The sequence below is a fragment of the Photobacterium obscurum genome, from assembly GCF_026191635.1.
Classification (GTDB): Bacteria; Pseudomonadota; Gammaproteobacteria; order Enterobacterales; family Vibrionaceae; genus Photobacterium; species Photobacterium obscurum.
This window is the reverse complement of record NZ_JAKRRW010000003.1, coordinates 1-230,686: the sequence shown is the minus strand read 5'-3', so window position 1 is coordinate 230,686 and position 230,686 is coordinate 1. Positions and strand designations below refer to the sequence as shown.

The 230,686-nt window shown below is 48.9% G+C and carries 209 protein-coding genes and 2 tRNA genes (1 of these 211 cut by a window edge); 59 read left to right on the top strand and 152 right to left on the bottom strand.

Annotation, left to right across the window (positions count from 1 at the left end; translation table 11 throughout):
- The 48 genes from MD588_RS05240 to MD588_RS05005 form a co-directional block, all read right to left on the bottom strand.
- Nucleotides 1-415, bottom strand: the 5' portion of a protein-coding gene (locus MD588_RS05240) for a chemotaxis protein CheW (protein ID WP_265695884.1). It extends 80 nt beyond the left edge of the window; only the first 415 of its 495 coding nucleotides appear in the window; the start codon lies at nt 413-415; its stop codon lies off the left edge, out of view.
- 23 nt (nt 416-438) lie between these two features.
- Nucleotides 439-1,602 (bottom strand): chemotaxis protein CheW, encoded by a 1,164-nt coding sequence (locus tag MD588_RS05235; protein ID WP_456107231.1) that lies wholly within the window; start codon nt 1,600-1,602, stop codon nt 439-441.
- Between the two features lie 331 nt (nt 1,603-1,933).
- On the bottom strand, nt 1,934-2,713 hold the full coding sequence (locus MD588_RS05230) for a ParA family protein (protein ID WP_265695883.1): 780 nt from the start codon (nt 2,711-2,713) through the stop codon (nt 1,934-1,936).
- Between the two features lie 10 nt (nt 2,714-2,723).
- On the bottom strand, nt 2,724-3,869 hold the full coding sequence (locus MD588_RS05225) for a protein-glutamate methylesterase/protein-glutamine glutaminase (RefSeq protein WP_265695882.1): 1,146 nt from the start codon (nt 3,867-3,869) through the stop codon (nt 2,724-2,726).
- Between the two features lie 236 nt (nt 3,870-4,105).
- Nucleotides 4,106-6,421 carry a chemotaxis protein CheA gene (locus MD588_RS05220; RefSeq protein ID WP_265695881.1) on the bottom strand — a complete coding sequence of 772 codons (2,316 nt, stop codon included), beginning with the start codon at nt 6,419-6,421 and terminating at the stop codon, nt 4,106-4,108.
- A gap of 9 nt (nt 6,422-6,430) precedes the next feature.
- The gene (locus tag MD588_RS05215) at nt 6,431-7,150 is read right to left on the bottom strand and encodes a protein phosphatase CheZ (protein ID WP_265695880.1); all 720 of its coding nucleotides are present in this window, start codon (nt 7,148-7,150) and stop codon (nt 6,431-6,433) included.
- A gap of 37 nt (nt 7,151-7,187) precedes the next feature.
- Nucleotides 7,188-7,559: a chemotaxis response regulator CheY gene (gene cheY, locus MD588_RS05210; RefSeq protein WP_036800231.1), complete on the bottom strand. Its 372-nt coding sequence runs from the start codon at nt 7,557-7,559 to the stop codon at nt 7,188-7,190.
- 55 nt (nt 7,560-7,614) lie between these two features.
- Nucleotides 7,615-8,337 (bottom strand): RNA polymerase sigma factor FliA, encoded by a 723-nt coding sequence (locus MD588_RS05205; protein ID WP_265695878.1) that lies wholly within the window; start codon nt 8,335-8,337, stop codon nt 7,615-7,617.
- A complete protein-coding gene (locus tag MD588_RS05200) occupies nt 8,330-9,217 on the bottom strand; it encodes a MinD/ParA family protein (protein WP_265695877.1) in 888 nt (295 codons plus the stop codon). The genes MD588_RS05205 and MD588_RS05200 overlap by 8 nt, the downstream gene beginning before the upstream one ends.
- Nucleotides 9,210-10,847: a flagellar biosynthesis protein FlhF gene (gene flhF, locus MD588_RS05195; protein WP_265695876.1), complete on the bottom strand. Its 1,638-nt coding sequence runs from the start codon at nt 10,845-10,847 to the stop codon at nt 9,210-9,212. Before flhF ends, MD588_RS05200 begins: the two co-directional genes overlap by 8 nt.
- A gap of 80 nt (nt 10,848-10,927) precedes the next feature.
- Nucleotides 10,928-13,024: a flagellar biosynthesis protein FlhA gene (gene flhA / locus MD588_RS05190; protein WP_265695875.1), complete on the bottom strand. Its 2,097-nt coding sequence runs from the start codon at nt 13,022-13,024 to the stop codon at nt 10,928-10,930.
- Nucleotides 13,025-13,168: 144 nt separating this feature from the next.
- Nucleotides 13,169-14,299 (bottom strand): flagellar biosynthesis protein FlhB, encoded by a 1,131-nt coding sequence (flhB, locus tag MD588_RS05185; protein ID WP_265695874.1) that lies wholly within the window; start codon nt 14,297-14,299, stop codon nt 13,169-13,171.
- Nucleotide 14,300: 1 nt separating this feature from the next.
- Nucleotides 14,301-15,083 carry a flagellar biosynthetic protein FliR gene (gene fliR / locus MD588_RS05180; RefSeq protein WP_265695873.1) on the bottom strand — a complete coding sequence of 261 codons (783 nt, stop codon included), beginning with the start codon at nt 15,081-15,083 and terminating at the stop codon, nt 14,301-14,303.
- 66 nt (nt 15,084-15,149) lie between these two features.
- Nucleotides 15,150-15,419, bottom strand: coding sequence for a flagellar biosynthesis protein FliQ (fliQ, locus tag MD588_RS05175; protein ID WP_265695871.1), 270 nt, complete (start codon nt 15,417-15,419; stop codon nt 15,150-15,152).
- 19 nt (nt 15,420-15,438) lie between these two features.
- Nucleotides 15,439-16,290, bottom strand: a complete 852-nt coding sequence (gene fliP / locus MD588_RS05170; RefSeq protein ID WP_265695870.1) for a flagellar type III secretion system pore protein FliP — start codon at nt 16,288-16,290, stop codon at nt 15,439-15,441.
- On the bottom strand, nt 16,277-16,687 hold the full coding sequence (gene fliO / locus MD588_RS05165; RefSeq protein WP_265695869.1) for a flagellar biosynthetic protein FliO: 411 nt from the start codon (nt 16,685-16,687) through the stop codon (nt 16,277-16,279). The genes fliP and fliO overlap by 14 nt, the downstream gene beginning before the upstream one ends.
- Before the next feature lie 8 nt (nt 16,688-16,695).
- Nucleotides 16,696-17,088 carry a flagellar motor switch protein FliN gene (fliN, locus tag MD588_RS05160; protein ID WP_265695867.1) on the bottom strand — a complete coding sequence of 131 codons (393 nt, stop codon included), beginning with the start codon at nt 17,086-17,088 and terminating at the stop codon, nt 16,696-16,698.
- A gap of 16 nt (nt 17,089-17,104) precedes the next feature.
- Nucleotides 17,105-18,154, bottom strand: coding sequence for a flagellar motor switch protein FliM (fliM, locus tag MD588_RS05155; protein WP_265695866.1), 1,050 nt, complete (start codon nt 18,152-18,154; stop codon nt 17,105-17,107).
- Between the two features lie 7 nt (nt 18,155-18,161).
- Nucleotides 18,162-18,653, bottom strand: coding sequence for a flagellar basal body-associated protein FliL (gene fliL, locus MD588_RS05150; RefSeq protein WP_265695865.1), 492 nt, complete (start codon nt 18,651-18,653; stop codon nt 18,162-18,164).
- 51 nt (nt 18,654-18,704) lie between these two features.
- Nucleotides 18,705-20,717, bottom strand: coding sequence for a flagellar hook-length control protein FliK (locus MD588_RS05145; protein ID WP_265695864.1), 2,013 nt, complete (start codon nt 20,715-20,717; stop codon nt 18,705-18,707).
- 88 nt (nt 20,718-20,805) lie between these two features.
- Nucleotides 20,806-21,249 carry a flagellar export protein FliJ gene (gene fliJ / locus MD588_RS05140; RefSeq protein ID WP_265695862.1) on the bottom strand — a complete coding sequence of 148 codons (444 nt, stop codon included), beginning with the start codon at nt 21,247-21,249 and terminating at the stop codon, nt 20,806-20,808.
- 50 nt (nt 21,250-21,299) lie between these two features.
- On the bottom strand, nt 21,300-22,622 hold the full coding sequence (gene fliI / locus MD588_RS05135) for a flagellar protein export ATPase FliI (RefSeq protein WP_265695861.1): 1,323 nt from the start codon (nt 22,620-22,622) through the stop codon (nt 21,300-21,302).
- Nucleotides 22,622-23,425, bottom strand: coding sequence for a flagellar assembly protein FliH (gene fliH, locus MD588_RS05130; protein ID WP_265695860.1), 804 nt, complete (start codon nt 23,423-23,425; stop codon nt 22,622-22,624). The genes fliI and fliH overlap by 1 nt, the downstream gene beginning before the upstream one ends.
- 44 nt (nt 23,426-23,469) lie before the next feature.
- Entirely contained in the window at nt 23,470-24,513 is a 1,044-nt protein-coding gene (gene fliG, locus MD588_RS05125; RefSeq protein WP_265695859.1) for a flagellar motor switch protein FliG, read from the bottom strand.
- Nucleotides 24,506-26,254: a flagellar basal-body MS-ring/collar protein FliF gene (gene fliF, locus MD588_RS05120; protein ID WP_265695857.1), complete on the bottom strand. Its 1,749-nt coding sequence runs from the start codon at nt 26,252-26,254 to the stop codon at nt 24,506-24,508. Before fliF ends, fliG begins: the two co-directional genes overlap by 8 nt.
- Before the next feature lie 15 nt (nt 26,255-26,269).
- Nucleotides 26,270-26,581 carry a flagellar hook-basal body complex protein FliE gene (fliE, locus tag MD588_RS05115; protein ID WP_265695856.1) on the bottom strand — a complete coding sequence of 104 codons (312 nt, stop codon included), beginning with the start codon at nt 26,579-26,581 and terminating at the stop codon, nt 26,270-26,272.
- Between the two features lie 140 nt (nt 26,582-26,721).
- Nucleotides 26,722-28,104, bottom strand: coding sequence for a sigma-54-dependent transcriptional regulator (locus MD588_RS05110; protein WP_265695855.1), 1,383 nt, complete (start codon nt 28,102-28,104; stop codon nt 26,722-26,724).
- Nucleotides 28,101-29,171: a sensor histidine kinase gene (locus MD588_RS05105; protein ID WP_265695854.1), complete on the bottom strand. Its 1,071-nt coding sequence runs from the start codon at nt 29,169-29,171 to the stop codon at nt 28,101-28,103. Before MD588_RS05105 ends, MD588_RS05110 begins: the two co-directional genes overlap by 4 nt.
- A 152-nt stretch (nt 29,172-29,323) precedes the next feature.
- On the bottom strand, nt 29,324-30,781 hold the full coding sequence (locus MD588_RS05100; RefSeq protein WP_265695853.1) for a sigma-54 dependent transcriptional regulator: 1,458 nt from the start codon (nt 30,779-30,781) through the stop codon (nt 29,324-29,326).
- A gap of 291 nt (nt 30,782-31,072) precedes the next feature.
- The gene (fliS, locus tag MD588_RS05095; protein WP_265695852.1) at nt 31,073-31,477 is read right to left on the bottom strand and encodes a flagellar export chaperone FliS; all 405 of its coding nucleotides are present in this window, start codon (nt 31,475-31,477) and stop codon (nt 31,073-31,075) included.
- A 17-nt stretch (nt 31,478-31,494) separates the two neighbouring features.
- Nucleotides 31,495-31,779: a flagellar rod protein FlaI gene (locus MD588_RS05090; RefSeq protein WP_265695851.1), complete on the bottom strand. Its 285-nt coding sequence runs from the start codon at nt 31,777-31,779 to the stop codon at nt 31,495-31,497.
- Between the two features lie 31 nt (nt 31,780-31,810).
- A complete protein-coding gene (gene fliD, locus MD588_RS05085; protein ID WP_265695850.1) occupies nt 31,811-33,193 on the bottom strand; it encodes a flagellar filament capping protein FliD in 1,383 nt (460 codons plus the stop codon).
- A 20-nt stretch (nt 33,194-33,213) separates the two neighbouring features.
- Complete coding sequence (locus MD588_RS05080; RefSeq protein WP_265695849.1) at nt 33,214-33,672, bottom strand: flagellar protein FlaG; 459 nt, start codon at nt 33,670-33,672, stop codon at nt 33,214-33,216.
- A gap of 64 nt (nt 33,673-33,736) precedes the next feature.
- Nucleotides 33,737-34,885 carry a flagellin gene (locus MD588_RS05075; RefSeq protein WP_265695848.1) on the bottom strand — a complete coding sequence of 383 codons (1,149 nt, stop codon included), beginning with the start codon at nt 34,883-34,885 and terminating at the stop codon, nt 33,737-33,739.
- A 405-nt stretch (nt 34,886-35,290) separates the two neighbouring features.
- On the bottom strand, nt 35,291-36,406 hold the full coding sequence (locus MD588_RS05070) for a flagellin (protein WP_407676547.1): 1,116 nt from the start codon (nt 36,404-36,406) through the stop codon (nt 35,291-35,293).
- Between the two features lie 358 nt (nt 36,407-36,764).
- Entirely contained in the window at nt 36,765-37,955 is a 1,191-nt protein-coding gene (gene flgL, locus MD588_RS05065; RefSeq protein ID WP_265695846.1) for a flagellar hook-associated protein FlgL, read from the bottom strand.
- Between the two features lie 14 nt (nt 37,956-37,969).
- Nucleotides 37,970-39,853 (bottom strand): flagellar hook-associated protein FlgK, encoded by a 1,884-nt coding sequence (flgK, locus tag MD588_RS05060; protein ID WP_265695845.1) that lies wholly within the window; start codon nt 39,851-39,853, stop codon nt 37,970-37,972.
- Nucleotides 39,854-40,244: 391 nt separating this feature from the next.
- The gene (gene flgJ, locus MD588_RS05055) at nt 40,245-41,225 is read right to left on the bottom strand and encodes a flagellar assembly peptidoglycan hydrolase FlgJ (protein WP_265695844.1); all 981 of its coding nucleotides are present in this window, start codon (nt 41,223-41,225) and stop codon (nt 40,245-40,247) included.
- A gap of 11 nt (nt 41,226-41,236) precedes the next feature.
- Nucleotides 41,237-42,298 carry a flagellar basal body P-ring protein FlgI gene (locus tag MD588_RS05050; RefSeq protein WP_265696099.1) on the bottom strand — a complete coding sequence of 354 codons (1,062 nt, stop codon included), beginning with the start codon at nt 42,296-42,298 and terminating at the stop codon, nt 41,237-41,239.
- 42 nt (nt 42,299-42,340) lie between these two features.
- A complete protein-coding gene (gene flgH, locus MD588_RS05045; RefSeq protein ID WP_265695842.1) occupies nt 42,341-43,105 on the bottom strand; it encodes a flagellar basal body L-ring protein FlgH in 765 nt (254 codons plus the stop codon).
- 18 nt (nt 43,106-43,123) lie between these two features.
- Nucleotides 43,124-43,912, bottom strand: a complete 789-nt coding sequence (gene flgG, locus MD588_RS05040; protein ID WP_265695841.1) for a flagellar basal-body rod protein FlgG — start codon at nt 43,910-43,912, stop codon at nt 43,124-43,126.
- A 20-nt stretch (nt 43,913-43,932) separates the two neighbouring features.
- Nucleotides 43,933-44,682 carry a flagellar basal-body rod protein FlgF gene (flgF, locus tag MD588_RS05035; RefSeq protein WP_265695840.1) on the bottom strand — a complete coding sequence of 250 codons (750 nt, stop codon included), beginning with the start codon at nt 44,680-44,682 and terminating at the stop codon, nt 43,933-43,935.
- 320 nt (nt 44,683-45,002) lie between these two features.
- Entirely contained in the window at nt 45,003-46,310 is a 1,308-nt protein-coding gene (flgE, locus tag MD588_RS05030) for a flagellar hook protein FlgE (RefSeq protein WP_265695839.1), read from the bottom strand.
- A 22-nt stretch (nt 46,311-46,332) separates the two neighbouring features.
- On the bottom strand, nt 46,333-47,049 hold the full coding sequence (gene flgD, locus MD588_RS05025) for a flagellar hook assembly protein FlgD (RefSeq protein ID WP_265695838.1): 717 nt from the start codon (nt 47,047-47,049) through the stop codon (nt 46,333-46,335).
- A gap of 18 nt (nt 47,050-47,067) precedes the next feature.
- Nucleotides 47,068-47,484, bottom strand: coding sequence for a flagellar basal body rod protein FlgC (gene flgC, locus MD588_RS05020; protein WP_265695837.1), 417 nt, complete (start codon nt 47,482-47,484; stop codon nt 47,068-47,070).
- 3 nt (nt 47,485-47,487) lie between these two features.
- Complete coding sequence (flgB, locus tag MD588_RS05015) at nt 47,488-47,883, bottom strand: flagellar basal body rod protein FlgB (protein WP_265695836.1); 396 nt, start codon at nt 47,881-47,883, stop codon at nt 47,488-47,490.
- Nucleotides 47,884-48,030: 147 nt separating this feature from the next.
- Nucleotides 48,031-48,861, bottom strand: coding sequence for a protein-glutamate O-methyltransferase (locus MD588_RS05010; RefSeq protein WP_265695835.1), 831 nt, complete (start codon nt 48,859-48,861; stop codon nt 48,031-48,033).
- A gap of 18 nt (nt 48,862-48,879) precedes the next feature.
- A complete protein-coding gene (locus tag MD588_RS05005) occupies nt 48,880-49,797 on the bottom strand; it encodes a chemotaxis protein (protein WP_265695834.1) in 918 nt (305 codons plus the stop codon).
- A 132-nt stretch (nt 49,798-49,929) separates the two neighbouring features.
- Between MD588_RS05005 and flgA the strand changes: the two genes are divergently transcribed.
- From flgA to MD588_RS04990, 3 genes are all read left to right on the top strand, one after another.
- A complete protein-coding gene (gene flgA / locus MD588_RS05000; RefSeq protein WP_265695833.1) occupies nt 49,930-50,637 on the top strand; it encodes a flagellar basal body P-ring formation chaperone FlgA in 708 nt (235 codons plus the stop codon).
- Between the two features lie 73 nt (nt 50,638-50,710).
- Nucleotides 50,711-51,034 carry a flagellar biosynthesis anti-sigma factor FlgM gene (flgM, locus tag MD588_RS04995; RefSeq protein ID WP_265695831.1) on the top strand — a complete coding sequence of 108 codons (324 nt, stop codon included), beginning with the start codon at nt 50,711-50,713 and terminating at the stop codon, nt 51,032-51,034.
- Between the two features lie 40 nt (nt 51,035-51,074).
- On the top strand, nt 51,075-51,503 hold the full coding sequence (locus MD588_RS04990; RefSeq protein WP_265695830.1) for a flagella synthesis protein FlgN: 429 nt from the start codon (nt 51,075-51,077) through the stop codon (nt 51,501-51,503).
- Nucleotides 51,504-51,582: 79 nt separating this feature from the next.
- On the opposite strand, the gene MD588_RS04985 is transcribed toward MD588_RS04990, so the two are convergent.
- Together MD588_RS04985 and MD588_RS04980 are read right to left on the bottom strand one after the other, a co-directional pair.
- The gene (locus MD588_RS04985) at nt 51,583-52,011 is read right to left on the bottom strand and encodes an LPP20 family lipoprotein (protein WP_407676546.1); all 429 of its coding nucleotides are present in this window, start codon (nt 52,009-52,011) and stop codon (nt 51,583-51,585) included.
- Nucleotides 52,012-52,056: 45 nt separating this feature from the next.
- Nucleotides 52,057-52,692, bottom strand: a complete 636-nt coding sequence (locus tag MD588_RS04980) for a FlgO family outer membrane protein (protein ID WP_265695828.1) — start codon at nt 52,690-52,692, stop codon at nt 52,057-52,059.
- 202 nt (nt 52,693-52,894) lie between these two features.
- Between MD588_RS04980 and MD588_RS04975 the strand changes: the two genes are divergently transcribed.
- Together MD588_RS04975 and MD588_RS04970 are read left to right on the top strand one after the other, a co-directional pair.
- Nucleotides 52,895-54,031 carry a flagella assembly protein FlgT gene (locus MD588_RS04975; RefSeq protein ID WP_265695827.1) on the top strand — a complete coding sequence of 379 codons (1,137 nt, stop codon included), beginning with the start codon at nt 52,895-52,897 and terminating at the stop codon, nt 54,029-54,031.
- A 61-nt stretch (nt 54,032-54,092) separates the two neighbouring features.
- Nucleotides 54,093-54,169 (top strand) — tRNA-Arg (locus tag MD588_RS04970).
- A gap of 233 nt (nt 54,170-54,402) precedes the next feature.
- On the opposite strand, the gene MD588_RS04965 is transcribed toward MD588_RS04970, so the two are convergent.
- Nucleotides 54,403-54,478: transfer RNA gene (locus MD588_RS04965), tRNA-Ala, on the bottom strand.
- A gap of 260 nt (nt 54,479-54,738) precedes the next feature.
- On the opposite strand from MD588_RS04965, the gene MD588_RS04960 reads away from it, so the two are divergent.
- Nucleotides 54,739-54,915 carry a hypothetical protein gene (locus MD588_RS04960; protein WP_265695825.1) on the top strand — a complete coding sequence of 59 codons (177 nt, stop codon included), beginning with the start codon at nt 54,739-54,741 and terminating at the stop codon, nt 54,913-54,915.
- Between the two features lie 55 nt (nt 54,916-54,970).
- On the opposite strand, the gene gltX is transcribed toward MD588_RS04960, so the two are convergent.
- From gltX to zipA, 6 genes are all read right to left on the bottom strand, one after another.
- The gene (gltX, locus tag MD588_RS04955; RefSeq protein WP_265695824.1) at nt 54,971-56,395 is read right to left on the bottom strand and encodes a glutamate--tRNA ligase; all 1,425 of its coding nucleotides are present in this window, start codon (nt 56,393-56,395) and stop codon (nt 54,971-54,973) included.
- Nucleotides 56,396-56,600: 205 nt separating this feature from the next.
- Complete coding sequence (locus MD588_RS04950; protein WP_265695823.1) at nt 56,601-56,795, bottom strand: hypothetical protein; 195 nt, start codon at nt 56,793-56,795, stop codon at nt 56,601-56,603.
- Nucleotides 56,796-57,012: 217 nt separating this feature from the next.
- Nucleotides 57,013-58,416 carry an OprD family outer membrane porin gene (locus MD588_RS04945; RefSeq protein ID WP_265695822.1) on the bottom strand — a complete coding sequence of 468 codons (1,404 nt, stop codon included), beginning with the start codon at nt 58,414-58,416 and terminating at the stop codon, nt 57,013-57,015.
- 643 nt (nt 58,417-59,059) lie between these two features.
- On the bottom strand, nt 59,060-60,466 hold the full coding sequence (locus MD588_RS04940; RefSeq protein WP_265695821.1) for an OprD family outer membrane porin: 1,407 nt from the start codon (nt 60,464-60,466) through the stop codon (nt 59,060-59,062).
- Nucleotides 60,467-61,056: 590 nt separating this feature from the next.
- Entirely contained in the window at nt 61,057-63,072 is a 2,016-nt protein-coding gene (gene ligA / locus MD588_RS04935) for an NAD-dependent DNA ligase LigA (RefSeq protein WP_265695819.1), read from the bottom strand.
- A gap of 69 nt (nt 63,073-63,141) precedes the next feature.
- Nucleotides 63,142-64,299: a cell division protein ZipA gene (zipA, locus tag MD588_RS04930; RefSeq protein WP_265695817.1), complete on the bottom strand. Its 1,158-nt coding sequence runs from the start codon at nt 64,297-64,299 to the stop codon at nt 63,142-63,144.
- A gap of 408 nt (nt 64,300-64,707) precedes the next feature.
- Between zipA and cysZ the strand changes: the two genes are divergently transcribed.
- From cysZ to crr, 5 genes are all read left to right on the top strand, one after another.
- Nucleotides 64,708-65,469 (top strand): sulfate transporter CysZ, encoded by a 762-nt coding sequence (gene cysZ, locus MD588_RS04925; RefSeq protein ID WP_265695815.1) that lies wholly within the window; start codon nt 64,708-64,710, stop codon nt 65,467-65,469.
- A gap of 294 nt (nt 65,470-65,763) precedes the next feature.
- Nucleotides 65,764-66,732 carry a cysteine synthase A gene (gene cysK, locus MD588_RS04920; protein ID WP_265695814.1) on the top strand — a complete coding sequence of 323 codons (969 nt, stop codon included), beginning with the start codon at nt 65,764-65,766 and terminating at the stop codon, nt 66,730-66,732.
- 315 nt (nt 66,733-67,047) lie between these two features.
- On the top strand, nt 67,048-67,305 hold the full coding sequence (locus MD588_RS04915) for an HPr family phosphocarrier protein (RefSeq protein ID WP_265695812.1): 258 nt from the start codon (nt 67,048-67,050) through the stop codon (nt 67,303-67,305).
- Between the two features lie 55 nt (nt 67,306-67,360).
- The gene (gene ptsI, locus MD588_RS04910) at nt 67,361-69,088 is read left to right on the top strand and encodes a phosphoenolpyruvate-protein phosphotransferase PtsI (protein ID WP_265695811.1); all 1,728 of its coding nucleotides are present in this window, start codon (nt 67,361-67,363) and stop codon (nt 69,086-69,088) included.
- 40 nt (nt 69,089-69,128) lie between these two features.
- Entirely contained in the window at nt 69,129-69,638 is a 510-nt protein-coding gene (gene crr, locus MD588_RS04905) for a PTS glucose transporter subunit IIA (protein ID WP_265695809.1), read from the top strand.
- Nucleotides 69,639-69,848: 210 nt separating this feature from the next.
- On the opposite strand, the gene MD588_RS04900 is transcribed toward crr, so the two are convergent.
- Nucleotides 69,849-70,766: a Dyp-type peroxidase gene (locus tag MD588_RS04900; RefSeq protein WP_407676541.1), complete on the bottom strand. Its 918-nt coding sequence runs from the start codon at nt 70,764-70,766 to the stop codon at nt 69,849-69,851.
- Nucleotides 70,767-70,921: 155 nt separating this feature from the next.
- On the opposite strand from MD588_RS04900, the gene MD588_RS04895 reads away from it, so the two are divergent.
- The gene (locus MD588_RS04895; RefSeq protein WP_265695806.1) at nt 70,922-72,523 is read left to right on the top strand and encodes a GGDEF domain-containing protein; all 1,602 of its coding nucleotides are present in this window, start codon (nt 70,922-70,924) and stop codon (nt 72,521-72,523) included.
- 3 nt (nt 72,524-72,526) lie between these two features.
- On the opposite strand, the gene MD588_RS04890 is transcribed toward MD588_RS04895, so the two are convergent.
- Together MD588_RS04890 and MD588_RS04885 are read right to left on the bottom strand one after the other, a co-directional pair.
- Nucleotides 72,527-72,931 carry a hypothetical protein gene (locus MD588_RS04890; protein WP_265695805.1) on the bottom strand — a complete coding sequence of 135 codons (405 nt, stop codon included), beginning with the start codon at nt 72,929-72,931 and terminating at the stop codon, nt 72,527-72,529.
- A 5-nt stretch (nt 72,932-72,936) separates the two neighbouring features.
- Nucleotides 72,937-73,461 (bottom strand): DUF2919 domain-containing protein, encoded by a 525-nt coding sequence (locus tag MD588_RS04885; protein WP_265695804.1) that lies wholly within the window; start codon nt 73,459-73,461, stop codon nt 72,937-72,939.
- 407 nt (nt 73,462-73,868) lie between these two features.
- On the opposite strand from MD588_RS04885, the gene MD588_RS04880 reads away from it, so the two are divergent.
- The 3 genes from MD588_RS04880 to MD588_RS04870 all read left to right on the top strand — a co-directional run bounded on the left by MD588_RS04880 (nt 73,869) and on the right by MD588_RS04870 (nt 75,018).
- On the top strand, nt 73,869-74,210 hold the full coding sequence (locus MD588_RS04880; protein ID WP_265695803.1) for a DUF2956 domain-containing protein: 342 nt from the start codon (nt 73,869-73,871) through the stop codon (nt 74,208-74,210).
- A gap of 79 nt (nt 74,211-74,289) precedes the next feature.
- Nucleotides 74,290-74,733: a DUF1499 domain-containing protein gene (locus MD588_RS04875; protein ID WP_265695801.1), complete on the top strand. Its 444-nt coding sequence runs from the start codon at nt 74,290-74,292 to the stop codon at nt 74,731-74,733.
- A gap of 96 nt (nt 74,734-74,829) precedes the next feature.
- Nucleotides 74,830-75,018: a hypothetical protein gene (locus tag MD588_RS04870; protein WP_265695800.1), complete on the top strand. Its 189-nt coding sequence runs from the start codon at nt 74,830-74,832 to the stop codon at nt 75,016-75,018.
- A gap of 90 nt (nt 75,019-75,108) precedes the next feature.
- Here MD588_RS04870 and MD588_RS04865 read toward each other — a convergent pair whose 3' ends face one another.
- The 6 genes from MD588_RS04865 to napF form a co-directional block, all read right to left on the bottom strand.
- A complete protein-coding gene (locus MD588_RS04865; protein WP_265695798.1) occupies nt 75,109-75,243 on the bottom strand; it encodes a TIGR02808 family protein in 135 nt (44 codons plus the stop codon).
- Nucleotides 75,244-75,282: 39 nt separating this feature from the next.
- Nucleotides 75,283-75,858, bottom strand: coding sequence for a NapC/NirT family cytochrome c (locus tag MD588_RS04860; RefSeq protein WP_265695797.1), 576 nt, complete (start codon nt 75,856-75,858; stop codon nt 75,283-75,285).
- Nucleotides 75,859-75,888: 30 nt separating this feature from the next.
- Entirely contained in the window at nt 75,889-76,353 is a 465-nt protein-coding gene (locus MD588_RS04855) for a nitrate reductase cytochrome c-type subunit (protein ID WP_265695796.1), read from the bottom strand.
- Between the two features lie 93 nt (nt 76,354-76,446).
- Nucleotides 76,447-78,933 (bottom strand): periplasmic nitrate reductase subunit alpha, encoded by a 2,487-nt coding sequence (gene napA, locus MD588_RS04850; RefSeq protein WP_265695795.1) that lies wholly within the window; start codon nt 78,931-78,933, stop codon nt 76,447-76,449.
- Complete coding sequence (locus MD588_RS04845) at nt 78,930-79,202, bottom strand: chaperone NapD (protein ID WP_265695794.1); 273 nt, start codon at nt 79,200-79,202, stop codon at nt 78,930-78,932. Before MD588_RS04845 ends, napA begins: the two co-directional genes overlap by 4 nt.
- Before the next feature lie 3 nt (nt 79,203-79,205).
- Nucleotides 79,206-79,697 carry a ferredoxin-type protein NapF gene (gene napF / locus MD588_RS04840; RefSeq protein WP_265695793.1) on the bottom strand — a complete coding sequence of 164 codons (492 nt, stop codon included), beginning with the start codon at nt 79,695-79,697 and terminating at the stop codon, nt 79,206-79,208.
- A gap of 308 nt (nt 79,698-80,005) precedes the next feature.
- Between napF and narQ the strand changes: the two genes are divergently transcribed.
- From narQ to MD588_RS04825, 3 genes are read left to right on the top strand one after another with little or no spacing between them, the layout of a single operon-like run.
- The gene (gene narQ / locus MD588_RS04835; RefSeq protein WP_265695792.1) at nt 80,006-81,697 is read left to right on the top strand and encodes a nitrate/nitrite two-component system sensor histidine kinase NarQ; all 1,692 of its coding nucleotides are present in this window, start codon (nt 80,006-80,008) and stop codon (nt 81,695-81,697) included.
- Between the two features lie 11 nt (nt 81,698-81,708).
- Complete coding sequence (locus MD588_RS04830; RefSeq protein WP_265695791.1) at nt 81,709-82,335, top strand: response regulator; 627 nt, start codon at nt 81,709-81,711, stop codon at nt 82,333-82,335.
- Nucleotides 82,335-82,661, top strand: coding sequence for a DUF4156 domain-containing protein (locus MD588_RS04825; protein ID WP_265695790.1), 327 nt, complete (start codon nt 82,335-82,337; stop codon nt 82,659-82,661). Before MD588_RS04830 ends, MD588_RS04825 begins: the two co-directional genes overlap by 1 nt.
- 67 nt (nt 82,662-82,728) lie before the next feature.
- Here the strand turns inward: MD588_RS04825 and MD588_RS04820 are convergent, their stop codons facing one another.
- Nucleotides 82,729-83,010, bottom strand: coding sequence for a winged helix-turn-helix domain-containing protein (locus tag MD588_RS04820; protein WP_265695788.1), 282 nt, complete (start codon nt 83,008-83,010; stop codon nt 82,729-82,731).
- Between the two features lie 356 nt (nt 83,011-83,366).
- Here MD588_RS04820 and MD588_RS04815 point away from each other — a divergent pair, with 356 nt between their 5' ends.
- From MD588_RS04815 to MD588_RS04795, 5 genes are all read left to right on the top strand, one after another.
- Nucleotides 83,367-83,762 (top strand): MAPEG family protein, encoded by a 396-nt coding sequence (locus MD588_RS04815; protein ID WP_265695786.1) that lies wholly within the window; start codon nt 83,367-83,369, stop codon nt 83,760-83,762.
- Between the two features lie 72 nt (nt 83,763-83,834).
- Nucleotides 83,835-84,197, top strand: coding sequence for an ArsC family reductase (locus MD588_RS04810; protein ID WP_265695783.1), 363 nt, complete (start codon nt 83,835-83,837; stop codon nt 84,195-84,197).
- A 14-nt stretch (nt 84,198-84,211) separates the two neighbouring features.
- A complete protein-coding gene (gene dapE, locus MD588_RS04805; protein WP_265695782.1) occupies nt 84,212-85,342 on the top strand; it encodes a succinyl-diaminopimelate desuccinylase in 1,131 nt (376 codons plus the stop codon).
- Nucleotides 85,342-86,034, top strand: a complete 693-nt coding sequence (locus MD588_RS04800; protein ID WP_265695781.1) for a M15 family metallopeptidase — start codon at nt 85,342-85,344, stop codon at nt 86,032-86,034. Before dapE ends, MD588_RS04800 begins: the two co-directional genes overlap by 1 nt.
- Nucleotides 86,035-86,226 carry a DUF2897 family protein gene (locus MD588_RS04795; protein WP_265695779.1) on the top strand — a complete coding sequence of 64 codons (192 nt, stop codon included), beginning with the start codon at nt 86,035-86,037 and terminating at the stop codon, nt 86,224-86,226.
- Nucleotides 86,227-86,391: 165 nt separating this feature from the next.
- Here the strand turns inward: MD588_RS04795 and MD588_RS04790 are convergent, their stop codons facing one another.
- From MD588_RS04790 to frsA, 4 genes are all read right to left on the bottom strand, one after another.
- On the bottom strand, nt 86,392-87,633 hold the full coding sequence (locus tag MD588_RS04790; protein WP_265696097.1) for a glutamate-5-semialdehyde dehydrogenase: 1,242 nt from the start codon (nt 87,631-87,633) through the stop codon (nt 86,392-86,394).
- A gap of 64 nt (nt 87,634-87,697) precedes the next feature.
- Nucleotides 87,698-88,885 carry a glutamate 5-kinase gene (gene proB, locus MD588_RS04785; protein ID WP_265695778.1) on the bottom strand — a complete coding sequence of 396 codons (1,188 nt, stop codon included), beginning with the start codon at nt 88,883-88,885 and terminating at the stop codon, nt 87,698-87,700.
- 133 nt (nt 88,886-89,018) lie between these two features.
- Nucleotides 89,019-89,423, bottom strand: coding sequence for a sigma factor-binding protein Crl (gene crl, locus MD588_RS04780; protein ID WP_265695776.1), 405 nt, complete (start codon nt 89,421-89,423; stop codon nt 89,019-89,021).
- Nucleotides 89,424-89,584: 161 nt separating this feature from the next.
- Entirely contained in the window at nt 89,585-90,844 is a 1,260-nt protein-coding gene (frsA, locus tag MD588_RS04775) for an esterase FrsA (protein WP_265695774.1), read from the bottom strand.
- A 344-nt stretch (nt 90,845-91,188) separates the two neighbouring features.
- Here frsA and MD588_RS04770 point away from each other — a divergent pair, with 344 nt between their 5' ends.
- Nucleotides 91,189-91,482: a hypothetical protein gene (locus tag MD588_RS04770; RefSeq protein WP_265695772.1), complete on the top strand. Its 294-nt coding sequence runs from the start codon at nt 91,189-91,191 to the stop codon at nt 91,480-91,482.
- A 73-nt stretch (nt 91,483-91,555) separates the two neighbouring features.
- Here MD588_RS04770 and gpt read toward each other — a convergent pair whose 3' ends face one another.
- A complete protein-coding gene (gene gpt, locus MD588_RS04765; protein WP_265695770.1) occupies nt 91,556-92,014 on the bottom strand; it encodes a xanthine phosphoribosyltransferase in 459 nt (152 codons plus the stop codon).
- 53 nt (nt 92,015-92,067) lie between these two features.
- Nucleotides 92,068-93,357, bottom strand: coding sequence for an NCS2 family permease (locus MD588_RS04760; RefSeq protein WP_265695768.1), 1,290 nt, complete (start codon nt 93,355-93,357; stop codon nt 92,068-92,070).
- Nucleotides 93,358-94,658: 1,301 nt separating this feature from the next.
- Between MD588_RS04760 and MD588_RS04755 the strand changes: the two genes are divergently transcribed.
- The gene (locus MD588_RS04755) at nt 94,659-96,119 is read left to right on the top strand and encodes an aminoacyl-histidine dipeptidase (protein WP_265695767.1); all 1,461 of its coding nucleotides are present in this window, start codon (nt 94,659-94,661) and stop codon (nt 96,117-96,119) included.
- Nucleotides 96,120-96,191: 72 nt separating this feature from the next.
- On the opposite strand, the gene dinB is transcribed toward MD588_RS04755, so the two are convergent.
- A complete protein-coding gene (gene dinB, locus MD588_RS04750; protein WP_265695766.1) occupies nt 96,192-97,277 on the bottom strand; it encodes a DNA polymerase IV in 1,086 nt (361 codons plus the stop codon).
- Between the two features lie 252 nt (nt 97,278-97,529).
- Here dinB and MD588_RS04745 point away from each other — a divergent pair, with 252 nt between their 5' ends.
- The gene (locus tag MD588_RS04745) at nt 97,530-98,771 is read left to right on the top strand and encodes a response regulator (RefSeq protein ID WP_265695764.1); all 1,242 of its coding nucleotides are present in this window, start codon (nt 97,530-97,532) and stop codon (nt 98,769-98,771) included.
- A gap of 97 nt (nt 98,772-98,868) precedes the next feature.
- On the opposite strand, the gene nqrM is transcribed toward MD588_RS04745, so the two are convergent.
- From nqrM to bolA, 10 genes are all read right to left on the bottom strand, one after another.
- Nucleotides 98,869-99,090, bottom strand: a complete 222-nt coding sequence (nqrM, locus tag MD588_RS04740; protein ID WP_265695762.1) for a (Na+)-NQR maturation NqrM — start codon at nt 99,088-99,090, stop codon at nt 98,869-98,871.
- Nucleotides 99,091-99,099: 9 nt separating this feature from the next.
- On the bottom strand, nt 99,100-100,122 hold the full coding sequence (locus MD588_RS04735; RefSeq protein WP_407676540.1) for an FAD:protein FMN transferase: 1,023 nt from the start codon (nt 100,120-100,122) through the stop codon (nt 99,100-99,102).
- Between the two features lie 135 nt (nt 100,123-100,257).
- The gene (nqrF, locus tag MD588_RS04730; RefSeq protein ID WP_265695761.1) at nt 100,258-101,481 is read right to left on the bottom strand and encodes an NADH:ubiquinone reductase (Na(+)-transporting) subunit F; all 1,224 of its coding nucleotides are present in this window, start codon (nt 101,479-101,481) and stop codon (nt 100,258-100,260) included.
- 22 nt (nt 101,482-101,503) lie between these two features.
- Entirely contained in the window at nt 101,504-102,100 is a 597-nt protein-coding gene (gene nqrE, locus MD588_RS04725; protein WP_265695759.1) for an NADH:ubiquinone reductase (Na(+)-transporting) subunit E, read from the bottom strand.
- 7 nt (nt 102,101-102,107) lie between these two features.
- A complete protein-coding gene (locus MD588_RS04720) occupies nt 102,108-102,740 on the bottom strand; it encodes an NADH:ubiquinone reductase (Na(+)-transporting) subunit D (RefSeq protein WP_265695756.1) in 633 nt (210 codons plus the stop codon).
- Nucleotides 102,733-103,527 (bottom strand): Na(+)-translocating NADH-quinone reductase subunit C, encoded by a 795-nt coding sequence (locus tag MD588_RS04715; protein ID WP_265695755.1) that lies wholly within the window; start codon nt 103,525-103,527, stop codon nt 102,733-102,735. The genes MD588_RS04720 and MD588_RS04715 overlap by 8 nt, the downstream gene beginning before the upstream one ends.
- Complete coding sequence (locus tag MD588_RS04710; RefSeq protein WP_265695754.1) at nt 103,517-104,761, bottom strand: NADH:ubiquinone reductase (Na(+)-transporting) subunit B; 1,245 nt, start codon at nt 104,759-104,761, stop codon at nt 103,517-103,519. The genes MD588_RS04715 and MD588_RS04710 overlap by 11 nt, the downstream gene beginning before the upstream one ends.
- A gap of 3 nt (nt 104,762-104,764) precedes the next feature.
- Nucleotides 104,765-106,105 carry a Na(+)-translocating NADH-quinone reductase subunit A gene (locus tag MD588_RS04705; protein WP_265695753.1) on the bottom strand — a complete coding sequence of 447 codons (1,341 nt, stop codon included), beginning with the start codon at nt 106,103-106,105 and terminating at the stop codon, nt 104,765-104,767.
- Between the two features lie 412 nt (nt 106,106-106,517).
- Nucleotides 106,518-107,600 (bottom strand): TRAP transporter substrate-binding protein, encoded by a 1,083-nt coding sequence (locus tag MD588_RS04700; protein WP_265695752.1) that lies wholly within the window; start codon nt 107,598-107,600, stop codon nt 106,518-106,520.
- 262 nt (nt 107,601-107,862) lie between these two features.
- Entirely contained in the window at nt 107,863-108,177 is a 315-nt protein-coding gene (bolA, locus tag MD588_RS04695; protein WP_265695751.1) for a transcriptional regulator BolA, read from the bottom strand.
- Between the two features lie 178 nt (nt 108,178-108,355).
- On the opposite strand from bolA, the gene MD588_RS04690 reads away from it, so the two are divergent.
- The 9 genes from MD588_RS04690 to yajL all read left to right on the top strand — a co-directional run bounded on the left by MD588_RS04690 (nt 108,356) and on the right by yajL (nt 116,740).
- Nucleotides 108,356-109,480, top strand: coding sequence for a methyltransferase (locus MD588_RS04690; protein ID WP_265695749.1), 1,125 nt, complete (start codon nt 108,356-108,358; stop codon nt 109,478-109,480).
- 62 nt (nt 109,481-109,542) lie between these two features.
- Nucleotides 109,543-110,112, top strand: a complete 570-nt coding sequence (locus MD588_RS04685) for a YajG family lipoprotein (RefSeq protein WP_265695748.1) — start codon at nt 109,543-109,545, stop codon at nt 110,110-110,112.
- Nucleotides 110,112-110,666, top strand: coding sequence for a peptidylprolyl isomerase (locus tag MD588_RS04680; protein WP_265695747.1), 555 nt, complete (start codon nt 110,112-110,114; stop codon nt 110,664-110,666). The genes MD588_RS04685 and MD588_RS04680 overlap by 1 nt, the downstream gene beginning before the upstream one ends.
- A 42-nt stretch (nt 110,667-110,708) precedes the next feature.
- Nucleotides 110,709-111,071, top strand: a complete 363-nt coding sequence (locus MD588_RS04675) for a hypothetical protein (protein ID WP_265695746.1) — start codon at nt 110,709-110,711, stop codon at nt 111,069-111,071.
- 253 nt (nt 111,072-111,324) lie between these two features.
- On the top strand, nt 111,325-112,707 hold the full coding sequence (locus MD588_RS04670; RefSeq protein ID WP_322784234.1) for an AmpG family muropeptide MFS transporter: 1,383 nt from the start codon (nt 111,325-111,327) through the stop codon (nt 112,705-112,707).
- Nucleotides 112,708-113,067: 360 nt separating this feature from the next.
- Nucleotides 113,068-113,880: a nucleoside-specific channel-forming Tsx family protein gene (locus MD588_RS04665; protein WP_265695743.1), complete on the top strand. Its 813-nt coding sequence runs from the start codon at nt 113,068-113,070 to the stop codon at nt 113,878-113,880.
- A 349-nt stretch (nt 113,881-114,229) separates the two neighbouring features.
- Complete coding sequence (locus MD588_RS04660) at nt 114,230-115,069, top strand: nucleoside-specific channel-forming Tsx family protein (RefSeq protein ID WP_265695742.1); 840 nt, start codon at nt 114,230-114,232, stop codon at nt 115,067-115,069.
- Nucleotides 115,070-115,218: 149 nt separating this feature from the next.
- Nucleotides 115,219-116,127, top strand: a complete 909-nt coding sequence (gene panE, locus MD588_RS04655) for a 2-dehydropantoate 2-reductase (protein WP_265695741.1) — start codon at nt 115,219-115,221, stop codon at nt 116,125-116,127.
- Nucleotides 116,117-116,740 (top strand): protein deglycase YajL, encoded by a 624-nt coding sequence (gene yajL, locus MD588_RS04650; protein ID WP_265695739.1) that lies wholly within the window; start codon nt 116,117-116,119, stop codon nt 116,738-116,740. The genes panE and yajL overlap by 11 nt, the downstream gene beginning before the upstream one ends.
- A 78-nt stretch (nt 116,741-116,818) precedes the next feature.
- Here the strand turns inward: yajL and thiI are convergent, their stop codons facing one another.
- From thiI to pomA, 3 genes are all read right to left on the bottom strand, one after another.
- Nucleotides 116,819-118,267, bottom strand: coding sequence for a tRNA uracil 4-sulfurtransferase ThiI (thiI, locus tag MD588_RS04645; protein ID WP_265695737.1), 1,449 nt, complete (start codon nt 118,265-118,267; stop codon nt 116,819-116,821).
- A gap of 161 nt (nt 118,268-118,428) precedes the next feature.
- Nucleotides 118,429-119,349 (bottom strand): flagellar motor protein MotB, encoded by a 921-nt coding sequence (locus MD588_RS04640; protein WP_265695736.1) that lies wholly within the window; start codon nt 119,347-119,349, stop codon nt 118,429-118,431.
- Between the two features lie 10 nt (nt 119,350-119,359).
- Nucleotides 119,360-120,121 (bottom strand): flagellar motor protein PomA, encoded by a 762-nt coding sequence (gene pomA / locus MD588_RS04635; RefSeq protein ID WP_265695734.1) that lies wholly within the window; start codon nt 120,119-120,121, stop codon nt 119,360-119,362.
- Nucleotides 120,122-120,331: 210 nt separating this feature from the next.
- Between pomA and xseB the strand changes: the two genes are divergently transcribed.
- Genes xseB through dxs form a run of 3 tightly spaced genes read left to right on the top strand, consistent with a single transcriptional unit; the run spans nt 120,332 to nt 123,353 of the window.
- Nucleotides 120,332-120,574, top strand: a complete 243-nt coding sequence (xseB, locus tag MD588_RS04630; protein ID WP_265695733.1) for an exodeoxyribonuclease VII small subunit — start codon at nt 120,332-120,334, stop codon at nt 120,572-120,574.
- Nucleotides 120,567-121,469, top strand: a complete 903-nt coding sequence (gene ispA, locus MD588_RS04625; RefSeq protein WP_265695731.1) for a (2E,6E)-farnesyl diphosphate synthase — start codon at nt 120,567-120,569, stop codon at nt 121,467-121,469. Before xseB ends, ispA begins: the two co-directional genes overlap by 8 nt.
- 24 nt (nt 121,470-121,493) lie before the next feature.
- The gene (dxs, locus tag MD588_RS04620; protein WP_265695730.1) at nt 121,494-123,353 is read left to right on the top strand and encodes a 1-deoxy-D-xylulose-5-phosphate synthase; all 1,860 of its coding nucleotides are present in this window, start codon (nt 121,494-121,496) and stop codon (nt 123,351-123,353) included.
- A gap of 44 nt (nt 123,354-123,397) precedes the next feature.
- On the opposite strand, the gene MD588_RS04615 is transcribed toward dxs, so the two are convergent.
- From MD588_RS04615 to glyA, 10 genes are all read right to left on the bottom strand, one after another.
- Nucleotides 123,398-125,491: a hypothetical protein gene (locus MD588_RS04615; RefSeq protein WP_265695729.1), complete on the bottom strand. Its 2,094-nt coding sequence runs from the start codon at nt 125,489-125,491 to the stop codon at nt 123,398-123,400.
- 448 nt (nt 125,492-125,939) lie between these two features.
- Nucleotides 125,940-126,425 (bottom strand): phosphatidylglycerophosphatase A, encoded by a 486-nt coding sequence (gene pgpA, locus MD588_RS04610; protein ID WP_265695728.1) that lies wholly within the window; start codon nt 126,423-126,425, stop codon nt 125,940-125,942.
- 3 nt (nt 126,426-126,428) lie between these two features.
- Nucleotides 126,429-127,403 carry a thiamine-phosphate kinase gene (thiL, locus tag MD588_RS04605; protein WP_265695727.1) on the bottom strand — a complete coding sequence of 325 codons (975 nt, stop codon included), beginning with the start codon at nt 127,401-127,403 and terminating at the stop codon, nt 126,429-126,431.
- 59 nt (nt 127,404-127,462) lie between these two features.
- Entirely contained in the window at nt 127,463-127,933 is a 471-nt protein-coding gene (gene nusB / locus MD588_RS04600) for a transcription antitermination factor NusB (RefSeq protein WP_265695726.1), read from the bottom strand.
- The gene (gene ribH, locus MD588_RS04595; protein WP_075763709.1) at nt 127,933-128,403 is read right to left on the bottom strand and encodes a 6,7-dimethyl-8-ribityllumazine synthase; all 471 of its coding nucleotides are present in this window, start codon (nt 128,401-128,403) and stop codon (nt 127,933-127,935) included. The genes nusB and ribH overlap by 1 nt, the downstream gene beginning before the upstream one ends.
- A 238-nt stretch (nt 128,404-128,641) precedes the next feature.
- A complete protein-coding gene (gene ribBA, locus MD588_RS04590) occupies nt 128,642-129,745 on the bottom strand; it encodes a bifunctional 3,4-dihydroxy-2-butanone-4-phosphate synthase/GTP cyclohydrolase II (protein ID WP_265695725.1) in 1,104 nt (367 codons plus the stop codon).
- Between the two features lie 23 nt (nt 129,746-129,768).
- Nucleotides 129,769-130,425 (bottom strand): riboflavin synthase, encoded by a 657-nt coding sequence (locus MD588_RS04585; RefSeq protein WP_265695724.1) that lies wholly within the window; start codon nt 130,423-130,425, stop codon nt 129,769-129,771.
- A gap of 21 nt (nt 130,426-130,446) precedes the next feature.
- Entirely contained in the window at nt 130,447-131,577 is a 1,131-nt protein-coding gene (gene ribD / locus MD588_RS04580; RefSeq protein WP_265695723.1) for a bifunctional diaminohydroxyphosphoribosylaminopyrimidine deaminase/5-amino-6-(5-phosphoribosylamino)uracil reductase RibD, read from the bottom strand.
- Nucleotides 131,578-131,629: 52 nt separating this feature from the next.
- Complete coding sequence (gene nrdR, locus MD588_RS04575; protein WP_075763701.1) at nt 131,630-132,079, bottom strand: transcriptional regulator NrdR; 450 nt, start codon at nt 132,077-132,079, stop codon at nt 131,630-131,632.
- 217 nt (nt 132,080-132,296) lie between these two features.
- Complete coding sequence (gene glyA / locus MD588_RS04570) at nt 132,297-133,550, bottom strand: serine hydroxymethyltransferase (RefSeq protein WP_265695722.1); 1,254 nt, start codon at nt 133,548-133,550, stop codon at nt 132,297-132,299.
- Between the two features lie 455 nt (nt 133,551-134,005).
- On the opposite strand from glyA, the gene MD588_RS04565 reads away from it, so the two are divergent.
- On the top strand, nt 134,006-134,617 hold the full coding sequence (locus tag MD588_RS04565) for a YitT family protein (protein WP_265695721.1): 612 nt from the start codon (nt 134,006-134,008) through the stop codon (nt 134,615-134,617).
- 266 nt (nt 134,618-134,883) lie between these two features.
- On the opposite strand, the gene glnB is transcribed toward MD588_RS04565, so the two are convergent.
- The 5 genes from glnB to purL form a co-directional block, all read right to left on the bottom strand.
- Nucleotides 134,884-135,222, bottom strand: coding sequence for a nitrogen regulatory protein P-II (glnB, locus tag MD588_RS04560; protein WP_265695720.1), 339 nt, complete (start codon nt 135,220-135,222; stop codon nt 134,884-134,886).
- 121 nt (nt 135,223-135,343) lie between these two features.
- Nucleotides 135,344-135,751, bottom strand: coding sequence for a hypothetical protein (locus tag MD588_RS04555; RefSeq protein ID WP_265695719.1), 408 nt, complete (start codon nt 135,749-135,751; stop codon nt 135,344-135,346).
- 189 nt (nt 135,752-135,940) lie between these two features.
- Entirely contained in the window at nt 135,941-136,618 is a 678-nt protein-coding gene (locus tag MD588_RS04550) for an HAD family hydrolase (protein ID WP_265695718.1), read from the bottom strand.
- 198 nt (nt 136,619-136,816) lie between these two features.
- A complete protein-coding gene (locus MD588_RS04545) occupies nt 136,817-140,914 on the bottom strand; it encodes a hypothetical protein (protein ID WP_265695717.1) in 4,098 nt (1,365 codons plus the stop codon).
- Between the two features lie 420 nt (nt 140,915-141,334).
- Nucleotides 141,335-145,240: a phosphoribosylformylglycinamidine synthase gene (gene purL / locus MD588_RS04540; RefSeq protein WP_265695716.1), complete on the bottom strand. Its 3,906-nt coding sequence runs from the start codon at nt 145,238-145,240 to the stop codon at nt 141,335-141,337.
- A 410-nt stretch (nt 145,241-145,650) separates the two neighbouring features.
- Here purL and mltF point away from each other — a divergent pair, with 410 nt between their 5' ends.
- Together mltF and MD588_RS04530 are read left to right on the top strand one after the other, a co-directional pair.
- Nucleotides 145,651-147,177, top strand: a complete 1,527-nt coding sequence (gene mltF, locus MD588_RS04535) for a membrane-bound lytic murein transglycosylase MltF (RefSeq protein WP_265695715.1) — start codon at nt 145,651-145,653, stop codon at nt 147,175-147,177.
- Nucleotides 147,178-147,407: 230 nt separating this feature from the next.
- Complete coding sequence (locus tag MD588_RS04530) at nt 147,408-147,560, top strand: hypothetical protein (RefSeq protein ID WP_265696112.1); 153 nt, start codon at nt 147,408-147,410, stop codon at nt 147,558-147,560.
- A gap of 80 nt (nt 147,561-147,640) precedes the next feature.
- Here the strand turns inward: MD588_RS04530 and tadA are convergent, their stop codons facing one another.
- Nucleotides 147,641-148,162, bottom strand: coding sequence for a tRNA adenosine(34) deaminase TadA (gene tadA / locus MD588_RS04525; RefSeq protein WP_265695714.1), 522 nt, complete (start codon nt 148,160-148,162; stop codon nt 147,641-147,643).
- Between the two features lie 353 nt (nt 148,163-148,515).
- Between tadA and MD588_RS04520 the strand changes: the two genes are divergently transcribed.
- Together MD588_RS04520 and fghA are read left to right on the top strand one after the other, a co-directional pair.
- A complete protein-coding gene (locus MD588_RS04520; RefSeq protein ID WP_265695713.1) occupies nt 148,516-149,646 on the top strand; it encodes an S-(hydroxymethyl)glutathione dehydrogenase/class III alcohol dehydrogenase in 1,131 nt (376 codons plus the stop codon).
- Nucleotides 149,647-149,730: 84 nt separating this feature from the next.
- The gene (gene fghA, locus MD588_RS04515; RefSeq protein WP_265695712.1) at nt 149,731-150,576 is read left to right on the top strand and encodes an S-formylglutathione hydrolase; all 846 of its coding nucleotides are present in this window, start codon (nt 149,731-149,733) and stop codon (nt 150,574-150,576) included.
- Nucleotides 150,577-150,657: 81 nt separating this feature from the next.
- Here the strand turns inward: fghA and MD588_RS04510 are convergent, their stop codons facing one another.
- The 4 genes from MD588_RS04510 to guaB all read right to left on the bottom strand — a co-directional run bounded on the left by MD588_RS04510 (nt 150,658) and on the right by guaB (nt 157,773).
- Complete coding sequence (locus MD588_RS04510; RefSeq protein ID WP_265695711.1) at nt 150,658-152,175, bottom strand: AbgT family transporter; 1,518 nt, start codon at nt 152,173-152,175, stop codon at nt 150,658-150,660.
- 456 nt (nt 152,176-152,631) lie between these two features.
- Nucleotides 152,632-154,191: an AbgT family transporter gene (locus MD588_RS04505; protein WP_265695709.1), complete on the bottom strand. Its 1,560-nt coding sequence runs from the start codon at nt 154,189-154,191 to the stop codon at nt 152,632-152,634.
- Nucleotides 154,192-154,612: 421 nt separating this feature from the next.
- On the bottom strand, nt 154,613-156,196 hold the full coding sequence (gene guaA / locus MD588_RS04500; protein WP_265695708.1) for a glutamine-hydrolyzing GMP synthase: 1,584 nt from the start codon (nt 156,194-156,196) through the stop codon (nt 154,613-154,615).
- A gap of 113 nt (nt 156,197-156,309) precedes the next feature.
- Nucleotides 156,310-157,773 carry an IMP dehydrogenase gene (guaB, locus tag MD588_RS04495; protein ID WP_265695707.1) on the bottom strand — a complete coding sequence of 488 codons (1,464 nt, stop codon included), beginning with the start codon at nt 157,771-157,773 and terminating at the stop codon, nt 156,310-156,312.
- A gap of 265 nt (nt 157,774-158,038) precedes the next feature.
- Between guaB and xseA the strand changes: the two genes are divergently transcribed.
- Complete coding sequence (gene xseA / locus MD588_RS04490) at nt 158,039-159,382, top strand: exodeoxyribonuclease VII large subunit (protein ID WP_265696095.1); 1,344 nt, start codon at nt 158,039-158,041, stop codon at nt 159,380-159,382.
- 69 nt (nt 159,383-159,451) lie between these two features.
- Here the strand turns inward: xseA and MD588_RS04485 are convergent, their stop codons facing one another.
- Nucleotides 159,452-161,065, bottom strand: a complete 1,614-nt coding sequence (locus MD588_RS04485) for an ABC transporter ATP-binding protein (protein WP_265695705.1) — start codon at nt 161,063-161,065, stop codon at nt 159,452-159,454.
- 187 nt (nt 161,066-161,252) lie between these two features.
- Nucleotides 161,253-161,477, bottom strand: a complete 225-nt coding sequence (locus MD588_RS04480; protein ID WP_265695704.1) for a zinc ribbon domain-containing protein — start codon at nt 161,475-161,477, stop codon at nt 161,253-161,255.
- A gap of 295 nt (nt 161,478-161,772) precedes the next feature.
- Between MD588_RS04480 and MD588_RS04475 the strand changes: the two genes are divergently transcribed.
- Both MD588_RS04475 and MD588_RS04470 read left to right on the top strand, forming a co-directional pair.
- Entirely contained in the window at nt 161,773-163,209 is a 1,437-nt protein-coding gene (locus MD588_RS04475) for a GH1 family beta-glucosidase (protein WP_265695703.1), read from the top strand.
- A gap of 113 nt (nt 163,210-163,322) precedes the next feature.
- Nucleotides 163,323-164,315 (top strand): LacI family DNA-binding transcriptional regulator, encoded by a 993-nt coding sequence (locus MD588_RS04470; RefSeq protein WP_265695701.1) that lies wholly within the window; start codon nt 163,323-163,325, stop codon nt 164,313-164,315.
- 310 nt (nt 164,316-164,625) lie between these two features.
- Here MD588_RS04470 and MD588_RS04465 read toward each other — a convergent pair whose 3' ends face one another.
- The 21 genes from MD588_RS04465 to trmJ all read right to left on the bottom strand — a co-directional run bounded on the left by MD588_RS04465 (nt 164,626) and on the right by trmJ (nt 185,235).
- Nucleotides 164,626-165,504: an alanyl-tRNA editing protein gene (locus tag MD588_RS04465; RefSeq protein ID WP_265695700.1), complete on the bottom strand. Its 879-nt coding sequence runs from the start codon at nt 165,502-165,504 to the stop codon at nt 164,626-164,628.
- A 202-nt stretch (nt 165,505-165,706) separates the two neighbouring features.
- Nucleotides 165,707-167,194, bottom strand: coding sequence for a ribosome biogenesis GTPase Der (gene der, locus MD588_RS04460; protein ID WP_265695699.1), 1,488 nt, complete (start codon nt 167,192-167,194; stop codon nt 165,707-165,709).
- Nucleotides 167,195-167,375: 181 nt separating this feature from the next.
- The gene (gene bamB / locus MD588_RS04455; protein ID WP_265695698.1) at nt 167,376-168,533 is read right to left on the bottom strand and encodes an outer membrane protein assembly factor BamB; all 1,158 of its coding nucleotides are present in this window, start codon (nt 168,531-168,533) and stop codon (nt 167,376-167,378) included.
- A 12-nt stretch (nt 168,534-168,545) separates the two neighbouring features.
- Nucleotides 168,546-169,157 (bottom strand): YfgM family protein, encoded by a 612-nt coding sequence (locus MD588_RS04450; RefSeq protein WP_265695696.1) that lies wholly within the window; start codon nt 169,155-169,157, stop codon nt 168,546-168,548.
- 13 nt (nt 169,158-169,170) lie between these two features.
- Nucleotides 169,171-170,439 carry a histidine--tRNA ligase gene (gene hisS, locus MD588_RS04445; protein WP_265695694.1) on the bottom strand — a complete coding sequence of 423 codons (1,269 nt, stop codon included), beginning with the start codon at nt 170,437-170,439 and terminating at the stop codon, nt 169,171-169,173.
- A gap of 103 nt (nt 170,440-170,542) precedes the next feature.
- On the bottom strand, nt 170,543-171,658 hold the full coding sequence (gene ispG, locus MD588_RS04440; protein ID WP_265695693.1) for a flavodoxin-dependent (E)-4-hydroxy-3-methylbut-2-enyl-diphosphate synthase: 1,116 nt from the start codon (nt 171,656-171,658) through the stop codon (nt 170,543-170,545).
- A gap of 14 nt (nt 171,659-171,672) precedes the next feature.
- Nucleotides 171,673-172,662 carry a cytoskeleton protein RodZ gene (rodZ, locus tag MD588_RS04435; protein ID WP_265695691.1) on the bottom strand — a complete coding sequence of 330 codons (990 nt, stop codon included), beginning with the start codon at nt 172,660-172,662 and terminating at the stop codon, nt 171,673-171,675.
- A complete protein-coding gene (pilW, locus tag MD588_RS04430; protein ID WP_265695690.1) occupies nt 172,652-173,410 on the bottom strand; it encodes a type IV pilus biogenesis/stability protein PilW in 759 nt (252 codons plus the stop codon). Before pilW ends, rodZ begins: the two co-directional genes overlap by 11 nt.
- A gap of 76 nt (nt 173,411-173,486) precedes the next feature.
- Entirely contained in the window at nt 173,487-174,608 is a 1,122-nt protein-coding gene (locus tag MD588_RS04425; RefSeq protein ID WP_265695689.1) for a bifunctional tRNA (adenosine(37)-C2)-methyltransferase TrmG/ribosomal RNA large subunit methyltransferase RlmN, read from the bottom strand.
- Nucleotides 174,609-174,864: 256 nt separating this feature from the next.
- The gene (gene ndk, locus MD588_RS04420) at nt 174,865-175,293 is read right to left on the bottom strand and encodes a nucleoside-diphosphate kinase (RefSeq protein ID WP_265695688.1); all 429 of its coding nucleotides are present in this window, start codon (nt 175,291-175,293) and stop codon (nt 174,865-174,867) included.
- 81 nt (nt 175,294-175,374) lie between these two features.
- Complete coding sequence (gene pepB / locus MD588_RS04415; RefSeq protein WP_265695687.1) at nt 175,375-176,652, bottom strand: aminopeptidase PepB; 1,278 nt, start codon at nt 176,650-176,652, stop codon at nt 175,375-175,377.
- Nucleotides 176,653-176,745: 93 nt separating this feature from the next.
- Nucleotides 176,746-178,038 carry an aminopeptidase PepB gene (pepB, locus tag MD588_RS04410; RefSeq protein WP_265695686.1) on the bottom strand — a complete coding sequence of 431 codons (1,293 nt, stop codon included), beginning with the start codon at nt 178,036-178,038 and terminating at the stop codon, nt 176,746-176,748.
- Between the two features lie 454 nt (nt 178,039-178,492).
- Nucleotides 178,493-178,693, bottom strand: a complete 201-nt coding sequence (iscX, locus tag MD588_RS04405) for a Fe-S cluster assembly protein IscX (RefSeq protein ID WP_265695685.1) — start codon at nt 178,691-178,693, stop codon at nt 178,493-178,495.
- Nucleotides 178,694-178,785: 92 nt separating this feature from the next.
- Nucleotides 178,786-179,124: an ISC system 2Fe-2S type ferredoxin gene (fdx, locus tag MD588_RS04400; protein ID WP_265695684.1), complete on the bottom strand. Its 339-nt coding sequence runs from the start codon at nt 179,122-179,124 to the stop codon at nt 178,786-178,788.
- A 2-nt stretch (nt 179,125-179,126) separates the two neighbouring features.
- A complete protein-coding gene (gene hscA, locus MD588_RS04395; protein WP_265695683.1) occupies nt 179,127-180,980 on the bottom strand; it encodes a Fe-S protein assembly chaperone HscA in 1,854 nt (617 codons plus the stop codon).
- Nucleotides 180,981-181,018: 38 nt separating this feature from the next.
- On the bottom strand, nt 181,019-181,534 hold the full coding sequence (hscB, locus tag MD588_RS04390; RefSeq protein ID WP_265696094.1) for a co-chaperone HscB: 516 nt from the start codon (nt 181,532-181,534) through the stop codon (nt 181,019-181,021).
- A 342-nt stretch (nt 181,535-181,876) separates the two neighbouring features.
- Nucleotides 181,877-182,200 carry an iron-sulfur cluster assembly protein IscA gene (gene iscA / locus MD588_RS04385; RefSeq protein WP_265695682.1) on the bottom strand — a complete coding sequence of 108 codons (324 nt, stop codon included), beginning with the start codon at nt 182,198-182,200 and terminating at the stop codon, nt 181,877-181,879.
- Nucleotides 182,201-182,218: 18 nt separating this feature from the next.
- The gene (gene iscU, locus MD588_RS04380) at nt 182,219-182,605 is read right to left on the bottom strand and encodes a Fe-S cluster assembly scaffold IscU (RefSeq protein ID WP_265695681.1); all 387 of its coding nucleotides are present in this window, start codon (nt 182,603-182,605) and stop codon (nt 182,219-182,221) included.
- 33 nt (nt 182,606-182,638) lie between these two features.
- A complete protein-coding gene (locus tag MD588_RS04375; protein ID WP_265695679.1) occupies nt 182,639-183,853 on the bottom strand; it encodes an IscS subfamily cysteine desulfurase in 1,215 nt (404 codons plus the stop codon).
- Between the two features lie 31 nt (nt 183,854-183,884).
- Nucleotides 183,885-184,391, bottom strand: a complete 507-nt coding sequence (gene iscR / locus MD588_RS04370; protein ID WP_265695677.1) for a Fe-S cluster assembly transcriptional regulator IscR — start codon at nt 184,389-184,391, stop codon at nt 183,885-183,887.
- Nucleotides 184,392-184,503: 112 nt separating this feature from the next.
- Nucleotides 184,504-185,235: a tRNA (cytosine(32)/uridine(32)-2'-O)-methyltransferase TrmJ gene (gene trmJ, locus MD588_RS04365; protein ID WP_265695674.1), complete on the bottom strand. Its 732-nt coding sequence runs from the start codon at nt 185,233-185,235 to the stop codon at nt 184,504-184,506.
- A gap of 197 nt (nt 185,236-185,432) precedes the next feature.
- Between trmJ and suhB the strand changes: the two genes are divergently transcribed.
- Nucleotides 185,433-186,233, top strand: a complete 801-nt coding sequence (gene suhB, locus MD588_RS04360; protein ID WP_265695673.1) for an inositol-1-monophosphatase — start codon at nt 185,433-185,435, stop codon at nt 186,231-186,233.
- A gap of 129 nt (nt 186,234-186,362) precedes the next feature.
- The gene (locus tag MD588_RS04355; RefSeq protein ID WP_265695672.1) at nt 186,363-187,055 is read left to right on the top strand and encodes a leucine-rich repeat domain-containing protein; all 693 of its coding nucleotides are present in this window, start codon (nt 186,363-186,365) and stop codon (nt 187,053-187,055) included.
- Nucleotides 187,056-187,137: 82 nt separating this feature from the next.
- Here MD588_RS04355 and secF read toward each other — a convergent pair whose 3' ends face one another.
- From secF to MD588_RS04325, 6 genes are all read right to left on the bottom strand, one after another.
- Nucleotides 187,138-188,085, bottom strand: coding sequence for a protein translocase subunit SecF (secF, locus tag MD588_RS04350; protein ID WP_265695671.1), 948 nt, complete (start codon nt 188,083-188,085; stop codon nt 187,138-187,140).
- Nucleotides 188,086-188,097: 12 nt separating this feature from the next.
- Nucleotides 188,098-189,951, bottom strand: a complete 1,854-nt coding sequence (gene secD / locus MD588_RS04345) for a protein translocase subunit SecD (RefSeq protein WP_265695670.1) — start codon at nt 189,949-189,951, stop codon at nt 188,098-188,100.
- Nucleotides 189,952-189,976: 25 nt separating this feature from the next.
- Nucleotides 189,977-190,312, bottom strand: a complete 336-nt coding sequence (yajC, locus tag MD588_RS04340) for a preprotein translocase subunit YajC (protein ID WP_265695669.1) — start codon at nt 190,310-190,312, stop codon at nt 189,977-189,979.
- Between the two features lie 22 nt (nt 190,313-190,334).
- Nucleotides 190,335-191,462 (bottom strand): tRNA guanosine(34) transglycosylase Tgt, encoded by a 1,128-nt coding sequence (gene tgt, locus MD588_RS04335; protein WP_265695668.1) that lies wholly within the window; start codon nt 191,460-191,462, stop codon nt 190,335-190,337.
- Nucleotides 191,463-191,786: 324 nt separating this feature from the next.
- On the bottom strand, nt 191,787-192,839 hold the full coding sequence (gene queA, locus MD588_RS04330; protein ID WP_265695666.1) for a tRNA preQ1(34) S-adenosylmethionine ribosyltransferase-isomerase QueA: 1,053 nt from the start codon (nt 192,837-192,839) through the stop codon (nt 191,787-191,789).
- Between the two features lie 107 nt (nt 192,840-192,946).
- A complete protein-coding gene (locus MD588_RS04325) occupies nt 192,947-194,035 on the bottom strand; it encodes a S1 family peptidase (protein WP_265695665.1) in 1,089 nt (362 codons plus the stop codon).
- A 252-nt stretch (nt 194,036-194,287) separates the two neighbouring features.
- Between MD588_RS04325 and MD588_RS04320 the strand changes: the two genes are divergently transcribed.
- The gene (locus MD588_RS04320; protein WP_265695663.1) at nt 194,288-194,746 is read left to right on the top strand and encodes a CBS domain-containing protein; all 459 of its coding nucleotides are present in this window, start codon (nt 194,288-194,290) and stop codon (nt 194,744-194,746) included.
- Between the two features lie 5 nt (nt 194,747-194,751).
- Nucleotides 194,752-195,336: an acyl carrier protein phosphodiesterase gene (locus tag MD588_RS04315; RefSeq protein ID WP_265695661.1), complete on the top strand. Its 585-nt coding sequence runs from the start codon at nt 194,752-194,754 to the stop codon at nt 195,334-195,336.
- A gap of 139 nt (nt 195,337-195,475) precedes the next feature.
- Here MD588_RS04315 and aceA read toward each other — a convergent pair whose 3' ends face one another.
- From aceA to MD588_RS04300, 3 genes are all read right to left on the bottom strand, one after another.
- Entirely contained in the window at nt 195,476-196,780 is a 1,305-nt protein-coding gene (gene aceA, locus MD588_RS04310) for an isocitrate lyase (RefSeq protein WP_265695660.1), read from the bottom strand.
- 135 nt (nt 196,781-196,915) lie between these two features.
- Nucleotides 196,916-198,529 carry a malate synthase A gene (gene aceB / locus MD588_RS04305; RefSeq protein WP_265695659.1) on the bottom strand — a complete coding sequence of 538 codons (1,614 nt, stop codon included), beginning with the start codon at nt 198,527-198,529 and terminating at the stop codon, nt 196,916-196,918.
- A 602-nt stretch (nt 198,530-199,131) separates the two neighbouring features.
- Nucleotides 199,132-200,028 (bottom strand): hydrogen peroxide-inducible genes activator, encoded by an 897-nt coding sequence (locus MD588_RS04300; protein ID WP_265695658.1) that lies wholly within the window; start codon nt 200,026-200,028, stop codon nt 199,132-199,134.
- A 132-nt stretch (nt 200,029-200,160) separates the two neighbouring features.
- Between MD588_RS04300 and MD588_RS04295 the strand changes: the two genes are divergently transcribed.
- Both MD588_RS04295 and MD588_RS04290 read left to right on the top strand, forming a co-directional pair.
- On the top strand, nt 200,161-200,763 hold the full coding sequence (locus MD588_RS04295) for a peroxiredoxin C (RefSeq protein ID WP_265695657.1): 603 nt from the start codon (nt 200,161-200,163) through the stop codon (nt 200,761-200,763).
- Between the two features lie 295 nt (nt 200,764-201,058).
- Nucleotides 201,059-201,802 (top strand): copper homeostasis protein CutC, encoded by a 744-nt coding sequence (locus tag MD588_RS04290; RefSeq protein WP_265695656.1) that lies wholly within the window; start codon nt 201,059-201,061, stop codon nt 201,800-201,802.
- 53 nt (nt 201,803-201,855) lie between these two features.
- On the opposite strand, the gene MD588_RS04285 is transcribed toward MD588_RS04290, so the two are convergent.
- Entirely contained in the window at nt 201,856-203,349 is a 1,494-nt protein-coding gene (locus MD588_RS04285; protein WP_265695655.1) for an alpha/beta hydrolase, read from the bottom strand.
- Between the two features lie 293 nt (nt 203,350-203,642).
- Here MD588_RS04285 and ppk2 point away from each other — a divergent pair, with 293 nt between their 5' ends.
- The gene (gene ppk2 / locus MD588_RS04280; protein WP_265695654.1) at nt 203,643-204,446 is read left to right on the top strand and encodes a polyphosphate kinase 2; all 804 of its coding nucleotides are present in this window, start codon (nt 203,643-203,645) and stop codon (nt 204,444-204,446) included.
- 1 nt (nt 204,447) lies between these two features.
- On the opposite strand, the gene phoU is transcribed toward ppk2, so the two are convergent.
- From phoU to MD588_RS04260, 4 genes are read right to left on the bottom strand one after another with little or no spacing between them, the layout of a single operon-like run.
- Nucleotides 204,448-205,158 carry a phosphate signaling complex protein PhoU gene (phoU, locus tag MD588_RS04275; protein WP_265695653.1) on the bottom strand — a complete coding sequence of 237 codons (711 nt, stop codon included), beginning with the start codon at nt 205,156-205,158 and terminating at the stop codon, nt 204,448-204,450.
- An 11-nt stretch (nt 205,159-205,169) separates the two neighbouring features.
- Entirely contained in the window at nt 205,170-205,988 is an 819-nt protein-coding gene (gene pstB / locus MD588_RS04270) for a phosphate ABC transporter ATP-binding protein PstB (protein WP_265695652.1), read from the bottom strand.
- 18 nt (nt 205,989-206,006) lie between these two features.
- Nucleotides 206,007-207,620: a phosphate ABC transporter permease PstA gene (gene pstA, locus MD588_RS04265; protein ID WP_265695651.1), complete on the bottom strand. Its 1,614-nt coding sequence runs from the start codon at nt 207,618-207,620 to the stop codon at nt 206,007-206,009.
- A 33-nt stretch (nt 207,621-207,653) separates the two neighbouring features.
- Nucleotides 207,654-209,879 (bottom strand): ABC transporter permease subunit, encoded by a 2,226-nt coding sequence (locus MD588_RS04260; RefSeq protein ID WP_265695650.1) that lies wholly within the window; start codon nt 209,877-209,879, stop codon nt 207,654-207,656.
- Between the two features lie 318 nt (nt 209,880-210,197).
- Between MD588_RS04260 and MD588_RS04255 the strand changes: the two genes are divergently transcribed.
- The 3 genes from MD588_RS04255 to ppx are packed head-to-tail and all read left to right on the top strand — an operon-like array spanning nt 210,198 to nt 214,327.
- A complete protein-coding gene (locus MD588_RS04255; protein WP_265695649.1) occupies nt 210,198-210,710 on the top strand; it encodes a glycine cleavage system protein R in 513 nt (170 codons plus the stop codon).
- A 27-nt stretch (nt 210,711-210,737) separates the two neighbouring features.
- Complete coding sequence (ppk1, locus tag MD588_RS04250; protein ID WP_265695648.1) at nt 210,738-212,828, top strand: polyphosphate kinase 1; 2,091 nt, start codon at nt 210,738-210,740, stop codon at nt 212,826-212,828.
- Nucleotides 212,828-214,327 (top strand): exopolyphosphatase, encoded by a 1,500-nt coding sequence (ppx, locus tag MD588_RS04245; protein WP_265695647.1) that lies wholly within the window; start codon nt 212,828-212,830, stop codon nt 214,325-214,327. The genes ppk1 and ppx overlap by 1 nt, the downstream gene beginning before the upstream one ends.
- Nucleotides 214,328-214,413: 86 nt before the next feature.
- On the opposite strand, the gene MD588_RS04240 is transcribed toward ppx, so the two are convergent.
- The 5 genes from MD588_RS04240 to MD588_RS04220 all read right to left on the bottom strand — a co-directional run bounded on the left by MD588_RS04240 (nt 214,414) and on the right by MD588_RS04220 (nt 222,764).
- The gene (locus MD588_RS04240; protein WP_265695646.1) at nt 214,414-215,379 is read right to left on the bottom strand and encodes a PstS family phosphate ABC transporter substrate-binding protein; all 966 of its coding nucleotides are present in this window, start codon (nt 215,377-215,379) and stop codon (nt 214,414-214,416) included.
- A gap of 69 nt (nt 215,380-215,448) precedes the next feature.
- Nucleotides 215,449-216,753, bottom strand: coding sequence for a phosphate regulon sensor histidine kinase PhoR (gene phoR / locus MD588_RS04235; RefSeq protein WP_265695645.1), 1,305 nt, complete (start codon nt 216,751-216,753; stop codon nt 215,449-215,451).
- 74 nt (nt 216,754-216,827) lie between these two features.
- Nucleotides 216,828-217,517 (bottom strand): phosphate regulon transcriptional regulator PhoB, encoded by a 690-nt coding sequence (gene phoB / locus MD588_RS04230; RefSeq protein ID WP_265695644.1) that lies wholly within the window; start codon nt 217,515-217,517, stop codon nt 216,828-216,830.
- Between the two features lie 175 nt (nt 217,518-217,692).
- Entirely contained in the window at nt 217,693-221,508 is a 3,816-nt protein-coding gene (locus MD588_RS04225) for an AAA family ATPase (RefSeq protein ID WP_265695643.1), read from the bottom strand.
- Entirely contained in the window at nt 221,505-222,764 is a 1,260-nt protein-coding gene (locus MD588_RS04220; protein WP_322784233.1) for an exonuclease SbcCD subunit D, read from the bottom strand. Before MD588_RS04220 ends, MD588_RS04225 begins: the two co-directional genes overlap by 4 nt.
- Before the next feature lie 155 nt (nt 222,765-222,919).
- Here MD588_RS04220 and rdgC point away from each other — a divergent pair, with 155 nt between their 5' ends.
- Nucleotides 222,920-223,831, top strand: coding sequence for a recombination-associated protein RdgC (gene rdgC, locus MD588_RS04215; protein ID WP_265696093.1), 912 nt, complete (start codon nt 222,920-222,922; stop codon nt 223,829-223,831).
- Between the two features lie 146 nt (nt 223,832-223,977).
- Here rdgC and MD588_RS04210 read toward each other — a convergent pair whose 3' ends face one another.
- Nucleotides 223,978-226,152: a methyl-accepting chemotaxis protein gene (locus MD588_RS04210; protein ID WP_265695641.1), complete on the bottom strand. Its 2,175-nt coding sequence runs from the start codon at nt 226,150-226,152 to the stop codon at nt 223,978-223,980.
- Between the two features lie 324 nt (nt 226,153-226,476).
- Between MD588_RS04210 and trhP the strand changes: the two genes are divergently transcribed.
- Together trhP and MD588_RS04200 are read left to right on the top strand one after the other, a co-directional pair.
- A complete protein-coding gene (trhP, locus tag MD588_RS04205; protein ID WP_265695640.1) occupies nt 226,477-227,871 on the top strand; it encodes a prephenate-dependent tRNA uridine(34) hydroxylase TrhP in 1,395 nt (464 codons plus the stop codon).
- Between the two features lie 5 nt (nt 227,872-227,876).
- Nucleotides 227,877-228,131: a YfhL family 4Fe-4S dicluster ferredoxin gene (locus MD588_RS04200; RefSeq protein WP_265695639.1), complete on the top strand. Its 255-nt coding sequence runs from the start codon at nt 227,877-227,879 to the stop codon at nt 228,129-228,131.
- A gap of 56 nt (nt 228,132-228,187) precedes the next feature.
- On the opposite strand, the gene mepA is transcribed toward MD588_RS04200, so the two are convergent.
- A complete protein-coding gene (gene mepA, locus MD588_RS04195; protein ID WP_265695637.1) occupies nt 228,188-229,012 on the bottom strand; it encodes a penicillin-insensitive murein endopeptidase in 825 nt (274 codons plus the stop codon).
- Nucleotides 229,013-229,183: 171 nt separating this feature from the next.
- Nucleotides 229,184-230,164, bottom strand: coding sequence for a sugar-binding transcriptional regulator (locus MD588_RS04190; protein ID WP_265695636.1), 981 nt, complete (start codon nt 230,162-230,164; stop codon nt 229,184-229,186).
- Between the last annotated feature and the right edge of the window lie 522 nt (nt 230,165-230,686).

Sequence of the window (230,686 nt, the reverse complement as noted above, 5' to 3'; positions counted from 1 at the left end):
GGTTGCTTACGCCCTGAATAAACTTGGCACTCTCTTCGGTACCCACGCTTGGTGTGGTATCGATTTCAGAACTGCGCAGATAAACCACTTCCGCAACACTGTCGACCAAAATGCCAATCACTTGCTTTTCTGCTTCGATGATAACAATACGGGTATTATCAGAAATCTCACCAGGCATCAGGCCAAAGCGAGAGCGAGTATCGATAACTGTAACGACATTGCCACGCAGGTTGATGATACCCAGAACGTAATCTGGCGCACCAGGTACTGGGGCAATTTCTGAATAACGCAGCACTTCGCGTACCTGCATCACGTTGATGCCATAGGTCTCGTCTTCCAACTGGAAAGTCACCCACTGCAGTACTTGATCGTTACCGTCTTCTTTTTGTATTTCGGCTACACTAACCTGAGACATGTTGTTTCCTTATTTGGCCCTGCTTACATTACACTCTTAACATCTAATCCTGCATTTAGCATAGATATTAGTTCGCTAACATGAATGAGAGCACACATTTTTTCTTTAACCATTCCGGCAAGCCAAGGACGTTTCCCCGCCTTTTCCCGCCAGCGAACACTTAGCTCTGTCAGGGTTTCGGTACCATGAAGCACATTACACGCCAGGCCCCACTTACTTTCCCCTAACATCACGATATAACGATATTCTTCTTGATGTTCATCAGAACTCAATTTTTCCGGCATCACCCAGCGGGCAGTATCCACCACATCCAGCTGATGCTCTCGGTTGGTCATCAGTCCCAGGTACCATGCTGGTCGCCCAAGGAGGTGGTTTACCTCACCCAACTGATGGATCCCGCCTAACTCAGTCAATGGAACGGCAAAAGTGACACCATTGACTTCGAAGAACAGGGCCTGAAACTCCGCCCCACTTTCCGGCTGTTGCTGCCATACATCCGGCGGCTCATCACCGCCCGTTTGTGTTTCCAGCGCCACCTGCACGTCAGGGTCAGGCAGCTCTGGTTCAAGGTCGACGGGCTCCTTCGCGACCTCTGGCACGGCCTCTTCCTCTGCCTGTACCACTGGTTCTAGTTCGGCAGACTTTGGTTCAGCAACCGTTTCTGCCGCTACCAGCAAACTGTCATGCGGCGCTGGATGGCTTTCTTGCTGACTCTCCTGATAAGAAGCGGCAAGAAAATCAGCTTCTGTCTGTGCAGCAATCAGCGCCTCGCTTTCCTGCTGAATGTCTGATTGCATCTGGCTCATCTGGCTGAGCAGACGCTGTACCCCTTCCAGCTCGGTTTGCGGATGCTCGGCAAATGAAACGGACGGTAGTGATTCATTCTGCACGGTTTCATGCGGCGTGATTTTCACCGGCATGGCATCAAGTGGCACAGGTTCTGCGGACATTGCTTCGAGTGACATGCTTTCCCGAGGCACGTCCTGGGCCTGAGGCAACCAACTAGACAGTTTACTGGTCGGTGGTGACAAATTCAGCTCGACGGAAACCTCTGTTTCACTTGGTTGCTCAGCGGCCGTTGACAGTTGCTCAAAATCAAACGGCGATGCGCCTTCGCCGACTGGTACTTTGGAGCCTATCGCAAATTCATCTTCTGTCGCAGCCTCAACAACATCATTTTCAATCACGCCATCTGTAGCAGCCCCATCCGACATCGATGCCTCTGCATCAGTGTCGTCATTAGGTTTCTGCTCTGCGTCGGCCTTGTCATTAGAAGGCTTATCATCAGAAACAGCTTCACCTGACCCTATATCCAGATCTGGCGCAGAGTCCGTACCTTGTGGCTCTTGTTCCAATGATACGTCATCATCACCGTGCTCGATATCGGCTTCAACAGCCGCATCAACGTCACTCTGCGGCTGTGGTTTTTCAGCAGACTCAAGATCTTCTGTATCTTCTGGCTCGGCCAGCAGATCGAAAAAGTAATCATCCAGCACCTGTTCGCTGGAAAGGCGACGCTTATCGTTCATCTTGGTCCAACCGATTCAGGTAGTTCAATAACGTTTTATAGGCAAAGACACCACGGCAGTTACGTGCAAACAACGATGGCGGCATATGCTTGATACTGGCATCACGGAACTTGGTATCAATCGGTACGGCCGAAGCCCAGACCTGTTCGGGGAACCGGACTTTCAGCTCCTGCAGCGTCTGTAATGATGCCCGCGTCCGCTTATCATACATGGTCGGTACAATCGTAACCCGAAAACCAGACGGACGGGATTTCTGCATGATCTGCAGGGTACGCATCATCCGTTCCAGGCCTTTCATCGCCAGAAACTCGGTTTGCACCGGGATCAGGATCCTGTCGCTGGCAGCAAGCGCATTGACCATCATCACCCCGAGGATAGGCGGGCAGTCGATCAGAACGTAGTCATAATCGTCAGCCAGGCTGTTCAAAGCCTTTTTCAACACCAGCCCCATACCGCCACGGTTGCCCATTACCCTATCAAGGGTGGCCAGTGACATATGAGCCGGAATGATATCAATATTCTTAAACTGAGTCCCCAAAATGAATGGACGCACCGAATCCCGAGTAATTTCGTTAAGCTGAAACAGGTCAAATAAGCTGGCCGGCACTTCATCTGCGTCAAAATTAAGGTAGGTCGTCAACGAAGAATGCGGGTCGGTATCGACCAGCAACACACGCTTGTTGCGCTCACTCAATAAACCGGCAAGCGACACCGTCGTTGTGGTTTTTCCGACGCCACCTTTTTGGTTGGCAATACTCCAGACGATCAAAGCAAACTCCCTACGCCTGCCCGATCTCAACCAAGATGCGTTCGGCAATCCGATCTAACGGTAAATCTTCGCTGGAAATCCCTGCTTTGGCAACAGCCTGCGGCATCCCATAGACAACACAGCTTTCTTCATCCTGAGCCCAAATGGTAGAGCCATTGGTTTTCAGCATACGCGCGCCTTCACGCCCATCGGCGCCCATACCGGTCAGCACCATCGACAACACCTTGTCATGGTAAATTTTTGCCGCCGAACCGAAGGTGACATCCACGCATGGTTTGTAATTCATGCGATCGCCGCCATCAATAATACGTACCCGAGCAGAACCCGGACGTCCTTCCAGCATCATCTGCTTGCCACCAGGGGCCAGGTACGCCATACCCGGCTTGAGGGCATCGCCATCAGCCGCCTCTTTAACACCAATCTTACACAGATTATTCAGGCGAGCGGCAAAAGCAGCGGTAAACGTTGCAGGCATATGCTGGATCAGCACAATCGGATAAGGGAAGTTCGCAGGCAACTTGGTAAGTACTTTCTGCAAGGCAACTGGTCCCCCCGTTGAGGTACCAATTGCCATCAGCTGATACTTCTTACCCGATGCCTTAAAGCGTGCTGCGGGCTTGACCGGAGCAGCAGGGCGAGAAACGGTACGTGCCGGTGCGGCAGTGGTAGCAGCCGTCGTTCGGCCAGCCAGGGGCTTATTGACCTCTCGGGAGGCTGCCGGGGAGACTGCCGGACGTACAGGGCGACGCATAAACACGCGTTTACGGGCCAGCTCCCCCACTCGCTTCTGCAACAGTCCAACCGCTTCATCACGGTTGCGGGCGATATCTTCAAATTTCTTCGGCAAGAAATCCAAGGCACCGGCATCCAAGGCATCCAGTGTCGCCTTCGCACCTTCGTGGGTGAGAGAAGAGAACATCAGGATCGGAGTCGGTGCGCTTTTCATGATTTCACGCACAGCGGTAATACCGTCCATCACCGGCATTTCGATATCCATGGTGATGACATCAGGCTGAAGCTTGTTAGTCAGTTCAACCGCTTCTTTACCATTGACGGCATTGCCAATCACCTCAAGACGAGGATCAGAGTTAATTATTTCACTGACGCGGCGACGAAAAAAGCTTGAATCATCCACCACCAATACTTTTACAGCCATGTCGTCTTTATCCCGTATCTATTAGTTACCCAGCCATAACAAACTGAACAATTACCTGGCCTACCACCACGAAGAATGAATACCGTACGCCAGGTAATGATTTAGTTTGCTATTTAAGGGGCTTGCGCCCCCTAACTTTTTTATTGTCGTTCTGGTAATTAGCGACCAAACCTTCCCGAACCTTAAGGGCTCGTCACAATTTCTACGGCCGCTAAGCCAAATTAACGCCTTAGCTTTTAGCTGCTTGCATAGTGCTTAAGCAAGTTTGGAACATCAAGGATCAGGGCAATATGACCATCACTGGTAATGGTTGCACCCGCCATACCCGGCGTACCCTGAAGCAGTTCATCAAGCGGCTTGATCACCACCTCTTCCTGACCAATCAGGGTATCGACGACAAAGCCAATGCGCTGATGACCAATCTGAACAATAACCACATGCCCATGCTCGCGTTCGCGCTTCGGAATTCCGACACCTGACAGCCAGTCCTGCAAGTAGAACAACGGAATAGCTTTGTCACGGACAATAATGGTCAACTGACCATCGACGTTGTTGGTCTTACGTAGATCAAGGTGGAAGATCTCATTCACGCTCGCCAGTGGCAGAGCAAATGGCTGCTCGGCCACACCGACCATTAATGTCGGCAGGATCGCAAGCGTCAACGGTACCTTGATATCAATACGGGTGCCTTTGCCAAGCGCCGAGTCAATGCTGATTGACCCATTAAGCTGGCTGATCCCGGTTTTCACCACGTCCATACCAACACCACGGCCGGAAATATCGGAAATCTCTTTCTTGGTCGAGAAACCAGGGGCAAAAATCAGGTTGTAGCACTCAGAGTCCGTCAGGCGAGAGGCTGAATCCGCATCCATCACGCCACGGTCAACGGCAATCTTACGCAGTTTATCTGGGTCCATACCGCCACCATCATCTTCGATGGTCAACAGAATATGATCCCCTTCCTGCGATGCCGACAACAGCACAGTACCAACACGCGGCTTACCGGCTTTCTCACGGACATCCGGCATTTCAATGCCGTGGTCAACCGAGTTACGCACCAAGTGAACCAGCGGATCGGCCAGCGCTTCAACCAGGTTCTTATCCAGATCGGTCTCTTCACCACGCATTTCCAAGACGATGTCTTTTTTCAGGCTACGCGCCAAATCGCGGACAACGCGAGGGAAACGGCCAAAAACTTTCTTGATTGGCTGCATGCGGGTTTTCATTACTGCACCCTGCAAGTCAGCTGTCACGACATCTAGGTTGGAAACGGCTTTCGACATTTCTTCATCGTTGGTATTCAGCCCTAGGCTGACCAAGCGATTACGAACCAACACCAGTTCACCGACCATATTCATAATGGTATCCAGCGTCGACGTATCCACTCGGACAGTCGCCTCTGCTGATGGCTTGGCTTTGTCTTTAGCTGCAGGCTTGGCTTTACGCTCGGCAACAGGGGCTGGAGTTGGTGCTGGGGCAGCCGCAACCGGAGCTGAAACTGCGGGTGCAGAAGCCACGACAGGTTCCGGTGTAGCCGGTGCCATTGAATCGACAACGGTATTTGCCAACATCTCGGCAACAGGCTTGGTGGCCATTTCCAGCTCTTCGGCTGTCGGCCCTTTACCTGAACCATGCAATTCATCCAACAGACGCTCAAACTCGTCGTCGGTCATCAGGTCATCGTCGCCAGCACTGGCACCAGTGTCGCTCGGTACGGAGCCCGCAGGAGCAACAGGTTCAGGCGCAGCAGCAGGTGGCTGAGCGGTTACCACGTCATTAGTGCCCGGGCCCTTGCCCGCACCATGCAATTCATCTAGCAAACGCTCGAATTCATCATCGGTGATATCACCGGTTTCAGACTGGATCTGAGAAACGACATCAGGGGTATTGGCTTGCGCAGGCTGTTGTGCAGCAGGCGCTTCGGCAGATCCTGCCGACGGGCCACAGCCTGAGCCATGAAGCTCATCAAGTAGACGATCAAATTCATCCTGAGTCATGTCATCGACAGAACCGCCGGCAATTGCCGAAGAGGTCGTAACAGGAGCAACAGGCTCCGGCGCGACAACTGGCTCAGGAACAGCTATAGGCGCTGGAACAACAGGCTCTGGCGTTATCTCTGGGCTTGGCTGCGGTGCCGCAGCTTGAGCAAGCTCATCGGCTGTCGGCGGCTGACTGAAGCGATGCAGGGCATCAAGTAGGCTCTGCTCAGCAGGTACAATCGGTTCATGCTCCTGAACTTGGCCAAACATCTCGTTGATGGTGTCCAATGCTTCCAGGATCACATCCATTAATTCGGGTGTCACGCTACGCTTGCCGGTTCTCAGCAAGTCAAAGATGTTCTCTGCCCCGTGGCAGGCATCAACTAGCGCGGTCAAAGAAAGAAAACCTGCACCGCCTTTTACGGTATGGAAACCTCGGAATATTGCATTGAGCAACTCTGAATCTTCAGGGCTACGCTCAAGCTCTACTAGCTGCTCAGACAGCAACTCTAGAATTTCTCCTGCTTCAATTAAAAAGTCCTGCAGGATGTCTTCGTCTAAATCAAAGCTCATATATTTCCCCTAAAATCCAAGACTAGACAGCAAGTCGTCAACATCATCTTGTGTCGACATCACATCGACACGTTCTTCACTGTTAACGATCGGTCCTTCCGGAGAAAGTACGCATTCCTCTCTCAGGGCTTCTGTTCTGTCTTCTTGTTCCATGCCAAAGGCTTTAAGGATTTCGACTAATTGATCTTCCACTTCGTGTACCAGTTCAATTACACGACGTATTATCTGTCCGGTCAGATCCTGAAAGTCTTGAGCCATCAATATTTCTGTCAAGTGGCTACGAAATGCACTGCCGTCACTTTCAACTTGTTTCAACAAGCCGTCAATATCATGACATAGTGACTTAAATTCGGTGATTTCGATTTGTCCACTCATCAGGCGACTCCACTGCGGATGAACCTGAAGCAAAGAATTGTTCAGTTTGTCAGCAAGTGGCTCGATGCTATCAATAGCATCCATGGTTTTATTGGCAGCAGACTCCGTTTTATCTATGACATAAGATAAACGGTCACGGGCATCGGGAATTTCGGTTTTCGCGAGATCATTAATACGGGGATCAAGGCGGAAATTTGCCAGCGAATCATGCAGTTGTCGAGTCAACTTGCCTACTTCAGCATAAACAGGGTCACGACTGTCAGAAACTAATGTCTGTACCAGTACATCTGCCTCATCCTGCTTCCCTTCTTCGAGCAGAGTGACAAGCTGCTTAGCCTGTTCAAGTGAAATCATTATTTGTTATTACCCTTTTAGCGTCTGACGGTAGTGATTACTGCATACGCTCGAAGATTTTGTCTAATTTCTCTTTTAGCGTCGCGGCGGTAAACGGCTTAACGATATAACCGTTAACACCTGCCTGTGCAGCTTCAATAATCTGCTCACGCTTTGCTTCCGCGGTGATCATCAGTACCGGTAAGTGCTTCAGTTCATCATCGGCTCGAATGTGCTTAAGCAAATCAATACCTTGCATGCCTGGCATGTTCCAGTCTGTCACGACGAAATCAAACCCACCCTTCTTTAGCATAGGTAGCGCAGTCAATCCATCATCCGCCTCCTGGGTGTTGTTAAAGCCCAGATCACGTAGCAAGTTTTTAACGATACGGCGCATTGTTGAGAAATCATCAACAATGAGGATTTTCATGTTTTTATTCAAAGTTGCCTCCACTGAGGTCACAGTGTTTTTTATCTAAAGTGTATTAAGCAGTCCAAACTTTCAGCTTGGATCGCAAACGTTGCATAGCCTGACTATGAATCTGGCAAACCCGGGATTCACTCACCCCGATTACGGCACCAATCTCTTTAAGATTGAGTTCCTCATCATAATAAAGAGACAAGACCAAGGCCTCTCTTTCAGGCAGGGTTTTAATTGCATCAGCCAAGGAATGACTAAAATTATCATCTACAACACCCTGAAAGGGAAGATTTTCTTCAAGTGATTCCTCACTTGCGACCGCATCTTCCGATACCCCCAAATCATCCATACCAATAAGACGTCCACAATTAACATCATTTAACGCCTGATGGTACTGTTCGAGTGTCATTTCGAGATGTTCAGCGATTTCCTGATCATTCGGGTCCCGCCCCAGCTCACCTTCCAAAATAGTGATGGCCTCGGTTATGCGACGGCTATTCTTATAAACCGAACGCGGTACCCAATCGCCACGTCGTATATCGTCAAGCATCGCCCCCCGAATTCGGATCCCGGCAAAGGTTTCAAAACTGGCCCCTTTACTAGGATCATAATTCTGCTGCGCCTCAAGCAGGCCAATCATACCAGCCTGAATTAAATCTTCTAATAATATATTGGGCGGAAGACGCCCCATCAGGTGATGGGCTATGCGCTTTACTAACGATGAATAACGCTCAATAAAGGCATGCGGACTCTCCTGATAGCGTCCGTATGTCAGTGCTTTATTCACCAATTGGGACCTCGTCAGCTGCTTGCTTAACCAACAGCTTCTCGACAAAGAACTCTAAATGCCCGCCAGCACTGTGAGGTACCGGCCAAGTCATCGCCTTCGATGCCAAAGAAGTAAGCGCTAATGCTGCCGGGCTACGAGGGAAGGCGTCAACCACAATTTTTTGACGCTTCACCGACTGACGAACCCGATCATCAAGAGGAACGCAGGCAACCAATTCGAGGTTAGCCTGTAAAAAACGCTCGGTAACACGTGTCAGTTTTGCATACAATTCCCGACCTTCACGGTAACTACGCACCATGTTGGCAACAATCTTAAACCGCTGTACATCATATTCGCGGCTTAAAATTTTAATCAGCGCATAGGCATCGGTAATTGATGTCGGTTCATCACAGACAACCACCAGCACATCCTGAGCGGCACGAGAAAAACTAAGCACCATATCAGAGATCCCGGCAGCGGTATCAACCAGCAGGACATCAATATCATCTTCCAGGCTGCTAAAGGCGCGGATCAGGCCCATATGCTGAGCTGCGGTCAGTTCAGCCATCGTCTGGGTACCTGACGATGCAGGAATGATCTTCACCCCATACGGACCTTCAATAATAATATCCTGAAGATCACAGACACCAGCCAGCACATGTGACAGGTTACGGCCGGCTCGCAGCCCTAACATGACATCGACATTGGCAAGCCCGAGGTCGGCATCAAGCACCATCACACGCTTCCCCTGCTTGGCCATGGAAATAGCCATATTCAGGGTTACGTTGGTTTTACCCACCCCGCCCTTACCGCCAGTGACAGTAATAACCTTGGTGGATGATAGTTTTGTCATACGGCGTAAACCGCTCGCTTGATCGTACATTGCGTTCTCAATCATAAAAGTCTGCCGCCTGATTCTCTGAACTATCGCTACTCCAGAAATGAGATTGCTGGCTTAATTCTTGTTCTAATAATTCATTAGCACGTGCAACCATATAGTTACCTGTCGCTACTTTAATATCTTCCGGTACTCGCTGCCCGTCAGCCAAATAGGCAATGGGCAAGGCGTTCTGAATCGATACGCAGATGACCTCCCCCAAACTGAGCGATTCATCCAGCTTGGTCAAAACACAGCCCGACAACGGTATGCGGCGGAAATGCTCTATCGTCTCATGGAGAACACGTCGCTGTGCGGTTGCCGGCAGTACCAGAAAACTTCGAATGTGTGAGCCACTATTTTGCATCAGGGTATCCAACTGTTCTGACAGCCGAATATCACGCTGACCCATACCTGCGGTATCTAGCAGTACCAGGCGTCGATGCCGTAACTGATGCAGTATATCGGCAAGTTCCTCAGCATCTTTAGCCACTCTTACCGGACAACCCATAATTCGGCCGTATGTTGCCAGCTGTTCATGGGCACCAATTCGGTAAGTATCTGTTGTTACTAAGGCAATTTCTTCCGGGCCAAAATCCATAGCCGCACGGGCGGCCAGTTTGGCGATAGTGGTGGTTTTGCCCACTCCCGTCGGCCCCAGCAATGCCACAACCCCACCTGTTTCAAGGATGCAGTCTTCAGTGGTAATAATTTGATCTGACAGCAAATCCAGTAAAGCTGGCCAGGCTTCATTGGCTGGTACATCTTCCGGAATATAACTCGCCAGCTGATCAGAGAGTTCGGGGGATAACCCCATCTTTTCCAATCGCTTGATCATCATTGCCCGCATGGGTTCACGGCGTTCCACCTCTTGCCACATCAGGCCGGAAAGCTGATGCTCCAGCAAACGGCGAATCGATGCCATTTCATTGCGCATCGAGTCCATGTCTTCGCTGCCATGGATGGCTTTGGGATCGTAACGACTTGGATCTAACCGATTACCGCCACGAGGTAATTCTTTTTTGGCCTCTTTGCCTTGTATTGATGGTCGGCGGTAGTCACCGATATCAAGGGCATGTTTCGCCTGGCGCTGGCCAAAGCGTGAGGACTCAGGTTGACCACCTTGTTGACGACGACCGGCACCATAAGGCCCTTCTCGCTGCGAATAGCCATCACGCGGTGAACGGCGCTCTGGCTGTGACTGACGCGACGGTTGCGCGGCACGCGTATTCAGCGCCGGACGCTCAGCTTCGCCATAACCTCGCTCAGAACCTGCACCGTTCTGTTTTGACTGGCGCTTAAGCAACGCAGAGAGCGAGTCCACCTCGGTCTCTGCCGGCTCGTCCTGATCATGGTCACCGGTATAATTTTGCAAGACATTGGCAAAACGGCTGGCAGCAGACTGCTTCAGCTGGACTTTGTCGTCCACCAGCTTGCGCTTGGCCTGACCTAACCGAGAAGCTAAGGCATCGCGAGTGGCCTGCGATGCTTTCGGCGGTTCATTGGCAACATCGGTATCCACAGCGGCGACAATCTCGACGCCACCCGTCACTTTTTTATTGGACATGATCACTGCATCCGCGCCGAGCTCTTCTTTAACTTCGCTCAGTGCAGTTCGCATGTCCTTGGCAAAAAATCGCTTTATTTTCAATCTTGTCTTCCCGTTAAATCACGCTATTGCTTACGGCATCTCTCGCCAAGCCAGCCATTTCGAACAATCTCGATTCCGTCTTAGTTACCCACTGCATTGACAATACGTATTTGTTTCTCATCCGGTACTTCCTGATAGGAAAGTACTCGCAGTGATGGAATAGTGTTTTTGACAAACTTAGCAAGCGTTGACCGTAATACACCGGAAGTCAGTAATACGGCAGGCTCCCCTTTCAGCTCTTGTTGCTGAGTGGCCTCGGTCAATGAGCGTTGTAAACGCTCTGCCAACCCTGGCTCTATACCGGAAGATTCTCCTCCGGCAGACTGCATTGTTTTATGCAATATCTGTTCCAACTCTGGAACCAATGTAATCACCGGCAACTCCGGCTCTATTCCATTGATTTCCTGACAAATTAATCGTTTCAGGCCAATTCGTACCGCGGCAGTTAAGATGTCAGGATCTTGACTCTTACTAGAATACTCCGAAAGTGTCTGAACGATAGTGCGGACATCACGAATCGGGATTCCTTCATGTAACAAATTCTGCAGAACTTTCACCACCACACCCAGCGATAGCTGTTCAGGCACAAAGCCTTCCACCAGCTTCGGCGTTGTCTGGCCCAGCATTTCAAGCAAGTTCTGCACTTCTTCATGGCCAAGTAACTGAGAGGCACAATTGGTCAGGATCTGGCTGAGGTGTGTTGCCAGCACCGTTGCCGAGTCCACCACGGTATAGCCCAGGGCCTGCGCATGCTCGCGTTGAGATTCCATGATCCACACCGCTTCAAGGCCGAAAGCCGGATCGGTGGTTGCCTCGCCGTCAATCGAGCCAAATACCTGGCCCGGGTTAATCGCCAACTCCATATTCGGGTGAATATTGGCTTCCCCACAGGCCACGCCCATCAGGCTCAGACGATAGGTATTGGGCGGCAGCTCAAGGTTGTCACGGATATGAACCGGCGGGATCAAGAAGCCAAAGTCCTGCGATAGTTTTTTTCGCACGCCTTTAACACGCTCAAGCAATTCACCACCTTGCTCTTTGTCCACCATCGGGATCAGACGGTAGCCGACCTCAAGGCCGATAATATCGACGGGCTGGACGTCATCCCATGACAGCTCTTTCTGAGTCGGTTTCACCGCCAGCTCAGTCGATGGTGCTGCAGCTTCAGCCTCTGCCGCCGCTTTTTCTTTCTTAATCCGCCAATAGGCAAAACCGCCGATCATTGCGGCCAACAGCAAGAACGGTATATGTGGCATTCCGGGCACAATACCCATCACAAATAAGATCACACCGGTAATGATCAGGGCCTGGGGATTATTGAACATCTGATAAATCAGCTGCTGCCCCATATCTTCGTCAGTATTTTGACGCGTCACCATCATTGCCGCACCGATGGACAGCAAGAGCGATGGAATTTGGGCAACCAGGCCATCACCAATGGTCAGCAGGCTGTAGATTTCAATGGCCTCGCCAAAGCCCAGGCCATGCTGGCCCATGCCAATTACCAGACCACCGATAATGTTGATAAACAGGATCAGGATACCGGCAATGGCATCCCCTTTTACAAATTTGGATGCACCGTCCATCGAACCATAGAAGTCTGCCTCTTTGGTCACTTCGAAACGGCGAGTTCTTGCCTGCTCTTGGTCAATCAGACCAGCATTCAAATCCGCGTCAATCGCCATCTGCTTACCGGGCAAGGCATCTAAGGTAAAGCGGGCACTCACCTCGGAAATACGCCCCGCACCTTTGGTGACGACCATAAAGTTAATAATCATCAGGATCAGGAACACCACCAAGCCCACAGCATAGTTACCACCGATCACCACAGAACCAAAGGCGTCAATAACCTGGCCAGCCGCATCCGACCCTTCGTGCCCGTACAGGAGCACTACTCGGGTAGACGCTACGTTCAAGGCCAGGCGGAGCAAGGTCGCGATCAGCAGCACCGTTGGGAAGGCAGCAAAGTCTAGTGGGCGCCGGGTGTAAACCGTTACCAGCAGCACAACCAGTGCCAGAGCGATATTGAAAGAGAAAGCCATATCCAGCAAAAGCGGAGGCATAGGCAGCACAACCATTGCCAGGGTCGCCAGGACCATGACAGGTGCGCCTATTGCTGGCATAGACTGTAAGCGTGATAAGGGTAATTTATCCGCAAAAGGTATCGAAAGCTTCATTCAATCTTATTGTGGTTGGTATGGTGATAAATAGTGAGAGCTGAGCATTTTATCGCCTTAGCCCCCAAACAGGAACCACATAAGCAATAATCATACCTTCTCTATCGTCATAAAAATGACGATTCATTAGCAGAAGATGCATGATCAATGCTGGAGGTCCGGCGGAATATTCATAGCTTCTTTCGATAATTCAGGTTTCTGGCCCTTACCCTTACGGTATTGCTTCAACTGGAAGATATAAGCCAATACCTGGGCCACAGCGGTAAACAAGCCATCAGGAATTTGCTGCTCCAGTTCTGTGGTATGGTACAGCGCACGTGCCAGTGGGGGAGCCGGCACAATATCAATTTCATGCTTGTTGGCAATTTCCCGAATTTTCAATGCCAGGTGGTCGGTCCCTTTAGCTATCACAACCGGTGCCGAATCAATGTCCGGATCATAGCGCAGTGCTACCGAGAAGTGCTCCGGGTTAGTGATCACTACATCAGCCTGGGGAACATCTGCCATCATTCGGCGCTGTGCCATCTCACGCTGCAACATCCTGATCCGCCCTTTGACCTCCGGCTTACCTTCACTGTCTTTGTATTCGTCTTTGACTTCCTGCTTGGTCATTTTCAGCTGCTCGGCGTGCTGCCAAATCTGATAGGGAATATCGATAGCAACGACAATCAACAGGGAGCAGCAGATCAGCAACACAAATCCCATCAGGATATCGAGCGCATGAAACAAGTTCCGCGGATAAACTTCAATACTTAGCTGGAAGAAGTCGTCCAAGTTCGACTGCATCAGGTAGATGGCAACCCCGGCAACAAGAGCAATTTTCAGGATCGACTTAATCAGCTCGACAATACTCTGCTTGCCCAGCATGCGCTGAAAACCACTGATAGGATTCATTTTTGATAGCTTTGGTCTGGCCGCCTCGGCAGAAAAACTGATGCCACCGAGTCCTGCAGCCCCAACCAGTGCGGCAACAAACAGGAACACCAACACCAAGGTCAGCGGCAGAACCACATGCCACACCGATGAGGTAATAACGGCAAACAGCTTATTAAGATCGAAAACCTCCTCGCGGCTGAGCGAAAACATCTTCGTCATGACTTCAGCCAGGCCCTTACCGAGGGTTTCTCCAAACCACATCAGGCCGACGGCACCTGCCACCAATACGGCAACGGAAGCTAATTCTCTTGAGCGCGGTACTTGCCCCTTTTCCCGCGCCTGCTGAAGCCTTCGGGGCGTGGCGTCTTCGGTACGTTCCTGACCGTCAGCATCTGACATATCAACAATCCACTCTTATAAGACTACAAATCTGGCCAAAGCCCAGCTCCCAGTTGTACTCATACTGCGGCAGCATTCCTGCCACCAAGAACCAGCAGATCAAAAGGCCAAGTAGCAGAGCGAATGAAAAGCCCAACGAGAAAATGTTCAGCTGGGGAGCAGCACGGGTCATGACCCCGAAAGACAGGTTGACAGTAAGCAACGCGATGATCCCGGCCAGCGCCATATTCAGGCCGGCCTTGAACATATGACCGAACCAACCAGCCAGCTGATAAAAATCGACGGGCCTTAAGCCCCCCTCGCCTATCGGCAAGGTTTTAAAGCTCAGTACCACCATGTTCAACATGGTGAGATGGCCGTCGGTGGCCAGAAACAACATTATTGCCAAAAACAAAAACAGCTGGCCGAGTACCGGGGTGTTTTGACCATTGGCCGGATCAACCATCGAGGCAAAACCCAAGCTCGACTGCATACCCAAAATCTGGCCGAGCAATACGAAAGTCTGGGTGACAAACTGTGTCACCAGCCCCATCGAGATACCGATAACCAGTTGCTGCGCCGTGACCAGAAAACCGGAAAGCGACAATAGCTCGATCTCGCTCGGTACCTTGGGCAATACCGGCATCACGGCAAAGGTCATGGTAACGGCCAAATAGAGGCGAATTTTTGCCGAGACAAAGCGGGCACCAAAAAATGTCATCACCATCATCATTGCTGAAATCCGCGTCAGCGGCCAGAAATAGTTGGCGATCCAATCCAATAGCACTGCAGATGGGTAGGACATCGGGTTACTCACTCACCTTTATCGATATAATTGCGCGTCGATACCGGCGCGGCAAAACTGTCACTGCTAATACAGCAGTTGAGGGATCTGCTCGATGATACGGAAGAAATAGTCCATCAGCATTTGGGTCATCATATGGCCGAAGAACATCAGAGCCAATAAGGTAACAATCAAACGCGGCAGGAAGCTCAGGGTCTGCTCGTTAATGGAAGTAGCCGCCTGGAAAACCGCAACCACCAAGCCGATCAGCAAACCCGGTATCACGATGGCACAAACCATCAGCAGGACCATGTACAGCGCTTCCTGGAATATTTCGACAAAAGCTTCAGGTGTCATAGGCTATCCTCTTCGGCACTCAGGTACCGAAACTGCCGGCAAGGGTCGACAGGATTAGGTTCCAGCCGTCCACCAGCACAAACAGCATCAGCTTAAACGGCAGCGACACAATCATCGGTGACAGCATCATCATACCCATCGCCATCAGAACCGAAGCGACCACCAGATCGATGATCAAAAATGGCAGGAACAGCATAAAGCCGATCTGGAAAGCCGTTTTTAGCTCCGAGGTAATAAACGCCGGGATCAGTACGGTGATCGGCACTTCCTGCGGGTCTGTTGCATCCGAGCCCGACATATTGACAAAACTTTCCAGATCCTTGACCCGGGTCTGCTTGAGCATGAACTGGCGTAGCGGGACCTGTGCGGCAGACAAGGCTTCGGGGGCGGTGATCTGCTCGTTGATATACGGCTGCACTGCCGTAGTGTTGATCTTGTCGAGTACCGGCGACATGATGAAGAAAGTCAGGAACATGGCGATACCGATGATCACCTGATTAGACGGTGTCTGCTGCAAACCCATCGCCTGCCTCAGGATCGACATCACCACCACAATACGGGTAAAGGATGTCATCAGGATCACGATCGCCGGCAGGAAGCCCAACGCCGTCATCAAAGCCAGGATCTGCAACGTTACCGAATAATCTTCAGTACCATCCGGGTTGACCGTCACGGAAAAAGCAGGGATCCCGCCACCGCCATTCGTCGTCATCAAACGGGTCGCACCGCCTTCATTTTGCATTTCACTGACCGTTACGCTCCCGCCCGATGCAGCAGACAGTGCAGGATCAGCGGTTTCGGCGAAGGCTGGCAATGCCAGTAAAAAGCTAAAAGCCGCCAGAACGGCGGCAATAAGACTATTTCTTATCATCTTTTTTCAGTAACTTGCTCAGGTGGCTGGCAAATTCACCACCACCCTGCGTCTCGTCCATTGACAACGGCTGCTCCAACTTGCTCAGCAAAGAGATGTTCTGCTGCGTCACTCCGACCAGCATTTGCTCTTCACCAACCTGCAACAGGACTATCCGTTCTTTTTGTCCAAGGGGTAATTGACGGAGGATCTTCATCGACGAGTCGCCGCCCTGTAGACCCGGTAATTTCATCCGCTTTAGCAGCCAGGCCAAAAAGAGGATCAATACGACCACCAGCACCAATGCAGCTAGTGTGGTGGCGATATTCATATCGGCTGCCGGGGCAGCAAATGTCGGCATACTGACTGTTGCCAGTATCAGAGTGCCAATCAAAGTGTTAGCCAGGGAAAACTTCATGCTCAACCTTAGCGCAGCTTCTTGATACGTTCAGTCTGGCTGATCACATCAGTCAGGCGGATACCAAACTTGTCATTGACCACAACCACTTCGCCATGGGCAATCAAGGTACCGTTGACCATCACATCCAGAGATTCACCGGCGACGCGGTCTAGCTCGACCACCGACCCTTGGTTTAGCTGCAAAAGGTTACGGATACTAATTTGCGTGCGCCCGACTTCCATCGAAATGGTAACCGGGATATCCATGATGGTATCCAGTTTGCGGCGCTCATCCTCGCTAATCGGCGCGCTTTCATCGGTCAGCTCTTCCAGCGGCGCTGGCTGAGCACTTTCTTCAATCGCTTGTTCTGCAAGTGCAGCAGCCCAATCATCGGCAATTTGTTGATCATTCTGAGACATAACTTACACCTGTTAATTATTCGTCTGAGTCGTCGTTGATATTGAGTAACGCCGACCCTAATTCATCGCGGTCAAGGAAAGCCAAATCGGTTTTCACCATATCCGGCCGCTTGAGTTTTTCGGTCACCTTAAGGGCAATATTGTCGCCTGATTTACCCATTTTTGCACGATAGGTTGGCAGATCTTCTACAAACACCGTGGCAGCCTCCGGCATATCAATCGGGATCACATCACCGGGGCGCAGTTCCATCAAATCACGCAGCGACAAATCAACATCCATCAGCTTGGCTCTGATATTAACCGGTACGTCCATAATCTCGTCGCGCAGGGCTTTACTCCAGCGTACATCGGTATCCATCTTGTCACTCTGGACACCGGCATCAAGCAGTTCGCGGATTGGCTCTACCATCGAGTACGGCATCACGACATGAAAGTCGCCACCGCCGCCATCAACTTCGATATGGAACGAACTGACAACAATCACTTCCGTCGGGCTGACAATATTGGCCATGGTCGGGTTCACTTCTGAGTCCAAATACTCAAACTCGACGCCCATCACCGGCGACCAGGCTTCACGATAATCTTCAAACACCAGTTTCAGCAGCATCTGGACAATCCGGCGCTCAGTCGGCGTAAACTCCCGCCCTTCAATCTTGGCGTGGAAGCGTCCATCTCCACCAAAGAAGTTTTCAACCAGAATAAAGACCAGGCGGGCTTCCATGGTGATCAGTGCCGTACCTTTTAATGGGCGGAAACGCACCATATTCAGGCTGGTCGGCACATAAAGCGTATTTTGATACTCGCCGAACTTGATCATCTGTACGCCGTTAATCGATACCTCGGCGGTTTTGCGCAGCATGTTAAACAAGCTGATCCGCATATGCCGCGCAAAGCGTTCATTGATCAACTCCAGCGTGGGCATACGCCCACGCACAATCCGGTCTTGCGACGAAAAGTCGAACTGTACGACACCCGTGTCGGACTGTCCGGAATCCTCATCATCTTCTACGTCATCGACACCATGTAACAGGGCATCGATTTCGTCTTGAGTTAATAAGTCACTCACATTAAACCTATTGCATTACAAAACCAGTAAAGAGTACACGCTCGACAACTTGTTTGCCGGACACCTTCATCATTGCAGCTTGAACCGCTGACAGTGCCTGCTGTCGTAAGTCTACACGACCGTTCGAAGTCCGTAACTGTTCTACTGTCGCGGCGCCAAATGTCTGTAGCAGTGTACTCTCGATTAATGGGATATGCTGGTTGGCCGCTGACTCGTTACTGTCGCCACGTACCATCAGTTGCACTTTCACCTGTACCAGGCGATCGCGCTTGTCGCCAGTAACATTAAAAATAAATGGCTGCGGCAGGATCACATAATAAGCCTGCTCAACTTTGACCGGTTTTGATGCCGTTTCAGCCTGAGCAACGTCAGCTTCGGCAGCGTCATCACTCAGCATAAACCATGCGCCAGCACCACCACCGAGCAGTAGCACCAGTACGGCTACAATGATAATAATCAGTTTTTTCTTGCCGCCTGTCTTCTCTGCGCCTTCAGCCATCGTAATTACAATCCTTTCTCTTTATCTGGCAACCATGATTAAATCGTTGCCTTATGCATAATAATCAACGCGGTCAGTTGACTGACTCACATACATATCAACAGGTTCGCCGCCCCCTACACCAACATCCTGGCCTTGGGACGATCCCCTATTTTGCTGGCCGCCGCTATCAGCCTGCTGGCCTTGGTTTTGCTGATTCGATTGTCCGGCAAACTGCTGCCTTGAACTATCTTGTTGAACCGAACTTTGCGCAAGTTGTAGCCCTTGCTGGTTAAGCAACTCGCGCAGTCGCGGCATGGCCTGTTCAACCAAGTCACGCGTCTGCTGGTTACCGACCGTAAACTGAACCGAAGCCTGATCTTGGTTCAGCGATAATTTAATCTGTAACTTACCGAGCTCTGGTGGATCCAATCGAATGTCGACATGTTTAAGGTTCTTCGACATCATCATCTGCATGCGCTCGGCAATTTGCTCTCCGGCCTGCTCCTTACTCAACTGCATTGGACTTTGGGCCAACGCCGCGTCAGCACGGGCTTGAGCCGTAGCTGTCAATCCCTGCTGGGTTGTCAGGCCTGATAGCGAGTGAGTCACCTCTGAGCCCTTCGCTTCGGCTCCATTGTCTGTCGCAGCTCGCTTCAATGCTGTCGTCAAACCGGCAGCACCGGCTGCAACACCTACAGCCCCCGCCATCTGAGCTTCTACTGTTCCGGCATTAGGTGCCACTATGCCCGGAGCTACAGTGGATGCCGCTGAAGACAGGGCCGGATTTCCGCTACCGGCAGCCAAGGCCGGGTTGGCATCGGTAGCCAACGACTGAGGCTGTCCATAACTATTGCTTGCCACACCAGCAGCTGTTGCTGTTGCCAACGCGCTTTGAGCAAACAGGTTGCCGCCCTTTCCTTTGCCATCTGGCAGCTCAGACGAGGACAACTCCGCCGAAACTAATTGTTCTTTACCTAGCAGCTCTTTGCCTAACTGTGCATTTTTAGAACCTGCCGACTGCTGCAAGGCATCAGACGGCAATGGGTCAGACTGAGCGCCTTTAACCTCGGTACTGGTTACTGGCGCTGCCCCCCCAGAAGCTAATGCCATAGCCATGACGGTAGCATCAGTATTACTGGCTTCTTGATCATCAGCCAATTCCGCATCGGAACTCAACTGCTGAGCCTCTGGCACAGCAAATACTTTCGCCAGCTCCTCCTGGCTCAGTCCGGTAGGCTGTGCCGCCACAGCCTCCAAGGTGCTCGCTGGAGCAGAAGCCTGTGCTGCTGGCAGGATACCCGCCTTATGTCCGGCTTGTGTCAGAGTTTCAGCGTTCTGAGCAATGACATCACCAGCCACAAGGTTACCGTTTTTCGTTTTATCTGCACTGACGTTTGTGTCGACCTTGGTACTAACTTCAGTGTTTTCGTTAACGCTTATCTTAACATCAGTAGGCTGCTGTACCTGGGATTGGCCAGATTGATGCGCTGCTTGCTCAGGCGGCAACTTTTTGCCTTCTGGCACACTTTCTCCATCAGTATCGGCCGCCAGTTGCTTATTCGATGCAGAGAGCCGGCTTAGTAATTCTTCACCGTCGCTCATTATCTGCTGCTTTTTCTTCGAATCAAGCTCGGCGTCACCGTCCTCTTCCTGGCTGGCCGAGATTTGTGCACCCTGCTGGTTTATCGCCTGTTTACTGCCAGTTTCTGCATCACCTTTGGCATTTTTAATCAAAGAGTTACTTAACTCTTCTTCCGATACCGCCAGCTTGGACACCTGCTCTTCCGAACGCATATTTTCAGACACAGAGCCTTGTTCTTCCGCCTCTGCATTCCCTTCGGTCGTGCCTTCAGCTAGCTGAGCATCATTATCGGATTTAACTTGAGGCTCCGAAGCCGATAGCTTGCTGTTACCTGTTTGCTCATCGCTTACAACAGCCTGAAACTCCTTCGCAAAAGAACCCGATTCTTCTTTTTCAATAGAGTTGCCTTCAGCAAGCCGATCTGGAGCGGCTTTTGCGTTACCAGCTTTGGTGTGAGCTGGCGGTGGGGTTTCGGCTGTCAGTATGCTGGATGAAAACATAATGGCTCTTGGTACTGGAATAATAATTACCGTTGTTAATGCAAGAAACACACCAACAACACAGCAATGGGCTAAAAGTGCAAAGCCCCTAGCGACTCATCCGACGGGCAAACTGCAAGGTGGCAAATTCATCCATCATTTTTTGTTCTTGTTTATCACGTAGCTGCTGACGTTCAGTCTGCTTCTTCTCCAGTAACCACTCAATCGAGCGGCGTTTCTTCCGGACTTCATTCCAGTAGTCGCTGCACTGTTCTACCTGCTGCTCAAACTGTGTACCGGCTTCTTTTTGCTTCACCAACGTTTCATCCAGTTGGCTTAAAAATTTCTGTAAATGGCCATAGGAGCTGGCGCTAAGACCTTGCTGACCACGAGCAGAAAGCTGCTTACAGTAATCCAACCGGTACTGTTCAATTTGCTTAAGCTGTTCATAATAGTTTTCCCGTTCGATACGAGCATTGTTTAGCGCCAGCGAGGCCTTGTGCTCATCATCTTTGGCTCTTTCTAGGATCAGCTCTAATGCACTGTCTGCCATTGTTGCTCCGGTTTATTCTAATCGTACCAATCGACTTCAGTACTTATTGGCTATCCACCCAACGTAGAACGCAGCATGTTGACGCACATGTCATAGGGCACAGACTCCTTCATGCTCTGCTGCAAATAGGCATCCAGCTTCGGCTTGAACGTGAAAGCCTGGTCAATATTGGGGTCAGTACCCGGCTTATAAGCACCAATCGAAACCAAATCCTGATTTTTACGGCATATCGACAAAATCTGGCGAACCGCCTTCGACATCAGCATATGCTCTTCGCTGACAATCGCAGGCATTACACGGCTGACCGAGCGTTCAACGTCGATTGCCGGATAGTGGCCGGCATCGGCCATCTCACGCGACAGTACGATGTGGCCATCCAAAATCGCTCGGGAGGCATCGGCAATCGGATCCTGTAAGTCATCCCCTTCCGTCAATACAGTAAAGAAGGCCGTAATCGATCCCTGATGCTCGCCGCCGTTGCCTGCCCGTTCTACCAGCGCCGGTAACTTGGCAAACACTGATGGCGGATAACCTTTGGTGGCAGGTGGCTCACCGACGGACAACGCAATCTCACGTTGCGCCTGGGCAAAACGGGTCAGAGAGTCCATTAATAGCAGTACATCCAGCCCCTGATCACGGAAATATTCCGCGATAGTCAGGGCGGTCTGACATCCTTTCAAACGCATCAACGGCGAGGCATCCGCGGGCGCTGCAACCACAACTGAACGCTGGCGTCCCTCAGCCCCGAGGATTTCATCAATAAATTCTTTAACTTCGCGGCCTCGCTCACCAATCAGGCCAACAACGACAACTTGGGCCGTCGTTCCGCGAGTCATCATCCCCAGCGTCACCGACTTACCGACACCGGAGCCGGCAAATAGCCCGATCCGCTGGCCTTTGCCCACACTCAGCAAGCCATTGATTGCCTTCAAGCCGACATCCAGCGGCTCCTTGATCGGTTTACGCGCCAAGGGGTTAATAGGCTCGGCATTGAATGAGGCACGATTGGCGGTATAAATCTCGCCAAGCCCGTCTAACGGGTTACCGACCCCGTCAATGACCCGGCCCAGCAATTCAGGGCCGACGGGAAGTCCGCTATCATGAAGGAGAGGTGTTACCTTGGCACCCGGCATAATACCGGCCAGTTGCTCGCTGGGCATCAGAAACAAGGTATCGCCGGAAAAACCCACCACTTCTGCTTCCATGTCGCCATTAAGGGTTTCGACCCGGCACAAACTGCCGACCGGAGCCCTGCAGCCGACCGCTTCAAGAGTCAGGCCAACCACTCGAACCAGGCGGCCTGATGCGACCGGACGGCAGGCCGTATTCTGGGTTTGATAGCGTGATAGGCGCTCAGCCAACGACGAAGACATTACTGGCCTCCGATATTCTGCTGGCTATTGGCACCGTTGAATTGTTGCAGTAGATTGCGGATACGATCCTCGACAAAGTAGTCAACGCTTGAATCGCCGGACTGCACCTGCAAGTCGCCCCGGTTCAGTGCCGGCTCGGCCTGAAGTGTCCACTGGCGTTCGGCCAGGTTTTCTTCACCATACGCCTCTTTGACCAAAGCCAGATCATCGGGATGCAAACTTAGCTGGGTTTGACGGCCTGCTATCGGTAATGCGCCAACCACTTCTCGGATGGTATTGAGGATAAACTGCGGGTTGGTCTGTACCTCAACCCGGATCAACTCACGCGTTAAGCTGGTCACCAGATTAACCACCTGGCTTTCAACTTCACTGTCGACCTGTTGCAACGGCGTTGCCAGCTTTTCAATCAGTTGGGTCAAATGCCCGACATGCTCGCAGATCTGCGCCTGGCCCTGTTCAAGGCCCTGCTCGAGTCCCTGCTGCAGGCCTTCCTGCTGTCCGGTTTCCAGCCCTTCGGCCTTGCCGGCCTCAAAGCCTTCAGCGTGCCCGGCCGCACGACCTTCAGCCAGCCCCTCTTCATAGGCCGAGTGGCGGATATCTTCCAGATCAGCTGCCGTTAATGGCGGCGGCCCCTGCTCTTCCTCTTCTTCGAGAAGCTCAGGCTGCCATTGCGGATCATAGTTGATGGCATTGTCTACCGGCGCATCATGTTCATTGGCGTACTCCGGGTAGGCCCAACGCTCAAGCTCCTGTGCCTGATGTTCAGCAACCCGTAAAAAGCCTCGACGACGTTCAATGGACATAACGAGCCCTTATCGTGCTAAGAGAGCCACAGGCAAACTGAGGGTTATAGGAATTCATCCGCACCACCTCCCCCCGTTAGCATTAGCTCACCGGCATCTGACAGACGACGGGCAATCGACAGAATTTCTTTCTGTGCCGCTTCCACATCGGCAACCCGAATTGGCCCCATCGCCTCAAGATCATCCTGGAGCATTTCGGCAGCACGTTTCGACATGTTACGCAGGATCTTATCACGCAGCATATCATCAGCACCCTTGAGGGCTTTTTGCAGCTGCTCTTGTGGCACATCACGCAGCAAGGTCTGGATACCGCGATCGTCCACTTCTGCCAAGTTGTCGAACACAAACATCAGATCTTCAATCTGAGTAGCCATGTCTTCATCGTTCTCGCGGATCTGATCCATCAACAGACCTTCAACGTTATTGTCGAGGTAGTTCATGATTTCAGCCGCAGCTTTAGTACCACCAATCTTCGCCGCCTGGGCACCAGCCTGGCCAGCAAACTGTTTCTCCATGATGTCATTAAGCTCATGCAGTGCCGCTGGCTGGACTTCTTCCAGGTTGGCGATACGCATCATCAGATCAAGACGTACTCGCTCCGGGAACTGCGCCAGGATTTCTGCTGACTGCTCGGGCTCAAGATAGGAAAGTACAATCGTTTGGATCTGCGGGTGCTCGTTAAGAATAATACTGGCCACCTGACGGGGATCCATCCATTTCAACGAATCTAGGCCACGGGAGCCACTGCCCATCAGGATCTGATCAACCAGGTTGTTGGCCTTGTCTTCACCCAACGCCGCCACCAGCGTATTACGGACAAAATCTTCGCTGCCCATACCAATGCTGGTGTATTTCTGAATATCTTCCAAGAAATGACGGTGAACAGCAGACACCTTGTCTTGACTTAAGTCCGCCATCGAGGCCATCACGCCACCGACTCGCTGAACCTGCTTCGGCTCAAGGTGACGGATAATGCTCGCGGCATCTTGCTCACTCAGGCTAAGCAACAGGATCGCGGCTTTATCCGCGCCGGTTAAAGTCGTGACATCAAATTTTTTATCTTCTGTGGTTGCGACTTCATTAGCCATCTTCATTCACCCAACTTTTCACAACTTGCGCAGCCAGATCTGGTTCATTAGCTACCAATGCCCTGACGGCTTTCAGCAAGTCTTCATCTTTATGTAGATTTGGCAAATCTAAACTACTGCTGCTCAGCTCAAGGGTATCGACCCCATCCAGCTCAGCACCAATCAAATCAATACCGTCTTCGCCACCAGTAACGACCGGTAGACCATTCTCATCCAATGGCGTGCCGTCGGCAGCTTGGTTCGGGTACAGTAGTTTGCGCATCGCAGGGCGGACGAGTACCACCACCACCACAATAATAACCAGTGCCGCAGCCAGCCAACGTACCCACGTATTGAAGTTCGGGTGTTCCCAAATTGGCAAATCCGCGACCAACTCTTCTTCTGGCAGAGCAAACGGTACAGAAATAACTTCCAGCAGATCGCCACGGCCGGCAGCGAAACCCACCCCACCTTTCAGCAGTCGGCTGATCTTGGCCAGTTCGGCCTCGCTCACCGGAACACGGGTAATTTCACCTGTTTCAGGGTTCACGACCTGCTTGTAATCAATTGCGACCGATACCGTCTGACGGCTAACAATGCCAGTTTGGGCACGCTTATGCCTAATCGTGGTATCCAGCTCAAAGTTGCGGGTTGACTCGCGGTGCACCGAACCGTTACTTGAACCTTTGCCCGACTGCATATCGGCAATGTCTTGTGGTATAGAGGCATCCGCCGGCGGCTGGTTACTTAGCGCTCCCGGGATACCGGCAACCACATTGCCATTGTTGTAATCTTCCAGCGTATATTCACTCCGAGTCGAAGGCGTCGCCGGATCATATTGTTTGTGGGTCTCCTCAACGGCGCTGAAGTCCATTGAGACATCAACCTGTGAAGTATAATTACCCAGGCCCAGTACCGGGATCAGAATGGCATCGATTTTCTCTCGCAGCGCCTGTTCTTGTTTTCGCTCTAGCTCATATTCTTTGCGCTGTGCGGTTGCACTCGGATCTTCCGTACCTGAGCTCAACAGGCGGCCATGCTGATCGGTCACGGTAACTCGGGTCGGGCGAAGCCCCGGCACCGCGGTGGCGACCATATCGACAATCGAATCCACTTCCTGCTGCCCAAGGTTGCCGCTGCTTCCTAAGGTTAAGAATACTGTCGCTGATGCTTCCTGGTTATGACGGACAAAAACGCTCTGCTTAGGCATAGCCAGTAGCACCTGGGCCTTACGAACCTGCCGGATTTGCTCAATAGCCCGGGCAAGCTGACGTTCACGGCTCAACTTCAGACGCTCGCGCTCAAGACGCTGGGAAACACCAAAGCCCATATCCTGCAGCAAAATCTCATCGCCTTCGGCAACGACGTTATTCAATCCTGCGCGGCTCATCTCAAGCTTGATAGACGCGAAATTATCTGCAGCAACGCGGATCGTATTGCCGTCCAGCTGGTACTCAATTTTTTTCTGATCGAAATGATCAAGAATTGGGATCAGTTCTTCGGTCGGATAGGAACCCAGCGGTCGCATCTCTGGCTCTTTGATCCAGGCGACCACAAGGACGATTAATGCCACACAAATAGCAACAGACAGCACCAGAATAACCTGGCGCAGGAGATCGAGGTTACCCAGCATGCTATCGACACGAGAGGCATTCTTCTCTTCTGTATCAGGATTCTGCAGTTCCAGCTCACTGTCAGTGACAACCGGAGTCGGGGCATTACCTGCAACGGCTAATTCGTTGTTTGAAGATTGTTCCGACACTTACTAATTCCTGAATTACACTGGCATGTTCATTAATTCTTTATACGCTTCGACCATTTTGTTGCGTACCTGAACAGTCGCCTCAAAAGCCACACTGGATTTATTTCGGGCAATCATAACATCCGAAAGCGAGACGCTACGGTCTCCTTGGTCAAAACGGGTTGCCAGCTCACTAGATTCTGACTGGAGGTTATTCACCGTTTTAACGGCATCATTCAGCACGGCACCGAAATCAGCACTGACCTGCTGGCCAGTCGCCGGGCGTGTGGCACTCTGGGCTTCCAAACGCATTGCCTGCATTTCAGCCTGTAATCCATTGACTTTCATATTCTTCCCCGCACAGTCAAAAAATTGTCACCAGAGAAATTGAGTGACGATTTTTGTTCATTTTTGATGTTTGTTCTTACTGCAACTTGCAAGCTTAACGTCAGTATGGCTAAAAAGACCAGTAAAATAGATCTTTTACCCTAAACTGGGATCTCAATTCCCGCATCGCGCATTTTCGCGAGCTTATAACGTAGTGTCCGCGGGCTGATCCCCAGCTTCTCTGCTACATCTTTACGACGCCCTTCGCAGGCTCGAATGGTATCGAGAATAATGGAGAATTCCTGTTCCCGAAGTTCACTACCAAGTCCATCTGCTGAAGCCGGAACCTGGACAGGATCAACACTCGGAGCGGAAGCTGTCAATTCTACCGCGCTTTGTAAGCTTTGTGCATCAAGCCAGTCCAAACCTTCTAACAAGATATGGTCATTTTCAATACTGTGACCATCACACAGGATCAGTGCCCGTTGAATAACGTTATCTAGCTCACGTACATTACCCGGCCATGGGTACTGCTGCAACTTTGACAACGCCAACGGACTCAGCTTAGGAACAGGTTGCCCCTGCTTCATGCAGTGGCGCTCAGTCAGGTAGGTCGCAAGCGGAGCAATATCCCCCTTGCGCTCGGCAAGCGCCGGCCATACCAGCGGGAAGACGTTTAAGCGGTAATACAAGTCTTCACGGAAGTGCCCCTCGGCCACATACTGCTTCAGATCACGGTTACTGGTTGCCAGAACCCGAACATCCAACTTGATACTCTTGCGGCTGCCCAGCCGTTCAACTTCGCGTTCCTGCAGCACCCGTAATAGTTTTACCTGGAGGTTCAAATCCATCTCGCTGATTTCATCAAGCAAGATGGTACCGCCCTGCGCTTGCTCGAATTTCCCCGGACAGGCCTGCACGGCACCGGTAAACGCCCCTTTCTCATAGCCAAACAAGGTCGCTTCCAACATGTTATCCGGAATCGCAGCGCAGTTAATGGCGATAAACGGACCATCATGACGATTGGAATGCTCATGAATATAACGCGACATCACTTCTTTACCCGAACCGCTCGGCCCCAGCACCATCACGCTGGCATCTGTTTTCGCCACTTTTTCCGCAAGTGCAAGCAGCTTGAGTGATTTTTCATCCGACGCGATAGCACGGCCTGATTCACTTTTCACCGGTGCATAACGACTTACCATATTAAGCAAAACTTCCGGCGCAAAAGGTTTAGCCATGTAGTCAATGGCTCCCTCTTTCATCGCCGATACTGCGTCTTCAATATTGGCGTAGGCCGTCATCAGCAACACCGGCAACTTTGGCCAGTGCTGTTTTATACTGCGTAGTAGCCCTAATCCATCCATGCCTGCCATCTGAACATCAGAAACAACAATATCCACCGGCTCAGACTTCAACAATAACAAAGCTTGCTCGGCACTTTCCGCTTCTAGCCACTGATAACCCGCCAATGCTAACGTATCAACCAGAGCTTCACGTAGCCCTTCATCATCCTCTACGACTAGTACGCGGCTTTGATTCATTGCTGCTCTCCAATTGTTGTATTGTTATGGGGTTGGGCAGATCCAGACGAAATCGCCTGACGGTCAGCCAAAGGTAAAGCCAAGGTGAAGCAAGCACCTTTTCCTAGCTCAGATTCTAATAGCAAACGCCCTTTATGCGCTGAGGCCACCATTTGGACCACTGCCAGGCCGAGACCGGTTCCCTGCTGTCGGGTCGTAAAAAACGGCTCCAGTATTTTCGCCTGCATGTCCGGCGCAATACCCGGACCGTTATCACGAACGGACAAATGTATCAGGTCATCCTTCAGGACACAGCTCAAGGCAACTTGGCACTGCTTACCCGCCATTTGAATGGCATTGGTGATCAAGTTACTCAACGCACTGGCCAAGGCATTGGCATTACCCAGAATCACCTGACTTTCGTCATCACAGTCGATACTAAAATCCACTTGATTAGCCACAACTTGCGCTTCTACCATGCTATCAAGTTCGTTTAACAAACTTTCCAGAGTAAACGGCTCAACGACCTTATTGTCGCCGCCCTTTGCAAACAACAGCATATCATTAACTTGCTTTTCCAAATCATGTAGGCGATCAACTAATTTGGTCTGAAAACGCTGGCGGGTCTGGGTATTGAGGTTCGGTGCCGACAGGTTGGAAGCATAGAGCATCGCACTCGATAACGGGGTACGAACCTGATGGGCCAGTGAAGCGACCATTTTACCTAGCGAGGAAAGTCGCTGCATTTCACTGATCCGTGACTGAAGCAAGCGCGTTTCCGTCATATCGGTAATGAAAATCAACTGTCCGCTATCCGAAGCTGAAATAGCGAGCTTAACTTTACGGCCATTGCGCAGCGAGACCTCATGGCCATCATCTTCTTGCGGTGCAAATGCCCGCTGAATGACGGAAAACCAGCGTTCTCCTTGAAGCGGTTCACCCAATAAACGGTGGGCTTCGGGATTGGCTTCACAGACGAGTCCCATCGGATCGAGAAAAATCACCCCTGACGGCATGACATCCAGTACCTGCTGATACCGGCTCACCTGCTGTGTTAATGTGCCAAGCGGAGATTCATTGTCACCCATGAGATACCTGTCAAAAATACATAATGGCGTAAAACAAGCACATTTTATGCCAAAAAATAAACAATTATAATCAATGGGTTAACGCAAAGAAAGGGATTTTGACGGCGTCAGGAAAATGACACCGTCGATTTTGAAGGGAGGAGTAAGGCAGCTTAACGTAGGTCTTCCTTGCTCAAACCATACTTACGCATTTTCTCCACCAAAGTGGTGCGTCGCATTCCCAGCATATCAGCAGCACGTGCCACGACACCGGTCTGTGCTTCGAGCGCCTGGCGGATCATCTCCACCTCCAGCTCTGCCAGCATCTCTTTTAGATTTACCCCTTCAGGTGGCAAATCGCTCATGCCCGCCTGATCTTCCGCTTCGACATAAGTGGTAGCAAACATATCAGCCAAGGCCGCACGTTCCTGATCTTCCGTCGAGAGGAAATGCTCCTCGGGCTGGAAGTCAGGCAGTTCACTATAGCGGTACTTCATCGGCAAGTGGTTTACATCCACCATTTCACCTGGGTAAAGAATAATTAGCCGCTCGACCAGATTTGCCAGCTCACGAACATTGCCTGGCCAGTCATGATCCATCAACGATGTAATGGCTCGTGGTGTGAAGTGGATCTGTTTTGCGCCTTCGGCTTCCATTCTTGCCAGCAGCTCTTGCAGCAATAACGGGATATCTTCGATACGCTCGCGCAGTGCCGGCATTTCTATCGGGAAGACATTCAAGCGGTAATACAGATCTTCACGGAAAGAGTTATCTTGGATCATTTCATCGAGATTGCGGTGCGTCGCGGCAATAATGCGGACATTGGCCTTGATAGTGCCATTTCCACCGACCCGCTCGAAGCAACGTTCCTGCAGGACACGCAGTAACTTCACCTGCATCGACATTGGCATGTCGCCGATTTCGTCCAAGAAAAGCGTTCCGCCTTCCGCCAATTCAAAACGACCTTTTCGGGCAGCTATCGCGCCTGTAAATGCCCCTTTTTCATGGCCGAACAATTCACTTTCCAGCAAGTCCGGTGGAATAGCACCGCAGTTAACCGGTACAAACGGACCTTTTCCGCGGGATGAGTGATAGTGAATATTACGGGCTACGACTTCTTTACCCGTGCCTGACTCACCCAAAATTAATACGCTGGCATCAGTTGCGGATACCTGCTCAATCAAATGGCGCACCTGGCTGATCGTTTCACTGCGGCCAACCATGCTACGAAATAAGGTATTTTTTCGTCCGAGCTGAGGGATCTGAAATGCTCGCTTGCCCAGAAATTCCTGGCAATGACGCAAAGCATCCGATAATTGCCCATAGTGCAAAGGCAACTCAAGCTCACCCACGTAATTCGGCAAACCCGCCAATTCACTGGCATGGTTTGACAGTGCAATAACAGGAATATGGTTATGAATACGCAGATAGTCCAGAATCTTGTTCAGTGATTTACCAGTACTGATATTACCCAGTAAACAAGCACCCCAAGCCTTTTCCCAAAGCGAATTTTCTACCTCGTCTGTCGTAACAGCTTCGTGTTGTTCACCAACAAAATTCAGGATGACACTAAGGTCATGACGGTGCTGCGGATCGTCATCAATAACGAGGGTCTTAGCTAAAGCTTGCATAGGAGAGATATTGCCTGCCTTTATAGGATTTTCTATTCTGTGGCTTTTATACCAAATTGAACAACTATCAAATCCGGTCAAAAATTGTTGAATTTAGTATGGCTGATATACAGCAACCAAAAATTATTGCCGCCCATTGTAATAAAAGCACAGGAGAAGGCAACTAGGGACACCCAAAAGCTGTGACCCCAGTACAAAGGAAAGTGCAAATCAAATCATTATGGCTAATTTTTTGACCTCGCGTGCGAGAAAAGTCATTAACCAACGAATTGCATGTGCAATTAGCGGGGATTATACATCCAGTTGCGTCATATTATGATATTCAGCAGGAATTTGATCCCAGGCTGATTTGATCTCACGAAGCATTTCGATAACATCATCGATAGGTTCGGCAAGGTTATCCTGGTTCGCTTTATAAATCTGCTGAATCATGTAGTCATACAGAGCATCTAAATTTGATGCGATATCAGCACCGTCTTCCATCGACAGGCAGCTGCGTAAGCTGATCACGATATCCAGAGCCTTGCCTAAGCGCTCGCCCTTAACGGCAATCGATCCCTGCTCCATAGCCGCTTTGCCCTGGATCAGGCGTTCAATTGCACCGGCCATCAGCATCGAGATCACACGGTGCGGAGATGCTGATGTTAATTGACTATCCACTGAGACTCGTTTGTAAGCCTGTAGAGATCCTCTCATTGCCATTTTCTTAAACCTTACCGAAATTTATTATAAGCCTGCATCGAGCGTTGCCCGTGCTGTAGCCGCTGGAGTTGACCTGCTGACATATCACGATGATGACGGATACGCGCAAGTAAACACGACGTACGTTCTACGGCTGCCTGCCACTCGGTTTTATCCAAGCATTCAGGCTGAGCCATTAACTGTTGTAAAAGCTCATCACGTTGCTGTAATAGCTGCTGCAAACGATCAGAATCAATATCCCCTTCAACGGCTAGCATTGCTTCCAGTTGATCGTCTAATTGATTTAAACGCTGCATTCGCGACTCTCTTACATGAAATTCCAAAAAATTACTGCGGCATCATACTCATCATAGAGTTGAGCTGACTTTTCATCTGCCCCATGGCATTGTCCATCGCCGTAAACTGATCATGGGCACGCTTCTGAACGCTCTCCATTCTTCGATCTAAATTGCTTTGATCGGTATTCAGGCGCATCACCTGTTCGTTTAGGCTATTCTGGCGCCCCTTGATACTGCCGGTAATACCGGTATGAGCATGGATCAAGTCTTCTATCTTGCGGGCAAAACCGTCACGACTGCCAAAGAACTCCCCGACATCAGCAAAGTTCTGCTCAAGCTGCTTATCAAGTATGTCATAGTCAATTTCGAGTCGCCCTGCCATCGTGCTGGTTATCCCAAGCTCACTCAGGGTTTTAACCGTTTCCGGCGCCCCTTCTATCGGAGACGAAAATGCCGCTCGGAGCTGATTATCGACGGTACGAATAATACTGTCGCCCACCAGTGGGCCTTTTTCCTGCGTTTCAGGATCAAACTTGCCGAGTTCGCGAGATACGTCAAAAAACTGATTGTAGGCATTGACGAACTGTTCAACCGCACCGCCAACTGCATTGCGATCATAGGCTACATCAACCAAAACATCTTTTTTACTTTCTTTACCGTCTGCATTGTCACTCAATGCCACGAGATTGAGGTCAACCCCTTTAATTGCATCTTCGATAACATTGGTATCGCTGGTGACCACCGCCAGCCCATCGATAACCACTTTGGCATCCCCGGCGGCCTGCATCTCGCTCATCGAGTTAATCTCGTTGTTGCGGTTAAAGCCAAACTTTTGCAGAGTACTGGCGATAGGCGCATCGACCCGCACTTTTATATTGTTCTGTTCTCCGCTCTTGTCTGCCGAGAGTACCAGGCGCGCACCGACATCATCTTTAATGACCGAGGCCATCACCCCGGAATTTGACGGATGACGGTTAATAAGGCGAACAACATCGATAATTTTACTTTCATCTTCGGGGATCTCGACATTGAACGAGCTCGCTCCCAAAGATATTGCCAGCTTGCCTGCGCCCATTTTGTCATCTTCATCGAAGGTGCCGGACACGATTTTATGCGATTGAGCCAGCTGCTCAACCTTCACGCTGTATTTTCCAGGGATCGCTTCATGGGAAGCTGAAGCCGTCAGCACATCACTATTGTCGCTAGAGACTGTGCGCGAAGACATGGTATGGTTGCGACGAAAATCTGACATCATATATTTCATCTCGTCTAACGAACTCTTCAGCTTGCCGTAAGCACTGATACTGACATCAATGTTATCTCGCTGCTGATTGATCCGCGCTTCTTTCGGTGCCTTTTCAGCTTCGACGATCGTATTAACCATTTTGTTAATATCAAGACCGGAAGCGGTGGCCGCTGCGCCTATGTTCATTGACTACCTCGAATGATGGATTACACTTTCGTCGTTACCAGCCCTCCCGAATTGGCTGCCAACTGCCGGGATAGTGCTAACATATCTTCATCAGGGATCTGACGGACAATATCACCGGTTCGCTTATCGTAAATGGTGACAATATTCTTACCCGAATCTTCATCGATTCGAAATGCCAGCCCTTTGTTCAGGGTACTACCGACAAATTCTTCGATGCGCTCTACCACTTTTTCCAGTTGTTCACGTTGCAGCTGATGCTGTTGTTCAACATTGGCGGATTGCTCAACCCGGCGGACATCGGTATTACCCTTATCGCTGCTCGGAATTGCAGTCTGCTGGCTGGGAGTATTAGCGGCAGATGGTGAAGCCTGAGAATCACTAGTAGATTTATTAGCAATATTTGTGCCAGCAGAAGCATGGTTGCCATTCGTCGAAGAACGGGGGGGAAGTGAAGAAGTAGAAACAGGTTTGACATCCATATTCTTTCACCTTCTGATAGCAGAAAACGGCAAGGAGTTTCCCCCTTGCCGTTATTACGAGGTATTAACCTAGCAGGCTTAGTGCCGCTTGTGGTGCCTGTTTTGCCTGAGCAAGAATTGACGTAGAAGCCTGAGACAGGATCTGGTTCTTCGTCATGTTCGTTGTCTCTTTCGCAAAGTCCGTATCACGGATACGGCTGTTAGATGCAGACACGTTCTCGTTAACGTTATTCAGGTTGTTGATAGTGTGGTTCAGACGGTTCTGAGATGCACCTAGCTGAGCACGCTCTGAGTCAACGTACTTCATCGCGCCATCAAGAACGGCAACCGCTTGTTGTGCACCACCTACAGACGTTACATCAATTTCTGACACTGTGGTGTTCGCAGCCGTACCGGCAATTGATGCATCAACGGCGTTGCCCGCACCATCTGTCATTGCGATACCACCAGTGGTTACACCAACCGCACCTTCAGAAGAGAATAGCTGTAGCTCGCCATCTTCAGACACAGAGGCATTGATCTGGTCGTTCTGACCGTTGATGCGAGTCGCGATTTCTTCGATATCATCGCCCTTAACCAGGTCAACTTTTACTGCAGTTGCCGTACCTGCAGAGTCAGTAACACTTAGCTCAATCGCAGTATCTGCATTCAGAGTTGAGTCTGCAGTCGCCTTGTTGGTTGAAACCAACATGCTGCCACCCATTTTAGTTTCATCAGAACGAACGTTGTTGAAGTTCATCTGAACCGCTTCACCTGAATCAGCACCAACCTGGAAAGAACGTGAGCCGAACTGGCCGTTTAGCAGCTTAGTACCACCGAAAGAGGTCGTTTCAGCGATACGGTTTAGTTCGTCGTTAAGCGCCGTCACTTCTTCCTGGATTGAGTCACGGTCTTCCTGAGAGTTAGAACCGTTAGAAGACTGTAGTGATAGGTCACGCATACGCTGTAGGATGCTGGTTGTTTCTTGCATCGAACCTTCAGCTGTCTGCGCCATTGAGATACCGTCGTTGGCGTTACGTACTGCAACGTCAAGACCGCGGCTCTGTGTCATCAAACGGTTAGAGATCTGTAGACCCGCTGCATCGTCTTTAGCACTGTTGATCTTGCTACCAGTTGCAAGACGCTCCATCGATTTGCCAGAAGCTTCAGTCGCCTGGCCTAAGTAACGCTGAGCGGTCATTGCAGAAACGTTAGTATTTACTGTAACTGCCATAATGTATCTCCTTAAGTATTCAAAATGGCTTGACCAGCCCAGCCGGTAAAACCTTGTTATTCTTCGTACATGAGTTGTAACGGCATGCTTCGAAAAACCTTTAAGATTTTTTTTGGAATTTTTTTAAAACTGATTAAAACGTGATCAAGTTAATAAAAATCAAAATGATAAAGTGAAGCGCAGGAAGGGAAATGGCACGCGTAACAAAGCGTTCAACGGTAATGCTGGGTTCAAAAGCCCCAAGGAAGTATCAATCACTTGCTCCTCCCTTGAACCGGCTCTTCCTAGAGCCTAGGGCCCGCGTTATGCCCGCCCTTACTCCAGCACTAGGTTTTCGTCCCTTAGAAAAAAAAACGGCAAGAGGTTGCCTCTTGCCGTTTATCGATGTTTCCGGGAAACGGAAAATTATTGCAGCAGGCTCATTGCCGCCTGCGGAACCTGTTTGGCCTGGGCAAGAATAGAGGTACTTGCCTGCTGTAGGATCTGGTTCTTCGCCATTTCCGTGGTTTCCTTGGCAAAGTCCGTATCACGGATTCGGCTGTTAGAAGCCGATACGTTTTCAGACACGTTCGCCAAGTTATTGATGGTATGGCCAAGACGGTTCTGCTTCGCACCCAGGTCAGCACGTTGGCTGTCGATATACTTCAGTGCCGCATCAATAATTGGCACGGCCTGTTGAGCACCACCGACAGATTCAACATCGATATCACCAACAGATACCGCTGTTGCTGCACCAGCAATATCACCCGCCACAACTGTGCCATCGGTGTTTTTCATCTGCATCGCGCCAGCAGTTACCGCAACATCACCGTCACCGGCAAAAATCTGCAGCTCGCCCTCTTCGCTTACCGAAGCATTAACCGCAGAGTTCTGGCCGTTGATACGTGTCGCGATTTCTTCAACGTCATCGCCCTTTAGAAGGTCAACGCTGACATCGGTCTTATTACCCAGCTTGTCGGTAACCGAGAAGCTAACTGTGGCATTGGCATTCAGCTCTGCGCCTGGGGCGATTTTGTTGGTAGATACCAGCAGGCTACCGCCCATTTCTTCATAGTCGGCACGGACACTGTCCATTCCCATAATGATCGCTTCACCAGAATCGGCACCTATCTGGAAGGCAGCCTCGCCAAATGTACCGTTCAGTAGTTTACGGCCACCAAATGCCGTTGTTTCGGCGATACGGTTCAATTCGTCCTGCAGTGCAGAGACTTCTTCCTGAATGGCCACACGGTCATCATCCGAGTTCGCGCCATTGGCAGACTGGAGCGACAGATCACGCATTCGTTGCAGAATACTGGTTGATTCCTGCATTGCACCTTCTGCTGTCTGTGCAATTGAAATACCATCATTGGCGTTACGCATCGCCACATTCAGGCCACGCGTCTGCGCCACCAAACGATTCGAGATCTGCAGACCCGCAGCATCGTCTTTAGCACTGTTAATCTTACTACCCGTAGAAAGACGTTCCATCGAGGTACTAAGATCACTTGTTGCTTTGCCCAGGTAACGCTGCGCAGTCATGGCAGACACGTTGGTGTTTACTGTTACACCCATTTTGCTCTCCTTTGACTTTCGCTCTTGGTCAGCGAAACAGCCTACCCGCAACAGTCAAAACTAAAGACAGTGAAGCGGGGCCAGCTATATATAGTATTAATTTGTATTGGCAATCAGTTTGCCACTGATTTGCCACCGATATCTTATTAGCAATCATCATGCCAAAAATAAAACCATTTATTTACAATCACTTACACCTAGCAATTATTATATTCAGCACCAAGCGGCAACTCGATGCCTTCGCGTATTACCGCTATTGCCGTAGCAATAAAAAACCTTTGCCGCAACAAAGGTTTTCTGTCGATGACTACACTATGTGTCATCGCTAGATGTAGTTAAATAAGTTCAGATCCTTGGTCTTGGCAAAAGCCTGCTGAGAGGCCTGCAATGCCATCATATTCTCATTCAGCTCAATAACGGCAGTTGCATAATCCAGGTCTTCCAAGGTTCCGCGCGCTTGGCTCATCACGATCTTAAAGTCCTGGTGCATATCTTCCTGACGGTCTAAAGTCTGAAGCCGGGTACCAATTTCTGAACGCGCCCGGTTGATATGCTTGAACCCTTCTGACAATTCAGCTGCGGCCTGGTGTAGCTCAGCCGTTGCCGAGGCATCAGATACATCACTGTCTGACAGGTCGATACTGCGCTTAAAGGCATCAAACACATTCACCGTATCCTGGCGAGAAAGGTCAATAATATCGCCATCTTTAATTTCCCCTTCCAGATCAACCTGCAAGGTTCCCCACTGAATGCCAACCTTAGGATCAAATGACGCACTGCTAACCTTCGTCCCGTTCTGGAACAACTCATAGGCCGTGCCGGCAGAGGACGTCGAGAACTCAATCCGGTAAGCAGACTGATCGGCATCATTACTATTACGTGCCTGCGACAGCAATAACAAAGAACCGCTTTCCAGATCATAATCAGGTTGGTAGTCACCATACGGGTTAGCAACTTCCATAAATAATTTATCACCGGCATCATTTAACGGAACATCAACTGCCGGGGCTACTTTGGCCATGCGCTGATAGCTGTCGCCCACATAGCTAACATTGCCGTTGTTGTCACGGAAGAACGGCTGCTTGCTATATTGCGTGCCGGCAAAAATAAAGTTGCCCGATTCATCTTGGCTGTTTACCTGGTTCATAAAAGAATCAAACAAGCCCTGCATATCTTGCTTATGGGCAATCCGGTCATCACCGGACAGCGAGCCGTTTACCATCATCATCGATTTGCGCTTGGCTTCATCGAGCAGGTTTTCAACTTCCGTGATAGCGGTTTCTTCATTGTTCAGGCGATTTCGTGCCAGAGTGATCGATTTGATCGACTGTTCGATCTGGGTATTTTGCTGATCAAAGTTCTGGATATAAATCGAGGAGACCGGATCATCACCCGCGGTCAGCAAGCGCTTGCCAGAAGCCAGTTGCTCCTGGTTCTCCTGCACTTTGACCTGCTGGCGATTCATGTCATTCGCTACCGAGCGGTAATTATGGAAGCTGGCCATACGGCTAATCATGATAATCAGTCTCCCTAGCGTGATGCATTAAGTAAAGTGTCAAAAGTCTCATTGGCCACCGTCATGATCCGCGACGAGGCCATATAGGCTTGCTGAAACTTCATCATATTTGCCGCTTCCTCATCGAGGTTCACACCTGCAATCTCTGCGACTCGGCTTTCGGCGGCGTCTTTCTCGACGAGGCCGACTTCTTTCAGACGAGCTGCTGAAGCTTTCTGTACCCCCATCTCGGTGTTCAAGCCTTGGTAAACATCGATAACCGTCGAACGCCCTTCATCCATCATCTTGTCAGCCTGCAAGGTCTGCATCTTGATCAAGTTACCGTTATCACCGTCTGCCGGATTTAAGTTGACGGCAAGAACGTCGCCACCGACAGCGCCTTTCCCCAGCGTAAAGCCCGTGCCCCCGACAACCACTTCGCCTGATGGCGGATAAGGCTGCGGCGGCCGTAAAATATTGCCCTTCATGTCTAACACGGCAAACTGGCTGGCATCGGGCGAGACCGCGACCTGAAACTCAGTCAGGTTACCCGGGCTAGTAATGCTAAATTCGGCCTGTCCCTGCATGGTACTGGCCGAACTCAGGTAACTCTGGGCGGCAATTTTTGCCGGATCGGCAATGCTGACACTGATTTCTCCCGCCGCCGAGCGGGTCGGACGCAATACAATACGCTCACCAGCCTTCATCGGCGCATCCATTTCGACCCGAAAACCATCCATTGAGAATGCCGGCGGATTACCGCTAGGGATCACCTTCTGCTGTGAGCCGTCAGGCAGGGCCAAGGTATGCTGGCTGCCATCAAACGTCAGATCGTATTCACCAATCTTCAACTCACTTAAATCTTCGATATAAACTTTCAAATCAGCCGTCGAACCTACCGGCAGCTTGGCTCTGGCAGCGGCTATCGCCGGATCGTTAACATCACGAAACATGTTTTCACCGACCTGGCCGTTAAGATCCAGCCCCTGCTGCTGTAATTCATTGACCGAGTGGGAAAAGCCGATTGCAATCCGTCCCATTTCATCCATTGCATGGGACAGTGTTTCATCTCGATACTGGAACATAGCGGCCATTTTGCCGCCAATATCGTCATTTTGGATGGTTTTCAGCGATTTACCTTCCACGATTGCCAACCGGGTCTGCTGCGGATCGGGTTGACCGCCGACCATCCGCAGTTCACTGGCTTCGGTACCGGAAACCAGTGTATGACCACTACCGATCATAATATTAAAGCTCTCGTCGTTCTTGCGAGTCACGGTAACCTTGGTGTATTCCGACAGCTCATTGACCAAGTTCTGGTGGCGATCCAGCAAGTCATTGTCATGGCCTAAGGCCGGTGTTTTTACCAATGCCTTATGTACGTCCACCAGCTCTTTGGCAATATCATTTACGCGATTCAGGGTTCGTGATAGCACTTCATTGGTTTCTGATTTCTGACGCGCCAATATTGCATGGTTATCATTCAATCCGGAGGCGACCATTTTGGCTTTTTCCAGCACGACCTTACGCGAACCCATATCGCTCGGGCTGTCTGCCAGCGCCTTGACCGCGTCATACCACTGGTTCATGTCTTCCGGGATCTTCTTGGCACTGTTGGCGAGCATGTTATCTAAGCGACCAAGCTGTCCTTCCCGCTCTGTCGCATAGCTAAGATTGGTGGTCGTCAGATTTAATTCGTTGGTGGCAAATTGATCGTACCCACGGCGAACTTCTGCCGCATGGACACCGGTACCGTACTGGCTGCCTCCCCACCAAATAGGATCGTTGGTTTGCTGCACAACAGACTGACGGCTGTAGCCTTCGGTATTAACATTGTTAATGTTGTGGCTGGTCGTGTTTAACTGTCGTTGTGCAGTCATCAGACCTTGAGTGCCCATATTGAGCAGGTCAAACCCCATGATGCCTCCGGTGAGTTAAGGGGATAAATCATACAGAGACATTTAAGCAAAAATCATTCCAGATCTCACAGCGAGGTTAAATGGTTGATTTGCAATTATTTTTGTTTTGGTAAGTTATTGTTTTTGTGAATAGAGGCAAAGGGTTGCCGAGGAGGAACGAGAGGCCGGTTCCTGGTTGCTAGCTCCTAGAAACGGCAAGAGCTGAGTATCAATAGGGGTTCTGGGTTCTGGGTTCTGGGTTCTGGGTTCTGGGTTCTGGGTTCTGGCGAGACAGTTCTACAAATTGCTCTCAGGCTCAAGCTTTTGCTCTCCCTGGAACCGGCTCTTCCCAGTACCTAGAACCTTTGTTTCATTCTCTAGGAACTAGCATCTATGAACTAGGCTCTAGCTCCTATTTCATCAGCCGCTTCACCGTATCCATCACCCCGATAATCTTATCGGAATATTGCGGGTCGGTGGCATAACCCGCCTTATGCAGATTACGGATAAAGCGGACGGGATCAGCTGGCTGTTCCAGTGCTTTAGAGTAACGTGGATTCTCGTTCAGGAAGCGCACATAGTCATTAAAACTATCCTGATAATTGTCATAGGAACGAAACGCGGCTTTTTCCTGTACCGGGATACCATTATGGAACTCCAGGGTATTGGTCGCGACTTTGTTGCCAGACCAACGCGGATCAGCCTTGATATTAAACAAGTTATTACTGTTGCCCGCGGCATTTTTGATGACTTTTTTCCCCCAGCCGGTCTCCAGCGCAGCCTGAGCGATCAACACTGACGGTTCAGTTCCCAATGCATGAGCCGCTTTTTCCGCATAGGGACGCATTCTGGTGACAAAATCCTGAGGAGAATCAAAAGGCCGGTCATTAACCAGAGGCTTAAGCGGCGGTAGCGGCGACGCTGGAGCCGTAAACGTAACAGGCTCAGCCTGTTGCATCACCTGCAGAGCATCATCGGCAGCTTTTTCCACCATAGCCTTATCGGGTTGCTTTCCTTGGGTATCAAACGGTAAACGTAATGGAGTATCACTGACAGCATCGCGGATGTCCTGCTCTGAAGCCGGCACCTCCTCTTCGCCTCCCAATTGAGAGACAATCAGATCAGCCAAACCCAGCGAGCCCGTAGCGCTCAGTTCACTAGCCATCTGCTCGTCATGCATCTGCTCGAAGAACTTGCTATTGCTACTGCTCATCAGATCAGATTCAAACGCCTCATTGGCCTCACGCATCGACTTAAACAACATCTGAGTGAAAATAGCCTCAAACTGCTGCGCGGCAGCACGCAAAGACTGGCTTTCATCATCCTTGATCCCTGCCCTTAACCGGTCAAGGTTGGAAATATCATGGATAAATCCCGGATTGGCTGTTTTCATCGTCGATCCCATTAAATAATTATCAACTGGCCTTCAATCGCACCAGCCTGCTTCAACGCCTGCAAGATAGCCATTAAATCAGAAGGCGCTGCGCCAACTTGGTTAACTGCACGTACCAGTTCATCAAGCGTTATTCCCGGTTCGAACTTGAACATTCGGGAATCTTCCTCGGTAACCTGAATATCAGAGTTAGGTACCAACACCGTTTCGCCGCCAGAAAAAGCATTTGGCTGGCTGGCCGAATAATTTTCCTTGATCGATACCGTCATGCCACCATGAGTGATCGCAGCAGGTTTCAGCTTCACATTCTTACCGACGACAATCGTACCGGTACGGGAGTTCACAATAATTTTTGCCGCGCCATCGGCAGGATCAAACTCAAGGTTCTCGATAGTGGATAAGAAAGCCACTCGCTGGCTCACATCACGAGGCGCACGTACGCGAATCGAAGTCGCATCCACCGCTGCGGCCATTTGTGGGCCAAGGAACTGGTTGATTGCATCAGCCATACGCTGAGCTGTCGTAAAATCAGATTCAAACAAATTGAATGTCAGGAAATCACCGCGACCAAACGGGTTCGGAACCTCCTGCTCAACCATCGCACCATTTGAGATCCGGCCAACCGTTGGGTTATTACCAACCACTTTCGAGCCATCGGCCCCTGTCGCACTGAAGCCACCCACCACCAGGCTACCTTGTGCAATCGCATACACTTTCCCGTCCAAACCTTTTAAGAAAGTCTGCAACAGGGTGCCACCCCGCAAACTTTTTGCCGAACCAATGGATGAAACCGTGACATCAATAGATTGGCCTTGCTTGGTAAACGGCGGCAATGTTGCGTTCACGGCAACCGCGGCAACATTTTTAGTTTTAGGTTTAGTACCCGCCGGCAGCTGAATACCAAAGTTCTGCAGCATGGCGTTGAAGCTCTGATCGGTGAAAGGCGTTGTCTCACCAGTCCCCGGCAAGCCGACAACCAGACCGTAGCCGACCAACTGGTTACTTCGTACCCCGGCCACTTCCGACACATCTTTGATTCGGGCTGCCTGTAACGGCAGTGCCAGCAGCAACATTAGGCTGATGAAAAAACTCTGTACTCTCACTTCAGCGCTCCGTTAAATGCTGACATTGAAGAAGCGAGCCAGCCAGCCCTGCTCCTGGATATCTTGGCGGTCGCCAGTTCCCGAATACTGGATTCGAGCATTAGCGATACGTGTTGAGGCAATGGTGTTTTCCTGGCTGATGTCATCAGGGCGGATCGTACCGCTGACTCGAATGTACTCATCACCAGTGTTCAGTGTTAACCATTTTTCACCTCGCACCAGCAGGTTGCCGTTTGCAAGCACATCAATCACTTCTACGGAAATTGAACCCTTGATACTGTTGCTCTGATCGGCTGATGTACTGCCGGCAAATTTATTGGCGTTACTGACTTCATAAGACAGATCACGGTCACCGATAGTGACAGGCTTACCACCAAGCGCTAACGGATCCATCGACATATCAGTCGACTTATCTAAATCCGAACTGGCACTTTTCTTGGCCTGGGTTTTCTCTTCCAGCAAGATAGTGACAATATCGCCGATGCCTCTTGGCTTGGTATCGTCATACAGATCCTGAGCCGCCGACGAGTTAAACAGAGACCCCGTTGCCGTTGCATAATGTTCCGGCTTTTCCTGCGGACGGATACTCGCCCACGCAGGATCGCCAGCCTGAGGATCTTCACGGCGACGCATCATGTCAATCAGCCCAGAGCTTTGCTCCGTTGTCCCTTCAACAGCATCCACCGTTGTCGTGGCCTGAGCCATATCCGACTCTTCCTGCGGCAGTTGTACACAGCCAGAAAGTACAATAGCCAGACCTGCTATGATTTTTTTCATCGCCATTCTAATACCCTGTTATAGCTGTTGGTTAACGTAGCTCAGCATCTGGTCAACGGTTGAAATCACTTTAGAGTTCATCTCATAAACTCGCTGCGCTTCAATCATGTTTACCAGCTCTTCCGTTACGTTGACGTTGGATGTTTCCAGCATCGACTGACGAATAGAACCTAAACCATCCAGACCAGGGACACCTTCCTGGGCATCGCCACTCGCACCAGTTGGCAAGAACAAGTTCTGACCGATCGGTTCAAGGCCACCAGGGTTAATAAAATCAACCGTCGTGATCTGTCCCAAAACCTGATTTTCCTGCTGGCCACGAATTCGGGCTGAAACTTCACCGTCAGTCCCCACCGTCACACCAACAGCATCTTCCGGAACCACAATTTCCGGCTGTAAAACATAGCCAGAACCGGTAGTTACCAACTGGCCTTCACCGTTAATCGTGAACTGACCATTACGGGTATACCCCATATTGCCGTCCGGCATTAAGATCTGGAAGAAGCCATCTCCCTCAATCATCATATCCATCGCATTATTGGTGGTTTGCGTATTGCCCTGGGTAAATACCTTCTGGGTTGCTACGACCTTAGAACCAGCACCTAGCATTAAGCCTGATGGCAGCTCGGTATCCTGTGATGACTGGCCGCCTGGCTGGTTAATATTCTGGTAAAACAGATCTTCGAATACCGCTCGGCTTTTCTTGAAGCCCACGGTTGAGGCATTGGCCAGGTTATTAGAAATGGTCGAGATATTTGTCTGCTGGGCGTCAAGACCGGTTTTACTTACCCATAAAGCTGGATGCATGTTGTTTTCCTTTTATCGGTTTAGCCTAAACGCAGCAGGGAAGATGAAGCGGCGTCCATTTCTTCTGCGGTTTTCATTAACTTGACCTGCATTTCAAAATGGCGCTGCAGATCGATCATGCTGGTCATTTCGCCCACGGCATTAACATTGCTGCCTTCCAGTGCACCGTTTAGCAAGGTCACGCCAGCATCGGCATCAAACACTTCACCTGGATTTTTTGACTTGAACAAACCATTGACGTCTTTGTACAGATCGCGGTTATCTGGTCGCACTAATTTCAGACGGTCAACGACTTCCATCGCTTCCGGTGGCGCTCCCTGAGGGAGTACCGAAATAGTTCCGTCGTTGCCGATTTCAATTTTGCTGATTGGGAGTGGAACAAAAATCGGGCCACCATTTTCACCGAGCATCAGGTTGCCATTGCTATTTTGTAGCATCCCGGTCTGATCGATTTTTAGGTGCCCGGCACGGGTATAAGCTTCCTGACCCGAAGGATCTAATACAGCCAACCAGCCGTCACCTTCTACGGTAACATCCAAATCACGTCCAGTGGTCATTACTGAGCCCTGAGAAAAGTCTTGTCCCGGACGCTCAGTCATGGCGAATACCCGCGATGGTAAACCTTCACCATAAGCCTGCATGCTGCGAGCCTGCTCCAAGTCGGCGCGAAAACCCGTTGTTCTCACGTTGGCAAGGTTGTTGGCATGGAGCTGCATGCCATACATATCTTGCTTAGCGCCACTCATGGCCAAATATAGTGAACGATCCATTATCGACTCTCCAATCACAATCTAGCAATCTTTAAGCAATAACTATGCCACCAATATTATATCTTTATAAATCAAATGATTATGTTTTTAATGCCGAGAGGATGGCAATGAAGAGACAATTTTATGACGGGGCTGGACAACTTTTGCCGCTTTTTCAACACAAGGGTCAATCAAGCGGCAAAACCATAAATTCATGCTAAATTGAGAGCAGATGCACTCGCAGCTATTTCGTTTAAGAGCAAAGAGAAAGCGCAGTGTTTATAAGTATAAATGAGCACTTTCGATGCAAATATTAAGCGAAATAGCCATGAGTTTAGGCTTTAGCGGATTTGCAGAATTGTCTGCTGCAGCTGGTTATCAACTTCCAGCGCACGAGAGTTCGCCTGGAAATTACGTTGAGCGGTGATCAAGTCTACCAGCTCCTGGGTCATGTCAATGTTTGACTGCTCCAGCGTACCGCTCTTAACGGCACCAAACGCCCCCTGGCTCGCCTCGCCCCAGATTGCCGCGCCAGAATCCTGGCTTACAACCCACTGAGTACCACCTTTCGAAACCAAACCCTGCTCGTTCGGTACGCGCACCATACCGACACGGCCTAGCGTGACATTTTCACCGTTACTGTAGGTGGCTACAATCGAGCCCTTGGCATCGATGTCGACTTTCGCCAGATAACCGGTAGTCGCACCATCTTCGTTAAAACGACGAATTTCGAACGGCGCAGCATACTGAGTAGGATCTTCAATATTCACATTCAGCACTTGGTTCTCGTCAGCACCATTCAGGTCAAGACCGGCACCGGTTGCACCTAGCGGTTCAGTTACGATCGGGTTACCACCGTTAACCGAGGCCACAGAACCATCAGTATTGAAATCAATAAAGCTCCCCTGTACCCCTGTTGCCGTTGCAGAGCCACCATTGGTCACATTGATCGGCTTCTCGCCTGTGGCATCAGTTGCCGTGTAATACACCGCCCAGCGGTTGGGTGCCGTATTATCCTTCACATAATAAGTCGACATCTTGTATGGCTGACCCAGCGAGTCATAAATAGTCACCGATGTTGACTTGTTATAGGTATCAGGGTTATTGAAATCAAACAGTTTTGCGTCTTTTGTATCACCATTAGCCGGTAGGTTAACGCCAATTTCAATATTGGTTGAGGCGCGAGGCTGACCAAACTGATCCGGCACTTTCAATGCCTGCGACTCGTAAGACATCACCTGATCGGTTTCCTGGTCAACCTGGTAACCCAGCAGGTACTGACCTTCAGAGTTCACAATGTGATTCTCTTTGTTTAGGTGGAACGCGCCATTTCGTGTCAGGCTATTATTTTGCGGCTGCAGTTTTTCATCGGCAACGGCGAAAAAGCCACTACCGGAAATACGGAGATCCATCGGGTTGTTAGTATAAATACTTGAACCTTCATGGAATTGCTGTGCTACCACAGATGTCTGAACACCACCACCAGTCGTGGTTTTGGCATTCGAAAAAACCGAACTTGAATAGACATCACCAAACTCCGCACGCGACTCTTTAAAGCCGTAAGTGTTTGAGTTGGCAATGTTATTACTTGTGGTATTAAGGTCTTTCTGTGATGCCCCAATACCACTCAATGAAATATTAAATCCCATGTTGTGAATCTCCTAAAACCTGTTATACCTTGCCGACTTCAAGCACTTCAGCAAGTTTGAATGGCGAGTCAAAGCCCGCGAGATTAAGCATGACATCGCCAGCCCCATTGCCAAGCAACACACTGTTGACATTGGCATAGGTAGAGACATCAAACTCACGGCTTTCACCATCAACTAGCCCGGCTACTTTGAGTTTATAACGACCTTCCGGCAACACTTTGCCACTTTCATCGGTACCATCCCATTCAAAGCGGTGTTCGCCTGGTGGTTTAGCCCCCATGTCGAAGGTTTTAATTAACTGGCCCTGTTCATTTTCAACTCGAACCATCATGTTGTTCAGAGCCTCAGGTAATTTGACCATACCGGCCATGCCGCCCTCGGCTTGCTTAACCCCGGTAGAGCTTGGGATAAGCACATCACGCCCTACCAATGAAGAGGCCTGCAGGGCCTGATTCGAGGTCATGGCCGAGTTCAGGCTGCCAAATTGCTCGTTCATCTGGTTAATACCATCAACCGTGGCAAATGATGCCATCTGGGCAATCATCTGGTCGTTACCAACAGGTTTGAACGGATCCTGCTGAGCCATCTGCTTTGTCAGCAGCGAGAGAAAATCTTCTTGCTTCAGCTGGGTCTGACCTGTTGTGACTTTCTGCTCTTCCTGCAGTTTTTCCTGTTGCATCCCCTTGAGCTTGTCAAGGTAGGACAAATTGCTTTGACCTGCGCCGTTAATACCGGTCATAACAGTCACTCCTTACCCTTATTTACCCATCTGTAATGTGCTCATCAGCATCTGCTTACTGGCATCTGCAACTTGGACATTACTTTGATAGGAACGAGAAGCTGAAATCATGTTGGCCATTTCTTCCATTACGTTGACATTAGGCTTGTAGATATAACCTTCCGCATTCGCAAGCGGGTGCTCCGGGTTATACTCGGCACGCAACGGTTTCTGGCTCTCAACAATACCTTTTACCTGAACAGGTACGCTTTCTTCACGCTGATAACTGGCACTTTGCAGAGCCGCTGCAAACACCGGATGACGCGCTTTATATGTTTCTTCAGCAGAACTACTTACGCTGTTGGCATTGGCCAGGTTACTAGACGTCGTATTCAAGCGGACTGACTCCGCACTCATTGCCGAGCCAGTGACATTAAAAACGTTAAACAAACTCATTTATTATTCCCCTTTTAATGCCTTGCTCAGGTTTTTGAATTTTGAGCCCAGAAAATCGAGTGATGCCTGATATTCCAGCGAGTTCTGCATGAACAGGTTCTGCTCAAGTTGTGCATCCACGGTGTTACCGTCGCCGGTATCCGGTTGATTAGGAACACGGTACTTTTGCTCACCCATAATTTTTGTGGAGGCAGAGATATGCCGACCATCGGTACGACTCAGGCCAATGTTTGCCTCCGACGTTGCCGCATTCAGGGCGCGCTTAAAGTCGATATCTTTTGCTTTGTAGCCAGGTGTATTCGCATTGGCAATATTGCTGGCCAGTGTTTCCGCACGCTTTCCGCGGACACCGACGGTGTGCTGGTGAATACCTAATGCTTTATCAAAAGAGATGGACATAGCTGCCTCCATAAATCGTTACGGATATATAAGCAAAGGGTATGCCAAGTTTGAAATAAGATAGAGAAAGGGACGTGAAAAGAGGAGGGAATATCGAGGAACTAGGTTTTGTTCCTCGATTACTCATTAGATCCTAGAATCTAGGTTTTATTTGAGCTTGTAGATAATCCCTGGGTTACAGCGGATCATCTCGAACTTATCAGTCAGGCCAGTCAGCGACTCAGATGCACCAAGCAGCAGGTAGCCTCCAGGGTTCAGGCTTGCAGCCATCTGGTTAAGGACTTTTGCTTTCATCTCAGGAGAGAAATAAATCAATACATTGCGACAAAAGATCACGTCAAACTTACCCAGAAGCGCATAGCTGTCTTTCAGGTTCTGAGGGCGGAAGTTAACCATCCGCTTCACTTTATCGTTTACTTTCATTCGTCCGTCGCCGTTATTTTCAAAGAAAATTCGGCGGCGCTCCGGTGAAAGCCCACGGCTCAGAGCCAAATTGTCGTAAACACCTGCACGACAAGTGTCTAGCATCGTCTGCGAGATATCCGTTGCCGTGATCTGAATACCACTGGTTAACATCCCCGGACGACGGTTCTGTGTTTCAAGCGCCGTCATCGCTATCGAATACGGTTCCTGGCCAGACGAGCTTGCCGATGACCAAATCTTAATCGGCCGCTTGTTGGCAGCCAATTCCGGTAAGATTCTATCGGCCAGCACCGTATACGGATAGGAGTCACGAAACCATAAGGTTTCGTTGGTTGTCATGGCATCCACGGCGGCGACGCGTAACTCGCGATTGCGACCGCTATTCACAACTTGCAGTAACTCAGAAAGAGATGATAGCGAAAATCGGCTGACCAATGGACTCAGGCGGCTACGCACCAAGTATTGCTTACTATCGCCAAGTACAATCCCGCACTGCGCTTCTAAAAAGCGGCAAAAATCACGGTATTCCTGGTCTTTTATTGTTATGGCTGTCATCTACTTCTCTTTATCAGATTATTTTGGCATTGCGGCCTTCACCGCAGCCCCCAACTCATCCGGGTTAAATTTAGGGATGAATGCGTTGGCACCTACACGCTCAACCATTGCCTGGTTAAATACACCGCTTAACGAGGTGTGCAGGATAACATGTAAATCTTTTAAATGGGCATCATTGCGAATTTCTGCTGTTAAGGTATAACCATCCATTTCTGGCATTTCAATATCTGAAATAACCAATGCAAGCTGATCATAGATGCTGCCGTCTTTGGCCATCTCTCGCAGCTTTTCAATGGCTTCCTTACCATCTTGCACCAAAACACACTCACAACCAATTGCCTCAATGGCGCGCTGAACCTGTTTACGTGCAACACTCGAGTCATCAGCAACCAGAACACGTCGGATCACCGGAGTATCATCAATCAGCTCCTCAAGTACCGTACCGCTAATATCCGTATTGACAGGAGAGATCTCATCGAGAATCTTCTCTACGTCCAAGATTTCGACCAGTTCGTTGTCGATTTCAGTCACGGCAGTCAGGTAGTTTTCTTTGCCGGCACCTTTCGGTGGCGGTAAAATCGACTCCCAGTTCATGTTGATAATACGTTCAACAGATGACACAAGGAAGCCCTGGATCGAACGGTTAAATTCCGAAATGATCAAAAAGCAGTTGTCCAAATCCTCGATTGGACGCCCCCCCGTTGCCAGGCTCATATCAATAACAGAGATTGTCTGTCCACGAATATGGGCAATGCCTTTTACTAAGGGGTGCAAGTTTGGCATTGTCGTCAGTCTCGGACACTGAAGAACTTCTTTGACTTTGAATACGTTTATTCCATAGCGCTGACGCCTTAGAAGACGAAAGGTTAAAAGCTCCAAGCGGTTTTGACCAACAAGCTGGGTGCGCTGATTCACTGAATCAAGTATCCCCGACATAAAGGTGACTCCATGTTATGCGTTTTTTATAGTTCAATAGGTGTACGATGGAAATTATCACCGTAAATCACTTATTATGAGCTTTGAGAGCTAATTGTAGCTCTTAAGACTTTGCATTAAAGAGTAAAAACCGTGACCCAAAGAACACATTTAACACTCTTACCCATTATTAACGGCCTGCTGGCTTTTTTCTTTAGCACAATTGTATCGGCAACGCCGCAAGCCACTCTTGATATGGTACAACATACTGCGGTGGAATACGTCAAAAATATTATCGACACTCCGCCCAAGGGAGAGCTGACCATCAAGGCCGCTAATTTAGACTCCCGACTCAAGCTGACACCCTGCTCAGCGCCACTCAAAAGCACGATCCCCGGGAAGCAATCTCTGTCGGGTAACGTCACGGTATTAGTCAGTTGTGAACCAAATAACTGGCAGGTTTATGTCCCGGTTCGTACCCGGCTGCTCCTTCCTCGCGTCGTTGCCGCAAAGCCGTTAGCCCGTGGTGTTGTCCTATCCGCCCCCGATCTGGCCGTCAGTATGGTTGAAACACGCTTTCAACGTGGTGTTGTCTTTGAACTTCCTCAGCAGATCATTGGTTCCAAAGTGAAGCGCGCTGTTAATATGGGGGAAGCTATTCAAGGCAATGATATCTGTCTCGTTTGTCGCAATGACTCGGTACTGATCAAAGCTGGCGGCGGCGGACTGAATATTGTCACCAAAGGCACTGCCCTCTCCGATGGCTCCCTCGGTGAGCAAATTAGGGTACAAAACACTAAGTCGAAACGGGTTGTCGATGGTATTATTACCGGTGTTGGTGAGGTAACTGTAAACTTTTAATTAAATGCTAAAGTTATTACAGACCCTGCCGAAATAATGGCTGTCTCTAGTTTATTGTTCAAAGGCTTAAAATATGGCAAGTATTGATCAGCTACGCTCCGGTCAGCCAATGACCACGACACGCAGCAATCAAGGCAATGTGTCGAGCTCTACATCAGGAGCAGCAAAAAATCAGCAGCCTACGTCACTTGGTGGCAGTAAAGGTGATGCCGTCTCGCTTAGCACGCAAGGTAAAGCGGTGGGACAAATCCACCAGCAGCTAGCCGCCGAGCCAAGCTTTGACAGCGCCAAAGTTGCTGCTATCAAAGATGCGATTTCGAATGGCTCCTATGTCGTTGATGCTGAAAAGCTGGCATCTAACATGATGAAATTTGAAGATGAGCTACGTGGTCTGTAACCACCATATTGCTCGTTAACCAAGTAGCAGAGAGAAGCGAATGTCCCACACTATCGAACAGTTACTAGAGCTGCAACTGGCGACCCTAGTTTCTCTCTCCCGCCTACTGGAACAAGAAAAAGCGGCGATTGTAGAACGCAAAGCCGCTGATATAGGTACACTCGCTACCGAAAAACTCGCCCTGATCAATAAGGTTCAGCAGCAGGATCACCTGATTGCCAGCCATGCCCATCGCCAGCAGCTAACGGAAAACCCAGAGCTCGCTCAAAAAGTTGAATCCATAAAAGCCGAGGTTAATCGCTGCAAGGAATTCAATGAAGTGAATGGTGAAGCCCTGCAACGCGCCCAGCTTAGCTTTCATAAACTCAACAATTTATTCCAGCAAAGCCGTGGCAAACAGCAGATGACTTATAACAGCGAGGGCGTTGCCCAAAACATCCGTTCGTTGGGCACAAATATCAAAGCCTAAGTACTATCGCCTGATAACAAAAAACGGACGCTTTCAAACTAAAGCGCCCGTTCTTCCAGAATAGCTAATTACTCTTTACTTAAAAGATCGTTTCTTGGTTGGTTGGCACGTGGAAGACTTCACCATGCTGCTTCAATCGATCCATTTTGCGTAAATCCAACTGCATTTCAGTCACAAAGCTGTCACCAACCGGATAGCTTCGAATCACTTCTGCGCCTCGGATAATACCATCAACAGCACCATCAGTATTTTCCACACCCAATTGCTGATCTTCCATACCAGCTCGGGCACTGATACGCATACCATAGACTTGCTCAGTTAGCTCACGGTAAGCATCAATTTTCGAAGCCCGCATCGCTCGTACTCGTTTTTCTTCTATCGTACGGCCGCGCTGTTCACTGATCGAGGCATACCCCACCGCAGTAAGCAGATCTTCGTTACGCATCTCTGTTAGAGGCTGACAGCCCGCCAACGCAAAAAGAACTAACAGAAACCAGTAACGCATAATAACTCCTAAAACTAAATCTATCATTCGCAGTGCTAGTAACTAGCACTAAGGTTTTAACACCACGGTATTGCGATCAAAACTAGTGGCTTCGCTACGGATGATCACACCATTTTGGATCCGCATTTTATTCAATGTATCCAGATCACGTCCAATCCTATCGGCAGGCAAGAAGCCTTGCGCCGATGCAATCACGACTCGTGAACGCATACCAATAATTCGGGCATTCACAAGCACGCCACCGCCCTGACGTAACATCGTCCCCGTTAGCACATAGTCAACAGGTTGTTCGGCGGCAAGATCTCGCCAATCACGGCTAATGGCAAAATCGCCGTCGGCGGTTACTTTGATGGCGCCTGTCGCTTTATAATCGACAACGGTATAACCCCGCTGCTGCATCTGATACATAAAGCCTTCAGTGACAGTATTGCCCAGCCAATTGGTTTCGTTCATTTCTTGCAAGTCAACAAATGAAGTTACGGCCAGCGGCGTTTTCGCACTCAGGTACTGATTCGAGACCACTAGCTGCTCAGTCAGACCTTCAATAAAGAAGTCCATCGTATGACGAGGAGTTTCCGTTAATAGAAAAGAACTTCCCGTATAGGGTTCTTTACCATTATAAATCGGAGAGTATGAGCAAGATACAGTCATCACTGCCAGTATCAGGACTATCCATTTTTTCATTCTAGCCAGCTCCGGATGAAAAGAGACTTGTAGCCTGTTATCGTTCAAAAACAGAAAAACTTTACCTGTTAATTCCCTGTCGCCGTCAATAATACTTTTAGGAACATTCTTTGCATGGCGCTTACATACTTAATATTAGAAACGGCAAGTTTATCTTCAGCTAATCACTGAGTAAGCAATTTTCATACCTAAGTTGAAAACAATGAATAGAAAACTATTTAAAACCTTTAGCAGCCTGTGCTTACTTGTTTCATTCCAGCTCAATGCCGCCTGGCTGGAAGTGACTGGATCAGCCGTGCTGCTTGAAAGTGAAAGCACAGCCAGAACCAATGCACTTGAGGATGCAGTATATCAGGCAATAAGCTATGCCGGTGCCGACATTGCCAGTTTCTCTCACCTCCAGCCCTACCTATCGTCAGAGCGGGAGGAATATCAGTTCAGCGGCAGTGAAGTTCGTCATGTTATGGTATTAAAAACCCGCAAGAAAAGCGGCAAATATTACCTAACGGCACGAATTGATATCTATCCATCGGCAAATACTTGCCACAAGATCCAATACAAGAAAGGTGTTTTGTTGGGGGGATTCTCGATTACCTCTCCGCAACATGCTTCGATGGGGGGGATCTACCAGCTCGGGGATCATTTCACATCGATACTCAAACGCCAGATTGAACGTAAGTCACAAAGTTTTGTGGTGTCAGGTGAGACACGCGTCCCCGTGAATGCCGGCCAACCAGCCGCAATGATGATGCTGGCCGAAGACAATGACGCCCAATACATCGTCAGTGGTCAAATTACTGACCTCACTTCCACCCTCGACAGCAACCTGATCCGAAGTGACAAAATAAACCGTCAATTTGCCGCCACTTTGGAAATCATGGACGGAAAAACAGGCGAAGTATTGGTTCAGAACAATTACCGAGAAGTCGCGGAATGGCCGTTTTCTCGAGTCAGCAACGTTGATACCCAAAGCGCCCGGTTCTGGCAATCCAGCTATGGTCAGGCTTTACTAAGAGTTAGCCGCAACATGATGCTGGACCTAGAGACCTCGCTTTCATGCCGCACTAGCCTACCAGAAGTCGTCAATGTCTACGGCAATACGGTCCAGATCAATATTGGCCGAATTCATGGCGTTAAGCGTGGTGATAAATTGAAACTCTGGCATAGCGCCGGCTTCATCGACCAACAGGGAATACCGCGCAACCGCATGGTACAGACAGATATCGCCCTGACCGTAGAACGTGTATATGAGAAGTCGACAGAGCTTTCTGTCGAGCAGGCCGATCTGGCTAGCAGCATTCAACCTGGTGATTTACTGACCAAGCAGCTACCTCGTTAACACTAATTACTTAAAATCAGTAAGATTTTAGGTATAATGGTTATTCAAGTTTCTACTTGATGCTCCCTTAGCTCAGCTGGATAGAGCGTCCCCCTCCTAAGGGGAAGGCCGCAGGTTCGACTCCTGCAGGGAGCGCCATTTTCCCCTACTAGTAACAAGTCCAATCTTCAGCAATTATCTGCCTCACCGTATTCTTTCGACTGATTACAACAAATATTTCATCTACAGATCCTCTCACGATAAGATCCTAGCATCACGAAAAAACCTTTCTCGCCCATCAAGTTATAAACGCCAGATAGCAAAAAACCCCGCATAAATGCGAGGTTTTCTGTCTGTCGTATCTTCTCAAGGTTAAGAAAATACGAGGAATTTGGTGGAGCTATGCGGGATCGAACCGCAGACCTCTTCGCTGCCAGCGAAGCGCTCTCCCAGCTGAGCTATAGCCCCAAAATCTGGAGCTGATAATAAAAACTTAATGAATTCATGTCAATAGATGTGCGTTCAAAAAAGCCCAATAAAACACTTTGTGTGAGCATGGTCACAAAAGCTATTTTCAGAGCTCCTGAAGCTTAATCTGCTAATCAAGTAAGATAATACGCTTAAGATTATGATTTTGTCCTAATCTCTAGAGGTCAATGACTGTATTGATAGCAGTTGATTACTGTGCTGAATGGTAATAATCAAACCACGACCGAGGAGTAAGACCAATGAAAAAACTCGCTGCATTTTGCTCTGCAATGTTACTAACGGCTAGCTTTGGCGTTTCTGCTTTTACATTGGAAGGAAAAGAAGTTGTGATCCCGCAAGATGCGATGAAGTACTGTGCAACAGCACCCAGTTTCTGGGTTTGCATCAGCGATTATGAACGAATGAAAAAAAAGTGAATAAAAAAAGCGGAAGATAAACATCTTCCGCTTTTAGCGATCTTATTACTAAAAATTAGCTATTCGCTTCACGCTCAGCAATAAACGCCAGCGCCATCTGGATACGAGCAACAACACGCTCTTTACCAACCAGCTGCATCACAGCATCAACAGATGGTGATTGACCTTGGCCAGTAACAGCAACACGCAGCGGCATGCCTACTTTACCCATGCCAAGCTCTAGCTCTTCGCAAGTTTCTTTGATCACGCTGTGCAAGTTTTCAGTCGTCCACTCAGTTAGCGCTTCTACTTTCGACAGTGCTAATGCCAGCGCATCTTTCGCCACTGGGCGAAGGTGCTTTTTCGCAGCGCCAGCTTCAAATTCGCTGAAATCCTGATAGAAATAACGAGACTGCTCGGCAAGTTCAATCAGGGTGTTACAACGCTCACCAACCAGTTTAATCACCTCAGTAATTGCCGGGCCACTAGTGATATCGATCTCTTTCTGATCAAGATGCCACTGTAGATACTCAGCCACATACTCAGGTTCAGCCGTCTTGATGTAATGGTTGTTCAGCCACAATAGCTTATCGGTATTAAATGCAGACGCTGACTTGCTGATTGAATCAAGACTAAATAGCTTGATCATTTCTTCTAGCGAGAAGATTTCCTGATCGCCATGAGACCAACCCAGACGTACAAGGTAGTTAAGAAGTGCCTGAGGCAAATAACCTTCGTCACGGTACTGCATTACACTTACCGCACCATGGCGCTTAGATAACTTAGCACCATCATCACCCAAGATCATTGCACAGTGTGCGAACTCAGGAACTGGCGCGCCAAGTGCTTTATAGATGTTGATTTGACGAGGAGTGTTATTGATATGGTCTTCACCACGAACTACCTGAGTAATCCCCATATCCCAGTCATCAACCACTACACAGAAGTTATAAGTTGGGCTACCGTCAGTGCGGCGGATGATCAGGTCATCCAGCTCGCTGTTCGCGATCTCAATGCGGCCACGGATGTGATCATCAAATACCACAGAACCTTCTTTCGGGTTACGGAAACGGATCACGAACGGAGACTCTTCCGTCGCAGCACCGTTTGCCGCAACAACTTTCGGGTGGTTAGCATCGTAACGAGGCTTAACACCAGCCGCCATCTGCTCTTCACGAAGCTCGTCAAGCAGCTCTTTAGGGCAGTAGCACTTGTACGCTTTATCTTCGGCAAGTAGCTGATCGATTAGCTGGTTATAACGATCAAAACGCTTGGTTTGGTAGTATGGGCCTTCATCCCAAGTCAAACCTAACCATTCCATACCTTCAAGAATGGCATCGATCGCTTCCTGTGTAGAGCGTTCAAGGTCAGTATCTTCAATACGAAGAACAAATTCGCCACCCATGTGTTTAGCGAACAACCAAGAATAAAGTGCAGTACGAGCACCACCGACGTGCAAAAAGCCAGTTGGGCTCGGTGCGAAGCGAGTTTTAACCGTCATCTGAAATTACCTAAATGTAAAGGAAGAGTCCGACAGCAAATGCAGCTGCCTAACAACAAATTGGCTGCTATTTTAGCACTGTGAATCAATTGTACAAATACAACAAAGCGGCAGAAGAGATTGAGGGAAAAAATGCAGGTTGATTTAGTACCAAACGAGTCGTTTGAAAGCAAGCAAAGTTGCTTTCAAACAACAACATTGGTGATCAGAAGATAGTTTTACCGCCTTTCTGCTGGCAAATATGATGGGGGACCCATTCTTCAGTCACTTTGCCATCATTATCCAGTACACAGCGATAGATCGGCATACCAGGAACGCCTCCTGAACCATTGTTCGCCATCACCCAACTAGAAGAAAGCGACATCATCATAACAACAATTGCTGCAAATAACGTTTTCATACATCCTCTCATTAATGTGACTTACATCTAAATTTGAGTATAGGACAGCGAAACAGGTGGCTGACCGAGCTGGAATTATTTTTTGAAACAAAGAAATAGTTCATCTCAGAAGTGATACGTTAATTGAGATATCACTTGATAAAAGACGATTTAGAACACAATAAAAAAAGCCGAGCAACTGCCCGGCTTCTATTTATAAATCTGTAACCCGCTGATTTTACTTAACGGTAAATGGAATGGTTAGCGTTACTTTGATATCTGACTCATCTTGGAACAAGTTAGTGTACGGAGCCCAGTTACCTGCATCGGTATCGTTCACATACTCGGTGTAATAGAAGCCTAGGTTAGCCCCTTTCAGCGCACCGCCCTGAATTGCATAATTTGCAAAGATGCTGCCTGCGTACTCGAACAGGTCATCCACGTCGCTGATATCTGGAGAAGCAATACCGAATGCGCCAGATACGCCAGCACTGAAACCTTGAGCACCTATGTCGCTGAAATCACGAGATAGTGATGCAAAACCGGCAAATTCCCCGTCATGGTTAAAGTCAGAACGGTTGTTCCACCAGATATCGTAAGCCCCGTTTGAGCCACCGTATGCACTTGTTAAACGGTAAGACATGTTGCCAACAAGGCTATCATCAATACTTTCAGCTGCTGTATAGGTCGCTTCAGCTCGAACAGAGTATTGGCCAAAAGTTTTCGCCGACAAGAATGCTAACTGATAGGCCGTACTGTCAAACTGCTCGTCATCATCGACTACATAAGCCTGGCCAGATAGGTACCAGCCATTATCCAATGTGTGCTTCACTTTTACATGGGCATTCTTACGATCACCTTCGGTCAAACCAGCGTAAGCAACATCAACCAATAGACCATTACCAAACGTATAGCGGCCACCTACAGAGTAAGCATCGCCGGCATCTTCGCCATTCGTGGTTTGTAATTCGTATGTATCTTTGAACCAAGGCGCTTTGTAGCGTGTCGCGTACACCACACCTAAGTCTAAGTTACCGAACTTATAACCCGCTTCACCACCAAGGTAAGTACCCGCAGCATAGCTCCAGTTAACCCCCATTGCTGATGGCACTGACGGTTGGAAATAACCCAGTTTTGCTGTTCCGTCTTCACCCAACTTGAATTTGGCGGCGACAGTCTGGTAGCTAATGCCGTTATCGGTACAATCAGAGTCCCACTCCGCACCAGCCGATTCACCATCATTGTTCACACAACCAGTATTGGTGTCCGGATCCATATCGAATGGGTTATTAACGTTCCAAAAGTTCATTTCATGATCAGGCGAGCCGTTATTCCACATATCAAAGGTCGCATAAACGTTGAGATCTAACCCAACGACACCGCCGGCATAACCTGAATTGAAGTCAAGGCTGGTATAGATAGAGCCATGGTCGAGGTTCGTTGTTTTTGGTGTATCTTTACCGGTATCAGCATCAAAGCCACCACGAGTACGATCGCGCATCCAGAAATTAATCGCACCATTGATTGAGGAATCTTCGAAGAAACCGTCAGCATGCGCAGATGGTGCTGCAGTCAATGAAACACCGGCAACGATACCCAGTACTGCCGCACTTAGTACTGAACGTTTAAAAATGTTTTCCATGGAAATACTCCTAATAAACTAGCTGTTTTGTGTACTTAACCTCAAGTTGGCCGCCGGAGGATTCGTACACAGTTTTGTATTTGTGTTATTTCAAACACAGACAAGCCTAACCGCTTTTTTCGCCTCGTGAAGATAGTCCAGGGAAAACTATGATGACCTTCAAATCAGCGAAAACTAAAAAACAATAAATACTTACAAATCATTACATTAAGCGAAAAACAAAAGAAAACATAAAGCAAAATATAGCCATATTATGTGCACAGAGTCGCAATACATAAGCCCATAGAATCCATAAACCCTCCCCTATTTATAACCATTCAGTTTTCTATTTATTTTTTGATTTTTTTTAAACTCAAAAAAGTGATCCGTCTCACCTAAACGTGCTGGATAAATCGCTAGAGACAGAGTTCATTCAAGATTATTTCAAGAGCAAAACATAGTTAAGTCGGCGAATACACCTGTCACTGCTGATAACGGTAAAGCAGAATCAAACCGCCAGAAATAAAAGAGGTATATCAAGTTAAAAAAAAGAGGAATCAATACAGAAGAAGCAATAGCACAAATGGCCAATGAAGAAATTCTAAATAAAAAAAGCCGGGTAATTTACCCGGCTATTTATTAAATGAGTTAAAGCAGAATCGACTTACTTGATAGAGTAAGGAATTGTTAGTGTTACTTTAATGTCTGTCTCATCTTGGAACAAGTTAGTCCAACCAGCCCAGTTATCAGTATCAGTGTCGTTGACGTACTCAGTGTAATGGAAACCAACATTAGCACCTTCTAGCGCACCATTCTGGATAGCATAGCTGACAAACACACTACCGGCATATTCTGTTAGGTCATCAAGTCCTGCAACATCAGAAGAGGCAATACCCATTGCTGCAGACAAGCCAGCATTTAGGCCGGGAGCACCTAAGTCATTGAAATCACGAGATAATGAACCAAACACTGCAAGTTCGCCATCATGGTTGAAATCTGAACGGTTGTTCCACCAGATATCATAAGTACCATTTGAACCACCGTACTGAGCAGTCAGACGGTAGGCCATGTTACCCATGCTGTTTTCATCTACAGACTCAGCAACGGTGTAAGTTGCCTCACCACGCAATGAATAAGGGCCAAAGGATTTCGCTGACAGGAACGCAAACTGGTATGCAGTGCTGTCAAACTGCTCGTCATCATCTACCGCGTACACTTGACCAGAAAGATACAGGCCGCTGTCTAGTGTATGCTTCACTTTGAAGTGGGCATTCTTACGGTCGCCATCTGTTAGGCCTGCATATGCAGCATCAAACAAAAGGCCATTAGCTAGGGTATAGCGGCCACCAATAGAGTATGCATCACCAGCATCTTCGCCGTTAGTGGTTTGTAATTCATATGTATCTTTAAACCAGGGAGCCTTGTATCGTGTTGCATACACTGCACCTAAGTCCAAGTCACCAAACTTATAACCGACTTCACCACCTAAATAAGTACCGGCAGCAAAACTCCAGTTAACTCCCATTGCTGAAGGTACAGATGGCTGGAAGTAACCAAGCTTGGCAGTACCGTCTTCACCTAACTTGAACTTGGCTGCAACCGTTTGGTAGCTGATACCATTATCATTACAGTCAACGTTCCATTTACTTTCAGAACCTTCCTCACCCTGAGCATTTAGACAGTCACCAGTACTTGGATTCGTACCGCCAAACGGGTTATCTACATTCCAAAAGTTGAATTCATGATCTGCTGAAGCGTTCTGCCACATATCATATGTTGCATAAACATTCAGGTCGACACCAAATACATCACCCGCGTAGCCAGAATTGAAGCCCAGGTTAGTAAAGATTGAACCGTGGTCTAGGTTTGGTCTCTTCGGCCCATCTTCGCCGGTTTCCGCATCAAAACTTGCACGAGTACGATCGCGCAACATGAAGTTCATGGCGCCATTTATAGATGAATCTTCGAAGAAACCGCTCGCGTGAGCCGATGGGGCTACTGCAACAGCAGAACCTGCCATAATACCGACAACTACTGCGCTAAGCACTGAGCGTTTAAACATGTTTTCCATGGAATAACTCCTAAAAATACTAGCTGTATACCGATGTCTTTATGGTTGGCCGCCGAAGACACCGAGTAAAACTCCCAATATGTCAGCCGAAAACTAAATTCAGCTAAATCATATTTTTTTAGTTCTTTGAGAACCGCTGATTAACTTCAGCTATTAGACTACTTTCGCGGCGCAAAACATCAATGAGAACTTAATTTATTCTTTGAAAAATATGACTCAGTGCAAATTTCCACCGCTACAGTGATCCAGCTCAAACCTTTCCCGATATAAATATAAATAAACAAACAAACCGAATAAAAACAGAAGCTTAAAAAAACCTAAAAATGAGATGTGTGAATTCGATCTAAAAAACAAAATGGATGAAATTCGATTTTCACTGTAACGAGCGTCACGTTAACAAAAATAAAATGGAACTATTTGAGATATGAAAAATATCAAAAAGGTATAAATCGAGGAAAGGTATGAAGCGAGGAATATATGGCACTCTGCAGAAACAGAGTACCACCGTAGTTTATTTATATAATATTGAAACCATCAAACAATAAAAGTAGCCAATCAAACAATCACGACGAATTGATTGGTTGAATTAATTAACGATTGATAAGGTCAACCAGAGCTTGCTCGTCCCAGATTTCGATATCCAGCTCTTGGGCTTTTGCCAGTTTTGAGCCAGCAGCTTCGCCCGCAACTAGCAAGTCTGTTTTCTTGGACACAGAGCCTGTTACCTTAGCGCCTAGCTTCTGAAGTGCCGCTTTAGCATCAGAGCGAGTTAACTGCGACAATGAACCGGTCAACACCACTGTTTTACCTTCAAGCGGTAATTCGATGCCTTCTTCAGGCTTTTCAATCGCTGGCCAGTGAATACCCACCTCGAGTAAATCGTTTATTACCGCCAGGTTATGTTCTTCACGGAAAAAGTTGTACAAGTGGGCCGCAACAATGTCACCCACATCAGGCACTTCAATCAACTGCTCTTTGCTGGCCACTTTGATTGCATCAAGGTTTTCGAAATGGTTGGCCAGGTTCGCCGCTGTTGCCTCCCCGACTTCACGGATCCCCAACGAGTATAAGAAACGTGGTAATGTGGTCTGCTTTGACTTAGCGAGCGAATCCACCAGCTTCTGAGCAGATTTAGGCCCCATCCGATCAAGTACCGTGACGACGCCAGCAGAAAGCTTAAACAAATCTGCTGGTGTTGCGACCATTTCCCGATCAACCAGCTGCTCTATCACTTTTTCTCCGCAGCCATCGACGTCAAGCGCCTTACGTGAAACAAAATGCTTTAAGGCCTCTTTGCGCTGTGCCTGACAGAACAAACCACCAGAACAACGGGCTACGGCTTCGCCTTCAATACGCTCAACCTTTGACTCACACACCGGACACACTGTCGGGAAGACAATTGCTTCAGCATCATCGGGACGGTGGGACTTCACCACCGAGACAATCTGCGGGATCACATCACCGGCACGGCGAATGATCACCGTATCGCCAACCATAACGCCCAGGCGCTCGACTTCATCGGCATTATGCAGTGTGGCATTACTCACAGTCACCCCACCAACAAAGACCGGCTCCAGCTTCGCCACCGGGGTAATCGCGCCGGTACGGCCAACCTGAAACTCAACATTGTTAAGTCGGGTCATTTCTTCCTGTGCCGGGAACTTATAGGCAATGGCCCAACGCGGTGCTCGGGCAACGAATCCCAGCTGAACCTGAGTAGCCACATCATCAACTTTGATCACCACCCCATCAATCTCGTATGGCAGCGCCTGGCGCTTTTCGCCAATATCCTGATAGTAGGCAATCACATCACTCAACTGATCCAATTGGCGGATCTCAGGACACATCGGTACGCCCCAAGATTTGAGCTGCACCAATCGGTCATACTGGCTAGAAGCCAGCTCAAGGCCTTCAACAACACCGACAGAATAGGCATAAAAACTTAAAGGCCGGGTTGCGGTTATTTTAGAATCCAATTGACGCAGACTGCCCGCAGCAGCATTACGCGGGTTGGCAAAGGTCTTTTCGCCTTTCTTCTGCGCCCTTTCATTTAGCTCGTCGAAGCCCTTCTTCGGCATAAAGACTTCACCACGTACTTCCAGGCGCCTCGGCCAACCTTCGCCCTGTAGCTTTAACGGGATCGAGCGAATAGTGCGAACATTGGCGGTAATATTCTCACCTGTCGTACCATCACCTCGTGTTGCCGCCTGTACCAGCACGCCATTTTCATACATCAAGCTGACAGCCAAACCATCGAGTTTGGGCTCACAGCAATAGCTCAATGCCGAAGAAGATAGCAGGCGATCCAGCATACGCTTCTCAAACGCCTGTAAATCTTCATCGTTAAACGCATTATCCAGCGACAGCATTGGCAGTTCATGGGTAACCTGTGTAAAGCCATCCAGCGGCGCACCACCCACTCGCTGGCTCGGTGAATCAACCGTCATCAGCTCTGGGTGCTCAGCTTCTAGGGCCAGCAGCTGTTGCATCATTCGGTCATATTCAGCATCAGGGATCTCAGGGTTATCTTCGACGTAATAGCGGTGACCATGATATGCAAGTTGTTCGCGCAACACTGTCAGTTGCTGCTGGATGTCGTGACTCATTGTTCTTCCTATCGTATAAAAATAAGGCCCCTGAAAGGGGCCAAATTATATCTTATTTCGCAACCCGCGTTACGTTCGAGTATAAAGCTTTGCTTTCTCTCGGTATTCATCAATACGGTGAGGGGTGATCATTGCTCGCTCATGATCGAGCACATCGGCACCCAATTCATCAGCGACACGTTGTACCGTCTGAAGCATCTGATTAAAATTGTAATCCGCCCGACCTTCACACGGTAGCATCAGGTAAAATGCAATGCCCGGAGTTTCAAAAGCGTCAGCCCCGCCTTCAGGGAAATGCGCCGGATGTACCATATTGGTTACAGAGAAGATAACGGGGCCTGTACCGGCAACGTCTGCATGGCGGTGGTAAACCGAGTTTTCGCCAAAGTACAGGTTATTCTGCTCTAGGCTATTAAACAGCTTGGTACCGCGCAGGTTCTCACCATTACGTGCATGGACATTCAATACAAGATAATCAGGTTTTAGCTCTGGCTCTGGCTCTGGCTCTGGCTCTGGCTCTGGCTCTGGCTCTGGCTCTGGCATGATTGCTGTTTCAATAACAGGTTCAATCTCTAGTAGCGGCTCTTCGATCTCAGCGCGAAGAGGCTGCTCGCTTGGTTCTACCACAATCATTTCTTCGGTTGGCGTCAGTACCGGTGCCGGTAACTCACCCTCAACGCTCGCCGTTACTGGCTCAGACACTTGAGGCTGGATAGGCTCTGGCTGTTGGGCAGGGACTTTCTCTGCTTTTGAAACAACAGACTCTGAAGTCACCGGCTCTGACACCATAACTGTCGGGCTCGGTTCAGCTATTGCTTGCTTGGCGGCTGGCTTAACGGGTTCAACGTCAGGGCTCGTGCCAAGTTGTACATCTGGCTTAGCCGACATTTTCGGCAGATCTAATGCTGGTTCTGCAGTGAAGGTTTCTTCAGCAGGCTCCATCAAAGGATCGGCCTCAATCTTGCCACCAAAGTGAAGTTCTGGCTCTTTTCGAGACGGACGGGCTTTTTCCGGAATTGGTTCATCGCCGTTAACAACCCTAACGCTACCAACTCCATCCTGATCAAAACCATCCGCATCGACATTGTTAGATTCATCCAACTTGCCCAGAGGCTTTTCACCAAACTTAGCGGGTTTTTCCTTCCGGCTGCTCCACAGGCCATGCAACAGTAACGCTGCAATAGCCAGCGCGCCGACAATAATAAGAACCAGACGCAATTCCTGCATATGAATACTCTGAATTTACTCGTTACCCATAACGGGACTAATGACAAACGATGTTTCATCGGGCAGCTCAGGCTCGAATATGTCGAGTTCTGAACTAAACCTAATAATTCTATACCAATTCCTTTAATTATCTTGCTATACAATAAGGCAGATAATTAAAGGAATTACCTCTAATGTACCAAATCTCAAATCAGAATGAGAAGATGATTATCGTGATTCGTGCAAGATAGTGCTGCCGAGCACAAAATCGAGCAAAATTAATACAGAATAGCGCACTTTTTCTGCTTTATTCTTCTATACCATTCAGATGATATTTGATTCGATGCACCATCCGCCGTTAACATGCACTTACTATTCTTTTCTCGGATTGAAAATCCCTCGCGAGAAAAGTGCATGAAGGAGAATCAGATGTACCAATCGCCAGCAATTCAAAACCCGGTCAGCGGAGCCGGCTATTTTTTCAAAGGAATGTCATTAGCGCTGCAACCAGGTACCCGCCGCTTTGTCATTTTACCCCTGCTGGTGAATATCGTACTGTTCGGCAGTGCCTTTGGCTTCGTGTTGAGCCAGCTGGGTGACTGGATAGATAGTTGGATGGCTTACTTGCCACAGTGGCTTGACTGGTTGTCATACTTACTATGGCCACTACTGGCCATTGCGACCCTAGTTACCTTTTCCTATCTGTTCAGTACCATTGCCAACTGGATTGCAGCGCCGTTTAACGGACTGCTAGCCGAACACCTAGAGGCCAAGTTAACCGGCGAGCCCACACCGGATGCGGGACTAAAAGATATTCTTAAAGATTTGCCACGTATCATGCACCGGGAGTGGATAAAGCTAAAATACTACCTGCCAAAAGCACTCGGTTTGTTTATTTTGCTCTGGATCCCAGCAATCGGCCAAACCGTCGGACCAGTGCTGTGGTTCTTGTTCAGCGCCTGGATGATGAGTATCCAATATGCTGACTACCCATTTGATAACCACAAGGTACCGTTCACTACCATGCGCGATGCCCTTAAGGTCAAACGTGGAAAATCACTAAGTTTCGGTAGCTTGGTAATGCTATTTACCATGACCCCGCTACTAAATCTTGTCGTTATGCCGATCGCGGTTTGCGGTGCAACGGCAATGTGGGTCGATCATTACCGGGAGCAGTACCGGATCCGGTAGGGATACGATCCTAGATAAAGCGTAAACCTGAAAGCGAGAGCCAATGGCTCTCGCTTTTTGTTTGGGGCCTGGGTCAAAGGCCTCAAGTAAGTGTCAAGCCCTGCTCCTTCCTAAGACCAGCTCTTCCAAGGACCCGTTTTTTTTCGAGCCCGCCCTTCCTCTAAAAACCAGGTTATAGGATCTCGCCCTCTTATATAACAATAAGATATAACAATTAATTACTTTCCAAATATCAATCACCGTTTATGCTTAATCTGTCATTTGTTGAAAACGTGTCACGAAGGAACGACAAGCATGAGCAAGATTTACGAAGATAACTCCCTAACGATTGGTAACACCCCGCTAGTTCGTCTTAACCGTGTTAGTAAAGGCAATGTCCTAGCCAAAATTGAAGCTCGCAACCCTAGCTTCAGTGTTAAGTGCCGTATTGGCGCAAATATGATTTGGGATGCAGAAAAAAAAGGTATCTTGAAAGAAGGTGTTGAGCTTGTAGAACCAACCAGTGGTAATACAGGTATTGCCCTGGCTTTTGTGGCTGCTGCACGAGGCTACAAGCTGACCCTAACAATGCCTGAGAGCATGAGCCTGGAACGTCGTAAGTTGCTTAAAGCTCTAGGTGCAAACTTGGTACTGACTGAAGCACCAAAAGGCATGAAGGGCGCGATTGAAAAAGCCGAAGAAATTGTTGCATCTGCGCCATCAAAGTATCTGCTACTTCAGCAGTTCAACAACCCTGCTAACCCGGAAATTCATGAGAAAACAACCGGGCCTGAAGTTTGGGATGCGACTGATGGTGAAATTGATGTCTTCGTTTCCGGTGTGGGTACTGGCGGTACGCTAACCGGTGTCAGCCGTTTTATCAAACAGCAGAAAGGCAAATCGATCACTACCGTTGCCGTTGAACCTTCTGAGTCTCCGGTTATCACCCAAACACTAAACGGAGATGAGGTTCAGCCTGCTCCGCACAAGATTCAGGGGATCGGTGCCGGCTTCATTCCAGGCAACCTAGACCTAGCTCTAATTGATGAGGTTGAGCGTGTTAGTTCTGAAGACTCCATCGAAATGGCACGTCGCCTGATGGATGAAGAGGGTATTCTGGCGGGAATTTCTTCCGGTGCCGCCGTTGTGGCTGCCAACCGCATTGCAGAACGACCTGAGTTTGCCGGCAAAAACATTGTTGTAGTGCTACCAAGTTCAGGTGAGCGTTACCTATCAACCGCTCTGTTTGCGGGTATCTTCACAGAAAAAGAAACCCAACAGTGATCACATTTTATAATGATAGATTGCTTTTTGTTGCTTAAAAGCCCCCCCAGAGGGGGCTTTTTTGTTGCATTTTAATCCTAGCTTTAATATAAATCCGTTGCGTTTTATTTTTAGCGTCGAAATAAAAGGTCAACAATCGACCATTTTGATGCAACCAAAGCAAGAAATGTCACAAAAACTTGACTTGGATTAAGCAAAAACGCCGAACTGTTGGGTAGTTTATACTCCAGATTAGCAAGCATACGTTATCCACGTTAAGCTTTCTTTCAGTTACGTTAATATTAAATAAATACTATATCTACATCGGGGTGAAAAATGTATCAGAAGCAAGTTGAGATCACTGCAGAAAACGGCCTACACACTCGTCCAGCGGCTCAGTTCGTTAAAGAAGCTAAAGCTTTCGACGCTGACATCACTGTGACTTCAAACGGTAAGAGTGCAAGCGCTAAAAGCCTGTTCAAACTACAAACTCTAGGTCTAGTTAAAGGCACACTAGTGACTATCTCTGCAGAAGGTGCTCAGGCACAAGCAGCTGTAGATCACCTTGTAGCTCTAATGGATGAACTGCACTAATTCGCAGTTCGTTTATTACTACTTCCCCTAGTTTAAGTTAATTTAAGGTACGGCTATGATTTCAGGTATCCTGGCATCTCCTGGTATTGCTTTTGGTAAAGCACTACTGCTGCAGGAAGAAGAGATTGTTCTAGACAAGGCTCCAATTGCTGCAGACCAAATCGAGAGCGAAATTCAACGTTTCTTCGATGCTCGAAAAAAATCTTCTGAGCAACTAGAAGTAATCAAAGAAAAAGCACGTGTCACCTTCGGTGAAGAGAAGGAAGCGATCTTTGAAGGTCACATCATGTTGCTGGAAGATGAAGAGCTTGAAGAAGAAATCATAGCCTTCATTAAAGACAACAATGCCTGTGCTGCCCTGGCAATTCATTCAATTATTGAAGAGCAGGCATCTACACTAGAATCTCTAGACGACGAATACCTAAAAGAGCGTGCAACGGACATCCGTGATATCGGTAACCGCTTTGTTAAAAACGCGCTGGGTATCAACATCGTTAACCTAAGTGCTATCAATGAAGAAGTGATTCTGGTTGCCAACGACCTAACGCCTTCAGAGACTGCACAAATCAACCTAGATTACGTTCTTGGCTTCATTACAGATATCGGTGGCCGTACTTCGCACACCTCTATCATGGCGCGTTCTCTAGAACTACCTGCAATTGTAGGTACCAACGACATTACAGCTCAGGTTAAGAACGGCGACATGCTGGTTCTTGATGCAATCAACAATCAGATTGTTATCAACCCAACCGAAGAAGAGCTAACCAAATTCAAAGCGATCCGTGACGCTCACATTGCTGAAAAAGAAGAACTGGCTAAACTGAAAGATCTTCCGGCAATTACGCTAGACGGCAAGCAGGTTGAAGTATGCGGTAACATCGGTACAGTTAAAGACTGTGACGGCATAAACCGTAACGGCGGTGAAGGTGTTGGCCTGTACCGTACTGAGTTCCTGTTCATGGATCGTGATTCTCTTCCTACCGAAGAAGAGCAGTACCAAGCTTACAAAGAAGTTGCTGAGGCAATGCACGGCGAGCCAGTGATTATCCGTACTATGGATATCGGTGGTGACAAAGATCTACCATACCTGGATCTTCCAAAAGAGATGAACCCATTCCTGGGCTGGCGCGCAGTTCGTATCAGCCTAGATCGTCGTGAGATCCTACGTGATCAGCTTCGCGGTATCCTACGTGCATCTGCGCACGGTAAGATCCGTATCATGTTCCCGATGATTATTTCTGTTGAAGAAATCCGTGAACTAAAAGCAGCTATCGAAGAGTACAAAGCAGAACTTCGCGCTGAAGGCCTAGCATTCGATGAAAACATTGAAATTGGTGTGATGGTTGAAACGCCGGCTGCAGCGGCTATCGCTCACCACCTTGCGAAAGAAGTTGCCTTCTTTAGTATTGGTACAAACGACTTAACCCAGTATACTCTTGCAGTTGACCGTGGTAATGAGCTGATTTCTCACCTATACAACCCGCTATCGCCGGCTGTACTTACTGTGATTAAGCAAGTTATTGATGCTTCTCACAAAGAAGGTAAGTGGACTGGTATGTGTGGCGAGCTTGCTGGTGACGAACGTGCTACCCTACTGCTATTAGGTATGGGTCTGGACGAGTTCAGCATGAGCGGGATTTCAATTCCACGCATTAAGAAAGTTATCCGTAACGCTAACTTTGCTGATGTTAAAGCTATGGCCGAGCAAGCACTTGCTATGCCAACAGCAGCTGAAATCGAAGCACACGTAGAAAAATTCATCGCAGAAAAGACCATCTGCTAATATAGCTGCAGATAGAATAACAACGCTTAGGAGCAACGATATGGGTCTGTTTGACAAATTGAAGAAGCTGGTTTCTGACGACAGCAACGAAGCTGGTGCAATCGAAATTATCGCACCACTTTCTGGTGAAATCGTAAACATCGAAGATGTGCCAGATGTTGTTTTCGCTGAGAAAATCGTTGGTGACGGTATCGCTATCAAACCTGCTGGCAGCAAGATGGTTGCACCAGTAAACGGTACTATCGGCAAGATCTTCGAAACTAACCACGCTTTCTCTATTGAGTCTGACGATGGTATCGAACTATTCGTTCACTTCGGTATCGACACTGTTGAACTGAAAGGTGAAGGCTTCACTCGCGTCGCTGAGGAAGGCCAAACAGTTAAAGTTGGTGACACAGTCATTGAATTCGATCTAGCTCTTCTAGAAGAGAAAGCGAAATCAACTCTGACTCCTGTTGTTATCTCTAACATGGACGAAATCAAAGAGCTGAACAAACTGTCTGGTGCAACGATTGTGGGTGAAACTCCAGTTCTTCGCATCAAAAAGTAAGATTGTTTAAATCTTAATAAAAACGCAGCCCAAGGGCTGCGTTTTTTTATACCTGAAATTGCGAAACCAGTTCCTGGCACCTAATTCCTGGAAAAAGCAAAAAAGCGAGAACAATTGGCTCTCGCTTTTCTATTTAGGGTTCTGGATCCTGCTGGCAGAATTCAGAAGCTTCAAGGAACTCTCAAGCTCTTCCTCTAGGAACTCAATACCTTACAACGAATTCAACATCTCTACCGACGGCGCGAAGAAGTAAGCTCCGGTTACCGCTTTGGTAAAGCGCAGCATCATATCGGTTTTACCGTCTGTTTCCCCGTACATGCTTTCTAGCATCGCATTGAAGTTATGCTGGGTATTACAGTAAGCAATGAATAACAGGCCGTGATCACCCGTTACAGAGCCATATGGCAAGCTATGGCGGACAATCTTAAGCCCCTTCCCTTCTTCTTTGATATCAACACGGCCAACATGTGAAGTTGCCGGTACATCATCGAGTTCGATAGAGTCAGGCTTAGTACGACCAATAATCTTCTCCTGCGCCTGAACAGTCTGCTTGTTCCATGCAGGCAAGCGATGAACAAAGCGCTGTACCATCACAAAACTACCGCCAGCAAAGTCGCCTTCCTTAATTAAGGCCACATCGCTGCGTGATTCTAGTGTCTTCGGATTTTCGGTACCATCGATAAAATCCGTCATGTCGCGGGAGTCTAGGTATTTATAGCCGTACGTTTCATCCAGAACCTCAACCTCTTCGGCAATAGGCTGCAAGAACTGACGTAATGCATAGAAGTTCAAATCGTGACGGCTCGAGTTGACATGCAGTAGAATATCACCACCGGTTGCAGGGGCTGTAATATCACCCTCACCCAGGGCACGGAAATCTTCAAACTCAGCAGGGCAGCCCTTGTCGAGGGATTGCCAGAAAGACTTACCAAAAGCAACACTCGCACGTAAGTTCGCGTCTGACTGCTGCTCATTCAATGATGTCAATTTCTGGTGAAAGGTTTGACACTGCGAAATAACAGCTCGCTTATCTCCTACAACCTTCATAACAACATACAAGGCAAACGGCCCGGCTTCCGGTAAGATTGCAGGTTGCGCGATAGTCATATTATTCTCCTGATTGGTCAATTGAACACAATATTATTAGCTAATTATACCGCTCTTCTATCTCCATAAATAGATCATGGTCACTGCTCTCAATAAACAACATCCCTCCTTTACTTCAGGATATTAGTTTACCAGAATATCTTCGGACGCAACTAAATGGCATACAATTGCATAACGTGAAGAAGTCACTTTACCTGTTCTCATCCGTGATTCTAATGATACTGACTATGCCAGCCCTGGCACTGGAAAACGTGTCGCTTCAGCTGCGTTGGTTGCACCAGGCACAGTTTGCCGGTTTTTATATGGCAAAAGAGAAAGACTTTTATCACGATGCCGGACTCAATGTCACCATCAGGCCCGGTGGAAATAACAAGGTTCCGATCAATGAAGTCCTGGAGAAAAAAGCGGATTTTGGCGTGGGCAATACCGAGGTGCTTGTCGCATACGGCCATGGCTTTCCTCTCGTTGCCCTTGCTGCAATTTTCCAGAACTCCCCCTCTGTGCTTATAGCCAAAGCCAACAGCGATATCCAAACAATTCATGATATGGTCGGCAAGCGTGTGATGATGTTCTCGGGGACTGAAGATGCCGAACTGATAGTATTACTTTCCCATCATAATATCGCTCTGTCCGATCTTGAGCAGGTAACGACATCGGCAAACATTGATGATCTACTTAATGGCAAAGTCGATGTCTTTAATGGTTACCTGACTAACGAGCCCTACTATTTGCAAGAACGCAGCGAAGAAGCCTTGCTCTTCAAACCCGCTGACTATGGCATCAACTTTTACAGTGATGTGTTATTTACCCATCAGAACTTTGTCGATAACAAGCCAGAAACTGTCGAGCGCTTTATCGCAGCGAGCATTCAGGGTTGGTATTATGCGCTCAGTCATATTGAAGAAACCTTGGATGTCATAGAGCAACAGTACCGGCCTAAAAAAACCCGCGCTCATCTTGCTTTCGAACTAGAAACGGCAGCAAAAATGATCATGCCCGAGCTAATAGAAGTCGGACACATGAACCCTAGCCGCTGGCAAATAATTGCCGACGAGCTAACGCAACTTAATATCATTCCCCATACAAGGATCGATGGCAACTTCCTGTATTCACAACGTGAAGAAATAAAATGGCAGGATTTGAAATTTTGGATACAGATCGGCACCTTACTACTGACTGTAACGTCCTTGACTGCCGGTTACTTCTCTTATGTTAACCGACAACTCAAACAAGAAGTCTCGCGTCGGATAAAGGCTGAACGAAAGGCCGAAGAGATGGCCCGGAAAGATACGCTCACCGGTATTGCCAACCGTTACGCACTGATTAAAGAACTGCACCGAACAGTCAACGACATTAAACCGAACCAGGCGAGCCCTGCCTTGTTATTTATAGATCTTGATGACTTTAAAGCCGTCAATGATACCTATGGCCATCATGTCGGTGATCGCGTATTGCAACAGTTTTGCTTTAGAGTCGAGGCTCAGCTAACAGATAAACGCAGCTTTTTTGCCCGGCTTGCAGGAGACGAGTTTGTTATTCTGCTGAAAAACACCTCAGCAAGCGACGCAATGGCCCAGGCAGAACAGATCTCGGCGCTCGCCAGCAAGCCCTTTACGGTCAGCCAAAATAAAATTCAGATTGGCGCCAGTGTTGGTATTACTTTCTATCGCTGTGGGGATACCCCCGATTATTTCTTGTCGCGGGCAGATACCAAAATGTACCGAAACAAAAAACGCTCCCGAAAGGAGCGCTTTGAATCTCTTGTCAGTACCGACTAAGCATCAAACCGAAGTGACTTCAACCTGAAGCTTTACCTGCTCGTCAGCATCACCATCAACGGTTTCAAACGAGGCCGGTGAATTAAGGCCTGTTGATATCGTTGGCGAAATAATAGTACGCCAAGCTCCATCATCCAGCCGCTCTTGAACCTTGAAGGCTATTTTAACCTCCTCGGCTGACACTTCGAGCAACTCGGCGCTGCCCACGAGTTCACGCAGGTGAGTACTTTCGTCGACGGTACCAAAAAATACGGTTTCTTCGCCCGGAAGCAGAGACAGTGATGTGTTTACACTCTGTGTACCACCAGCGCTTGATAGCTCAAAATTTACATCCAATAGCCAGTCTGCCATGGCTAGCGGGCTTAAAAAGGCACTAAAAAGGACTAACCCTTTACCCCATTCGTTCATTTGCTTTACCTCTCCAAAGGCTTATCCGCAAACGTATTCCTGACTCGGGTGCTCCTCACCAGATAAACGATCAACCACAAGGTCAGTAAAAGAGTGACGGCTTGGGTCCACCGGAAGGCACCGTGTATAAGAGACAGTTGATACACTTGCAAAGCACAATCTGCCATATAGGCAACAAGCAATATGGTCTTGCCCTGCTGCCATAATGTATTTATTAGTTTATTGTTTTTGTATCGCTGACCCGTCAGCCACATTAAAAACAATGCCGGCAGACCGATCGCCATTCCGAAATACAAATTATCCCGCAATGGATATAAAACCTCTAAAATTTGCGCGCCCTGCTCTCGGCTGGCACCGGCCATCACGAAGACAACCCATGCCTTGGCACTAAAGGCTAGCGTGAGCCATAGCATTGCAGAGGGCTTTAGCAAACCATGCTTGTCATAAGCATCTATCGGATAAAGCAAACCATTTCCCCATATACTCTTTCTCTTTAAGCAATGGAGGTTCAGATCGGCAATTTCAACCAAGAGCCAAGTAGCACACCAAATTTATTGTGTAGACACCATAATTCATCTTGTTTTAATCACAACCTGATAGTGATTAATTCTGTGGCTCACCGCACTTTTCAATTGTTCATCTTGTAGCCAAGATCACGTTTCGTTCCAACAAAAACGTGTTTTTTCTTATTTTATTACATACCTCACAACTGAAACGGAACTCGGCAAATTTTATAAAAACAGCATTCAAATATAGATGTATCATGGCTTTAGGACTAATACTTTAGTTTTAAACAAACTGTACGTTCATCATTCACATGATGAAATATTCCTACATATGTTAGGGCTATTTATGTTCTCTGTGAGCTCGCAACTCACCTCAGTCAGGGTATAATCCCAATAAAAGCATTTACTAGCAGATCCTCAGTGGAACGAGTATGACGACGAAAAAACAGCAGAATACCCCGTCACCGGAAACCCAGGCCGAAGCGATGAAAATTGCCCGGGCGACTCAGAAACCGGGCCAAACCAAAGAGCAAACTAAGCTTATCGCCCAGGGAATCCAAAAAGGAATCGAGCAATACAAGCGCCAGCAAAAAGTAAAAGCGCGGGAGCGGGACAAACAGCGCAAGAAACAAACCAAGGAAAAGTTGGCTCCGCAAGCACAGGAAACCTCAGCACCAGAAGTCGAAATCCAGCAGGTCTACAAGCAACATTGGCTACCCTGGCTGTTACTTGCTCTGTCATGGGCTGGGTTTGCCGCTTTCCTGCTGAAGTAACGGTACCAGCCAGTAGCTAAAAAAGTGGCGAGACTTAACCATATTGAGCTTGCTAGGGCCTGTTTATCAAGGACATGATATGAAAAACGCGTTTATTGCACTCACCAGCTTAGCTCTGTTCGGCTGCACCAATGGAGATAGCCTCCCTTCCATTCAGCCAGACCGCACCGGAGAAACCTGTGGTGATAAACCCAACTGTGTTTCTACCATCGACACACGAGCAGATCACCAACTCGCTCGATTCGAACTCACCCTGAACGGGCAGCAAAACTGGCAGGCCATAAAAGAGCTTGCCCTTGCGCTACCCGGTGCCAGCCTTGGCCAGCAAAGTGACAATTACATTCGAGTTGAATGCCGCAGCAAATTCTTCCAGTTTGTCGATGACTTTGAGGTAAGACTTCAGGGACAAGAAGCTGTCGTCCGTTCCGAATCACGAACGGGATACTCGGACTTCGGTGTTAACCGTGAACGCGCCGATCTTTTCCGCCAGTACCTTAATGATGCGGGATACCTGAAACACTAGCACTCGAACATCACTTATGACGGCTAGGAATAGTTTTTAGTTGATAATGATTACCATTTAGATCTATATTATCAATATAGCGCTGGAGGAAGTCATATGGACAAGCCGTCATTTCTGGTATTTAGCTTCATTGGCATGATGAGTATGGTCATCCTACACCTGAGCGAAGTGTGGCTATTCGGCTCGGGGACATCACTGACAGAGTTCCTGCTGGAATGGTTTCCACTGTATCTCGTCTGGATGAGTATGTTATTTATTGGATTGTTTAAGCGCGCATCGGAGTAATTGTTACCGCTAGGTCTATACTCCGAACTGAGTTATAAAAAAGCCATGTCTTTCGACATGGCTTTCTGTTCAGCATCAGTCCGAATTTACTCAGACGTCTTTGTCTTTACCTAAAGACAGAAGCCCTACTGATATTGCAGCAACTGCGGCAAAACCTGTCAGGATAATCACTGGCATTGCGGCATAGCCCATCGTGTGCCAGATAAGCGATTCTAATGCACTCATCGTATACCTACCTTTATATTATTGCCGGATAGTCAGGCCTTACTGCCAGCCTTCAACGTCTTTCATGTCAGGCAGCTTGTGTGCAATACCTTTATGACAGTCAACACAGGTTTTCTCACCAGAAGCCAGTGCCGTCGAGTGCTGTTTCACACTTCTAGGCCCCTGCTCTGAAAAGTCCATGTATTCAAAGTTATGACAGTTTCGACATTCCTGTGAATCATTTTCTTTCATCCGGTGCCATTCCCTATTAGCCAGATAGCCCCGACGCTCTTTGAACTTTTCTTCAGTGCTGATGGTCCCCATTGCAAAGGCCACCAGCTCTTTAGATGCCTGTACCTTACGTACGATCTTATCAGTCCAGTTATGCGGTACGTGGCAATCAGAACAAATCGCACGTACCCCTGAGCGGTTGGCAAAGTGAACCGTTTCGCGGATCTCTTTTACAATCGGCGCATGACAGCCAGAGCAAAATTCTTCGGTGTTGGTTGCTTCCATACCGGTGTTAAAAGCGCCCCAGAACAACAGGCCGCCCATAAAACCCATAAACAGTACCAGACCAACCGCAACCTTGCTCGGTGATGTTAGCCTCCGCCAAAATGCTTTTAAAATTTTCATCTATAGCCTCTCTTTATTTATTGGCTATAACTAGCGCAGGGCATCAACACGTTGGAAGTCATTCTCAACTAATGGCTTCGCATCAGCCTGAGGTACATGACACTGCAAGCAGAAGTAACGGCGAGGTGAAACATCTGATAGCACCTGACCTTCACGCGTCTGGTAGTGGGTTACACTGATCTTGGTCGCGCCCATTTCGTTGGCATTTTTCCAACTGTGACAGGCTAGACACTTGTTGGCATTCAGTGACACTTCGTAGTTACGGATTGTGTGCGGTACCAGTGGTGGCTGGTAGACATAGTCGCTGTCAATCGTGCCCTGATCACGCGGGTAGCGCTTAAAAGCATCGGCAGCGCGTGTCGCTTCAAGCTCGCTGGCACCACGTAATGACTCAACCCCGCCGATACCGCCTGGATTGTGAAGTTCTTCTGCACTCTGTACGGCACCGGCAACCAACATGCCCATCGCCATGACCGCTAAAACTAATCGTTTCATTGTATTCTCCGCCTAATGGCTAAATTCGAGTCAAGCGATTGGTTGCTCTCGAACCTGTCGAGAGCAATCAACCACCTAATTGCATTCGGTTATTTACACTTTGGTGATCTTGATTGGGCACTTCTTGAAGTCTGTCTGCTTAGACAGCGGATCCGTAGCATCCAAAATCAGCTTGTTAACCAAAATACGAGCATCAAAGAAAGGAACGAAAACCAAACCAACTGGTGGGCGGTTACGGCCTCGGGTTTCTACTCGACAACGAACTTCACCACGACGAGATTCCAGCAATACTTCGTCACCACGGCGCAGGCCACGTGACTGGGCATCATCCGGATGGATGAAACACACTGCATCCGGAACCGCTTTATATAGCTCAGGAACACGGCGAGTCATTGTGCCTGTGTGCCAGTGCTCAAGCACTCGGCCAGTACACAGCCACATATCATAGTCTTTATCTGGCGTTTCCGGTGCTGGCTCAAACGGTGCAAAGATAATGTTTGCTTTACCGTCTGGCTTGCCGTAGAAGCGGAAGCCTTCGCCAGCAGGTACATACGGATCAGAACCTTCGACAAAACGCCATTTGGTTTCTTTGCCGTCAACCACCGGCCAACGCAGGCCGCGTACCTGATGGTAAACATCGTATGGGGCCAGATCGTGACCGTGGTCGCGACCGAAGGCAGCATATTCTTCAAACAGGCCTTTCTGAACATAGAAGCCCTGTGCTTTAGCATCATCATTCAGCTCTTGCGCTTCAGACAGTGGGTACTTATCTACCTGGCCGTTGCGGAACAGCATGTCATACATGGTTTTGCCACGGTACTGAGGCGCTTTTGCCAGTAGATCCTCGCCCCACACTTCTTCAATCTTGAAGCGCTTGGAAAATTCCATCAGCTGCCACAAGTCAGATTTTGAGTCACCCTGAGCTTCAACCTGCTGGTACCAAGCCTGGGTACGGCGCTCGGCGTTACCGTAGGCACCTTCTTTCTCTACCCACATTGCTGTCGGCAGGATCAGGTCGGCAGCCTGGGCTGTCGCCGTCGGGTACGGGTCAGAACATACAATGAAGTTATCTGGGTTACGGTAGCCAGGCAGACGCTCTTCGTTGATATTCGGACCTGCCTGCATATTGTTGTTACACATCACCCAATATGCATTCATCTTGCCGTCTTTAAGCATACGGTCCTGCAGTACCGCGTGGTAACCCGGTTTTGGCGGAATCGTCCCTTCCGGCAGTTTCCAAATTTTCTCGGCGTAAGCACGGTGCTTAGGATTTTTCACCACCATGTCTGCAGGCAGACGGTGGGCAAACGTACCGACTTCACGAGCGGTACCACATGCCGACGGCTGACCAGTCAGCGAGAATGGGCTATTACCCGGCTGGGAAATCTTACCGGTTAGCAGGTGGATGTTGTAAACCAGGCTATTCATCCATACACCACGAGTGTGCTGGTTCATACCCATAGTCCATAGGGACATCACTTTGGTGTTAGGATCTGCGTATTGCTTCGCCATCTCAAGCAGTTTCTCTTCGGAAACACCTGACATTTTCGAGGCTTTTTCTAGCGTGTACTCAGCAACAGATGCCTTGTACTCTTCGAAGTTCATTGGGTTCAGCTTGCCCGAGTTCGCATTTGCCGCTTTTTTCTGTAGCGGGTGCTCATCACGAAGACCGTAGCCGATATCCGTTGTCGCACGCTTGAAGTGAGTGTGCTTAGTTACGAAATCCCAGTTTACCGCATCATTCTGGATAATGTAGTTGGCAATAAAGTTCGCAATCGCAAGGTCAGTTTGCGGCTCGAAGATCATACCGTTATCAGCCAGCTCGAATGAACGATGGTAGTAGGTAGACAGTACGTTTACTTTAACATGAGGGTTACTTAGACGGCGGTCAGTAATACGAGTCCACAGTACCGGGTGCATTTCTGCCATGTTCGAGCCCCACAGCACGAATGAATCAGCGTGCTCGAAGTCATCATAACACCCCATAGGCTCATCAATACCGAAGGTACGCATAAAGGCACCTACCGCCGAGGCCATACAGTGACGTGCATTCGGGTCGATATTGTTAGAGCGGAAACCGGCCTTCATCATTTTTGATGCGGCATAGCCTTCCATTACCGTCCACTGACCCGAACCGAACATACCGACGCCAGATGGACCGTGCTTCTTCAGTGCAGCCTTCCATTTGTCGGCCATAACATCAAATGCCTGATCCCAAGAAACTGGCTGAAAATCACCGTCTTTGTCGAACTTACCGTTCTTCATACGCAGCATCGGCGTTTCTAGACGGTCTTTACCGTACATAATCTTCGACAGGAAGTAGCCCTTGATACAGTTCAGGCCTTTGTTGACCGGCGCTTCCGGATCACCCTGAGTTGCTACTACACGACCGTTTTGGGTACCAACCAGTACCGAACAACCTGTACCACAAAAACGACAAGGCGCTTTGTCCCACTTAATTTTGGTTTCATCAGAACTAACAATTAAGTTAGTTGCTGATGCTGGCAGCGTAATACCAGCTACAGCTGCTGCCGATGCAGCCGCGTTTGCTTTCACAAACGCACGTCTTGTCATTTTCATGAATCATCCTCAGATTGCGAATCAAAGTGTTCAATTTGGTGATACACTAAAAAAGTAATTAGTACATGTTCTAAGTTATTGATTTTATCTATGGTGTCCGTCACATAGCCTTGATTTTTGGTTTCAAGGACTACGATGATTTTCCCCTCTTCACTTTCGCCATGAATTTCTGTGTTTGGCAACTCAAGTATTTGAGCTTTAATTTCGTCTAGGTATTCAGGCTTCACATGAACAACTAGGCTCGAAATATGTACTTCTTCCTGTGCCATAAATTATTTCTCTTCTAATTCTTTGGTGACCATCGTGATGGCAGATGCAGGACAAACCGACAAGCAAGCCCCGCAACCAGTGCATGCATCCAAATCCAGCTCAGGCAGTGCTACCCCTCCAGCCTGTAACTTGAAACGAATGGCCTGTACCTCACACATGTCACCGCAACTTCTGCACTCAATTTTGTGGTGAGCAAGACAGTTTTGGCTGATTTGTGCCTTTAGTCCCCAAGGCTGCTCCGATGTAGGGTGGAACAGCGCTTCAGGACAGGCATCTGCACAACGGGTGCAGAAAGTACATTCACCTCGGGTAAAGTCGACGGTAGGAAATCCGCCGTCGCCTTTTACAATAATCTGCGTTTCACACGCATCGATACATTTGCTGCAGCGCGTACAGCGATCAACAAACGTATCTTCGTCGACAACCCAGGGCATCCGCTGTAATGCTGGAGTACGACGCCGAGAAAGTAGATTTCGGCGGGAACGATCGAACATTAGCTTTCCCTTTCGTTAAGTAATATGAATAAAATACATATCACGGGTTGTACTTTTCGCGTCGAATGGTATTTGGACTCAAATACCATTCACAAACCGTCATTTTTTGACACGACAAGTGTAAATCCCGTAATAAATGCTTAAATACCTAGTAAGGGCTAAATAGGGGGTAAAATTGTCTTGGATCAATAAAGAGAAATGACAACCCTCACAATATTTACTATAGCCGTAAAAACCATAGCTCAACAAACACTCTAAACGCTTGGTTTTCCATCAATATTATTAGTATTCCAAAGAAAGGATTTTCAGTGCAGACTCGGCCGCTCAAGCCCGTTACCACGACGATCGCCCGTACAATGTTGGTGATCCTGTTGCTATCAGTTGCCACGACCAGCTTCGCCCTGCTGACACTCGCATCGAGCCTCAACGATGCTGAGGCGGTTAACGTTTCGGGCTCCCTGCGCATGCAGAGCTATCGCCTGGCCTATGATATCCAAACCAACTCTCCGCAGATCACTGAACATCTTGACCAGTTTGAGCAGTCTTTATTTTCGCCCTCGATGGCTGCACTGGAGCACTGGACAGTACCGACAGATATCAAAGTGCATTACTACAACCTAATCGGGCGCTGGGAGACTCTTCATCCGTTACTTCACAATGGAGAAAAGCAGCGTTTTCTCGACGAAGTTGCGAATTTTGTCGACAGGATTGACGGATTTGTTTTCGAATTGCAGGAATTTTCGGTTATCAAGTTGCAGGTACTTTCTATCACAGGCGGTATTGGGCTTAGCCTAATCCTCATTGCAGCGCTGTACACGATACACTTTACCCAGCGGAAAATTGTCTCGCCACTGAACCAACTCGTTGCCGCCAGTGAACAGGTACAAAACGGGCACTTTGACCTCGCCCTTAATGTCAAAAGCGAAAACGAATTAGGCATTCTGGCTGGGGCCTTTTCCAAAATGGCCTCAGAGCTTGGCAAGCTGTATCGGGATCTTGAAAAGTCCGTCGATGAAAAAACCCGCCGTCTGCGCCATGCCAACGAATCGTTGCAGGTGCTCTATAACTGCTCGCAGGAACTGTCAGTAAGCCGTCTGTCATCACAGAACTTCTCCGCCATGCTCGATACCCTGATTGCAATTGAAGGATTGACGGCCACCAAGCTGGTGATTGAAGAAAGCAATGGCGTCAATACAGAAATCACCGCCGGAGCCTCATCGAAGCAACCCTGGCATTACCAAGATTTAGAACTCGACGGTCAGGTTCTGGGGCAGCTCTGGTGGCAATATACCCTGCCCTGCCCAGATAAGAGTCTGATCGATAATATTGCCCGTACCATGGCCCGGGCGATTTACTACAACCGGGCGCAGAAACAAGCTGAACAGTTATTATTGATGGAAGAGCGTGCTACGATTGCCCGAGAACTGCATGATTCCCTTGCCCAGTCGTTGTCATACCTGAAGATCCAAATGACACTGCTGAAACGCCAGCTGAGCAAGAATGAAATGGACAATGCCATGCAGATCATCACCGATATAGATAGCGGCCTATCAGGGGCTTATACCCAGCTACGAGAGTTGCTAAGTACGTTCCGCCTGACGATTAAAGAAGCCAATTTTGGTGAGGCGCTGGTCGAAATGCTTAAACCGCTTGATGAGCAGACCGATGCCATGCTCATCATTGATAACCATTTATCATCGTTGAATTTAGATGCCCACCATCAGGTGCATTTATTACAGTTGATAAGAGAGGCCGTGCTCAATGCCATCAAGCATGCAAAGGCTGACGAGATCATCGTTACTTGTGAGCAGGACGGTGACCAGGTCAACATCCGGATCAACGATGACGGGGAGGGTTTCGACCCAACCAATGAAAAACTCAACCACTATGGTCTGGCAATAATGACAGAACGGGCGTCACGCCTTCATGGTGAATTGACGATAAATACAACTCAGGGTTCAGGCAGTGAAGTGGCTCTGAGCTTCACTCTTGAGCCTTAAGGAATAGAATTATGACGTGTTGGAAAATAATGATTGTCGATGATCACCCGTTAATGCGACGGGGGATCTGCCAGCTGCTCAGCTTTGAGCCAGATTTCGAAATCGTGGGCGAAGCAAGCAATGGTGCCGATGCCGTCCAGCTGGCCAGCGAGAAAGATCCAGATCTGATCCTGCTTGACCTAAACATGAAGGGAATGTCGGGGCTCGATACCCTTCATGCCATGCGGGCCGAGGGCATTCAATCAAGCATCGTGGTGTTAACGGTATCTGACAGTCGCTCTGATATCAAAGCACTGGTTAATGCCGGGGCCGATGGCTACTTGCTCAAAGACACCGAGCCAGAGCAACTCATTGAATTGCTTAAACAGGCGCTCTGCGGCGGTAAAGCCTACAGTGACTTGGTACGGGAACACCTAGAGGACAGCTCCGAACAGGATTCCTTACTGAACTCTCTGACCGACAGGGAGATGCAAATCCTGCAAGAAGTCGCTAAAGGCTACCGCAACAAGCAGATTGCGGACTCACTGTTTATTTCCGAGGCTACGGTGAAGGTTCACATGAAGAGCCTGCTGAAAAAGCTCCAGGTTAAATCTCGAACCGCCGCGACCGTGCTATATCTAGAATCTCAGGGGCAATAATGAAATATAAGGCCCTAATCGGACTGGCGTCATTACTGCTAATGGGTTGTGAAACGACTGAGCTATATAGTCATAGCGAAAACGTTCGCATTCGCTGGGATGCTTCGGAGAGGCTCGAAAGCTGTATTGATAAAGGGACGGTTATCGGCTCAGAGGGAAGCTGGTATTCATTCTGGTTTATCAGCAATAAAGCATTAACTGACGGGGCGCTCAATGATTTAAAAAATCAGGCGGCCGAGCTTGGTGCAAATACGGTTGACCTTTATAGCCCAAAACCATTCGGCACTTCTGTCACCCTAATGGGCAATGCCTATCATTGCCCGTAACCGCCACCACCACGCGCTTGACTTACCGTATAAATCCAATAAAAAACCGCATGACTGCGGTTTTTTATTAACAAGATACGGATGTAATGATGTCCTGCTCTCTAGATTCAACCCATTGCAGGTCGAACGGCCCCCAGTCACTCAGTTGATAATAACCGTCATTATGGCGCTTACCATCCTGTATAAATGCCAGCTCAATACCGAAACCAGGCAAGGCTTTTAACACGTCCTGAATAGTACGACGTGGCCAACCAGTAATTTCAATGAGCTTAGGAACGTTAGGGCGTTCAAGTTGTTCAACAAGCAATGCTAAATAAAGACGACGGGCAAAAACCGGATTCAATTCCATTGAGACCTCCATAATTTTGAAGTTTCATTATTCCGTCTTCTACAAAAGGAATGTTGAGTTTGATCAAGGAGGGTGATGATTTATAGCTAACCCGAGCACAAATCAGTGACTATGATCTCACTTTCTGGCCCGAACAGTCTATTTACAAGCACTAACATTTAAGCAACAAATCTATATTTTTCAATAAGTTGAAAACATAACGACGGTTCATCAAAGGCTTTCCCGATGAATAGAGAGCATAATCCCCCCTTGCACTTTCTACCGCTAGCGTCTATCAGACCTCTCTCAAGACAAGCTCACTCCAAGTTAATCCGTTCTACACTAAATACCAGAACCGACAAACAGGGGGACTGACTATGACGCCTGCTTTCTGGTGCATCATTATATCAATACTGTTTAACTACCTGCTGGCCGGGCTCGGGGGCTGGCTGACAGTCCGCCAGACCGGTCGGTTCGATATCAACCAGCCCCGAATTCAAGAAAGGGAACTAACCGGTGCAGCGGCCCGAGTTAAAGCCGCTCAAGCCAACGGCTGGGAAGTGACACCAGTTTTCGCCATCTGCGTCTTTATTGCCCACTTTGCAGGGGTACCCGAAGCAGAAGCCGCCCTCCCCGCTTACTTGTTTATCCTTTCCCGGGCACTGTATATGGTGTGTTATGCCTGCAAGCTCAGTCCGTGGCGAACAATTATTTTCGCCGTCGGGCTGTTTGCCTGTAGCTGGCTGATCAAAATGGCGATCGTCTATAGCTAATACCGTTGCGAAGCCTGAGTAATCTCGCTATAAAGGATAGCTAATTCAAACGATAAGTAAGTCAGTATTACCATGAGTACAATTGCCTACGGCATCAAAAATTGCGACACCATCAAGAAAATGAAAAAGTGGCTGGAAGCAGAAAGCATTGAATACCGCTTCCATGACTACCGGGTTGACGGTTTAGATCAGCCGATGCTGGAAACATTTGAAGCGCAGCTTGGCTGGGAAGCCATGGTCAACAAACGCGGTACCACCTACCGTCAACTGAGTGACGAGCAAAAAGCTAGCCTAAACCGTGATACCGCTATCGAACTGATGCTGGAGTATCCGGCGATGATCAAGCGCCCGCTACTGGTTCATAATGAAAGCTACTATCTGGGCTTCAAGCCGGCCCAATACCAAGAAATTTTCCAATCATCTGCAGATAAATAATTAAGGATACAAGGATGTCAGACAGCCCGGTAATCGCTCTGGCGAAAGACTTTATCGGCCGCATATCGGTAACCCCGGAAGATGCAGGCTGCCAGGATGTGATGATTGCTCGTCTTGAAAAGCTCGGCTTCAAGATTGAAACCATGGTATTTGAAGATACGACGAACCTGTGGGCCCGTCGTGGAACCGAAGCACCACTATTGGTTTTTGCCGGACATACGGATGTTGTCCCAGCAGGATCATCGGATAAATGGCACACCCCGCCCTTTGAGCCAACCATCATCGACGGCTACCTGCATGGTCGTGGCGCCGCGGATATGAAGGGCTCTCTGGCATGTTTCATTGTCGCTATCGAACGTTTTCTGGCAGAAAACCCCGAGCATAACGGCTCCATAGCACTGCTGATCACTTCCGATGAGGAAGGGCCATTTATCAACGGGACAACCCGGGTCATCGATACCCTGGAAGCCCGTAACGAGAAAATCGACATGTGTATTGTTGGCGAACCATCAAGTACCCATGCCGTCGGTGATGTGGTTAAAAACGGTCGCCGTGGTTCTATCACCGGTGATGTCACGCTGAAGGGAGTACAGGGCCACGTAGCCTATCCTCATTTGGCTGACAACCCCGTGCACCGTGCGATGCCGGCCTTGGCTGAACTGGCGGCAACAACCTGGGATAACGGTAATGATTATTTCCCGCCGACCAGTTTCCAAATTGCCAACCTGCATGCCGGAACTGGTGCATCCAATGTCATTCCGGGCGAATTTCATGTTCAATTTAACTTCCGTTTCAGTACTGAACTTACCGCTGACGATATCAAGCGAAAAGTTCACTCGGTACTCGATGCCCACGGATTGGACTATGATCTTAAGTGGACGTTCAGCGGACATCCATTCCTAACCGACCATGGTACCTTGCTCGATGCTGTTGTTGCCGCTATCGAGGAAGTAAACCATAGTAAGCCGGAGTTACTTACGACCGGTGGTACTTCTGACGGACGCTTTATTGCCCGTACCGGCGCTCAGGTTGTTGAGCTCGGCCCCGTCAATGCCACTATCCATAAAGTTAACGAGTGCGTGAAGGTTGCCGATCTTGAAAAGCTCACCGACATGTACCAGAAAGTGTTAGAAAAAGCGCTTTAATGACAAACTCAACGATAACCCGGCAGCTCACCGCCGGGCAACTTACCGGCCAGACTGATAGCCATTTAGTCAGCCACCAGCAGCACTTGCTGCACAAAGACATGCAGCCAGCCTTTGTTTCCCTGCAGCAGGCAGCGGCAGATGCTGGCTTTGATCTACAGCTCGCCAGTGCTTTTCGCTCCTTTGACCGCCAGCTTCAGATCTGGAATAACAAGTTCAACGGAATACGGCCGATATTAGACAGCCACTGCCACCTGCTGGATCCTGACGAACTGACGGTGCTGGAAAAAATCCATGCCATCATGCGCTGGTCAGCCCTACCCGGTGCCAGCCGTCACCACTGGGGAACGGATGTCGATGTGTATGCAGCCAACTGTCTGCCACAAGGCATCCAACTTCAGCTGGAACCGTGGGAATATGAAACCGGCCATCAGGCAGAGTTCAGTGTTTGGCTCAATAAAAATATCAAACGCTTTGAGTTCTACCTTCCCTACGCCGAAGACCGAAACGGGGTCGCGATTGAACCCTGGCACATCAGTTATTACCCGCTCAGTCAGCCGTTGCTCAAGCAACTCACACCCGAGTTGCTTCACAGCACACTTAGCGCAAGCCAAATTGCTGGAAAGTCGCAGATTCTGACAAACCTTGATAGTCTTTATAGTAAGTACATAGAGAATATCTGTGAGGTCTAAATGGAATGGCTACTCAACCCCTGGGTTATCAGCATCATCGTCGTCAGCGTTGTTGTCAGTAACATTGCGGCCTTGAAATACACGGCAAATATGAAGTTTGGCTACCGTGACAAAGTCAAATATATGCAGGAAAAGCACAAGCGGGAAGAAGCGCTGAAAGAAGAAGAGAAAAAGGACGAATCCAGTTCCTAGATAGTTAACCTGTTCTGTGCAGGATATGATTCTAAAAATAGATCAAATAAAAAAGCTGCCTTGGGCAGCTTTTTTCTACTTGGCGGTTTAAGAAAGTACGGAATTAATAAGCTTAAATAAGCACTTTTGATGCCGATACCAGGCGAAAAACAAAGAAATCAAAAATTAAGAACGGCAGAGGTAATTGGCGACTCCTACCCACTTATAACTTGTCAGCTCTTCCAGCCCCATAGGGCCTCGAGCATGGAGCTTCTGGGTCGAGACAGCCACTTCTGCACCAAGACCGAACTGGGCACCATCGGTGAATCGGGTGGATGCGTTCACGTACACGGCAGCTGAACCTGCAGCGTTCACGAACCGCTCTGCTGACTGGATATCATTGGTAAGAATCGAGTCTGAATGGCTGGCGTTGTGCTTGCGCATATGCGCGATAGCCTCATCGACATCCTTCACCACTTTCACCCCAAGGGTGTAGCTCAACCATTCGGTATCAAAATCACCGTCAGCGACTTTGCGCAGCTCTGCCGCCTTGCCTTCCAGCAGGGCATAGGCCATTTCATCGGCCACCAAGGCAACTTTGCTGTTGTTCATGCGCTCAGCCAGGCGAGGAAGGAATGCCTCGGCAACCTCTTCGCTGACCAATAGCGTATCTAGCGCATTACAGGCTGACGGACGCTGAACTTTCGAGTTTTCGACTACATCCAGTGCTCGTGCAAGATCCGCTGATTGGTCGACATACACATGGCTGATCCCGAAACCGCCGATGATCACCGGAATAGTGCTGTTTTCCTTGCACATTTTGTGCAGGCCAGCACCACCACGCGGAATAATCATATCAACGTACTGATCCAGCTTAAGCAGCTGAGAAACCAGCTCGCGATCCGGTTTCTCAATATACTGTACCGAGGCGGCAGGCAGGCCAGCTTTTTCCAAAGCCACCTGAATGACCTTAACGAGCTCCATATTGGAGTAGAAGGTTTCACGGCCACCACGCAAAATACTGGCATTACCGGTTTTCAGACACAATGCGGCAATATCAATCGTGACGTTCGGGCGTGCTTCGTAAATCACCCCGACAACACCCAACGGTACACGGCGACGGCTAAGACGCATGCCGTTTTCTAGTACCTTACTGTCCAGCTCGGCACCAACCGGATCGTTAAGACTGATCACATTACGTACATCACTGGCAATGCCGGCCAAACGTTCTTCGTTCAAAAGCAAACGGTCGACCAAGGCATCGGACATACCTGATTCGCGTGCCGCAGTAATGTCTTTGGCATTGGCTGCCAGGATAGCTTCACTGTTGGCTTCAAGTTCATCGGCAATAATTGCCAGCGCCTGGTTTTTCTGCGCGGTTGCGACTGTAGCCAGCTCGAAAGCAGCCTGCTGGGCTGCTTTACCCATAATTTCAAGATTCACAATCTTCCCCTATCATCAAAATATTTTCAGTAAGTCACAGTATGCTGGATCAGATGATCACTAAATCATCACGATGCACCGCGACCGGACCGTATTCATAGCCCAGGACCTGATAAATATCCTGACTGTGTTTTCCGGCTATCTTAGCCATATCCTGACTTGAGTAACGGCTAATACCACGAGCCAACAACACCCCTTTGGTGTTGAAGATCCGAGCCACCTCGCCACGTTCAAACTGTCCTTTCACTTCGGTGATCCCTTTTGACAGCAAGCTACTACCTCGTTGTTGCACGGCAATTGCCGCACCGTCATCGATCACAATATCACCCGCAGGCGGAGGGCCAGCCAGGATCCAGCGCTTACGGCTCTCCAGCGGCGACTCCAGCGGAAGGAAGCGTGTTCCCACCGACTCACCTTTGACCAGATCTGCAATCACATCTGGACGACTACCTGCGGCAATAATTACTTCAATACCCGCTCGTCGGGCGACATCGGCGGCCTGCAGTTTGGTCGCCATACCGCCGGTACCCAAACCACCAACACTGCCACCCGCCAATTTATGCAGCGTTTCATCAATGGTATGAACTTCACGGATCAGTTCTGCGTCCGGATTGTTACGGGGATCGGCCGTAAATAGTCCCGGCTGATCGGTCAATAACAACAGCTTGTCGGCACTTGCCAGGATCCCGACCAACGCTGACAGGTTGTCATTGTCACCCACCTTGATTTCAGTGGTCGCGACCGCATCATTCTCGTTAACCACCGGGATAATGCCGTTATCCAATAGCGCGACGATCATATCGCGGGCATTGAGGTAACGCTCTCGGTCATCAAGATCCGCCCGGGTAAGCAGCATCTGGCCGACATGCAGGCCATAAATACCAAACAGGCTTTCCCACTCCTGGATCAGGCGGCTCTGGCCAACCGCAGCCAGTAGCTGCTTGCTGGCCATGTTCTTGGGCAGTTCGGGATAGCCTAAATGCTCGCGGCCGGCGGCAATTGCACCGGAGGTGACCATAATGACCTTATGGCCCTGACGGCGCAGCAAGGCGCACTGTCGAACCAGTTCAACCATATGGGCACGGTCTAGTTGTAACGTACCGCCAGTTAACACGCTGGTACCCAGCTTCACGACAATCGTCTGCTGGGTCTGATGGAATTGGGCCTTGGCCTCGGAAGTCGACTGAGCTCCCGCGAGGTCCTGCTCTGTAGCATTCAAGTGATTGGTATCTGCCATTGGGATTAAACAGTTGTGATGAATAAATTTATGTCCAGATGTTTTATCAATCCCCTAGGTAGATCACAAGAAAAATGCGCTATAAAAGCGCATTAATCTTTCATCAAGCTGAGGACTGTCGGTTCGGAGAGGATCAGGCAACGGTTCCGAGTTCTGCTTCCTCGAGCTCTCCCGCAGCCGAGACATCCAGTTCAAACTCATTATTCAGTAGTTCAGTCAGCTTGGCATAAAAGTCATCGAGTGTCTGCAACACCGCCTGTTCATGCTTGGCCGGAAGGTTTTCTTTAACCCAATCCCCTTTGCTGTCATAACGACCAAAATAATAGCGATATTCAAAGCCGGTATCTGTAGCCGTCAGAATGAGCCACCAGCCCCAGAACTCACGCTCTTCCGGCGCCTTCTTAGCACTGATGCAACTGGCCAGGCAATCAAAAAAGAAATGACCTTCTGAAGACTGCTTCTGACGCAAGTATGGCCCCAACGCCGTCAGTTTAGTCATCAAGCGGCCATGAGGCGGAAATGTAATATTTGTAGTCATAGCGTATCTCCATCCATAGTCAATAACACAATAACAGGTGCTCAGCAGCCCCAAAACACAATAACAACTTGGTTTCTGCCTGCAGTTATTCCATTTAAGCCATAAAGCCAAGAGATAGCAACAAATTATTTACATTCAAGCGCAACCGTCACAATATCGCTTTATGCTAATTTTTCTTTCAGCCAGTCAACAACGGCCACCAAAGAACGATGGTAACCATCATGTAGCGGCTTTTCTGGCAATGTCATTGCCTTACCGCCTCGGCTAGACATCGCAATCAGCTGATTATCAAACTCGGTACAGATAGGATCATTTCGAAGGCTGATACCTAGCATCGGTACTTCTGTCTTGCGACGGCCAAGCAGCCCCTGCTGCTTGAGAGACCAAGCCGGCAGGTGAGATGTCAGGCTAGCCCGGGAAACCGCATTCTTGCCCATACGCGAGGCGATCATATCAAGATACATTCTAGGCATCGCATCAAGGCGCTTCGGTTCAGCTAGCACCGAGTGAATTGCACCACCAAGGCTGATGCAGGTTTTAAGCCGGGTTGGCTCTAGAAAGCCCAAGCGAATAGCCGCATTACCGCCAAAGCGCAAACCCAGCATAGCGACTCGGGTATTATCAACCCACGGCACATCACGTATTTGCTGTACCAATGCCTGATGCAATCGGCTGGTATCTTCAGTCAGTGGCCATGCGGCACTATGTCCGACAGAGGGCATATCCAAAGTCACCATTGCAAAACCTGCCGGCCCTAGATAATCATGGTATAAACGCCAAAGATCCGACTGAAGGGTATCGAGGCCACCGCTGACGATTACTGTTGGCAGCAATTTATCAGTCCGCGGCAAGTGAATAAACGCCTGGAAAGTCTTGCCTTCATACTTCACATCAATCGTTTTCATTTTATGGGACATATGTTCCATGGCTTCACGGTAAGTCTGGTTCGCCTGTACCTCGGCCTGCGCAGCCAGGGCATCCCCCTTCAGGTGCGGATAAGCAGCCACACTGTAATACATGCTGGCAGTCAGCAGTACTTCCGCCGCTTTATCAACCTTTCCGGCATTAACCAGCTCGCGGGCCGCTTTCTGATACATCGCCCCGGATTGACACCACTCATAAATCCAGTTACCTGGCTTGTAGCCGATCACGGTATCAAGCAGTTCATCATTGGTACGCGGTGCTTCCGAGTTAGCCATACGGGAAAAGATCGCCTCCATTTCAATTGGATCAATTCCCTGCCACGCCCATTGCGGACGCCTTAGTACCCGATACCAGCCCAGTTCGCTATCACCATCAATTGCATTATGCATCGGCGTTGAAGAAACATTGGCCAGTTTCACCAAACTGGAGGTTTCTTTCGAAGTTTGCCGCGGTGCAAACAGCTTTTCAGATAAGTTAGTTTTGGAAGGTTCAGACACAGTAAGCTCCAATCATTTGACATTTTCACGCATAACGCCCCCTGAATCCGACACGAAGGTCAGTGAAAAACCGCTGACACCAAAGGGCTCTGTTAACTAGCGCAAAGATATTTATACCAAAAGTATACCACCCAACAATCAGTTACAGTGTGCGCAAAAAAACAAAAAAAGTTTGGGGAAAACAATGTTCAGGCAAAAACTCAGACTAGCACCTCTCCTATAACGTCAAGATACTGAGTCTTATGAATAAGACAGAGCACCTATACACGCCCAATATTTTCTACTGATTTATCATCCTGAGCTATGCTGATACTACTATCAGTAGTCCGTTAGGTGGTATACATATGAGCAGAATACTTCTTTTTTGCAGCATGATGTTTATGTCAACGTCGGTGCTCGCCTTCGGCAGTGGTGGCGTTCTCGGTGGAAACCCCGGAGAAGCATCAGGTGCCGTCAATGCCAAGATAGCCGTATGTCTAGATGCATCCGGCGAACAAATTGCGAACTCGTATCAAACCAAGCTTGATAGAAAATGTAAGTTAACCGGTAAAGATATGATTGACCTGATTAACTACAATAATTATTACCGAAACAAGCCCAATGGCGAATCACTGTCTGATATCCGCGCGATGCGCTAACCTCTTTTAGCCATTGACTAGCAACAAAAAAAGGGAGCCGCCGGCTCCCTTTTTTATGCGTCTATTATCGCCATTATTTTTTAGCGATAGGATCAACATAAGTCACAGCCATATCCCATGGCTGCTCGATCCAAGTGTCCTGAGCAATATCAACGACGTAGTCATCAACCAGGTGCCTACCGGCTGGCTTGGCACACACAGTTACAAACTTGGCGCGTGGGTACATCTCGCGGATCATCTCAGCCGTACCGCCAGTATCAACCAGATCATCGACGACGATGAAGCCTTCACCATCACCATCGGCCTTCTTCAGCACTTTCATTTCACGCTGGTGGTCATGGTCGTAGCTTGAAATACATACCGTATCAACATGACGGATATTTAGTTCACGAGCCAGGATCGCAGAAGGAACTAGACCACCACGACTAACAGCAATAATACCTTTCCACTGATCAGCAGGTAGCAGTTTCTCTGCCAGCTGACGAGTGTACATTTGCATGTTGTCCCAAGTGATGACGAATTTATTACTCATATCCGATGAACCTCTGAATCAGCGAAATTGTCGCTGGGTATATTTATAAACTGTTATAAGAAGATAATTTTAGCAAGAAACAGGGCAGCAATAACCCAAACGCTAACATTTACATCTCTTCCCTTGCCACTCATAGCCTTAACGGCAGCATAAGTGATAAAGCCAAGGCCGATACCTTCAGCAATAGAGTATGTTAGCGGCATTAACAGGCAAACTACAACCACAGGGGCGGCTTCTGTTAAGTCACGCCAGTCTACACTCACCAAACCTGACATCATCAGAATGGCAACATAGAACAAGGCACCCGCTGTCGCATAGGCCGGAACCATACCCGCCAGCGGAGCAAAGAACAATGCCAAAAAGAATAGTACGCCCACCGTCACGGCTGTCAAACCAGTACGGCCACCGACTGCAACTCCCGACACACTTTCAACAAACGATGTCGTATTGGAAGTACCAAGAACGGCTCCAACCGATGTTGCCGTACTATCAGCAAGCAACGCGCGGTTAAGGCGTGGAAGCTTACCCTCTTTGTCAATTAGGTCCGCTTTTGTCGCGACACCAACCAATGTTCCTGCAGTATCAAACAGGTCAACAAACAGGAAAGCAAACACGACTGAGACCAGGCCGACTTCCAGTGCCCCGCTAAAATCCATCTGCATGAATGTTGGTGCCAGACTTGGTGGCATAGACATGACACCGCCATAAGTGATCTCACCAAACAGCACGCCCAATACTGTCACTGACAAAATAGCAATCAGTACCGCTGCCTTATAACCACGGTGAACCAAGGCAATTGTCAGGAAAAAGCCTAATGCCGCCATCACAGCAGGGAAGCTGGTCAAGTCGCCGACATGGACTAATGTTGCAGGGTTATCAACCACAATACCTGAGCTCTGCAGCGCGATGAATGCCAGGAATAAACCGATACCCGCCGAGATCCCGGTACGTAGTGCCATTGGTATTGCATTAATAATCCATTCGCGTACCCGCAACACGCTCAAAGCGATAAAGCAAAGACCAGATAAGAATACAGCGGCCAGTGCTACCTGCCACGTATGCCCCATACCTAAAACAACACTATAGGTAAAGAAAGCATTCAGCCCCATCCCCGGCGCCTGAGCGACAGGATAGTTTGCAACAAAACCCATAATAAAACAGCCGACCATTGCAGCCAAACAGGTTGCGACAAAAACAGCCCCCTGATCCATCCCTGTGGTTGCCAGCATCGTCGGGTTGACAAAGATGATGTAGGCCATGGTCAGGAAGGTGGTGAGACCCGCCAACACTTCGGTGCGAACATCCGTACCGTGCTCTTGCAGTTTGAATAGTTTCTCAAGCATTGCTCTCGATTCCTTGGAGATAATACGCAGCATCAAAAATCTTGAAAAATAGAAAACGTTTGCGTCCTCCATTTTTGGGGGGCGATTATATGTTGCTTAGCCAGCAATTTCCAGAAAATAACGCAACTATCAGCAGCACATTTGCCTAACCGAATAAAAAACCGACCAACCACAAATCAGCATAAAAATAAATCAATAAAAATCAACATGTTAAGCAAGTCCTCTTATGATGAATTTTTCACCATTCAACATTTTTCCCCTCGACGCAAACGATAATATGCATCAAGTTAATGTTGGATTTATCGCTTAGAATTGTATGTAATCGAGTACATGGTGATATTAACCTGTTAGGGGTTTGTAACAGAGAGTGAGGAGGGAGATAAAAAAACGCCACTCCAAGTGGGAGTGGCGGAAGAATGTGATGAACAACCAAATAATGGGTATTCTAAATTCTTAACAAAGGGGGTGAACAATACTGTTCAAAATACCATGCCCTAATACCATCGAAGTATTGAGCACAGTATCAGAAATTAGTAGCCGAAAGAGCTCGGGTAGTGGAAGTTACCAGTGTAAACAGAACGGTTATTCCAGAAGTTTGTTACAGAGTTAAATACTTTCATCTTTATCACCTTAAATATTAAGTTATCAAAACACATAAAACGTTTAGTGCTCAGCCTTCATGGCTTGACTTAATCTCAGTTCCTTGGAGGCGATATCTCGGGCTCATCCTGAGCGGTTTGCTGTGTTGTTTGTTCTTCAACAGAAGATGGTGCAACTATAACCACCACGTAATTAAATTACAAGCTTTTTCTTTAACTCCGTCACACTTTTTGATTTTGCGTGCTACAGATCTCTCTTTTCTGTAATTTAATTACAGCTTTGATTATCCCAGGTTTACCCTCTCGCGACTAACGTTTAACACCGCCTTACTTAAACCATTACGCTACTGCAACATACAATATTCAACACGCGCATATACAACCAGCTGTCAATTCCAACAAGCGATCACGATAGAGAGAGTCATTAGGCAAAGAGCAATATCCACCTGCGCAGCTCACCGATTACAGCCATAAAACCGTGCTGCAGGGCGAACAAATCGCAGCCGCAAGCGAACAACTTCTTGCTAGTGGTCACACTCTTGGCGCCCATATTTCGCATTTTAAGATTTAGCTATCCCCGTTTCAGACGCAGTGGTATCCTTGAAGCAATCGCGATAGTTTATTCTGCTAGATTTACTCGCTCATTTGCTGATATTCAGCTAATGAATCGCATTAGCCCAATAGTTTATAAGGGAGACTGCTGTGTCTGAAATCAGTCAACTGTCACCGCAACCTGTGTGGCAATTCTTCGATCAAATCTGTTCTATTCCTCACCCATCCAAGCATGAAGAGCAACTCGCTCAGCACATCATCAAATTTGCTGAAGGTGAAGGCCTAGAAGTACGCCGTGATGCGGTTGGCAACGTATTTATCAAAAAGCCGGCAACTCCGGGTATGGAAGACCGTAAAGGTGTCGTACTGCAGGCGCACATCGATATGGTGCCACAGAAGAATGAAGATACCGATCACGAGTTCACCAAGGATCCTATCCAACCATACATTGATGGTGAGTGGGTTACGGCAAAAGGCACAACGCTGGGTGCTGACAACGGTATGGGTATGGCTGCATGTCTTGCTGTCTTGGCGGCAAAAGATGTTGAGCACGGTCCATTGGAAGTACTGCTGACTATCGACGAAGAAGCCGGTATGACAGGTGCTTTCGGCCTTGAAGAAGGCTGGCTGGAAGGTGACATCCTGCTAAACACTGACTCCGAGCAAGAAGGTGAAGTGTACATGGGGTGTGCTGGTGGCGTTGATGGCTCTATCACCCTCGATATCGAGCGTGAAGCCGTTCCGGCTAAGCACGCAGCCGTTAAACTGGTAATTAAAGGCCTAAAAGGCGGCCACTCAGGTTGTGATATTCACACCGGCCGCGGCAATGCCAACAAACTGCTGGGTCGCTTCCTATTTGCCCACGCAGAAGAGCTTGGTCTACGCCTGACTAACCTTACCGGCGGTAGCCTGCGTAATGCGATTCCACGTGAAGCATTCGCTCTTGTGACACTTCCGGCAACCAACGTCGACAAGCTGAACGAACTGTTCACCCACTACCAGTCAATTCTGGTTGCCGAGCTAGGTAAAGTTGAAACCGATATCAACCTGTTTGTCGAGCCAGCTGAATTACCTGCTGATGTACTAACCGCCACGGCACAGAAGCGTTTTTATGCGGTTCTGAATGCTTGCCCGAACGGTGTGCTACGCATGAGCGATGACATCGAAGGTGTGGTTGAGACTTCACTGAACGTTGGTGTGATCACCACTGAAGCTGACAAGATCACGATTCTATGTCTGATCCGCTCGTTGATCGACTCTGGTCGCAGCAATGTCGAAGGCATGCTAAAAGCGGTTGCTGAACTAGCAGGAGCCCAGTGTGAATTCTCTGGTGCTTACCCGGGCTGGAAACCAGATGCCGACTCTGAAGTGATGCACCTGTTCCGTGAAACCTATAACGATATCTATGGCCGAACACCAAATATCATGGTTATCCATGCCGGTCTAGAGTGTGGTCTGTTCAAAGAACCGTACCCTACAATGGATATGATCTCTTTCGGACCGACCATCAAGTTCCCGCACTCGCCAGACGAGAAAGTGAACATCGAGACCGTTGGTCTATTCTGGGAGCAGATGGTTGCGATCCTGAAGAATATTCCGGTGAAGAAGTAATAAACTTCTAAGTATCAGATAAAAAGATACGAGTGATACGAAGCGAGTTCATAGGGACTCGCTTTTATGTATCTAAAATCCCTCAAACGACAGCTGCTGCGCCTTCAGCCCCTGCTCTAACCCGACACTGATCCCTATCAACCGGATTTCACGATCTTTCTGCCGGCTCAGTGCTTCTTTGAGCAGGCCGACAAACTGAGCCTTATCGAGTCTCGGTTGACTATGTTCTACCGTCGTTTGCTGAAAATCGGCAAACTTGACCTTGATCCCCTGCTTGGCAATATTCAGCTCCGGACGAGCACGTTTAAGTCGTTTTTCCAGCTCTGGAAACAAGGTTTCAATAACTAACCAGCACTGATCATAGCTACTGATATTTTTTGAAAAGGTACGTTCGACGCCCACCGACTTCCGCTCCCGCTCAACCACAACTTCACGGTCATCAACCCCATGGGCACGGGACCAGAGTGAATGGCCAAACTTACCAAACTGCTGCAGCAGAAGGTGACGATCATAGGCCTGCACATCCTTACCGACATATAATCCTTTTTCATGCAGTTTCTGAATTGTCACCTTACCCACCCCGGGTATTTTTTCTAACTTCAAATCGGCAACAAAATCAGGAACATCAGCCGGAGTAACAACATACTGACCATCCGGTTTATTCAGATCAGACGCAATCTTGGCTATAAACTTTACCGGCGCGATGCCTGCGGAGGCTGTTAGATCCAGCTCTTCTTTAATTGCCCGGCGAATATCCTGAGCAATCAAAGTGGCCGAGCCATGCAATAACTCGCACTCCGTAACATCCAAATAAGCTTCATCCAGTGACAACGGCTCAATTTTATCGGTATAGCGCTGAAAGATAGCCCGGATTTGTTGAGAGACTTCTTTGTACACCCCCATCCGGCCAGCGACCAAAGTCAGATGCGGGCACAGCTTCATGGCTTGGGCTGTTGGCATCGCTGAGCGCACCCCATACTGACGGGCAAGATAGTTACAGGTGCTAATTACGCCACGTTGCTCCGAGCGTCCGCCGATCGCAATAGGGATCCCCTTTAGCTCAGGGTTATCACGCATTTCTACCGCCGCAAAAAAACAATCCATATCAACATGGATGATTTTTCTTTGAACTGGCAAAGGAGTCGTTGGCTGCTGCATGATTTCGGTTATCGGTTCTCTCAGCTGCTGTCAGCTGCTCAATTGATTAACTGTTTTTTTATACAGTGCCTATTATAGGGGCCAATTACCCGCGTGTGAACCCTGGGGTATGTCGCTTAATTATTTGCACCATCGTTATTGGTCCAAAATTTACTCTCACATACTTGTCGCGCAACTTACAAAAGTGTTATTAATGAAAACAATCAGCGTATAAATACCTACCCAGCAACAGGTATTGATTAAAGGAATAAGATGTCGCCAAATAAAGTTCTGATCGTAGAAGACAGCAGGGCCTTCCGTAACTACCTCAATAGTCAGCTGAGAGCAGCAGGCTTTGAACCCGTTTTTGCCGAGAGTATTGCCCAGGCGAAACAGCTGATTGTCGATAACAATACCGATGCATCCCCTTTCCTCTGTACTGTGCTCGACTACTGTCTGCCTGACGGCCAAGATGGCGAAATTATCGATCTGGTACTCAGTTACAAGCTCAAGGTTATTGTCCTGACCGCCCAATTCAGCACAGAAGTTAGGGAGGCGGTGCTGTCTAAGGGAGTGATTGATTACTTACTTAAGGACAGCCCGGCCTCCGTTGCCTACCTTATTCCTCTTTTGCAGCGGCTTGAAGCAAACAATTATCACAAAGCCATGGTTGTAGAAGATTCGTCAACGGTTCGCCATCACCTTATCAACCTGCTTGAAAGGCAAAACCTGCAGGTAATTGCCGCCAACAACGGGCAGGAGGCTCTGGAGCAGCTAGAGCTGCATCCTGATATCAGCCTCGTGATCACCGACCATGACATGCCCGAAAAAGACGGTATCACCATGATCAGGGAGATCCGGCAACAGCATAACCGCAACCAAATTGCCATACTGGGTTTGTCGGGCAGTAACGACAACGCGATGACAGCACTATACCTCAAGGCTGGAGCCAATGATTTTCTCAACAAGCCGTTCAACCAAGAAGAGTTTTACTGCCGTATTCACCATATGCTGAATATGAAAGATACCGCCGACAAGCTTTACCGAATGGCCAACCAGGATGCGCTGACGGGGCTATGGAACCGGCGCTATTTCTTTAGCCAAAGTGACTGCGGCTGTAACGATTGTGGCCAAAACCGTAATATCGCAATGATCGATATCGATTTTTTCAAACGGGTCAACGATACCTACGGCCACGACGCCGGCGACGAGGTATTGGTTCAAATCAGCAAGCAGCTCCAGGCACACTGCCCCGATGCCGTGGTGGCCCGGTTTGGCGGCGAGGAGTTCTGTATTCAGAGCTGTGCAAGCTATCAGCAGTTTATCAAGCAGCTTAGTCAGTTACGGCAAGACATAGAAAAGTTAGTGATCACCTACCAACAATCGTCGATTAAGGTCACAATTAGTATTGGTGTCACTTGCGGGGAGAAGCCCCTTGGTGAATTGCTCAAAGACGCCGATGAACGGCTTTATCGAGCCAAGCAAGGCGGTCGTAACCGGCTGGTAGGGCTCTGATTGGATCAGATAATTGCTCAGTTTGGTATAACCACGAATATAGCATATAAAAAAGCCTGAGCTAGCTCAGGCTTTACATTCAGATCAACGTGTTAAGCTAGATGATCTGGTTCTTTTTCCACTCGGCATGCTTCGCCTCACGCGCTTCACGCTTCTTGCGGGCATCACAAGGTTCCGGGCAGTCACACTCTTTGGCAATACCGATACCGTCCAGCCCACCACAGCTACCACTTACCGTTTTACGCTGGAAAATGTATCCCACAGCCATTGCGACGATAACCAGCAAAAAGACTGCGAAGGTGGTTAAATATACGACCATGATAGTTCTCTACTTCTTCTGCATATAAGGAACAAAGGCATCAGAGGTATATTCTTTAAAGCCCTGTTCGGTTTTCACAACGAGTAGAACCGGCAAGCTCTCTTGTTGCGCCAATTCCAGTGATTTTTCTTCACCCATCACAGAAAAAGCCGTTGCCAGTGCATCCGCTGTCATGCTTGATGGATGTAAAACCGTCACCGACACCACGTGGTTCGAGATCGGCTTACAGGTTTTAGGGTCAATCAGGTGCGAATAACGCACTCCGTCTTCTTCAAAGTAATTGCGATAGTCACCCGATGTTGCCACAGCCATGTCACCCGGTTCAATGATTTCCTGCACCGAGCGGCTACCGTCATCTGTCGGCTTCTCGATAGCAATGCGCCATGACACGCCTTCCAGGTTCTTACCCTTCAAACGAAGCTCACCGCCAATCTCGACCAGGTAGTCCGCAACATTCAGCTCTTCAAAATAATCCGCCACCACATCGACACCAAAACCTTTGGCAATCGAAGACAGATCAACGTATAGCTCAGGAATATCTTTCTTAAGTGTATTGCCTTCAACCGAAAGATGGTGAATACCCACTATCTTTTTGCGCTCGGTAATTTCGTCTGCCGTCGGTGTTTTCTCCGGACGGGCCTCAGGGCCAAAGCTCCATAGGTTAACAACCGGGCCAACGGTCACGTCCAATGCACCATCCGTTAACTTCGCCAAGCGAATTGCTTCTTTCACGACCTTGGCGGTATCGGCAGATACCTCAAATGGCTGGTTGGTTTGGTGCTGGTTAAATTGGCTGAGCTCGGAATGCTTACGATAAGTCGACATCTGATCGTTCACCAGCTCCAGGCGACGATCAATCTCGGTCTGCATATCAGTTGCAGATGGCAAGCCTTCCTGCTTAATCAACTTAATTGAATAGTAGGTTCCCATGGTTGAGCCATTCAGGTGAATCAATTCACGCTGATCACTACAGGCCGACAGGGTAAAAACCAACGCAAACATCATCAATGCGCGGTGTAGCAATGTCTTCATCCAACTACTCCCCAAATGAAAGACAGTCATTTTTTATGGTATGAAAAACCTTAGCTTACATACCGTTATTATGCGCTTATTACGAAAAAAGGCTGACCCCAGATGGGATCAGCCAGTTTTTCAGTGTGTAGCTAATTAGCCACCGAAATCATCCAGTAGGATGTTTTCGTCTTCAACACCAAGATCTTTCAGCATGCCGATAACAGCTGCGTTCATCATTGGTGGACCACACATGTAGTATTCACAATCTTCTGGTGCTTCGTGATCTTTCAAGTAGTTCTCGTAGATCACGTTGTGGATGAAGCCTGTGTAACCATCCCAGTTATCTTCTGGTAGTGGATCAGACAGGGCTACGTGCCACTCGAAGTTCTCGTTGTCCGCTGCAAGCGTATCGAAATCTTCTACATAGAACATTTCACGCTTAGAACGCGCACCGTACCAGTAAGTCATCTTACGCTTAGACTTCAGACGTAGAAGCTGATCAAAGATGTGAGAACGCATTGGAGCCATACCGGCACCACCACCGATGAATACCATTTCGTTATCAGTCTCTTTCGCGAAGAACTCACCGAACGGACCAGAAATAGTACACTTGTCGCCAGCTTTCAGTGACCAGATGTATGAAGACATCACACCCGGTGGCACGTCAGGGTTATTTGGCGGCGGTGTTGCAATTCGTACATTAAGCTTAATCAGGCCTTTCTCTTCTGGGTATGACGCCATTGAGTAAGCACGGATTGAAGGCTCTTTTACGATTGACTCATAACGGAACAGGTTGAACTTGTCCCAATCTTCACGGTATTCCTCAGGAATATCGAAGTCAGCATATTTAATGTGATGCGGTTCAGCTTCAATCTGAATGTAACCACCTGCACGGAAAGGAACTTCCTCGCCTTCAGGGATCTGCAGCACAAGCTCTTTGATGAAGGTTGCTTCGTTGTCGTTAGAAAGAACAGTACATTCCCACTTCTTAACACCGAAGATTTCTTCTGGCAGCTCGATATCCATGTCGGTTTTCACGTTAACCTGACAAGCAAGACGCTCGCCTTCACGTGCTTCACCTTTAGTGATGTGGTCAAGCTCTGTCGGCAGAATGTCACCGCCGCCAGATTTTACTTTCACACGACACTGGCCACATGAGCCACCGCCACCACATGCAGATGATACAAAGATACCATTTGCAGAAAGAGCGCTTAGTAGTTTGTCACCGGCAGCAGTTTTAATTGCTTTTTCCGGATCACCATTTACTGAGATAGTAATGTCACCTGATGGTACTAGCTTAGATTTAGCGAATAGGATCACTAATACCAAAGCCAGGATAATCAGGGTGAACATAACTACACCAAGAATAATATCCATTGATTATTCCTTAATATCCTGATTACAGCTGAACACCGGAGAAGGACATGAAGCCCAACGCCATTAGACCAACGGTGATGAATGTAATACCTAGGCCACGCAGACCTGGAGGTACGTCAGAGTACTTCATCTTCTCGCGGATACCCGCAAGAGCTACGATTGCCAGCATCCAGCCGATACCAGAACCGACACCGTAAACCACAGATTCAGCGAAGTTGTAATCACGCTGTACCATGAAAGATACGCCACCGAAGATTGCACAGTTAACTGTGATCAGCGGTAGGAAGATACCCAGTGCGTTGTATAGCGGCGGGAAGAAGCGGTCCAGAACCATTTCCAGGATCTGTACCAGTGCCGCGATAACACCGATAAAGGTAATAAAGTTCAGGAAGCTCAGGTCAACACCTGAAACAATCGCACCGTCTTTCAGCAGTAGGTTGTAAATCAGGTTGTTTGCAGGTACGGCGATAGCCAGTACAACGGTAACCGCAACACCCAGGCCGAAAGAAGTTTTAACCTTCTTAGATACAGCCAGGAATGTACACATACCTAGAAAGAACGATAGTGCCAGGTTCTCGATAAAGATCGAGCGAACCAATAGGCTTAGATAATGTTCCATGGTCCCCTTACTCCTTCGCTTCTACTTGTTCAGGACGGACGATACGAATAGCCCAGATCATGAAACCGATCAGGAAGAACGCTGATGGTGCTAGTAGCATCATACCGTTCGGCTGGTACCAGCCACCTTCAGAGATCAGCGGTAGAACCTGAACACCGAATAGTTTGCCTGCACCTAGTAGTTCACGGAAGAAGCCTACAGTGATTAGTACAAAACCGTAGCCAAGGCCGTTACCGAGACCGTCAACTAGCGACGGTAGCGGCGCTGACTTCATTGCATACGCTTCTGCACGACCCATTACGATACAGTTAGTAATGATCAGGCCAACAAATACAGAAAGCTGTTTAGAGATATCGTAAACAAACGCTTTCAGCACCTGGTCTACCACGATTACCAACGAGGCGATAATCGCCATCTGCACGATAATACGTACACTGTTAGGAATGTGATGACGGATCAGAGATACAAACAAGTTAGAGAACGCACATACGAATGTTACCGCTAAGGTCATTACGAATGCTGTTTCCAGTTTGGTGGTTACTGCAAGCGCAGAACACACACCAAGAATCTGCAGCGCAATCGGGTTGTTATCGATAAAAGGCGCAAACAGAATCTTCTTCATTTCTTTAGTATCAGCCATTGTTTAGGCCTCCTTCACGCACTTTAGCTAGGAATGGACCAAAGCCCATGTCACCCAACCAGAAGTCGAAGGTGTGCTGAACACCATTAGCGGTTAGAGTTGCGCCAGACAGACCGTCTACGCCGTGGATATCACCCTCAGGAGCGCCACCTTTAACAACACGGATTGCTGGTTTGTTGCTGTCATCAAACAGCTTCTTGCCAACAAACTGAGCACGCCAGCTCGGGTTTTCAACCTCACCACCAAGTCCAGGAGTTTCGCCCTGCTCGTAGTAAGTAATACCCGATACTGTGTTACCGTCAGTCTCAACCGCAACAAACGCGTACATCATTGACCACAGACCGTTACCGTGAACAGGCAGGATCAGCTTTTCAGTGTTGTCGTTCGCATCTTTAACCAGGTAAACCGTTGCAACATTCGCACGACGAATGATCTTGGCTTTATCCTGATCCGCTGCTAGCTTGATAGACTGGTTGTTATCTTTCGCAGCAACACGTTGCTTGTACTCTGCTGCAGTTTGACCTGCTTCAGTTGTCTCTACGAATTCACCCGTTTCAAGGTTAACCAGTTTAGGCTCGATGAACTGCTGGTAAGCTTCAGTTACGTTAGTGCCGTCTTCAAGCAGGCCTGCAACCGAAAGGATGTTGCGCTGAACGTCAAGCACAGCATTCTTCTGCTGAAGCGGACGCAAGCTCACTGCCGACATTGATACCACGATAGAGCAGACTAGGCTCAGCGCGATAACAACAATCAGCGTCTTTTTAATGCTATCGTTATTACTTGACATGACGAGCGAGCCTCCGTTTGATGTTGCCCTGAACCACTAGGTTGTCAAATAGAGGTGCAAATAGGTTAGCGAATAGAATCGCCAGCATCATACCTTCTGGGTAAGCTGGGTTAACCACACGAACCAACACCGCCATTACACCGATAAGTGCGCCGTACCACCATTTACCTTTATTAGTAAATGATGCAGACACAGGATCGGTTGCCATGAACATCATACCGAATGCAAAACCACCCAGAACTAGGTGCCAGTGCCAAGGCATGCTGAACATTGCATTCGTGTCAGAACCAATGATGTTGAACAGAGTCGCTGTCGCAATCATACCAATCATGGTACCCGCGATGATGCGCCATGAAGCAATGCCCATGAACACGATCATTGCACCACCAAGAATGATAGCTAGCGTCGAAACTTCACCGATTGAACCAGGGATACGACCAATGAATGCATCCATCCAAGTAATCGCGTCGCCAGTAACAACGTTGATTAGTTTCGCGTCACCACCTTGTGCCCACTGGCTTAGCGCCGTCGCACCAGTGAAGCCGTCAGCGGCTGTCCATACTGCATCACCAGAAATCTGAGCTGGGTATGCAAAGAACAAGAACGCACGGCCTGCTAGTGCAGGGTTCAGGAAGTTACGGCCAGTACCACCAAAGATTTCTTTAGCAACAACAACACCGAAGGTAATACCTAGGGCTGCCTGCCAAAGTGGAAGTGTTGGTGGAACGATCAGTGCGAACAGGATAGAAGTAACAAAGAAGCCTTCGTTCACTTCGTGCTTGCGCACCATACAGAAAAGCACTTCCCAGAAGCCACCTACTGCAAATACAACAGCGTAGATAGGTAGGAAGTAGGTTGCACCCAGTAGCATCTTGCTACCCCAGCCTGCATCTGCAGACATTGTGCCGCCTAGCATTTCAGTCAGCCAGTAGTGCCAGTCACCTGCGATAATCGCAGTTAGCTGATCACCAGCATACATGTGGTTTAGCGCAACAATTGCCTGGTGGCCAGAGTTGTACATACCCCAGAACATTGCTGGGAATACCGCAAACCACACCATGATCATGATGCGCTTCAGATCGATGCTATCACGAACGTGAGAGCCTGAACGAGTCACTTGACCCGGCGTATACATAAGAGTTGCAAACGCTTCATAAAGCGCAAACCACTTCTCGTGCTTACCACCCGGCTCAAAGTGGTGTTCAATTTGCTCTAGGAAATTCTTGAGGCTCATGAATTACCCTTCCTTCTCAATTGTGTCCAGACACTCACGTAGAAGTGGGCCGAACTCATACTTACCTGGGCAAACAAATGTACATAGAGCCAGATCTTCTTCATCAAGCTCTAGCGCACCTAGCTGCTGTGCACTATCAACGTCACCAGCACATAGGTCACGAAGCAGCAGTGTCGGCTCGATATCAAGCGGCATAACTTTTTCGTAGTTACCGATTGGCACCATCGCACGCTCACTACCATTCGTCGTCGTTGTCATATTAAACAACTGACCAGGGAAGAACTGGCTTAGGAAAGAACGAGTAATAGAGAACTTGTTTTTACCTGGTACGATCCAGCCCAAGAATTCTTTCTCGCGACCTTCACGAAGCGCAGTTACCTGTAGATGGTAACGGCCAAGGTAGGCATGTGGACCAATTGCATGAAGACCATTCAGAACAGAGCCTGAAAGAACGCGCAGTTCACCTGGCATCATTTCTGAGTCAGTAATCTGAACAGTAGATGCACCGATCTGAGTACGAACCAGACGTGGGTTGTTAACTACAGGGCCTGCCAGTGAGATAACACGGTCAGTATATAGTTCACCTGTCAGGAATAGCTTACCGAAGGCGATAACGTCCTGGTAGTTGATATGCCATGCTACATTTTCTAGGTTCGCACCAAACAATGTGTGGATATGCGTACCAACAAGACCGGCAGGGTGCGGACCATTGAATACGTGCTCTTCAACATTAGATTCAGTTGAACGCGGTAGGCTAGCACCAGATTTACAAACCATCACCTTACCGCTAGTCAGACGAGATAGAAGCGTCAGACCGGCAACAAAAGCGTCGCTTTGCTCATTAATGATGATTTCTGGGTTTGCAGCCAGAGGGTTGGTATCAATGGCTGTAACAAAGATAGCCTGAGTTTCAGCGTCGATTGCAGGAACCTTGCTGAAAGGACGCGTACGAAGCGCTGTCCACATACCAGACTCAACTAGCTGATCCACGATTGCAGCACGCTCTAATTGAGCAAGCTGGCCAGCTTCATAGCTGTTGAATGTTATTTGCTCATCGCCTTCTACATCAATCACAACGGATTGTAGAACACGCTTCGCACCACGGTTGATTTCTGCAACCTTGCCGCTGGCTGGAGCAGTGAACTTAACGCCAGGGTTCTTCTTGTCTTCAAAAAGAACCTGACCTTTCTTCACTACATCCCCTACGCGAGTATGCATTGTAGGACGCATACCAACATATTCTTCGCCAAGCAAGGCGACTCGAGTGATGGTCTTGCCATCATTTATCGCCTGGGTAGGAGTCCCTGAAATTGGGATATCCAAACCCTTTTTTATTGTAATCATACGCACTTGCACTACATTAACGGGAAAAAAGAATTTTCTATTGCGCAATTAAGACACGACTTTCCTTCGTCCGAAGCCGGTTTATATCCGTAACCAGCACCGCAACATCCTATTAACTTACTGGTCACAGATTTTATGACGAGTAATTTTGAGGCCGCGATTCTAGCATTAAACTACGGGTTTTTACTATGCCAAACCGTCCTAAACGAGGCGAAAATCAGTGAACAATTCAAACGCAATACATTTGTTAGGTTATATCTTTGAGCTAACGCACAATTGTGGAAAACAAGTTGTTTTATCAAAACATTTGCACTTGAAGCGATGTTTTAACAAAAAATCAATAGCATTCGCACAGTCACAACAATGGGGCAGCAATGCCCCATCATATTTGTTTATATTTTGTCATGCGGTGTTAATTAATATTCACATCTGCATTTTCTGACACCCGCCCATACTGCCGGATGTCTGCAAGAAACTGCTTGTAGGCTGAATAAATACGCCCTATATCAGGATCTGCTTCACTCTTTTCTGCCAGCAATTGTGATGTCAAAAGCTCCAATTCCGACAGAACATCTTCAGGAAACAGCCTCAACTCGACACCATGCTCGTTGATCAAGACATCCAGCGCCTGTAAATTCTTGACTGTATATTCATCAAGCATGTCTTGATTGATTGCCCTGGCTGCAGTTGTCACAACCAACTGTAAATCCTCCGGGAGCGCCTGAAAGGCCCCTTTATTAATGAGGAACTCCATTGAGGCACTAGGCTCCTGCCACCCCGGATAATAGTAGTACTTGGCGGCATTATGTAAACCAAATGCGAGATCATTGTAAGGGCCAACCCACTCGGTCGCATCAATGGCTCCAGTTTCCAATGCTGTGAAAAGCTCTCCGCCGGGCAAGCTGACAGGAATTCCTCCAGAGCGTTTCAGTACATCAGCCGCGTAGCCGGGCAAACGCATTTTCAGCCCTTTCAGGTCACGAAGGCTATTAATCTCTTTATTAAACCACCCCCCCATTTGGGCACCAGTGTTCCCCCCCGCCATCGGGATAACTCCATAGGGAGCATAGAGCTCATGCCACAGTTCCAGGCCACCACCATAATGTAGCCAGGCATTCATTTCCTGGGCTGTCATACCAAACGGAATAGCGGTAAAAAAAGGGGCAGCTGGAATTTTCTCCTGCCAATAATAAGCCGCCGAATGGCCCATCTGAGCAGTTCCTTTCGAAACAGCATTGAACACTTCAAAGCTTGGCACCAGCTCACCGGCGCCATAAACCCGAATGGTTAACCTACCATCACTTAATTGCTCAACCTTTTCCGCAAACCTCTCAGGAGCCACCCCTAAGCCAGGAAAACCTTTTGGCCACGAGGTAACCAGCTTCCATTCAACAGGTTTGACTTGCTTTTGGTCACTGCTTCCCTGATCACCACACGCTAACAGGCCGACAGCAAGTAAAAGCCCTACGACAATTTTGCCACTACGCTTTATCATCCAATATCCTTGTATTGCAGAACCGCCTCCTGCCATTACTAGCAGAAAACCAAGTCCTCAAAGTATAGCTGTATGACCAACTTCTACTTATACCAATCATGACTGTTAACTAATTGGTATGCCTTCCGAATCCATTTAGAAGAAGTAGACAATGATACGTGATACCCGATGATAATGATGCTCGTTAATTCAAACTTTATGACGAAAAAAACCGCAACAATGTGCGGTTTCTATTCATTTCAGTTGCCATTAAGAAACTGAATTAGACTAATTTAGCGCCTCCACGGCATGACGGCGACAGAGGTGCCCCATCAAACAAGTTCTGCCATTCACTCTCGGTATAGGTATGCATGGCCAACGCATGGACTTCAGCTGCCAACTCATCGGCAAGCACACTGTTTACCGCCCGGTGACGGCCAATCAGCCTAACGCCTTCAAATTGCTCGCTCACAATCACCACCTTAAAATGGCTTTCCGAGCCTGCGGGTACATTATGCATATAGCTTTCATTCACCACCTCAAGATGCAATGGCGAAAATGCTTGCTGCAGTTTCTCGTTGATACGTTCCTGGATCATAACTCTCACCCTCGTAGCCGCTAAACAAGAAACACTGCAGATTTTTGGGCTGTATCTCAGGCCGCAAGTCAGCGGACTGTAATAAATAAGCCGCAAAGGCCGGGTTTTAGTTTGCAGCGCAGGCATGTTCTGCGAAAATAGATAACTGAATTGTAAACATACCTTAAAGTACTCTGTAATGAAACCTGAGCTAACCCTGCACGAGCGTACGCTAAAGCTACAGCGCTACCCAGTACGAAAAAATGAAACCCTGCAAGCATGGGATGCAGCAGATGAATACCTCATCAACCATGTCCACGACATGGAACTGGATCCCCAACGGCCGATCCTGATTATAAATGACAGTTTCGGTGCGCTAGGCTGCTGGTTTGCTCAGAAAGGTAAAGTCACCAGTGTGACTGACTCGTATATCTCCAAACAAGGCTGCATCGCCAACCTCAAAGCCAACCAGTTGCCGCCAATCAAAATCATTGACTGCCTGGCGGAGCTGCCAGAAAACCCGCAGCTGGTTTTGGTAAAGCTGCCAAAAAATAACCGCCTGCTGATCTGGCAACTGCAGCAACTTTGCAATCTCCTACCACAAGACTGTGTGGTAATTGGCGCTGCAAAAGTGAAAGAGATCCATACTTCGACGCTGAAGCTATTTGAAAAATACCTTGGTGTGACCAAAACCTCTTTGGCGGTCAAAAAAGCACGCCTGATTTTCTGCCAGCCAAACCCTGCACTAGCAAAGCCGATGCCAGCCCCTCAGCAATGGGATGTGCCTGAACATAACCTAACAATGACCAACCATGCCAATGTCTTTTCAAGTGACAGCTTGGATATTGGCGCGCGCTTGCTGCTAGAGCACATTCCACAGAACGACAAATATACCGATATTATCGACTTAGGTTGTGGCAACGGTGTCATTGGCCTGAAAGCCGCGAGACTGAACCCACATGCCAACATTACCTGTGTTGATGAAAGCTATATGGCTGTCGCCTCCTGTGAAGCCAACGCCAAGCTGAACCTTCAAACTCCGGAACAGCTGACGGCCATGGTGTCAAACTGTCTTGATGAAGCTCAGCCAAACAGTGCCGATCTCATCTTATGTAACCCGCCGTTCCACCAGCAAACCGCCATCACCGATCATATTGCATGGCAAATGTTTTGTGACTCAAAGCAAGTTCTCAGAGCTAAAGGCCAGTTAATCGTGATTGGTAACCGCCACCTGGGCTACGATGACAAGCTTAAGCGCTTATTCGGTAATGTATCGGTCATCGCCCGGAACAATAAATTTGTTGTTTATCAATCTGGTAAATAATTATATGTACTATTGAGTTGCTGTTTGCCCGCAGCAGCTTTTTTGTTAAGGATAAAATCAGTATGAAAAAACTTCTTATTGCCGCCTCTGTTTTGGCTCTAACTGCATGTTCGGCTCCTTCCGAACCTCAGCTAACTATTGCGCCATCACCGGTGATTGCTACTCAACCTACCGCAAACGGACAAGCGCTGAGTATTGAAAGCCGAGATCTGCGTACTGCGCAATTTGTCGCTGTCGTGGATAGCGGTCGCCAGAATGTACAGCCGCTACATGCAACGCAAAACTTGCGCATTACACTCGAAGAAGCCTTGTCACGCCAACTTCGTTCCCAGGGCTATACCGTGACCGAAGAAAGCCAGGGCACGTTACGACTGGATATTTTGGAAGCATTAGTGAATGTTAAGCACAGCGTGATGAGCCATGAGTTAAGCAGCAAGCTACAATTGCAGTTAGTGATTGAATCACCAAAAGGAAAATTCGTGAAGCGTTACGCTGGTAAGTCGGACCGTACCGGGGCAATGAGTGCTTCAGTGGAAGATATGGAATTGGCGCTGAACAACCTGATCACAGCTGTTCTAAAAGACATTTACGCCGATCCTGAGCTTAACACCTATATGCAGGAGAACCTGTAATGCGTCGCTACCTTCTTGCTTTACTTTTTTGCTTTGCGCTGCCGGTCAGTGCTGCAACACAAGTACTGGTGACCACAAATCTAGGTGAGTTTACCATCCAGCTGGACGACAAAAGCGCGCCAGTATCAAGCCAAAACTTCCTGCGCTATGTGGAAGATGGCAGCTATGTCGGCACTATCTTTCACCGTGTGATCCCCGGCTTTATGGCTCAGGGTGGTGGTTTTGACAAAGATCTAAAGCGTCGCCCTTCGTATGACGCAATTAAAAATGAATCAACCAACGGCCTTAGCAATGCCCGTGCAACTATTGCAATGGCACGCACCCAGGATCCAGACTCGGCAACACGTCAGTTTTACATTAACTACCAAAATAATGGGTTTCTTGACGCGCAAGGTAGCCGCCCTGGTTATGCGGTGTTCGGTAAAGTTGTGAAGGGCTTCTCAGTTATTGAAAAAATGGCTGAAATTCCTACTACAACTATCCGATCAATGGGTATGAAAGATGTTCCACAGCAGCCTATAGTTATTAAAGCTATTAATATTATTAAAAAGTAGGCTAACGTCACCTGGTCGTTACCCTACGCCCAGGTGACTGCTATGCTTACACTCATCTCATCTCGGCCAGATGTTTCTTGTGAATTGGTCAATCAGCATATCGCTGACTATGCCCCAGCCTTAGCATTGAGCGCTCTCGCGACCCTATCTGGCGATGTCAGCTACGACTCCATGACAAAAACCTGCACCGAACACCTGCATGACTGGTGGAAACTCTCTGTCCCCTCTGGCACTCCCGACGACAGCTATGAGTCAGCCTACTGGTATCTCCTTCATCTCCTTGAGTCTCTTGAAGAACACGAATTACTCGGCAATAACTTTATTCAATTCAAAGTCACCGCGACAGCTCAGTATCTTCTTGGCCTCAGTAGTCATCAGAAAAATATGCAGGGAATTAGGCCGTAATAAAAGATAGGCTTCTGACTCCTCGTTCCTAGAGCCTGGATTATTACAATTCAAGCTTGTTGGTTTTGATGCACCAGCACACAGACTCTTCAAACCTCAAGCTTTCCGCTCTTCTTCGCTTTTCCTCGGAACTAGGTTCTAGGAACCAGCAACTCGCGTCGCACATCTTTTTACTGTTTTTTTACTGAAGTTCGCAGTCGCTTAGTCTTATAATCGAGAATCAAGCGGCATGCATAATGATTTTGAGGAAACCATGGAGCAATCGATAGAAGACAACAAGTTGGGGTGGCGGGTCTATTTTGAAAAGAAAGTGCTGATCATGCTAGCACTGGGTTTTTCTTCCGGTCTTCCCCTGCTACTGGTTTTCGGCACCCTGTCATTTTGGCTCCGCGAAGCCGAGGTGAGCCGCACGGATATCGGCTTTTTCAGTTGGGTGGCGTTAGCCTACGGCTTTAAATGGATCTGGTCACCGCTCATTGACCGGTTTCCTATTCCTTTGTTATCAAACCTTTTGGGTCGTCGTCGCGGCTGGATGGTATTCTCGCAGCTTCTGATCATAGCCTCACTCTGTGGCATGGCGATCAGCAACCCGCAAATCGATTTGGTACAACTGGCTATCTTTGCCGTGATTGTTGCCTTTTCCTCCGCCTCGCAAGATATCGTTATTGACGCTTACCGAATTGAAATGGCATCGGAAAGGCTACAGGCTGCACTGGCAGCGGCCTACATGACCGGCTATCGGTTAGCGATGATTATGGCGGGAGCCGGTGCGCTAGCGCTTGCGGCCTGGTTTGGCTCCGACAGCGGTTATGATGTCAACGGCTGGAAACATGCCTACTTCATCATGGCGGCCCTGATGCTGGTTGGGCTGATCACGGCACTATGCATTCATGAACCGGAAATCGACAGCTCTGAGATAGACAATGCAGAGCGCAGCTACCGCCAACAGCTAACCGACAAGGGGATGCCTCCCAAGCAAGCAAGACTCATTGCCTGGTTCTATACCGCGGCTGTCATGCCATTCAAAGATTTTTTCTCCCGCTACGGGCGTGATGCTTTACTCATTCTGGTACTTATCGGCTGCTACCGTATTTCAGATGTGGTTATGGGAGTGATGGCCAATGCCTTTTATGTCGATATGGGCTTTAGCAAAACAGAGGTAGCTTCAGTATCGAAAATCTATGGTGTGATCATGACATTACTCGGTGCCGGACTAGGCGGTATTTTGGTTAGCCGGTTCAATACACTGCGTATTTTAGCGTTAGGTGCAATCCTGGCTGCAGCAACTAACCTGCTGTTTATGCTATTTACCTATATAGGAAACAGCCTGCCAATGTTGACACTGGTGATCTCGGTTGACAACTTAAGTGCCGGTATTGCCACCGCCGCTTTCATTACCTATATGTCTAGCTTGACCAATGTCGCATTTTCAGCGACTCAGTATGCCCTGTTCAGCTCAATCATGCTGTTGTTCCCTAAATTCATTGCCGGTTTCTCCGGCCTGTATGTTGATACGTTTGGCTATAATATTTTCTTCCTTACCACCGCATTAATTGGTTTGCCTGTTTTGCTGCTCATCTATGCGGTCGACAGAAACTCAAAATCATCGACAGAAATCAGTTCACAAGCGGGCTAATCACCGGCTACAAGCTATTTGTTAGCGTCCTGTAACAAAAACGGGAAGTATTCTGTTGATACAGAATACTTCCCGTTGTCATTTTCCTACCTTTTCATTCTGAAGAAGCATCGAAAAAGCACGGTTAGATGTGTGGTTTAACACTTAGTTCAGAAAACATTCAGGAATAACACAAAAAATACCGATCGAGATCACCAATATCCTGATTTGTAATCGATTACAGAAGATCAAGCTCACGTTTAGGAAAGGATTGCGCAATCGTTACATTCACAAGGGTGACATAAAGCAATAGAATTGCAGCCATAAATAAGGGCACCCCAAAAAAGCCCAATTATTAAATACAATTAGCGAGAGTTAACCATGCGTAAATCACTAGTAGCACTAAGCGTATTAGCAGCAACAGCTCTACCTGCAGCAGTAAATGCAGCAGACTATTCTGATGGCATTCACAAGAATGACTACAGCTGGTCACAGTTCAACCTAATGTATGCTATCGACGAAAAAGGCGCAGGTGCAGAATCAAGCCACGATTACCTAGAAATGGAATTCGGCGGCCGCTCTGGTATCTTCGACCTATACGGTTACGTTGACGTATTCAACCTGACTAGCGACAAAGACAGCGACAAAGCTGGCGCTGAAAAAATCTTCATGAAGTTCGCACCACGTGTATCTCTTGATGCAATGACTGGCAAAGACCTGTCTTTCGGTCCAGTACAAGAGCTTTACATTGCAACTCTTATGGAGTGGGGCGGCAACGCTGGTGTTAACAACCAGAAAATCGGTCTGGGTTCTGACGTAATGGTTCCTTGGTTAGGCAAAATTGGCCTGAACCTATATGCTTCATACCGCGGAAACGACCATGAGTGGAACGGTTACCACCTTGCGACTAACTGGTTCAAGCCATTCCACTTCTTCGACAACGGCAGCTTCCTGTCTTACCAGGGCTACATCGATTACGAATTTGGTCTAGAAGATGACGCAGCTTTCCAATCTAGCACTGGCGGCGCGATGTTCAATGGCCTGTACTGGCACTCTGACCGCTTTGCGGTAGGTTACGGTCTGAAACTATACAACAACGTATACGGTTTCGAAGATGGTGAAGCTCTACCATGGGCACCAGAAGCAGAATCTTCAGGTGTTGGCCACTACGTAGCAGTTACTTACAAGTTCTAAGTTAATTAGTACTTGGCATGATAAAAGGCACCTTCGGGTGCCTTTTTGCTGTTCATCTGTCCCCACTCTCAAAATTAAGAACGAAATTAATTCCGAGCCTTCCCCGCCTTCTCCTTCATTTTATTCATAAATTTTTACTCCATTTCCTGTCAGCAACTGAGAATGGCGGCTTAGCTTTAAGACAAAACAACAGAGCTGAGAATTTACGCTAGCCTTTGCTATATAAGTGCAACGCATATTTTTACTCCCATAATGCACTTATTTCACACTTCTGACCTCAGTCGCCCTCCCCTATGGGTGAAGGAAAGAAGAACAATAGCAATGGCAAATGGCTTGCGAGAAATTCATCATGTATAAGACACTGACAGCCCTCAGCATTAGTTCGGCACTGGCCTTGTCCGGTGCGTGTTTTGCCGTCGATTACTCTGACGACATCCGAAAAAATGACTACAAATGGATGACCCTGAATGTCATGCAGAGTATCGATAACAAAATCCCCTTCGGCTTCCAGGACGATACCTATTTCGAGATGGAATTTGGTGGGCGTTCTGGTTGGCTTGATCTCTACGGTTATCTGGACGTGTTTGACCTGTTTAACTCCAGTCAGTCTGATCGTAACAAACCTGAAGGCAGTGATGATTTCGCTGATAACTTCTTCTTCAAATTTGCTCCCCGCCTCTCCATTGATGGTATGACAGGTAAAGATCTGTCCTTTGGCCCGGTACAGGAGCTCTATATTTCCACCGTGACCAATGTGGGTGATAACGCATTGTTCGAACACTATATCGGGATTGGCTCGGATGTTCAGGTACCATGGTTTGGAAAAATCGGACTCAATACCTATGCCCGTTATGTACGGGAAAATTTCGGTGCCGATAATGAAGGCGACTGGGATGGCTACATGGTATCCACCAACTGGTTCAAGCCTTGGTATACGCTAAGCGGTGGCCACTTCATTACCTATCAGGGGTATATCGATTACAAGTTCGGCGCCTCAAAAATCTCTGACGATGTCAATCGAACAACAACAGCACTCGAGTGGTTCAACGGTATCTACTATCACACCCCACAGTGGGCCTTTGGCTATGGGGCAAAGTACTATCACAATATGGCACTGTTCAAAGATGGCGGTTTTGCCGGAGATACAACGGGTTGGGGCCATTACTTATCAGTTAACTACAAATTTTAACTACAGCTGAGGAGCCTCCACCACCGACTCTAAAAGGCACACCATTTGGTGTGCCTTTCGTTACCATTCAAACAGCGCAACAGAAAGTGGTATCCTGCCTCTAATACCAAACCAATAATCACAACAAAGAAGTTTAAAGGGGATACCTGGTGAAATTTACCATTGTCGGTGCCGGTGCCATCGGCCGTTTATGGGGATGTAAACTGGCAGAAAAACATCAGGTTCAATTCTGGACCCGAGATAGCACCGCCACAACTCTGAGCGTTGATTTCACTCCGCTCGACTCTGGGCAAGAGCTGAAAACCTATCATTTTGATACCAATAATACCGTTCAGCTAAAGGCCGCAAACTGCGTTCTAATCACCGTAAAAGCATTTCAGGTCCAGCAGGCTATTACTGACATCACGCCTTTTCTTTCACCCGGGATACCAGTAATTATTATGCACAACGGTATGGGGAGCCAACAACTAGCCTTGCAGCTATTGCCGGATAATCCGCTTCTCTATGCGACAACGGCACAAGGTGCCTTCCGTGCTGACAACCTGCTGCTCAACCACACAGGGTTAGGGCAAACCTGGATCGGCGCTTTGAATCCTGCCGGCACAGCCTATAAACATCTCGCAACCTTGCTCGATCAGGTCCTTGCTCCCTGCCAATGGCATGATGATATTAATACGCCACTGTGGCAAAAACTGGCAATCAACTGCGCCATCAACCCACTCACCGCAATTCATCAATGCCGTAATGGCGCTCTTGCAAAGCCGGAGTTTGACTCGCAGCTTGATCAGATCTGCAATGAAGTGGCCTTAGTCATGACTGCAGAAGGCTATCCCACCCGAGGAAGTAATCTCAGGAATTTAGCGAATAAGGTCATCAGGGCAACCGCAGAAAATTTTTCTTCAATGAATCAAGACATTTGCCAGCAAAGAACCACAGAAATCGACTATATTACTGGCTACCTCATCGCTCGGGCAGAAGCACACCAGATACAGGTGCCGGTGAACACCCGGGTATGGCAACAAATTAAACAACTGGAGCAAAACTATAATGACCAATGACGCTCAGCAGCAACGTCCGATTAAAGTGGCGGTGTGTATCGCCCCCGGTACCGAAGAGATGGAAGCGATCAATACTATTGATATCTTGATCCGTGCCGGCTTCGAGGTCACCACGGCCAGTGCAGCATCTGACGGCGCATTGATTGTTGAAGGCTCGCGAGGCATCAAACTGGTTGCTGATGTACCGCTAGTGGCTATTGCCGATGACCCGTTTGACTGTGTCGTCCTGCCCGGCGGCCTCGGCGGCGCCGAATGCTTCCGAGACAGCCCGTTACTGGTTGAATTTGTCAATCAGCATAAATATGACGGCAAGTTAATCGCTGCGATCTGTGCCGCCCCAGCAGTCGTTCTGGAGCACCATCAGATGTTCCCGAAAGCGATCATGACCGCCCACCCGGCATTTATTGACCAGATCCCGGAAGATCGCCGACGGACCAAGCGAGTCGTCTTTGATGTCAACGGCAACCTGCTAACGAGCCAAGGGCCAGGCACCTCGCAGGAGTTTGCGCTGGAAATCATTGTCCGCCTAGTTGGCAAAGAGAAAGCCGCCGAGGTTGCCAAGCCGATGGTTGTATGGCCGAACATGCACTACGACGTGTTGCCAAGGGTATAGGTTAGAAGGTAAAAAAAACGAGAGCCAAAAGCTCTCGTTTTTATCTGGGACCTTGTCTCTAGAAACTAGGATCTGCCCTTATGGACGATAAACTTTCACGTTATCGAAGCCATTTTCTTTCAGGTACAGTGCCTGAAGGCGGCTCATTACACCACGGTCGCAGTACAGCAGATAGGTCTTATCTTGCGGCAAATCACCGAACTGAGTCGCCAACTTGTAGAACGGCAGGTGCTTAACCTCAACGTTTTCAAGTTCTAGCGGGCTCTCATCTTCTTCATCCGGGCTACGAATATCCAAAACAATCGCTCCCGTATCGATCTGGTCAACCAACTCGATTTCCGGAGCCTGCTCCTGGCTTTCTTTCTCGATGTCACGGATATCGATCACGCGGGCCTCTTGAACTACACGGTCAAGCACAGTGAAATCAAACTTAGCCTCTTCCGCTTCCAGTTTTTCTTTCACCGCTTTCACTGTCGGACTTTTAGAGATCACGCCACAGAACTCTGGCATTGTTTTCGCAAAATCTTCGGTACCGATTTCACGAGCAACATTGATGATATCTTCTTTATCCCAGTTGATCAGCGGACGTAGAATCAATGATTCGGTTACACCGTCGATATGACGAAGGTTAGTCAATGTCTGGCTAGATACCTGACCAAGCGCTTCACCGGTTACCAGCGCCTGAATGCCAAAACGCTCGGCAACCTGACCTGCTGCTCGCATAAACATACGCTTCAGCACCACGCCCATCTGACCATCATCAACATTTTCCAAGATTTCAGCCACTACCGGCTCAAAGTCAATCGCGATAAATTTAACTTTGGCTGATGAACCGAACTTTTTCCATAGGAAATGCGAAACCTGCTTAACACCAATTTCATGAGCCGGGCCGCCAAGATTGAAGAAACAGTAATGAACTTTACTGCCGCGCTTGATATGCAGATAGCTCGACACACCCGAGTCAAAACCACCGGAGATCAGGCTTAGTACATCTTCCTGCGTACCTAGCGGGAAACCACCAAGGCCTTTATGACGAGCCAGTACCTGGTTCAATTTGTCATTGGAAACTTCGATTTTAACCGTAACATCTGGTTTTTTAAGTTTAACCGACGCCGACTCCACAGCCTGATTCAAACCACCACCGACATAGCGCTCAAGCTCAATCGAGGTAAAATCGTGGTTACCGGCACGCTTTGCACGCACGCAAAACGTTTTGCCTTCAATATCATCGCGGACGTGCGCTAGCGTCTGCTCATAGATATCGTGCATGTCCGTAAAGTCAGTCTGCTTCACTTCCAGCGAATGGTGAATACCAGGCGTTTGCGTTAATACCGTCAACACCTGATCTCGAAGGCTATCATCTTTCGACGACACTTCGATATGACTTCGACGGTTATAAACCGACACTGAATCAGACACACGCTGAAGAATAATGCGGATGTTGCTTTCCAGGATTTTGGTAAAGCGCTTTCGAACCGACTCACTTTTTACAAAAATCTCAGGATGGGGTTTAACGATAAATTTCATAACACGCTTCGCTACACAGGGCCAAACAATACCAAAAGGATTAAAACCAAAAGGAATCAAAGGCGCGGATTATACAGCAAGCAGGCTGTTGCTGAAACAAGGATATACAAGGTGGTATCATCCACCTTGTATATCATCCCACTAATAGGTTTAGTGTAGGCTTAATTTCCGGCGCTAGTGACTTCATCCGTATAATGCGGTTTGCCCTGCATAATCGAAATTTCTACCCTGCGGTTCTCAGTACGCTGTTCTTCGGTCTTATTACCATTTAGCGGAGCAGTATCGGCCAGCCCGACAACACGCAGACGCTTATGATCAAAACCATCAACTTTTTCCATCTCCTGAGCAACCGACACCGCACGTTGGGCAGACAAATCCCAGTTAGAACGATACAGCTCGGAGTCCAGTTTCTGATTATCAGTATGGCCAGAAACGCGAACGACACCTGGGATATCTTTCACCAAGTCAGCCACTTGCCGCACTAAAGGACGGAACTTCGGCTGTAAAAATGCCGAACCGGCAGGAAATGCGCCGCGCTCTTTAATCCGGATCACCACCTGTTGACCAAAGTTTTCTACTTCTACCGCTCCATCTTTGATTTCACGATCAAGCGCCTTTTGCAGCACTTCCAGTAGTTGTTCCTGCGACTCTGACATTTCAGACTCACTGTTTTGATTGAGCTGTGTCGCGACTTCCGCGCTCTGCCCCCCGGTTAACTTACCGGCATCACGTTTGGTACCACCGGCACGTTCGGATTCCCCCTCATGGAAATCCAGCGAGCGCTGCGTCATATCAATGGTCTGTTGCATGATGACTTCAATCGGCGTGGGTTCAGGGCGTCCCGGACGAAACTCCTGAGCGATCACACTGGTTCCCTTCGGAATATCTTTTACTTCCAGCATATTCTGGACACCGAAAGCAAATTTCATAGAACCTGCTATCTGCTTGAATTTCAAGACGTCCATTTCAGAGAATGACAGTAATAGTACAAAGAAACACATCAACAACGACATCAGGTCAGCGAAAGTCCCCATCCAAGCAGGCAGTCCCGGCGGGGGACATTTGCAGTCATCTTCTTCCATCCTCGTCCCCTTAACCGTCTAGATCCAGCGCACGCTTTTTCTCATTGAGGTAATTTTTGAGGTAGCCATCAATCACGCGTGGATTCTGGCCATCCTGAATAGCGAGCACCCCATCCATAATCAAACGACGGTTAAGCTTCTCCTCGTCTTTACGCAGAGTCAGTTTTGCGGCAATCGGCAAGCAAACCATGTTGGCAAAAACAGCCCCGTACAAGGTTGTCAAAAGAGCTACGGCCATGGCCGGACCGATCGATTTGGGATCATCCATATTCGACAGCATGGCAACCAAACCAATCAATGTCCCGATCATTCCCATCGCCGGTGCCACATCACCCAGCGCCTTAAAAATACTAATGCCCTGCTCATGGCGCTCATTTGTCAGGCCAATGTCTTTTTGCATGGTTGCCCGCACGACATCGGCATCATGGCCATCAACCAAGAGATCAATTCCTTTACGCAAAAACGAATTCTCGACCTCCATCTCTTCCAAAGCCAGGAAGCCGCCTTTACGTGCCGCATCGGCCATTTCAACGACCTTGGCAATTAATTCTTCAGGGTTATCGGTTTTGAACATAAATGCTTTGGCCGCAATTTTAGCTGCACCAAAGAACTGTCCCATGTTGTATTGCATCAAAGCCACGAATAACGAGCCACAGAATACAATCAAAATTGACTGTGTATCTATGAACATGCCGATGCTACCACCTAACACCATTGCCATGACGACAAAGGCGAAGGAGCCGATCAAACCTATAAGGGTAGCCAAATCCACCAGAAACTCTCCACTTACGCCGCTTAGCTTAAACTATTCAAGGGGTATTCTATCGAACTCCTACTATATCGGCACCCCCATCAATTGATTTAGGGATGAAACTATAAAAGCTGAAAAATACTGTTCTGAGACACACAATCCTGTGAGATAATTTGACCCAGAATACTCACTACGTTATTTTTCCTGCACTTAAATCACAGTGAACCCTTTATGGCAGCTAAAAAACCAGAAAATATGGCGTTTGAAGCCGCACTGGATGAACTTGACAGCATCGTAAACGAGCTGGAGTCCGGTGATATTGCGCTGGAAGATGCGCTGAAAAAATTTGAACGCGGCATCGCGCTAGCCCGTAGCAGCCAGCAAAAACTGACTCAGGCCGAGCAACGAGTAGAAATTCTGCTTCAGGCAGATGATGAAGCCCCTCTGACTGAGTTTGATCCAAGCAATGAATAACACCTCGTCTCTGTCACAGTCTCAGCAATATTACCTTAAGCGTAATAACCAGCAGTTGGCCCAATGGCTGGCAACGCAGCCTTTTGCCGATCAGCGTCTTATCAAAGCCATGGAGCACGGTACCTTGCTTGGCGGTAAGCGGGCTCGTCCGTTTCTGACCTATGTTACCGGCCAGATGCTCGGTGCCAGCTATGACGACCTTGACACTCCGGCGGCAGCAGTAGAATGCATTCATGCCTATTCGCTTATCCATGATGATCTGCCGGCAATGGACGATGATGCCCTGCGCCGCGGCCAGCCGACCTGTCATATCGCCTTCGATGAGGCAACGGCCATTCTGGCTGGCGATGCCCTGCAGACGCTGGCATTTGAGATTTTGGCTGCCGGCTCATTGAGCGAACACGGTGAAAAGTACCGAATCCAGATGATCAGAGAGCTAGCGCAAGCCTCTGGTGCTGCCGGTATGTGTATGGGACAGGCACTCGACCTGGCTGCCGAAGGCCAACAGGTATCGCTACAGCAGCTTGAAACCATCCACAAGCACAAAACCGGCGCGTTAATCCGCTGTGCCATCCGCCTTGGCGCCCTTGCCGCAGGTGATAAAGGGGCAGAAGTACTGCCACAGCTCAACCAATATGCAGATGCCATCGGCCTTGCCTTTCAGGTTCAAGACGATATTCTTGATGTAACCAGCGATACGGAAACCTTAGGAAAACCGCAGGGTTCTGATATTGAAATGGAAAAAAGCACCTACCCGGCACTGCTTGGATTAGAGGGTGCAAAAGAAAAAGCTCAGCAACTTTATCAAGAAGCGCTACAAGCATTGAACGCAATACCCTACAATACAGACCAATTAGAAGTTTTTGCCCGATACGTCATCGAGCGCAATAACTAAAATCAGTAAAAGCGCCGAAATGTTATGACACTGGATATTTCAAAATACCCTCATCTGGCTCTGGCAAACACCCCAGATGAACTTCGCTTATTGCCGCAAGACAGCTTGCCAGCAGTTTGTGATGAGCTACGTACCTACTTGCTGAAAACGGTAAGTCAAACCAGCGGTCATTTTGCCTCCGGCCTGGGTGCCGTCGAGCTGACCGTTGCATTGCATTATGTCTACAATACCCCGTTCGATCATCTGATCTGGGATGTAGGCCATCAAGCATACCCGCACAAAATCCTCACCGGACGCCGCGAGCAGATGTCTACTATCCGCCAAAAAGATGGGGTGCACCCTTTCCCATGGCGTGAAGAGAGCGAGTACGACGTATTATCTGTCGGTCACTCCTCGACCTCTATCAGTGCCGGCCTAGGTATGGCGATAGCCGCTGAGAAAGAAGATCTCGGCCGCAAAGTAGTCAGCGTGATCGGTGACGGTGCGATAACGGCTGGGATGGCCTTCGAGGCAATGAACCATGCAGGGGGCGTACATTCAGATATGCTGGTCATTCTGAATGACAATGAGATGTCCATTTCGGAAAACGTCGGCGCCCTGAATAATCACCTGGCACGATTGCTGTCAGGCAGCCTCTACACCACGATCCGCGAAGGCGGCAAGAAGGTGTTGGCAGGCGCGCCACCGATTAAAGAGTTGGTCAAGCGCGCGGAAGAACACATTAAAGGCATGGTTGTCCCTGGCACCATGTTTGAAGAGCTGGGCTTTAACTACATAGGCCCGGTTGACGGCCATGATGTCGAAGAGCTGGTCAAGACACTGAAGAATATGCGCAACCTGAAAGGGCCGCAATTCCTGCACATCATGACCAAAAAAGGTAAAGGCTATGCTCCAGCAGAAGCCGACCCCATCAATTATCACGCCGTACCTAAGTTCGATCTGGCCCAGAACCCAATTCCAAAAGTGAAAAGTCAGCCAACCTTCTCCAATATCTTTGGTGACTGGTTATGTGATATGGCCGAACAAGACAGTAAGCTGATGGCTATCACCCCGGCGATGCGCGAAGGTTCGGGAATGGTACGCTTCTCGAAAGAGTACCCCGAGCAGTATTTCGATGTGGCGATTGCCGAGCAGCATGCCGTAACACTGGCTACCGGTATGGCTATCGGCGGCTACCATCCTGTGGTAGCAATTTACTCCACCTTTCTACAGCGCGGCTACGATCAGCTGATCCACGATGTTGCGATCATGGACTTACCGGTCATGTTTGCAATTGACCGTGGTGGCCTAGTCGGTGCCGACGGCCAGACTCACCAAGGTGCCTTTGACCTGAGCTTCATGCGCTGCATTCCGAATATGGTGATTATGGCACCGAGTGACGAGAACGAGTGTCGCCAGATGCTCTATACCGGTCACCAGCACCAAGGGCCAAGTGCCGTCCGCTACCCGCGGGGAAGTGGAACGGGTATTACACCATCCCACGAAATGACAGCGCTGGAAATCGGTAAAGGGATCATCCGTCGTGAAGGCGAGAAAATTGCCATACTCAACTTCGGTACAACCTTGAGCTATGCCCTTGAAGCGGCAGAAAACCTCAATGCCACGGTTGCCGATATGCGTTTTGTGAAGCCGCTGGATGAATCCTTGATTCTCGAACTCGCTGCCAGCCACGATGTACTGGTCACAGTGGAAGAAAATGCCATTGCCGGCGGTGCAGGTAGCGGTGTTATTGAGTTCCTGATGAAACAAAAGGTCCTCAAGCCTGTGCTTAACATCGGTCTGCCTGATCGTTTTATCGAGCAAGGCACCCAAGCTGAACTCCATGCCCTGCTAGAAATCGACGGTCCGGGTATCGAGAAGCAAATCCGAGCATATATCGGCTAGATACGAGATCCTAGCTCCTAGATTTTTCCTCTAGGAGCCAGGATCTAGGTTCCAGGAACCCTTTTTAACACCGCCCCTTCGTAACCCCCGAGCTCGATATATCGGATAGGCTCCCCCAATGAGCCATCATAATTCACTCTCTGATACTCGCCCGGCAAAGAAACCCTCAACGGTTTGGCCAGCAAGAACCCCTTGTTATTTCTTTCTTTGACAGCCCGATAAAGCACCAGACCTTCGCTATACAACCTTGCCATCACTCCCTCGCTGGGGAGATCGCCGAACCAGCCAGTACGATACAGCCAGAACCAGTTGGCCGGCCGAATCGGTATCCCAGAAATCGCGGATGAAGTGGATTTGACCTTGTCTCCTTTGTTCTCCCACTTCACGACTTTATAACCTTTCGGTACAGCAAGCGGTCGGCCGATATCAACTTCCAGCATTGCGGACGGCTGATATACCCAGTTTTTAGGCACGCCTTGCCGATACCAATTACGTAAGGTCGTATTGCCACTGTCGTAGATATAGCTTTGGTTCCAGCTATGGAAATAGGTATAACCCGGCAGGTTAAAAAAGTAGTAAAGCGCCAAACCCGTTTCAATATCACGCAGCCAGGCTTGCGCCGAAGATGGGGAAAGCTCGCTCCGCCCTCCTTTGACTGTAGCCATGATCAGGCTTTTATCACCGGTTTTTGCCAGGGCAAACGAATCCCAGGAACGCTGCATACGCTGCAACCCCATCGCCGGACTCAGGTAATGCTCCCTCAGCCACAGATCGATAACTTCACGCAGTTGCGGTGGCCAGACCGAGTAATGCCAAAGGTTCAGCTCTGAAATATTGGCCGCCAGCCAATGTGTATGGGTTGTCTGCTTTACCTGAAGTAAAAAACGAGCAAGCTGAAGCGCATACTCAGAGGCCGCTTCCTCTGTTCCGGCTTGTAGCGGTAGCTCGCTAATTTTTCCGCCAGAGATAACCGTAAACTGGTTTCTCCCCAATAATTTGGCCATATCATCATTGTATGCACCGCTTAAACCCTGTCGTTGCCAATCTTCGCGATACCAGCTGGCTCGCAAGTTGTTAAAGGGTTCATTGGCAAAATTAATCCGATACCAACAAGTACCCGGCCACATATGACCGGCTGGTATTAAGCGAGCCTGATGACGAAACCGCGCGCTGGCATCAGTATTTTTACGTTGTGCAAACTCCGACGGGCTAACATAACCGTCGCCGTTAACATCATTGGCAGCCTCCCAACCAGGAAACTCAAGCTGCTGGTTATCCAGTTCCAGCCAAGGGCGGATCTTCAGTGCCTTTAATCGGGTTTCATTCGGCCACTGTAGTTTGAGCATCCAGGTTTTTAACCCACCAGCCAGGCCTTTCTCACCACTGTTCAGCGTTCTCCCTTGGTACTGGGGGAAGGCGCTTATCCATGGCTTGGCCAATAGTAGCTGTCCAGTCAAACTTTTTAGCTTGGGTTCAACCTCTGCCGATTGCTCCTGGAATACTCCCGATAGTGCAGGCTCCCAGTTAACCTCGGCCTTTCGCCAACCACTGATATTACCCTGCGCGTTAGTCATATTGAGCTTTATTTGCGGGGTTACGCTGGCTTGCAACTGCAGAGCGTCAAAAGGGTAAGAGGAAAATAGAATAATCTCATCATCCGGCTGTAGAGTCAGTGGGAGGCGGGCCGTCGAAAACTGGCCATTGCGTACCAGCAGCAGGTGATAGGGCTTCCCTTTCAAGAGGTAGTCAAGGCCGGTACTCGGTTTATCAACCGCAAGCCGGGTGTCCTCGGCAAAATGCAAGAATCCATCTTCGATATCAACTCCAGCCTGGTGTGCCTGCTTACTGAGCCATGCCGTCTGTTTCCCGGGACGGCAATCAAGCTTCTGGGTATAGATATAGCCCACAGCAACAGTCTGGCGATTGATACCGGCGTCTAACATACTGCCAAACACGATATCAGCATGATGGAACTCCCACTCCTTGACGTCAGCAGCAGAATCAAAGTGAGAGGTTGCCAAAGGTTCATCCCACCAGCCCGGCAACACCCAGGCTGTGCCTGTCGAGGGATAAACCTGCGCATAAACCTGAAACGCCATTAACAAGCACGGTAGTCCTTTCACCCAACGCCACGGCATACGTCACCATCTATTCGCTCTATCAGTCTAATAAAGACTAGACGAACAAAGCCAAGACGAACAAACCTAGCACGTTGATTTTTCCAAACTAATACCAATTCCATTAATTATCTAACCATTCAGAACACCACTGGAAGTCAAGTTCAAGGATAGTGATTGATAGAAGAGTGGTTCTCTTTTGAAATCGCTAGACACAGAAATGGGCTTCCAGTGGCGTTCCCTTTGGGCGAGTTTAAAATCCTTTTATACGACGTTAATAAATTTCAATTTAGAGCCACTAGATTTTTAATTTATCGCCTTGTCTAAAAGGGTTTTAACTCTCACTGAATTGATCAGATAATTAGTGGATTTGGTATTAACCAGGCAGCCGGCGCAGTAGAATTTCATTGCAAATATAACAAAGCCGCGCAATAGCGCGGCTTTTCATCAGGCAGACAGAACTTGCACGTTACCAACCCAGCCAGTAGCCTACGCCCCACAGCGCAATCATCGCCATAAAGCCAGCCAGAATATCATCGATCATGATCCCCAGTCCGCCGTGAACATGCTTGTCGAGCCAGCTAATCGGCCACGGCTTCACCATGTCAAAAAAGCGGAACAGGATAAATCCGGCCAATACCCACTCCCAGCTCGCCACAGGAGCTATGGCCATGGTGATCCAGAAACCTACAAACTCGTCCCAGACAATGCTGCCATGGTCATGCACGCCCATATCATCGGACGTTTTCTGGCAAATTGTGATCCCAACCAGTGCGGCAACCAGGGTAATAGCCAAGTATGCGGCAAACGGAAGCTGAACCATCAACAGATAGAATGGAATCGCAGCAACAGTTCCCATGGTTCCGGGAATAATAGGTGACAGACCGCTACCGAAGCCCGTCGCCAGCAAGTGCCAAGGATTTTTTAGGTTAATATTATCTTTTGGATTTCCCACTTATTACTCCGCAAAATGATCGTAGCCGTGTAACTGCCAGTCAAGCGGCTGGTCGTCTCTGACCAGCTGAATGCCCGCACCCGAACGCAGTTGACCAATGCAAGTAGCTTTTACGCCACAGTGTGCCAGCGTCGTATCAATCGCCCCTCGATTCTGCTCAGGAACCGTAAAGCATAATTCATACTCCTCGCCGCTGATCAACGCCAGCCTGCGTGCCTTATCTTCATCCGCCTCAAAACGGCAAAGCTCCGGGGACAACGGTAACTTATCAACCTCAATAACAGCAGCCAACCCAGAACGTTTCAGGATATGCCCGAGATCTGAGATAAGGCCATCAGAAATGTCTAATGCTGCAGAAGCGATACCCCGCAAAGCCTGGCCGGCGAGGATCCTTGGCTGGGCTTTATAATGGCGCTCAAGCAACGTTGCCTGCAACTGCTCATCACTGACTGTTTTCTCTCCGAGCAGCAAGGCAAGGCCTGCTGCACTGTCGCCGAGGTTACCAGTCACATATACCCAATCACCGGCTCCTGCACCACTTCGGGTGAGCGCCTTCCCCTGCGGGACAAAGCCGTGGACGGTAATAGTAATACTCAATGGCCCTTTGGTGGTGTCTCCCCCAACCAACTGAACATTATAGTAATCTGCCAAAGCAAAAAAGCCCTGACAAAACTGGCGCAGCCACTCTTCATCTGGCGAGGGCAAGGTTAGCGCCAGCGAAACCCAGGCAGGTGTCGCTCCCATAGCCGCCAAATCACTGAGATTCGAAGCCAGAGCCTTGTGGGCAACCAATGCTGGATCGGCATCAGCCAAAAAATGGGTTCCCGCTACTAATGAATCAGTACTGACCGCCAGTTGGCTGCCAGCCGGCACATCTAGCAGGGCACAATCATCACCGATAGACAGAGCCACATCACGGCGATTTACATTCTGGTGCTCAAAGTAGCGAGCAATGAGGTCAAATTCGTTACTAGCCATAGTATTTTCTTAAGACAGAAAAAAGGCCAGCTAAGCTGGCCCTTTGGAATCGTATTCGATTACTTCTTATTGCGAAGTGTTGGTGCAGCTTTATCCAGCACACCGTTCACAAATTTGTGGCTGTCCTCAGCACCGAAGGCTTTCGCCAGCTCGATTGCTTCGTTGATAACCACTTTGTATGGTACGTCATCACGCTTAGTCATCTCGTACATAGCAAGACGAAGCAGCGCTAGTTCCATCTGATCCAGATCCTGTAGCGGACGCGACAGGTAAGGACGCATCTTGCTGTCCAGTTCCTGGTGGTTCAGAACCACGCCAGTGAACAGATCACGGAAGTAAGCAACGTCTGTATGCGGTGCTGCTAGCTCAGGCGCGTCAGCCTGATGATCTTCTTCTTCAAATTTTTCGCCTGAAAGGAAGTGCTGCTCGATATCGGCAACATTACCTTTCGTGATTTGCCAAGAATAAATAGCTTGGATAGCAAACTGACGTGCATTTCGACGTGCGGCTGGTTTCACAATAACCCCCATTAGGATTCGATTTGGGACAGGACATTAACCATTTCAAGCGCGCTTAGTGCAGCCTCTGCCCCTTTATTACCAGCCTTGGTACCGGCACGCTCAATGGCTTGTTCGATTGAATCTACAGTCAGAACACCGAACGCAACAGGAGTGTTAAACTCAAGCGCGATCTGTGCCAGACCTTTATTACACTCACCGGCAACATAATCGAAGTGTGGAGTACCACCACGGATCACAGAGCCTAGCGCGACGATAGCGTCATAACGATCGCTCTTAGCAACCTGCTGAGCAACCAACGGAAGCTCGTATGCACCTGGGCAACGAACAACAGTGATATTGTCATCGCTTACCTGACCTTGACGTTTCAGTGCGTCTAACGCGCCTGAAAGCAAGCTTTCATTGATAAAGCTGTTGAAGCGTGCGATTACGATAGCAACTTTTGCGTTTGGTGCCGCGATGGCGCCTTCAATTACCTTCATGGGCCTTCCTGTGACTATGTCTTTTCCGGTTTGAGAAACCGCGGGAGTCTACCACACTTTAAAAGTTATACCAATTCGCTTCTCACCCAGACTTCACCTGAGGATGCAAACTGCCAAACCAGCGTAAGCAGACCGTGTTTCCCACCCGTATATTTGTAAAATATCTCTAGCTCCACGAATGCCGGAGCCAGAGGGAAAATGGCAGACAGGCGAGTACCTCGCCTGCCGGCAAATTGGTTTATTCGCAGATATACTCTACGACTTCAAGGCCAAAGCCCGACAGCGAATGATAACGCTGGCTGCTTGATGACAGCAGACGCATTTTGGATACGCCGAGATCTGAAAGGATCTGAGAACCAATCCCAACCTGACGAGACTGATCCTTCGGATTCAGTTTCACCAGAGGCTTGCCCTCTTTTTCTGCCGCAAGATGCTGCACCTTGGAGATCACTGCGTCTTGGCTTTCCTGCTTGCTCAATACCACCAGTACGCCACCTTCATCGGCAATACGCTTCATCGCCGCAGGTAGCGTCCACTGGGAAGCACCGGAATGAAGAATATCCTTAAAGGTATCTTGAAGATGGACACGAACAACCGTCGGCTGTTCAGCCGTCACATCGCCGTTACGCAGCGCATAGTGGATTTCGTTATCAATGGTATCGCGGTAAGTGATCATATCAAACTCACCGAACTCCGTTGGCAGGCGGCACTCGGCAATACGCTCGATGGTGGTTTCGTTATTGTTACGGTATTCAATAAGATCAGCAATGGTACCCAGCTTCAGGCCGTGTTTCTCGGCAAACACTTCCAAATCCGGACGACGTGCCATGGTGCCGTCTTCATTCAGGATCTCAACGATAACGCTTGACGGCTCAAGACCTGCCAGGCGTGCAATATCACATCCAGCTTCGGTATGACCAGCGCGTGCAAGTACTCCGCCTTCCTGTGCCATCAACGGGAAGATATGCCCCGGCATCACAATGTCAGCGGCGCTTGCATCTTGTGCCACGGCGGCCTGAACGGTACGGGCGCGGTCTGCCGCCGAGATCCCTGTCGTCACGCCCTGAGCCGCTTCGATCGAAATGGTAAAGTTGGTACTGAACTGCTCGGTATTATCCTGCACCATCAACGGTAGGTTAAGCTGCTTGCAACGAGCCTGAGTTAACGTCAGGCAAATTAAGCCTCGGCCGTTGGTGGCCATAAAATTGATTGCTTCAGGAGTGATCTTTTCAGAGGCAATAATCAGATCGCCTTCATTTTCACGATCTTCATCATCCATCAGGATGACCATTTTGCCCTGCTGGATGTCTTCGATGATCTCTTTTGCACTGCTTAACGCCATAACAATACCCTTATTCTAACTCTTTATCCTAAGAACCCGGTTTTTGCCAGCAAGTCCATGGTGACTTCTGATTTCTTCTCTGCGGCCTTTTCACCTAGCATCAAACGCTCAAGGTAACGGGCTATCACATCGACTTCGAGGTTAACTTTGCGACCCGCTTTAAACGACTCCATGGTGGTTTCTGCCGCGGTATGCGGCACAATCGTCAGCTTGAACTCGTTGCCACGAATGGCATTGACGGTCAGGCTGATACCATCAACAGAGACTGAGCCTTTTTCAGAAATATATTTCGCCAAGTGCTCGGGCGCTTTGACCCAAAACTCAATTGCCCGCCCCGTGTGGGTACGTTCTATAATCTCGGCCACATCGTCGACATGGCCTGATACCATATGGCCACCGAAACGGGTTGTCGGCAGCATGGCTTTTTCCAGGTTAGCCTTTTGCCCTGCCTTATAGTCGGCAAAAGCAGTGCGTTTGAGAGTTTCCAGCGACAAATCGGCGACGTAACCGGTGCCGGTTAACTCAACCACCGTCAGACACACGCCATTGGTTGCAATGCTGTCACCCAATTTTACATCGGATAAATCGAGCTTGCCGGAATCTACTGTGACAGCGATATCTGCACCTTTCGGTGTCAGTGCTGTAATCGTACCTACAGCTTCAATAATGCCAGTAAACATGAATTCAAATTCCTTTGCTCGTTAAACTTGTTTGATTTGGGCGGTAATTCGGATATCCGGCCCTACCATACGGACATCGGTAATATCCAGTTCAGGCACTTGTGACATGGCCGTCAGCCCCTGTAGATCAATCAACCCGCGGCTATCGCTCCCCATCAGTTTAGGAGCTTGGTAGATAATCAGCTCGTCTACGAGTCCGGCTGACAGTAAGGCCCCCGCCAACCCGGCACCGGCCTCGACCCAAAGGTGGTTAATATCCTGCTGTGAGAGCGACGCCATCAAAGCACTCAAATCAACTTGCTTCTCATCACTTTCATCACTCGCGGGTAATAGCAATTGCGTCACGTTATCCGGCCACGCTTCCATCCCACGCTCAGTTCGAGCCAGAATAGTGTTGCCCGGCAGGTTGATTAACTGATGAGAAGGCGTAACTCGGTTCTTGCTATCAATGACGACCCGGACCGGCTGACGCAGTGACTGCTGCGGATACTCGCTCTGTACCGATTCACCGAGCTCATTCCAACGGATATTCAGCGACGGGTCATCTGCCAGCACCGTGGCACTCGTCGAAAGAATAGCACCTGACTTTGCACGGAAACGCTGAACATCTGCACGGGCCGCAGGCCCGGTGATCCACTTGCTCTCGCCATTTGACAAAGCCGTCCGGCCGTCGAGGCTAGAGGCTAATTTTAGCTGAACATATGGCAGGCCAGTCTTCATTCGTTTAATAAAGCCGGGATTCAGTGCCTGAGCATCGGCTTCTAGCAGACCGGTTTGCACCTCAATCCCCGCACTTTGCAATATCTCAATCCCACGTCCCGCGACTTTCGGGTTGGGATCAACCATTGCACACACAACCCGCGCAACGTTTGCCTTAACCAAGGCTTCTGCACACGGAGGCGTACGCCCATGGTGGGAACAGGGTTCAAGCGTCACATAGGCCGTTGCACCTTGTGCCTGAGTACCGGCAGCGCGCAATGCAAACACTTCAGCATGCGGTTGGCCAGCCTGGTAATGATAACCTTCACCCACAATATCGTCGCCGTGAGCGATGACACAGCCAACATTAGGATTCGGAGCAGTAGTAAAACGGCCACGTTTTGCCAGCTCAATGGCACGCAGCATCATGGCATGATCAATGGATGAGAACATCTGGCTTTGTATTCACTTCACAGAGTCAGTCAGAAAAAACAAACTGACTCACTTATTTTTCTAATTTGGCGATCTCTTCGCCAAATTCACGAATATCTTCAAAACTGCGATAGACAGAAGCAAAACGGATATAGGCAACCTTATCCAACTCTTTCAGCGCTTCCATCACTAAGTTACCAATCATTTCCGATGGCACTTCGCGTTCACCCGTTGCGCGGAGACGGGACTTAATGGTGTTAATCGCACGTTCAATATCATCCGCACTCACCGGGCGCTTCTCAAGCGCGCGCTGAATACCGCCACGAAGCTTATCTTCGTTGAACGGATCACGGTTGCCATTGGTTTTAATGACCCTAGGCATGACTAATTCAGCAGTTTCAAACGTCGTATAACGCTCATTACAAGCCAAACACTGACGACGACGACGGACTTGATGGCCATCTGCAACCAGACGGGAATCGATTACTTTGGTGTCATTTGCACCACAAAAAGGACAATGCATCTCGCCTCCTAATTTTCGTCGACTCAGTGTAACCCATTTCAATCCTTTATAGAGAGTTTAAGAATAGTTTTTCTTCTTAATTCTGCCCTTCAAAAACAAAACGGCACCAAAAAGGTGCCGTTTTCTCAGATCCTAGCAGCGTACTGTACTCACCGCTTAATCATATAGTCTTTCAACTCAATGCTATTTCATTCAACAGCAAAGAGATGAGGCGCAATTATGATGCGTAAACCGGTAGACGCTTACAGATCTCTAGTACCTTCGCCTTAGTCGCTTCGATCACTGCCGGGTTCTCGATATCATCAAGAATGTCACAGATCCAACCGGCTAGCTGCTTGGTATCTTCCACAGTGAAACCACGGCGAGTAATTGCCGGCGTACCGATACGGATACCAGAAGTTACAAACGGGCTGCGCGGGTCGTTCGGGACACTGTTTTTGTTCACAGTGATGTTTGCAGCGCCGAGTGCGGCATCCGCTTCTTTACCAGTGATGTTCTTGTTGATCAGGTCAACCAGGAACAGGTGGTTTTCTGTGCTGCCAGAAACAATGTTGTAACCGCGCTCTAGGAACTCACCGACCATCGCCTTGGCATTTTCAACCACGCGAGCCTGATACTCCTTGAACTCTGGCTCCATTGCCTCTTTGAATGCTACAGCCTTAGCCGCGATAACGTGCATTAGCGGGCCACCCTGGCCGCCTGGGAAGACTGCTGAATTCAGTTTCTTGTAAAGATCTTCACCTTCGCTAGACAGGATCAGACCACCACGAGGACCAGCCAGTGTCTTATGCGTCGTAGTCGTTACAACATGGGCATGCGGAACCGGGTTCGGGTAAACACCTGCTGCAATCAGACCAGCAACGTGCGCCATATCGACAAAGAAGTACGCGCCTACTTTGTCTGCGATTTCACGCATGCGCTTCCAGTCAACAACTTGAGAGTAAGCAGAGAAACCACCAATGATCATCTTTGGCTTGTGCTCAAGAGCCAATGCTTCCATCTCTTCATAATCGATCTGACCGTTCTCGTCGATACCGTATGGAATGATGTTATACAGCTTACCAGAGAAGTTTACCGGTGAGCCGTGCGTCAAGTGGCCGCCATGTGCCAGGCTCATACCCAGTACCGTATCACCGGCATTCAGTAGCGCCATATAAACAGCATTGTTCGCTTGTGAGCCAGAGTGTGGCTGAACGTTCGCGTACTCAGCACCAAAAAGCTGGCAAGCACGGTCAATCGCCAGCTGCTCAGCTTTGTCTACATACTCACAACCGCCGTAATAACGCTTACCTGGGTAACCTTCAGCATATTTATTCGTTAGCTGAGAACCTTGTGCTTCCATTACACGCGGGCTGGTGTAGTTTTCAGAAGCAATCAACTCGATGTGCTCTTCCTGACGCGCAGTTTCTTCCTGAATGGCTGCAAAAAGTTCTGCGTCATAATCGGCAATATTCATGTCGCGCTTTAGCATCTGTATCTCCTGACTCAGATTGTTCTCATACTAATTCACATAAGAACCTGACATATTCAGATCCTTGTGTGAATTGGTGGTAAACACATATTTTGGGCAAAAACGAAAAAAGCATAACGCTAGACGCCACAAGGACGCAAACGTTTTCGTCAGACCAGTATCTAACGGTGTATTTTACAGAAATTGATCTAAATCAGATAGTCCTCAAATAACTTTTTATTACCATTTCTGCATGTTTATTTTCAATGACGGCATGAATTGTTTTCATCTTGGTGGAACAATGGCCAGCAACCTAATTTAAGTCAACTCTCAGATTACAAGTTAAATTTAAAAATGTTGATTTACAACTCCGTAAACATAGGATTACACTTGGCTTTTCACTCTTTATCTACATGATTTCATTTTTGAAGGTATTCCCAATTATCATGCACGCCTCATACATAAGGAGTGCTATCTTGAGCGGTTATCATCATTCACTGAAAGAAAATATTATTGCTATTCTCACCGGTACGTTCATCGTTTCTCAAGGTGTTTTCTTTCTCCAGCAAGCTGACCTATTAACTGGCGGGACAACTGGATTAGCCCTATTGTTAAGCCAGTTTGTCGATCTTTCCTTTGGTCAGTTATATTTTCTGCTCAATACGCCGTTTTACCTTATGGCCTGGTTCCGAATGGGCAAAACCTTTGCGGTAACCAGTGTTATTTCTGGTGGCTTGGTTTCCGTCATTACCGACAACCTTCACTACGTACTTGAAATTAGTCGCCTTGAACCTCTCTACTGTGCCGTCATCGGCGGCCTGCTAATGGGACTGGGGATGCTAATTTTATTCCGCCACCAGACCAGTCTTGGCGGCTTCAACGTATTAGTCCTGTTCCTTCAGGAAAAATTTGGCCTGTCGGCCGGCAAGCTGCAAATGGGAATTGATACCTGTATTCTGGTCGCCTCTTTCTTCCTGGTGAGCCCGGCGGTACTGTTTCTGTCAGTACTTGGTGCCGTTATACTGAACCTGGTACTAGCCATGAACCACAAACCGGGACGCTACAGCGGCCAGGCAGTCACGAGCTAACCCTAGAACCTAGACACAATAAAAAAGGCTTGCCGTTCGGCAAGCCTTTTTTATTGCGAAATCTGTCGCTCAAGAACAAAGAGGGAGCGCGGAGTTTATACGCATAAATGAGCACTCCCGATGCTGTTATTGAGCGTTACGCTACTGATTAAAATCTCTTTGGCAAAGCTGTTTCATTCTATAGCAAAGAAGAAGCGCGGAGTTTATAAGCATAAATGAGCACTTCTGATGCAGCGAGAGGATGAAACAGCAAAGCAAAAGGATTTTTAGATAGCGTCTTCGTCTTCCTCGCCAGTCCTGATACGCACTACGCGCTCAACGTCGAACATGAAGATTTTACCGTCACCAATCTTACCGGTTTGAGCGGTTTCAATGATGGTGTCGATGCATTGCTCGGCCACTTCGTCTGCTACTACAATTTCCAACTTCACTTTCGGCAGGAAGTCCACCATGTATTCTGCGCCACGGTATAGCTCGGTGTGTCCTTTTTGACGACCGAAACCTTTCACTTCAGACACGGTCATTCCCGTGATGCCTACTTCTGCTAGAGCTTCACGAACATCATCAAGTTTGAATGGCTTGATAATGGCTTCAATTTTTTTCATGTTTCATCGTCCTTTGCTGAGCAGAGGTCTCTGGCGCGCCTTGGCGACACCAACGGCCTGATTAATATTAGCTGCATTATCACAGATCTAAGGCGGTAAGCTCAATGTGTAGTTACCGCTATCAATACTTTTCAGTACGTAATATGACATTAGAATCCATCATTTTGAGTAACAGAAATACAGCGTAAATCAATACACTACTGTTAATCGCGATAATCACCAAACGCCGGTACTCGGGTTCGATCAAGGACGGTATGTAAGGGATCAGGCTGAACCCGAAAAACATCGTGGCGGCCGGGATAAAAAAGTACAAAGGGATAAACCCCCACTTATCACCACGCATCAAGCCCGCAATGGCAGACAAGCCGGATAATAAGACCAGCATGGCTATAATACTTGGCACTATACCGACCTGTTTAAAGCTGAAAATAACCGCAAAGGTATCGAAGTACCTGAGCAAACATATAATAACAAGCGCTGCCAAGCCTTGGGCGGCCGTTACCATTCCGTTACGTTTGAGGTATCCCATTCTCTTCTCTCTTCCATGAAAGTAATAGTGCCAGAGGAGCCGCTTGTTCAAAAATAAACCACATAGTTTATGTGTGATTAGATTTAGACTCAACTGAAATAGCTGATAACAAATCAATGTATCTCAAGCCATTTTGATTACTGTTTTTTGACATTCCTTGTCTAAAAAGTTCAGCCTGTATTACTGGTGCTAATGATGTGTCTTCACCAGATCCACAAAACCGCTCAGCGAACGGACAACTCGCGTATTGACTTTTTGTGTCCGTCCAAAGCGGTTAAGCCAAACCGCTTTCATGCCAACATGTTGCGCGGCATGTGCATCATTTTGGGGGTGATTACCAATAAACCAGCACTCATCAGGACTGACTTTCGCCGATTGCAGTGCCGCGAGGAAAATACGCTTATCGGGCTTGGCAAAACCAGCCTGCTCGGAGGTCATCACCATACTAAAGTAGTCTCGGATCCCCGTACTGACTAACTTGGCTTCCTGCTGACAGCTAAATCCATTGGTGATCACCGCCAGCGGTGACACATTACGCAATTGCTCGAGAGCCGGTTTCACATCAGGAAACAGCCGCCAGTGCCGACGATAAATGGCATAAAACTCCGCAAACAAACGGTCAGCCTCTGCCACTGTCAGCGGTCGCTGGAACAGCTCGCTGATCCGAGCCCGGCGCTGCTCTTCAAAATTCAGTTCGCCGGCACGCCAACGCGCCCGGTGCTTGTCCGTGATCTCGCGCCAAATATCTTCTGGCTTGTCAGCATAGGGGATGATGTCATTTTGATGTCGTGCAACAAAGCTCCGGATAGCATCTTGCTCAGCACCGTCATGATCAAGCAAGGTATTATCAAGGTCGAAGAAAATCATCCAGCCCCTCCATTTTCAAACATCATACCCTCAGCTTAACCACACTTTATCCACAAAGGCGAGAATATTTAGTGAAAATAGTTAGCTGTTACAAATTTTGCCAACAGTTGTGTTTAATTTGTAAGCGCCTCTTTCCCGAGAACAAAAAAAACCGCCCGGAGGGCGGTTTGCTTGACCGTTTGAGTTACTTTTCTGCTATTACTCTGACTGATAAGTCACTTTAATGGTATCAGCAGCAATACCATAACCAGAATAGGCACCTGTAATTCTAACGGTATATTGCTTCCCCGCTTCTAACTGCGACGTAGACAGTGGAGAAAAAGCATAACTATTATTATATAAATCAGCAGTTATCGTTGCAAAAACCTGCTCACCTTGCAGCAATTGATACTGTGTTTTATCAGAGCCATAACCATGCCAATAGCCAAAACCACCAGGAGAATTGAATGTCACCTGATACAGGCCTGTTTGCGCCACTTCAAAATGCCATTCTGCAACCGCGGATGAATCAGTGTAGAACATATAGTCCTCCCCAGCCTGTCCATAATCCGAAGTTTTCAGTACTCCAGCAATAGCCTCAGAAAAGTTAACAGATCGATGATCCATTACCGTACCTGCTGGGTCAATGCTAACGCAGCTTGGAGCGACACATGTTAAATCTGGCACCATGCCATCCTTAAAGGAGGCCAAATCCGCTTCAAGCTGTTGCTTCAAGGTCTGCATCTCTGTCACCGACATCGCACCATTAGCAGCAGTCAATTTGAACTCATTCAGCGCAACTTTCAGCGCATCCACAGCCTGCTGCGAATACTGACCAGGTAGCTCGCCCACCAACACTGAACTCACAATATCTTCCGCTTTCTCAACAAGTCGTTGCAGCTCACCTGCCGCCGACATATTGGTATTGGCCGAGACATATTCAATCTTGATAGCATCGGCAATCAGCGGCCCTGTCATGCTGTATTCTGCACTGCGGTTGTGCAACGTCACTTTGTAGTCACGATTCAAGTCGTCAAAGACAAACTCACCCAGCTCGACATATTCACCGTTTGGTGCCAGCGGATAGTCAAACGGTGCCTCATAGTTTACCCCTTTGACCAGGTTAAATAGCTTATCGCCAGATTCACCGGCAGACGAGAACACGTTATATCGGGCGCCAGTTGTCGCATAGTGTGTTGTCCACCCCTGAGCAAAATCAGACGGCGTACGCATCAACACCCGATACGTGCCTGGCTTATCGACACGGAACCACCATGCGGCATGATCATCATAATCAGATGCATAGGCGTAGGTCTCTCCATGGGTATCACCAGCCCGATCACTTACAGCAGTCCAGCTTTTACCAACTCGTTCAAATGCACCGTCGTCGTTATCAATGATACATTCCTCACCCAACAGGCAAGTGACCGGCGCTCGCTTGGCCAAGGTTATCAGTGGTTGTGGGATATCCCCGTCATGCGGGTCAATTCGACTTAAGAGGCCAGCATCGTTCACCGCAACTTTCATACCGTTGTGAGTAAAGAAATCACTAACATGGCCGGTCATCTCAAGGAATAGCCCGCCCGAGCGCTTAAGCGAATCCGCCGCAAGGTGAACCAGCGGGTAGTGCTTCAGCGAAATACCTGATGATTTCAATATTGCCACGAGTTCCTGGTTATCCGCCAAGAGACGCTGAATATTCTCCAGCGCCATCACCGGCGATACATGGTTACCACGGTTAAAACGAGCAACCACCTTCAGCGGTTCGCCGGTTTCAGCACTAGCCGAAAAGCTTTGATTGACCGACTCAGCCCCTGGTTTAAGCGACTGCAGCCCCATCAGTTTAATCATCGGCTCGGTGCCAGCCAACGGAGCGGCAATACTCCCCTCTTGAGGCTCAACAGGCTTGCCATCGGCACTATTGGGGATTGTCTGATCCGGCAACGTGAACAACGGTTCACCTTCCGCGGTGTATTGCTGGTAACCATTTCCGTCAATAACCGGTGCGCCACCAACAACCTCTGCCATATAAATACCGGTATCGCCCGCTTTCAACTTGGCCGCAAAGTTCACTGGATCTACACCGTCAATCACACTCTGCAGAGTATAGAAGTAGTGTTCGAATGCCTTGGAGCCCAAATTCAGTGATTGCTTAGTACTCAGGTGCTGAAGTGCCCCCAGAATTTCTGGTCGGAAACCTGGAGAGTGCTCAAGCAATTTCGGCACTCCGCCACCTGTGGTCAACAGTGCTGCCGCCTGGATTTTTGGCAGGTTCACATTATGCTGCTGCACTTGCGGATCATTGTTCACCGCAACAAACGGCATACCCAGTACACCACCCAGCGAGTGGCCGACAAAGTACACCCGGCTAGTGTCAAAATCACCTTCACCGTCACCATCAAGATCGATATCCGCCAAACTTGCATTCAGGTTAAGCAGATCTGAAATAGCTTGATGCATACGATCACGCTGACTCAGCACATTACTGAAGTTCATAAAGGTAGAGCCCGAACTACCGAAGAGATCATTACTCTGCCAACGCATTGTCGCTAGGTGGCCTGCCGGGGTACGGGTCGCCCCAAAATGACGCTCGACGATACCGTCCATTTCATGAAGTCGGGTGTCCAGTTCATTTTTTTGCTGTTGATAAGATTCTAAGGATGGATCCAGAGCCTGTAGCTTGGCATTCGTTTCCGCACGAAGCGAGTCCATACCAAAACCGATAAACGGAGATGGAAGAGCAGCGCTGCCAACCAGCAACTGCGGCGAAATACCATGCAGCGGCAAGTCCATCGCAATCGTCGCAAAGCAGTCATTTTCTGGACGTTCCTTATCACACAGAGACGCCAGGGCCATCCCCGCTGGGAAACTGTTACTACGATCACCTAAGATACCGTGTTGAAAAATCACCACCGGCCAACCCTGCTCGGGTTTGTGCTGTGCTTCCGGCAAAGTCACCAAGAATGGTACTTTATATTCAGCCTGCTGCTCAGGATACGGAAACGCCGCTTTCGAATTATTGCTTGTCGCTGCAAGTTCCTGTGCATTAAATTTCCACTCATCATTGGAAAATTGAGCCAGTGAGGCTTGATCAATGTGGCCTTGTTGATCGAGCTCTGGCGCCGCCAGGAAGTACGGTAGGGTAATATGGCCCTGAACAAACTTAACGCTCGGGTAATCAAAACCGAAGCCATTATAAAGCAAGGTATCCAGTAGCGAGCCACTCAAGGTAAAGTCACCATATTGCTGCTTGAGCTGGTCAACTTGTTCTACTGTCATGCCAAACTGCAATGCCAGAGACTCACTGTCCAGTGCAGTAAAAATCCCCCCCAGCTGTTGCAGAAACGGATCCAGCATATCGCCAATCGTCAAATCGCGGCGAATAATGCCGACTTTGCGCGAATGAGGCATTTCATGCCCGCTCGAAACCGACGTCAAAATGGCATCAGCTTCCTGCGCAGTCATCCCTTGGTTGATCAACGCAGCCTTGGGACTGGCAAGTGCCTCAAGTTGCTCGGTTCCGGATGTCGTCGTCAAGGTAAAGGCATGGGCGATTTGTTCACCCGCTTTTTTCCTGTCGCTCGACAGATAACTTTGCTTGCCGTTGGCAGCAAAACCGCCCGCAATCGCCACCAGGGCGTCGCCAGCCATATCATGCCAACGGGAAACTACGCCCTTCAACGCGGTATCTGCTGCTAGCTCCGCGGGATGACTCAGATGGTAATAATCATCGGCTGCAACTATTGACCGCCCCTCCGTATCACGCAGGGTATTAGTCAGGATCACCAAGTACTTGGTCTTAGGTGCCAGTGGTACCAGCGGACTGATTCGCAACACACTGGCCTCACCGTCCAACGTCACGACATTGGCACGGAACTGCAGCTGCGCCAGTTTAGTCTCATCGATCAGCTTGCTGCCGTTGCCCGGATAGCGCTCCAGAGAGAAGTAGTCATTGCCGTTAGGTTTCAGCGGTAACAGGAAAATATTCTGGGTTGGGCCTGAAAATGACACACTACCAGGATCCAGCGGCTGGCTAAACGTCACGTCAAACTGCGCACTGGTCGAGAAGCCATCGCTATCCGCTATTGTTAGGCCGCGACGGCCATTGATGCTTACGACTCCGTCATCCGCGGTCTGGTAATCGATACCGCGAACAAAACGAGAGCCAAAGCGTAAGTCATTCACCAAATCCATTTGCTGACTGCGCGGCGCAAACATAACATGCGGCCGCTCTCCGGCTTGATAAGGCGCGGTATCCGCCTTGGAAGATGAGTGGTCAAAACAGCCTGTAGCAGACGCACTCAACGCCAGAATCACTAAACTACCTTTCAAAGAAAGGCGATGAGGTCGGTTTGTAGATTGAAATGAATTACCAAACACTAGACACCAATAAATCAATACAGCCACCACATCCGCACTTTTGAAATAAACAAAGTCAGCAACGGGTAAACCCTGTCACCGTCAACATCCATCAAGATTCGGCTGTGGCACTATGTAGCAAAGAAGAGAAGCAAAAGCAGACACTAATCAAGCGAAAGAATTTCAGATTCAACGCGTTAATATGATTAGCAATGAATAGTCATACAAATGTGCTTCTAACGAAAGGGGCGCGATTATACAGACTATGCCTAGCAGAGAGGTCGGAGGTGCATATTGAAATGGTGAATAAAAAAGCAGTCACATATAAACAAAAAGACATCGGGCAAAAAAGCTGCCCGATGCCTGTTTTTGCGTCAATTACCCAATATTCACGCGGGCATTGCGGAACATACGCATCCACGGACTGTTCTCATTCCAGTCATCCGGATGCCAAGAGTTTGCCACGGTGCGGAACACACGCTCAGGGTGAGGCATCATGATCGTTACGCGGCCGTCTTGCGTTGTCAGACCGGTAATGCCGTTTGGCGAACCGTTCGGGTTGGCCGGATAGTTCTGGGTCACATTACCGTAGTTATCTAGGTAACGCAGCGCAACCGTACCCGACTGCTCAATCGCATTGAGATGCTCGCCATTACGTACCTCGACACGACCTTCACCGTGGGAAACCGCAATTGGCATCCGAGAACCTGCCATGCCGTTGAAGAATAGCGAGTCGCTCTGCTGAACCTCAACCAAGCTAAAGCGGGCCTCGAAGCGCTCCGATTCGTTACGCACAAAGCGAGGCCACAGCTCTGCGCCCGGGATCAAGTCACGCAAGTTCGACATCATCTGACAGCCGTTACACACACCCAATGCAAAAGTGTCGTTACGTTTAAAGAATGCTTCGAACTGATCGCGGGCCATGTTGTTGAACAACACTGACTTCGCCCAGCCTTCACCCGCACCAAGTACGTCGCCGTACGAGAAACCACCGCAGGCAACCAGGCCGTTGAAACCGTCTAGCTTCACATTGCCAGACAGAATATCACTCATGTGGACATCTTTTGCATCAAAGCCAGCGCGATCGAACGCTGCCGCCATTTCAACGTGGGAGTTCACACCCTGCTCACGTAAGATAGCCATTTGCGGCTTAGCGCCGGTCGAGATGAATGGCGCCGCCACATCTTCGTTGATGTCAAAACTTAACTGAGTGTTAAGGCCTGGATCCTGGTTGTCTTTCTTGGCTTCAAACTCCTGCAGGGCGCCTGCCGGGTTATCACGCATCGCCTGCATCTGATAAGTCGTCTCCGCCCAGATAGCACGCAGCTCGGTACGGTTTTGCTCCAAGACACGGTCGTTACCATTCCAGATACGTACCACGTCCTCATCAACCACAGTACCAATAATATGGCTGCATGATTCTAAACCGTTCGCCGCAAGGACCGATTGCACGTCATCCAAGTCTTCGGTACGCACCTGCAACACCGCCCCCAACTCTTCGTTGAACAGTGTTGCCAGTACATCATCACACTCGTCATTTGCGGTGGTATTGATATCAACTTCAATCCCCGTATGACCAGCAAACGCCATCTCAGCCAGTGTCACATACAGGCCGCCATCACCACGGTCATGGTAAGCCAGCACTTGCTTGTCACGTACCAGCTTTTGCACCGCGTTAAAGAAACCTTTCAGCAGCTCAGGGCTGTCGACATCAGCCGGCTTGTCACCCAGCTGCTTATAAACTTGCGCCAGCGCTGTCGCACCCAGGCGGTTCTTACCACAGCCCAGGTCAATCAGTACCAGGCTTGAGTCACCCTGGTCGGTACGTAGCTGAGGCGTCACGGTTTTGCGGACATCCTCGACGCGACCGAAAGCAGTAATGATCAGCGACAGTGGCGAAGTCACTTCTTTCTGCTCGCCATCTTGCTCCCACTTGGTCTTCATCGACATCGAGTCTTTCCCCACCGGGATCGTCAGGCCAAGGGCAGGACACAACTCTTCACCCACCGCCTTAACGGCTTCGTACAGACCGGCGTCTTCACCTGGGTGACCGGCCGGCGACATCCAGTTTGCCGACAGGTTAATGCGTTTCATGTCTCCAATATCGGCGCTGGCAATATTGGTAATAGCTTCACCGACAGCCAGGCGTGCCGAGGCGCCAAAATCAAGCAGGGCAACCGGCGTACGTTCACCCATCGACATTGCCTCACCATGATAAGTATCATAGCTTGCCGCGGTGACGGCGCAGTTGGCCACCGGCACCTGCCAAGGCCCCACCATCTGATCGCGAGCCACCAAACCGGTTACGGTGCGGTCGCCAATGGTGATCAGGAAGGTTTTCTCGGCAACCGCCGGCAGACGAAGGACACGGTGTGTCGCCTCTTCCAGCTCGATGCCGCAGCGGTCAAGCGCCTGCCCTTCCGCTTTCTGCGTGGTCACATCACGGTGCATCTTCGGCGGCTTGCCAAGCAGGATATCCATTGGCATATCAATTGGCGTATTGTCGAAATGGCTGTCTTCCAGCGTCAGATGGCGCTCTTCCGTGGCTTCGCCCACCACCGCATACGGTGCACGCTCACGCTTACAGATTGCATCGAAGGCCGGCATATTTTCCGGCGCGACCGCCATCACATAGCGCTCCTGCGACTCATTACACCAGATTTCTAGCGGGCTCATACCCGGCTCATCGTTTGGTACATCGCGTAGCTGGAATTTACCGCCACGCTCGCCATCATCGACCAGCTCAGGCAGTGCATTGGAAATACCGCCCGCACCGACATCGTGGATAAAGGCAATCGGGTTGTTCTCGCCCATCTGCCAACAGCGGTCGATCACTTCCTGGCAACGGCGCTCCATTTCTGGGTTTTCACGCTGTACCGAGGCAAAATCCAAGTCTTCAGCCGACTGGCCGGACGCCATTGACGACGCCGCCCCCCCTCCGAGGCCGATATTCATCGCCGGGCCACCCAATACAATTAGCTTGGCGCCGACCGGGATCTCTTTCTTCTGGACATGCTCACCGCGGATGTTACCCATACCACCGGCGATCATAATTGGCTTGTGGTAACCACGGATCTCTTCGCCGTTGTGTGAACTGACTTTTTCTTCGTAGGTACGGAAGTAGCCAAGCAGGTTCGGACGACCAAATTCATTATTGAATGCCGCACCGCCCAATGGGCCTTCCAGCATAATATCTAGCGCGTTGACGATACGGTCCGGCTTGCCGAAGTCCGTTTCCCATGGCTGCTCGAAGCCCGGTACACGCAGGTTTGAAACCGTGAAGCCGACCAGGCCAGCCTTTGGCTTACCGCCAATACCGGTTGCCCCTTCATCGCGAATTTCACCGCCCGAGCCTGTTGAGGCTCCCGGCCATGGCGAGATTGCCGTCGGGTGGTTGTGGGTTTCTACCTTCATCAGGATATGGGCATCTTCCTGGTGGTAGTTGTACTGACGGGAATCTGGGTTCGGGAAGAAACGGCCAACTTTTGAACCTTCCATCACCGCGGCGTTATCTTTATAGGCAGAAAGGACGTAGTCGTGGTTCTTCTCGTAGGTATTCTTGATCATCTTGAACAGCGACTTCTTCTGATCGACACCGTCAATCGTCCAGTCCGCGTTAAAGATTTTATGGCGACAATGCTCGGAGTTTGCCTGGGCGAACATCATCAGCTCTATATCATTCGGGTTGCGCCCCAGCTTAGTGAAGTTATCAACCAGATAGTCAATTTCATCTTCAGCCAGCGCCAAACCAAGATTAACGTTGGCTTCTTCAAGTGCCTTGCGGCCACCAGCCAGAATATCAACACTCTGAACCGGTGCCGGCTCAGCCTGGGCAAACAGCGCGCTGGCGGCTTCCAGCTCAGTAAAGACCACTTCCATCATACGGTCGTGGATGAGGCTTTTTAGTGCAGCGAGCTGATCAGCGCTTAGCTCTGCTATCGTCTCAACATAGTATGCCGTACCTCGCTCAAGGCGCTTAACCTGAGCCAACCCACAGTTGTGGGCGATATCAGTCGATTTTGATGACCATGGAGAGATAGTTCCCGGACGAGGGGTAACCAGTAGCAGGGTGCCTGTCGGCTCATGCTCAGCAATCGTCGGACCGTAGGTTAGCAGGCTTGCCAGCTTGCTTTGCTCATCAGCATTTAGGGGAGCCGATACATCAGCGAAATGCATAAACTCAGCGTAAATGCCTGACACAGGCAGATCTAACTCGCGGCAACGCTCTAGTAGCTTGTTAACGCGAAACTCAGACAGTGCGGGTGAACCACGCAAAATTTCCATGTGCGTACGTCTCTCGATTAGCAGTTGAATGAAGGTGATATTGGCCTAACACCCAGTTCTATCACTGGGCTAATTACGTCAATGCCACCTTTTTCACCAAATAGATCTGATAAAACCGAAGCGAGTAACTCACGATGGAGCGTAGTATAAGGGAATTTTTTTTGTGACGTAACACCCGACGCAACCGTTTGCGTGTTTTTTTTTCATTCAAGCGAAAAAAGTGCTGTTTTCTTCATTCATGGCTATCATTAACCACCATCACTGCACTGAACCGGCTCATAACGAGCAGATAAACCATCAGCCTTTTTATGTCTATCAACCGAAAATTCCTAAGATCAAACGGTTGTGTGACTTTGCTGATATCCCGAGCTTTGGTATAAAGAACACCTAATTATAATGATGAGCATATATTGTTGAGCAATATTCGATTAACCACGAACCTCAGGTATGTCTTTACCATCTTGCTGAGTTTACTGCTACTTAGCGGATGTAAGTGGCAGGAAGACACACGCAGTGATCTGGAGAAGGTTCGCGAAAATGGCGTACTCCGTATCGGCACGCTAAACAACCAACTGTCTTATTATATCGGCAGTGATGGTCCTACCGGCCTTGACTACGAGCTGGCCCAGCGTTTTGCGGCCAAGCTTGGTGTTAAGCTGGAAATGCAGCCGATGTTCACCCTGTCAGGCCTATTTCCGGCCCTGAAGCGCGGTGACGTCGACATGATTGCAGCAGGGCTGACCATGACCAAAGATCGCCTGGCGGCATTTCGGGCTGCACCGGCCTATTACTACGCCAGTCAGATCGTCGTGTATAAAAAAGGTCAGTGGCGCCCGCGAGATACCGAAGATCTCGCCCGAAACAAAGGGGCACTCACCGTTGTTAAAGGCTCCAGCCATGAAAAGAGCCTTATCTCGCTGCAAGAGACCTACCCAACCCTGAAGTGGAAAGCGGTAGAAGAGACCGACAGCGATGAGTTGCTCCGTATGGTCGCCAAAGGCGAGCTGGATTACACGGTTGCCGATTCTGTCGATGTCGCCCTCAACCAGCGCATTCATCCCGATATTACAATTGCCCTTGAGCTGACGGAAGATGAACCTATTGCCTGGTTTGTCAACCAGACGGCTGATGACAGCCTATATGCGCTATTGATCGAGTTTTTTGGCGAGATTCAGCAAAATGGTGAACTTGCCAAACTGGAAGAAAAATATTTCGGCCATGTCGATAAGTTTGACTATGTCGATACCCGTGCCTTCCTTCGGGCAATCGAAAAGAAACTACCTCGCTGGGAGTCTCTGTTTAAGAAGTATGCTGATGAGTTCGACTGGCGCCTGATTGCCGCCCTGTCCTACCAGGAGTCGCACTGGAATCCTCGGGCAGTATCGCCAACCGGTGTCCGTGGCATGATGATGCTAACGCTCCCGACAGCGAAATCAGTTGGTGTGAATAACCGCCTTGATCCGGAACAAAGCATCCGCGGCGGGACTCAATATTTGCGTAAGATGATCAAGCGGATCCCCGATAGCATCGAGACCCACGAGAAAGTCTGGTTTGCCCTTGCCTCCTACAATGTTGGTTTCGGCCACTTGATGGATGCCCGTCGCCTGACCAAAAAGCAAGGCGGTAACCCAGATGCCTGGAGCGATGTCAAACAGCGCCTGCCTCTGCTTCGCGAGCGGAAATACTACAAGCAGACCCGCTACGGCTATGCCCGTGGCGATGAGGCGCTAAATTATGTCGAAAATATCCGCCGTTACTACCAGAGTATCATTGGCTATGAGCAGGCACACAATCAGCACCCTCAACAGCAGGATATCGCTGTTATTGATGGCCTGCACACGATCACACCGCCGCCTGTCACCGCTGACGCCCCCCTTCCGTCGGCAGAAAACGAGACGGCCAGCAATGCAATCTCGACCAAGACAGTAAGCAACTAAATCGTCTATATCCCACTCCCAATAGCCCTGCACATGCAGGGCTATTGCATATCTGAAGGTAAATCACACTCACACCCCGGATATTTGTAATGGCATATCGCAATATGCGACTGGGCTCATTCCTATTGTGCCGCAATTAGGTAACAATCAAGTCATAGCCTGTGCCTTGATCAAGGTACAATACCGTTATTGATTAGTTCACCAGTAGCATTGCATATAAGGGAGGAACGATGAGATTCTCAAGACAAAAGAAAGCGATCAAAAGCATTAAGCAACGAATGACATCGATCGCGACCCGACGTAAGCGCTTAAACGCCAATCTTCGAAAAAAGATCCTGTGGCGCCAGCGCAGCTATATTGTTGCAGCCAATATTGTCAGTTAATACATACAGGTATCAAAAGCAAAGCCCGACGATTGATATCGTCGGGCTTTTGTCTTCTTTCACTATTATCCCGATTGGTCTTACGCTTTACTTGACTCATCAGCCAATGCCGCTTGGCGTGCTTTTTTCTCGGCTTTCTTCTCCGCCCGGCGACGCTTGAAGAAGGCCTGCAATTGCGCCCGACACTCATCTGCCAGCAAACCTGACTCGCAAGCAACATGGTGGTTGACCTGATCGTAGCTCAGCAGGTTCATGATACTGCCTGCTGCACCGGTCTTCAGATCACATGCCCCGTAAATCACTTTACCAACACGGCTGTGCACCATTGCCCCGGCACACATCGGGCAGGGCTCAAGGGTGACGTACAGAGTAGCATCCAGCAAGCGATAGTTTTGGATCACCTTGCCAGCCTGGCGGAGAGCCATAATCTCCGCATGGGCTGTTGCATCATGCTGGCCAATCGAACGATTCCACCCTTCCCCGATTACCTGACCGTTATACACCACCACCGCACCGACAGGCACTTCACCCTCTTCCTCGGCTTTGGCTGCCAGTTCAATCGCCCGGCGCATAAACAGTTCATCTTGGCTCTGATCGGTCACGTGGTTTCTCAAATCATGATTTCGTAATTAGGAGGCGCATTATAATGCCAACCTCGCCTGGCTCCAACCGGTTCAGAGTTGGCGGCATCGGCTACCTGCCAGATCAGTAGCTTACTATCCAGTCCCCTCACCTTATTATTACCATATAGTAAAAGTTATTTGCACTGCAGGGTAATTATCAAGTACATCGAAATAAATATAATACTCGCCATCACAACGACAACGCCACGAAGACAAGACGCTGTCGATGACATAACTCGAATACAGAGCAACCAACTCAGTGAGCCATATTTCCGAAGCTTGCGGTTAGGCAAAGCTCTGTAGGTATTAAATTAAAGATAAGAGAGAACAGAATGTCTGAGCAATTTATCAAATCCAAAGCTGCTGTTGCCTGGGGTCCAAACCAGCCCCTATCGATTGAAGAAGTCGATGTCATGCTTCCGAAAGCTGGCGAAGTACTGGTACGCATCGTTGCAACCGGTGTTTGTCACACTGATGCTTTCACCCTTTCCGGTGAGGATCCTGAAGGCATTTTCCCATCAATCCTAGGCCACGAAGGCGGCGGTATCGTTGAACAAGTGGGTGAAGGCGTTACCAGTGTCCAAGTTGGTGATCACGTTATTCCACTTTATACCGCAGAATGTGGCGAGTGTAAGTTCTGTAAGTCAGGCAAGACTAACCTGTGCCAGGCCGTTCGTGAAACTCAGGGCAAAGGTCTGATGCCTGACGGTACAACCCGTTTCTATAAAGATGGCCAGCCTATCTACCATTACATGGGCTGCTCAACATTTTCTGAGTACACTGTACTACCAGAGATTTCACTGGCAAAAGTGAACAAAGAAGCGCCGCTAGAAGAAGTCTGCCTACTAGGCTGTGGGGTAACTACCGGCATGGGTGCCGTGCTTAACACAGCTAAAGTTGAGAAAGGCGACACAGTGGCAATCTTCGGCCTAGGCGGTATCGGTCTGTCAGCGATCATCGGTGCGACAATGGCAGGTGCAAGCCGTATCATCGGTGTCGATATCAATGAAAGCAAGTACGAGCTGGCGAAAAAGCTTGGGGCGACTGACTGTATCAATCCAAACGACTACGACAAGCCGATTCAGGAAGTGATCGTTGAAATGACTGACGGCGGCGTGGATTACTCTTTCGAGTGTATCGGTAACGTCAACGTCATGCGCTCGGCACTAGAATGTTGTCATAAAGGCTGGGGCGAGTCTGTGATCATCGGTGTTGCCGGTGCCGGACAGGAAATCTCTACCCGTCCGTTCCAGCTAGTGACCGGTCGTGTATGGCGTGGTTCTGCATTTGGTGGTGTTAAAGGCCGCTCTGAACTACCAGAAATCGTTGAGCGTTACATGGCAGGCGAGTTCGCGCTGGATGATTTCATTACCCACACCATGGGCCTTGAAGATCTGAACCACGCCTTTGACCTGATGCATGAAGGCAAGAGTATCCGTACGGTTATTCACCTAGATAAATAATCTGATACCGACACAAGCTATCGGCGTCATTGATAAGCGCTGCTCCGGCAGCGCTTTTTTAATATTGAAGAGATAACCAAACCAATGACTTTAGAAAATATCAGTGCCAACAAAAGCTTTGGTGGCTGGCACAAACAATATACCCATCAATCCAGCACTTTGAACTGCGAGATGCGCTTTGCCATTTACCTCCCGCCTCAGGCCTCTACGGGCACCAAGGTACCAGTTCTTTACTGGCTGTCAGGACTAACCTGCACTGACGAGAACTTTATGCAGAAAGCTGGCGCGCAACGCATCGCCGCCAAACTCGGTATTGCGATTGTTGCACCAGATACCAGCCCACGTGGCGAAGGGGTCGCCGAAGATCCGGAAGGCAGCTATGATTTCGGCCTGGGTGCTGGCTTTTATGTCAATGCGACCCGTGAACCATGGAATCGTCATTATCAGATGTATGACTATGTGGTCAACGAGCTACCCGCGCTAATCGAAAGCACTTTTCAGGTCAGCCAGCAACGTGCAATCAGCGGCCATTCAATGGGAGGACACGGTGCCCTGATGATTGCCCTGCATAATCCAGAGCGTTTCACCTCTGTATCGGCCTTCAGCCCAATCAGCAACCCGGCTAACTGCCCATGGGGCAAAAAAGCCTTTGCCGGTTACCTAGGCAATGATACCGAAAGCTGGAAGCAGTATGACAGCTCTGAGCTGATGAAGCAGTCAACCCAGCACATTCCGGCACTGGTTGACCAAGGCACCAAGGACGATTTCCTGGCCGAGCAGCTTAAACCTGAGATGCTGCAGGCTGCAGCAAATCTAAGCGGCTACCCGCTAGAATTGCGGATGCAGGAAGGCTACGACCATAGCTATTATTTCATGGCAAGCTTTATCGAAGATCATCTGCGCTTCCATGCCAGCCATTTCGAAGTGTAAAACCACACCAGAATAAAATTGACAATAAAAAGCCCGGCATAGTGCCGGGCTTGACTGTATGTGTAACAGCACATTGAGCGATTAAAAACCGAGTGGAATACTGAAAGCAAAGAAGCCAACCAGCACCGTGGTCCATACGGTCAGGAATGCCAGCGAGTATGGCACCATCATCGCAATCACATCACCAAAAGTCAGCTCCGGCTTATATTTACGCATAAACGCAAGAATAACACCGGCATAACTCATCATCGGCGTAATAATATTGGTCGACGAATCCGCCACACGGTAGGCTGCAGTGACCAGATCCGGTGTCATGTTCGGGTTAACCTGATACAGCATAGGTACGAAAATCGGCCCTAGCAGCATCCACTTTGAGGTCAGGCCACCAACAAACAGGTTAATCACCGCCGTTGTCAGAATGAAGCCGATGATCAGCAAGATTGGAAAATCCTGTAGGCCCAACGAACCGAGGAAGGTCGCGCCTAGGTAGGTCACATAAGTACCCAGTCCAGAGAAACCAAGCAGGGCCAAGAAGTTATAGCAGAAGAAAGTCAGAACCAAAATGTAGCCCATGGTGTTCATCTGCTTCACCATCGCCTTCACCACATCCTGCAAAGACTTGAACTTACCGGTCGCTGCCCCAAAGAAGATACCTACAACGGCAAAGACCATGGCGATCAACAAGATAACGTTATCAAGATACGGTGTTACTTCGCGCCCAGCTTCATTGGTATAGGTCGCCAACGGCCCGACAGCAAGACCGAAAACAGCCAGCAGCGCCAGAACCAAGCCAATCCCCGCTGCGCGCAGGCCTTTGTTCTCTGCATCTGAGACCTGGAAATCATCCAGGTTAAGATCTTCAGGCAGTTGGTAAGACATTTTCTCAAGACGCGGGGCGACAAAGCGGGTCGTTACCCAAGCACCCAGCCCGGCAAGAAGGAAGGTCGAAACAAAGATGAAGAAATAGTGCATAGTCGCCGGATTAAGCGCTTCACCGGCAGCCGTTTCAAACGGGATCCCCTGTGATTCGGCAAAGATCCGTGCATTGGCTCCCAAAATCACATCAACCGGCGTAGCTGGGATCAAGTTGGCACTAAAACCTGCCGACACACCAGCAAACGCGGCAGCCATACCGATCAGTGGATTTTTACCCAAGCCCGCATAGAGCAGACCTGCCAGCGGAATAAGGATCAGGTAACCGGCATCTGTCGCGATGGAACTCATAATCCCGAGGAAAACGACCAGCAACGGTAGCCAGCGGTCATTGATACGCAAACCGACTTTCTTAATTACCGCCGACAGTAAGCCGGAGTTCTCGGCAATACCAACCCCCAGCATAACAATCAGGATCACACCCAGTACACCGCCACCAAATGACAGCCAGTTGGTCAGCAGGGCATTATCGAACATCCAGCGGACATTTTCTGTTGCCAGCATATTTTTAATGCTATGGGTAACGGCACCACCATCGGCCCCTGTCGTCTCAAACTGCAAGCCGCCAATCAGGCCAGTCAGAACTAAAGAGAAGGTGAACAGGAACATGAAGATAATAACAGGATCGGGAATTTTTTTACCGGCGCGCTCAATAAACGCAATCAAGCCCTTTTGTGCGGGAGGGGGGCAATGGTTTCACTCATACTCGTACTTCCTTACTACATCGGTTGAGTTTTTATGTTGTGTTAGCCAACGAAAGTAACAAATCGCTACCAGCCAGTAAAACCACCAAAAACAACACAAAACAGATATAACAACCAAATAACAAGTAAAATTTAGCATTTAATGTAATCACTGCATCAAGAGTGTGAAACTAACAACCACACTAGACAACTAGTACAAAATAAACTTTTTCAAAATAAAATTTCAAATTAATTCAATTTATTAATATTTTATACGGGTGCGACATTTAGTATTGGCCTGACAAATAGCTCAGCCAGTTTATGGCTCATCCCGGCGTTGCTCGTTTCCCGTGACTCGCTCTTTTGCCAGTTTTGCTGCTAACAAAAAGGCCCCGCAATGCGGGGCCTTTGTTATTCGCTGAAGCTAATTCAGTAACAATTACATGCTATAAGTGTACGGAGCCTGGATACCCAGAGGGATACCAACAGCCCAATAAGCCAGTAGGAAGATAGTCCAGCCAATCAGCATCGCAATTGAGTACGGCATCATCAGTGACGCCAGGGTACCAATACCAGAGCTCTTCATATAACGCTGGGTGTAAACTACTACCAGTGGGAAGAACACCATCAGTGGTGAGATGATGTTAGACACAGAGTCACCGACACGGTATGCCGCCTGAGTCAGCTCAGGAGAAATACCTACCGCCATGAGCATTGGCACCAGAATTGGGCCAATCAATGCCCATTTCGCAGACGCCGAACCAACAAGCAGGTTAACGAATGCAGTCAGCAGGATCATCCCGACAATGGTAATTTGCCCCGGCAGGTTCATGGCTTTCAGTAGATCAGCCCCTGATAGCGCCAGTAGCGTACCCAGATTTGACTGGCTGAATGCCGCCAGGAACTGCGCACAGAAAAATGCCATTACGATGTAGCCGCCCATGGTTCCCATGGTCGCCGACATTGCCTTGATAATATCGTCACTAGACTTGAAGGTGCCCGATACACGGCCGTAAACCACACCTGGAATAATAAACAAGATGAAGATCAACGGTACGATAGACTGCATCAATGGTGCTGTGAAGGCAGTGATTTGGCCTTCCGGCGAACGAAGTGGCGACGTTTCAGGGAATACTGCCGCAACCAGTGCCACGATACCAAGAACCATCGCCCAGCCTGCGCGGTTGAAAGCTTTTGACTCAATTTCGGTGAACGAGCCCAGATCCGGTGCTTCTTCCGCATCGTCATCAATCGGCGTATTGCTCAGGCGAGGTTCGATGATCTTTTCTGTCACATACCAACCAATACCGACAACAACGATGGAAGACAGGCCAGTAAACAGTAGGTTAGACAGTGGATTGACAATATATTCCGGGTCCAGAATCTGTGCCGCCGACTGAGTAAAACCAGCCAATAACGGGTCAATACCAGAAGGAATAAAGTTAGCCGAGAAGCCACCAGAAACACCGGCGAATGCTGCTGCGATACCCGCTAGCGGATGACGGCCCGCCGCGTGGAAAATGATACCGCCAAGAGGAATAACCAGCACGTAGCCTGCATCGGCAGCAGTGTGGGACACGATAGCAACCAGGATCAGCATCGGTGTCAGTAGCTTGGCAGGCGTGAAGTTCAGCATCTTCTTCAGACCGGTATTGATGAAGCCGGATGCTTCAGCAACACCAACACCTAGCATCGCAACCAATACGATCCCCAAAGGTGCGAAACCGGTGAATGTTTTCACCATACCAGCAAGGAAACCAGCCAGTGACTGACCGGTCAGAAGGTTGTTGATTTCGATGGCTTGTCCGGTAACAGGGTGGATCAGTCCGAACTCGAACTGAGAAAGTAGTGCTGACAAGGCCCAAACGATGACCAATCCCCAGAAGAAAAGCAAAGCGGGATCGGGGATCTTGTTACCTGCTCGTTCGATAAAGTTTAAGAATTTATCCATCGCGCTCGATGGGGCGTCAGGGGCTTTTGTTACTGCTTGATTACTCATGGGAACTCCATGGTCATTGATGATGTTGTAAATTTGCGGCGGTGCATTAATAGTTTTATCGCCAGTCAATCCAGAGATTTCTGTACAGAGAAATCATGCAGAAGATTGTAATAAAAAGCCCAACACAAAACGCAGGTTGGTCTAGCTAATAACCAAAAACCATAAGGTTATATTGTAAATAAATATTAATACAAAACATCATACCAACAACTGCATAACAATATGTTCTCATGCGATGATATTGGCATAAGCCCAGAAAATACCAGGCACAACATTCATAACCTCAAGCCACAAGTCCGCTGAAGGGTAAGAGCCACGGCTTAGCAGAAAACAAAAAAGCACCCGAAGGTGCTTTTTAACAATCTCCGTCTTGGCCATTACAAGCTCAAGACTTTTTCATCCCTGAACGAGCAGAGAAAATTTATTCCCACTCAATGGTTGCTGGTGGCTTGCCCGATACATCGTAAACCACACGTGAGATACCATCGACTTCATTGATAATACGGTTAGATACCTTGCCAAGGAAATCATACGGCAGGTGTGCCCAATGCGCGGTCATAAAGTCGATTGTTTCAACGGCACGTAGAGATACCACCCAATCATATTTACGGCCATCACCCATAACGCCAACCGAGCGTACCGGTAGGAATACGGTGAATGCCTGGGAGACTTTATGGTACAGATCCGCATTGTGCAGCTCTTCGATGAAGATAGCGTCGGCACGGCGCAGCAGATCACAGTACTCTTTCTTCACTTCACCCAGTACACGTACGCCCAGACCTGGCCCTGGGAACGGGTGGCGGTAAAGCATGTTGTAAGGCAGACCAAGTTCCAAACCGATCTTGCGAACTTCATCTTTGAACAGCTCTTTTAGCGGTTCAACCAAGCCCATAGCCATATCGTCTGGCAGACCACCCACATTGTGGTGAGACTTGATAACGTGTGCTTTACCCGTTTTAGATGCCGCTGACTCGATCACATCCGGGTAGATAGTTCCCTGTGCCAGCCACTTCGCATTTTCTAGCTTCTTCGACTCTTCATCAAAGACATCGACAAATACGTGACCAATGATCTTACGCTTGGCTTCTGGCTCCGCTTCACCGGCCAGAGCCTCAAGAAAACGGTCTTCCGCTTTCACGTGAACAATATTCAGACCAAAGTGGTCACCGAACATTTCCATTACCTGCTCGCCTTCGTTTAGACGAAGCAGGCCGTTGTCAACAAATACACAGGTCAGCTTGTCACCGATCGCACGGTGAATAAGCATTGCCACTACCGATGAATCAACACCACCAGACAAGCCAAGGATCACTTCATCGTCACCGACCTGCTCTTTAATACGAGCAACCGCGTCATCAATAATGTTGGCTGATGTCCATAGCTTCTCACAGCCACAGATGTTCAATACGAAGTTTTCGATAATACGCATGCCCTGACGAGTGTGCGTAACTTCCGGGTGGAACTGAACACCGTAAAAGTGCTTCTCTTCATTAGCCATAGCCGCATACGGACACGTATCCGTTTCAGCAACTTTGACAAAGTCAGACGGGATCTCGACCACTTTGTCACCGTGGCTCATCCAGACATCAAGCAGTGCCTTACCGTCTTCGGAGATCTCGTCTTCAATATTTTTAAAGAAATCTGTTGGCTCAACCACTTTTACCTGAGCGTAGCCAAATTCACGAAGGGTTGAACCTGCAACTTTACCGCCCAATTGCTCAGCCATGGTTTGCATGCCGTAACAGACACCAAACACTGGTACACCCGCTTCAAATACGTATTGTGGGGCACGCGGCGAGCCTTCTTCAGTAACACTCTCCGGACCACCAGAAAGAATGATACCGTTAGGGTTGAAGTCACGAATGTCGGCTTCATCAACATCCCAGCTCCATAGCTCACAATACACACCGATTTCACGGATTCGACGTGCGATTAACTGAGTATACTGAGAACCGAAATCCAGGATCAGGATGCGTTGGTCATGAATATTTGTGGTCGTGGTCATTATCGAGCTGTCTCAAAAAAGTGAAATTGGGGGGCCTTAAAACGCCCCCGATTTTATATAAGTTTTCCGTTTAGGCAAACGTTTTCGTCCGACATCAGTGTGCCTGGCGAAAATTAACCCATACGGTAGTTTGGTGCTTCTTTGGTAATCGTCACATCATGAACGTGTGACTCTTTCATACCCGCACCTGAGATACGTACAAACTCAGCCTTCGTACGTAATGCTTCAATGGTGGCAGAGCCGGTTAGGCCCATGCTTGAACGTAGTCCGCCCATTTGCTGGTGAACGATTTCTTTGATGTGACCTTTGTAGGCAACACGGCCTTCGATACCTTCAGGCACCAGCTTGTCAGCTGCATTATCAGACTGGAAGTAACGGTCTGAAGAGCCTTGGGACATCGCACCCAGCGAGCCCATACCACGGTATGATTTGTATGCGCGGCCCTGATACAGCTCAACTTCACCCGGTGCTTCTTCGGTACCGGCAAACATCGAGCCAACCATCACGCAAGATGCACCGGCAACGATAGCCTTACACATATCACCAGAGAAACGGATACCGCCATCAGCAATAACAGGAATACCAAATTCTGCCGCCGCGTCTGCCGCGTCAGAGATAGCCGTAATTTGTGGCACACCCACACCGGTAACAATACGGGTTGTACAAATAGAGCCTGGGCCGATACCCACTTTAACGGCATCTACACCGGCTTCAATCAGTGCGCGTGCACCGGCACCTGTCGCCACGTTACCACCGATGATTTGCAGATCCGGGAAGGCTTCGCGGGTCTCGCGGATACGCTGTAGCACACCTTCAGAGTGACCGTGCGAAGAATCGATAAGCAGTACATCAACGCCTGCTTCAACCAACGCTTTGACACGCTCTTCGTTACCAGCGCCAGCACCAACAGCGGCACCGACACGCAGACGACCTAGCTCATCTTTACATGCGTTTGGTTTACGCTCTGCTTTTTGGAAGTCTTTTGCGGTGATCATACCTTTTAGCTGGAACTCATCATTGATCAGTAGCACTTTCTCAACACGGTGCTGCTGCATGATGGCTTCCACTTCTTCACGGGAAGCGCCTTCTTTTGCTGCCGCCAATTTACCTTTTGGCGTCATCACTTCTTCAACCAGCATCGAAAGGTCAGTCACAAAACGCACATCACGGCCAGTGATAATACCCACTAGTTCGTTGTTGTCTGTCACTACTGGGTAACCAGCAAAACCATTTTTGATTGTCAGCTCTTTCACATCTGCAATTGTTGCAGTTGGTTTCACTGTCACAGGCTCAGATACCACACCAGCCTCGAACTTTTTCACCATGCGAACTTGGTTCGCCTGCTGTTCGATAGACATGTTCTTGTGGATGAAGCCGATGCCACCTTCCTGAGCTAACGCAATTGCGAAACGACCTTCGGTGACTGTGTCCATTGCAGCAGAAACCATTGGGATATTTAGCGTGATTTTCTTCGTTAGCTGGGTGCGCAGATCGGCAGTGTTAGGTAAAACAGTTGAATGGGCAGGGACGAGTAGAACGTCGTCAAAAGTCAGAGCTTCTTTAGCGATTCGTAACATTGCAATATCTCACACCAAGTTGTGGTTTAAAGGAGGATAAAATATTGCGAACGAATTATACGGAGGGAGCAATCGTTTGGCCACAAAAAAATTAATTTTTTTTATTGACACTTTTTGCTTGATGCGTAATATATTTCGGTTAAGTTTCCGGTGCTGCGGTCATAAAAATACGGCCAAGATCTGTCCAACGATCTGCCTTCTCGTTTTTCAACACTTTCTCGCACACTACTTAACCTCTCGATAACAGGTGTCTCGCCTCGTGACAATGTTCGCTCAACAGACCCAATCCAACGATCGTATCTATACCGTCTCCAGCCTTAACGCACAGGTTCGCCTCATTCTTGAAAATGAAATGGGCGTCGTTTGGCTCGTCGGTGAACTGTCGAACCTCTCCATGCCGGTTTCCGGCCATTGGTACTTTACCCTCAAGGACTCCCGCGCCCAGGTGAAGTGCGCCATGTTCCGGGGCAGTAACCGCCGGGTCACTTTCAAGCCGGCAAACGGCACCCAGGTTTTGGTGAAGGCAAGGTTGTCATTGTACGAACCGCGTGGTGATTACCAGCTGATTATCGAGAACATGCAGCCCGAAGGTGACGGCCGCCTGCAACAACAATTCGAGCAACTGAAAATGTCACTGGCAGCCGAAGGCTTATTTGCCCAGTCGCTGAAAAAGCCGCTGCCGGAACAGCCGAAGCGGGTCGGTATCGTCACCTCGAAAACCGGCGCAGCTTTGCACGATATCTTAAATGTTCTGCAACGGCGCGATCCCAGCCTGCCCGTCGTGATTTACCCGACCATGGTACAAGGTGAAGGCGCGGCAATATCCATTGCCCAGGCCATCGGCCGAGCCAATGCCCGCCAGGAATGTGATGTCCTGATCGTTGGCCGTGGTGGCGGTTCGCTGGAAGATCTGTGGGCATTCAACGAAGAAATTGTTGCCCGCACCATTGTGGCCAGCCAGATCCCGGTCGTCAGTGCCGTCGGCCATGAGGTGGATGTTACGATTGCCGATTTCGTTGCCGATGTCAGGGCACCAACTCCGTCGGCAGCCGCAGAGCTGATCAGCCGCGATATGACCCACCAGACTCAGAAGATCAGCCAGAAAACCCAACAACTTCGCCATGTTATGCGCCACTATCTGGCTGGTCGTCAGGCGAAAGTGGTGAACCTACAGCATCGACTGGACCGCCAGCACCCGCAGGTGCGACTGAACCAGCAGCAACAGCATCTTGATGAGTTGTCCAACAAAATGGAACGGGCTATGCACCAGTTGCTCAGCAACCACCAGCAGCACATCAACCGTGCCGATTATAAGCTGGCCCTGCATTCCCCGGCCCAGACACTCAAACTGCAGAACAACCGACTGGAAAAAGCGCAGCACCGATTGCTGGATGCCATGGATCGCCGTCTGCTTAACGCCAGCCACAAACTGGCCATGGCCGCGGAAAAGCTGGAAACGGTCAGCCCGCTGGCAACCCTTGGACGCGGCTATTCCATTACCCGCAACGATAAAGGCAAAGTGATCCGCAGTGCCAAACAAGTAAAAACTGGCGATACCTTGCATACCAAGCTCGCAGATGGTGAAGTTCGCTCTGTCGTCAGCGAATAGTCCCCTTTTGAATAGATAAAACGCCACATTATGTGGCGTTTTTTCTGGTTACAGGCAATCGTGTACCGATCAGGCGGCATCTTCAAGCAGCATACAGGCATTTATCAAACGCTGGGTGTACGCCTGCTTCGGAGCTTCAAACACTTGCTGCGCCGTCCCCCTCTCAACGACCTCTCCACGCTGCATCACGATGACTTCATCCGATATAGCCCGTATCACCGACAAGTCATGACTGATAAATAAATAGCCGATATTATGACGCTGCTGGATATCTTTGAGTAACTCCAACACGGTTAACTGCACCGAACGATCGAGCGCAGAGGTTGGCTCATCCAACAAGATAAACTGCGGCTCCATGATCAATGCCCGGGCAATGGCAATCCGTTGTCGTTGTCCCCCCGAAAATTCATGGGGATAACGGTTAATACAATTTGGCTCCAGGCGGACTTCTTCCAAAGCTTGCCGGGCTCGCTGCATCCGCTCCTGTTTGGTCAGTTCAGAAAAAACGGTCAGCGGTTCAGTGATAATCTCGCCGATAGTCATCCTTGGTGACAGTGAACCATAAGGATCCTGAAATACCATCTGCATATTACGCTTCAGTTGATAGCGCTCGCCAGCCGTCATTGAACGGATACTCTGGCCTTCAAACAGAATATTGCCAGTCGACGGGATCAACTGCATCAAGGCTCGGCCAAGGGTTGATTTTCCGGAGCCGGACTCACCGACAATCCCGACGGTCTGCCCCGGGCGTACAGCAAGGCTGATCCCTTTTACCGCCTCAAGATACTCGGTTTCCATACCTAGCCAGTTGGTTTTCAACACATACTTCACTTTGATGTTCTCGGCTTCCAGCACATTGGGTGACGGGCTCACCTCGGAAGCTACATGTACTTTGGGCTCCGCATCCAATAACATTTTGGTATAGCTGTGACGCGGTTGGGTGAAAATCTGGCTAACGCTCCCGGCCTCAACCACTTCGCCTTTGCACATCACTACGACATCGTCGGCAAAATGCTTTACAACCCCCAGATCATGGGTGATGAACAAAATAGCCATCCCCATCTCTGCTTGGATATTCTTCAACAGTTTCAGGACTTCTGCCTGTACCGTAACATCCAGCGCCGTAGTCGGCTCATCGGCAATGAGAATATCAGGCTTATTAGCCAGTGCCATGGCGATCATAATGCGTTGCAGCTGACCGCCGGAAAACTCATGAGGATAATGTCTCAAACGCTTAACCGGATCGGGAAGCTGCACCTTGTTAAACAGTGCTAGCGTTTCGACAAAGGCTTGCTTGCGCGATACGTTGCGGTGGCAAATAATCGCTTCGGCGACTTGCTCCCCTACCGGCATGTATGGATTTAAAGAAGTCATCGGCTCTTGAAAAATCATCGCAATGCGATCACCACGAACGCGCCGCAGCGACTTTTCTGACATCGCTAATAATTCCTCTTGCTGGAAGCAAATAGAGCTTTCGGGATCAATTGCAGCATTGGCCGGCAGCAACCCCATGATACTGCTGGAGGAGACCGACTTTCCCGATCCGGATTCACCGACCAGCGCCAGTGTCTGCCCCTTCTCAAGCTGAAAGGAAATATCTTTTACCGCCAAGACGGTTTCATCTTCCATCCGAAACGATACAGAAAGGTTGCGAACTTGCAGAAGTGGAGAACGAGACGTCATACCAATAATCCCTATTAGTGAACACGATACCGTAATGATAATTATTATCACTAAAGATTAGCGTGATTGCCCCCGATTTACCACTGTTAAGTATTAGCTTGCTTAGCTGATTAAGCCAGAGAAGGCTAAAAAGGGAAGATAAACCAATACTGGAGATACCGTTTATCACCAGTACTGGCAAATATAATTAAGCCTTTTCAAACACTACCTTAACCCGGGACTTCGACTTCAGCTCATTACAGCTATTACAAAAATAGCTGGCTGAGCCGCAGGCCTGCAGTTTCTCAAGCTCTGCATCACAGTCTGGACAAAACGCCCGCTTATTGACCGGATGCTGGCAGCTTTCACAGTAATATCGGTTTTCCTTCCAGCTCAGTTCGCACTGGCAATCAGGGCAAATATTGTCGCTCATCGTTATTCCCTCTCAGTAATTCAAATATCGATAGAAAACCAATCTGCTCAGATACTTTTTCTATCGCGACTACTTGATGAAAGCTAAGTTGGTCTCAGAAATCATCGGTGATTATATACGTGAGCGCAACGAAAAATGCCGCTCATCTCAGGATCCTTTGATCCGTCTCAGATCAGACTTGCTTGCGACCTCGATCACACAACAAGTTAAAAATGAAACCGGTTACTGTAACCGGTTTCATTTTTAACTTACAGTGCTCGTGTTCTCTGTTCACTGACCTAAAGGTAATCCAGCCATGATGAGCGACAACAAGACAAGCACCTTTCCAAGCGACTTCTTATGGGGAGCGGCATCTGCGGCCTATCAGGTAGAAGGCGGCCATGATGCCGATGGCAAGGGGCCATCAATTTGGGATGTCTTCTCCCACCAGCCGGGTACTACACACGAAGGTACCAATGGGGATATTGCAGCCGATCACTATCACCGGTTCAAAGAAGATGTCGCGCTAATGGCAGAAGCCGGATTGCAAAGCTATCGTTTTTCAATCAGCTGGCCGCGACTGTTGCCAGAAGGACGCGGAACCGCCAATGCTGCCGGTATCCAATTCTACAGCGATCTGATTGACGAACTGCTCAAGTACGGTATCAAACCCATGATCACGCTATACCATTGGGATTTACCTCAGGCTCTACAAGATATCGGCGGATGGGAGTCTCGGGAAACTGTCGATGCTTTCGAGCAATACGCCCGTTTGTGTTATGAAAAGTTCGGCGACCGCGTCGAGCTGTGGTCAACCTTCAATGAAACCCTGATTTTCATCGGAATGGGCTACTTTACCGGTGCCCATCCTCCTGGCCTACGTAACCCGAAACGCGGGATTCAGGCTTGCCACCATGTATTTATCGCCCACGCCAAAGCCGTAAAGGCATTCCGTGACTATCAGGCAGAGAACCGAATTCCGGCAGGTGGCCAAATCGGCTTTGTTAATGTCATGCAGCCACACGATCCCATTACCGACAGTCCGGCAGATATTGCCGCATGCAAAATGGCCGACGATCTGTTGACCCACTGGCTCTATGATCCGGTACTCAAAGGCGAGTACCCTGCCCATATCCTCAACATGGCACAACTCACTTGGGGTGTGCCTGAATTTGCCCCCGAGGATGAAGACCTTCTCAAAGAAAATATCTGTGACTTTATCGGGGTGAACTACTATAAGCGCGAGTGGATTGCCGCCAACCCCGATGTCGATAACACCCAAATTAACACCACAGGTGAAAAAGGCTCAGGGAAAGAATTTGGTTTCAAAGGGCTTTTCAAGTTCGTCCGCAACCCGGAATCAACCTATACCGACTGGGACTGGGAGATTTACCCGGAAGGGCTTTGCGTCGGGATGATGCGCCTGAAAGATCGCTATGGTGATATTCCGTTCTACATTACCGAAAACGGACTCGGAGCCAAGGATCCGATCGTCGATGGTGAGATCGTCGATGACCCGCGCATTGATTACCTATCCGGCCATATTGATGCTGCAGCATCTGCTATAGAACAAGGTATCAATGTCCGTGGCTACTATCCTTGGTCTTTCATCGACCTGCTCAGCTGGCTCAATGGCTACCAGAAGCAATACGGTTTCGTCTATATTGACCGTGACAACGATTTGGCCCGCAAACGCAAGAAATCATTCTACTGGTACCAAGGGGTGATCAGCTCGAACGGTGCGATCCGCTAAGAGCCTCCGAAACAGTTGATCCAGTATACGATCATGCCCGACAATATCCCCCCGGGGATTGCTCGGGCATTTTCTTATTTAGTTTGTTATCAGCTTCAGGAACCAATATACCAATGGCAACCATTAACGACGTATGTAAACTTGCCGGCGTATCTAAGGCCACGGTATCCCGTGTGCTCAACAATACCGGACAAGTCAAGAAATCTACCGCAGACGCCGTATACCAGGCCATGGAGACACTTGGTTATAAGCCAAATAGTTTAGCTCGAGCATTGGCAACCAATTGCACCAATACCATCGGACTAGTGGTTTCCGCATTTGAAGGCGCCTATTTCAGCAGTTTGATGCGTCAGGCATCGGAAACAGCAGCAGATGCCGGTAAACAGTTACTTATCATGGATGGTGGTCATAGCGAGGAGTCTGAGCTCCAAGCCATTCACAGCCTGGTTGAACGAAAGGTCGATGCGATAGTTATCTACACTCGGCAATTATCAACTGAGCAGCTGGCACAGCTGATGAGAACACTCCCGGTGCCATTAATTGCCATTAACCAGATGGTCGAAAACTTCGAGTCCCGCTGTATATGCTTCAATCAATATCAGGCAGCCTGTGATGCTACCGCTTTTTTGCTCAGCCAGGGCCACAAGCAAGTTGCCTGCATTACCGGACCTGACAATTCAACTAACTCCGGCATACGGCTTCGCGGCTTCAACGATACCTTGGCACAACATCAGCTAAGCCATTGCGGGGTATATCACGGCAACTATTTTATCCAAAGCGGTTATCATGCCTGCCAGGCACTGCTAGACAGCAAACAGCACTTCACTGCCCTGTTCGCCGCCAATGACAATATGGCGATGGGAGCAATTCGAGCCCTGTTCGAAGCCGGACTGAAAGTACCGGGAGATGTTTCGGTGATCAGCATAGATAATGATCCTGCCGGGGCATTTTTAGTGCCCAGCCTCTCGACGATCATGCTTCCGGTGGAAGCCATGGCAAAAGCAGCTGTTGAACAAGCACTTGCTTTGATTGAAGCTAAAAAGATCAGCCCCGTCGAGTTATTTTCAGGTAGCTTGATCATACGAGAATCTGTTGATCAACTTTAAAAACCATCGTGATCAGCGATCTGGTATCAAAAGAACATTTATCAATACACATCCCGAAAGCATAAGTTACATATTCTGTATTTGGATTTTAAGCAGGATATAACTTCAATGCTTCCGTGATATAGAGAAAGATCAAGCGATATATAAATCCGAACTGACTCACCTCCTAGCACTTGCTCTGCCTCCTTTTCTGCTTAGGGACAGGGCTTACTGTCGCCATGCCGAAAGCCATCGTAGCTGTATTACCAGCAACAACAGATACAAAAAAATCGCCATGATGGCGATTTTTTTGAGTGATAACTTTCGCTCTCTACTTGGAGATGGTTTTTGTGACCATTACCAATTCTTGCTCGCTGACCAACTGAAATTCAACACTCAATTGGGTGTAATCAGCCAAAGACTGAATATGCGTGCCGCCGCAGGGGATCTCAATCAGCGGCCCTTCTGCGAGATCACACTGCCAATAACGGGAATCGGTTAGTGCCGTGCCCTCACGATGCATTGTCACCGCCGCGCCAGCCTGACGCCATCGCTCAAGTTGCTGGTTTACCCTATCGGCAACCTCATCCAGTCGCAGCAATAAGTCGGCGCTGTTCAAGCCGCGCTTGCGCAGTGTTTTGCCCAGGCGGTAGGTATCGGTGCTACAGTCTTCAGACACCCGGCTTTTGATCTGAGCATATCTGTGAAAGTCATAATGCCCCATCTCATCTTTGCGTGAGGCATCTTTGCGCCAAAAATCATGGTGCAGTACCTTGTTCAGCGCCAATGAAGAGAGGTGACCACCGCTGTGACCACGACTTAACGCCTGCTGATAGATCTTATCGACAATCAGTTCTACCTGACAGCCTGTCGATAGAGCCAGTTCCTGCTCGATATAATGTACGACAACAAACACCCAACCCGGTTCATCACGTTTTACCGGGATATCCGTGTCTACGTGCAGCTCATTCGTTGCCAGTTCAACCGCGCCAGTAAAGCAACCGGTAACCGGATATTGGCTACCATCGACCTTAATCACACCGCGATCGGCGGGATGATCCGGCCAGATATGACTGACAGGATGGAAAGGGGTCTGATTGGTTACCAGCCAACTACCGCCCTCTTTGGCTAGAGCACATAACTGAAGATCAGCCAATACCTGCCATTGTTGCTCGGTAAATAGCACTTGAGTAGGGGTAACACCTGACATCTTATTTCCTTATGGATTAATACCAAATTCACTAATTACCTAATCAGTGGAATTGGTATAACAACGATGGCCGTATTTTATACCAATTAACAGGCTCAAACGAACCATCTCCCTCGGAATACTCATGCGAGCAGATATAAAAAAACCCAGCCAGTGGCTGGGTTTTTATCTCGCTACTAAGCGATATTATCTGACAAAACGATTACTTATCGCGGTTTTTAATCGCGCTTGTCAGGCGTTTGCGCTGACGTTCCTGGGAAACGGTCAGCTTCTGCTTCTTCGTTTCAAACGGGTTTTCACTGCTCTGGAACTGAATACGGATCGGCGTACCCATCATTTCCAGAGATTTACGGTAATAGTTCATCAGGTAACGCTTGTAAGAGCCCGGAAGTTCATTAACCAAGTTACCATGCACAACTACGATTGGCGGGTTATAACCACCAGCATGCGCATATTTCAGTTTCACACGACGGCCACGGATCATCGGTGGCTGGTGATCATCCTGAGCCATCTGCATAATACGGGTCAGCATTGAAGTGCTGATTCGCTTGGTTGCAGACTGGTAAGCTTCCTGTACAGACTCATACAGGTGACCAACACCGGTACCGTGCAATGCTGAAATAAAGTGAATACGGGCAAAGTCGACGAAACCAAGACGGCGGTCCAGTTCAGACTTCACGCGTTCTTTTACTTCGTTATCCAGACCATCCCACTTATTGACCGCGATCACCAGCGAACGACCGGCATTCAGGGCATAACCCAGCAGGCTCAAATCCTGATCTGAGATATTTTCGCGCGCATCAATGATCAGCAATACCACGTTAGCATCTTCAACCGCCTTCAGCGTCTGAATCACAGAGAACTTCTCTACGGCTTCGTGCATATTTTTACGGCGACGAATACCTGCAGTATCAATCAGAACATATTCCTGACCATCACGTTCCATCGGAATATAGATAGAATCGCGAGTCGTACCCGGCATATCGTAAACAACCACGCGCTCTTCACCGAGAATGCGGTTGGTCAGGGTTGATTTACCCACATTTGGACGACCGATAATTGCTAGCTTAATCGGCTGCTCTTGCAGACGCTTATATGCCGCTTCAGCGTCAGCTTCCGACAGATTCGCTTTTTCAATGTCTTCAACCGAGTCAAGATCAACGATCTCATCGCCTTCTTCCTCAGACTCTTGCAGAGACTCAGCAAACGGCGCCAGTGCCCGCTCCATCAGTGCCGTTACACCACGGTTCTGAGCAGCTGCCATCTGATACATTTCATCAACGCCTAGCTTCCAGAAGTCAGCACATGCGCTATCGGCATCAATACCATCAACCTTGTTAACGACAAGGAAAGTCGGCTTCTCACGGCTGCGAAGATGCTTGGCAATACCCTCATCGGCCGGTGTCAGACCTGCGCGGCCATCAACCAGAAACAGCACAACGTCTGCTTCTTCGATAGCGGCCAGTGACTGCTCAGCCATTTTGGTCTCAACACCTTCCTCGGTACCGTCAATACCACCGGTATCGATAACAATAAATTCGTGCTCATCGAGCTGAGCTTTACCGTATTTACGATCCCTTGTTAGGCCAGGAAAATCTGCAACCAGCGCATCCCTTGTACGGGTAAGACGGTTGAATAACGTCGATTTACCCACGTTCGGGCGCCCGACAAGGGCAACAACAGGAATCATAACTACCTCTTACTTTTCATAGTCTTAATGACTTATTTCCCCATTCATTCTTGCCTCCAGCAGCCCTTTTGACCACCTTCATCCGACAATAATATAGTGAATGGATATAACGATAACGGCTCCTGACTGTATAACACAGCAGGAGCCGACAAAATTTAATGCTGGGTATTATACCGACTATTTACGGCATTTGCATTTTGTTAATACGCCCATCCCGTGTCACGACCAGATAACCATCACTCACCGGCAACGGCGGAACCGCAATGCCGCTTCCGTCAGTTTGCTGCTGGGCAACAAAATCACCGGTATTCGGATCAAGCCAGTGCAGGTAGCCTTCGCTGTCACCCAACACCACGTAGCCGTTGACGACCGTCGGCGCGCTTAACAGACGGTACTCCAGATTTTGATTCTGCCACAGCTCGGTACCGCTTCGGGTATCAACCGCAACAACATGATCTTTATCTGTAACTAAATATAGTTGACTACCATCAATTACAAAATCTGTCGCAGACGAGTAATTACGCTTCCAGGCCGCTTGGCCCGTACGCAGCTCGATAGAAACCAGACTGCCGTTGTAGCCAATCGCAAACAAACGATCACCGGCAATCACCGGAGTAGCATCGACATCAACCAGACGATCTATTTCAGTGGCTCCTTTTGGCGAACCAATCGGCTGTTGCCACAACATCTGTCCGTTATTCATCAATGCGCCAGCCAGTCGGCCGTTGGCCTGCCCCCAGAAGATCCCGCCAGAAATCGCAACCGGTGAGCTGTCACCACGTAATGTCAAGGTTGGGACTTCACTGCTTAGCTGCCACTTGGGTTCACCGCTATCGGCATCTAACGCCTGCAGAATACCGCGGCTGGTGTTAACCACAACCAAGCCTTCGTCTACAAGAGGTTTGGCAAGCACTTCACCTTCAACCGTGGTACGCCAGACTTCCTCGCCTGTTTCCTCGTCAAGAGCAATCACTTCTGCATTCTCTGAGCCGATAAACAGTTTGCCGTAGGACAGTGCAATACCACCAGCCAGCTTAGCCGTCACATCGACTTCCAGATCCTGCTGCCAGATAACTTTCCCGTCCGCAGGATCCAATGCTTTAACAACACCATTGCGGTCGGCAACAAAAATTTTGCCGTAACCCACAGCTGGCGTCAGTTTAGAGAAATAGTGTCCGACGCCATCACCAACAGTCTGAGTCCAATTCTGCACTGGGGCAAAAGCGCTCTCGACCTGAGGCAACGGTGCCATCTGAATAGTATCCTCCTCTCCGGCACAACCAGCAAGAATGCCAACGGCCAGGGCTACGGATACGGCTTGCTTCAACACCTTCTGCATACGTATCAACCTTTACTGAGCCAGATCGTCAAGTTTGATCTGCAGAGCAGGCGACGCGCCAAGTTGCTGAGCGCTCACATAGGCTTCGCGGGCTGCGACACTATCGCCTTTTTGCAACAGTACATCACCACGTAGCTCAGAGACCTTAGCCTTCCAGCTTTCAGCAGTAACTTTATCTAGCTCCGCCAGCGCTTGATCGAACTTCTGCTGTTCAGCATAGATTCGCGCCAAGCGAGTTTGTGCAATCGGCAGAATCGCTTCGTCTTGCGTATTACCAACCGCCCAGCTTAGCTGTTCGACAGCAGCATCCAGATCACCCGCCTTCACTTGAGCTTTGGCCAGTTGAAGTGCGGCTAATACAGAGTATTGGCTGCTTTCATTGGCAGTGATGAATGCCTGTACATCGGCAGCGGCATCAGCGTTGCCGCTTTCCAAGCTATTAACGACCTGAGTATAAGCTTCAGAAGCCTGCTCTTTGGCAGCCTGAACTTCACCCTGGTAGTAACGCCAACCGTACAAACCACCCAGACCAATCACAGCACCCAGAACAACGGCTTTACCGTTCTCTTTCCACCAAGCCTTAATCTGTTCAACCTGTTGCTCTTCTGTGATGTTGTCGTCCACTTCCTGTCCTCTCTTAAATCAATTCTGCAAGCTTCGCTGCTAAGTCGTCCTGTGCCATGGTAGTTTGCTCACCACCACGAAGATCTTTGACAACCACGGTATTTTCAGCAATTTCATTTTCGCCAAGTACCAGTGCAATAGCAGCGCCAACGTTGTCGGCACGTTTAAACTGTTTCTTGAAGTTACCACCACCGAAATGGTTCATTACGCGCAGGCCCGGTACTTCTTCGCGAAGTTTCTCAGCAAGCTTCATGCCTGCCATCATGGTGCCTTCACCGGCGGTTACCATGTAGACATCAACCGAGCGGCGTACATCAGTTAGCTCCAGGGTTTCCATCATCAGTACCAGACGCTCGAGACCCATCGCAAAACCAACTGCCGGGGTTGCCTTGCCACCAAGTTGCTCAACCAGACCGTCGTAACGACCACCGCCACATACCGTGCCCTGGGCACCTAGACTTTCAGTGATCCACTCAAAAACAGTGCGGTTATAATAATCCAAACCACGTACAAGACGTTCATTTACTTGATATTCGATACCAGCAGCGTCTAATAGTTCACATAATCCGGCAAAATGTTGCTTAGATTCGTCGTCTAGGTAGTCAGACAGCTTCGGTGCATCCACCAAGATTTCCTGTACTGCAGCATTCTTAGTATCCAAGACGCGCAGCGGGTTCGTGTGCATACGACGCTTACAGTCTTCATCAAGAACATCCATATGCTGCTCAAGGAAGGTGATAAGGGCCTCGCGGTAGTTAGCACGTGCTTCCAGCGAACCAATTGAGTTCAGCTCAAGACGTACATGCTTGTCGATACCCAGCTCACGCCACATACGGGCAGTCATCATGATTAGCTCGGCGTCAACATCCGGGCCATTCAGGCCAAAGACTTCAACACCAAACTGATGGAACTGACGGTAACGACCTTTCTGCGGGCGTTCGTGACGGAACATTGGGCCGGTGTACCACAGGCGCTGTTCTTGGTTGTACAGCAGGCCGTTTTGGATACCAGCACGAACACAACCTGCCGTCCCTTCTGGACGCAGAGTCAGGCTGTCGCCGTTGCGATCATCGAATGTGTACATTTCCTTTTCGACTACATCCGTCACTTCACCGATTGCACGCTTAAACAAATGCGTAGATTCAACGATTGGCATACGAACTTCATTGTAGCCATATGCGCTAACTACTTGCTTAATGGTACCTTCCACTTTGTGCCAAAGAGGAGATTGCGTTGGTAGGCAGTCGTTCATGCCTCGAATTGCTTGAATTTGTTTCGCCACGTTTGTTCTCGTTAACCGATGGGGAATTGAATCGAATATATAGGTTCTAGCAGAAATAGTGAACCACGCCTTGGCAATCAAGGCGTGGTTCGCGGTTATTTTGCTATTTTTCCGCTATATCAATGCGATTATTGATATCTAGCATTGATGCCTTCGCACGGATTTTGGTCTCTAGCTGATCAATAACGTTATCGTTATCAAAGCGCTCTTTCTGGCGGACACCGTCATCATAGAATGCACTCTTACGGTTACCGCCAGCAATACCAAGGTGTGATACTTCTGCCTCGCCGGGGCCATTTACCACACAGCCGATCACAGAAACATCCATAGGAGTAGTAATATCTTCCAGGCGCTGTTCAAGCTCATTCACCGTACCAATGACATCAAACTCCTGACGCGAACAAGTCGGGCAGGCAATGAAATTAATACCGCGGGAGCGAATACGCAGAGACTTCAGAATATCAAAGCCAACTTTAATTTCTTCAACCGGATCGGCAGCCAGCGAAACACGCAAGGTATCACCGATACCTTCAGCAAGCAGCATACCCAGGCCAACAGCTGATTTAACCGCTCCGGCACGCAAACCACCGGCTTCGGTGATACCCAGGTGCAGCGGCTGCTTAATTTGAGCCGCCAGTCGGCGGTAAGACTCTACCGCTAAAAATACGTCCGATGCCTTAACACTGACTTTAAACTGGTCAAAGTTCAGACGATCCAGAATTTCGACATGACGCATCGCAGATTCAACCAAGGCATCCGGCGTTGGCTCACCGTATTTCTGCTGGATATCTTTTTCCAGCGACCCGCCGTTGATCCCGATACGAATCGGAATATTTTTGTCTTTCGCGCAATCAACCACAGCACGAATACGATCTTCGCGACCGATGTTACCCGGGTTGATACGCAGACAATCGACGCCATACTCCGCAACTTTCAGAGCGATACGATAGTCAAAGTGAATATCCGCCACCAGCGGGATATTCACTTGCTGCTTGATCTGCTTGAATGCTTCAGCGGCATCCATAGTAGGTACAGATACACGAACAATATCCGCACCGACATTTTCTAATGACTTAATCTGCGCCACAGTTGCTTCGACATCGGTCGTACGCGTATTGGTCATCGACTGGACGGCAATTGGCGCACCATCACCAATAGGAACATCCCCGACATAAATACGGGTGGACTGACGGCGTTTAATTGGAGACTCGTTATGCATTACATTCACTCTGTTTACTGCGGCAGCTTCAATCGTGCGACTTTACCAACCGGGTATCCGCTTAGATCGACCGGTTCACCTTTATAGCTCATTTTAACAACACCAGGAGCACCTAGCACCACTTTAAATGGTGCCGCTCCATCTAAATTCAGCACATCGCCAGGCTTTTTGACTCCGGTATCCAGTCGTTTGCCGTTGGCATCACGAATATCGACCCAACAGTCGCCGCTAAAAGTAAGCGTTAAATCTGATTCCACTGCAACAGACTCGGCTTCTGTAATCACATCGGGAGCCTGCTGTGCTGCCAGGCTATCGGCACTGTCTGTTTCTTCGCTGATAAGCGCAGAAGTCTCCGCTTCGGTGCTGAAGCTATCCTCGAAACTTGACGCCTCGACCGGTTCAGGTTCAACACTGGTTTCGATAATCTCCGCCTCAACTGCAGCCAAGGCACTGCCTTCTGCTGTTGCACTGATCTCAGTTGCCGAGAATCCATTTTGCATCTCAGCGGATGTATTCGCGTTAGCCAAAGACTCATCCAGCGGCTGAATTTGTTGAGACGCAGGATCTAGAGTCTCGGTTTCAGGCTCCATTTGTAAGCTCTGCCACCACCAGACACCGGTCAGGCCGACAAAAATAATCGCCAGCGCCCATGTCAGGCGCATAATACGGTTATCGTGAGCTTCACGCTTGGTACGGCGCGAAAAGCTCTGCATCTGTTGAGCCTGGGGCTGAGCGTGTCCATGCTGATCTAGTTTAGCCAGCACTTCTTCCACATTCAGGCCAACAAACTTGGCATAGGAGCGCACATAGCCACGGGTAAAGGTGGCCAATTGAGCTTGTTCAAAGTTATTGTCTTCAATGTCATTGATCACCGAAAGGCGGAGCCTCAGGCGGCTGGCAATATCCTCTTGCGAATAGCCATGCTGCTCACGGGCCTGACGTAGCATATCCCCCGGACGAATGACTTCTTCTGTTGATCGATCTTCGTTCTGTTCAGTATTCATTGGCTAGATATTTTTGATATTGCTGGGAGGTCGGGAACTGCTCTTCAAGCAGGCCTGCATATTTTTCAACCTGGGTTAAACGTCCGGCTTCATGTTCAAGCTGGATCAACAACCATAGGCTGTCTGCTCTATACCCGTACCTCTTATTAAATTTAAACAACATGACGCGTGCGTCTTTCAAATTCTGGGATTCGATTTCCAGTTGCGCCAGCTGTAACATTGATTTCGGCCGATACGGATCATAAGCCAGCGCTTTTTCAAAGTAGTCGCGAGCTTGCGGCTTTTGACCGCTCTTGAGACTACACAGCGCGGCGTTCTCGTAACTGGCCGAAGTCAGATAATAATAAGGTTGTTTAATGGCTTTTTCGAAAGCAGCAATGGCTTCATCATAACGCTGCTGACTACACAAGAATACACCATAGTTATTCTGGACATCGCCATTTTTGGGAGAGTCACGCAACGCCTGCTTAAACATCGCCTCAGCGGCATCGGGTTCATCGACGCGCTGGTAGTAATAAGCCATCGCATTTTGTGCTCGATAATATTTCGGCGCATAATCTAGCGCAAGCTCTAGGTTATCACGGGCGCGTTGCCATTGCCCGGATTCCAAATAGCTAAGGCCAAGAGAAATCCTGGCCTCGGCAGCTTCAACATTATCAAATTCTTTCGTCTTATTGCCAGCTTCGTCGACGGTGACACAACCGACTAATAAACTACACAATAAAGGATACATCGTCCATCGTTGCATACAATCCCCACGCCAACATCCATGTTTCGCTGATACCCAACGGCCCCACAGCAGCTGGGTATAATACCTAAAGCTTTTAGACTGCTTTTACAGGGATTTGTTCATCATTTTGTCGCTTAGCCTGGGTTCGTTTCGTGCGGTCAATCACATCACCGACCAATTGTCCGCAAGCCGCATCAATATCGTCACCGCGGGTCTTGCGCACTGTCACTGTGAAATCATATTCCATCAAGGTCTTCATGAAACGATCGATGCGCGAGTTACTTGGCTTCTTGTATGGCGAGCCCGGGTATGGATTGAACGGGATCAAGTTAATCTTCGCTGGAGTATTTTTCAAGGTTTCAGCCAGCTGACGCGCATGATCCATGTCGTCATTCACATGATCGAGCAGAACATATTCTACGGTTACGCGGCCGCGGTTGGCATTTGATGACTCAACATAACGACGCACAGAATCAAGGAACGTCTCGATATTAAAGCGATCGTTGATTGGCATGATCTGCGAGCGCAGTTCATCCGTTGGGGCGTGCAAAGAGATGGCTAACGCCACATCGATGTTACCGGTCATTTGGTCAAGGCCAGAAACCACACCGGAAGTAGACACAGTGACGCGACGCTTGGACAAGCCAAAACCTAAGTCATCAAGCATAATTTCCAATGCCGGGATCAGGTTTTTCATATTAAGCAGCGGCTCACCCATTCCCATCATGACCACGTTGGTAATCGGACGGCGACCCGTCTCTTTCTCGATACCGATCTCTTTTGCGGCACGCCAAACCTGGCCAATAATTTCCGAAACACGGAGATTACGGTTGAACCCCTGCTGCGCAGTTGAACAGAACTTACACTCCAGTGCACAACCTACCTGCGAAGAGACACACAGCGTCGCACGATCTTCATCAGGAATATAGACGGTTTCAACATCCTGATCACCTACACGCATCGCCCACTTAATCGTACCATCCGATGAGTGCTGGGCTTCAGATACGTATGGCGCACGAATTTCGGCAACGCGCTTAAGCTTCTCGCGTAGTTTCTTGTTGATGTTAGTCATTTGATCGAAGTCATCACAACCGAAATGGTAGATCCATTTCATGATCTGATCGGCACGGAAAGGCTTTTCGCCCAACTCGTCAGCAAAGTATTTACGCAGACCTTTGCGATCGAAATCCATCAGATTGATTTTGACTGTTGTCATCGGTTGTTGCCTCACTAAAAAACGACTGATTCTGCGCCTTGGCAATCGATAAAGGATGATTGCATGTAACAGGACAATTCAAGGCGCGAAATTGTACAGCCTTTACTACTCAGTTTCCACTCGGATACCCAAACCACTTCAGGGTATCGCCTATAAGGATATTTTAGCAACGGCCTCTATTTAACAGCAAAAAGCAAAACGGGAAGCCTTGGCTTCCCGTTAATAATTTGTTTCGACTAAATTTTAACCAGCATCGTTAACTGCGAGGGCAAATCTCATCATCGGCAAAGAAATACGCAATTTCTCGCGCTGCCGATTCCGGACTATCAGAACCATGAACCGAGTTATGACGCATGCTCAATGCAAAGTCGGCACGGACTGTTCCGCATGCCGCTTCTTCCGGGTTGGTTTTGCCCATCAGCTCGCGGTAACGAGCAATAGCACCTTCCCCTTCCAGCACCTGTACCATGACCGGACCAGATGTCATGAATTCTACTAATTCACCGAAAAATGGTTTCCCTTCATGTTCGGCATAAAAGCCCTGCGCTTTTTCTGCATTCAACTGCAGCATTTTAGCCGCAACAATTTTAAGACCTGCATTTTCAAAGCGCTGGTAAATAGCACCTATAAGATTACGCTTCACTGCATCTGGCTTAACGATTGAAAACGTTCTTTCGATTGTCATTATTATTCTTCCTCTTGAATCAGTTTATCTTTGTGACGTGAAATAACAGCAGGCCAGAACAACCTGCTCTACCATCACAAACTACAGCAGCAACGCTGCAATATTCGCAACACCCAGCCCTGTCGCACCGGCAGCCCAGCGGCTGTCTGCGCTATCTTTAAAGCACGATGCCAAATCGAAATGGATCCAGCTCGTTGCTTCAGTATCAACAAAGCGTGACAGGAAGGCAGCTGCATTCGACGCCCCTCCCATACCGCCACCTTTCTGTGCCCGGCTGTTAGCCGTATCGGCATAGTAAGACGGGCAGTTAGCCTGATGCCACTTTTCCAGCGGCAACGGCCAGGCTGGCTCGTTTACAAGTTCAGACAGTTGCTGCGCTTTAAGCAACAAGGCTTTGTCGAGGCCAAACAACGCATTGTAGTCAGTTCCAACGGCCATCATCGCAGCCCCCGTTAGTGTGGCGGCATCAATAATGAGCGGAGCCTGAGTCTCACTTGCGGCAATAAGGCCATCGGCCAATACCAAACGCCCCTCTGCGTCAGTATTTACCACTTCTACCGTCACGCCATTCTTGTACGTTAACACATCACCGAGCTTATAGGCGTTGCCCGCGACCATGTTTTCTGCACAACATAAGATCAACTTCACACGTTGACGCAAACCTTGTTCAATTGCATACCCCAACGCCGCGGTTACCGTAGCAGCACCGCCCATATCGCATTTCATGGTAACCATGCCGGCACTGGATTTCAGGCTGTAGCCACCGGAGTCAAAAGTGATCCCCTTGCCGACCAGACAAGCCGTAACCGGCGCATCGTCATCTCCTGTCGGGTTATAGTCCAGCGTGAGCATCACCGGCGAACGACTGCTGGCACGGCCAACACTATGGGTACCGATCCAGCCATGTTCCAGTAATTTATCACCTACCAGCAGCTCATGGCTAATATGATCGCCCGCAATCGTTGAGAGGTATTCGATAGCATCATTGGCGAGCTTTTCCGGGTACATATCTTCCGGCGTTGCATTGACCACCAGGCGAACCCAGTCGGCACTACGGCGACGGGCATTGAGCAGCTCAAGCTCGTCTTCATCAATGGATGCCCACTTCAGTTCAACGGACTTCATAGTCGCAGCAAAGCCACAATAAAACGCCCACTGGCGCTCATAGCTCCAGCCTTCCCCCTCAAGGCTTACCTGAGCAGCCCCCTGGGATTGCAACTGCCGAGCTGCCTGCTGAATACGGCGCAGCGGGTAGTCACCAGCGAAATGGATAGCGGCCCCCGCTTCGCTATATGCCAGCAGCGCCTTCTCGCCCCATGCCCCCGTGCTCGGCTCCGCCGATAGCGTAATCCTTAACATCAGTAATCTTTTCCATCTTCAGTAAATAATCACCGTCGAAACAATCCGGCGGTGATTGGTTTATATTCGTTCAGTTCAGCTAAGCTCAATCGCTTACTGTTCATCGTCGCAAAGAATATTGGCCAGGGTGCGTACTCCCATCCCCGTTGCGCCGGCTGCCCATCTGTCATTCGCCGATTTACGGTAAGTACCGCTGGCATCAATATGCATCCAGCCATTCTTGTAGTCTTCAACAAAATAAGACAGGAATGCCGCTGCAGTGCTCGCCCCCGGCAGGAAATCGCCCATAGACACATTCGACAAGTCGGCGAAGTTGGATGGCATCATGGCGCGGTGGTGATCCGCCAATGGCAGTGGCCATAGGCCTTCATGCTCTTCACTTGCCGCCATTAGTGCCTGCTGGGCCAGCCCATGATCAAAACTAAACAGGGCATGGTAGTCATTGCCCAGGGCATTCTTCGCAGAACCGGTTAGGGTGGCGCAGTCAATAATGACTTCAGGGTTCTGAGAACTCGCGTAAATCAGGCCATCAGCCAGTACCAAACGGCCTTCAGCATCAGTATTTAGGATCTCAACCGTTTTGCCATTCTTGTAGGTAATGATGTCACCCAGCTTGAAGGCACGACCTGAGACCATATTCTCGGCACAGCACAAGATCAGCTTGATACGCTTGTTGGTTCCGCGAGCAATAGCCAGCGCCAACCCACCCGTCGCCAGTGCCGAGCCGCCCATATCAGCCTTCATCGCAGTCATACCAGCAGAGGGCTTCATGCTATAGCCACCAGAATCAAACGTGATCCCTTTACCGACCAGGCAGGTATGTACCGGCGCATCCGCATCGCCAGTCGGGTTGTAATCCAAACGGAGCATCGCGGCAGAGCGCTCCGAGCCACGACCGACGGTATGGGTACCGTTCCAGCCCTCGTCCAGCAGATCGTTACCCTTGATGATCTTGTAGGTAACATGCTCTGGGGCCAGTGACTTGATAAACTCACCGGCACGGGATGCCAGCTGTGACGGGCGAACCACTTCGGCTGACTGGTTAATGATTTCACGTACCCAATTAGTCGCTTTCAGGCGAGCCTGAAGCTCGGCTTCATCGTCTTCGCTTAGACCCGTCCAGCAGACTTCATTACCCGGCTTGGCATTACGGTGTCCCTGAATAAATGCCCAGATACTTTCCAGATCCCAGCCGTCACCTGCCAACGTTACTTGCTTGATACCTTGTGCATCCAATTTACGGCCAGCTCGCTGGATAGCAGCCAACGGGGCTTCGTCCGTCAGGTGAATCATTGAACCTTTCGCTTCAAACGTCACTAACGCATTTTTACCCCACTTCTCATCGGCAACTTCCTGAGATAAGAATACGAACATATTGGCAGACATGAATTTCTCCTTGGGTTTGGTATTCACTCCAATGCTTAGTTCATTGTGCAGTAAATACTAAGATTAGGTTTCAGCCGTCTAGAGAGCCGACTCACCCTATGATTCTATATCGGGCAACAGTAACAAACACATGACATCATTGTTACCACATATATCAGAAGTTATGGGGGCATAATCGGGCATTACAAGGCAATAACAAGCCGAAGACCAACGAAACAGGCCAAATCGCCTGCTAACAAAGCAAAAATGAAGTTGATCCTATCGCAATCAACATAAATTTCAGAGATTATTGTTACTCTGCACGTTGGAGTCAAAACAAACAAGCTGTTTACATCAAGACTAAGAGCAAGATCGAATTACAGGGAAACTCAGCAGTTAATGAGTCATCCTGCACTTGGAAGGGGGAAATAAGGGGAAAATAAGGAAATCGGTGGTGTCGGGTTAAACGGTAGCGTTAGTCCGCTTCTTCTATCCAGCACATCTGCACCGCTTCTAAAATACGCTCGTTGCAATGTTCGGGATCATCGTCAAAATCTTCCAACTGCAAAATCCAGTCATGCAGGTCGGTAAAACGAATGGTTTTGGGGTCAATCTCAGGGTAGTGTTCAGACAGCTCAATTGCGAGCTCTCGCGAGTCAATCCATTTCAAGCCCATGCTATTTCCTTACTAACTTCACCTAAATAGTATTACCTATTGTAGCTGGTCTGCCCATGCCTGAAGCAGCAATGAGCAGACAGCTATCTAGCTTAGTGGTTTTCAGATGCTAGATTCAGGGTATATTTCGGGATCTCGACCACCAAATCTTCATCAGCCACTTTCGCCTGGCATCCTAGACGCGACTCAGGCTCAAGCCCCCACGCCTTGTCCAGCATGTCATCTTCCAGCTCATCACTCTCTTCCAGTGAATCAAAACCTTCACGAATAACAACATGGCAAGTCGTACATGCACATGACTTTTCGCAAGCATGCTCAATACCAATACCATTTTTTAGCGCCACATCCAGTACGGTTTCGCCGGTTTCGGCTTCCAATACTGCACCCTCTGGGCAAAGTTCTTCGTGGGGTAGTACAACAATTTTAGGCATGCCTAAACCTCATCAATCGATTGACCGGCCAGCGCCTGACGAATGGACTGATCCATTCGGCGAGAGGCAAATTCCTGGCTGGCTTTATCTGTTTTCTTAATACCTTCTTCAATCGCACGCGGGTCGGTGCCCTGACGTAATTGAACAAGTTCCATCATGACTGCTTCCAGCTCGTCACGCTCTTGTTTGGTCAGCAACGTATCACCGTCTGCCGCCAGCGCTGTTATCAAGCCTTCCAAAACACGGTCCGCTTCAACCTGTTGCTCAGCCAGGGTACGGGCGTCTTTGTCTTCCTGTGCATAGGCCATCGAGTCACTGATCATGGTCGCGATCTCGTCATCGGTTAAACCGTATGACGGCTTCACCTGAATCGACGACTGCACTTCACTGCTTTTTTCCATCGCGGTCACTGACAGCAAGCCATCAGCATCAACCTGATAAGTCACGCGAATGTGTGCGGCACCCGCAGCCATTGCCGGGATTCCACGCAGTGTAAAACGTGCCAGTGAGCGGCAATCACTCACCATTTCACGTTCGCCCTGCACAATATGAACAGACATTGCTGTCTGGCCATCTTTGAAGGTAGTAAACTCCTGGGCACGGGCCACAGGAATTGTAGTATTTCGAGGAATGATTTTTTCAATCATCCCCCCCATCGTCTCGATACCCAGAGATAGCGGGATAACATCCAGCAGCAACATATCAGCATCTGGCTTGTTGCCCGCCAAGATATCAGCCTGGATAGCCGCGCCGATAGCGACAACCTGATCCGGGTCAATCGATGTTAATGGCTCTTTGCCAAAGTAATTACCCACCATTTCACGCACCAGCGGTACGCGGGTCGAACCACCGACCATCACGGTTTCAATCACTTCGTCAATGTCGATACCAGCATCTTTGATCGCTCGACGGCAGGCCATCAGGGTTTTCTTCACCAGTGGCTGGATCAGCGTATTGAATTGCTCTTTGCTAACCGCTCCCTGCCAGCCAAGAACATCAATGCTGGCTTCATCCGCGTCACTCAGGGCAATTTTGGCGGCTGTCGCCGCATCATGGAGGGCACGTAGCTGCTGTGCCGATAGGTTAGCTTCCAATCCAGCTTGCTCAGCAATCCAGCCAGCAAGCAAGTGATCAAAATCATCTCCGCCCAGTGCAGAGTCACCACCGGTTGCCATTACCTCAAACACACCTTTTGACAGGCGTAAAATTGAGATATCGAACGTACCGCCGCCAAGGTCGTAAACCGCAATCACGCCTTCCTGGCCGGAGTCTAGGCCATAGGCGATCGCCGCTGCGGTTGGCTCATTCAACAGGCGCAAAACATTCAGATTCGCCAGTTTCGCTGCATCTTTGGTACCCGCGCGCTGGGCATCGTCAAAATAGGCAGGAACAGTAATAACCACACCTTCCAGATCACCGCCCAAAGTTTCTGTTGCGCGCTCAGTCAACGTCTTCAGGATCTCTGCCGAGACCTGAACAGGATTTACCGAGCCACTACGGGTGACAAGCTGAGGCAGACCGTTGTCGGTTGCCTGATACTGATATGGCAGCTGCGGGTAACGCTGCTGAATATCAGCCAGCGAGCGCCCCATCATACGTTTCACGGAAAAGATCGTATTCTCAGGGTCTTGTTGAGCCAGTTCCCTAGCTGAATAGCCTGTCAGTACGGCGTCTTCGCCATAATGCACAACTGACGGCAAAATCGAACGCCCTTGCTCGTCCTTTAACGTTTCCGTAGCGCCGCTGCGAACAGCAGCAACGAGAGAATTTGTAGTACCCAGATCAATACCCACCGCCAGTTTATGTTGGTGCGGTGCTGCACTTTGACCCGGTTCAGCAATCTGTAACAGTGCCATTATCGTTCCTGTGGAGTTAGTGCTGGAGTCGGAAAAGATTAATCAAGCAAGGTCTCTTCAAGACGCTCAACTTCTTCACGCAGCTTAACAATAAACTTAAGTTTACGCACGGCATCTGCCGCTTGCTCCCAGCTTTCTTGATTTAATAATTGCTCGAGATCGACCAGCTGTGATTTATAAAGCGCCGATGCCTGCTGTTCAAAGTCAAACAGGGCGGCTTCTGGATCACTGGCTTCAGGGATTTCTTCGAGAGCTTCACGCAGTTCCATCTGCTGCATTAAAAACTCAGGATCTTGTAACGTCTTTTGCTCGCCGCGAATATCCATTTTTTTCTCAGACAGCATGTACTCTGCTCGAGAAATCGGGTTTTTCAGCGTTTGAAAGGCATCATTAATTTGCGCGGCTTTCTGTACAGCCATGAGGCGGTCACGTTCGGAAGCTGTTGCGAAATTATCTGGGTGGAAACGACGTTGCAGTTCCCGGAACTGAGTTGAAAGAAGGCCACCATCCAGCTCAAACTGAAAAGGTAGCCCAAATAATTCGAAATGATTCATATCGTATAGAGCCTGTTTATTTTTCATCGCCACAACTGCTGATGGCTATTTTCTCTGGTAACAGGCAGAAGAGTTCAATCATAGCCCGCTATCTTGGCATTCTGACAACGTAGTTAGCGGGGAAAATAGCCCCAGCCCTTCGGCGAAAGGCTAAAAAAGCGTCATACTGCGTTACTCAGAATTCATTTAGGCCTGCTAAACCACATTCTTCGTGCCTTGTCTGACGCTTTTTTCACTCTTTACAGGTGTGGCTTTGAAAAATAAACAGGCTCTCGTATCTATAAAAAACTAAACCTGATTCCTATGCGAAAGCACAGTGATCAGGCTCAGTTGAAACAGCAATTAGACGTTGAAGCTTTCACCGCAACCACATTCGCTTGATACGTTCGGGTTGTTGAACTGGAAACCTTCATTCAGCCCTTCTTTGGCAAAATCCAGCTCGGTACCGTCGAGATAAACAAGGCTCTTAGCATCAATGATGATCTTTACACCTTTCTCTTCAAATACCTGATCCCCTTCATTGAGTTCATCAACAAACTCGAGGACATAAGCCATTCCTGAACATCCTGAAGTGCGGACACCTAAACGCAGGCCGATGCCTTTGCCTCGATTCTCTAGGAAAGTAGCTACGCGACTTGCCGCCGCTTCAGTGATCGTAATGGCCATACAGCAACCCTTTAGGAATTAATTATCTTCGTGTTTCTTTTTGTAATCGCTTACTGCCGCTTTAATTGCATCTTCTGCAAGAATTGAACAGTGAACTTTTACCGGAGGCAACTCAAGCTCTTCAGCAATCGCTGAGTTCTTAATAGAAGCCGCTTCATCCAGGCTCTTGCCTTTCACCCATTCGGTGATTAGCGAGCTTGAAGCAATCGCTGAGCCGCAGCCGTATGTTTTGAATTTCGCATCTTCGATGATGCCTTCTTCAGTCACTTTGATCTGAAGTTTCATTACGTCGCCACAAGCCGGTGCACCCACCATGCCGCTACCAACGTTTTTGTCGTTTTTGTCAAATGAGCCCACATTACGCGGGTTCTCATAATGATCGATGACTTTTTCACTATATGCCATGATAATTTCCTCGGATACGTTATGACCGCAAGATTAGTGGTGTGCCCACTCGACAGTGTTTAGGTCAACACCTTCTTTATACATATCCCACAAAGGAGACATTTCACGCAATTTCTCAACCGCACCGCGGATTTGCGAGATTGCGTAGTCTACTTCTTCTTCCGTCGTGAAGCGACCGAAAGAGAAGCGAATTGAGCTATGTGCCAGTTCATCATCCAGACCCAGCGCACGAAGAACATACGAAGGCTCAAGACTGGCTGAAGTACAAGCAGAACCTGAAGATACCGCAAGATCTTTCAGCGCCATCAGCAGTGATTCACCTTCAACGAAAGCGAAGCTGATGTTTAGGTTGTTTGGTAGACGCTGCTCCAAATCACCATTGATCGTCATTGCTTCGATATCTTTCAGACCTTCAAGCAGGCGGTTACGCAACGCCAGAGCATGCTGGTAGTCTTTGTCCATATCTTCTTTGGCGATACGGCATGCTTCACCCATACCAACAATTTGGTGTGTCGCCAGCGTACCAGAGCGGAAACCACGCTCATGACCACCACCGTGCATCTGTGCTTCCAGGCGAATACGTGGTTTACGACGAACGTAAAGAGCACCAATCCCCTTAGGTCCGTAAATTTTGTGCGCAGACAGGGAAATCAGATCAACTTTCATTTCCTGAACATCGATAGGCAGTTTACCAGCAGATTGTGCTGCATCTACATGGAAAATCACTTTTTTCTCACGGCACATTTCACCAATTGCCGCGATGTCCTGAATCACACCAATTTCATTGTTCACATGCATGATGGAAACCAGAACCGTGTCTTCACGAATGGCATCACGCAGCTTTGCCAAATCAATCAAGCCGTTTGATTCTGGCTCAAGATAGGTCACTTCATAACCTTCGCGCTCTAGCTGGCGGCATGGATCCAGCACGGCTTTGTGCTCTGTCTTACAGGTAATAACGTGCTTACCTTTCTTGCCGTAAAAGTGTGCCGCACCTTTAATCGCCAAGTTGTCAGACTCAGTAGCACCTGACGTAAAGACGATTTCACGAGGATCTGCATTAAGCAAATCAGCAATATTTTCACGTGCCGTATCGACTGCTTCCTCTGCCTGCCAACCATAACGGTGAGAACGAGAAGCCGGGTTGCCGAAGTTACCATCCATAGTCAGGCATTGCATCATCTTCTCAGCAACACGGGTATCTACTGGGCAAGTAGCGGAATAATCAAAATATATTGGCAGTTTCATCTTCATCTCCGAAAACACGGACGTCTAGTCTCTAGGAGCGAACATCGACACCTATCGGGGCGCTGTCGTGTGTATTATTATTTCCAAATGACGTTTTATGTAATACCTGATCCTGACGATCAGAGATTTCTTGTACGTCATTGTCTCGCATCAACTCACCAAGAGTGATGTTGTTTAAAAAGCCACTGATGCGGGAGCTCAAATCGCGCCACAGGGCATGTGTCAGGCAACGCACGCCGCCCTGACAATCGCCTTTTCCGTGGCACTTGGTAGCATCGACCGATTCATCAACAGCTGCAATAACCATCCCTACGGCAATATCATTCGGGTCTTCACCGAGGCGGTAACCACCACCCGGACCACGAACACTGGCTACCAGGCCAGCCTTGCGCAGGCGAGAGAAAAGCTGTTCCAAGTAAGACAGTGAAATCCCCTGGCGCTCTGAAATATCAGCCAGAGGAACAGGACCGTCTTGAGAATGCAGAGCCACATCCAGCATGGCTGTAACTGCGTATCTTCCTTTTGATGTCAATCTCATAACACACCGCTACCCACTTATATGTATGGGAGGAGTGTCGCATACCCGACTAAAACGGTCAAGTATTTACCTGACCATTTTGGTCAAGCTTTTAACCATAAGGTTTATACGTCTATTTGTCGCGACTTTCTAGCGATTTTTCGACTGAGGATAAGATACCACGCAGAATATTCAACTCCTGCTGCTCTGGGCGAGCTCGGGTAAACAGGCGACGCAACTTGGTCATCACCATACCCGGATGGTTCTTATTAATAAATCGGGTCTGGGTGGTTACTTTTTCAAGGTGCTCGTAGAACATTTCTAGTTCTTTTGTACGTGGGTACTCTTCTACCTTGGTTTCGCCGGCATATTTTTGCTGCTCGAGAAAGGCCATGCGAACTTCATAGCTGACAGTCTGTACCGCCATCGCCAAATTCAGAGAGCTATACTCAGGGTTGGCTGGGATATACACATGGCAATGACACTTTTGCAGTTCTTCATTGGTCAAGCCAGTACGCTCACGGCCAAACAGGATCGCAACATTATGCGCACTTGCTTCGTTAACCGACTTAATACCACACTCGCGAGGATCGAGTTGTGGCCACTCCAGTGTACGGGAGCGTGCACTCGAGCCAACAACCAGGCCGCAGTCAGCAATAGCCTCATCCAGTGTTGATACAACCTTGGCATTCTCGACAACATCCGCCGCACCAGCAGCCAGAGCGTAAGTTTTTTCATCAATCTCACACGCAGGATCAACCAAGACAAGGTTCGTTAAGCCCATTACTTTCATGGCACGTGCCGCTGAGCCGATGTTACCCGGGTGAGAGGTACCAATTAAAACAACACTGATTTTATCTAACATGAAGACGCTATTTTCCGACTAATTCTTAAAGCGTATGGATTTTAACACAGCCATCTTAAAAATGGAGAAAACATGTAAAAACATTACCCGTTTGTGTAAAAGTTATCTCGTGCAAAAAATAACCACTTCCTTTTTGCCCTAGCTCTGATATACTCGCCGCCGCTTTTTAGTTCTTTAACATCCGTTGGGAAGATCCTATGCATCCGATGCTAAATATCGCCATTCGCGCTGCGCGAAAGGCTGGTGACCATGTCATTAAATCTCTAGAAAAACCTCAATCTATTGAAGTTGCTAACAAAGGTAATGATGTTGTTACCAATATCGATAAAGAAGCTGAAGCTATCATTATCGACACTATTCTTAAGTCTTACCCTGATCACTGCATTATTGGTGCAGAGACTGGTAACAAAGAAGGTAAAGACAAAGAGTGTCAGTGGATCATCGACCCAGTGGATGGCACCAAAAACTTCGTTCGCGGTTTACCTCACTTCGCAATCTCTGTAGCCCTACGCATGCGTGGCCGTACAGAAGTTGCTGCTGTTTACGATCCTGCTCGTAACGAACTATTCACTGCAACTCGTGGCTCAGGCGCTCAGCTTAACAGCCAGCGTGTTCGTGCTTCCCAGCCTCGCGACCTAAGCGGTACTACGCTAGCAACTGGCCTTCCTTTTGCTGCTAAGCAACACGCTGAAAGCTACATGAAGATCCAAAACGCACTATTCATCGAATGTGATGACATGCGTCAGTGTGGTTCAACTGCACTGGATCTTTGCTACCTGGCAGCTGGCCGTGTTGACGGTGTATTCAAACTTGGCCAGAAGCCTTGGGAACTGGCAGCGGGTGAACTAATCGCACGTGAAGCAGGTGCTATCTGTACTGACTTTACTGGCAACACTAACTACCTGACGTCTGGCAACATCGTTGCTGGTAACGCACGCGTAGTTAAGCCAATGCTTGCTAAGATCCGTGAACACGGTAGCGAAGCACTGACTAAGTAATCGTTAATAACGGTTCGATGATGTGAAAGCCCCGGCAGCGATGTCGGGGCTTTTTCTTATTTTAATACAGTTAGATAGACCGTATAAAAGCACATTTATACCAAACTGCATTCTTTTTAGGTGATATTGATGCCCGCATGCAAGATACGCCCTCTGTTTATCAACACCCTATTGGCCTGTTCGCTCCCTTTGTTGCTAAACGGCTGCGAACAACATTACGATACCGTTGAAGCTATTCCCTTCGCCGACCTGAACTTCCGTGCCTGCGTACTGAAGACAGGCGAAACCTACCCCGACGATATTACCGAACTGGACTGTGAAGACCTTAATATCCGCTCCGCCGCCGAGGTGAAATACTTCGAAAACCTTCGTAAACTATCTCTCGATGATAACCTGCTAGAAAGCCTGGAGCTGTCTGACAATCCAGAACTACGCTATCTCAAGCTAAGTGATAACCAGATCAGCGCACTAGACCTGTCAGAAAACCATGACCTCCGTGAAGTACGTCTTAGCCATAACGAAATTGACACCTTGACACTCCCTAAGGCCGAACGCCTGGAAAAACTGGTCCTGACCAATAATGAACTCGAGACATTGAATGTTTCCCAGCTGCCCAAGCTGCGCGCATTGTTTGTCGCAGACAATGAACTTACTGAATTGGACCTGTCTCGCAATCCAGCGCTAACTGAGCTCAATGTCAGAAACAACGCCTTGAAAGCGCTGGATCTTTCGCACAATACCAAGCTTCGCCAGCTGCTTGAGCAAGGAAATCCTATGAATGGCGGTAAGCAACGTCCGGTCAGTGAGTGGCAAACTAAGTAATACCAAACTAAACAACGATCAACAGATACAAAAACGGAGCCTGACGGCTCCGTTTTTTATTCAGTGAATTTACACTCTGCCCTTACGGCATCGCGTCAAACTCTTCACCTTCTTTCTCTACCGGTGTTGGCATCAGGTGCTCACGGACAATGCCCAGTTTAAGCGCCAGAGCCGAAGCCACATAGATAGAAGAGTAAGTACCGACAGTGATACCAATCAGCAACGCCGCAGCGAAACCGTGGATCATGCTACCGCCTTTCAGGAACAGGGCGATAACCACGAACAAAGTCGTTGCAGAGGTGATCAACGTACGGCTAAGCGTCTGGGTGATTGAATTGTTCATCACCTCAATCGGCTCGCCCTTACGCATCTTACGGAAGTTTTCACGAATACGGTCAAATACCACGATGGTATCGTTGAGCGAGTAACCGACAACGGTCAACAGCGCCGCCACGATCGTCAGGTCGATTTCAATCTGAGTAAACGAAAAAATACCGATGGTAATGATCACATCGTGCGCCAAAGCCAATACGGCACCGGCTGCCAGACGCCATTCGAAACGCATCGAAACGTAAAGCAAGATACAGATCAGCGAAACAAGAATTGCCAGGCCACCCGCTTCCGCCAGCTCGTCACCCACATTCGGACCAACGAACTCGATACGTCGCATTTCAACATTTTGACCAGTACCCGCCTTCAATGCATCGATGATCTGGTTACCCAGTTTTTCACCTTTTGCATCTTCACGCGGCTGCAGACGAACCATCACGTCACGGGCAGTACCAAAGTTCTGGACAATCGCATCGCCAAAACCAGCACCTTCAAGCGATTCACGGATTTGGACCAAATCGGCAGGCTGCTCAAAACCCACTTCAATCAGCGTACCACCGGTAAAATCCAGTCCCCAGTTCAGTTTCTGAGTGGTAACGGTACCAATTGCCGCGATAATCATAATAATCGAAAGAACAAATGCCCATTTCGACCAACGCATAAAGTCGATCACTTTATCCGCTTTCATTATTTGAAACATGTCAGCGTCTCCTTAGATCGACAGTTTATCGACGCGCTTGCCGCCGTAAACCAGGTTAACCATGGCACGAGTACCTACAATCGCCGTAAACATCGACGTCAAGATACCGATAGAAAGTGTAACGGCGAAACCTTTGATAGCACCGGTACCCACAGCAAACAAAATGATCGCCGTGATCAGGGTAGTAATATTGGCATCGGCAATGGTACTGAATGCATTCGCATACCCCTGTTGAATCGCATGCTGAGGACTGCGCCCTTCACGAAGCTCTTCACGGATACGCTCAAAAATCAGAACGTTGGCATCGACAGCCATACCGACCGTCAATACGATACCGGCTATACCCGGTAAGGTCATGGTCGCACCCGGGATCATCGACATCACACCGATAATCATCACCAGGTTCATCAGCAATGCCATGTTGGCAAACAGGCCGAAGCGACGGTAGTAAACCAGGGTAAACAGCATTACCGCGATCATACCCCAGATCATCGCCTGAATACCCATATCGATATTCTGCTGACCCATTGATGGACCAATAGTACGTTCTTCGACAATCGAGATTGGCGCAATCAACGCACCGGCACGCAGTAGCAGAGCCAGGTTATGCGCTTCAGACTGAGAATCGATACCGGTAATACGGAAATTACGGCCCAATGCAGTCTGAATAGTGGCCTGGTTGATCACTTCTTCGTGCTTCTCAAGAATCACTTTGCCGTTAGCATCACGATCACCGCTGTCTTTGTACTCGGTGAATACCGTTGCCATCAGCTTGCCCACGTTGTTGCGTGAGAAAGCAGTCATCTTGCTGCCACCTTCGCTATCTAGCGAGATGTTAACTTGCGGACGACCGTATTCATCAGCACTTGAACTTGCATCAGTGATGTGCGAACCCGACAGGATCACACGCTTTTTCAGTACCGCAGGACGACCATCACGCGTGTACTTCACTTCACTGCCTGCCGGAACACGACCAGCAGCCGCAGCAGCCAAATCAGCCACACTATCCACTTCGCGGAACTCTAGGGTTGCAGTTGCCCCCAGAATTTCTTTCGCTCGTGCTGTATCCTGAACGCCCGGAAGTTCAACAACAATTCGGTTTGCACCCTGACGCTGTACCAATGGCTCGGCGACACCCAGCTCATTCACACGGTTACGCAGAATAGTGATGTTCTGGTCGACGGCGTAGTTACGGATCTCCTGAAGGCGAGCTTCGGTGAACTCGGCGCTCAGTACAAAGCGGCTATTGCTGTCATCGTCGCTAAACAGCATGTCCGGATGAAGTTTAGCCAGCTCATTTTTAGCCTGAGACAGTTGTTCTGCATTACGCAGGCGCACTTCTACTGATGTATCAGTTTTGCTGATCGCACGGTAGCGGATCTTCGCTTCGCGCAATTCAGTACGGAAAGTCTCTTCCTGCTGACCCAGCAATTTGTCCATCGCGGCGTCCATGTCTACTTCCATCAAGAAATGCACACCGCCGCGCAGGTCAAGGCCCAGTTTCATTGGGGTTGCGCCGATGGATTCAAGCCAGTCTGGAGTAGAAGCTGCGAGGTTGAGAGCAACAACAAAGTCGTCGCCAAGCTGTTCGTTAAGAATATCGCGAGCACTGATTTGTGTATCAGTGTCGTTAAAGCGGACCAGTACAGTACCGTTTTCGAAAGCGACAGATTTATAGGAGAGATTATTTTGTTTTAAATCTTCGGTGACTGCATCCAGCGTAGACATATCTGCCGAGGCGCCACGCGCCCCGGAGATTTGAATTGCCGGATCTTCACCGTAAACATTGGGAAGTGCATAAAGCAAACCGATGATCAGTGTAAACACCACCATCAGGTTCTTCCACAAGGGATAACGGTTTAACACTGCTGTGATCCTTCAAAGCCAAAAATTACAGAGATTTCATTGTGCCTTTTGGCAATACAGCAGAAACGAAATCTTTCTTGATTGTTACTTCTGTAGTGTCATTCAGTGCGATCACAATGTAGTCGTTCTCTTCAGAAACTTTAGTGATTTTACCCACTAGACCACCGTTGGTTAGCACTTCGTCACCTTTGCCCATGGAAGACATTAGGCTCTTATGGTCCTTAACGCGCTTCGCCTGCGGACGGTAAATCATGAAGTAAAAGATAACTGCGAACAGACCCAGCATGATGAAAAGCTGCATACCGCCGCCCTGTGGTGCACCTTCAGCTGCGGCATGTGCCTGAGAAATGAAAAGACTCATTTATTAACGTCCTCGTTTATTGTTAAGCGTTTTTTAACGGTGGAACTTCACGGTCGCGACGCGCATAGAATTCTTCTACAAACGCATCGAAACGATCTTCTTCAATCGCATTACGAATACTTTCCATCAAGCGCTGGTAGTAACGTAAGTTATGGATTGTGTTAAGGCGTGCACCTAGAATTTCATTACACTTATCTAGATGATACAGATACGCCTTAGAGTAATTGCGACAAGTGTAACAGTCACAATGCGGATCTAGAGGGGTTGTATCGGTTTTATGTTTCGCATTACGGATCTTGATCACACCACCGGTCACAAATAGGTGACCATTACGGGCATTTCGGGTCGGCATTACGCAATCGAACATATCGATACCACGACGTACACCTTCAACCAGGTCTTCTGGTTTACCCACACCCATCAGGTAACGTGGCTTATCTTCAGGTAGCTGTGGACAGGTGTGCTCAAGAATGCGGTGCATATCTTCTTTTGGCTCACCAACCGCCAGACCACCCACCGCGTAGCCATCAAAACCAATCTTGGTCAGGCCTTCTACAGACACATCACGAAGATCTTCGTACACGCCACCCTGAACGATACCGAACAGCGAGTTAGGGTTTTCCAGCTTATCAAAGTGGTTACGGCTACGCTGTGCCCAACGCAGTGACATTTCCATCGACTTTTTCGCTTCTTCGTGTGTTGCCGGGTACGGTGTACACTCATCGAAGATCATCACAACGTCAGAACCCAAATCTTTCTGAATTTCCATCGACTTCTCAGCGTCCATGAAAATCTTGTCACCGTTTACCGGGTTACGGAAATGTACACCTTCTTCGGTGATTTTACGCATTGCACCTAGGCTGAATACTTGGAAGCCGCCTGAATCGGTCAGGATAGGGCCTTGCCAGTTCATAAAGTCATGCAGGTCACCGTGCATTTTCATCACTTCTTGACCAGGGCGAAGCCACAGGTGGAAAGTGTTGCCCAACAGAATGTGAGCACCTGTATCTTTTACTTCTTCAGGTGTCATTCCTTTCACGGTGCCGTAAGTACCAACCGGCATGAATGCTGGGGTTTCTACTGTTCCACGTTCAAACTGCAGGCGACCACGACGAGCGCGCCCCTGAGTTTTATCTAATTCAAATTTCACAAAGCCTCCAAAAGCCAGAGAAACAATCTGACGTCAATTCCCAAAACGGGACTCAAGTACAAAAGGCCGCTTGCCTAACTGCACATTTTACTCTGCATCAGTCAATATAAGTATTTGTACACTTACATATCCCGACAGGTATTACACCCTGTTCAGAGTATTTTTCTGCTACGCCATAAAGCCTAGCGGAAGAAAATAAATAGTCATGGCAAATTCAACCACATAAGTTGCCATGCTCTGTTGTCTGCTCGATAAAGCCGACAAAGGCTGCGATTTTAACAAAAGCAGCCTTAAGAGACACTGACTTAACAGCGTTAGTTCAGTTTATTTATTGTTACGGGTGATGAACATCGAATCCCCGTAGCTAAAGAACCGGTACTGATTCTCTACTGCCAGTTTATAGGCATTCATCGTATGCTCATAGCCCGCAAATGCACTGACGAGCATGATTAACGTTGATTCTGGCAGGTGGAAGTTAGTCACCAGTGCGTCCACCAGCTGGAACTCATACCCAGGGAAAATAAAGATATCGGTATCACCAAAGAAAGGTTTCAGCTCAGTACCGTTCTTCACGGCATCCTGAGCCGCACTCTCCAGAGAACGAACTGAGGTTGTGCCCACAGCGACAACGCGGCCGCCATTGGCTTTGGTTTCATTGATGGCTGTAACCACATCTTCAGGTACTTCAACATACTCCGAGTGCATGTGATGGTCATCAATGCTATCGACACGTACCGGCTGGAATGTACCCGCACCAACATGCAGGGTAACAAACGCAAAGTTAACCCCTTTCGCCTTGATGGCTTCTAGGATCTCATCATCAAAGTGCAAGCCGGCCGTCGGCGCAGCAACAGCACCTGGCTTGGTGTTATATACGGTCTGATAGCGCTCTTTGTCGGCATCTTCGTCTGGGCGGTCAATATAAGGAGGAAGCGGCATATGACCAACATCTTCCAGAATTTCCAGTACAGTTTTTTCGCTGTTAAAGCGGATCTCAAACAACGCGTCGTGACGTGCAACCATTTCTGCCTGGTACTCGTCATTTTCACCCAGCAGTAACTCATTGCCCGGCTTCGGTGATTTCGAAGCACGCACATGCGCTAAGATGCTTTTATCATCAAGCATTCGCTCAACCAGCACTTCCAATTTACCGCCAGAGGCTTTGCGGCCGAAGATTCGAGCAGGGATCACTCGGGTATTGTTAAATACCAGCAGATCGCCAGGCTGAACCAGATCAAGCACATCTTTAAAGCCTTTGTGCTGAACTTCACCGGTATCGCCGGTCAGCTGAAGCAGACGACTGGCTGTGCGTTGAGGTTGTGGGTAACGAGCAATCAGCTCATCAGGAAGGTCAAAGTGAAAATCAGAAACTTGCATCTTTCGGGCCCTAAATTACAGCAGGCAGCTAGTATAGGCTGCCAGACTGCAATATCAAGCAAAGATGGAGACCATTGCCACCGAAGCGATAATCTCCTTGATCTCAGCTAACCTTGTTCTCTACTAACGGTGAAGCGACTAATATTGCATCGCATGAACCCAGCCAAGATCAGGCCTAGCATGGTCCACCAGCCCATATTCCCACCGCTGCCACCATTGCCGCTACCGCCAGAGGAAGAGCCGGCAGCAACAAGCCCGGCACCGGCATCACCAAAGTCGGCCTCAAACGGATTCATTTCAAATACAGGCTGAGTCTGAGCTACCGCCCCCCCCTCTTCCTGAATCCAGTCCTGGTAATTCGCAACTTCGGTATACACGCCAGGCAGAGCCCCTGCACACCCTTCGCCAAAGCTCACCAGGCCAACCAAACGTAATCCAAAGTCACTATCTCCGGCAACTTGGGGATCCTGCCAGACTAACGGCCCGCCGGAATCGCCAAAACAGCTATCTCGTCCCTTATCCGGCGAGACCGAGCCGGCACAGAGATAAATTGGGTAATCACTGGAACGAATATTTGAGCCCCAGTTGTCGCTATTGCCACAAATCGAATCTGGCACTCCAGAGAGCAACGTATGCTGTAAGATGGTTGAACCTTGGCCTGAGCCAACTGGGACTGTCGTTCCCCAGCCAGAGACCAATAAATTAGGCTCCCGTTCACCATTTTCCACCCAGCCATTAGCAAAAGCGTTATCGGCTCGAGATTGAGTAGCTCGGTCTGCCATTCGGAGAGGCTTGGCCCCGTCGGGTAGCGCACTATCAAGCTTGATAATTGCGATATCATTGGCAAAGCGGGAAGAGTTGTAAGATGGGTGAACAATAATTTCACTAACAGATATGGTATTGAGATTATTGGCACTAAACACATGAATAATGCCCGCCCAAACCTTAATATTCGAAGGTGTTACGGTATCGCCGTCATGCCTTACACAATGAGCGGCGGTCAGTACTACATTTTCACTAACCACGACACCGCCACAAAGAAATGTGTTCTCACCACCCGATCCATCAGGAAAGGTCATATTCAAATAGGCCTGCCAGGGAAGCTCATTTTCTGCTGCCGGTATCCCCCCAATTATCTTTGCATCGATTGCCTGCCCCTCTGAACCAATAGCCAGAAAAGGAACACCTGAAATCATGAATAACAACAACCTAACCAACAACTTACACATCAAGTTATACCTACATGGAATGTTGTTTATTAATTATATGACACGATCTCAGTTTTAACTTATTGAAAACATGTCTCCAACATGAGAATAACTACTTAAATATTTGACTCGGGTCATAGGTCGTGAGCTCAGGATTAGCTACATTACATAGAGTAAGCAGAGAGAAACCAGTTGGTTGAAAAATAAATGGATTAATTAACCGTTGCTACGGAGGCTTTTATGTTTACTGTCGCAGATATGATGACACCGCACCCACACACTCTTACGCCTTCCCATACTTTGGCTGATGCAAAGAATCTTATGAAAGATATGGGGATCCATCACGTACCGATTACCGACAGAGACAACCATCTCATCGGTCTGATCAGCCAGCGGGATATTTTATCTGCTCAAGAGTCCAGCTTTGAGCAGCTATCTAAAAACAGCTTCATCTCCGCACTGGATATTCCGCTAGAAAAAAGTATGCATCGCAACATCAGCACTGTTGAACCCCATGCAGGCCTCAAAGAAGCCGCTATCTATATGCAAAAACACAAAATCGGCTGCTTGCCCGTGGTAAATCACAACAAACTGGTCGGAATTATTACGGATTCCGATTTTGTCGCGATAGCCATTAACTTGCTGGAGATCCAAGAAGAAATTGAGCCAACAGATGAGAGTGATACCAACCTATACTAGGGGGTATGAATTTTCTTGCTCATCTGCATCTTGCTGATCGCTGTAACAGCCATCTAGCAGGGAACCTGCTGGCTGATTTCGTCCGCGGAGATCCTTATACTCAATACTCCCGCTCAGTCGCAGATGGGATAAAACTTCATCGCTTTGTCGATAGCTACATTGACGCGATGCCTGAAGTGTTGCGGTGTCGGCAACTCTTCACCGCAGACACCAGAAGGGTTAGTGGAATTGCCCTCGATATCACGTGGGATCACTTCCTTGCCAAGCACTGGCAACATTATCATACGCTTTCCCTCACTGATTTTGTCTCGCAAGCCAAACAGCAGGTTGAGCAGTATCAGGATAATTTGCCTGATAGCTATCGGCTGACCATGTCGCGTATGTGGCAGCAGCAGTGGTTACTGCAATATCAGGAGCAACACACGATCACCACGGCCCTGGAGCGCATGGCACTCCGGCGCCCAAAGCTGCATCAGCTCGCAAATTGCCCGGCGCTGATAAACAAGCATTACAGCACTCTAGAGCAACGATTTCAGGAGATTTACCCGCAAGTCATCCAAGCAGCGCAGACCTACCGTTCGCAGCAGTAACAAAAAAAAGGAGCGCTAAGCGCTCCCGAGGCCATAACATAGGAAGGGGGTCTTTCTATTGTTATGTGTCACATCAATCTCTGTAGCAATAGCTACGGATAACCCAAAGATAACAACGAGTTGCTAGGATAAATCTAAATTAGAACTGATCTTCCTCTGTCGAGCCAGTCAGTGCCGTCACCGAAGACTGGCCACCCTGAATGGTATTGGTCATCTTATCGAAGTAACCGGTACCCACTTCCTGCTGGTGAGCAACAAAGGTATAACCTTTATCGGCCGCTTCAAATTCCGGACGCTGTACTTTCTCAACGTAATGACGCATGCCTTCACCCTGTGCATAAGCATGAGCCAGTTCAAACATGTTGAACCACATGTTGTGGATACCTGCCAGCGTAATGAACTGGTACTTATAGCCCATATTAGCCAGTTCCTGCTGGAATTTGGCAATGGTCTCGGCATCTAAGTTTTTCTCCCAGTTAAATGACGGCGAGCAGTTATAGGCCAGCAGCTGATCGGGGTACTGTGCGTGGATGGCTTCTGCAAACTTACGAGCTTCTTCCAGGCACGGGGTGGCTGTTTCACACCAGATAAGATCAGCATACGGCGCATACGCCAGACCACGGGCAATCGCCTGATCAATACCCGCACGAACGCGATAGAAGCCTTCTGATGAACGCTCTCCGACAATGAAGTCTTTGTCATACGGGTCGCAATCTGAAGTCAGCAAATCCGCGGCATTGGCATCGGTACGGGCAATCACCAGCGTTGTGGTTCCCGCGACATCAGCAGCAAGGCGAGCCGCAATCAATTTCTGTACCGCTTCCTGAGTCGGCACCAACACCTTGCCACCCATGTGACCACACTTCTTCACCGAAGCCAACTGATCTTCGAAGTGAACCCCGGCGGCACCGGCATCAATCATATTGCGCATCAATTCATAAGCATTGAGGACCCCACCAAAACCAGCTTCAGCATCCGCGACTATCGGTAGGAAATAATCAATGCCCTCTTCCGGGCTACCACCGTTAGACCACTGGATCTGATCGGCACGACGGAACGCATTGTTAATTCGACTAACCACTGCCGGTACCGAATCGACGGGATACAATGACTGATCCGGATACATGGTCGAAGCGGTGTTGTTATCGGCAGCGACCTGCCAGCCCGAGAGGTAAATTGCCTCAATACCAGCCTTCGCCTGCTGGACGGCCTGGCCTCCCGTCAGAGCACCAAGACAGTTAACGTAGCCCTTTTTTGCCGAGCCATTAACCAAATCCCACAGCTTATCGGCACCGCGCTGGGCAATCGTATTAGCCGGGGCAAACGAGCCGCGCAGGTTGATAACTTCTTCTGCGGTATAAGTACGCTTTACGTTTTTCCAACGTGGATTCTCAGCCCAGTCTTTTTCAATAGCTTCGATTTGTTGCTGGCGAGTCAATGTCATAATGATGTCCCTCGTTTCATTTGGCGATAATCCGCTTAACGTATTCGTTATCGGTAAACTTTTTCTCAGGCTTCTTCAGGCACTGCCAACAACAAAACAAGCAGTTACCTGTCTTACCCTTACCTCTACTTGCTGCTATTTCAGGTATTCATATCCCGGCAATGTCAGGAAGTTAACCAGCTCATCGCTGGTCGTTAGCTGCGACATCAGCACCGCCGCCTTCTGATATTGCCCTTGCTTAAACACCTCAGTACCTAACTCCTGTTCAAGTACTGTCATCTCCTGCTTCAGCATCTGCTCAAACAAGGCCTTGGTGACAACCTCACCATTACTGAGTGCCTTGCCGTGTTTAATCCACTGCCAGATGGAAGCGCGGGATATTTCCGCCGTTGCCGCATCTTCCATCAAGCCGTAAATGGGTACACAGCCATTCCCGGAGATCCAGGCTTCGATGTACTGCACCGCGACTCGAATGTTGTGGCGCATCCCCTCTTCGGTCCGCTCGCCTTCGCAAGGGGCCAGAAGTTCTTCTGCGGTAATCGGCGCATCGTCTTCACGAGTGATATCCAACTGGTTTTGGCGCTCACCTAAAACCTCATCGAAGATTTCACGGGCCGTATCGGCCAAGCCTGGATGCGCAACCCAAGTACCGTCATGGCCATTGCTTGCTTCCAGTGATTTATCGGTTTGAATCTTGTTGAGTACCCATGCATTACGTTCAGGGTCTTTCGACGGGATAAAGGCAGCCATTCCCCCCATCGCAAATGCGCCCCGACGGTGGCAGGTTCGAACCAGTAGCCGGGAATATGCATTCAAAAATGGTTTCTCCATCGTCACAACCTGGCGATCAGGCAATATTCGATCAGGGTGGTTTCTTAATGTTTTGATATAGCTAAAGATGTAATCCCAACGCCCACAGTTCAAACCAACAATATGATCTTTTAGGCTATACAGGATCTCATCCATCTCGAACACCGCAGGCAAAGTTTCAATCAACACGGTGGCTTTGATTGTTCCCCTCGGCAGACCAAATTCATCTTCCGTAAAGCTAAATACATCACTCCACCAGGCCGCTTCCTGGTAGGCCTGTAATTTTGGAAGATAGAAATAAGGGCCGCTCCCTTTTGCCAATAACTGTTTGTAGTTATGGTAAAAGTACAAGGCAAAATCAAATAAAGATCCGGGGATAGGCAGTCCTTGCCACAGCAGGTGCTTTTCAGGAAGGTGCAACCCTCGTACCCGGCAAATCAGCACCGCCGGATCCTCACTCAGCTGATATTCTTTGCCCGTTTGTGGATTGGTATAGGAAATGGTGCCATTTACAGCGTCACGCAGGTTACGCTGGCCCGCGATTACCTCGTCCCAGGCTGGAGCAAAAGAGTCCTCGAAGTCGGCCATAAAGACTTTTACATTGGCGTTCAGAGCATTAATCACCATCTTACGCTCAACCGGCCCAGTGATCTCCACTCGACGATCCTGAAGATCCGCAGGAATATTGCGGATCGTCCAGCTTTCTTCACGAATATGCGCCGTATCGGCCAGAAAATCCGGCAACGCCCCGGCATCAACCGCCAGCTGGCGGTGTTCGCGAGCAGCCAGCAATTGGGGGATACGCGAAGCAAAACGCTGGACGAGTCGCTCTACAAACTGGAAAGCCTCTTCGTTCAAAATCTCTTTCTGCTGCTCAGATAGCGGTGTCTGCAGAGATAATTTTACTTCATGATTGGGTAGAGTCTGTATATCCGTCATCTTACGCTCCCTTACGGCTTGTAACTTAATCACTACTTTTATCAGTAGTCATTTCAGGGTCATTCAGTCGCCAGTTGTCTTAACGCTTTGTTTACGTTGCCGCAACAAATCAACAATTGCAAATCCCCCAGTTCAATTAGACAAACGAGACACACAACCAAACCATTTAAAATCAATACGTTAAGCGATATAGAGCAATAACTCAAAACACTGAATTAAAACAATTTTCAGGCAATTGCTCGGTTTTGACGGCCAAATAATAATTCAGGCAAAAATGTAAGTAGTTACGTAATTAAATTACATATATAAGGAATTCAAACTACTGTACAAAAATGCGTTTCAAACATATGAAAGGATTTTATCGCGGCAGGTGATACTTAAATAACAAGCAGTTAAACCCTTTGCATGGTTATAATTTATACGGTAGAAAAGAAGTAAAGCTACTCAATCAGTTTCATTTATTCGCAAAGCGAAACAGAATAAATCAACAAAACGGCAGCTTTCTTGTCGGGAAGTAGCTATTTGAAAACACTGAAATAAAAAGGCAGGGTAGAATAAAGTGCTGACAGAATGGAAAATCTGCCAGCACACTGTCGAAACGGCTATAAAAGCCCCTCAACAATCTCGGCAAGCCGATTGAAGGTACGAACGCGGCTTGATGTCGGACGCCAGACTAAGCCAATTTCACGGTAAGCTTCCTGGCCTGGAGGTTCAATAACCACCAAGTTCTGGTTATCCAGCAACCCGTGCTCAATCGCCATCTGTGGAATAAAAGTGGTACCCAATCCGTTTGCAACCATTTGAACTAAGGTATGTAAACTGGTCGCGGTAAACGGGTTGATCTTCTCTTTAGTCGTTAGCTTACAGGCAGAAACAGCGTGGTCTGTCAGGCAGTGCTCCTTTTCTAATAGAAAGACCGACTCATCAGGCAAATCGGCGTAACGAAGAGGAACATTGACATTTTCAGCCTGGTTTTTGCTAATCACCATTTTAAATGCATCGCGCCCTACACATTGGCTATGCATGCCGTTAATCTCGACCGGCAATGCCAAGATCAGTACATCCATTTCGCCATTGCGCAATGCCGCCAATAAATTGGTTGTTGTATCTTCGCGTAGCAACAAGTTCAGATTCGGATGCAGGCGATTGACCTCCTGTACTAAGTCGCACAGAAGGAAAGGGGCAATCGTCGGGATGCAGCCAACCCGTAACTGGCCATCCATACCGTCGCCGGTACAGTTCGACAGTTCCATCAAGTCCTGGCTTCGGGCCAGCAACTCACGGCTGCGAACCACGACATCCTCACCCATAGAGGTGAATACCAGCGATTTGTTGTCCCGCTCGATAAGCTGACAACCAATTAATTCTTCAAGGTTCTGGACACCAGAACTCAGTGTCGACTGACTAACAAAGCATTTCTTGGCCGCCTCACCAAAGTGTCGGGTTTCAAACAAAGTAACGAGATAATGCAGCTGTTTCAGAGAAGGAAATTTGTTCATCGTATTTTTCGATTACATCAATCTATTTATTCCGCTTTTTCCAATCTAACAGTTTCGCTATAGTTTGTCTCGTCCAAACACGGAGCCAACCGAAACGGTCGGCAACAAACCGAATATTTTAGGAGCACCAAAATGGTACTAGTAGGTCGTCAAGCCCCAGATTTTACTGCTGCAGCTGTTCTAGGTAACGGCGAAATCGTTGATAACTTCAACTTCGCAGAGTTCACTAAAGGTAAAAAAGCGGTAGTTTTCTTTTACCCACTAGACTTCACTTTTGTTTGCCCATCTGAGCTAATCGCTTTTGACAAGCGTTTCGAAGACTTCCAAGCTAAAGGCGTTGAAGTAATTGGCGTTTCTATCGATTCTCAGTTCTCTCACAATGCATGGCGTAACACTGCTGTTGAAGACGGCGGTATCGGTCAGGTTAAGTACCCTCTAATCGCTGACGTTAAGCACGAAATCTGCAAAGCGTACGATGTAGAGCATCCAGAAGCAGGCGTTGCTTTCCGCGGCTCTTTCCTAATCGACGAAGATGGCCTTGTACGTCACCAAGTAGTTAACGACCTACCTCTAGGCCGTAACATCGACGAAATGCTACGTATGGTTGACGCGCTAAACTTCCACCAGAAAAACGGTGAAGTTTGCCCAGCACAGTGGGAAGAAGGTAAAGCAGGTATGGATGCATCTCCAAAAGGCGTTGCTGACTACCTATCTGAGCACACTGCAGACCTATAATTCTTCACCTTCTGAAGAGTTAACAACACCATGCTCACGGTGTTGAGGCAACAAACGCAATAGCGTAAAGCCAAAGTCAGCCAATAGGCAAAAAAAAATGATGAGGCCCGGACCACCGGGCCCTTTTTTTATCTGCGTACCCTCCCTCACACTATACTCCCCTATCAAAATGAACCTGGATTTAGGTTCTAGAGTGTGTCCCTTGAATCCCATCACATTATCTTAAGCTCCCATATCGCCACTGCTTGTGCGATGAATTACACTGCAAACACCTTCCCAACTGTTCCGTATAATCATGATCACCAATATTGAAGTCTGCATCGACAACATCGAATCGTTACACTATGCCCAACAGGGCGGCGCAACCCGAATTGAACTGTGCTCGTCTCTTGCCCTCGGTGGGCTGACACCCAATTTCGGCCTGATGCAATTAGCTGCCAAGCATGCCTCCATTCCGGTCTATGCCATGATCCGTCCCCGTCAGGGCGACTTCCTGTTTTCCGACCAAGATGTCGAGATCATGCTCGCCGATATTTATGCGGTAAAAAAAGCAGGATTACAGGGCGTCGTCGTGGGCGTATTAAATGCCCAGGGCCAAGTCGATTCAGTGATCCTCCGCAGCCTTATCAAAGAAGCGGGGAGTCTTGGGGTTACTTTCCACCGCGCAATTGACCAATGTCCAGAGCCTTTTGAAGCACTGGAAAGCATTATGTCTGCGGGCTGCGAGCGGGTGTTAACATCAGGGCTTGAAGCCAGTGCCTTGGATGGCGCTGAGATGCTGAGACGAATGGTTGACTATTGTGGCAATAAACTCAGTATTATGGCCGGGGCTGGCGTGACCGCTGATAATGTTGCCGAGATTATTCAGAAATCCAACGTGCACGAAGTACACCTGTCAGGTAAAAGCACCCGCCCAAGCAATATGATTACCTATGCCTCTCAGGCCCATATGGGCAATGCTGATGTTGACGATTTCAGTATTCCCGTCACTTCAGCGGAGAAGGTTGCTGCTGTTATCCATGCTGTTGCTTGCCGATAGACAAGAGCCTACAAAGCAGGCTCTATTTTAGATATCAATTGCGACCAATAGTATTACCAGCCTATAACATCTTTTGCTGGATGCGGAACACCCGGTGCAATCGCAAAAGACTTGCCAAACGTGGATACAGGCGCATTACAAGTCTGCTCTGCAATCTTGTAATCCGGGTCAAGCAGATAAGCCGTGGTATTTTTATCGATACAGCCAATTCCGCTGTAGCTAAAGCCATGATCGACATAGTTATCAACGGTAACCAACGAAGCCGACGCCCCGAAATTGGCCGCCATTTCTTCTGCCCACACATAAGGCGTTGCCGGATCGTACTGACCACCGATGATTAGGATTTGCTGGCCTCCCAAGGCTGCCTCCATATCAGTGACCGCAGGAATTGGATCACGCTGTGCTGACCAGCCCTTACACAACTCTGCAGTCTGGTGGTAAGTCAATAAACCATATAATGAAGAAGCCTGCGTATAGCGACTCTCTGTTGCCTCAATTTCGCTATCCGTCAAAGGAGCTCTTTCATCAGTGCAAACCACCGCTTTGAATAGTGCGTTACCTCTGAGTTGATCATACAATTCAGAATCAGAAACGGAGCCAGTACCACCCGACTTAAGTAGAAGAGACCAATTCAGAGCAGAAACAGAGTCTTCATCTAGCAACTTAACAAGACCAGATTCAATATCCTGCCAATCACCAGATGGCTCTCTTGCTACCGTAAGGTTTAATGTTGATATCCCGTCCTTTAAACTCAGGGTATCGTCATTAGCACGATACGAATAATCCGGACCAGTAAAAAGACTATCGACAATATCCTGATAACGATTATTACGGGAAATATCGTGGCCTAACCGGAAGTCTGCAATTTTTTCATAACCAGCAGTGTTACCAACACGAATTTCAACATTGTTCGCATTCGTCGGTGACATTGGAGAATCTAATACAATAGCACGGACATTATCAGGGAATGTCTTGGCGTATAAAGAACCAAGACGGGTACCGTATGAGTAACCTAAGAACGTTAACTTGTCGTCACCAAGCAATTCTCGAAGTCGATCAATATCTTTCACAACCGTATTACTGCCCAAGTAAGGTGCCACTTGTTGATAAGTCGAATTACAATCACCTTCACCTCTATATTCAGCAACAGCACATTCTGTTAGCTCTTTGGCAAAAGCACTCTGCCCTGTACCGCGGGGATCTATACCGACAATATCAAAGCGATTCAGAATTTCCTTGGGTAATGCGTAACTCGCCATCGATGAAGCCCCAAGAACAGCCTCAGCACTAGGGCCTCCAAAGTTAAGGATCAACGCACCAATGCGGTTAGCCGGATCCAGTGCCTTGTGAACACCATAATAGATTTCAACCATTTCACTGGATCCATCCTCATAGCTTTTAGGTGCCGACATAAAGCCACAAGTCATATTTGATGGGCAGCTCTGTGCTGTGGTTACATCAATTTTTGAGAACTTGTCATCGCTCCCGCCGCTGTTACAACCCGCCAAGACCAGGCATGTTAAAAGTCCTGATGCTAATTTGTACATCTTCTGTCCTTAATTATTGTATTTGTTCTTTGTATCCAAACGAGGCGCTGACAATGAACACCAGCGCAACCAGACACATAAGAGCACAAAATAGCACGGCGTTCAATTAGAGTTAATACAAATAGTTATCAACTTAAAAATTTATATGACAATTAATATCTCGATAAAAGAATCATCTTGGTGTTGTTCTGCTAGAAGATATCATGGGAGAGAGACTAAATTCGTCATCACTCCGATATGGCATTACTATTAAACAAGAAATTCAATGAAGGTTCCAAGAGACGGAGTATGGTATGGCCATTACCCATCACGACAAGAAACTCAAAAAGAAAGACTACGAAAAAGAGCTCGAGCGTTTGCAGGTTGAGCTAGTCAAACTGCAGGAATGGATTAAGCACCGCGGGCTGAAAGTGGCTGTTATTTTTGAAGGCCGGGATGCAGCCGGGAAAGGCGGGGTGATTAAACGGATCATCGAAAAACTCAATCCTCGGGTTTGCCGTATCGCCGCCTTGCCAAAACCGACCGAAAAAGAAAGAACCCAATGGTACTTTCAGCGCTATGTCGCCCACCTTCCTTCTGCCGGCGAACTAGTACTGTTTGACCGCAGCTGGTACAACCGCGCCGGGGTCGAAAAAGTCATGGGCTTCTGTACCGATGAAGAGTATGAAGAATTTCTTCGCTCATGCCCTGAATTTGAACGCATGCTACAACGTTCTGGCATTATCCTACTGAAGTACTGGTTCTCGGTTTCTGACGAAGTGCAGGAAAGCCGATTTCTAGAACGGATCCATACCCCGATAAAACGCTGGAAATTTAGCCCCATGGATCTTGATTCTCGTGACCGCTGGGCAGAATATTCCGCCGCGAAAGATCGCATGTTTGCCTATACCGATACCAAGCAGTGCCCGTGGTGGGTAGTTAACGCCGACAATAAAAAGAAAGCCCGGATTAATTGCATTTCACACTTGCTATCCCACATTCCTTATGAAGAGATCCACTACCCGCATATCGAACTACCGGAGGTCAATAAAGAAGGCTATGTTCGGGCTCCTGCAGACAGCCAGACATTTGTTCCGGATCGGTTTGACAAGGATTAAGCTATTTCAGAATATTCTCAATCTCTTCCTGGCTGGTGTGACGAATATCTTTGCCTTTGACGAAATAGATAATGTACTCGCAGATATTCTGGCAACGATCCCCGACCCGCTCGATTGAACGGGCCGACCACATGACCTGCAGCACATTGGGAATAGAGCGCGGGTCTTCCATCATGTAAGTCATTAGCTGGCGAATAATTGCCTCATACTCACGGTCAATGCGATCGTCTTCCTGGTAGACGGCAATCGCCGCTTTGACATCCATCCGGGCAAAGGCATCGAGCACCTCATGCAGCATTCTTACCGCATGCTGCCCCAACGCTTCCAGTGACACCAGCAGGTTATATTGCCTGTTGGTGAAATTCTCCAGCGCCACTTTGGCAATGCTCTCGGCAACGTCACCAATACGCTCCAGGTCGGTAATCGTCTTGATAATTGCGATCACCAAGCGCAAATCACTGGCCGTTGGCTGGCGCTTGGCAATAATCCGGGTACAGGCTTCATCGATCGCCACTTCCATCGCATTGACCTTGTGATCATCTTTAATCACCCGCTTGGCCAGCTCGGCATCTTGTTTGTGCATTGCCTTCAGGGCATCAGCCAACTGCTGCTCCACCAGCCCGCCCATCGCCAACACATGGGTACGAATGCTTTCCAGCTCGGCGTTAAACTGGCCGGAAATATGTCGGCCAAGACTTAAATTATCCAACATGTTCTGATTCCTTAACCGTATCGGCCAGTAATGTAATCTTCAGTACGTTTTTCTTTTGGAGTGGTAAAAATATCGTTGGTATTGGCATATTCTACCAATTCCCCCATATGCATGAATGCAGTGTTATCCGACACCCGAGCGGCCTGCTGCATATTGTGGGTTACAATAATCACCGTATATTTGGTTTTTAGCTCATTGATCAACTCTTCAATCGTGAGCGTCGAGATCGGATCCAGCGCCGAGGTTGGCTCGTCCAGCAGCAAGACCTCTGGCTCGATGGCAATAGCACGGGCAATCACCAGGCGCTGTTGCTGCCCGCCAGACAAACCAAAGGCATTTTCATGCAGACGATCTTTCACTTCATCCCACAGCGCAGCACCACGCAGGGAGTTTTCGACTGCATCATCCAGTACCCGGAGATCTTTGATCCCCTGAAGACGCAAGCCATAAACCACGTTTTCATAAATTGATTTCGGAAACGGATTCGGGCGCTGAAACACCATCCCTACCCGGCGGCGCAACGCAGCGACATCGACCTGATTGCTATAAATATTCTGGCCATGCAGCATGATCTTACCCTCAACCCGGCAGCCTTCCACCAGCTCATTCATCCGGTTGATACAGCGCAGCAAGGTTGACTTGCCACAGCCCGACGGGCCGATAAACGAGGTTACCTGCCCTTTGGCAATCCGCATGTTGATATTAAACAGTGCCTGATGGTTGCCATAATGCAAATCAAGCCCTTCAATCGACATTGCAGTCTTCTCTTCGGGTAACGAGGCTAAGTCTACCGGCTGAAATAGGCCCATGGTCGAGTTGATTGAAAACATGTAACTTCCTAAGTCTCGTTATTGTTCCAAAGAGCGGTACTTCTCCCGCAAATGGTTTCGGATACCAATGGCCGTCAGGTTCAGCCCGACGATCACCGTCACCAGCAAAAATGAGGTCGCATACACCAGCGGACGGGCGGCTTCTACATTCGGGCTTTGAAAACCGACATCATAGATATGATAGCCAAGGTGCATGAACTTGCGGTCTAAATGTAAATAGGGGAAATGGCTATCGACCGGCAGGCTCGGGGCCATCTTCACCACACCGACCAGCATGAGCGGAGCAACTTCACCCGCGGCCCTGGCAACAGCCAGAATCAGTCCGGTCATAATCGCCGGGCTGGCCATCGGCAGCACAATGCGCCAAAGCGTTTCCGCCTGGGTTGCCCCCAGCGCCAGAGAACCATGACGCACCGAGTTCGGGATCCGTGCCAACCCCTCTTCAGTCGAGACAATCACCACCGGCAAGGTCAGGATCGCTAACGTCAGTGCCGACCATAATATCCCCGGCGTACCAAATGTCGGAGCTGGCAGCTGATCAGAGAAAAAGATCTCGTCAAGCGTTCCGCCCACCATATAAACGAAGAAGCCAAGACCAAATACGCCGTAAACAATTGATGGTACACCAGCTAAGTTAATTACCGCGACCCGGATCAGTTTGGTAAAGCTATTCTTTCCCGCATACTCATGCAAGTAGATAGCCGCCATCACCCCAAGCGGGGTGACAATCACACTCATCAGCAATACCATGAACACGGTACCAAAAATAGCCGGAAACACCCCCCCTTCAGTATTCGCTTCCCGGGGATCATCGCTAACAAACTTTCCAATCTGTCGCCCCCAGTGCACGATCTTTCCTGCGAAGGAGAGGTTATTCGGATACCAGATATCCAATATTTGCTCGAGTGGTAAAGAGACGGTTGTCCCCGCCATATCGCGTACCAGCAAGGCATCTTTTTCAAGCAACAGTCGCAAGCTAAACAAACGCTGCTCTAACTGGAGGTACTCTTGCTCTAACCGCTGGTGCTGAAGCGTTAATTCCGGCTGAATACCAAGTCTGCGTTCCTGTTGCCGCAACTGTTCCAACTGATAGTTAATCGATGCTATCTCGGTCTGCTGCAGCAGCTTTATCTCTTTTCTGACCTGAGCCGCTTCCATCAGCCCCTGCGGCAAAGCTGTCAGATCCTTGCTCACCCCATCATCGATAAAGCTAATAGGATAACCGTAGAATTTACCGTTTTTCACTCGGTCAATCACCGCAATCTCATTGGCCAGCGTTTGGCTGTCAATTTGGGTTTCAAGCAAGGTAATAAAGTCCAGCGCCACCCGTTCCCGGTTGCCTGTTTTGATCAGGTAACGCGTGACTCGCTCACCTTCCATTGCAGAGACATCAACTCCAGCTTCAGCCAACTGCTTTACCGAGATTGATTTTTGCTCGTAAATCTCACCAATAATGACCTGCTTCTGACCATTAAGATCAACATCAAATTGATACACGGGTGCCGGCCAGAAGTAACTCAAACCTTTCCAGCCTATCAGTAATATCAAACCTAATACGGCAACCAAGCTCAGGCTTACCGCGCCTGCAGTCAACCATATCCACGGCGAGCCTGATCTAAACCAATTTCCCATCATTTATCTGTTAGCCGACAATAAAAATTCATACTAAAGAGAACTGTACTTCTCTCGTAACCGCTGGCGGACAAGCTCTGCAATGGTGTTGAAGAAAAACGTAAACACAAACAAAACAAACGCAGCAAGAAACAACACCCGATAATGCGAACTACCCACTTCGGTTTCGGGCATCTCAATGGCAATTGTCGCCGACAAGGTCCGCAAACCTTCCAGTACGTTCCAGTCCATAATCGGGGTATTCCCCGTTGCCATGAGTACAATCATGGTTTCACCCACAGCGCGCCCCAGCCCCATCATAATCGCCGAGAAAATCCCCGGGCTCGCCGTCAGCAACACGACGCGGGTCAGGGTCTGCCAATGGGTAGCTCCCAGCGCCAGCGAACCGCTGGTCAGGTGCCCCGGTACCGAGAAAATAGCATCTTCGGCAATCGAGAAAATCGTCGGGATCACAGCAAAGCCCATCGCAATGCCGACCACCAGCGTATTGCGCTGATCGAAACCGAACCCCCACTCATTGGTGAGGTAGATACGCATATCACCGGCAAATAACCACTGCTCTAGGTACGGACTCATTTCAAGACAACCATAGCCGAGCAGCATTATCATCGGCATCAGCAAGATAATATGGAAACCATTCGGCAACCGGTGCCGCCATTGCCCTGGCAATAGCGACCAACCAACCCCCACCAGCAACATGGTCAGTGGAAACATCACAATGATCAGTACAATACCCGGTAGGTACTCTTCCACTATCGGAGCCAACCAAATCCCGGCCAAAAAGCCGAGAATAACCGTTGGCAAAGCCTCCATAATCTCAACTGTCGGTTTGATAAACCTACGCATTTTCGATGACATAAAGTAGGCAGTATAAATCGCCCCGGCCAATGCCATCGGAATGGCAAAAAACATCGCGTAAACAGCCGCTTTCAACGTACCAAAAACAACAGGAACCAAGCTAAGCTTCGGTTCAAACTCGTCAGTGGCAGAGGTCGACTGCCAGACAAATTCAGGTTCGGGATAGCCTTCATACCAGATCTTCTGCCAAAGAGATGCAAAGCCGATTTCTGGATGACGATTATCAACCTTATATAGCTGCCATTCATTATCATCGACGGTCAGTAATCTATCCGCACGAGGTGAAATAGAAAGCCAGTCAGGGGGATTTCCAGGCAATGACTCACGATAAATATGGCCTTTGACCGACGTGTAATAAGCCGATAACGTACCGTCTTGCTGAACGGCAAAAAAACCTTTCCGAGCATACTCCGGAGCAAGCTGAACAACAGGGCTGTCAGTTAAACTAAAGCTGCGGGCATTGACCAGTGTACGTTTGCCCTCCCGCAATACTTCAAACCATTGTGAAACGACATTGTCACTGGTCGTGATCAACAGGGAATTTGCTCCCGACAACAATGTCAGCTGTTGCGGTATTCCCTTAGCGGTACTGACATCAACTACATCCCGTACTGTTGAGTTCTCACCGTCGAGTGTCACGACATAAAGGCTCTCGCCACTCATGGCATACAGGGTTCGTCCGTCAGGCGTAACCGCTAGAGTACTGAGTTCATCCGGCAATCCATTGATCACAAATGACTGAGACAGCCAGGCTGACTCCTGACCGAGCAGGTTTTCTTGATGACGGAAAATCATCGCCCTTACTCGATGATCGGCAGTCACACCTATCACTAAAGCCCGATCACTACGCAGCGACACCGCCAGTTGAGTAATAGGCTGAGCTTCGGGATCAAGTTGAATAGACTGCTGCCCAAGTGGGTAGGCAATTTCAGGGGTCGTAAGCCTCTTATTGTCAGAGAAGGTTACTCGAAACATCGGCTTAAACACTACCACCTCTCCAGAGCGACCACCGTAGGCAAATATCTCTTCACGGGGCAAGGTTCGGGCAAAGCTCGCGGGATTGGCTATAATCCGATGTTGGCTAATCAGCTCACCAGGCTGCGGCGAAGCCAGGCGAATAAAACTCAGCTTACCCTGGCGCGACAATCGGTAAGCGATATCATTTTGCTCACTGAGATGAATAGCGGCCGGTTGGTCAGTAAATGTCAGAGAAAAGGCTTGCTGAGGCGTCACTTTGACCGAGGCGAAAATCGGCATAATGACATAAAGCAAATAGAAGAAAATGAGCACTAAAGTAATAAGGACAAAAATACCGCCAGCAGTCACTCCATAGCGTGCGAGTTTGTCTTTTACCCGACGGCCAGGACTGTCTCCGCTCAAAAATGCACTGGCGTCTGCCATTATTACCTCAAAAATTTTATACGTTTATCAATAATATTTCTTTTAGATGACAATTATATGACAGCCGCTAGGGCTCAGGCCAATACTCCTTTCATTTATCCCCGACTAACTCATTTCCTTGCAGGTAGACTAAATAATGACACGCCATGGTATTACTTGGGGCAATTCCATCGAGTGTTATAACCTTTTAATAAAATATCACTATATTTAAGTAATTATGACCTCGCACAGATTTCAGCGGCATGCAATATCTGTATCTGGACAGTTTAGGCTCTTGGTCACATAATGAACAAGCCTATTACGAAAAAGGAAGTCGTTATGAAGCACCTCATTATTACTGTCATCGGTAAAGATCGTCCCGGCCTCGTCGAGGTCCTCTCTGACACGGTTTACCAGAACCATGGAAACTGGCTTGCCAGCAGCCTAAGCAAACTTGCCGGGCAATTCGCCGGGATCCTGCAGGTTGAAGTCGCCTCCCAGTATATTCCCGTATTAGGCCAAGCTCTGTCCCATATCGATGAGCTCCAAATTCACATCGTTGAGGATGAAAGTAAAAGTGCCCCATCGATAGCACTTCACTATTTGACCGTTACCGGCAATGACCGTCCGGGGATTGTCAAGGAGGTGACCCGTCAGCTCAATCAGTTGGGGATCAATATCAACAAGCTAAAAACCGATACCCAGAGTGCTCCCAACTGGGGTTACCCCATTTTCACCGCACACTTTCAGCTCGAATTGCCATCAGAACTAAATCTTGGTGTTATTCAGGAAGAACTGGAAAAGTTAGCAGATGATCTCACAGTTGATATCCATGACAGTCCAATAGCCTAGGTACCTCGCTTCAGCAGTAGGACAGCAATGAACACGGAATCCCTCTATATTGAAAAGGAACTCAGTTGGCTATCATTCAACGAACGTGTACTCCAGGAAGCGGCAGACAAATCGGTGCCGCTCATTGAGCGAGTACGCTTTCTCGGTATCTTTTCCAGCAATACCGATGAGTTTTACAAAGTACGCTTTGCCGATGTCAAACGCCGGATCCTGATCAACGAAGAACAAGGCGGCGACGATCGTGCCAAGCACCTGCTCAGTAAAATACAAAGCCGGGTGCTTAAGTTAAACCAAGATTTCGATACCCTTTATAACGAGATCTTGCTGGAGATGGCTAGGCGCCATATTTTTTTGGTCAATGACCAACAGCTTGATAATCGCCAGCAGATTTGGCTACGGAAATATTTTCGTAATGCTATTCTGCCTCATATCATGCCTATCCTTCTTACCGAAGATATCGATCTGCTCAACTTCCTCAAGGATGAATACTCCTACCTCGCGGTTGAAATGCAGCAGGGAGATAAAAAAGGCTATGCCCTAATAGAGATCCCCACCGATCAGCTCCCTCGCTTTATTCTGCTCCCCGAGGCCAAGGGGAAACGTCACAAGACACTGATCCTTCTGGATAACATTATCCGCTTCTGTCTTGATGACATTTTTAGCGGCTTTTTTGAATATGACAGTCTTGCCGCCTACTCGATGAAAATGACCCGTGATGCCGAATATGATCTCGGATTAGAAGTAGAGCACAGCTTGCTTGAACAAATGTCGGAGGGGTTGAACCAGAGGTTAACAGCGATGCCGGTACGCTTTGTCTACCAACGGGATATGCCGGGCGAGATGATCGACGTTTTGTGCGGACTACTGAAAGTATCGAGCTACGACAGTATTATTCCGGGCGGCCGCTACCATAACTTCAAAGATTTTATCGGCTTTCCGAATGTAGGGCGAAACTATCTGGAAAACAAGCCTCTACCACCAATCGAAAGCTATCATTTTACCAGTTCCCGCAATGCGTTTGAGGCGATCAAAGCGCAGGATATCCTGCTCTACTACCCGTACCATACCTTCAATCATATGACCGAGTTTGTCCGTCAGGCCGCCTATGATCCCAAGGTACGCAGTATCAAAATCAGCATCTACCGCGTAGCAAAGAACTCCCGCATTATCGAGTCGATGATCGATGCGGCCAATAATGGCAAACAGGTCACTGTGGTAGTAGAGCTTCAGGCAAGATTTGATGAAGAAGCCAATATTGTTTGGGCCCGCCGCCTTACCGAGGCGGGGGTATATGTCATATTTGGAGTACCGGGGCTGAAGATCCATTCCAAGCTATGCCTAATCACCCGCCGCGAGGGAAGTGAGCTGGTACGCTATGCCCATATCGGGACGGGTAACTTCCACGAGAAAACGGCCCAGATCTATACTGACTTTTCGCTGCTTACCAGCCAGATAGAGATCACCGATGAAGTCCGCCAGGTATTCAACTACATACAAAACCCCTATCGCCCAGTCAAATTCAAGCAGTTGATCGTTTCACCGCTCAACTCACGCTCCCGGTTATATGATCTCATCGATCGGGAAATTGCCCATGCCAAGCAAAAACTGCCAGCTGGTATTACACTTAAGGTTAACAACTTGGTCGATAAAGGGTTGATTAACCTGCTTTACCAGGCAAGCAGTGCCGGTGTTGAAATTAAGCTGATTGTTCGAGGAATGTGCTCACTTATCCCTGGTATTAAAGGGATAAGCGATAATATTACCGCCATCAGCATTGTTGACCGTTTCCTCGAGCATCCCCGTGTGGTGATATTCGAAAATAACGGCGATCCCGATGTCATCATCTCTTCTGCTGACTGGATGACCCGTAATATCGATAACCGTATAGAAGTCGGATGCTCTATCCATGATCCGGCTCTGAAAAAGAAAATCATCGATATTTTGAATATTCAGCTAACAGACACCGTAAAAGCGAGAGTCATCGACAGTGAAATGAGCAACCAATATGTGCCTCGGGGTAACCGGCGTAAGATCCGCTCGCAAATAGCGATCTATGATTACCTCAAGCAGTCTGAAAAGCAGCTAAAGAAAAAAGCCGAAAAGAGCGATAATGCCTAATGATTGAGAATGCACGCCCAAGAGAAATAGCAGCGATTGATATCGGCTCAAACAGCTTCCATATGGTTGTTGCCCGCGTCGTCGGACACAGCCTGCAAATTATCAGCCGCCATAAACAGCGTGTTCATCTGGCCTCGGGGCTGGATAAACAGCTAAACCTCGATCAGGCGGCTATTCAACGAGGTCTTGAGTGCTTGGCGATGTTTGCTGAGCGCCTGCAGGGCTTTGAGCATGATAATGTTCGTATCGCCGCGACCTATACCCTACGCCAGGCCCAAAATGCCCATATATTCCTCAAGCGTGCCGAGAGCATAATTCCTTATCCAATCGAAATTATCCCGGGTACTGAAGAAGCTCGCCTGATCTACCTTGGTGTCGCTCATACCCAACCAGAAAATGGCCGCAAGCTCGTTGTTGATATCGGCGGCGGGAGTACCGAGTTAGTCATTGGCGAAGACTTTAATACTCACCTGCTATATAGCAAGCATATGGGATGCGTTAGCTATAATCAGTACTATTTTCCCAAGGGGAAAATTACCAGTAAGAACATGTCGGCAGCCCAACTCGCTGCCCAGCAAAAAATGGAAAGCATTGCGAGCCAATACCGTAAGCGAGGATGGGACAGCGCCATTGGTTCATCCGGTACGATCAAGGCTATCCGAGAAGTGCTGGTTGCCAAAGGGCATAGTGACGGTGTGATCACCAGCAAGCGTTTAAGCCAGCTTACAGAAAGAATCCTGACTTACAAAAATGCAGACGAGCTTGATCTCGAAGGCTTAAGCGAGGATCGCAAGCCAGTATTTGCTGCCGGTGTTGCAATACTCAGTGCCGTTTTCAAATCACTAAAAATTGAAGAAATGATTTACTCCGATGGAGCCCTGCGCGAAGGGCTTCTGTATGAGATGGAAGACAGGTTCCGCCACAGCGATATCCGTACCCGTACCGCCAATGCAATGGCCGAGCAATATCATGTCGATATGGCTCAGGCTACCCGAGTCAAAAAGACTGCCGAGTATCTGTATAACCAAATAGCCCCTCAGCCAGGGCTAGCAAAAGCCGAACTCTCAACATTACTAAGTTGGGGTGCATTGCTCCATGAAGTCGGGCTGAGTATCAGCTACCCGGGCTTCCATCGCCACTCAGCCTATTTATTGCGTTACTGTACAATGCCAGGTTTTAACCTCGAGCAACAAACCGTACTGGCCACACTGGTTCGCTTTCAACGCAAAGCATTGAAGCTCGAAGAGATGCCGGAGCTAAGCATTTATAAACGCAAACACCTCTACCCACTCATCCGAACCATGCGCCTGGCGGTAGCCCTTAATGGCCAACGCACCGACGATCCACTTCCGGCCATCTCGGTCCAAGCTGAGAAAGAAGAGTGGCAGCTAACCTTGCCAAGCGACTGGGAGGAGAGCAATAAGCTGCTTGCCGCAGATTTACGGCAGGAGCAAGAGTACTGGGCCAAAGCAGGCTGGCAGCTTTCAATCACTAGTTAATGTGTCTTAGGCTCTAGCCGTAAAGACAAAAAAGCCGGGTCATACCCGGCTTAGTAGTAATCTCAATACTTATCTGACACTAAGCACTATTTAGCTAAACCTAACAACTGCAGGTCAGCAGCGACAATCGATGCAGAAAGCGGAACATATCCATCTTTTTCAACAATATCCTGCCCGACACGTGACAGAACGAACCTGATAAATTCGGCTTCTAGCGGTGCCATCGGCTTGTTAGGGTGCTTGTTAACGTAAATATAGAGATATCGAGCTAGCGGATAACGGCCATTGAGAGAGTTTTCGATCGTTGCTTCCACATAGTCTTGTCCTTCACGCGCTACCGGGATCGCCCGGATCCCCGTTGTTTTATAACCAATACCAGAATAACCAATCGAATTCAGTGAACTCGACACCGACTGGACGACAGATGCCGACCCCGGCTGTTCATTGACATTATTTCTAAAATCACCCTGGCACAGCGCCCGCTGTTTAAAATATCCATAAGTTCCCGATACCGAGTTGCGCCCAAACAACTGAATATCTCTGTCTGCCCAGCTCCCCGTCAGGCCAAGTTGCCCCCAACGAGTAATCGGCTGTGTGCCACCGCAACGCAGGGTTCGGGAGTAAATCGCATCCAACTGGGAAAAATTGATCCCCTGCAACGGGTTATCCTCATGGACGAAAACGGCCAGCGCATCAATCGCGACCCTTACCGCCGTCGGCTCATAGCCATACTCATGTTCAAAGGCTTCTATCTCTCTCGCCTTCATCATCCGGCTCATCGGCCCCAGCTGGGCTGTTGCTTCCGTTAGTGCCGTCGGAGCCGTAGAGGATCCGGCAGCCTGTACCTGGACATTGACACTAGGGTACTGACGTTTGAATTCTTCAGACCAATAGGTCATCAGGTTGGCGAAGGTATCTGAGCCCACTGAATTCAGGTTGCCAGAAATACCACTGACCTTATGGTATTCCGCCAACTCGGTCTCATCGGCAACAATGCTCCAGCTACCAATGAGTGCCAACAAGTACCACAGAGTACGGGACATGCTTGTCATATCTAACGGTTATTCCTATCAGGTATTAAACAGCGAAAGCGGCCAAAAGGCCGCTTGCTTCAATTTATTTTAGGCCGCGTCAGCAACCAACCGCTGTGGCAGGGTAAAGGAGAACGTACTGCCCTCTCCCACTACACTTTCAATTTCCAAGTGGGAGTCATGATGACTCAACGCATGCTTTACGATGGCCAGGCCTAAGCCACTACCGCCGGTTTCTCGTGAGCGGGCTTTATCAACCCGGTAGAAACGCTCCGTCAAACGGTGAATATGCTGCGGTTCGATCCCCTCTCCGCTATCGGTCACTTCCAATCTTGGGCCACCTGTCGACAAATACCAGCGAACCGAAACCTCGGCATTTTTCGGCGTATGTTTCACCGCATTATAAACCAGATTGGAAATAGCACTGCGTAGCTGGTCTTCATCACCCAATACTTTCAATGACTTGTCGATATCAAATTTAAATAGGTGCGCATCGCCACCACTGAGTGAGATGGCTTCCTTCTCAAGAACATCCAGCATCGAAGGTACATCAATCGTTTCATCCAACTCAATATTGGGTGCAGCCTCGATTTTGGACAATGTCAACAGCTGCTCCACCAGTGAATTCATCCGCAACAGCTGTTCTGTCATGACCCCATGCGCCTTGTCCCACATCGGGCCTATCAGCATTTCAGGCTCTCTCGACATCTCAAGATAACCCTGCAGAACCGTCATTGGAGTACGCAATTCGTGTGAAACATTGGCAAAGAAATTACGACGCATTCCTTCAAGCTGCTTCACCTGAGAAACATCTCGCACCACCATTAGGTACTCACCCTCGGTATAGTGCATGATCCGCAACTCTAGGGTTCGGTCGTAGTTAAGCGGCGAAGTGATTTCTAACGGCGTGTCAAAGGACTGCTTCGCCAAGTAACGAACAAAATCCGGGCTACGGAGCAGGTTACTTATCGGTTGGCCAGCATCATCCGGCCAGCGGAAGCCAAGCAGGTGCTGGGCCAATTTGTTACACCACACGATATTCCCTTCACTGCGAAAGACAACAACCGCATCAGGAAGGGATTCAGCACCGTTACGGAAACGTCTGATCAAGGTCGCGAGTTCTTTACGGCGACGTCGATTACGCTGCTGTAGACGGTAAATACCATTAAACAATGGCTCCCAGCTTCCTGAGCCAGATGGTGGAGTCAGACTACGCTCTTTCCACAGCCAATCAGACATTTTCAATAAGTTATGAAAATGCCAGATCAATTGTATCCAGGTTGCGACCAGCAAGAACCAGGGCATGTAGCCAAAAACTAATCCCAATCCTATCCAGGGCATGTAGAAAAATACCAGCTCAAAAACCAGCTTTTTCCACGATAGCCGTTCAACCATTTACCACTCCATCTCAACGAAAACGCCGATCGCTTTCGTTATCTTTTCAAACTCATGTGTATCACACCAACCGATTACATGCGGCTCGAGAAACGGTACCCTGCACCACGCACGGTTTGTACCATCTTATCGTGGCCACCTGTTTCCAGCGCCTTACGCAAGCGACGGATATGCACATCGACTGTACGGTCTTCAACGTACACATTGGTACCCCAGACATTGTTCAACAGTTGCTCGCGACTATAAACACGCTCCTGGTGTGTCATAAAGAAATGCAGCATCTTGAACTCAGTCGGTCCCATATCCAACGGCTCCTCATTCGAGGTGACTCGGTGAGAGACTGGGTCCAGTTTCAGACCATGCACATCAATGACATCATCCAATGCAGTCGGTGAAACACGGCGCATCACGGCCTTCAGGCGTGCCATCAGCTCTTTAGGGGAGAATGGCTTGGTGATGTAATCGTCGGCTCCGACTTCGAGGCCACGCACTTTATCTTCTTCTTCACCACGGGCGGTGAGCATTACTACCGGGATCTGGCGGGTCATCTCGTCACGCTTGAGATGTTTGATCAGGTTAATCCCCGAACCACCGGGTAACATCCAGTCTAATAGAACCAGCTCCGGATAAGGTTCACAGATTTTTTCCAGTGCCGCATCATAGTCTTCCGCTTCAATGGGCTCATAACCTTTTTGTTCAAGAACAAAACACAACATCTCGCGGATTGGTGCTTCGTCTTCTACAACAAGAATCCGTCTTACCATAGTGATATATACCTAGTAGTTGTTGTCTGTCGAGCGTCATTATGTGTTTTAATTATGACACTTTTGTGACCCGGCGCGATAAAAGCGTAACCATTTGTCTCTCATTTTGTCATGCAACAAACAGCTTATCGCGCCTTGACGAGTGTAATCGTATCAGTTAGTTAGCGAAGCAAGATCAGCCACGAATAGAAATCAGGCTTCTCCCGCCTCCCTGTGCCTCAACGGCCACCTGCACACCTATACGCTCAACCATAGTGCCAACATGGGATATCACACCGATCTGACGACCGTCAGCCTGCAAGGCGTCCAGGCAGGCCAGTGCCATCTCAAGGCTGTCTGGATCGAGGGTACCAAACCCTTCATCAATAAACAGAGATCCCAGCTGGCGAGTATCGGCAGCCAGCGAGGCTAACGCCAGGGCGAGTGCAAGTGACACCAGGAAGCTCTCGCCACCCGATAAGGACTCGACACTACGCACTTCATCACCCATGTCATGGTCGATAACCTGCAGCGCAAGCGGGCTACCCGGCACTGGCTGAAGCGCATAACGCGGAGCCAGATCCTGCAGATGTTCATTGGCCAGAAGTACCAGCTGCTGCAGCGTCAAGCCCTGTGCCAAGGTACGGAATTTATTGCCAGTGGCCGAGCCAATCAACTCGCTCATCTGCAACCAGAGCTCAGTTTGAGCCTGCTGAGCCACCAGCAGCTTGGTCAACTCGCCCGACTGCTGCTCGGCTTGTAAGCTTTGGTCCAAACGCTGTCGCTGCTGGTAAAATTGTTCATCAAGATCCGCTTTTTGCTGATTCCAGTCAGCGATCCATTGCGCCTGAAGTAACTCGAACTGGTGTGCACTATCAGCTTCTGAATGACCGGCTTCAAAGCCATTATCTTCAAAGCCATGCTCCTTGAACCATAACCGTGAAAGCGCAACGGTCTCCTGATGTTCAATCACCGCCTGCTCACGCTCCACCAGCACAGTCAGGACCGACGACAGCGCCTGCTCTATCTCTCTTAACGCTTTCCGTTCACGCGATAGCCAATCATCGTCCTTGCTCAGGCATTCTGTCAGCTGTTGCTCACTCAATCCTAGCTTCAGCTGCCAGTCCATCCACTGCTGAAGCAATAATTGCTGTTCTTTTTCAGCTTCTACCTGCTGCAGCTTCGTACTCTTGAGTGCCGCCTCTGCTGCCGCTTTCGCTTCTGCAGATTTACGCTGCAACGCTTGGATCTCTGCGAGGGTATTCTTCTGGGTTTCCAAGGCCTGCTTATGCTGTTGTTCAAGCTGCTGCAGGTCTTGCTCGCCGACCAATGCAACCCGCTTCTGCCAGAGTTCTTGAATCTCTACCTTTAGTAGCTTGGCTTTCTCGTCGATCTCAGCACATTGTTTCTGCGCATTTTGCAGCAATGTTTCTACCTCGGCCGCTTGAGGTGCTAGCTCGGACAGCTGCTTCTCGGCATCCTGCAGGGCCTGCTGGTTCGCCGTAAACTGCCGAACATCAGTGTCCAACTGTTCGAAAAACTGCTCTGAACCAAGTTGCTTCAACTGCTCTAGCCATACGTCACAACCATATTGCTCATTCAGAGCCCCTGCACGCGCAGTGAGAATATCTTGCTGTACCGTCCCCTGGGCTTCCAGTGACTGCAGCCGCTCCTGCCATTGGGTGGATGCCTGAGCCAATGTATGTTGCTGGTCCTTCAGCCCGGCTTCCTGCTGCTGAATTTGCTGCAACTGCGTCTGTAGCTGCCGCCCCTGAAGGATCTGTTGCTGGCGCTGCTCACCGCTTTGCTGCAGAGCGCTCAATGCCTGCTCTGTCTGTTCGACATCCTGCTGCCATAGCGCTAGCTGCTGATTAAGAGTTGAGAGCTCTGATTTTACGTTCAGCGAATCAGACACGCTCAGTAAACACAGTACCGTCTCGTTTTGGTGATAAAGATGTTCAACGTTGCTATGCAGCTGCTGTAGCTCATTATTAAAGCTGGCAAGACGTTGCTGATCTTTGGGGATGATTTGCTGCAAATGGCGTCGCTCGGCTTCACCATCCTGAAGCTGCTTGGTTAAAGCATCCAAACGCTGCTGCTGGCTCTGCAATAACCCATCAGCAACAGGGTTTTCGCTGGCATAAGGATGCTCATGAGACCCGCACAGCGGACATGCTTCATCAGGTTTCAGTTCATTACGGTAATCCTCCAGATTCATCACCGCACGGCTTTGCTGCAACATGCGCTCAACTTCCTGGTGTTGAATCATCAAGGTATCCAACTCAGGGCTCAGTACAGCCAAGCGTTGCTCAGACTGGCTAACAACAATCTGTAGAGCTTGCTGTTCCGTACTAACCTTTTCGGCCTGCAGTAACAGCGAAGTCCACTCTTTGACTCCAGAGATTGCCTGTCGAAGGGCATCTCGCAACTGCTGTTTTTCTGCATACTGGCTGCGTTCTTGAGTTTGCCGCTGCTCCAGTGCAACTAAATCCAACTGCTGATTTTGTACCTCACAGTCGGCTTTCTTGGACTGCAGTACTTTAAGCTGCTCTTCAACATCAGCTTGCTGGCGTCCGTGATGTTGCCGTTCAACCTTAATCTGCTGTTTTTCTCGGTTCAGCTTAGAGCGGGTGCGGTGTGCTGAAAGGTATTGCTCAAGGTTATCTTTTACCGAGGCATACTGTTCAGCCACGGCTTTGAAGGCTTTGCTTTGCTCAAGGGCAATCGACAGTTGCTGCTGGCGTTGTTGTTGTACCAGTTGCTGCTGCTGAACCTGCTGGAGCTGCAACTGCTGCGCCGTTGCAAAGTCATTGTGTTGCTGCCCCTCCTTTTCTCGCTCACCGAGCTGCAGGCGTAAACCGTCAACCTGCAGCTCCCACTTAGCCGCCTCTTTGAGTTTGGGTTCTAGTTGCTGCCACTGCTGGTTGAGCTGAGCTAAGACTTCTTGGGCCGTCGAGGCGCGTGAATCGGCATCGGTTAGCTGCTGCACCTCGGCTGTCAGTGCCACTTCGGCTTTAGTCAGCATCTGAGCCAATTTTTCCAGCTGTGACTGGGCCTGTTGCAGCATGGAGTAATCACGGTTTGCCGGCTGAGCCTTTTCGACCAAGGCGAGTTGCTCGTAACGAGGCTGTGCGGCGGCTTTTTGCTGCTTGGCTTGCGTACATTTTTCCAGGGTTTCGGAAACACGTTCAGCAAGCATTCTTTCCGTTTTTAAAGTTTGTTGATGCTGCTTGAGTTCATTGAGCTGAGCCTCAAATTGCTGTATCTGTTGTTTCAGCTGATCGATCTGTTCAACCAATAGCTGCTTTTCTTCGTCAGACAACAACGCTATCTCACCCAGCTTATCTTGCAGCTGGATAAGCTTTTGCTTTTCCTCTCTTGCGCGCTCATAGGCCGCTACAGAAAGCTGGCCATAAATTTCACCGCCGGTCATCCGCTCCAGCAAAGCAGCACGATCATCGGCTCCGGCTTTCAAAAACGCTGCAAACTCCCCCTGCGGCAACATCACCGCGCGGCGGAACTGATCAAACGACAGCCCGATCAAGCGCTCCATTTCTGCCTGTAGCTCTTGCTTTTTCCCGGCAAATCGCTGACCGGTCTCGATGTTTTCCAGCCACTGCTCCGATGCCTGAATACGCCCTTCGGCCCGGCCACGGGCACGCCGTACATGCCAATGGGCCCGCCAGTGGCTGCCATCATTGGCAACAAAATCCACTTCGGCGTAACCTTCTGCCTTACCACGAGACAGAATACTCCGGACATCATTGGCTTTGATCCGACTGGCATCATCATCACGACCAATTTCTGCGTCATTTTTTTTGTTTGACTGCAGGCGGGGGATCCGGTCATACAGTGCCAGACAAATCGCATCCAGCAGGGTCGATTTACCCGCTCCGGTTTTACCGGTGATCGCAAACAGCCCAGCCTCGCCTAACCGGCCATTGGCAAAATCAATTTCAAACTTATGCTGTAAACTGGCAAGATTCTCACCACGTAGCGCCTGAATTTTCATCGTTCTTTTTTCTCACTACTTAAGACTTCGCTATCTTCAAGCTGGCACAGCAGGCTTTCGAACGCTGCCGCCATTACCTCGTCCGGTTCACCGTCATATTTTTTAGCCCAGCTCAGGGCAAACACCTGCTGGGGAGAAACCTCTGACAGTCGGCGGTGCCCCAAAGAGTCTTGCTGCTCCTGCTGCTGATAGTGAGGGGTGATTTTAGCCAGTCGTACCGCTTTACCCTCCAGCGCCTGCAATACCTTTTCTCGCAATAGCGCCTGCGGCTTATCAAGCAGCACATGTACCTCTAGAAATGGCTGCTGCTCGCGAGGAACATCTTCGGCCTCCAAGGCCGCAAGCTCTTCCAATACCTGCTCCAGCGGTGCCGGCGAAGCTGGAACCTTCAACATATCTACCACCCGAGGAATAAATACCGGCTCAATCTCAGTTATTTGCTCGCCGTCCAGCTCAACCAGCACAATTTGGTGTTTATATCTTCGCTCAGACATCGACAGCGGCAGCGGAGAGCCGCTATAGCGGATATGCTCTTGCTTCGCGACAATTTGCGGTAAATGCAGGTGCCCCAGAGCAACATAGCTAATATCCTCGGCAAAAATCGAGGCCGGCAGCGCATGCTGGTTACCTCCCAGTACCCGACGCTCCGACATTTCAGACAGCTTGCCAGAGGCCATAAAGGCATGACCCATGCCAATTAATGCCTGATCGGCACTCTTCTGCTCGCGGGCGACTTGGGTCATTTCGGCATACAGAGTTTCGACGCCTTTGATCAGGCGGTCATCTTCTTCATTAAGATCCTCGGTACGCAAGTCGGCACTACGCAAAAAAGGTACCGCCAGTACCCAGGCTTTCTGCTCGCCTGAGCGGTCAGTTAATGGCACTAGCATACGTTGATGATCCAATTGGCCGTCTTGGTCGCGATGAATTCCCCCGACCATATGCAAATCGAACGCTTTTAGCAGCTCATGAGGGGCATCGAGCTTGCTTGGTGAGTCATGGTTACCACCGATCATTACCACATCCAGCTGAGGCATCGTCTTGGCTAGGCGTGCCATAAAACGATACAGCATCCGCCAAGCACTGGCTGGCGGGTTGGCAGTATCGAAAATATCACCGGCAACCAGCAAGGCATCGACCTGCTGGTGTTCCAGTGTATCTGCCAGCCAATCCAGAAATGCCTGGTGTTCGTAGTCACGGTTATAGCCATGTAACTGATGGCCAAGATGCCAATCGGAGGTATGAAGGATCTTCATTGCGGTATGTATATGCCAGTCAGGAAAACTGGCTCGATTGTACCTCACAATGCCGATAAGCCCACCCGATCCCTAACAGAAAAATTGCGACAAAATCGGTGCAATGCAATAAGATTGACAGCCAAATGCACAACCTAGGATTTGTAACTGCCATGATGTGGTTTAAAAACGTACTGACCTATCGCTTTAGCCGTGAGATTGACCTCAACCCGGATCAACTTGAGAAACAATTGGAAGAGTTCCGCTTTACCCCATGTGGTAGCCAAGATATCCAAAAATTTGGTTGGGTTCATGCGCTAGGCAAACACGGTGATATGTTCACCCATGTTATTGGTGACAACATTCTTATCTGTGCCCGCAAAGAAGAAAAGATGCTACCGGCTTCCGTGATCAAAGAGTCACTGACAACCAAAGTAGAAGCGCAGGAGCTTGAGCAAGGGCGCAAACTGAAGAAAAGCGAAAAAGACACCATCAAAGATGAAATCGTGATGGATCTTCTACCTCGTGCATTTAGCCGCCACCAACAGACTTACGCGCTGATCATGCCGAAACAAGGCTTTGTGGTTGTCGATGCAGGAAGCTTCAAAAAAGCCGAAGATCTGCTGGCACTGCTGCGTAAATCAATTGGTAGCCTACCGGTAGTTCCTGTAACACCAGAAAAGCCAGCCGAGCTAACGATGACTGAGTGGGTGCGTTCAAACACTTCGCCAAACGGCTTTACTGTCGGTGAAGAAGCTGAACTGAAAGCGATTCTGGAAGATGGCGGCGTGATCCGTTGTAAGCAGCAGGACCTAAGCTGTGACGAAATCCTGGCTCATATCGAAGCCGATAAACTGGTTACCAAGCTAGCTATCAACTGGCAGGATCGCATCGACTTTGTTCTTGGTGACGATCTGTCACTCAAGCGCCTGAAGTTCTCAGATGAGATCAAAGATCAGAACGAAGATATCGACCGCGAAGATATCGCCCAGCGTATCGATGCCGATCTGTCACTGATGTGTGGTGAATTTTCTGCCTTCCTACCTAACCTGTTCGAGGTGCTAGGCGGTTTGGAAGCAAAAGAGTAAGCGTTCGCCTCACGAAAGTAAGCGAAGTAAGCAGCACCGGGCAAGCCCTTTAGATAACTTACTGGCAACTTTCGAAATACTTCAAATCCCCTAGAATACCTTGGTGGTATTCTAGGGGATTAATCTAACCAAGATTGTGGCTCAGGTTAGTCTACTTTGAACTGCTGTACCAATCTCTGCTGCTCAAGCATCAAAGCTTCTAGCTCCTCACCCACTTTCGCCGAAAGCTCGGCTTCAACACTTACCGACTGACTCACATCTCTGATATTAGTGACGTTACGGCTTAGGTCTTCAGCCACACTACGCTGCTCTGTCGCCGCGTCAGCAATATGATTGCTAATTTCATCAATACTGGAAATATGGGCAATGATTTGCTCAAGTACCGCCACGGTCTGGCTCACCTGGCTCGCCGTCGTCTGCGCTTTGTCGTTTCCTTTTTCAATCGCAACAACCACCTCACTAGTGCCCGATTTTAACTGGTCAATAACCTGGCGGATCTGACTGATGGAGTCTTGTGTTCTACTCGCCAGACTGCGGACTTCATCAGCGACCACAGCAAAACCACGTCCTTGTTCTCCAGCGCGAGCAGCCTCAATGGCCGCATTCAGCGCCAGTAGATTGGTCTGCTCAGCAATCGCTTCAATCACCTCTAAAATCGAATCTATATTGTCACTGTTTTGCGCCAGGCGACCGGCGACCGGCACAGTGGCACTGACTTCTTCGACCAGCGAAGACATCGCCTCAGTGGTTGATGCAATCACCAACTTGCCTTGCTCAGCGGCGGTATTGGCATCTTTGGCAGAACTAACTGCCTGGCTGGCATTATTGGCTACTTCTTGTGCTGTTGAGGCCAGCTCAGCAGAGGCACTCGTGACAAGTTCCACTTCAGTAAACTGCTGCTGCATCCCTTCGCTGGTGCGATGAGAAATTCGAGATGCCTGTTCGGCGCTCGCTTTTGCCTCTTCTACCGAAGTGGAAATATTACATACAGTCCCCTGAAGTTTATCAACAAACTGATTAAACCCATGGGCGAGAGCACCCAGCTCATCGTCACTGTTTACCGCTAATCGCCGTGTCAGATCCCCCTCACCGCTGGCAATATCTTGCAGTCGCTCGGCAACCAGACGAATAGGTGCCACTAGGCGAACCGCCAAAACCCAGAGCAATCCCAAAGCCAAGACGGTAATTGCAACACCGATCAATAGAATCTTGGTTGCATTTGCTGCATTAGCTGCACTCAATGTCTGCTCAAGCGACAATGCCCTAGCCATCACATCTGAGCGGGGCAATTCAAACACCAGTCCCCACGGCTGTTCATTGCCCGATAACTTCACAGGCACTCGAGCTTGCAGCGTTTCACCCTTATTCAGCCAACTAACCGCTTCTACAGGTTTTGTCAGCCAGTCTGTTAAGTTAGCCTTTGCGAAGGCTCCCCCCTGACTAAAGTGCTGACCGATAAGTTCTGGCCGGGCATCATAACCAACAATGAAACCCTGATGGCTCAGCAACATAACCTCACCACTACCATTAAAGATCCGATGATCGGCCTGACTAACCATGGTCTGAATGCCGGCAAGGCTAAAATCAATACCGAGCATACCAATAACCTGACCATTCTCTATTAAAGGAAGCGTCAGTGATGTCATCAGCATCTCTTCCCCATCGACGGTATCAAGATAGGGATTCAGCACACAGGCCCGCTGGGTGCGCATTGAACAGGCATACCATTCATTGTTCGGCAGCTGATTGTCATCGAGCTCAGTATCATGCAAATCTTCTTCCAGCAACACTTCCAGCTCGACACTGCCATCAGAATTACGAGCCCAGTATGGGGCAAAGCGACCGATACTGTTGGCGGCAAGCTCTTCGGCACCAATGAACTTCGCATCCTCACCATCAAGATTGTTGGGCTCGAAAACAACATAAATCCCAAGCATCTGCTCGTTATCACTGACCGTTTGCTCGATAAGCTGGTTCATAGAACGACGCAGCGACTCACTGGTTAGCTGGTGATCTGCCGCATTCTGTTTCATAAATACAAGCGTACGACTTAGCATTTCAGCGCGGTCAAAAGAGCGGTTGAAAAAGCGCTGGATCATCAATGACTGCTCGTTCGCCAACTCTTCAATGTACTGCTCAGCCGATAGCGTGAGGTTTTCTTCGGTCTTCTGGTATACCAAGTCCTGTGTCTGCTGTGTTGCATAGAGAAATGAAAAAACAAGCGCAACAACGGTGGCAACCAGGCTCCCGCCCGCGGCTAGAAGAAACTTCCAGCGTACAGAGCGACGCCCCATAGCACTGGCAGAATGAGTGGATTGCATGTGGTACCTCAACGTCATATAAACATAGCTCTATGGCTATTGATAATATAAATAATAACTGGAGGCATAATAACAGACGACAATCAAACACTCGTTAGATAAACGTACAGTATCTGGTTAAACGGTGTATTATTACTCACCCTCTTGTCGAGAACCGCTTTTAAATCTATTAAAACCACAACAGACAGTCAGTAAGACCGAGGCCAAACACTTTTTTTCGAGAAAATTGGCTTTGTGGCAACGATCACAGTAAAATCCCGCCTCACATCCGTATCCCTCTGCGATACGGCCTGATTTGGAATCAGACACTGGATTATAAGAGCTATGTTTAAACCTGAATTGTTATCCCCTGCTGGCAGCCTGAAAAACATGCGTTATGCATTCGCATACGGTGCAGATGCTGTCTACGCTGGTCAGCCACGTTACAGCCTTCGTGTTCGTAATAACGAGTTCAACCACGAAAACCTAAAAATCGGTATCGACGAGGCACATGCCCAAGGCAAGAAGCTTTACGTGGTGTGTAACATTCAGCCGCATAACTCTAAACTTAAAACCTTTATTCGCGATCTTCAGCCAATCGTAGAAATGGCCCCTGACGCCCTGATCATGTCTGACCCGGGCCTGATCATGCTGGTTCGCGAGAACTTCCCGGAAATGCCAATTCACCTGTCGGTACAGGCGAACGCTGTTAACTGGGCGACCGTGAAATTCTGGGAAACCCAGGGCGTTGAGCGTGTGATCCTATCGCGCGAACTGTCACTGGAAGAAATCGAAGAAATCCGTGAAAAGTGCCCTAACACTGAGTTGGAAATTTTCGTCCACGGCGCACTGTGCATGGCATACTCTGGCCGCTGCCTGCTTTCTGGCTACATCAACAAGCGTGACCCGAACCAGGGTACTTGCACCAATGCATGTCGCTGGGAATACAAAACTGAAAAAGCGACGGAAAACGACGCTGGTCAGATTGTTGAAGTTCAAGACGCTGCAGCCGTACAAATGCAAGAAGCAGAAGAGCGCCCAGACAATACACTCGGTCTAGGCAAGCCAACTGACGAAGTCGTGCTGCTAAGCGAAGCGCACCGCCCTGAAGAGAAAATGGCGGCATTTGAAGATGAGCACGGCACATACATCATGAACTCAAAAGACTTGCGCGCTATCCAGCACGTTGAGCGTCTGACGAAAATGGGTGTGCACTCACTGAAAATCGAAGGCCGTACTAAGTCTTTCTACTACTGTGCCCGTACAGCGCAAGTTTACCGCAAAGCCATTGATGACGCAGTAGCCGGCAAACCATTTGATGAAAGCCTGATGGGTACGCTTGAAAGTCTGGCGCACCGTGGTTACACCGAAGGTTTCCTCCGCCGTCACACCCACGATACTTACCAGAATTATGACTACGGTTATTCGATCTCTGACTCACAGCAGTTTGTTGGTGAGTTCACAGGCAAACGCCGTGGCGATCTGGCTGAAGTTGAAGTGAAGAACAAGTTCGTTGTGGGTGACAGCCTAGAAATGATGACACCGCAAGGCAACGTGATCTTCAACCTTGAGATGATGGAAAACCGCAAGTCTGAAGTTATCGATGATGCCAAAGGCAACGGTCACTTCGTATTTATCCCGGTTCCTCAAGATATGAATCTGGAATATGGCCTGCTAATGCGTAACCTAAATGCTGGTGAAGATACTCGTAACCCACACGCACCGAAAGACAGCAAGTAATCGCCATGGCATTACTCATAACTAGTAAGTGCATCAACTGTGACATGTGTGATCCGGAATGTCCAAATGAAGCGATCACTATGGGCGCAGAGATCTACGAGATCAACCCGGATAAATGCACAGAGTGTAAAGGACACTATGACAAACCAACCTGTCAGTCAGTTTGTCCTATTACCAACTGTATTATTACCGATCCGGACCATGTCGAGACTGATGACGAACTGCTTGAAAAGTTTGTAACCCTACAAGGTCTTGCGTGATAATCGCTCCAAATTGAAAAAGCGCCGAAAGGCGCTTTTTTATTAGGACGATAAGATTACCTTAGCAATGCCAGGCACTGTTCAGGCGGCTTAGGGATTTTCCTTTTGGTTTTAGCCACTTTCTTTTTGTCCGATTTATTTTTGACCGGCTTTGGCTTCCATGATGCCAATTCTGCTCCACAGCCATCACCAGCAGGCGGTGCTTTCTGTGCCTTGCAGTTCTTATCACCATCAGGGCAATGCAACCTGACATGAAAGTGATAGTAATGTCCCCACCAAGGGCGAACTTTTCTCAGCCAGCCTCGCTCTCTCCATTCCTTTTGGCAAAGCTGTTCTTTAATCACCGGATGGACAAAAATACGGGCAACACGCTCATCAGAAGCAGCTAACTGCACCAACAAAGCCTGCCTATCTCCCCAATTTTCCTTATTGATTTTATAGTCCTTAATGTGAACCATTGGCAACGGCTGAACATCGATAAGCTGTTCTTCCGATAACGGTGCGTCAGTCAGCTTCAGCCAAATGTCGGCATCTAACCCGGTTTGATGACTGGCATGGCCGGAGGAAAAACGCCCACCACGAGGCATCGCAATATCACCAACCAATAGTTGACCAAGCTTAAGCTGCTGAACACCGTTTGATAGATCACGGAGAAACTGAATCATATCCTGATGCCCGTAATATCGACCTCGCTGGGAACGCATCACCTGATAGCCATCCCCTTGTAAGGGTAAGTCCTCACCACCGGCGAGGCACCCGTTATTATACGTACCAATAGATTCTGAATTCCCCTCACTAGGCGATTTCACTTTCTCCCAAGGGCTTGCCAATGCAGAAGAGGTCAATACCAGCCATAACACCCCAAAAAATATCAATCTCAATGCCGCGCTCCTTTTTTCAAAATCCTTTTTAGCATAGGTGCTATTTATCTATTGTACTTAACGTGGATAGCAGGCAACGGCAAATAACCTATCCCCAAACAGAAAACCGAGGCGTTTATATATAAAAAAGGCTGCAATTAGCAGCCTTCATCTTTCACAGAATGTGATTAATTACTTCATCTGTTGATCAAGATTCAGTATCGTCAACGCATTACTAACGCTGGTCGCCAGTACATCCACAATACCCGAGCGCAGTGCTCCTAACAGCGCTAATGCTTTACTATTTTCGGCTGCCGTAACCACAACAGTCGGGATATGGCGTAACTCTTCCATACTCAGACCTATAACCCGATCACTCATCATGGTGTCTGCCTGTTGCCCCTGGCTGTCAAAGAAATCATAACCCGCAATATCACCTACCACCCCTTTGCGGATCCGGGCTTCGACAATTTCCTGTGGGGTAAACCAGCCTAGTTTAACCATGTGGCTATTTTCGTTCATATCGCCTACACCGACTAAAGCAACATCAGCCCTACGCGCCCGGTCCAAAGTTTCCTTCACCGTGCCGTTTTGCATAAAGGCTTCTTTTACTTTGATATCTTCGACATAGGCGGGAGCATACAAAGTCTCACTGATCCCATCGTATTTTTTTGCTAGCTGACGACAGATATGATCGGCATTTATCGCATTACCCGAGCGGTGAGTACCGCCGATCCCACAGACAAAACGACATTTACGGTGTGGTACCACACCAACGTGACTGGCTATCGATGCAATGTTCCTTCCTTGCCCGACAGTCACCACCATATCATCAGTTAGAGTTGAAGCGAGATAGCTTGAAACCAAGCTTGCTACTTGTTGACGCTGAGTTTCATCATCCGGCTGATCCAATGCAATCAGCGCACGTTTTAAATTGAATCGCTCTATCAGTTGCTGTTCCAGTTTTTCACTGAACACCGGGTGATATTTGACCGTGATCTCAACCACACCTTCATCACGGGCCCGGCGCAGCAAGCGCCCCACTTTTGCCCTCGACATCCCGAACTTTTTTGAGATCTCTTCCTGTGTCGCCCCATCCTGATAGTAAGCAATGGCAATCTCCGTCAGAAGATCACTATCAACATGGGTATTATCATTGGCAGTTACGGTCATCACACTTCCTACTTAGCGTTACAACTGAAGTCATTGACGACAATAGTACCGTGAAGAGCCAGCTGGTGCGAGCTTCCGCCCAACCCACAGACCAACCGAACAGCTTTTTAGCTCAAACTCACCCAAAAGGTGTACCTATTAATGGTTGTTAGATTACGACCAAATAAAACAGATTAAGTAAATGATTTTTAATGGTTTTAAATACGTACAGCTTTTTAGCTATTATGCTCCAATAGCTCTAAAAGCTGCTCAATAACAAAGTCAAGTACGAAAGGAGTTGGACTTGGGTGGGATCGTCACTAGGAATCCGATGGTACCCATTTTCCTGAAGAGCAAACCAAACTAACAGGCAAAAATAAAACAAGTATTACTGCCGGGACGCGTAGTCTTGGGTTTAATATAAGTGACGGAACGGCTGGGTTCGCATGAAGGGCAGGCCTCCCTGCGGGACTCATTCGACCGGAGGGCGAACGTAATCTTCAGATATGAAAAAAGCCTCGTCTTTCGACGAGGCTTCTTAAT

Bases quoted from the DNA above. Each gene is read 5' to 3' on its own strand.
- MD588_RS05090 (WP_265695851.1), bottom strand. From the start codon at position 31,779: ATGCAGCGTTTAAATCAATTAGACGATCAACTGGAAGCAATGCTAGCC.
- MD588_RS04845 (WP_265695794.1), bottom strand. From the start codon at position 79,202: ATGGCACAGGAAGAAGTACATATTTCGAGCCTAGTTGTTCATGTGAAG.
- dxs (WP_265695730.1), top strand. From the start codon at position 121,494: ATGACACTGGATATTTCAAAATACCCTCATCTGGCTCTGGCAAACACC.
- MD588_RS04685 (WP_265695748.1), top strand. From the start codon at position 109,543: ATGAAAAAACTTCTTATTGCCGCCTCTGTTTTGGCTCTAACTGCATGT.
- fliG (WP_265695859.1), bottom strand. From the start codon at position 24,513: ATGGCTAATGAAGTCGCAACCACAGAAGATAAAAAATTTGATGTCACG.
- phoR (WP_265695645.1), bottom strand. From the start codon at position 216,753: ATGGTTGAACGGCTATCGTGGAAAAAGCTGGTTTTTGAGCTGGTATTT.
- flhB (WP_265695874.1), bottom strand. From the start codon at position 14,299: ATGTCAGATGCTGACGGTCAGGAACGTACCGAAGACGCCACGCCCCGA.
- pilW (WP_265695690.1), bottom strand. From the start codon at position 173,410: ATGCAACGATGGACGATGTATCCTTTATTGTGTAGTTTATTAGTCGGT.
- dinB (WP_265695766.1), bottom strand. From the start codon at position 97,277: ATGCAGCAGCCAACGACTCCTTTGCCAGTTCAAAGAAAAATCATCCAT.
- MD588_RS04705 (WP_265695753.1), bottom strand. From the start codon at position 106,105: ATGATTACAATAAAAAAGGGTTTGGATATCCCAATTTCAGGGACTCCT.
- fdx (WP_265695684.1), bottom strand. From the start codon at position 179,124: ATGCCTAAAATTGTTGTACTACCCCACGAAGAACTTTGCCCAGAGGGT.
- fliS (WP_265695852.1), bottom strand. From the start codon at position 31,477: ATGAGAGGATCTCTACAGGCTTACAAACGAGTCTCAGTGGATAGTCAA.
- ispG (WP_265695693.1), bottom strand. From the start codon at position 171,658: ATGCATAACGAGTCTCCAATTAAACGCCGTCAGTCCACCCGTATTTAT.
- MD588_RS04745 (WP_265695764.1), top strand. From the start codon at position 97,530: ATGTCGCCAAATAAAGTTCTGATCGTAGAAGACAGCAGGGCCTTCCGT.
- yajL (WP_265695739.1), top strand. From the start codon at position 116,117: ATGACCAATGACGCTCAGCAGCAACGTCCGATTAAAGTGGCGGTGTGT.
- guaB (WP_265695707.1), bottom strand. From the start codon at position 157,773: ATGTTACGAATCGCTAAAGAAGCTCTGACTTTTGACGACGTTCTACTC.
- flgD (WP_265695838.1), bottom strand. From the start codon at position 47,049: ATGACCGGTATTAACGGCGCAGGTCAAAGCAATTTGTCCTACCTTGAC.
- MD588_RS04240 (WP_265695646.1), bottom strand. From the start codon at position 215,379: ATGACAAGCATGTCCCGTACTCTGTGGTACTTGTTGGCACTCATTGGT.
- MD588_RS04860 (WP_265695797.1), bottom strand. From the start codon at position 75,858: ATGAAAATTTTAAAAGCATTTTGGCGGAGGCTAACATCACCGAGCAAG.
- ppk1 (WP_265695648.1), top strand. From the start codon at position 210,738: ATGAACACGGAATCCCTCTATATTGAAAAGGAACTCAGTTGGCTATCA.
- fliL (WP_265695865.1), bottom strand. From the start codon at position 18,653: ATGGCTGAAGGCGCAGAGAAGACAGGCGGCAAGAAAAAACTGATTATT.
- MD588_RS04825 (WP_265695790.1), top strand. From the start codon at position 82,335: ATGAAATATAAGGCCCTAATCGGACTGGCGTCATTACTGCTAATGGGT.
- guaA (WP_265695708.1), bottom strand. From the start codon at position 156,196: ATGACCACGACCACAAATATTCATGACCAACGCATCCTGATCCTGGAT.
- MD588_RS04675 (WP_265695746.1), top strand. From the start codon at position 110,709: ATGCTTACACTCATCTCATCTCGGCCAGATGTTTCTTGTGAATTGGTC.
- MD588_RS05005 (WP_265695834.1), bottom strand. From the start codon at position 49,797: ATGTCGGGGATACTTGATTCAGTGAATCAGCGCACCCAGCTTGTTGGT.
- MD588_RS04790 (WP_265696097.1), bottom strand. From the start codon at position 87,633: ATGGGTAAAGCAGCCCAGCAGGCTGCTTTCGAGCTGGCTACAGTCGCA.
- MD588_RS05220 (WP_265695881.1), bottom strand. From the start codon at position 6,421: ATGAGCTTTGATTTAGACGAAGACATCCTGCAGGACTTTTTAATTGAA.
- ribD (WP_265695723.1), bottom strand. From the start codon at position 131,577: ATGTTCTCATCCATTGATCATGCCATGATGCTGCGTGCCATTGAGCTG.
- MD588_RS04260 (WP_265695650.1), bottom strand. From the start codon at position 209,879: ATGGCAGACGCCAGTGCATTTTTGAGCGGAGACAGTCCTGGCCGTCGG.
- gpt (WP_265695770.1), bottom strand. From the start codon at position 92,014: ATGAGTAATAAATTCGTCATCACTTGGGACAACATGCAAATGTACACT.
- MD588_RS04485 (WP_265695705.1), bottom strand. From the start codon at position 161,065: ATGACGTCTCGTTCTCCACTTCTGCAAGTTCGCAACCTTTCTGTATCG.
- bamB (WP_265695698.1), bottom strand. From the start codon at position 168,533: ATGCAGAAGGTGTTGAAGCAAGCCGTATCCGTAGCCCTGGCCGTTGGC.
- MD588_RS05050 (WP_265696099.1), bottom strand. From the start codon at position 42,298: ATGTTGCTGCTGGCACTGCCGTTACAGGCAGCCCGAATCAAAGATGTG.
- rodZ (WP_265695691.1), bottom strand. From the start codon at position 172,662: ATGAATACTGAACAGAACGAAGATCGATCAACAGAAGAAGTCATTCGT.
- aceB (WP_265695659.1), bottom strand. From the start codon at position 198,529: ATGACGGATATACAGACTCTACCCAATCATGAAGTAAAATTATCTCTG.
- MD588_RS04375 (WP_265695679.1), bottom strand. From the start codon at position 183,853: ATGAAACTGCCAATATATTTTGATTATTCCGCTACTTGCCCAGTAGAT.
- iscR (WP_265695677.1), bottom strand. From the start codon at position 184,391: ATGAGATTGACATCAAAAGGAAGATACGCAGTTACAGCCATGCTGGAT.
- pstA (WP_265695651.1), bottom strand. From the start codon at position 207,620: ATGGGAAATTGGTTTAGATCAGGCTCGCCGTGGATATGGTTGACTGCA.
- MD588_RS04760 (WP_265695768.1), bottom strand. From the start codon at position 93,357: ATGCTTGAGAAACTATTCAAACTGCAAGAGCACGGTACGGATGTTCGC.
- ligA (WP_265695819.1), bottom strand. From the start codon at position 63,072: ATGAGTCACGACATCCAGCAGCAACTGACAGTGTTGCGCGAACAACTT.
- MD588_RS04870 (WP_265695800.1), top strand. From the start codon at position 74,830: ATGGACAAGCCGTCATTTCTGGTATTTAGCTTCATTGGCATGATGAGT.
- phoU (WP_265695653.1), bottom strand. From the start codon at position 205,158: ATGTTGGATAATTTAAGTCTTGGCCGACATATTTCCGGCCAGTTTAAC.
- MD588_RS04980 (WP_265695828.1), bottom strand. From the start codon at position 52,692: ATGAAAAAATGGATAGTCCTGATACTGGCAGTGATGACTGTATCTTGC.
- MD588_RS04200 (WP_265695639.1), top strand. From the start codon at position 227,877: ATGGCATTACTCATAACTAGTAAGTGCATCAACTGTGACATGTGTGAT.
- nrdR (WP_075763701.1), bottom strand. From the start codon at position 132,079: ATGCATTGTCCTTTTTGTGGTGCAAATGACACCAAAGTAATCGATTCC.
- secF (WP_265695671.1), bottom strand. From the start codon at position 188,085: ATGTTTCAAATAATGAAAGCGGATAAAGTGATCGACTTTATGCGTTGG.
- pstB (WP_265695652.1), bottom strand. From the start codon at position 205,988: ATGTTTTCAATCAACTCGACCATGGGCCTATTTCAGCCGGTAGACTTA.
- MD588_RS04950 (WP_265695823.1), bottom strand. From the start codon at position 56,795: ATGAAAACGTTATTTGCAGCAATTGTTGTTATGATGATGTCGCTTTCT.
- flgE (WP_265695839.1), bottom strand. From the start codon at position 46,310: ATGGGATTTAATATTTCATTGAGTGGTATTGGGGCATCACAGAAAGAC.
- iscU (WP_265695681.1), bottom strand. From the start codon at position 182,605: ATGGCATATAGTGAAAAAGTCATCGATCATTATGAGAACCCGCGTAAT.
- fliR (WP_265695873.1), bottom strand. From the start codon at position 15,083: ATGTCCTACCCATCTGCAGTGCTATTGGATTGGATCGCCAACTATTTC.
- MD588_RS05080 (WP_265695849.1), bottom strand. From the start codon at position 33,672: ATGGATGTCAAACCTGTTTCTACTTCTTCACTTCCCCCCCGTTCTTCG.
- MD588_RS04520 (WP_265695713.1), top strand. From the start codon at position 148,516: ATGTCTGAGCAATTTATCAAATCCAAAGCTGCTGTTGCCTGGGGTCCA.
- MD588_RS04665 (WP_265695743.1), top strand. From the start codon at position 113,068: ATGCGTAAATCACTAGTAGCACTAAGCGTATTAGCAGCAACAGCTCTA.
- MD588_RS04465 (WP_265695700.1), bottom strand. From the start codon at position 165,504: ATGTCAGGTGTTACCCCTACTCAAGTGCTATTTACCGAGCAACAATGG.
- aceA (WP_265695660.1), bottom strand. From the start codon at position 196,780: ATGACATTGACTCGCCAGCAACAAATCGAAGCTATTGAAAAAGACTGG.
- fliP (WP_265695870.1), bottom strand. From the start codon at position 16,290: ATGATAAGAAATAGTCTTATTGCCGCCGTTCTGGCGGCTTTTAGCTTT.
- MD588_RS04615 (WP_265695729.1), bottom strand. From the start codon at position 125,491: ATGCCGTGGCGTTGGGTGAAAGGACTACCGTGCTTGTTAATGGCGTTT.
- MD588_RS04975 (WP_265695827.1), top strand. From the start codon at position 52,895: ATGAATAGAAAACTATTTAAAACCTTTAGCAGCCTGTGCTTACTTGTT.
- MD588_RS04315 (WP_265695661.1), top strand. From the start codon at position 194,752: ATGAATTTTCTTGCTCATCTGCATCTTGCTGATCGCTGTAACAGCCAT.
- trhP (WP_265695640.1), top strand. From the start codon at position 226,477: ATGTTTAAACCTGAATTGTTATCCCCTGCTGGCAGCCTGAAAAACATG.
- MD588_RS04190 (WP_265695636.1), bottom strand. From the start codon at position 230,164: ATGACCGTAACTGCCAATGATAATACCCATGTTGATAGTGATCTTCTG.
- fghA (WP_265695712.1), top strand. From the start codon at position 149,731: ATGACTTTAGAAAATATCAGTGCCAACAAAAGCTTTGGTGGCTGGCAC.
- thiI (WP_265695737.1), bottom strand. From the start codon at position 118,267: ATGAAATTTATCGTTAAACCCCATCCTGAGATTTTTGTAAAAAGTGAG.
- ptsI (WP_265695811.1), top strand. From the start codon at position 67,361: ATGATTTCAGGTATCCTGGCATCTCCTGGTATTGCTTTTGGTAAAGCA.
- fliJ (WP_265695862.1), bottom strand. From the start codon at position 21,249: ATGGCAGACAGTGCATTAGAGCTGATCCTAGAAAGAGCCAAAGATGAT.
- MD588_RS04770 (WP_265695772.1), top strand. From the start codon at position 91,189: ATGAGCAGAATACTTCTTTTTTGCAGCATGATGTTTATGTCAACGTCG.
- MD588_RS04325 (WP_265695665.1), bottom strand. From the start codon at position 194,035: ATGATTTCAGGTGTTCCTTTTCTGGCTATTGGTTCAGAGGGGCAGGCA.
- MD588_RS05070 (WP_407676547.1), bottom strand. From the start codon at position 36,406: ATGACTGCGCAGCGTTACCTGGGCAAAGCAACAAGTGATCTTAGTACC.
- MD588_RS04470 (WP_265695701.1), top strand. From the start codon at position 163,323: ATGGCAACCATTAACGACGTATGTAAACTTGCCGGCGTATCTAAGGCC.
- flgC (WP_265695837.1), bottom strand. From the start codon at position 47,484: ATGAGTTTGTTTAACGTTTTTAATGTCACTGGCTCGGCAATGAGTGCG.
- MD588_RS05225 (WP_265695882.1), bottom strand. From the start codon at position 3,869: ATGGCTGTAAAAGTATTGGTGGTGGATGATTCAAGCTTTTTTCGTCGC.
- MD588_RS04295 (WP_265695657.1), top strand. From the start codon at position 200,161: ATGGTACTAGTAGGTCGTCAAGCCCCAGATTTTACTGCTGCAGCTGTT.
- MD588_RS05075 (WP_265695848.1), bottom strand. From the start codon at position 34,885: ATGGCAGTTACAGTAAATACTAACGTTTCTGCAATGACCGCTCAGCGT.
- fliQ (WP_265695871.1), bottom strand. From the start codon at position 15,419: ATGACACCTGAAGCTTTTGTCGAAATATTCCAGGAAGCGCTGTACATG.
- xseB (WP_265695733.1), top strand. From the start codon at position 120,332: ATGGCAGCTAAAAAACCAGAAAATATGGCGTTTGAAGCCGCACTGGAT.
- MD588_RS04555 (WP_265695719.1), bottom strand. From the start codon at position 135,751: ATGGGATACCTCAAACGTAACGGAATGGTAACGGCCGCCCAAGGCTTG.
- MD588_RS04210 (WP_265695641.1), bottom strand. From the start codon at position 226,152: ATGCAATCCACTCATTCTGCCAGTGCTATGGGGCGTCGCTCTGTACGC.
- MD588_RS04300 (WP_265695658.1), bottom strand. From the start codon at position 200,028: ATGAACAAATTTCCTTCTCTGAAACAGCTGCATTATCTCGTTACTTTG.
- MD588_RS05105 (WP_265695854.1), bottom strand. From the start codon at position 29,171: ATGGGTGACAATGAATCTCCGCTTGGCACATTAACACAGCAGGTGAGC.
- fliI (WP_265695861.1), bottom strand. From the start codon at position 22,622: ATGTCTTCGTCGTTGGCTGAGCGCCTATCACGCTATCAAACCCAGAAT.
- MD588_RS04890 (WP_265695805.1), bottom strand. From the start codon at position 72,931: ATGAACGAATGGGGTAAAGGGTTAGTCCTTTTTAGTGCCTTTTTAAGC.
- MD588_RS04865 (WP_265695798.1), bottom strand. From the start codon at position 75,243: ATGAGTGCATTAGAATCGCTTATCTGGCACACGATGGGCTATGCCGCA.
- MD588_RS04680 (WP_265695747.1), top strand. From the start codon at position 110,112: ATGCGTCGCTACCTTCTTGCTTTACTTTTTTGCTTTGCGCTGCCGGTC.
- MD588_RS04960 (WP_265695825.1), top strand. From the start codon at position 54,739: ATGAAAAAACTCGCTGCATTTTGCTCTGCAATGTTACTAACGGCTAGC.
- MD588_RS04550 (WP_265695718.1), bottom strand. From the start codon at position 136,618: ATGATTTTCTTCGACCTTGATAATACCTTGCTTGATCATGACGGTGCT.
- napA (WP_265695795.1), bottom strand. From the start codon at position 78,933: ATGAAAATGACAAGACGTGCGTTTGTGAAAGCAAACGCGGCTGCATCG.
- purL (WP_265695716.1), bottom strand. From the start codon at position 145,240: ATGGAAATTTTGCGTGGTTCACCCGCACTGTCTGAGTTTCGCGTTAAC.
- MD588_RS04720 (WP_265695756.1), bottom strand. From the start codon at position 102,740: ATGGCTGATACTAAAGAAATGAAGAAGATTCTGTTTGCGCCTTTTATC.
- rdgC (WP_265696093.1), top strand. From the start codon at position 222,920: ATGTGGTTTAAAAACGTACTGACCTATCGCTTTAGCCGTGAGATTGAC.
- flgK (WP_265695845.1), bottom strand. From the start codon at position 39,853: ATGGGGTTTGACCTGCTCAATATGGGCACTCAAGGTCTGATGACTGCA.
- ppx (WP_265695647.1), top strand. From the start codon at position 212,828: ATGATTGAGAATGCACGCCCAAGAGAAATAGCAGCGATTGATATCGGC.
- flgF (WP_265695840.1), bottom strand. From the start codon at position 44,682: ATGGATCGTTCACTATATTTGGCCATGAGTGGCGCTAAGCAAGATATG.
- MD588_RS04830 (WP_265695791.1), top strand. From the start codon at position 81,709: ATGACGTGTTGGAAAATAATGATTGTCGATGATCACCCGTTAATGCGA.
- MD588_RS05100 (WP_265695853.1), bottom strand. From the start codon at position 30,781: ATGCAAGCTTTAGCTAAGACCCTCGTTATTGATGACGATCCGCAGCAC.
- gltX (WP_265695824.1), bottom strand. From the start codon at position 56,395: ATGACGGTTAAAACTCGCTTCGCACCGAGCCCAACTGGCTTTTTGCAC.
- MD588_RS04220 (WP_322784233.1), bottom strand. From the start codon at position 222,764: ATGAAGATCCTTCATACCTCCGATTGGCATCTTGGCCATCAGTTACAT.
- ribH (WP_075763709.1), bottom strand. From the start codon at position 128,403: ATGAAGGTAATTGAAGGCGCCATCGCGGCACCAAACGCAAAAGTTGCT.
- zipA (WP_265695817.1), bottom strand. From the start codon at position 64,299: ATGCAGGAATTGCGTCTGGTTCTTATTATTGTCGGCGCGCTGGCTATT.
- flgL (WP_265695846.1), bottom strand. From the start codon at position 37,955: ATGATTAGCCGTATGGCCAGCTTCCATAATTACCGCTCGGTAGCGAAT.
- MD588_RS04425 (WP_265695689.1), bottom strand. From the start codon at position 174,608: ATGACAACAGTCAAAATCAATCTGATGGATTTCGATCGCAAAGGTCTG.
- MD588_RS04715 (WP_265695755.1), bottom strand. From the start codon at position 103,527: ATGTCAAGTAATAACGATAGCATTAAAAAGACGCTGATTGTTGTTATC.
- nusB (WP_265695726.1), bottom strand. From the start codon at position 127,933: ATGGGGGTTATTGTGAAACCAGCCGCACGTCGAAATGCACGTCAGTTT.
- MD588_RS05110 (WP_265695855.1), bottom strand. From the start codon at position 28,104: ATGAATCAAAGCCGCGTACTAGTCGTAGAGGATGATGAAGGGCTACGT.
- nqrE (WP_265695759.1), bottom strand. From the start codon at position 102,100: ATGGAACATTATCTAAGCCTATTGGTTCGCTCGATCTTTATCGAGAAC.
- napF (WP_265695793.1), bottom strand. From the start codon at position 79,697: ATGTTCGATCGTTCCCGCCGAAATCTACTTTCTCGGCGTCGTACTCCA.
- fliD (WP_265695850.1), bottom strand. From the start codon at position 33,193: ATGAACATAGGCGCAGCGGCCACCGCTTCCGGTCTTGATATTAACAAA.
- MD588_RS04990 (WP_265695830.1), top strand. From the start codon at position 51,075: ATGTCCCACACTATCGAACAGTTACTAGAGCTGCAACTGGCGACCCTA.
- der (WP_265695699.1), bottom strand. From the start codon at position 167,194: ATGATTCCTGTTGTTGCCCTTGTCGGGCGCCCGAACGTGGGTAAATCG.
- MD588_RS04880 (WP_265695803.1), top strand. From the start codon at position 73,869: ATGACGACGAAAAAACAGCAGAATACCCCGTCACCGGAAACCCAGGCC.
- MD588_RS04660 (WP_265695742.1), top strand. From the start codon at position 114,230: ATGTATAAGACACTGACAGCCCTCAGCATTAGTTCGGCACTGGCCTTG.
- MD588_RS05145 (WP_265695864.1), bottom strand. From the start codon at position 20,717: ATGTTTTCATCCAGCATACTGACAGCCGAAACCCCACCGCCAGCTCAC.
- MD588_RS04700 (WP_265695752.1), bottom strand. From the start codon at position 107,600: ATGATAAAGCGTAGTGGCAAAATTGTCGTAGGGCTTTTACTTGCTGTC.
- proB (WP_265695778.1), bottom strand. From the start codon at position 88,885: ATGGCAGATACCAATCACTTGAATGCTACAGAGCAGGACCTCGCGGGA.
- phoB (WP_265695644.1), bottom strand. From the start codon at position 217,517: ATGGTAAGACGGATTCTTGTTGTAGAAGACGAAGCACCAATCCGCGAG.
- MD588_RS04800 (WP_265695781.1), top strand. From the start codon at position 85,342: ATGACAAACTCAACGATAACCCGGCAGCTCACCGCCGGGCAACTTACC.
- MD588_RS04815 (WP_265695786.1), top strand. From the start codon at position 83,367: ATGACGCCTGCTTTCTGGTGCATCATTATATCAATACTGTTTAACTAC.
- MD588_RS04255 (WP_265695649.1), top strand. From the start codon at position 210,198: ATGAAGCACCTCATTATTACTGTCATCGGTAAAGATCGTCCCGGCCTC.
- pepB (WP_265695687.1), bottom strand. From the start codon at position 176,652: ATGTTAAGGATTACGCTATCGGCGGAGCCGAGCACGGGGGCATGGGGC.
- bolA (WP_265695751.1), bottom strand. From the start codon at position 108,177: ATGATCCAGGAACGTATCAACGAGAAACTGCAGCAAGCATTTTCGCCA.
- MD588_RS05215 (WP_265695880.1), bottom strand. From the start codon at position 7,150: ATGATTTCACTTGAACAGGCTAAGCAGCTTGTCACTCTGCTCGAAGAA.
- fliE (WP_265695856.1), bottom strand. From the start codon at position 26,581: ATGAAAGTCAATGGATTACAGGCTGAAATGCAGGCAATGCGTTTGGAA.
- glnB (WP_265695720.1), bottom strand. From the start codon at position 135,222: ATGAAAAAAATTGAAGCCATTATCAAGCCATTCAAACTTGATGATGTT.
- MD588_RS04690 (WP_265695749.1), top strand. From the start codon at position 108,356: ATGAAACCTGAGCTAACCCTGCACGAGCGTACGCTAAAGCTACAGCGC.
- nqrM (WP_265695762.1), bottom strand. From the start codon at position 99,090: ATGGTCGTATATTTAACCACCTTCGCAGTCTTTTTGCTGGTTATCGTC.
- iscX (WP_265695685.1), bottom strand. From the start codon at position 178,693: ATGGGCTTGAAATGGATTGACTCGCGAGAGCTCGCAATTGAGCTGTCT.
- MD588_RS04945 (WP_265695822.1), bottom strand. From the start codon at position 58,416: ATGGAAAACATTTTTAAACGTTCAGTACTAAGTGCGGCAGTACTGGGT.
- MD588_RS04505 (WP_265695709.1), bottom strand. From the start codon at position 154,191: ATGAGTAATCAAGCAGTAACAAAAGCCCCTGACGCCCCATCGAGCGCG.
- MD588_RS05010 (WP_265695835.1), bottom strand. From the start codon at position 48,861: ATGACAGCCATAACAATAAAAGACCAGGAATACCGTGATTTTTGCCGC.
- flgH (WP_265695842.1), bottom strand. From the start codon at position 43,105: ATGAAAAAAATCATAGCAGGTCTGGCTATTGTACTTTCTGGCTGTGTA.
- ribBA (WP_265695725.1), bottom strand. From the start codon at position 129,745: ATGGCGTTAAGCAGTGCAAAAGAGATCATCGAAGACATCCAGCAGGGC.
- trmJ (WP_265695674.1), bottom strand. From the start codon at position 185,235: ATGTTAGATAAAATCAGTGTTGTTTTAATTGGTACCTCTCACCCGGGT.
- flgM (WP_265695831.1), top strand. From the start codon at position 50,711: ATGGCAAGTATTGATCAGCTACGCTCCGGTCAGCCAATGACCACGACA.
- queA (WP_265695666.1), bottom strand. From the start codon at position 192,839: ATGCAAGTTTCTGATTTTCACTTTGACCTTCCTGATGAGCTGATTGCT.
- MD588_RS04475 (WP_265695703.1), top strand. From the start codon at position 161,773: ATGATGAGCGACAACAAGACAAGCACCTTTCCAAGCGACTTCTTATGG.
- fliO (WP_265695869.1), bottom strand. From the start codon at position 16,687: ATGAAGTTTTCCCTGGCTAACACTTTGATTGGCACTCTGATACTGGCA.
- MD588_RS04820 (WP_265695788.1), bottom strand. From the start codon at position 83,010: ATGGAATTGAATCCGGTTTTTGCCCGTCGTCTTTATTTAGCATTGCTT.
- MD588_RS04940 (WP_265695821.1), bottom strand. From the start codon at position 60,466: ATGGAAAACATGTTTAAACGCTCAGTGCTTAGCGCAGTAGTTGTCGGT.
- MD588_RS04640 (WP_265695736.1), bottom strand. From the start codon at position 119,349: ATGGAAGAAGATGACTGCAAATGTCCCCCGCCGGGACTGCCTGCTTGG.
- MD588_RS04480 (WP_265695704.1), bottom strand. From the start codon at position 161,477: ATGAGCGACAATATTTGCCCTGATTGCCAGTGCGAACTGAGCTGGAAG.
- MD588_RS04585 (WP_265695724.1), bottom strand. From the start codon at position 130,425: ATGTTTACTGGCATTATTGAAGCTGTAGGTACGATTACAGCACTGACA.
- cheY (WP_036800231.1), bottom strand. From the start codon at position 7,559: ATGAAAATCCTCATTGTTGATGATTTCTCAACAATGCGCCGTATCGTT.
- dapE (WP_265695782.1), top strand. From the start codon at position 84,212: ATGTCAGACAGCCCGGTAATCGCTCTGGCGAAAGACTTTATCGGCCGC.
- MD588_RS04670 (WP_322784234.1), top strand. From the start codon at position 111,325: ATGGAGCAATCGATAGAAGACAACAAGTTGGGGTGGCGGGTCTATTTT.
- MD588_RS04710 (WP_265695754.1), bottom strand. From the start codon at position 104,761: ATGAGCCTCAAGAATTTCCTAGAGCAAATTGAACACCACTTTGAGCCG.
- xseA (WP_265696095.1), top strand. From the start codon at position 158,039: ATGTTCGCTCAACAGACCCAATCCAACGATCGTATCTATACCGTCTCC.
- MD588_RS04810 (WP_265695783.1), top strand. From the start codon at position 83,835: ATGAGTACAATTGCCTACGGCATCAAAAATTGCGACACCATCAAGAAA.
- MD588_RS04355 (WP_265695672.1), top strand. From the start codon at position 186,363: ATGCCCGCATGCAAGATACGCCCTCTGTTTATCAACACCCTATTGGCC.
- MD588_RS04285 (WP_265695655.1), bottom strand. From the start codon at position 203,349: ATGTACAAATTAGCATCAGGACTTTTAACATGCCTGGTCTTGGCGGGT.
- MD588_RS04855 (WP_265695796.1), bottom strand. From the start codon at position 76,353: ATGAAACGATTAGTTTTAGCGGTCATGGCGATGGGCATGTTGGTTGCC.
- suhB (WP_265695673.1), top strand. From the start codon at position 185,433: ATGCATCCGATGCTAAATATCGCCATTCGCGCTGCGCGAAAGGCTGGT.
- crl (WP_265695776.1), bottom strand. From the start codon at position 89,423: ATGACTACAAATATTACATTTCCGCCTCATGGCCGCTTGATGACTAAA.
- hscA (WP_265695683.1), bottom strand. From the start codon at position 180,980: ATGGCACTGTTACAGATTGCTGAACCGGGTCAAAGTGCAGCACCGCAC.
- flgB (WP_265695836.1), bottom strand. From the start codon at position 47,883: ATGTCCATCTCTTTTGATAAAGCATTAGGTATTCACCAGCACACCGTC.
- yajC (WP_265695669.1), bottom strand. From the start codon at position 190,312: ATGAGTCTTTTCATTTCTCAGGCACATGCCGCAGCTGAAGGTGCACCA.
- MD588_RS04530 (WP_265696112.1), top strand. From the start codon at position 147,408: ATGAGATTCTCAAGACAAAAGAAAGCGATCAAAAGCATTAAGCAACGA.
- MD588_RS04915 (WP_265695812.1), top strand. From the start codon at position 67,048: ATGTATCAGAAGCAAGTTGAGATCACTGCAGAAAACGGCCTACACACT.
- nqrF (WP_265695761.1), bottom strand. From the start codon at position 101,481: ATGGATATTATTCTTGGTGTAGTTATGTTCACCCTGATTATCCTGGCT.
- cysZ (WP_265695815.1), top strand. From the start codon at position 64,708: ATGTACCAATCGCCAGCAATTCAAAACCCGGTCAGCGGAGCCGGCTAT.
- fliN (WP_265695867.1), bottom strand. From the start codon at position 17,088: ATGTCTCAGAATGATCAACAAATTGCCGATGATTGGGCTGCTGCACTT.
- fliH (WP_265695860.1), bottom strand. From the start codon at position 23,425: ATGTCCATTGAACGTCGTCGAGGCTTTTTACGGGTTGCTGAACATCAG.
- MD588_RS04320 (WP_265695663.1), top strand. From the start codon at position 194,288: ATGTTTACTGTCGCAGATATGATGACACCGCACCCACACACTCTTACG.
- ispA (WP_265695731.1), top strand. From the start codon at position 120,567: ATGAATAACACCTCGTCTCTGTCACAGTCTCAGCAATATTACCTTAAG.
- hscB (WP_265696094.1), bottom strand. From the start codon at position 181,534: ATGAATCATTTCGAATTATTTGGGCTACCTTTTCAGTTTGAGCTGGAT.
- pepB (WP_265695686.1), bottom strand. From the start codon at position 178,038: ATGTCTGCCAATATGTTCGTATTCTTATCTCAGGAAGTTGCCGATGAG.
- cysK (WP_265695814.1), top strand. From the start codon at position 65,764: ATGAGCAAGATTTACGAAGATAACTCCCTAACGATTGGTAACACCCCG.
- MD588_RS04225 (WP_265695643.1), bottom strand. From the start codon at position 221,508: ATGAAAATTCAGGCGCTACGTGGTGAGAATCTTGCCAGTTTACAGCAT.
- ndk (WP_265695688.1), bottom strand. From the start codon at position 175,293: ATGACAATCGAAAGAACGTTTTCAATCGTTAAGCCAGATGCAGTGAAG.
- MD588_RS04290 (WP_265695656.1), top strand. From the start codon at position 201,059: ATGATCACCAATATTGAAGTCTGCATCGACAACATCGAATCGTTACAC.
- flhA (WP_265695875.1), bottom strand. From the start codon at position 13,024: ATGAAGCTTTCGATACCTTTTGCGGATAAATTACCCTTATCACGCTTA.
- flgG (WP_265695841.1), bottom strand. From the start codon at position 43,912: ATGCATCCAGCTTTATGGGTAAGTAAAACCGGTCTTGACGCCCAGCAG.
- MD588_RS05200 (WP_265695877.1), bottom strand. From the start codon at position 9,217: ATGATTGAGAACGCAATGTACGATCAAGCGAGCGGTTTACGCCGTATG.
- MD588_RS04795 (WP_265695779.1), top strand. From the start codon at position 86,035: ATGGAATGGCTACTCAACCCCTGGGTTATCAGCATCATCGTCGTCAGC.
- glyA (WP_265695722.1), bottom strand. From the start codon at position 133,550: ATGCTAAAGCGCGACATGAATATTGCCGATTATGACGCAGAACTTTTT.
- MD588_RS04735 (WP_407676540.1), bottom strand. From the start codon at position 100,122: ATGAAGACATTGCTACACCGCGCATTGATGATGTTTGCGTTGGTTTTT.
- thiL (WP_265695727.1), bottom strand. From the start codon at position 127,403: ATGGCTAGTAACGAATTTGACCTCATTGCTCGCTACTTTGAGCACCAG.
- iscA (WP_265695682.1), bottom strand. From the start codon at position 182,200: ATGGCCATTACGATCACTGAAGCGGCGGCAAGTCGCGTAGCTACTTTC.
- ppk2 (WP_265695654.1), top strand. From the start codon at position 203,643: ATGGCCATTACCCATCACGACAAGAAACTCAAAAAGAAAGACTACGAA.
- crr (WP_265695809.1), top strand. From the start codon at position 69,129: ATGGGTCTGTTTGACAAATTGAAGAAGCTGGTTTCTGACGACAGCAAC.
- MD588_RS04875 (WP_265695801.1), top strand. From the start codon at position 74,290: ATGAAAAACGCGTTTATTGCACTCACCAGCTTAGCTCTGTTCGGCTGC.
- flgJ (WP_265695844.1), bottom strand. From the start codon at position 41,225: ATGAAAACAGCCAATCCGGGATTTATCCATGATATTTCCAACCTTGAC.